This window comes from Cyclobacterium qasimii M12-11B (assembly GCF_000427295.1).
Lineage (GTDB): Bacteria > Bacteroidota > Bacteroidia > Cytophagales > Cyclobacteriaceae > Cyclobacterium > Cyclobacterium qasimii.
The window spans coordinates 57672-223842 of record NZ_ATNM01000064.1; the positions used below are offsets into that span (position 1 = coordinate 57672).

Annotated in this window: 133 protein-coding genes and 7 pseudogenes (1 of these 140 running past the window's edge); 70 read left to right on the forward strand and 70 right to left on the reverse strand. The window is 38.8% G+C overall.

All coding sequences use genetic code 11. The annotated features are described in order from the left end of the window. On the reverse strand, positions 1-730 hold the 5' portion of the coding sequence (locus tag ADICYQ_RS05625; protein ID WP_020889056.1) for a glycoside hydrolase family 43 protein. Its footprint begins 233 nt before the window's first position; 730 of the gene's 963 nt are visible here — the first part of the coding sequence; it begins with the start codon at positions 728-730; the stop codon falls past the left edge of the window. A gap of 478 nt (positions 731-1208) precedes the next feature. On the opposite strand from ADICYQ_RS05625, the pseudogene ADICYQ_RS05630 reads away from it, so the two are divergent. The 14 genes and pseudogenes from ADICYQ_RS05630 (at position 1209) to ADICYQ_RS05690 (ending at position 17766) form a co-directional block, all read left to right on the forward strand. Next, a pseudogene (locus tag ADICYQ_RS05630) lies at positions 1209-4308 on the forward strand (SusC/RagA family TonB-linked outer membrane protein). Between the two features lie 27 nt (positions 4309-4335). Next, positions 4336-5841: a RagB/SusD family nutrient uptake outer membrane protein gene (locus ADICYQ_RS05635; RefSeq protein WP_040414719.1), complete on the forward strand. Its 1506-nt coding sequence runs from the start codon at positions 4336-4338 to the stop codon at positions 5839-5841. Between the two features lie 247 nt (positions 5842-6088). Beyond that, positions 6089-7129, forward strand: coding sequence for a ThuA domain-containing protein (locus ADICYQ_RS05640; RefSeq protein WP_020889062.1), 1041 nt, complete (start codon positions 6089-6091; stop codon positions 7127-7129). A gap of 29 nt (positions 7130-7158) precedes the next feature. Then, positions 7159-8010, forward strand: coding sequence for a sugar phosphate isomerase/epimerase family protein (locus ADICYQ_RS05645; protein ID WP_020889063.1), 852 nt, complete (start codon positions 7159-7161; stop codon positions 8008-8010). Positions 8011-8070: 60 nt separating this feature from the next. Then, positions 8071-8895 carry a sugar phosphate isomerase/epimerase family protein gene (locus ADICYQ_RS05650; protein WP_040414721.1) on the forward strand — a complete coding sequence of 275 codons (825 nt, stop codon included), beginning with the start codon at positions 8071-8073 and terminating at the stop codon, positions 8893-8895. Positions 8896-8898: 3 nt separating this feature from the next. Continuing rightward, positions 8899-9702, forward strand: coding sequence for an alpha/beta fold hydrolase (locus ADICYQ_RS05655; RefSeq protein WP_020889065.1), 804 nt, complete (start codon positions 8899-8901; stop codon positions 9700-9702). Between the two features lie 141 nt (positions 9703-9843). Then, positions 9844-10536 (forward strand): DUF8692 domain-containing protein, encoded by a 693-nt coding sequence (locus ADICYQ_RS05660; RefSeq protein WP_020889066.1) that lies wholly within the window; start codon positions 9844-9846, stop codon positions 10534-10536. A gap of 123 nt (positions 10537-10659) precedes the next feature. After that, positions 10660-11790 carry an FG-GAP repeat domain-containing protein gene (locus ADICYQ_RS05665; protein WP_020889067.1) on the forward strand — a complete coding sequence of 377 codons (1131 nt, stop codon included), beginning with the start codon at positions 10660-10662 and terminating at the stop codon, positions 11788-11790. A gap of 178 nt (positions 11791-11968) precedes the next feature. Beyond that, a complete protein-coding gene (locus tag ADICYQ_RS05670; protein ID WP_020889068.1) occupies positions 11969-13546 on the forward strand; it encodes a calcineurin-like phosphoesterase C-terminal domain-containing protein in 1578 nt (525 codons plus the stop codon). Positions 13547-13820: 274 nt separating this feature from the next. Further along, positions 13821-14390: a hypothetical protein gene (locus ADICYQ_RS05675; protein ID WP_020889069.1), complete on the forward strand. Its 570-nt coding sequence runs from the start codon at positions 13821-13823 to the stop codon at positions 14388-14390. A gap of 231 nt (positions 14391-14621) precedes the next feature. Next, positions 14622-16178, forward strand: a complete 1557-nt coding sequence (locus ADICYQ_RS05680) for a sulfatase (RefSeq protein ID WP_020889070.1) — start codon at positions 14622-14624, stop codon at positions 16176-16178. 120 nt (positions 16179-16298) lie between these two features. Next, complete coding sequence (locus ADICYQ_RS05685; protein ID WP_020889071.1) at positions 16299-16826, forward strand: Ivy family c-type lysozyme inhibitor; 528 nt, start codon at positions 16299-16301, stop codon at positions 16824-16826. 365 nt (positions 16827-17191) lie between these two features. Further along, a pseudogene (locus ADICYQ_RS29570) lies at positions 17192-17242 on the forward strand (hypothetical protein); the annotation flags it as partial. Between the two features lie 50 nt (positions 17243-17292). After that, complete coding sequence (locus tag ADICYQ_RS05690; RefSeq protein WP_020889073.1) at positions 17293-17766, forward strand: DJ-1/PfpI family protein; 474 nt, start codon at positions 17293-17295, stop codon at positions 17764-17766. A gap of 174 nt (positions 17767-17940) precedes the next feature. Here ADICYQ_RS05690 and ADICYQ_RS05695 read toward each other — a convergent pair whose 3' ends face one another. Next, positions 17941-18138: a YetF domain-containing protein gene (locus tag ADICYQ_RS05695; RefSeq protein ID WP_020889074.1), complete on the reverse strand. Its 198-nt coding sequence runs from the start codon at positions 18136-18138 to the stop codon at positions 17941-17943. A 37-nt stretch (positions 18139-18175) separates the two neighbouring features. Beyond that, positions 18176-18502 (reverse strand): DUF421 domain-containing protein, encoded by a 327-nt coding sequence (locus ADICYQ_RS05700; RefSeq protein WP_020889075.1) that lies wholly within the window; start codon positions 18500-18502, stop codon positions 18176-18178. A gap of 261 nt (positions 18503-18763) precedes the next feature. Here ADICYQ_RS05700 and ku point away from each other — a divergent pair, with 261 nt between their 5' ends. The 25 genes from ku (at position 18764) to ADICYQ_RS28280 (ending at position 52844) form a co-directional block, all read left to right on the forward strand. Beyond that, positions 18764-19537 (forward strand): non-homologous end joining protein Ku, encoded by a 774-nt coding sequence (gene ku / locus ADICYQ_RS05705; RefSeq protein ID WP_020889076.1) that lies wholly within the window; start codon positions 18764-18766, stop codon positions 19535-19537. Then, the gene (ligD, locus tag ADICYQ_RS28265) at positions 19538-21076 is read left to right on the forward strand and encodes a non-homologous end-joining DNA ligase (protein WP_020889077.1); all 1539 of its coding nucleotides are present in this window, start codon (positions 19538-19540) and stop codon (positions 21074-21076) included. It abuts the gene before it with no gap. 2 nt (positions 21077-21078) lie between these two features. Further along, complete coding sequence (ligD, locus tag ADICYQ_RS28270; RefSeq protein WP_020889078.1) at positions 21079-21966, forward strand: non-homologous end-joining DNA ligase; 888 nt, start codon at positions 21079-21081, stop codon at positions 21964-21966. 164 nt (positions 21967-22130) lie between these two features. Beyond that, on the forward strand, positions 22131-23750 hold the full coding sequence (locus tag ADICYQ_RS05715; RefSeq protein ID WP_040414723.1) for a CehA/McbA family metallohydrolase: 1620 nt from the start codon (positions 22131-22133) through the stop codon (positions 23748-23750). Between the two features lie 131 nt (positions 23751-23881). After that, the gene (locus ADICYQ_RS05720; protein ID WP_081652299.1) at positions 23882-24994 is read left to right on the forward strand and encodes an amidohydrolase family protein; all 1113 of its coding nucleotides are present in this window, start codon (positions 23882-23884) and stop codon (positions 24992-24994) included. Between the two features lie 30 nt (positions 24995-25024). Then, on the forward strand, positions 25025-26290 hold the full coding sequence (locus ADICYQ_RS05725; protein ID WP_146947655.1) for a hypothetical protein: 1266 nt from the start codon (positions 25025-25027) through the stop codon (positions 26288-26290). Between the two features lie 66 nt (positions 26291-26356). Then, a complete protein-coding gene (locus ADICYQ_RS25795) occupies positions 26357-27088 on the forward strand; it encodes a carbohydrate-binding family 9-like protein (protein WP_161625579.1) in 732 nt (243 codons plus the stop codon). A 351-nt stretch (positions 27089-27439) separates the two neighbouring features. Next, positions 27440-27748 (forward strand): hypothetical protein, encoded by a 309-nt coding sequence (locus ADICYQ_RS05735; protein ID WP_020889084.1) that lies wholly within the window; start codon positions 27440-27442, stop codon positions 27746-27748. A 17-nt stretch (positions 27749-27765) separates the two neighbouring features. Next, entirely contained in the window at positions 27766-28674 is a 909-nt protein-coding gene (locus ADICYQ_RS05740) for a hypothetical protein (RefSeq protein WP_040414725.1), read from the forward strand. After that, entirely contained in the window at positions 28671-29057 is a 387-nt protein-coding gene (locus ADICYQ_RS05745; RefSeq protein WP_020889086.1) for a hypothetical protein, read from the forward strand. Before ADICYQ_RS05740 ends, ADICYQ_RS05745 begins: the two co-directional genes overlap by 4 nt. A 455-nt stretch (positions 29058-29512) precedes the next feature. Further along, positions 29513-31090 (forward strand): SGNH/GDSL hydrolase family protein, encoded by a 1578-nt coding sequence (locus tag ADICYQ_RS05750; protein ID WP_020889087.1) that lies wholly within the window; start codon positions 29513-29515, stop codon positions 31088-31090. Positions 31091-31246: 156 nt separating this feature from the next. Next, positions 31247-32734 (forward strand): pyridoxal phosphate-dependent decarboxylase family protein, encoded by a 1488-nt coding sequence (locus ADICYQ_RS05755; RefSeq protein WP_020889088.1) that lies wholly within the window; start codon positions 31247-31249, stop codon positions 32732-32734. A gap of 152 nt (positions 32735-32886) precedes the next feature. Then, a complete protein-coding gene (locus ADICYQ_RS05760; protein WP_020889089.1) occupies positions 32887-33585 on the forward strand; it encodes a response regulator transcription factor in 699 nt (232 codons plus the stop codon). A 5-nt stretch (positions 33586-33590) separates the two neighbouring features. Next, entirely contained in the window at positions 33591-34991 is a 1401-nt protein-coding gene (locus ADICYQ_RS05765) for a sensor histidine kinase (RefSeq protein ID WP_081652300.1), read from the forward strand. A gap of 132 nt (positions 34992-35123) precedes the next feature. Continuing rightward, on the forward strand, positions 35124-35345 hold the full coding sequence (locus tag ADICYQ_RS05770; RefSeq protein WP_020889091.1) for a hypothetical protein: 222 nt from the start codon (positions 35124-35126) through the stop codon (positions 35343-35345). Positions 35346-35434: 89 nt separating this feature from the next. Further along, positions 35435-36682, forward strand: a complete 1248-nt coding sequence (locus ADICYQ_RS05775; protein WP_020889092.1) for a spondin domain-containing protein — start codon at positions 35435-35437, stop codon at positions 36680-36682. A 372-nt stretch (positions 36683-37054) separates the two neighbouring features. Then, positions 37055-37312 carry a PAS domain-containing protein gene (locus ADICYQ_RS05780; RefSeq protein WP_020889093.1) on the forward strand — a complete coding sequence of 86 codons (258 nt, stop codon included), beginning with the start codon at positions 37055-37057 and terminating at the stop codon, positions 37310-37312. Between the two features lie 8 nt (positions 37313-37320). After that, positions 37321-39450 carry a PAS domain-containing sensor histidine kinase gene (locus ADICYQ_RS25800; RefSeq protein ID WP_020889094.1) on the forward strand — a complete coding sequence of 710 codons (2130 nt, stop codon included), beginning with the start codon at positions 37321-37323 and terminating at the stop codon, positions 39448-39450. After that, positions 39347-39706 (forward strand): sensor histidine kinase, encoded by a 360-nt coding sequence (locus ADICYQ_RS30135; RefSeq protein WP_081652301.1) that lies wholly within the window; start codon positions 39347-39349, stop codon positions 39704-39706. Before ADICYQ_RS25800 ends, ADICYQ_RS30135 begins: the two co-directional genes overlap by 104 nt. Positions 39707-40145: 439 nt before the next feature. Continuing rightward, a complete protein-coding gene (locus tag ADICYQ_RS25810; protein WP_020889096.1) occupies positions 40146-42797 on the forward strand; it encodes a PAS domain S-box protein in 2652 nt (883 codons plus the stop codon). Between the two features lie 334 nt (positions 42798-43131). After that, the gene (locus ADICYQ_RS05795; RefSeq protein ID WP_020889097.1) at positions 43132-45783 is read left to right on the forward strand and encodes a PAS domain-containing sensor histidine kinase; all 2652 of its coding nucleotides are present in this window, start codon (positions 43132-43134) and stop codon (positions 45781-45783) included. An 843-nt stretch (positions 45784-46626) separates the two neighbouring features. Continuing rightward, positions 46627-47541 (forward strand): FecR family protein, encoded by a 915-nt coding sequence (locus ADICYQ_RS05800; protein WP_235114411.1) that lies wholly within the window; start codon positions 46627-46629, stop codon positions 47539-47541. A gap of 176 nt (positions 47542-47717) precedes the next feature. Then, entirely contained in the window at positions 47718-51128 is a 3411-nt protein-coding gene (locus ADICYQ_RS05805; RefSeq protein WP_051160127.1) for a SusC/RagA family TonB-linked outer membrane protein, read from the forward strand. 14 nt (positions 51129-51142) lie between these two features. Further along, on the forward strand, positions 51143-51628 hold the full coding sequence (locus ADICYQ_RS28275) for a RagB/SusD family nutrient uptake outer membrane protein (RefSeq protein ID WP_262485362.1): 486 nt from the start codon (positions 51143-51145) through the stop codon (positions 51626-51628). A 34-nt stretch (positions 51629-51662) separates the two neighbouring features. Continuing rightward, complete coding sequence (locus ADICYQ_RS28280; protein WP_020889104.1) at positions 51663-52844, forward strand: RagB/SusD family nutrient uptake outer membrane protein; 1182 nt, start codon at positions 51663-51665, stop codon at positions 52842-52844. 1017 nt (positions 52845-53861) lie between these two features. On the opposite strand, the gene merA is transcribed toward ADICYQ_RS28280, so the two are convergent. From merA to ADICYQ_RS05825, 4 genes are read right to left on the reverse strand one after another with little or no spacing between them, the layout of a single operon-like run. After that, positions 53862-55253, reverse strand: a complete 1392-nt coding sequence (gene merA, locus ADICYQ_RS05815; RefSeq protein WP_316929270.1) for a mercury(II) reductase — start codon at positions 55251-55253, stop codon at positions 53862-53864. Next, complete coding sequence (locus ADICYQ_RS28285) at positions 55250-55501, reverse strand: cation transporter (protein ID WP_020889107.1); 252 nt, start codon at positions 55499-55501, stop codon at positions 55250-55252. Before ADICYQ_RS28285 ends, merA begins: the two co-directional genes overlap by 4 nt. 43 nt (positions 55502-55544) lie before the next feature. Further along, positions 55545-56171 (reverse strand): mercuric transport protein MerTP, encoded by a 627-nt coding sequence (gene merTP / locus ADICYQ_RS05820; protein WP_020889108.1) that lies wholly within the window; start codon positions 56169-56171, stop codon positions 55545-55547. Continuing rightward, complete coding sequence (locus ADICYQ_RS05825) at positions 56168-56545, reverse strand: ArsR/SmtB family transcription factor (RefSeq protein WP_020889109.1); 378 nt, start codon at positions 56543-56545, stop codon at positions 56168-56170. The genes merTP and ADICYQ_RS05825 overlap by 4 nt, the downstream gene beginning before the upstream one ends. Before the next feature lie 789 nt (positions 56546-57334). Here ADICYQ_RS05825 and ADICYQ_RS05830 point away from each other — a divergent pair. From ADICYQ_RS05830 to ADICYQ_RS05840, 3 genes are all read left to right on the forward strand, one after another. Continuing rightward, positions 57335-57670, forward strand: a complete 336-nt coding sequence (locus ADICYQ_RS05830) for an ArsR/SmtB family transcription factor (RefSeq protein ID WP_020889111.1) — start codon at positions 57335-57337, stop codon at positions 57668-57670. Positions 57671-57798: 128 nt separating this feature from the next. Beyond that, a complete protein-coding gene (locus ADICYQ_RS05835) occupies positions 57799-58569 on the forward strand; it encodes an arsenate reductase/protein-tyrosine-phosphatase family protein (RefSeq protein WP_081652302.1) in 771 nt (256 codons plus the stop codon). Between the two features lie 11 nt (positions 58570-58580). Beyond that, entirely contained in the window at positions 58581-59924 is a 1344-nt protein-coding gene (locus tag ADICYQ_RS05840; protein ID WP_020889114.1) for a cytochrome c biogenesis protein CcdA, read from the forward strand. A gap of 438 nt (positions 59925-60362) precedes the next feature. Here the strand turns inward: ADICYQ_RS05840 and ADICYQ_RS05845 are convergent, their stop codons facing one another. The 4 genes from ADICYQ_RS05845 to ADICYQ_RS05860 all read right to left on the reverse strand — a co-directional run bounded on the left by ADICYQ_RS05845 (position 60363) and on the right by ADICYQ_RS05860 (position 67465). Then, the gene (locus ADICYQ_RS05845; protein WP_020889115.1) at positions 60363-61775 is read right to left on the reverse strand and encodes a sulfatase family protein; all 1413 of its coding nucleotides are present in this window, start codon (positions 61773-61775) and stop codon (positions 60363-60365) included. A 186-nt stretch (positions 61776-61961) separates the two neighbouring features. Then, the gene (locus ADICYQ_RS05850) at positions 61962-62633 is read right to left on the reverse strand and encodes a phospholipase D-like domain-containing protein (RefSeq protein ID WP_051160128.1); all 672 of its coding nucleotides are present in this window, start codon (positions 62631-62633) and stop codon (positions 61962-61964) included. Between the two features lie 303 nt (positions 62634-62936). Next, a complete protein-coding gene (locus ADICYQ_RS05855; protein WP_020889117.1) occupies positions 62937-63647 on the reverse strand; it encodes a hypothetical protein in 711 nt (236 codons plus the stop codon). Positions 63648-63649: 2 nt separating this feature from the next. Then, complete coding sequence (locus ADICYQ_RS05860; RefSeq protein WP_020889118.1) at positions 63650-67465, reverse strand: DEAD/DEAH box helicase; 3816 nt, start codon at positions 67463-67465, stop codon at positions 63650-63652. Between the two features lie 982 nt (positions 67466-68447). On the opposite strand from ADICYQ_RS05860, the gene ADICYQ_RS05865 reads away from it, so the two are divergent. After that, positions 68448-69431 carry an NAD(P)-dependent alcohol dehydrogenase gene (locus ADICYQ_RS05865; RefSeq protein WP_020889120.1) on the forward strand — a complete coding sequence of 328 codons (984 nt, stop codon included), beginning with the start codon at positions 68448-68450 and terminating at the stop codon, positions 69429-69431. A gap of 629 nt (positions 69432-70060) precedes the next feature. Here the strand turns inward: ADICYQ_RS05865 and ADICYQ_RS05870 are convergent. After that, positions 70061-70759 (reverse strand): DUF5995 family protein, encoded by a 699-nt coding sequence (locus ADICYQ_RS05870; protein WP_020889121.1) that lies wholly within the window; start codon positions 70757-70759, stop codon positions 70061-70063. A gap of 680 nt (positions 70760-71439) precedes the next feature. Between ADICYQ_RS05870 and ADICYQ_RS05875 the strand changes: the two genes are divergently transcribed. From ADICYQ_RS05875 to ADICYQ_RS05925, 11 genes are all read left to right on the forward strand, one after another. Then, entirely contained in the window at positions 71440-71898 is a 459-nt protein-coding gene (locus ADICYQ_RS05875) for a glycine zipper family protein (protein WP_020889122.1), read from the forward strand. A 55-nt stretch (positions 71899-71953) separates the two neighbouring features. Continuing rightward, entirely contained in the window at positions 71954-73345 is a 1392-nt protein-coding gene (locus ADICYQ_RS05880; protein ID WP_020889123.1) for a NosD domain-containing protein, read from the forward strand. 539 nt (positions 73346-73884) lie between these two features. Next, positions 73885-74661 carry a DUF1919 domain-containing protein gene (locus tag ADICYQ_RS05885; protein ID WP_020889124.1) on the forward strand — a complete coding sequence of 259 codons (777 nt, stop codon included), beginning with the start codon at positions 73885-73887 and terminating at the stop codon, positions 74659-74661. Positions 74662-74732: 71 nt separating this feature from the next. Further along, positions 74733-75815, forward strand: coding sequence for an SGNH/GDSL hydrolase family protein (locus ADICYQ_RS05890; protein WP_020889125.1), 1083 nt, complete (start codon positions 74733-74735; stop codon positions 75813-75815). Positions 75816-75892: 77 nt separating this feature from the next. Further along, positions 75893-76321: a hypothetical protein gene (locus ADICYQ_RS05895; protein WP_020889126.1), complete on the forward strand. Its 429-nt coding sequence runs from the start codon at positions 75893-75895 to the stop codon at positions 76319-76321. Positions 76322-76794: 473 nt separating this feature from the next. Beyond that, the gene (locus tag ADICYQ_RS05900) at positions 76795-77367 is read left to right on the forward strand and encodes a TetR/AcrR family transcriptional regulator (RefSeq protein WP_040414732.1); all 573 of its coding nucleotides are present in this window, start codon (positions 76795-76797) and stop codon (positions 77365-77367) included. An 11-nt stretch (positions 77368-77378) separates the two neighbouring features. Then, positions 77379-78380 (forward strand): NADP-dependent oxidoreductase, encoded by a 1002-nt coding sequence (locus tag ADICYQ_RS05905; RefSeq protein WP_020889128.1) that lies wholly within the window; start codon positions 77379-77381, stop codon positions 78378-78380. A 184-nt stretch (positions 78381-78564) separates the two neighbouring features. Next, positions 78565-79242: a type 1 glutamine amidotransferase domain-containing protein gene (locus ADICYQ_RS05910; protein ID WP_020889129.1), complete on the forward strand. Its 678-nt coding sequence runs from the start codon at positions 78565-78567 to the stop codon at positions 79240-79242. A 133-nt stretch (positions 79243-79375) separates the two neighbouring features. Beyond that, positions 79376-80128 (forward strand): YoaK family protein, encoded by a 753-nt coding sequence (locus ADICYQ_RS05915; RefSeq protein ID WP_020889130.1) that lies wholly within the window; start codon positions 79376-79378, stop codon positions 80126-80128. 39 nt (positions 80129-80167) lie between these two features. Continuing rightward, complete coding sequence (locus ADICYQ_RS05920) at positions 80168-80902, forward strand: SDR family oxidoreductase (protein ID WP_020889131.1); 735 nt, start codon at positions 80168-80170, stop codon at positions 80900-80902. A gap of 23 nt (positions 80903-80925) precedes the next feature. Beyond that, entirely contained in the window at positions 80926-81732 is an 807-nt protein-coding gene (locus ADICYQ_RS05925; protein WP_020889132.1) for a DUF6503 family protein, read from the forward strand. Between the two features lie 120 nt (positions 81733-81852). Here the strand turns inward: ADICYQ_RS05925 and ADICYQ_RS05930 are convergent, their stop codons facing one another. The 30 genes and pseudogenes from ADICYQ_RS05930 to ADICYQ_RS06070 all read right to left on the reverse strand — a co-directional run bounded on the left by ADICYQ_RS05930 (position 81853) and on the right by ADICYQ_RS06070 (position 115785). Next, complete coding sequence (locus ADICYQ_RS05930) at positions 81853-85134, reverse strand: PVC-type heme-binding CxxCH protein (RefSeq protein ID WP_051160129.1); 3282 nt, start codon at positions 85132-85134, stop codon at positions 81853-81855. Positions 85135-85378: 244 nt separating this feature from the next. Continuing rightward, on the reverse strand, positions 85379-86755 hold the full coding sequence (locus ADICYQ_RS05935; RefSeq protein ID WP_051160130.1) for a sulfatase family protein: 1377 nt from the start codon (positions 86753-86755) through the stop codon (positions 85379-85381). A gap of 228 nt (positions 86756-86983) precedes the next feature. Next, entirely contained in the window at positions 86984-89293 is a 2310-nt protein-coding gene (locus ADICYQ_RS05940; protein ID WP_040414734.1) for an alpha/beta hydrolase, read from the reverse strand. Positions 89294-89330: 37 nt separating this feature from the next. Next, positions 89331-90779 (reverse strand): neutral/alkaline non-lysosomal ceramidase N-terminal domain-containing protein, encoded by a 1449-nt coding sequence (locus tag ADICYQ_RS05945; RefSeq protein WP_020889137.1) that lies wholly within the window; start codon positions 90777-90779, stop codon positions 89331-89333. A gap of 8 nt (positions 90780-90787) precedes the next feature. Next, complete coding sequence (locus tag ADICYQ_RS05950) at positions 90788-91639, reverse strand: rhamnogalacturonan acetylesterase (RefSeq protein WP_161625580.1); 852 nt, start codon at positions 91637-91639, stop codon at positions 90788-90790. A 66-nt stretch (positions 91640-91705) separates the two neighbouring features. Beyond that, a complete protein-coding gene (locus ADICYQ_RS05955; protein ID WP_051160131.1) occupies positions 91706-93418 on the reverse strand; it encodes a RagB/SusD family nutrient uptake outer membrane protein in 1713 nt (570 codons plus the stop codon). A 26-nt stretch (positions 93419-93444) separates the two neighbouring features. Beyond that, positions 93445-97011 (reverse strand): TonB-dependent receptor, encoded by a 3567-nt coding sequence (locus tag ADICYQ_RS05960; protein WP_081652303.1) that lies wholly within the window; start codon positions 97009-97011, stop codon positions 93445-93447. 220 nt (positions 97012-97231) lie between these two features. Continuing rightward, positions 97232-97957, reverse strand: a complete 726-nt coding sequence (locus ADICYQ_RS25815; protein WP_020889141.1) for a FecR family protein — start codon at positions 97955-97957, stop codon at positions 97232-97234. A 16-nt stretch (positions 97958-97973) separates the two neighbouring features. Further along, entirely contained in the window at positions 97974-98210 is a 237-nt protein-coding gene (locus tag ADICYQ_RS05970; RefSeq protein ID WP_020889142.1) for a hypothetical protein, read from the reverse strand. A gap of 106 nt (positions 98211-98316) precedes the next feature. After that, on the reverse strand, positions 98317-98922 hold the full coding sequence (locus ADICYQ_RS05975; protein ID WP_081652306.1) for an RNA polymerase sigma factor: 606 nt from the start codon (positions 98920-98922) through the stop codon (positions 98317-98319). 464 nt (positions 98923-99386) lie between these two features. Continuing rightward, positions 99387-100448 (reverse strand): prenyltransferase/squalene oxidase repeat-containing protein, encoded by a 1062-nt coding sequence (locus tag ADICYQ_RS05980; protein WP_020889144.1) that lies wholly within the window; start codon positions 100446-100448, stop codon positions 99387-99389. Between the two features lie 300 nt (positions 100449-100748). Then, complete coding sequence (locus ADICYQ_RS05985) at positions 100749-101567, reverse strand: ferritin-like domain-containing protein (RefSeq protein WP_040414738.1); 819 nt, start codon at positions 101565-101567, stop codon at positions 100749-100751. Between the two features lie 24 nt (positions 101568-101591). After that, the gene (locus ADICYQ_RS05990; RefSeq protein WP_020889146.1) at positions 101592-102293 is read right to left on the reverse strand and encodes a ferritin-like domain-containing protein; all 702 of its coding nucleotides are present in this window, start codon (positions 102291-102293) and stop codon (positions 101592-101594) included. 332 nt (positions 102294-102625) lie between these two features. Beyond that, a complete protein-coding gene (locus ADICYQ_RS05995; protein WP_040414739.1) occupies positions 102626-104191 on the reverse strand; it encodes a hypothetical protein in 1566 nt (521 codons plus the stop codon). Positions 104192-104230: 39 nt separating this feature from the next. Beyond that, positions 104231-104866 (reverse strand): GyrI-like domain-containing protein, encoded by a 636-nt coding sequence (locus ADICYQ_RS06000; RefSeq protein WP_020889148.1) that lies wholly within the window; start codon positions 104864-104866, stop codon positions 104231-104233. Positions 104867-105152: 286 nt separating this feature from the next. After that, positions 105153-105785: an NAD(P)H-dependent oxidoreductase gene (locus ADICYQ_RS06005; RefSeq protein ID WP_020889149.1), complete on the reverse strand. Its 633-nt coding sequence runs from the start codon at positions 105783-105785 to the stop codon at positions 105153-105155. Positions 105786-105795: 10 nt separating this feature from the next. After that, positions 105796-106260, reverse strand: a complete 465-nt coding sequence (locus ADICYQ_RS06010) for a MarR family winged helix-turn-helix transcriptional regulator (RefSeq protein WP_040414741.1) — start codon at positions 106258-106260, stop codon at positions 105796-105798. Next, positions 106260-106685, reverse strand: a complete 426-nt coding sequence (locus ADICYQ_RS06015; RefSeq protein WP_020889151.1) for a DoxX family protein — start codon at positions 106683-106685, stop codon at positions 106260-106262. Before ADICYQ_RS06015 ends, ADICYQ_RS06010 begins: the two co-directional genes overlap by 1 nt. Positions 106686-106797: 112 nt before the next feature. Further along, a complete protein-coding gene (locus ADICYQ_RS06020; RefSeq protein WP_040414743.1) occupies positions 106798-107466 on the reverse strand; it encodes an SCO family protein in 669 nt (222 codons plus the stop codon). Next, positions 107459-108061, reverse strand: a complete 603-nt coding sequence (locus ADICYQ_RS06025; RefSeq protein ID WP_020889153.1) for a toxin-antitoxin system YwqK family antitoxin — start codon at positions 108059-108061, stop codon at positions 107459-107461. The genes ADICYQ_RS06020 and ADICYQ_RS06025 overlap by 8 nt, the downstream gene beginning before the upstream one ends. Continuing rightward, on the reverse strand, positions 108048-108863 hold the full coding sequence (locus ADICYQ_RS06030) for a YHYH protein (protein WP_040414745.1): 816 nt from the start codon (positions 108861-108863) through the stop codon (positions 108048-108050). The genes ADICYQ_RS06025 and ADICYQ_RS06030 overlap by 14 nt, the downstream gene beginning before the upstream one ends. A 41-nt stretch (positions 108864-108904) precedes the next feature. Beyond that, positions 108905-109384, reverse strand: coding sequence for a hypothetical protein (locus tag ADICYQ_RS06035; protein WP_040414747.1), 480 nt, complete (start codon positions 109382-109384; stop codon positions 108905-108907). Positions 109385-109666: 282 nt separating this feature from the next. Further along, positions 109667-110287 carry an RNA polymerase sigma factor gene (locus tag ADICYQ_RS06040; protein WP_020889158.1) on the reverse strand — a complete coding sequence of 207 codons (621 nt, stop codon included), beginning with the start codon at positions 110285-110287 and terminating at the stop codon, positions 109667-109669. A 75-nt stretch (positions 110288-110362) separates the two neighbouring features. Continuing rightward, on the reverse strand, positions 110363-111379 hold the full coding sequence (locus ADICYQ_RS06045; RefSeq protein ID WP_020889159.1) for a 2-hydroxyacid dehydrogenase: 1017 nt from the start codon (positions 111377-111379) through the stop codon (positions 110363-110365). Positions 111380-111459: 80 nt separating this feature from the next. Next, a complete protein-coding gene (locus ADICYQ_RS06050) occupies positions 111460-111993 on the reverse strand; it encodes a dihydrofolate reductase family protein (protein ID WP_020889160.1) in 534 nt (177 codons plus the stop codon). A gap of 154 nt (positions 111994-112147) precedes the next feature. After that, the gene (locus tag ADICYQ_RS06055) at positions 112148-113041 is read right to left on the reverse strand and encodes a DUF6528 family protein (protein ID WP_040414749.1); all 894 of its coding nucleotides are present in this window, start codon (positions 113039-113041) and stop codon (positions 112148-112150) included. 80 nt (positions 113042-113121) lie between these two features. Continuing rightward, complete coding sequence (locus ADICYQ_RS28290; RefSeq protein WP_235114414.1) at positions 113122-113313, reverse strand: ZIP family metal transporter; 192 nt, start codon at positions 113311-113313, stop codon at positions 113122-113124. 23 nt (positions 113314-113336) lie between these two features. After that, the gene (locus tag ADICYQ_RS06060) at positions 113337-113828 is read right to left on the reverse strand and encodes a ZIP family metal transporter (RefSeq protein WP_020889163.1); all 492 of its coding nucleotides are present in this window, start codon (positions 113826-113828) and stop codon (positions 113337-113339) included. A gap of 100 nt (positions 113829-113928) precedes the next feature. Continuing rightward, the gene (locus tag ADICYQ_RS06065) at positions 113929-115020 is read right to left on the reverse strand and encodes an Ldh family oxidoreductase (protein WP_020889164.1); all 1092 of its coding nucleotides are present in this window, start codon (positions 115018-115020) and stop codon (positions 113929-113931) included. Positions 115021-115156: 136 nt separating this feature from the next. Beyond that, positions 115157-115785 (reverse strand): annotated as a pseudogene (locus tag ADICYQ_RS06070) (3-keto-disaccharide hydrolase). 290 nt (positions 115786-116075) lie between these two features. Between ADICYQ_RS06070 and ADICYQ_RS06075 the strand changes: the two are divergent. The 7 genes from ADICYQ_RS06075 (at position 116076) to ADICYQ_RS28305 (ending at position 119922) form a co-directional block, all read left to right on the forward strand. Further along, on the forward strand, positions 116076-116459 hold the full coding sequence (locus ADICYQ_RS06075) for a TraR/DksA family transcriptional regulator (RefSeq protein ID WP_020889167.1): 384 nt from the start codon (positions 116076-116078) through the stop codon (positions 116457-116459). A gap of 2 nt (positions 116460-116461) precedes the next feature. Further along, positions 116462-117022, forward strand: coding sequence for an SMC-Scp complex subunit ScpB (gene scpB / locus ADICYQ_RS06080; RefSeq protein ID WP_081652304.1), 561 nt, complete (start codon positions 116462-116464; stop codon positions 117020-117022). 129 nt (positions 117023-117151) lie between these two features. Continuing rightward, positions 117152-117424, forward strand: coding sequence for a hypothetical protein (locus tag ADICYQ_RS28295; protein ID WP_020889169.1), 273 nt, complete (start codon positions 117152-117154; stop codon positions 117422-117424). A 101-nt stretch (positions 117425-117525) separates the two neighbouring features. Further along, positions 117526-118191 (forward strand): pseudouridine synthase, encoded by a 666-nt coding sequence (locus ADICYQ_RS28300; protein WP_235114422.1) that lies wholly within the window; start codon positions 117526-117528, stop codon positions 118189-118191. 61 nt (positions 118192-118252) lie between these two features. Then, entirely contained in the window at positions 118253-118534 is a 282-nt protein-coding gene (locus tag ADICYQ_RS06095; RefSeq protein ID WP_020889171.1) for a DUF427 domain-containing protein, read from the forward strand. Between the two features lie 6 nt (positions 118535-118540). Then, complete coding sequence (locus ADICYQ_RS06100; RefSeq protein WP_020889172.1) at positions 118541-119683, forward strand: FAD-dependent oxidoreductase; 1143 nt, start codon at positions 118541-118543, stop codon at positions 119681-119683. After that, positions 119680-119922, forward strand: a complete 243-nt coding sequence (locus ADICYQ_RS28305) for an oxidoreductase dimerization domain-containing protein (protein ID WP_020889173.1) — start codon at positions 119680-119682, stop codon at positions 119920-119922. Before ADICYQ_RS06100 ends, ADICYQ_RS28305 begins: the two co-directional genes overlap by 4 nt. A gap of 466 nt (positions 119923-120388) precedes the next feature. On the opposite strand, the gene ADICYQ_RS06105 is transcribed toward ADICYQ_RS28305, so the two are convergent. From ADICYQ_RS06105 to ADICYQ_RS06130, 6 genes and pseudogenes are all read right to left on the reverse strand, one after another. After that, positions 120389-120793, reverse strand: coding sequence for a group III truncated hemoglobin (locus ADICYQ_RS06105; RefSeq protein ID WP_020889175.1), 405 nt, complete (start codon positions 120791-120793; stop codon positions 120389-120391). Between the two features lie 6 nt (positions 120794-120799). Beyond that, the gene (locus ADICYQ_RS06110; protein WP_020889176.1) at positions 120800-121147 is read right to left on the reverse strand and encodes a cupin domain-containing protein; all 348 of its coding nucleotides are present in this window, start codon (positions 121145-121147) and stop codon (positions 120800-120802) included. 482 nt (positions 121148-121629) lie between these two features. Beyond that, positions 121630-123095, reverse strand: a pseudogene (locus ADICYQ_RS06115) (glycine--tRNA ligase). Positions 123096-123136: 41 nt separating this feature from the next. Next, a complete protein-coding gene (locus tag ADICYQ_RS06120; protein ID WP_040414750.1) occupies positions 123137-125974 on the reverse strand; it encodes a PVC-type heme-binding CxxCH protein in 2838 nt (945 codons plus the stop codon). A 3-nt stretch (positions 125975-125977) separates the two neighbouring features. Continuing rightward, positions 125978-126832: a sugar phosphate isomerase/epimerase family protein gene (locus ADICYQ_RS06125; RefSeq protein ID WP_040414751.1), complete on the reverse strand. Its 855-nt coding sequence runs from the start codon at positions 126830-126832 to the stop codon at positions 125978-125980. Between the two features lie 7 nt (positions 126833-126839). Then, positions 126840-128552, reverse strand: coding sequence for a PQQ-dependent sugar dehydrogenase (locus ADICYQ_RS06130; protein ID WP_040414752.1), 1713 nt, complete (start codon positions 128550-128552; stop codon positions 126840-126842). Positions 128553-129130: 578 nt separating this feature from the next. Between ADICYQ_RS06130 and ADICYQ_RS06135 the strand changes: the two genes are divergently transcribed. Further along, positions 129131-131557 carry a TonB-dependent receptor gene (locus ADICYQ_RS06135; RefSeq protein ID WP_020889184.1) on the forward strand — a complete coding sequence of 809 codons (2427 nt, stop codon included), beginning with the start codon at positions 129131-129133 and terminating at the stop codon, positions 131555-131557. 106 nt (positions 131558-131663) lie between these two features. On the opposite strand, the gene ADICYQ_RS06140 is transcribed toward ADICYQ_RS06135, so the two are convergent. Both ADICYQ_RS06140 and ADICYQ_RS06145 read right to left on the reverse strand, forming a co-directional pair. Next, positions 131664-132266, reverse strand: a complete 603-nt coding sequence (locus tag ADICYQ_RS06140; RefSeq protein WP_040414753.1) for a DNA-3-methyladenine glycosylase I — start codon at positions 132264-132266, stop codon at positions 131664-131666. Positions 132267-132412: 146 nt separating this feature from the next. Then, on the reverse strand, positions 132413-133078 hold the full coding sequence (locus ADICYQ_RS06145; RefSeq protein WP_020889186.1) for a Tll0287-like domain-containing protein: 666 nt from the start codon (positions 133076-133078) through the stop codon (positions 132413-132415). Between the two features lie 479 nt (positions 133079-133557). Between ADICYQ_RS06145 and prfA the strand changes: the two are divergent. Beyond that, positions 133558-134634: pseudogene (gene prfA, locus ADICYQ_RS06150) on the forward strand (peptide chain release factor 1). A gap of 172 nt (positions 134635-134806) precedes the next feature. Here the strand turns inward: prfA and ADICYQ_RS25820 are convergent. From ADICYQ_RS25820 to mfd, 4 genes are all read right to left on the reverse strand, one after another. Next, positions 134807-136342: a PKD-like domain-containing protein gene (locus tag ADICYQ_RS25820; protein ID WP_020889190.1), complete on the reverse strand. Its 1536-nt coding sequence runs from the start codon at positions 136340-136342 to the stop codon at positions 134807-134809. A gap of 5 nt (positions 136343-136347) precedes the next feature. Next, on the reverse strand, positions 136348-137580 hold the full coding sequence (locus tag ADICYQ_RS25825; protein ID WP_020889191.1) for a WD40/YVTN/BNR-like repeat-containing protein: 1233 nt from the start codon (positions 137578-137580) through the stop codon (positions 136348-136350). Positions 137581-137806: 226 nt separating this feature from the next. Then, complete coding sequence (gene gldJ / locus ADICYQ_RS06160; protein ID WP_020889192.1) at positions 137807-139051, reverse strand: gliding motility lipoprotein GldJ; 1245 nt, start codon at positions 139049-139051, stop codon at positions 137807-137809. A 264-nt stretch (positions 139052-139315) separates the two neighbouring features. Next, positions 139316-142657: a transcription-repair coupling factor gene (gene mfd / locus ADICYQ_RS06165; protein WP_020889193.1), complete on the reverse strand. Its 3342-nt coding sequence runs from the start codon at positions 142655-142657 to the stop codon at positions 139316-139318. Between the two features lie 342 nt (positions 142658-142999). On the opposite strand from mfd, the gene ADICYQ_RS06170 reads away from it, so the two are divergent. The 4 genes from ADICYQ_RS06170 (at position 143000) to ADICYQ_RS06185 (ending at position 146272) form a co-directional block, all read left to right on the forward strand. After that, positions 143000-143623, forward strand: coding sequence for a cytochrome c oxidase subunit 3 (locus ADICYQ_RS06170; protein ID WP_040414757.1), 624 nt, complete (start codon positions 143000-143002; stop codon positions 143621-143623). A 216-nt stretch (positions 143624-143839) separates the two neighbouring features. After that, a complete protein-coding gene (gene hflK / locus ADICYQ_RS06175; RefSeq protein WP_020889197.1) occupies positions 143840-144826 on the forward strand; it encodes an FtsH protease activity modulator HflK in 987 nt (328 codons plus the stop codon). Between the two features lie 36 nt (positions 144827-144862). Continuing rightward, positions 144863-145801, forward strand: a complete 939-nt coding sequence (gene hflC, locus ADICYQ_RS06180) for a protease modulator HflC (protein WP_020889198.1) — start codon at positions 144863-144865, stop codon at positions 145799-145801. Between the two features lie 24 nt (positions 145802-145825). Next, entirely contained in the window at positions 145826-146272 is a 447-nt protein-coding gene (locus ADICYQ_RS06185; protein WP_020889199.1) for an SRPBCC family protein, read from the forward strand. Between the two features lie 34 nt (positions 146273-146306). On the opposite strand, the gene ADICYQ_RS06190 is transcribed toward ADICYQ_RS06185, so the two are convergent. Beyond that, positions 146307-146777, reverse strand: a complete 471-nt coding sequence (locus ADICYQ_RS06190; RefSeq protein ID WP_020889200.1) for a Fur family transcriptional regulator — start codon at positions 146775-146777, stop codon at positions 146307-146309. A 409-nt stretch (positions 146778-147186) separates the two neighbouring features. Here ADICYQ_RS06190 and ADICYQ_RS06195 point away from each other — a divergent pair, with 409 nt between their 5' ends. The 3 genes from ADICYQ_RS06195 (at position 147187) to ADICYQ_RS28315 (ending at position 151574) form a co-directional block, all read left to right on the forward strand. Next, the gene (locus ADICYQ_RS06195) at positions 147187-148446 is read left to right on the forward strand and encodes an aspartyl protease family protein (RefSeq protein WP_040414764.1); all 1260 of its coding nucleotides are present in this window, start codon (positions 147187-147189) and stop codon (positions 148444-148446) included. 448 nt (positions 148447-148894) lie between these two features. After that, complete coding sequence (locus ADICYQ_RS28310) at positions 148895-151123, forward strand: PAS domain-containing protein (protein WP_040414765.1); 2229 nt, start codon at positions 148895-148897, stop codon at positions 151121-151123. Between the two features lie 127 nt (positions 151124-151250). Next, a complete protein-coding gene (locus ADICYQ_RS28315) occupies positions 151251-151574 on the forward strand; it encodes a sensor histidine kinase (protein ID WP_020889204.1) in 324 nt (107 codons plus the stop codon). 27 nt (positions 151575-151601) lie between these two features. On the opposite strand, the gene ADICYQ_RS28320 is transcribed toward ADICYQ_RS28315, so the two are convergent. The 15 genes and pseudogenes from ADICYQ_RS28320 to ADICYQ_RS06280 all read right to left on the reverse strand — a co-directional run. Further along, on the reverse strand, positions 151602-151811 hold the full coding sequence (locus tag ADICYQ_RS28320; RefSeq protein ID WP_020889205.1) for a sugar phosphate isomerase family: 210 nt from the start codon (positions 151809-151811) through the stop codon (positions 151602-151604). Continuing rightward, entirely contained in the window at positions 151792-152328 is a 537-nt protein-coding gene (locus ADICYQ_RS06215; RefSeq protein ID WP_020889206.1) for a glucosamine-6-phosphate deaminase, read from the reverse strand. Before ADICYQ_RS06215 ends, ADICYQ_RS28320 begins: the two co-directional genes overlap by 20 nt. A 97-nt stretch (positions 152329-152425) precedes the next feature. Continuing rightward, positions 152426-153027: pseudogene (locus ADICYQ_RS06220) on the reverse strand (trimeric intracellular cation channel family protein). Positions 153028-153035: 8 nt separating this feature from the next. Next, complete coding sequence (locus tag ADICYQ_RS06225) at positions 153036-153665, reverse strand: class I SAM-dependent methyltransferase (RefSeq protein WP_020889209.1); 630 nt, start codon at positions 153663-153665, stop codon at positions 153036-153038. Positions 153666-153833: 168 nt separating this feature from the next. Beyond that, positions 153834-154970: a BamA/TamA family outer membrane protein gene (locus ADICYQ_RS06230; RefSeq protein ID WP_040414768.1), complete on the reverse strand. Its 1137-nt coding sequence runs from the start codon at positions 154968-154970 to the stop codon at positions 153834-153836. A gap of 97 nt (positions 154971-155067) precedes the next feature. Continuing rightward, complete coding sequence (locus tag ADICYQ_RS06235; protein WP_040414769.1) at positions 155068-157470, reverse strand: TonB-dependent receptor; 2403 nt, start codon at positions 157468-157470, stop codon at positions 155068-155070. Positions 157471-157530: 60 nt separating this feature from the next. After that, positions 157531-158239: pseudogene (locus ADICYQ_RS06240) on the reverse strand (fatty acid desaturase). Positions 158240-158273: 34 nt separating this feature from the next. Continuing rightward, positions 158274-159119, reverse strand: a complete 846-nt coding sequence (locus ADICYQ_RS06245) for a 4-hydroxy-3-methylbut-2-enyl diphosphate reductase (RefSeq protein WP_020889214.1) — start codon at positions 159117-159119, stop codon at positions 158274-158276. A gap of 136 nt (positions 159120-159255) precedes the next feature. Further along, positions 159256-160098, reverse strand: coding sequence for a phytoene/squalene synthase family protein (locus ADICYQ_RS06250; protein WP_040414826.1), 843 nt, complete (start codon positions 160096-160098; stop codon positions 159256-159258). A gap of 24 nt (positions 160099-160122) precedes the next feature. Then, positions 160123-161607 carry a bifunctional phytoene desaturase/3,4-desaturase gene (gene crtID, locus ADICYQ_RS06255; protein ID WP_020889216.1) on the reverse strand — a complete coding sequence of 495 codons (1485 nt, stop codon included), beginning with the start codon at positions 161605-161607 and terminating at the stop codon, positions 160123-160125. Positions 161608-161610: 3 nt separating this feature from the next. Continuing rightward, entirely contained in the window at positions 161611-162123 is a 513-nt protein-coding gene (locus ADICYQ_RS06260) for an RNA polymerase sigma factor (protein ID WP_040414770.1), read from the reverse strand. A gap of 226 nt (positions 162124-162349) precedes the next feature. Next, positions 162350-163420, reverse strand: a complete 1071-nt coding sequence (locus tag ADICYQ_RS06265) for a dipeptidase (RefSeq protein WP_020889218.1) — start codon at positions 163418-163420, stop codon at positions 162350-162352. 36 nt (positions 163421-163456) lie between these two features. Continuing rightward, positions 163457-164569, reverse strand: coding sequence for a D-TA family PLP-dependent enzyme (locus tag ADICYQ_RS06270; protein ID WP_020889219.1), 1113 nt, complete (start codon positions 164567-164569; stop codon positions 163457-163459). Between the two features lie 7 nt (positions 164570-164576). Next, the gene (locus tag ADICYQ_RS06275) at positions 164577-165041 is read right to left on the reverse strand and encodes a RidA family protein (RefSeq protein ID WP_020889220.1); all 465 of its coding nucleotides are present in this window, start codon (positions 165039-165041) and stop codon (positions 164577-164579) included. 22 nt (positions 165042-165063) lie between these two features. Further along, positions 165064-166171: gluconate:H+ symporter (locus ADICYQ_RS06280; protein ID WP_040414772.1), on the reverse strand; the 1108-nt coding region annotated here is incomplete at its 5' end.

The following is a 166171-nucleotide window of genomic DNA, read 5'->3' on the forward strand; positions in this document are numbered from 1 at the left end:
ATGGCCTGGCTTTACTGTAAGGACCCGTAAGCGTATTGCTTGTAGCAATACGGATATTTTTCTCAGCAGGCTCTCTGGTTTCGTTTTTCACAAAGAGGTAATACTGACCCTCGTTTTTCTGAATGGTTCCATCAATTACATTAAAGCCTGGCTCGTAGAACAGTTTCGTTTCTGAAAAGGTCTTGAAATCTTTTGTGGTCACATAATATTGGCGGTGATTGTGAGCATCGTCTAAGCTTGATTGGGTCTCGGGATAAAGCCCCTTTATTGTGGTGGACCAGTAAATAATGTACAACTCCTCATCCGTATCATAAAACACCTCAGGTGCCCAGGTGTTGCGGGCACCCGGCTCATGGGCCATTACCGGTATAAACCGCTGTTCAGACCAATTGATCAGGTCTTCTGAATAAGCATAACCTACCCCCTTCTCTTTCCAGCTAACCGTCCATACCATGTGGAACAAACCATCTCCACCTTTTATTATACATGGATCTCGCATTAATTTATCACCTCCAACTGTTGGAGCAAGCAAAGAAGCCCCCTTATTCAAAGCATTATAGGAATAGCCATCGGTAGAATAAGCCAAATGCAATCCATCTTCCCCGTTTCCTATGAAGTAAGAGAAAAGATACACTTGATCTTCATTATCCGTTTGGGCAACTGATATACCTGCGCAAAATGTAAAAAATAGCAACATCAGTAGCCATCCTGTAAGCTTTCCAAAATCCATAACTATATAATTTACCCTAAAATAACAACCGCAACCCTAGATTAAAAACAATTTCACTTGATCTAATAAACTTCATTTTTGCATTAGCCGGTAAACACCCTCCTTTTTCAAAGAAATCGCTAATGCCTACAACAGCTGGAATACAGCTCTCACTATTTGGTTCTTCAAATCACTACCTCTCAAATTTAAACCTAAAAAACTGACTACAAAACCATTACCTCTCAGAAAAAACTCATAAGTTATTAGTTTCAATAGATTTTAAAACCCAAATAGAATACTAATTAATCAATTTTTACAAAACTATATTATGAAATATATAAATAAATTATCTTTTATAACAATAATATTTTTTTACAGTAATTACATGACAGAACAGGATAGATACTATTAATTTATAGTTTATTTTTATAAATAATTACATATTTAATATAGGATTGATTTCATTTCATAATTCGTTATTAACTAAACCCAAAACACTATGAAAAGAATTTTTATTAAAACAAACAAATCCCAATTACTGGCATTTGTTTTCTCTCTTTTCTTATTAACCGGCCAAACATTGGCTCAAGAGAGCAGAATAATTAATGGTTTGATCAAAGCTCAAGAAGACCAGGAATTGATCCCGGGGGTATCTGTACTGGTCAAAGGAACAACCAGAGGTACTGTCACAGACATTGATGGTAAATTTAGTTTGGAAGTAAGCAATGGAGAAACTCTGGTCGCAAGCTTTATTGGTTACGAAAAAAAGAAGTCACCATCGAGGCAGGAATGAATGACATTGAAATACTGCTTGGCTATTCGTTTTCTGACTTGTCAGAAGTGGTAGTCGTTGGATATGGTACACAAAGAAAGTCTGACCTAACTGGCTCGGTAGGTTCGGTAAGCAGCGAGGCCCTCGAGGAAAGACCTTCAGCCTCCCTAAACCAAGCATTGTCAGGTAGAATTCAGGGTGTAAATGTATCAGTCAATTCCGGCAGACCTGGAGGACGCGCCAATATCAGGATCAGAGGAAACACCTCTGTCAGCATTGCCAATGACCCACTTTATGTCATCGATGGAGTCATTATACATGCAGCTGGTCTGGCAAATGGTAGCACGCCCATTGATTACATCAATCCCAACGATATCGCTTCCGTAGAAGTACTGAAAGATGCTTCTGCAACAGCCATATACGGTGCCAGAGGAGCAAACGGAGTCATTTTGGTAACTACCAAAAGAGGCAACAACAAAGGCGGAATGATCACTTTCGACACTGATGTAAGTGTAGGCGTTTTACCGAAGAAAATCCCTTTGTTAAACTCCGAAGAATTTCTTATGGTGGAAGATATCGCTTACCAGAATGCCCAAAAATACGACCCTACAGGCTGGGCAAACGGCATATATAGCGATCCCAAATTAAAAAGAACCAACCCCCTGTTGTTTGATGCCAACGGAAACCCACTTCATAACACAGATTGGCAGGATGAATCTTTCCGAAAAGCCGTCACTCAAAATTACCAATTAGGTCTTACAGGTGGCAATGAAAAAGACAGTTATGGTATTTACGTCAACCACAGAAATGAGGAAGGACTAATGCGTGAATCCTATCTAAAAAGATATGCTGGTAGATTTGTGTTTGACAGTCAAATAAAACCATGGCTAAAGGTAGGAGGAAGCCTCAGCTATACCGATCAGAAAGAAAGTCAGGTAGACCCACTGGGTGCCGGAGGCATTATAGCCATGAGACAAGTACTTGAAGCCCTCCCTATTATCCCCGTCCAATACAGTGATGGCAATTGGGCTGGAAATGAAGACTATCCCGGAATGGAAGGTGGCAACAACCCCTTACACGTGGCAAATGAGCGGGTATATATCGTCAATACCCAAACCATGTTGGGAAACATTTATGCCAATTTCAACCTGGCAGAAGGACTTGAGCTTCGCTCTGTTTTAGCTAGTAATATCATCAATCAAAGGGTGGACTATTATGGCGGAAGAACCCTTAACTACATAGCCAAAAACCAACGAGGTGATGCTTCCGTAATGAATGATCGCTTAAACTCCTGGCAATTTGAAAATTACCTGACGTATAACAAAGACCTTGATGAAAACCAATCTATTAATGCCCTATTGGGTATCTCATGGCAACATGTGGATCGTTTTAACAGCACTGCAAGGTCTCAGGACTTTCAGGACGATTATTTCATGTTCAACAATCTTGGTGCAGGAGCCAATGTTTTCCAAACCCTTTCAGGAACTTCAGCCTATGGCTTAAACTCCTATTTTGGCAGACTTAATTACAACCTCAAAGAAAAATACCTGGTAACCTTTACCGGTAGAATAGACGGTTCTTCAAAATTCGGAGAAGCCAATCGCTATGCTGTTTTCCCTTCGGCTGCCCTGGCTTGGAGAATCTCAGAGGAAGACTTTCTCCAAGACCATAAAACCATTTCCAACCTTAAATTAAGAGCAAGTTATGGGGTAACAGGAAACTCTGAAATACCCGCTTATCAAGCATTGGCAGGAATGGGTAATTACACCGTCATATTTAATGATTCCAGAAGTATAGGATTGGGTGTAAACCGGCTTTCCAACCCTGACCTCAGGTGGGAAAAAACCTATCAAACGGATGTGGGGTTAGAGCTAGGTCTGCTTAACAACCGAATTTCTTTCGAGTTTGACTTGTACAGAAAACTAACAGAAGACATGCTTCTAAATGCACCTGTCCCTTCCAGTAGTGGCTACAGTCTAGTCACCAGAAACATAGGAAGCATGGAAAACAAAGGGGTAGAATTTGCCCTTAATTCTGTGAACATGGTTAATAATGACTTTAAGTGGGACACCCATTTTAATATCTCAATTAACAAAAACAAAGTACTGGAACTCACAGGAGGAGCTGACATATTTTCTGGCTCTACAGTTATCCGGGAAGGTGAGCCCGTAAGCTCATTTTTTGGTTTGTACACCAGGGAACTTGGAATACAGATGAAGTTGACTTAGCTGCCCAATACCTTAAATTGCCCGGAGATATTAAATATGAAGATGTAAACGGAGATGGCGCTATCAACGACAATGACAGGGTAATTATTGGTCAGGGAATCCCCAAAGGCTTTGGCACCTTGATGAATACTTTTCAATACAAAAACCTGGAATTGATGGTGGACCTTCAATTTAACTATGGCAATAAAGTATTGTGGCGAAGCAAACACTCTGCAGAAGATCGTCAGGGAATAGCAAATAGTTTTAAAACAGTCTTAAATGCCTGGACACCCGACAATCAAAACACGAATATCGCACAGTTGAGACCATTGACAGCGGGATACAATACATTCAACGATTCAGACAGAACGCAGGACGGATCCTTTTTACGTGGCAGAAATCTACTCCTCGCCTACACTTTCGAACCCACCCTGATTGAAAAACTTAAATTAAGTAGGTTAAGGGCCTATGTTTCTGTCCAAAACTTCTTCCTAAGCACCAAGTTTCAAGGCTATGACCCCGAGGTATCTACCTCCGGATCTCCATTTGATCAAGGGGTAGATTTGTATTCCTACCCAAAACCAAGGGTATTTATGCTAGGATTAAACATTGCCCTTTAAACAGTTTCACTTGAATATTTATAGGATATGAAAAAGAATATAAAAAAAACAGGTCGTGTGATACTTATCAGTTTGCTAATGATCACAACTTGGGGATGTACAGAATTCCTCGATGAGACAGACAAATCCAATTTTACGCTAGAAAATTATTTCACCCGTCCTGAGCACGCTACCAGCGTAGTCAACTCTATCTATGAAAGCCTCAGACCGGTGATGGAATCTGGATTTGGCGGTGGCCCGTGGATGATGCTTGAATTCGCCACTGGCTTAGCCAACACAGAACTTGGGCAGGCCCAAAACAGCCTATTTGTAAGAAGTTTGATCAATAACTCAGACAATGGTTATGGCCAAACTTACTGGACAAGTTATTACAGGGGAATAGCAAATGCCAATCTTGCCATAGAAAAGATACCAGAAATAGAGATGGACAGTGAGACCCAAAACAAACTCCTTGGAGAAGCCAGGTTTTTGAGGGCTTACTATTACTATAATCTGATAAGGATTTTTGGCAATATTCCATTGATCACCACTTCTATTGATTTAACAAGTCCCGAATTGTATCCCGATCCAGCCACAACAGCCGCAGTATACGACCAGATCATAGCTGATCTTGAAGTTGCTGAAAACGCTGGATTGCCGTGGAGAGACAGTAGCGGAAGGGTTTCCCTTGGCGCAGTTAAAACCCTAATGGCCAGCGCATACCTTACCATGGCCGGCTATCCATTACAAGCAGGCGATCAATATTATCAACTGGCAGCAGAAAAAGCCAATGATGTCATTCAATCAGGCGTCTATGACTTGTTTACGGATTATGATAAACTTCATTCTGTGGAAGATAAAAATCAGGGAGAAAATATTTTCATGATACAATATGCTGCTTTTACCGTTCCTTCATCCTGGCAAGTATCCATAATCCCTTATAACCGGGGCATTTCCGCTTACAGTTCAGAGACAGGTGGTATATTTTCAAACCAAGAGTTTGTTGGTGCTTTTGAAGAGGGGGACAAAAGGACGGATGAAAAGACCTTCTTCTACACCGAATACAGCCTGGAGTCTGACAGAAGTTCCATTAAAGAATTGGGCGATTATTACATCTGGAAGCATTTTGACGAAGAAGCCCAATTAAATTCTACCAGTAGTGGATTGAATTGGCCGGTTTTCAGGTATGCGGAAGTATTGCTTATCTATGCAGAAGCGATGAATGAGGCCAATGGCCCTACCGATGCTGCTTTTGAAGCTGTCAATAAAATTCGTGAAAGAGCGGAATTACCAGCACTGGAAGGGTTAAATCAACAAGCATTCAGAGAGGCAGTTTGGCGAGAAAAATGGGTAGAATTGTGCTTCGAAAACAAAACATGGTTTGACATGGTAAGGTTACGAAAAGCCTGGAATGTGACCACTGGAGAATTTGAAGAGTATGTTGGACATCAATTTACATATGGTCCTACTATAAAGGAACGGGAATTGCTTTTCCCAATACCTACTGCGGAAATAAGAAACAATGAAAAACTAAGCCAAAATCAAGGGTACTAGTAAACCAATCAGTTTAAACTTAACCATTAAAAAGGGGTAAAAAGAGAATCAATCCTTCTTTTACCCCTTTTATCTATATTTACTCGGATCTATTTGATTAAATGAAGGAATGTTCCAAACAATTTTATTACTTTAAACCCCAAATATACAATCTCCATTCCCTTATGTAATGGAAACGATTCCTGATAAAGCTTGGGAGATTGAATTACAAAATCCAGAATAAATCTTGAAATAACACTTCCGATAAATGATTACAAAAAATCAATTCAATAGCAATGGGTTCAAAGTAGTAACCCTATTAATATTCACCCTTATTTGGTCTTCAAGTCTGGCTTTGGCCCAAGGTGACAAACTCCTACTACAATTCAAAGGTCAAAATGGCGCTGGTCAAGGGAAAAACATCGTTCTTATTAGTGGTGATGATGAATACAGGTCGGAAGAAGGACTTCCAATGATGGCAAAAATCTTATCCGAATACCATGGTTTCAACACCACTGTTCTTTTTCCTATCAATCCTGAGAACAATCAGGTAGTTCCAAATTATAAAACCAATATCCCAGGAATGGAACACCTTGAAAAAGCGGACCTGGTTATCATCCTGTTGCGCTTCCGTGAACTTCCTGATGAGCAAATGAAGTATTTTGATGCTTACCTGAAATCCGGAAAACCATTAATTGCTTTACGTACTTCCACCCATGCATTTAACTATGCAAAAGACAATAAAAGCCCTTATGCCAAATACCACTGGCAAAGCACTGTTCCTGGCTGGGAAAAAGGTTTCGGTAAAAAAATATTGGGTGAAACCTGGGTTGCCCACCACGGGCATCATGCTGTAGAAGGTACCAGGGCACTTTTAGACGGGATTCAGGTTTCTGCTAAAAACCCTTTGTTAAATGGAGTCACCGACATATGGGCAGCTTCTGATGTTTACACCATCAATTCCTTGGGAAAAGATACAGAAGTATTGATCCATGGAGCATCTACTTCAGGAATGAATGCAGAGGCTTCTATCAACTGGAAAAAATCACTGATGCCTGTAGTTTGGACTAAAAGCTACCAGATTGAAGGCGGCAAAAAAGGCAAAGTGTTAGCCAGCACCTTGGGCGCATCTGTAGACCTTTTAAGCGAAGATCTTCGTCGTTTGATCGTCAATGCAAGTTATTGGGGACTAGACATGGAAGGAGACATTCCTGAAAAAGCAAAAGTGGACATTATAGGCGATTACAAACCCTCTATGTTTGGTTTTGACAATTTTAGACTTGGTATGAAAGTCACTGATTTCGAATAATTTTTAAAGCCTAAAATAAAAAATATACAATGAACAAAATTGGATTTAACGTCCTGGCATGGTCTGCTTCGGTTTCTGATGAATTAAAACCCATTATCGAAAGACTAAAAGCCATAGGATATGATGGCGTAGAGTTTTTCGTCGGTTCACCTGACGAAAAAGCCTACAAGGAAATTGGAGAATTCACTGCAAATGCAGGACTTGAAAGCAGTACGGTATTCGTATTGGGCCCAGATGAAAACCCCATTGATCCAGATCCAAAAGTGAGAGCTAAAGCCCTGGATAAAATGAAATGGACCATCGATCGCTCCCATGACCTTGGGGCTAAAGTAATCTGTGGACCTTTTCATTCCGCATTTTCTACTTTTGCCAAAAGGTCTCCTAACGAAGACGAGTACAGTAGAAGTGCCGAAATATTGTATCAAGCGGGCGAGCATGCCAAGCAAGCGGGAATTGTTCTTACCCCAGAAGCATTGAACCGTTTTGAATGCTACCTGTGCAACACCATGGACCAATTGCTGCATTTGATCAATAAGACCAACCATCCCAATGTAAAGGCGATGTTTGATACCCACCATGCAAATATCGAAGAGAAAAACCTGGGAGATGCCATTAGAAAAATAGCACCCGTTCTTCACCATGTACACATTAGCGAAAACGACAGAGGCACACCGGGATCAGGTCATGTTCCATGGGACGACACTTTCGCTACTTTGGCTGAAATAAAATTTAAAGGCTGGCTAACAATTGAAGGCTTCACTAGAAATGATCCTGATTTCGCCAATTCAATAGGAGTTTGGAGAGAGTTTTCTCAACCTTGGGAAATGGCTGAAAACGGCTACAAATTCATTAAAATGATGGGTGAAAAACACGGGCTTTAAGGCTTGTCATCAATTTTAGAATCAATTTACAATTAACAATAACCAAAATAACCATACAAAATGTCTGAACTCCCCTTTCGCTTCGGCGCAGAAGTTTACACTTGGTTCATGAGCAACAATGGAGAAACCTACAAGGGCCAGTTGGGTCATATGATAGAAGTAATCTCCAAAGCAGGCTTCACCGGCATACAGCCTATTTTCACCTGGATGGGCCCATTGGCAGATGCTGATGCACTTGAAGAAAAGTTAAAAGAACAAAACATCTCTCTTGCAGCAGTAGCCCTGGCTTTGGACTGGAATGGGAACAAAGAAACGGATGAGGAGAAAAAAATCGCCGATGAAGCCATTAAACTGCTGTCTCGATTTCCTGGATCAGTTCTTTGCACTGTACAAATTCCTACCGGAAGACATGATCTTGATCAAAGGAGGAAAAACCTAGTGGACATCGTGAACACAGTTTCGGCCAGAGCAAAAGATCAAGGGGTAACAAGCAGCTTTCACCCTAATTCCCCACATACTTCCATTACCAGAACTGAAGAAGATTACAAGGTAATCCTTGAATCTCTTGACCCAAAAGTCACGGGCTGGTGCCCTGATGTGGGACACATTATCAATGGTGGCATGGACCCTTTGACCAAGATGAAAGAGTACAAGTCCTTGATCAATCATGTTCATTACAAGGATTGGGACGGAAAACCTGAATTCACTCTGATGGGAAATGGAAAAGTGGAGCTTACAAGCATCACTCAATGGTTAAAAGACGAGAAATTTGATGGCTGGATCATTTGTGAAGACGAAGGTCAAGAGGCGTTGAAAGACCCTGATTTTGTAACCCTCCACGATGGGAAATGGGTGCACGAATCCCTTATCCCCAAATTGAAATAGCCCATGCCTACGATTAAAACCAATGGAATCAACCTCTACTATGAGGAAAGCGGGCAAGGAGAACCACTGCTTCTGATCATGGGGATCACCGCCCCCGGGGCAGTTTGGGAAAAGCACCTGGAACATTGGCAGCAATCCTTCAGGTGTATCATTGTAGACAATAGGGGTGTTGGCCTTTCTGACAAACCAGCCGGACCTTATACTTCAGCCCAAATGGCAGATGACTGTGCTGGATTATTGGCACACCTGGGTTTGGAAAAAGTAAGAGTAGCCGGCGTATCCATGGGAAGTATCATTGCACAGGAGCTTGCCTTCCGACATCCTCATCTTGTCAAGTCTATGGTACTGATGTGTCCTTGGGCGAGATGTGACAACACCGCCAAAGATATTTTCAAACACATGGTGGACATCAAGGCCAGGTTAAGGCCTGAAGAATTTAGCAGATACATTCAACTGTTGATTTTTTCTAAGGCTTCTTTTGATGATGAGGAAACCTATAAAGGAATGCTTGAGGACCGGAAAAATGCAAAAAATGACACCAACCCACAACCCCTGATAGGGCTTGAAGGGCAGGCCGCCGCATGTATGAATCATGATCTACTTGAACATTTGCACAGAATAAAACAACCCGTGCTGGTCATCGGAGGAGAAGAAGACAAATTTACCCCTCTATGGATGACCAAAGAAGTTGCTGGTGCCATTCCCAATGCGACTTTACATACCTACCCAGGAAGCGGACATGCCTTCCACTGGGAAAACATTGAAGACTTTAACCCCAGGATAAAGCAGTGGTTTATAACCCATTAATATAAATGAACCAGGACCAATATCTTTCGATATTGGTCCTTTTTTTTACCTTATTAGATCTATTTTTTTTGATTGGTCCGTATATTTTATTATATTAACCAACACCCCTACATTACCTATAATAACCTAATATTCACCCAAATGAAATTCTTCATACCAACTAAAAAGCTTTTCAAAGCTTTTTTAGTGGCAATCTTTGTATTGCTACTTTTGAATACCCTTAGCATATTTCTAGCTATAAATCATAATGAAAATAGGGCTTTAGAAGCTTTTATTATTCGCCTTTTTGATTTTAATCAGGAAGCAAATATCCCTTCCTTCTTCACATCGATTCAATTTTTAATAGCTACTATTTTACTGTTGATCATTACTGTTTATAAAAAAATGAGTGGTAAAAAATACATGGGATGGCTTGGGATGACACTAGTATTTTCCCTTTTAATGTTGGATGAAGCTGTTTCTATTCATGAGTTTTTGATTGGTTATCTACGTGAAAAAAACAACTCTTCCGATTTTTTCTATTATGTAAGTGTAATAGTCTTTGGACTGGTGATTTTGGGAACAACCCTGATATACATTCCTTTCTTTAATCATCTCAATAGAAAATTACTCTTTTCAATGTTATTGTCTGCCGGAATATTTTTGATGGGAGCTATTGTTTTTGAGACATTAGGAGAAAACACTTTTGATGCAAATGGACAAAGCTTTGGTTACCGGCTGATTTATACGGTAGAAGAAACCCTGGAAATGCTTGGTCTTGCAGTATTTATCAACACCCTCAATTGGTACATTTCCATCAAAATGCAAAAAATATCCATTGTGCTAACGGTTTAAAATTCCCCAGACATCAAACTTCACCGGATTCATCTTATTTAATCAAACAATTAATATTTTGCCATTCACAGAAAACTGGACAGTACAGGACAGTTGTTTTGGATAAACAGCTATCTTTAATGTATGAATCTAACCCTTAATATCGCACTTCTTTTGGCAGGATTGAGTAATGATCCCAAGCCCATAACCTTTGAAAAACAATTGATAGCCATGGAGACCGCTGAATCGGCAGGTGTTTTCGATGTAGATGGTGACGGACAACTCGACATCGTATCGGGAAGCTATTGGTACAAGGGGCCTGAATTTACCAAAAGACAATTGATTGGTCAGGTAAAACGAGTTAGCGAATATTTTGATGATTTCTCGACTATCCCTATGGATGTCAATGGAGACGGTAAAATGGACTATGTCACTGGAGGCTGGTTTGGACAGACACTTTACTGGGCCGAAAACCCTGGGGGCAACAAGGAATGGGCTATTCATGAAATTACAAAACCTGGCAATGTGGAAACTACCCGTGCCTGGGATGTAGACAATGACGGACACCTGGACATTGTACCCAACACACCCAATCAACCCCTCGCCTACTACACCCTGATTCGTGATGCGGGTGGCAAAGGTACAGGCGAATTTGAAAAACACCCTGTCACACAAAAGCATGGACACGGCCTTGGATTTGGTGATATAAATGGAGACGGCAGAGGTGATTTCATCGTTCCTGAAGGCTGGCTTGAAGCACCTCAAGACCTCAAAAATGGAAAATGGAAGCTCCACGACACTTTTCAACTGGGAGGTGCAAGCGTACCCATTATTGTAACTGATGTAAACAAAGACGGTTTAAATGACCTTATCGTTGGGCAAGGCCATGACTATGGTTTGCACTGGTACGAACAGGTCAAAAGCGGAGACAAAATCTCCTTTATAAAACATGCCATTGATCCTTATCAGTCTCAATACCACACCATGGAATGGGTGGACATAGACAATGATGGAGAAATGGAACTTGTGACTGGCAAACGCTACCGAGCCCACAATGGCAATGACCCGGGAGGAAATGATTTTCTGGGAATGTATTATTTCAAATGGAACGGGGAGTCATTTACCAAAAATGTGATTAGCTATGGCCCATTTGGAGAAGGTAAGGGAGCTGGTTTGTATTTCTCAGTTGCCGATCTGAATGGCAATGGAATGAAAGATATTGTAGTGGCCGGAAAAGATGGCTTGGTGGTTTTTCACAATAAAGGAAGTCGCTAACAACAACAATAACCCAATATAACCTGACTGTTAATACCAGGTGTTTGAAAAATAACTTTTAATTAATAGGCTGCACTGATCCTTGGTTAGTGCATTCTCTATATTTGGTTTTCATTCCGGAGGGACAATAGTGCCGTTATTATTCTCCCTCCCAGGTATTTTAAACAAACAATAGCTCATGAAGAAATTAATTGCCTTTTGCTGGGCCATAAGCATCAGCTTTGGCCTATTTGCTCAAAACAATGTGGTTGGTTATGTCTATGAAGACAGCAATCAGAACGGTAAAAAAGAACGCCGCGAAAAAGGCGTAGCAGACGTCGCCGTCAGCAATGGAAAAGAAGTAGTGCTTACAGATAGCAAAGGTAAATACTCCCTACCTATTGGCTCAGACAATATAATTTTTGTTATCAAGCCGAGTGGATTTAAAGTTCCGGTAGGAGAAAATCAGTTGCCAGACTATTATTACAACCACAAACCAGACGGTTCTCCAGAACTACAATACAAAGGAACTGCTCCAACCGGAAAGCTGCCAAAATCAGTGAATTTTGCCCTTCTTAAAAATGAAGAGCCTGACAATTTCACGGCCATGATTTTTGGAGACCCGCAACCCTATAACACAACAGAATTGGATCAATTCGCGAAAGGTGTTGTAGATAAAGCAAAGCATGAAAGCAATATTAGCTTTGGTATAAGTTTGGGAGATTTGGCAGGTGATGACCTTGATTTACACCCTCCATATGTAGAGATCCTGAAAAAAACCAGTTGGCATTGGTACAATGTGATGGGCAACCATGACATGAACTATGATGCAAAAGTTGACGAGCATTCTGACGAGTCCTTTGAGCGTGTATTTGGTCCTGCAACCTATTCCTTCAACCACGCCAACGCTCACTTTATCATAATGGATGACATTCTCTATCCAGACCCAAGGGATGGCAAAGGTTATTGGGGTGGCTTTACAAAAACCCAGCTGGATTTTATTGAAAATGACCTAAAACATGTTCCAAAAGAAAAATTAATAGTTTTGTCTTTTCATATCCCCTTCCTCCATATCAATGAAAATGGCTTCAGGAACAGTGACAGACAAAAGATTTTTGATCTATTAAAGGACTACGATAATGTATTGGCGCTTTCTGCGCATACCCATTTGCAGCGTCACAATTTTTATACCCAAGAAGATGGCTGGAAAGGCAGCAATCCTTTTCATGAATACAATGCAGGAACCACCTCTGGGGATTGGTATTCGGGTAAAATAAATGATGACGGGGTACCAATTTCTACCATGCGAGATGGAACTCCTAAAGGCTATGCCTTATTACATATTGAAGGCAATCAATACAAAATCGATTATCAGGTAATCGGAGAATCAAAGGAACACCAGATTAAGATCTTTAACCCCAAAGTAGTGGCCAACAATAGAGGCACAGGTTCAGGCATCTTTGCCAACTTCTACATGGGTGACAAAAACGACCTTGTGGAATATAAAATAGACAATGGTCCATGGAAAGAAATGAGCTGGGTAGAAGCTCCAGATCCTTCTTATGCTGCCTCAGTAATGGAATGGGACTTAATGGATCAATTGGAACCAGGAAGAAGACCTTCCAACCCTGTCAATGCTACTCACCTTTGGAGAGGAGGTATAGACACCAAATTGGCGGTAGGCAAGCATATCATCACTGTCAGAGCAAAGGACATGTTTGGCCGTACCTTTACAGAAACAAGCGAATATATCGTTGCTGAACCAGTGGCTTATTAAGCTTTAAAGGACTTTTAGATGTTTCAAAATGGTGGCTTAGGTGTCAGAAGTAGTACTTCTGATATTTTTGCCACTATTTTTTTTAAGGTTTTTGGGTATTGATTTTTTCAGCGGATTGAAACGGAGAAAAAAAGATCAATTGTCTATTCTTTTATTAAGGTTAATTGATTTTTAAATCAATTAAAAATCAATTAGATTAGTAATATTATCTAGGTAGAAATATACTCATCTGTACTTTTACAACTATGTAAGGCAGTATTATCAACAATAGGCAATGAAAAAAACTGCGCTTTCCTTTCTTTTCGCATTACTAACAAGTATCAGTTACGGACAAACAATTAATACGGACAAATATTTGGTTTTTTATGAGCAAATAAATACCTCCAAATTATATCAATCGATTAACAGCACCTACTTAGACTACTATCTTGAAGGTAAAACCAAATTTGGGAAAAATGATTATTATACAAAAATCAGGGAATATTCCTGGGGCAAAACTGACACAAGCTACTATAGAGAGGACAACAAAAATTATTATCACTTCGACTCTAAAGTAAACAGTGAATCTGTAGTCTTGCCAAAGAAAATTGTAATGGGACAAGAATGGTTTGAAGCTGATGGTAGTTGGTCTTATAAAGTTATTGGAATTGACGAAAAACTTGAAACGCCCACAAGAAAATATGATAACTTAATCGTTCTAGAATGCAAACAGTTACAAGATCGAGACAAGCAAAAGAGCAAAATATATCACTTATATTATTCCAAAGGACTTGGAATGGTTGGAAGCATGAATAATATGCAATTGACCAGCTATTTATTAGAGGTGAAAAAGAAAACCAATTGAGGATTAAAATAGAGTCCTCAAAATTTACTTTTAATTGTAACCTAGAATCCCAAAGGCTTGGAAAGCCATAATCAGAAAATATTTTGCCCCAAAATATACAATAGCTCAGCTATAACCTGCTGAAACTACTTGAAGATCAGGCCATCGTTACCAGCAACGACTATGATTTTTTGTGTTTCAATATTCACCCTAAAGGATACGCTAACACCACGACAATTCAATTGCACACCTATGAAAAATTCACCTGTAAAAATCCACTATTCGCTACTTGCCTTGGCTTTGTTACTTCTCAGCAATTGCAGCCCTCCACAACAACAAATTGAGGAGAAACCAAATATCCTGTTTTTAGCCGTGGATGATATGAATGACTGGGCAGGTTTTTTGTCTGGCCATACGGGCATGAAAATTCACACCCCAAATATTGACCGACTTGCTGCTTCTTCAATGATTTTCACCAATGCCCATACTCCGGCACCGGCCTGTGCACCTACGAGAGCGGCTATCCTCAGCGGGGTACATCACGCCCGTTCTGGAGCCGAAAACGTATATTGGGGAGACGGCCCTAAGTGGCGGGAATTTGACGCACTAAAGAAGGTAACTACCCTTGAACAATTCTTCAAAAAAAACGGCTATAAAACACTAGGTGCGGGTAAGATTTACCACAGCCAGGCACCACCATGGGATGCTACGAGTCAGGTAGAACCAGCAAACTGGGATTTTTACTACCCTAGCCCTTATATTTCCCACCCTTACCAAATCCGTGCCCCTGAGGAGGTGATCTATCCTGAGGATGTAGACAATGAAAGCCGCCCTGGAGGAGGAGCAGATGGCTGGTGGACCTGGGGAGCAATTCCTATTCCAGATGAAAAAATGGCCGATTATCACGTAGCCGATTGGGCCAGGTACCAACTTGGCCAAAAACATGACAAACCCTTTTTCCTTGCCGTAGGAATGTGGAAGCCGCATGACCCTTGGGAAGTTCCGCAAAAATATTTCGACATGTATCCACTAGAAGACATCGTTTTGCCGGAACGTAAAGAGGATGACCTGGAAGATTCATTCGATCATGGACGAAGATGGATAATGAAATGGGTATTGGACAACGATCAATGGAAAAAAATAATCCAATCTTATGCAGCCTCCATCACCTTCTCTGACGCCATGGTAGGAAGGGTTTTGGATGCCTACGAAAATTCTGAACATACTGACAATACCATTGTCGTGTTATGGTCTGATCATGGCATGCATATGGGAGAGAAAGACAACATCGAAAAATTCACGCTTTGGGAAAGATCTACCAGGGTACCTTTGCTCATTTCTGCTCCAGGCATGTCTTTAGCAGGTATGGTTTGCGAACAACCGGTAAGTTTAATGGATTTGTATCCAACGCTTGTTGACCTAGCAGGATTTGAGCAACCTTCCCATTTGGATGGAAACAGTCTTTTGCCTCAACTGAAGGACCCAAACACTGAAACTTCACCTGTTATATCAAGCTATAAATTTGCCTACCAAAAAAAGGATGCGATCACAGGACATGCTGTGAGAAGCATAAGGTACCGTTATATTTATTATCCTGAAATCAACTTTGAGGAGCTTTATGATCACGAGAATGACCCAAATGAATGGGACAATATCGCCTATAAAGAGGGTAATACGCAAATCATCGAAGACCATAAAAAAGCACTTTTGGAAATGTTGCCCCAGATGGTTTGGGCAGAAGGCGAACCTATTGGTTATTCGATTGACGGTGAAGGAAATGTAAAAAAGGACAACTTTGAATCATTTTAATGGTTCAAAGTTAGACCTGGAGGATACTATTGATAAATTGAAGACCATGAATTACAGTGAAGGCATTGAAGCCCCCCGATTTTACTTCACCTGAAATAATTCAGATAGCATAAAAATTTCATGAGACAGCCTTCTTTAATAGACATAATTTCAGTAATACTAGTAACCTTTGCTATTGTATCCTGTAAGCAAGTAAGCAATTCTGAAGGGAAGGTTAAAACATTACCAGAGGTAGAACAAGCCTTCAACCAAAAAGAAGCAGTTCTTAACGGCGAAAAGCCGACGGCTAACACCCCCATTTCAAACGAACTTTCCTTTCTAAAGGCTTTCAATGAGAAGTATCCCTATGAGATAAAACTTTTGGAAGAGCCTGTAATAAAAAAACGGCTGGAAAAGATGCTGGGGCCTCAATATGCTTTTGTGAAAAGCATATGGGAAGTGGAAACGCCAATTACTATTGTTGACGGAATGTTTTATGCTTGGGGAATGCAAGCACATAGTGGTGGCGACCCGGGTGCTGTGCTAATGGCAGACCTAAATAAAAATGTTTTGTATGTAGGCATTAGAAAAAAGGAAGATGAGCAATTTTATTCCGAAGACGGAAGTCCCGTACCACAAAAACTGCAAGATTGGGCAGATGAACAATAACCTAATCGTTCCATTTTTGTTCCAAGCTCGAAGGATTGCTTTTGTTGGGTGCAGCACTTGAGTTTCATGGTAGTTATCACGCTAAGTTTAATGGATAAACAAGGCTTTAGAAATTCATTTTTGGCAGTTACAAAAAAAGGGCAGATATGGCTTTTCCCACGTTGGAACGATCATTTTTTTACCTTATATTGACCCTTCAAGACGCAAGAACCGTATACTATGTATTGTTAATTCTAGCCTAATCACGAAACTGTTATCGGATTTCATATTCGGTTTTAATTAATTAAATCAGCCACCCAAAAAACCATATAAAATAAGGTTGGCAGCAACCTTTGAAACCAATTAAAATTTTTAAATTCTAAAAAATGAAAAAGGTATTATTCTTAACCGGAGACTTTACAGAGGACTATGAAACAATGGTTCCTTTTCAGATGCTTGAAATGGTTGGTTACACCGTTCACACCGTTTGTCCCAACAAAAAAAGGGAGACATTGTTAAAACCGCTATCCATGATTTTGAAGGAGACCAGACGTATACTGAAAAACCAGGCCACAACTTTGTGTTGAATTATAGCTTTGATGATGTAAAAGTTAGCGACTATGATGGATTGGTGATTGCAGGTGGTAGAGCACCAGAATATTTGAGATTAAATGGGGAATTAATCGAAATGGTAAAACACTTTTTCGAAGCCGATAAGCCTGTAGCCGCCATCTGCCACGGTATTCAGATTTTGACTACAGCTGGCGTTGTAAAAGGGAGAAAACTAACTGCTTATCCAGCTGTTGGCCCTGAAGTAACCTTAGCAGGTGGAGAATTCCAGGACATTCCAGCAGATGCTGCATTTGTAGATGGCAACCTTGTCACCTCTCCGGCCTGGCCAGGTCACCCAAGTTTCATCCGGGAATTCCTGAAAATTATGGGAACTAAGATTGAGATATAAAAACTGCTCCTGAATAGATAAAAGGGCATTCTAACCCTTTATCTATTCAGGACATTTCTGAAGTCTAAATCACCGCCAATTCCGGAAAATACAAACTTTTTCAACAAGCGGCTATTCTCTTTACACAGACCTCCTCCGGGCCAGGAGCATATTGTTCTCCCCGAAAAATAGTAATTAAATCAAATCTCCCATGTCCTCTGGTAAGATTGAATTTTCTACTTTCTCATTTTTATATTTAAACACACTTAATTCTCCTGATTGCTCATAATAAGCATGTTCAACTTCAGCAAGATCTCTTATCCCTGATTGCCTTAAGAGCATCAATACTTCCTTTTTATCAATATCATCTACTTCAAAATTTTCTGTCAGCAACTTTCCTTTTCAACCAATTTTAAAACTTTTGGATGGGTTATTTTCTAACACGCTGATATTTAACACCTAACAAAACATATACCCTCTGAAAAACAGCAATCAAAGTAATGACAGAAATTGCCACTACCAATGGAACTGAAGGGTAAAACATGGCATCTCCAACTGCACTTCCCATTGCGACTATCAGTAAAATATCCGCACTTCCCAAAGTACCAACTGCACGCTTACCTATCCATCCTATAATGAGAATAGTATAACTCATAATTATAATCACCCTAAGCATGATTTCTAAATAAATCATAAAACTAAAATCTCCAAATAGCATTTTGAGAAAATCAAAGGTGTATTCCTCTCCGTCAATCATAACAATTATAATTTTAAATTATTAATCATTTTACAGCTAATTGTAATGCATTGAAATCTTCAAATATATTAAAGAAGGTAATTAATAAATGAATCTAATATAACATTTAGGCATGATGATAAGCTAAAAAATATTTCAAGTTTAAAGAGATAAATTCTTTAGGGTCACAAAAACTTTCTTTAGCATCCATCTAAAAACTAAAAATTCCATAATTTTTAGTTGCATAAAAGTGTTTACTAATTATCACCTTATAACAGCACTATGAAATCAATTTGGAATGGTACCCTCAGCTTTGGGCTTGTCTCAATTCCCATTAAAATGTATTCCGCTTCAGAAGGGCGCACCCTCGATTTAGACATGCTTGATAAACACGACCATGCCCGAATCAGGTACAAGCGTGTCAACGAAAATACTGGCGAGGAAGTAGCGTATAAAGACATTGTGAAAGGCTATAAAAAAGACGATGCCTATGTCATTTTAGAAAAGGAGGATTTCGAAAATGCAAATATCAAAAAAAGCAAAACCATTGACATCGAAGAATTTGTGGAAGAAACCGAGGTGGCAGATATGCTTTTTAAAAACCCATACTACCTCGAACCTCAAAAAGAAGGGGGAAAAGCGTACAATCTATTGAGGGATGCTTTAAAAAAAACAGGTAAACTAGGTGTGGCAACCTTCGTCATGCGTCAAAAAGAAAATCTCTCACTCGTTGGCGTGTATAAAAATGTCATTGTATTGCATGTTATCCGCTTTGCAGAAGAAATCCGAGACACTAAAGAAATTAAAATCCCAACCTCTAAAACCTCTAAAAAGGAAATCGCCATGGCGGAATCCCTTATTGAAAATTATACTGAAAAATTCAATTTCGAGAAATACAAGGATGTCTATAACGAACAACTTTTGAAGACGATCGAATCCAAATCCAGCGGCAAAAAAATCAAGGTTGAAAAGATGAAAAGTGAGCCTACAGCTGCCAAAGATTTAATGGCAAAACTTAAGGCTAGTCTTGAGCAACGAAAAAAGATGGCTTCCTAAATGGGACTCAAAGCGTATCGACAGAAGCGAAGTTTTAAAGACACACCTGAGCCTAAAGATGTGTTTGATAAAAGCAACCAATTCAGGTTTGTCATCCAAAGACATCGTGCCAGTCATTTGCATTACGACCTGCGTTTAGAAATGGACGGAGTACTCAAAAGCTGGGCAGTACCTAAAGGTCCTTCTATGAATCCTAAGGACAAACGTCTGGCAGTACAAACCGAGGATCATCCTGTTGCTTATTTAAACTTTGAAGGGATCATTCCAAAAGGCAACTATGGTGCAGGAAAAATGACCATTTGGGACGAGGGTCATTATGAAAACCTACACCAAGGAAACTCGCTATCTGATGACTATGATAATGGGAAGCTAAAAATCACCTTTCACGGCAGCAAACTCAAAGGGCTCTTTACCCTGGTGCGTTCAACTTCCATGAACAAAAAAGAACAATGGTTGCTTATTAAACATAATGATGAATTTGCCACAGACCTAAATTATGACGCTGAAGATTTTACGCTTAAAGCGTTTTCTATCGAGCAAATCCAAAGCCCGAAAAAATTAAATCTCAAATCGATTATCAAACCCATGCTCGCCTCTCCAGGAAAAACAATATTTAATGATAAGAACTGGATTTATGAATTAAAATATGATGGCTACCGTGCATTGGCAAACCTCAATAATGGCAATGCGGAACTCTATACACGTAATGGACTTTCTCTAAACGAAAAATTCAGCGCAATCCATAAAGATTTAACTACCATAGGTCACAACGCAATTCTGGATGGGGAAATAGTTGTATTAGATGCAGATGGACTTCCCCAATTTAATGCCTTGCAAAATTATAACGAAGAGACCACCAAAGGATTACTGGTGTATTATGTGTTTGATTTGTTGCATCTCAACGATCACGACACAATGGAACTCCCTTTAATAGACCGCAAGCAATTGCTAAAAGAATTGATTCCAGAAGCCTCCCATCTTCATTATTGCGACCATGTCGAAACCATGGGAATAACGGTCTATGAAAAAGCTTTGGAAATGGGCATGGAAGGTGTCATTGCAAAAAAAGCTCATTCTACGTATGACTTGGGGCTTCGTTCTCCTAACTGGCTAAAGTTTAAAAAGATAGAAAACACAGAAACTATCCTTTGCGGTTACACGCTTTCAGAAAAAAAATCCCGAAAGTTCGCTTCTTTAATCTTAGGGATGGTAGAAAATGGTCAACTAACCTATGTCGGAACCTGTGGTTCTGGGTTTTCAGAAGAGCAGATTAAGGAGTTGTACCACAAGTTTGAAGTACTCCAAACCGACGAGCCAGTGTTCGATATCCGCAAACAGCTTAAAGGTCGTGAAGCTATGTGGTTGATTCCCAGACTGATTTGTGAAGTGAAATTTTCAGAATGGACACCTTCAAAGGTGATGCGCCATCCTGTCTTTTTAAGGTTGCGTGAAGACAAAAATTTGGAATTTGAACAAACCCCATTTGTTTCAAAAAATATAGCCAACAAAAAAAGACTACGGACGCTGAATTTGCATTAAAAGTGGACGATGTTAACCTAAACATTACAAATCCAGATAAGCTCTATTGGCCAGAATCCGGTTACACCAAATACGATATGTTGGATTATTACATCAAAATGTCCGACATCATCTTGCCTTATTTATTGGATCGTCCGGAAAGCTTACATCGGCATCCCAATGGCATCAATGGCCAATCCTTTTATCAAAAAGACCATGAGCATTTACCTAATTGGATTGAAACCCATGCCATCCATTCAAAATCTTCCAAAAAGGAGATCAATTATTTATTATGTCAAAAAGAGGCCACTTTGCTATACCTCAATAATCTAGGGTGCATCGAACTCCATCCATGGCATTCTACCATCTTTCACTTAGATAATCCCGACTATGCCATCATCGATTTAGACCCATCTGATAATAACACATTCGAACAGGTAATTGAAACCGCATTGGCTGTGAAAGAAGTATTGCAACAAGCAGGCATCGACGGTTATTGCAAAACCTCTGGTGCATCTGGAATGCACATCTACCTTCCTATGGGAGGTAAATACACTTATGAGGAAGCACGCGATTTCACCAAATTACTCTGTTATTACACCCAAGAAAAGCTTCCAAAATTGACCACAATGGAAAGAATGTTGAAAAAGAGAGGCCCAAAAATTTATTTAGATTATTTACAAAACCGAAAAGGTCAAACCATCGTCGCACCTTACAGTTTGAGACCCCAGTTAAACGCTACAGTATCAATGCCATTGCACTGGTCTGAAGTCAAATCTGGTTTAAAAATTACTGATTACACCATTGAAACCGTCCCGAATATCATGGCTAAAAGAAAAGATCTTTTCAAAGGTGTATTAGGCCAATCGATTGATATGGGAAAAGCCATTGAACAATTGAATAATTTATAAGCCCCTTATTTTTCTCGCTTTCACATTGTCTTAGCAGTGTCTCAACAGCCGAAAACCATCTATTTAAAGAATAGTTGAGTTATTCATGGAATAAAATTCTGTTTGTAATGATTGAGATACTTCTTATCTTATAACTCAATCCTTAAAGAAAACAAAAATAAGCCATGAGAAATAGCTTAGTACTAATCCTCTCAGCACTCTATTTATTGGGATGCAATGCACCGAATGAAGGGCAGAAGATTAATATCCGAATTGTGGAGGAAGCATCTGGAGAAATTACGCCAGTAATGGCTTGCATTACCAGTGTAGACGATGGACTGGTACGCATTCCTCCAGCGGCAGCTATTGCCGACTCAGTTTCTCTTGTACAGGATTTCTATAAAGGCATCGCATTTGAAAGCGAAAAAAATTGGATAGGTCCTATTCGTAAGATGAATGGGATAGGCGACAACGATGACCGGAGTTTTGTGTATCAAAATCTCCCATCAATCCCTCACTGGGGAGAGCCTGTAGCCTATCAGGTTTCAGGTGACTTTTCCATCACTCTCCCTCCTGGCACCTGGCGGATCAGCCTGGAACATGGGAATGAATTCATCCCCATCAATGAAGAATTTACGGTTACCAGTGGCGACAAGGAAATTACAAAAACGTATACCATGAAACGCTGGATCGATCTTCCAGCACAAGGCTGGTATTCAGGCGATGTACACGTACACCACCCTACCACAAAGCAAGCCTTCAAAGATTTCCTTTGGGAGTATGCAAAAGCTGAAGATGTACACTTGGTCAACATCTTAGAAATGGGCCATCATAAAGGCACCGATTTTCATCAGGAAGGTTTTGGAGAAGAATTCAGGACTTGCAAGGACGACATCTGCCTTGTCTCAGGCCAGGAAGGGCCTCGCAGCACCTATGGGCACATCATTGGGCTTAACGTCAACGTAATGGTACGCGACACCTCCACTTACAATTATTATGACCTGGTCTTCAAAAAATTGCAATTGCAAGCTGGTGCCGTTGTTGGTTACGCCCACTTTTCTTGGAACGGCTGTGATTTACCGAGAGGCTTTCCCTGGTACATCACCACCGAACAAATAGACTTTGTGGAGCTGCTACAGTTTTCCATGATCAACACCATGGATTATTACGATTACCTTAACCTTGGCTTCCGCATTACCGCTGCTGCAGGCAGTGACATTCCTTGGGGATCTACCTTGGGTGAGGTGCGTACCTTTGTGTATACTGGAGATACCTTCTCAGCAGATGCCTGGTTCGATGGACTTAAAAAAGGACATACTTTCGTATCCAATGGGCCAGCCCTATTTCTCGAAGCAGATGAATTTCTTCCGGGCTCAGAGCTTATCCGCAGCAAGGGATCCACAACCAATTTAAGTGTAAAGGCGCTTTCTCATGATGGAATTGGCAAGATCGAACGCATAGAAATCTACAACAATGACGGCTTGTTAATGGAAAAGTTAAATCCTGAAGGGGCCGACGAGCTTGAAATCGACCTGGCCCATACTTTGAAAAAAAGCCAATGGTTATCCGCTGCAGTGTACTGTGAAAATGGAGCAGTTGCCCATACCACTCCCATCTACTTTATCGTCGATGGCCAACCTACCTGGGATCCCGAGAAGGCTCCTGGAATTATCGTGAAGCAATTGACAGCCATTCAATCCATAGAAGATGAAACCAGAGCAAAAGAAAAAGTTGATGAAGGGATTATCAGCCGCTTGGAGGATGCAAGGACTTTTTATGGGGCGATTATGAATAGTATACAGTGATAGAAATGGTTTAAGAAAGCTAAAAACCTTACAAAAAATGACTTTATTTAAGTATTAAATCTTTCTAAAAAGATCACAATGGGCCCTAACCATAAGATATTTTAATTTACTGCTTACCCACTAATCAAAACATGAAGAAAATCAAATTGTTCCTCCTTCTGCCACTTCTTATACTCAGCTTTGCCTTTATCCAAGGAAAGGTCTTTGAGAATCCAGAGAAACTGGTCAATAACCATGAGGAACATTACTACAGTATGGAAGATTTTGCTACTGTTAGAAAATTTGACATTCATATTCATCTCAATACGGAGGAGGAATTTTTCATGGAGCAGGCGCAGGAAGATAATTTTCGCTTCTTGGACATAATTGACGACCGGCCATTTGGCGTCCCCATGAAGAAACAGCAAAAAATCGCCAATGGACATTTAAAGCATTTTTCCAAAAACATGGCCTTGGCAACCACCTTTTCGGTCAAAGATTGGGGCAAGGCCAACTGGGCTAAAAACACCCTAAAAAATCTGGAAAAATCCTTATCGGAAGGTGCAGTAGCTGTCAAAATCTGGAAAAACATCGGCATGGACTTGAGGGATGAGAATGGTGATTTTGTAATGGTCGACGATGAACAACTTGATCCCATTCTAGATTACCTTATTGAAAACAACATTCCCTTATTGGGGCATAATGGTGAACCGAGAGATTGTTGGTTGCCCTTGGAGGAAATGACATTTAGTCAAGGCTACTACGGTGCGCATCCTGAATACCACATGTACTTGCATCCGGAATATCCTTCTTATCAGGATCAGATCGATGCAAGAGACAATATGCTTGAAAAGCACCCTGAGCTCACTTTTATGGGCGCCCACTTGGGCAGCTTGGAATGGAGCCTTGATGAGTTGGCAAAACGACTGGATAAATTTCCAAACATGTACGTGGATTTAACACGCCTTTCCAATTTGCAATTTCATACTTTTAATGACAGACAGAAAACCAGGGCCTTTTTTATTAAATATCAGGACAGGCTTATTTATGGGACCGACAGTCAGATCAATCCTACAAAGGATCCTGAGGCATTCAAAAAAAGCATCCATGACAGGTGGATAAGTGAATGGAAATTCTATGTGACAGATGAGGAGATCCGTTTAGCCAATTTTGGCACCTTGTCTGGATTAAAGTTACCAACTGAGGTAGTGGATAAAATCTATTCAAAAAATGCTTTGCGCCTATTGGGGCTTCAAAATTGGTAACCAGGAATAATAAAATATTCTATGCAAAATATGACACGACGTGAATTCACGAAAAAATCGGCACTACTAGGCAGCGGACTTGCCGCTTCCACTTTAGTAGCCTGTGAGGGAACGAAAACCATTCGCAATGATGAGTTGAAGGTGACCCTACCTAGACCAATTCAGATCGTAATAGATGATGTTGGCTGGTGGTCAGGGGAAGATGGCCATACACGTCAGGAACCCTACCGAACAGGTATCAACCGAAACCATGTTCCTGCCGATTATCAGGCAATAGTTGAACTTGGAGAAAAATTGGGCGTAAGACCGCAAGCTGCAACAATCCTCTGTGAATGGGACAGAGAAAACATACTTCGAAACCTCCCCACAAGCACCTGGATGCGGGAAAAATGGGACAACAGCAATTGGGTTGGTCCATGGTTGGATGAGGCTGCCGCTATAATTAGGGACAATCAAAATCATTATGAGCTAACCATGCATGGCGTGGGGCATGAATATTGGGAGGGTAAAAATGCCACCAGAGCAGAATGGGCAGACAGTTTTGGAACAATGCGTCCCCTGGATCAAGTAGAACTTCACCTGGATTACTATGAAAAATTGTTGGAGCAAAATCAATTGGGGCCGTTCCCTACTTCTTTTGTCCCTACCGCTTTTTTACATGGGTTTGGTTTGACAGGTGCACATAAAACCAGCATGGCGGCAGTTATCAAGAAACGTGGGATGAATTATATCAACACCCCTTTTTATAATATGTACAATGCCGAAGGTGCACAGTATGGATTATTCGGGATTGACGATGGTATATTGACCGTAGACCGGGGAAAAGATCTGCTTGATTGGGATGTTTTTGGTGGAAAACCAAGCGGAATACTTACTGGCTCCACTTGTGGTTTACATTGGCCCAATATGCTGCATGCAGACCCAAGTCGCAATTCAGAAATTGTCGATGGCTGGGTAAAACACCTGGCGCCATACAATGATAAACCAGAAACGTTATTGGCCAGGAACTCTTCCTCGTTTAGAAATCAGCTTGTACATCATGTGTGCACAAAAGTGGCCCTTCATGAAAATAAGATTAACATCGATTTTCTGGAAACCAATAAACTGCAGGATCAACTCAATGAAAATCCATTGACCATCAAGATCGAATCCAAAAGAAAGTTAACTTTCACTTCTGATGATGTAACGCTAACTGATTCAGAAATTCTTAAGGAAAAAGACAATTACCTGTATACTTTGGAAATCGAAAGTGTGAATGGTCTGGAGAAAGCTGTGGTAAACTTTGTAGCATCCTAAGGATTAAATTTTTAAATTCTATTCAGCTAATAAATTATGTGGAACCTAAAATCAGTCACCCATAAAATGAGACTTAAAAATTCAATGATTCTTGGCGCATTAATGTTGTTCATGCAGTGTGCTGAGAAAACAGCTACAGATTATACAATTGAAGCATCCTTCGCCTCTAAGGCTCCTGTAATTGATGGCAAAGCCGATGAGCCCATTTGGCAACAAGCAAAACCTATAGCACTAAAGGAAAATCGTTCTGGAAAGGAAGTATTAGAACCAGGACTACAAACCCATGTCAAGGCATGTTATGATGACAGCACCTTGTACTTTTTATTTGTCTGCAATGACCCAGATATTTGGGCTGCTTTTACACAACGCGATGAATATCTGTGGGAAGAAGAGGTTGTGGAAGTATTTATCGATGTAGATGATGTGCCTGAGACCTATGTAGAAATCGAAGTTTCCCCTTCCAATGTCCTTTTCGACAGTTATATTGTTGATCCTGAAAATATTGATGTTCCAGCTACAGCAAGATTTAACTTACCTCGTTTAAAAACGGGCGTAACCGTACAGGGAACACTCAATCAGCGTGAAGACCTTGATAGCAGTTGGACTGTAGAAATGGCCATACCCTTTGAAGACTTGGCCACTGCAACTACTGAGAATGTAGGCCCTGAGACTGAAATCAAGCTCAACTTTTATCGATTGGATAAAAACCAAGGAGAAGAACCGACCTCCTATGCTTGGTCACCAACAGGTAAAAGTTTCCACAAACCATCTGTTTTTGGGAAACTCGTTTTTAAATAAATTGATATTATCATTTTCAAGAAGGGAGTTTGATTCATTCATCTTATTTTAAAGTTACCCCTCCCAATATTCTCTTTTATTGACAATGGATTCGCCTAAAACAAAGAAATAAAACCAAAAGCAAGGTTGAAATCTTTAACATTGAAAATTTACGAGGATCAGAATCCCCTCCACATTCCCCTTATAATTGCTATTAAAATAACAACTAAATATTTTTGGATAATACATTAAAGTAAAGTATTTTTAGAAAGCTTCATACAAAAATCACGACAGCCCCCTATATTTCTAGTGCTTTTGTAAAGCTGATAACGAGACATTTAGCGTTTTTAAGTGTGTTTTTTTAAAAAAATTATGAAAATAAACAAGCTACTGGCTGCAGCTATTTGCTGTTTTTTTGCTACCTCCTATTGGACTTTTGGTCAGGATGTAAACCAGGATTACATCATCAATCAGGAGGATCATAAAATTTATGGTACAATCAAAAAATCATTTGATTTTAACAAAGCCAATTCTATCCCTTTCATTACGAACGAAGGAATAAAAACCAGGTACACTCCCAATGATATTAAAGGATTTGGATTGGCAAATGGAAGACAATTTAAAAGCAGACATCTACCTGAAAAGGAAGAGGAGGGGTTTGTTTTTTTCAAATTATACTAAAAGGGAATGTCAGCCTTTTGAGTTATAAAAATCGATATTTTATAGAAAATGAGGACTATTTTCTGCAGTTGGACAAAGTTGATGAAGCAAGAGATGTCGATGGGAACCTTGTAAGAGCAAGAGACAGGGAGTATATGGGCTTTTTAAGTTATATGCTTTACGGGCCATGCGGTGATGTACTACAGAAAAAGATTTCAACCACCAGCTTATCCGAACAAGAATTAATTTCAACTTTTAAGATCTATTACGAATGTGAACAAATACCCTACGAACTGAATGTGAAAAACTTACCTTTTGTGAGGGCCTCTCTGGTCGCAGGCACGGGGATTTCTTTAACCCAATCCAACCTGACAAAAGACTCCTTTGATGAAATACCCCATGTTTTTGATACCCAATACAACCCATTTATAAGCCTTGGAGTGAAGCTTGATCAATGGAGACGGTTGCCGCGTTTTTCATTTGATACAGGTATTGCTTATACAAAAAAGAACAATGTCATCAATATGGAATTGTTTAAACCAAACCAGAGGTATTCCGCTACTGAAGAATTTTCAAGGTCAAGTTTAATTGTACCCATCTTCATCAACTACCTGTTTTATCGAACGAAAAAAAATGAATTCTACCTTGGTGCAGGCACTGTAATTCGGACCAATACCTTAGAAAGCAAGTTTAGCATTATAGACTATAAAATCACTTATGAGCCAGTTACGGTAAGGCTCTCTGAAGAATCTGTTTTAACTTATTCATCGGCTAAGCTTTCGCCCGCAATAAAGTTAGGCGTCAACTTCCTCTTTAACCAAAAATACGGTATAGTATCTGAGTTTCAATTGGAGCATATCTCAAAGGAATATACAATTGATTTAAGTACTCGCCAATCTTACTACAATTCCCTTGTTGCATCTTACATGATAGGTTTTAGATTATGAAAAGACAATTTATTTTTATTGGACTGTTGTTGGTAATCTCCCTTTTAAGCGCCTGTGAACAGGAGGAATTGTCACCTAGGACGAACCCCAGATTTAGTGCGACTTCTATTCAAAGTATTGATGAAACAGGGGTAGAATTTATCTCTAAAATCTACGATTTTGGTAGCGAGGAGATTATTGAATATGGCTTCCTTTATAGCTTAAATGACTATCCTATTATAGAAAATTCCGAGGTGATTTCGAAAGTCGGAAAACCTGAAAATCAGTTTTCCATGAAAGTCGAAAATTCTTTAGCCAAAGGACAGAACTATTATGTGGTCGCCTTCATTCAAACCAGCACTGAAAGGGTATATTCAGAACCAATTGGATTTGTAAGTCCATAAGCACCATGCTTCATTTAGGAAGTACCACTGAATGATAGGGATACCTTACAGTGCTGGACAGTAAGCGAAGTAAACTCGATATACAGTACGCTTTGAAATTTAAAAAACATGATAACAGAGTTATCAGTATTGAGAAAATTCCTTCTGAAACAAAACCCTGATAAAATACTCTGAGAGCATTCGTTTTTTCCAAAGTAAGTTTGATTTTGGAATTAAACTGGAAATACTTAAAATTGGAAAATTAGCGATCCCTTACAGAAATTTCAATTAACAGAAAGAAGTGAAGTAGATGCAAAAAAGCGCCTCCTCTGAAATTAAATTAAAATCAATGGGGAAAATATTGAGTTAAAAGCTTTAAATTAAATCCTGATTACTAAAATTTCAACTCCCTCGTGAGGATTGAAAAATGATAAGGGTGAAAACCCTTCTGTGCATCTTATTAAATTAAACGCTCAATGAAATTAAGCTTTCTTACCATCCTTATCCTATTTGTTACAAACACCTTTGCTCAAAACGACCCCGCCTGGGACAATACTCAAATTGAAAACTGGCCGGAGGAATGTTCGAGAATAATGATTCCATCTACCTTAGATGGAAAAAATCAGCCCGCGATTTTTTACGCTGCAAAGCAAAAAAATCGACCTTTGATTGTAAGCTTGCACACCTGGAGTGCCAATTACGAACAGCAAGATGTATTGGTAGATGAGAGCATAAAAAAGGATTATAATTATATACACCCTGATTTTAGGGGGCCTAACAAAACCTTTGAAGCCCTTGGGAGCGAATTTGTAATTCAGGACATTGAAGATGCCATAGCCTACGCCATAGAACACGGCAATGCGGACCCCAACAATATTCACGTGGTAGGAACGAGCGGTGGTGGACATGCTACCTTACTTACCTATATGAATACCAATTATCCTGTAAAGACGTTTTCAGCATGGGTGCCTATCTCGGATATTAACAAGTGGTATTACGAGTCAGAAGGAAGAGGAAATAATTATTCCTTAAACATCGCAAGGGCAACTGTCAAAGGGGCTGACTTTAGCAATGAGGACTACTTTTTAGATGAAGAAGAGGCGATAAAACGTTCTCCAATCCACATGCCCACACCCATAGAAAAGCGTAAAAACAGCAAGCTCTATATCTACGCTGGAATCCACGATGGGTACACCGGATCAGTACCCATTACCCAATCATTAGATTTTTACAATAAGGTAGTTGCGGATTTTGACGCATTAGAGAAGAAGGCAATCATTCCTCAGGAAGATATTATTGAGATGCTCGCTTCCAGAAATTTTATAGCCACTGATAAAGACAGCATTGCTGACAGGCTAATCCACTATCAAAAAGCCTACAAGGATTTGGTTAAACTTACCATTTTTGAAGGCACACATGAGTGCCTAACGAGCGTAGCTTTAGATCAGGTAGAAGTTGACAAAGTTTTAGCCATTGGCGATTCGAATGGAGCCAAAGAACATGGCTGGGTCGACCAATTAAAAAAAGCCAATTTTGAGGATTTCATCTACAACACCAGCATTTCCGGAAACACCATAGGTTTCAATAACAATGGCCAGGAAAAGCTCAACACATTACTTAATGTGGATCGGTACATGAATGAGGCAGATCAGAATTTACATGGTTTGGACAAGGTTGTGATTATGCTTGGCACGAACGATTGTAAGGCAGTTTTTGAGCCAAGAAAAAATGAGATTCCCGACAACATGGCCAGTCTGATAAAACAGATAAAATCACATCCGGTTTACCTGAAATACCATCCGGAAATTTTTGTGATTTCACCTCCACCCTGCGGAGACGATCATATAATGAAGGAGAAATACCACGGTTCTTCCGAAAGAGTGAAAGCGTTGCTACCTAAATTCAAAAAAGTGGCAGAATCAAATGACTGTACCTACATTGATATCTTTACGACCTTGGCTCCTCAGTGGGCTTCCTTAGCCAAAGATGGCATTCATCCCGAAGAAGATGGTCAGATTATGATGTCAAAAATAATAGAGAAACAAATCAATTAAACCCTAAATAGACCATTATACTGCCTGGCGCTTGTGTCAGGAGATTGAATACAAGGAAAGTAAAGCCTTAGCCCTCTTTTACCTTATTCACTACCTCACTAACTAGTTAAACCCCGTAAATTGATAGTGTTGAAGGAATAGAAAAATAAAACCATATTGGAAAATACCAGAAAATCATCTATAGAAATCAGTAAAGAAGAATTTCGGAAAATTGGACATCAACTAATTGATGATATTTCTGATTTTATTGATTCAATCGACCAAAAACCTGTCACCCCAAATGAAAGCCCTGGCCAACTACAAAACTTATTGGGGCACTCCCAATTACCCGAAGCGGGTAAACCTGCCGCCGAGTTAATTTCCAAAGCGACTGAATTATTATTCAACCATTCTTTACTAAATGGGCACCCTAAATTTTTCGGATACATCACTTCTTCTGCTGCTCCAATTGGCGCATTGGCTGATTTACTAGCTGCCTCAGTTAATCCAAATGTTGGCGCGCATATTCTAAGCCCTATCGCTACTGAGATTGAAAAACAAACCATTGCCTGGCTGGCTGAATTTATTGGTGTTTCACCAAGCTATGGCGGCCTATTGGTCAGTGGTGGCAATATGGCGAATTTCACTGCATTCCTGGCCGCAAGAACAGCAAAAGCACCGAAGACTGTCAAAGAAGATGGGCTTGGCAACGCATCTAAAAAATTAACGGTTTACTGTTCTACCACAACACATACCTGGGTAGAAAAAGCCGCCATTTTATTTGGGCTGGGCACTAAGTCAGTAAGGTGGATCCAAACGGATGCTTCCAATAAAATGGACACTAAAGTTTTAGAAGCCACCATCGCAGCGGATTTGAAAAATGATTGTAAACCAATAATGGTAATAGGAACAGCCGGTGACGTAAGCACCGGGGTCGTGGATAATCTGGATGCTATAGCTATTATTTGCCAAAAACATGACTTGTGGTTCCATATTGACGGCGCTTATGGTGTGCCTGCCGCAGTTGTTCCAAAGTTCAACTATCTATTCGAAGGAATCAAAGAAGCAGACTCTATTGCTTTAGATCCGCACAAATGGTTGTACAGTCCTCTTGAGGCTGGATGTACATTGGTAAGGAATCCACAGCATTTAATTGACACCTTTAGTTCACATCCTGAATATTACAATTTCAGCAACGGTGGAGACGAAACAACGCAAAATTTCTATGAATACGGACTTCAAAACTCCCGTGGTTTTAGGGCGCTAAAAGTTTGGCTAGCCTTGCAACAAGTCGGTAGAAGTGGGTATGAAAAATTGATTAGTGAAGACATTGAACTCTCCCAAATGTTATTTGATCTTGCTGAAAAACATCCTGAATTGGAAGCTGTTTCGCAGAACTTAAGCATTACTACCTTTAGGTATGTCCCACTTAAAAATAGCAAAGACAACAATTATCTGAATGCCCTGAATGAAGCCCTTTTGAATGAATTACAAGCTGGAGGAGAGGTTTTTTTATCCAATGCCATTGTTAACGAAAAATATTGTTTGAGGGCATGTATTGTGAATTTTAGAACCTCCCAAAAGGACATTGAAGAAATCATTGAAATAATTATCCAATCGGGAAGAAGGGCAAATTTAAACCGATCTCAAACAGAAAAAGGTTAATAAAAGGGCACTAGAAAAACCCAAGCTAAAGTGATTTCACCAATTAGAACCTTTGGTAAAGTTATTTGAATTCACCTCCTTCAAATTCATCCTAGCACCAGATTATATTTGATTGTGAGACTTTTGTGATATATTTTTTTCAATATTGTAAAATGGGTGACAAAAAAATACTTCTAATCGAGGACGATAAAGACATTGCTGAACTGGTGGTTTTACATTTAAACAATGTGGGCTATGCCGTGGAAAGTGTCAATACCTTTGCCAAAGGAATGGATTGTGCACTTAACAATCAGTACCAGCTCATTCTTTTAGATTTAATGCTGCCAGATGGGGATGGGTTAGACATCTGTCGGAATTTAAGAATGGAGAAAATCCAAACGCCCATTGTTATGCTAACAGCCAAAACCGAAGAGATTGACAAGGTCTTAGGCTTGGAGTCTGGCGCAGATGATTATATAGGCAAACCTTTTAGTATCCGAGAATTTATCGCAAGGGTAAAAGCAATTATACGTCGTAGCGCAATATCCATCATCGAAAATGAAACCGAAGTCTTTCAATTCGATAATTTAACGATCAATATTTTTAAGCGTAAGGTTACCCTCGATGACAAAATACTTGAGCTTACAAAAAAGGAATTTGAACTTCTCTACTTCTTGGCAAAAAACAAGGGAGTAACCTATTCCAGAGAAAAGCTTCTAAACATAATTTGGGGCTATGAATACGCAGGATACGACCACACAGTAAATTCTCATATCAACCGCCTTCGCGCAAAAATTGAAGACAGCCCTAACAAACCCAAATTCATATTAACAGCTTGGGGTGTTGGCTATAAATTTAACGATGAAATATAGCGTTTATGAAAAAGATATTTAACAGTTTGTTTTGGCGCCTGTCCTTTTTTTTCCTCTTTTTCTTATTAATAATATCAGGGGTTTTTATTTATATCACACACAATTCCTCAATTATTTATTCGCAGGAAACCTCCCAAAAATTAAACCGTCCACTAGCCGAGAGAGTAGCCAAATTCACCCAACCATTCGTTAACGGCTCATTAAATGATGTCGATGTAGAAGAAATGTTCCACAATGTCATGGTACTTAACCCTTCTGTGGAAGTGTATCTATTGGACGAATCGGGGAAAATCCTCAGTTATTACGCTCCTTTTGGAGAAGTAAAACTTGAACGTTTGAATTTAGACCCCATTCATCAATTCATTGACAATAAGGAGGAATTCATAAAAGGTGAAGACCCCAGAAACCCAGGGGTTCATAAGATTTTTTCTGCGGCCAGCATCATAAACAATGACAAGAAAGTGGGCTATATTTATATAATATTGGCTAGCGAAGAATACACGAGTGTCACAGACATGTTGGCTCACAATTATCAAATCAAACTCGCTACCAAGGCGGTACTAATTACCCTTCTGGCAGCCATAATTATAGGTTTTTTTGTCATATGGTACCTCACCAAAAACGTCAATAAAATCAGTGCTGCCGTAAACCGTTTTAAACATGGTGATTTGAGCTCACGTATCCACTTGAAATCAAAGGGTGAGTTATCTGTATTGGCCAATAATATTGATTCAATGGCAGACACCATCGTAAGTAATATCAATGAAATCAGGTCTGTAGAAAAACTGAGAAAGGAATTAATTTCTAATATTTCTCATGACCTAAGGACCCCTTTGACTTCAATACAAGGCTATGCCGAAACGCTGGTTTTACTGGAAGAAAAGTTAGACAAAAAGACTAAAATCAAATATTTAGACACCATCCTTTCCAGCACCCAGCGGTTAAAGAAGATGGTGGACGATTTATTTGAGATTTCAAAATTAGAAGCAAGTCAGGTTGAAACCAAGAAAGAAAACTTCTCCATAAATGAATTGCTTTCTGATATGGTCATGAAATTCAACCTAATAGCAAAAAGCAAATCCATCGATTTTAAAATCCAAATGTTAGAAGAGAATGTCCTTGTGTTTGCAGACATTGCTTTAATGGAACGCGTTTTTCAAAACCTTCTGGACAATGCACTAAAACACACCAATGAAGGTGGGACAGTCCTTATTGTCATTAAAAATAAAACCACGGATGCTATCGAGATAATGATTAAGGACACCGGCATAGGTATTTCTTCTGAAGAATTGCCCTATATTTTTGACAGGTACAAAAAGGGAGAATCCAATAATCAAGATGGAACAGGCTTGGGTCTTGCCATAGTGAAAAAATACTGGATTTGCATAAACAAGACATCAAGGTAGAAAGCGAATTGAATGTCGGAACGTCCTTTTCTTTTAATCTACCTGTTCATTCCTAAAAGTTGACACTTTTGTGATCTTTTCGTGATACTATCTGGCTTATTTTGATAAAGTTAACCTTTAAACTTTATCAAAATGAGAAAAGCCTTTTTTTCAACAATTTCCTTAATTACTGGTACGAACCTGTTTACTCAAAACAGTAAAAAAATGGCGCTTACCCATGAGCGGAAAGTAGCTATTCTCAATTTCGAAAGAGTACCAATCCCCCAAGTAAATCCTTCCAACTTCTATAGTAAAAGAGGCACTGCACTCAATTCAGGTAAGGCTCTTTTTTATCAAAAAGATGCTAAACCTTAATTCCCTAAATAAAAACTTCATCCATAGGATCAAGAACAAACGCAATTGAACCTAAAACAACAACTATTTATAACCTTAAACCAAATATTATGAAAAGTGTAAAATTATTAAGCTTGGCGGCATTTATGGGCGCATTATTATTGCTAAATGCTTGCAATGATGAGGATATGGATATGCCTCAAAAAACGAACAGTGAATTTACAGTTACAATTGAGAATGTATTCGAAGGCAAAGATTATTTTAATACCGGCCAAACCGGATTAATAACACCTGATAATTCTGAATCTTTTAGCTTCAATGCCGGTAAAGGTCAATCGTTGAGTTTTGCTACCATGCTTGTCGAATCCAACGATTTATTCTATGCTCCTGATGAGATGGGCATAGCTTTGTATGATGACAATGGGGAACCTGTAACAGGTGATGTAAGTGCTATGGTTTCATTATGGGATGCAGGAACGGAAGTCAACGAAGAACCTGGTATGGGCACCAATCAACCTTTGCGTCAAAGTGCAGCAAATACCGGTACTGCTGAAAGCAATCCTGTAAAATTGGTGGATGATGGCTTTACCTACCCTACTACAAATGATGTCCTAATGGTGGAAATTGAGCATGATGGGGGCACCATGTTTACGGTCACCCTTAGCAACGTATCCAATAGCGCAAGCTTGACTTCGCCGCTTGCACCAGGAGTTTGGGTAATTCATTCAAGCGATCAAATGCCTATTTTCACAGATGGTATAGTAGCACAAGCAGGTTTAGAGCCCTTGGCTGAAGATGGAGACAATGCTATACTAAATACGGGACTGGTTGGTATGACAGGATTCTTCTCTCCATTTGCTCCTGGGGCTTATTCCGTAGGAAGTGAGAACATGGTTTATATGGTAGGGCAATCTGCAAGCGCTGCATTGGAGAGTTTAGCTGAAGATGGAGATGCCTCCGGTTTTGAAAATGTATTTAATACTCCCGTTGGCACTGCCGCACCAGGTCCGTTGCTTCCTGGTAACTCTTACTCATTTACCTTTACATCCGAAGAAGGTGATCAACTGTCCTTCGCTACCATGCTCGTACAATCCAACGACTGGTTTATTGGAGCAGATAATATTGACCTGTTTTCAAATGGCACTGCTTTATCAGGGGACATTACCAGCATGGTGAATTTATTGGATGCAGGAACTGAAGTTGATGAATATGCTGGTGCAGGAAACTCCCAGCCTCTTCGCCAAGCGGCTGCTAACACTGGCATTGATGAAGGTGCTGTTGTGAACATGGAAACAAATCCATCTGCCAATGTTCCTCTAATTAGCGACATGGTAAAAGTTACCATAACACCAATGTAAAATAATTCTCTTTCAGAATAGGGATGCCTGCTGGTAATAATCTTAGCGTTATTACCAGCAGGCTTTTTCAGTAGGTAGTAATTTTTTTAAATTCAATAATAGCATCAAACTATTCTATTTCTGAAATAGGCCTACTATACTTTGGAATCCGAATGCCAACAAACATTATCCATCAACTAAAAAAAGAACATTGTAACGGCACAAAGAACAACTAATTTGCTATACTATTTGAAGAATCATTATAAAAATCTAGCATTAAACTCGTATTAATATAGATTATTATAAAACATATCCATATATATTGTGTTATTTGTTATGTTAAATTATTTGAAAAAATTTAAATAGTATAATTATTTAAAAAGGAATCAAATTATGCAGGCTTCTAGTAAACACATAGGTTTTATAGCTGCGAATCATATACCCGCTTTATTGGCCTATTGGGATAAAGATGAAATATGCAGATTTGCAAATGCAGCCTATTTGGAATGGCAGGGGAAGCCTCAGGAAGAAATAATAAACAAAATTTCAAAGAAGGAACTGTTGGGGCCCGAATATGAGAAACATATCCCTCTTATAAAAGATGCTCTTAAGGGTAAAAACAAAGTTTTTACCGCGAAACCAGATCGCTAAAAAATAAATTGCTCCATTCTGAAGTAACCTATACACCCTATATTGAAAATGGTGAAGTCCTTGGATTCACAGCACATATTACGGAAAAACCAAGCCCAAAACCCATAAATGTCCCAGATTCTAAAACTGAAAAGCTATTAAAAGACTTTTTGGAATTAGCGCCTGACGCCATCGTAATAGTGGATAGTACCGGGACAATACAAATGGTTAACCAACAGGCTGAAAACATATTTGGCTACTCTAAATTAGAACTACTAGGAAAAGAAATAGCTTTTCTAATACCAGAGGGTCATCGGGCAAAGCACAAAGGCCATATCAAAGAATACTTCGATTCCTCCGCTATCAGGCCAATGGGCACAGGCATGAAGTTGTACGGTAAACGAAAAAATGGAGATATATTCCGAATCGAAGTAAGTTTAAGCTCTACGAAATCAGAAGATGGCATTCTTGTAATGGCTGCTGTCAGAGACATCACAGATCGAATTAGAATAGAGACTGAACTTGAAGAAAGCAATAAACGAAATAGTATATTTATCCAGCAGTCTCCAAATGCCATTGCCATGTTTGACAAAGAGGTGCGATATATGGCCGCATCTCAAAAATGGCTTGAAGACTATGGTTTAAAGAACCAGGAAATTATCGGTCAATCCCATTATGACATTTTCCCGGAAATTGGACAAGACTGGAAAGACAAGCATCAACAGTGTTTAAAGGGTGAAATTCATCAATGCGATGAAGAAGCTTTCAAACGTACTGATGGATCTACCCAATGGATAAAATGGGAAATTCGTCCTTGGTTTGTCTCCGAAGACAATATTGGAGGGATTCTCATGCACACCCAAGACATTACGCCCCTAAAAGAAAAAGACCGGGAAAAACGGCGAATAGAAAAAATATTAGAAAGGACCAATGCCGTTGCAAGAATTGGAACCTGGGAAGTGGACTTGGACAAGGAAGAATTTATATGGAGTAAAATAATCCAGGAAATTCATGAAGTCCCTGAAGATTTTGTGCGTGACGCAACATCCGTCATGGGTTTTTTCAAGAAAGGAAGAAGTCAGGATTTAATGTCAAAAGTAATTTCAGAATGCATTTTCAATGGTACTCCATATGACCTGGAAGTTGAATTAATTACTGCAAAAGGCAACGAAGTTTGGGTGCGCATCATAGGACAATCCGAGTTCGTCGACGGAAAATGTAGACGCATTTATGGCATCCTTCAGGACATCACTTCTATCAAAAAGACAGAAATAAAATTAAATAAGGTAAATGAAGAATTAAAAGCCATTTTAGATTCTGGGACTGTATCCATAATAGGTACTGACAAGGAAGGTACAATCACTCATTTCAATCGGGGAGCTGAGAAAATGCTACAGTATTCCGCATCGGAAGTGATTGGAAAGAAAACCCCGGAAGTTTTTCATTTAAAAGACGAAATCATAAAACATGGAGAGAAACTGTCCAATCAACTTGGGCGTCAGGTAAGCGGTTTTGAAGTTTTTGTAGAGACTTCAAATATTGGCGACCTTGGCACCAACGAATGGACCTTTATCAGAAAAGATGGACAAAAGCTTGTTGTACTTTTAACCTTAACTCCTCTAAAGAATCAACAGGGAGAGACTTTTGGTACGCTTGGAATAGCTACAGACGTAAATGAACGAGTAGAAAATCAACATAAACTAAAAGAAGCCAAGGAAAACCTGGAGGTATTGACAGAAAAACTTTCCTCTCAAAACATGCAACTGGCCAACTTTGCCCACATCACCTCTCATAACTTACGGGCCCCTGTGAGCAATTTAAATTCCCTACTTCAATTTTACCATACCAGCGAAGGGCAAGAGATAAAAGATACTGTCATTGATAATTTCGAAACCGTTTGTAAACACCTAACGAATACGCTAGATAATTTAGTAGGATTACTAAAGATTCAGGAAGAAGGTTCTAAAAAAATCGAAATCATAAACTTTGATGAAGTACTTAGCAAAACAAAAGAAATGCTCGTTGGCCATATAAGGGAATCGGGGGCGCAAATAATTGCTGATTTTACAAAAGCACCAAAAATTACCTTCAATCGTATTTTTTTTAGAAAGTATCTTTCTAAACCTCGTAGGAAATGCCATAAAATACCGTTCCCCTGACAGAACCCCAATTATTAAACTTGAAACAGACATTAGCTATAACCGAATCCTATTTACAATTACGGACAATGGCTTGGGCATCGACCTAAAGAAACACAGCGGAAGTTTATTTGGGCTGCACAAAACATTCCACGAAAATTCCGAAGCAAAAGGCATAGGGTTATTCCTGACAAAAAATCACATTGAGGCAATGGGAGGAACGATCTATGCGAGCAGTGAAGTGGGAAAAGGAACCACCTTTACTGTCAAGTTCTAGCCAGGGTCATTTCATTTCGTGCTTGAAAGGCTTCCTTTGAAAAATCCTGAAATGCTATTGTATATTTCCAGCTTACTCATTTACTATTTAGAGTTTTTCATTGTATAAGATATCAATGAAATACAAGTGGCCTTTTGTAGGATTCATGCTATTGGCATGGTATTCGATATAAAGTAAAAGTTGGGTCTCAAATTCGACTTGCTTTTATTTATTTTGGGCTTGACTAAAATTCACAAAGTAAAAGGATATAGAACAAAATACTCGCTATAAATAACTACGAATCTACTACAGCACTAGAAAACCAAATCATTGATTTTTATTCATTCGTCAAGTCGGTTTTCATATAAGTTATCCCCGAATTAATCCAGCTATATTTATTTAACAAGTTAATTTTTATATTATACTATAAATTAACTTTCCATTTAATCAGATCTTCTTTATGCATGCTTCTAGTAAACAAATAGGCTTAAAAGCTGCTAATCAAATCCCCGCATTATTAGCCTATTGGGACAAGAATGAAATTTGTCGGTTTGCCAATGCCGCTTATTTAGAATGGTATGGAAGATCCCAGGAAGAGATGGTTGACAAAATGTCCAAAGAGGAATTATTGGGACCAAAGTATAAAGAGCATATTTCTTTTATAAGAGAAGTGCTCAATGGCAATGAACAAAGATTTGATCTGGAGATAATGACACCAAATGGTGAATTGCGTCATTCTCATGCTACTTATACTCCAGATATAGAAAATGGTATAGTCCTTGGGTTTACTGCCCACATTTCAAATATAACAAGCAGAAAGCGATTAGAAGTCTCCAATGCTAAGTCTGAGAAGCTACTAAAAGACCTTCTTGAATCCGCACCTGATGCTATCATAATAGTGGACAGTTCTGGAACAATCCAAATAGTAAACCAACAGGCCAAAAAGATATTCGGCTACTCAAAATTGGAGATGGTGGGAAAAAATATTGAGTTTTTAATCCCTATGGAGCATAGAGCAAAGCACAAAGGCTATATTGAAAAATTCTTTGTTGCCGCCACTAACAGGCCATTGAGCAAAAATCTGAAATTATTCGGAAAACGAAAGAGTGGAGAAAAGTTTCGCGTAGAAATAAGCCTGAGTCCCACCCAAACAGAAGACGGTATTCTAGTAATGGCTACTGTTCGCGACATTACGAATAGGGTGAAAATGGAAACAGAATTGGCTGAAAGCAATAAGCGAAATAGCATTTTTGTTCAACAAGCCCCTAGTGCAATTGCCATGTTTGACAAAGGAATGCACTATATGGCAGCCTCTCAGAAATGGATGCAAGATTATGGAATAGAGGGAAAGGATATCATTGGAAAATCCCACTATGACATTTTTCCAGAGATTGGGGAAGAATGGAAACAGAAACATCAACGCTGCTTAAAGGGAGAAATTAACCAATGTGATGAAGCGCCTTTTGATCGTGCCGATGGCTCCCGTCAATGGATAGCATGGGACGTACGCCCCTGGTATTTGTCAGAAGGTGAAATAGGTGGTCTGCTTATGTATACCGCAGAAATCACCCCTCTAAAAGAAAAAGAACAGGAAAAACAGCGGATTGAAGAAATATTAAATAAAACCAATGTCGTAGCTCGGATTGGAACCTGGGAGGTAAATTTGAATCAGGAACGATTAATATGGAGTAGAATCACCAGGGAGATACATGAGGTAAACAATGAGTTTCAACCTAATTTACCAATTGGTATTAACTTTTATAAAGAAGGAGAAAGCCGAGATAAAATATCAAGAGCGGCTACAGAAGCAATTGACAAAGGTACTCCATTTGACTTGGAACTTGAACTGGTGACGGCAAAAGGGAATTCAGTATGGGTACGTTCAATAGGACAGGCAGAATTCGTTAATGGAAAATGCCAACGCGTCTATGGCATCTTCCAGGACATTACCAAAATCAAAAATGCAGAAATAAATTTAAACCATGTAAATGAAGAATTAAAAGCACTCCTTAATGCTGAATCAGTCTCCATCATTGGCACAGACACAGAGGGTTTGATCACGCATTTCAATCGAGGCGCAGAGAAAATGCTTCAGTATTCCGGGGCAGAAATGATTGGAAAGAAGACAGTAGAAGCTATTCACGTCGACGAAGAAATGGCAGACCTTGGAGCCGAATTGTCCGCCAACCTCGACCGAGAGGTAACTGGGTTTGAAATTTTTGCAGAATCCGGAAAAGATGAGCGTCACAATACCCATGAATGGACCTACATTAGAAAAGATGGGTCAAAACTCATCGTCCTTCTGGTGATAACCCCTCTAAAAGATTATAAAGGAGGAATATATGGTTATCTAGGAATAGCTTCAGACATAAGTGAACGTGTAGAAAATCAGCGAAAAATACAGGAGTCCAAAGAAAATTTAGAGTTAATGACAGAGAAACTTTCCTCTCAAAATACGCAACTCGCAAACTTTGCGCACATTGCCTCTCATAACTTACGCGCTCCAGTAAGTAATCTAAATGCCCTTCTTCAATTTTATCATTCAAGTGATGGACAAGAGATGAAAGAAGAAATCATCGGCAATATTGAGACGGTAAGTAAACACCTGTCTACCACACTTAATGCACTGGTAGACACACTTAAGATTCAGGATGAAGGTTCTAAAAATATGGAAATCATAAGATTTGATGAAGTTCTTGAAAGAACCAAAGAAATTTTAGTGGCCAATATAATGGAATCAAAAGTTCAAATAAATGCAGATTTCTCAAAAGCTCCCAAAATCACATACAATCGAATTTTTCTAGAAAGTATCATTTTAAACTTAGTAGGCAATGCAATAAAATACCGCTCTCCAGATAGGGTACCAATTATTAATATAGAAACTGATATTAGCTATAACCGAATCCTTTTTACAATAGCTGACAATGGCTTAGGCATAGACCTTGTGAAACACGGGAGAAATCTATTTGGCCTTCATAAAACATTTCACAAACATGCTGAGGCAAAAGGCATAGGACTCTTCCTGACAAAAAACCACATTGATGCAATGGGTGGAATAATCACTGTCAAAAGTGAAGTGGGGAAAGGAACCACTTTCACTGTTAAATTTTAACAATAGACATTTCCTTATCATGCTGGATTATTTTTTCATATAGGATCTGGAAAAGCTATTAAATTTCTCAAAACACCCCATTTAAGCACTTAAGGTATTTATAGGTATACTTCGATTATTAATAGCGCAGGTTCTAAGTAAAAAACTTTAATACTTTTCATCGTGAAGTCCAGATTCCGTTTCAAATTAAAAATGCTTTTAATCTAAAACTTTTAATCACTAAATCGGTTTTCATAAAGGTTATCATTAACTTAACCCTTCTATCTTGTATTATTTAACCTAATAATTTGTGGGTTTTACTATAAATTAAATATTTATTTAAACTGATTTTTATATGCAAGCTTCTAATGAACAATTAGGTTTAAAAGCTGCGAATGACATTCCTGCAAGATTGGCCTATTGGGACAAAAATGAGGTATGCCGATTTGCCAATGCAGCCTATTTAGAATGGTTCGGGAAAACCCAAGAGGATATAGTAAACAAGACGTCCATAAAGGAATTGCTGGGACCACTTTATGAAAAAAACCTGCCATCCATAAGAGAAGTGCTTAAAGGGAAATCACAGCATTTTGAAAGTAAAACAGTAGGAGTTAACGGTGAAGAAACTTATTCAAAAACGACCTATACGCCAGACATCCACAATGGAATCGTTAATGGATTTACCGCTCTTATAACCGACATTACAGATTACAAGCATTTAGAAATTTTACTGGGGAAATCGGAAAAACGATTTCGAGACATTCTACTGTCTGCACCAGAAGCTGGTGTAATATTTAATTCTTCAGGAAAGATTCAACTGGTAAATCAAAAGACCGAAGACATATTTGGCTTCTCAAAATCAGAGATGGTCGGAAAAGAAATAGCCTTTTTAATTCCTGATGAGGGAGGCACCGAAATCAAAATTCAAATTGATAAATATTTTGATGCTGTCGCCACTGATCCACTGGACAAAAACCTGAAATTGTATGGTAAAAGGAAAAACGGTGAAAAGTTTAGAGTAGAAGTAAGCCTAAGCCAAACCCAATCAGAGGATGGAATTCTTGTAATGGCTGCCATTAGAGACATTACCGAAAGGGTAAAGATGGAAACAGAATTGGCAGAAAGCTACAAGCGAAATAGCATATTTATTCAACAAGCGCCCAATGCCATTGCTATGTTTGATAAACAAATGCGCTATATGGCGGCATCTCAACAATGGATTGAAGATTATGGTTTACAAGGGAAAGAGATAATTGGTCAATCTCATTATGACATTTTCCCTGAAATTGGAGAGGAATGGAAACAAAAGCACCAACGCTGCTTAAAAGGCGAAATAAATAAATGCGCTGAAGCACCCTTTGATCGGGCTGATGGCTCCAGGCAATGGATAGCATGGGATGTCCGTCCATGGTATGTATCAGAAGACAACATAGGCGGTCTGCTTATGTATACCGCAGACGTTACGGCTATAAAAGAGAAGGAACAAGAGAAACAGCGGATTGAGGAAATTTTAGAGAAAACCAATACCATTGCTCGAATTGGAACCTGGGAGATGAATTTGAACCAGGGAAAAATACTATGGAGTAGAATAACCCGGGAGATCCATGAAGCAGCTGATGATTTCGAGCCTGACCTGGCAACAGGTATAAATTTTTATAAGGAAGGAAAAACCCGGGACTTAATATCAAAAGCGGTTTCAGAAGCAATAGAAAAAGGCATCCCCTTTGATTTGGAACTAGAACTGGTCACTGCAAAAGGCAATACAGTGTGGGTTCGTTCCATAGGCCAATCGGCCTTTGTCAACGGGAAATGCCAACGCGTCTATGGTATCTTTCAAGACATCAGTTCAATCAAAAACGCCGAAATAGATTTAAACCGAGCCAATGAGGAATTAAAAGTCATCCTTAATTCTGATTCAGTCTCCATCATTGGAACTGACACATCAGGCTTGATTACACATTTCAACTGTGGTGCAGAAAAAATGCTTCAATATTCTGGATCAGAAATGATAGGAAAGGAATCACCAGCAAGTATTCATGTTTCAGAAGAAGTGGCAAAGCTTGGAGAAGAATTGTCTACTCAACTGGGCCAGCAAATAACTGGATTCGATATTTTTGTAGAATGCGCCAAAAACAAGGCATTCAATACCCGTGAATGGACTTACATTAGAAAAGATGGATCAAAACTCATCGTCCTTTTGGTGATCACACCGCTAAAGAATCCTCAAGGAGAAATTTATGGTTTCTTAGGAATAGGTACAGACATAAGTGAACGCGTAGAAAGTCAACAGAAACTAAAGGAGGCCAAGGAAAGCCTGGAGGTATTGACAGAGAAACTCACCTCTCAGAATACGCAACTCGCCAACTTTGCACACATTGCCTCTCATAACTTACGGGCTCCTGTGAGCAATCTGAATGCCCTTCTTCAATTTTATACCTCAAGCGAAGATGCAGAAATGAAAAATGCAATCATGAGCAACTTCGAGAAAGTCAGTCAGCACCTGACTACCACGCTCGACACGTTGGTAGATACGCTAAAGATTCAGGATGAAGGTTCTAAAAACATGGAAATCATGCATTTTGAGGACATTCTGGATAAAACCAAGGAAATACTGGTTGCCCATATTATGGAGTCAAAAGTTAAAATAACGGCAGATTTTTCGAAAGCACCCAAAATCACATTCAATCGCGTTTTCCTAGAAAGTATCTTTCTAAACCTGGTTGGCAATGCAATAAAGTATCGCTCTCCGGAAAGACTTCCAACCATAGAAATATTAACTGAAATTAGTTTTAACCGTCTTGTACTTACCATTACTGATAATGGTTTGGGTATAGACTTAAAGAAACACAGTAAAAACCTATTTGGTCTGCACAAGACATTTCACAAGCACGCTGAAGCAAAAGGCATAGGATTATTCCTGACAAAAAATCACGTTGAAGCTATGGGAGGAGCCATCACCGTAAGAAGTGAAGTTGGAAAAGGCACCACCTTTATCGTGAAATTCTAAGACTTCGGCTCCGCTGGCTTCGACAAGCTCAGTCACCGGAAATGTGTTACCGGCAGGCTGATCTAAGTTTAGCGAAGCATAACTTGGACCTAAAATGCAGAAAGTTTCCAAATTCATTTAAAAACCCAGCATTCCATCCACATAAATTAATTAACGAAACCTATTCAATAGGAATGGGCTTCAGCCCATTTATTTAGGCAATGCTATTTCATCCGGCTTTAGCCAAAATTTGTAGAGAAAAACGAATACCTATATACCATCAACCTAGATATGGGGCTTAATTAATCTTTTTAACCTTGAAAGGTGAAGATAGGGCTAAAGCCCCAAAACATGATAATACATTCTAATCCCCCAGCTGAAGCTGGGGGCTATTGATATTTGGATATCAAACGATTGACAAATGATTTCATCATATGTATTGATGAACGAAACTCTCTCAATAGGAAAGGGCCTCAGCCCGTTTATAAAGGCAATGCCATTTTATCAGGCTTTAGCCAAAATTTAGAGAGAAAATGGGTTTTTTATAACCATACCTTTGCCTAAATATCGGGCATGGAAACCTCAGACTTCGACAGGCTCAGCCACCGGTAAGGCCATCCCTTAGCTTGAACTTCTCCAATTGCACTCTTATTACCTTATTTAATTGGCTCCCAAAACTGGGAAGTCAAAACTGTCATACCCTATGCCCTTTTCTTCTATCAGTATTTTTTTTGAGAATTAATTTGAAAAATTACAGCATTTAAACAGCTGATAATAAACCTCTTAAATTTTATTTTAAAAATTCTTCTAAATGCATTAAGTAAATCATCCTACTTATGTTTTAAATACTAAATGCTTAATAATTTGAAGAAAGAATTAGTAATAAAATTTTTGAAGGGTGAGAGTTCACCTATTGAAGAGCAACGGATATTCCAATGGCTGGAAAATCCGGATGCATGGGAACGGTTTGAAAAATTGATGGAGGAACAATTTGAAAACCCCACCAAATCTGTTGATAACGGCACTGATTACACCCGCTTGCTGGGGAAAATTCACGAGCGAGTACTCCCTGCCACATCTGGTGACAAGCGTTCCTTTCAATTGGTTAGTTTAAAAAGTTTTAAGGTAGCCGCATCTCTGATTTTGGTCCTATTGGGCGGGTATTTTTTATCACAATCTGGTTTGAAAAGAAACGAAAAGACAATACCTCCATCCAATCCAATAAAATCCATTGAACGTATCACCGGTATCGGAGAAAAGCTAACGCTGACTATGCCGGATGGGACGAGAATAATTGTTAATTCAGAATCTGCCATACAATTCAATTCAGATTATGGGCGTATAGATCGAGTCGTAGCATTGAATGGAGAAGCTTATTTTGACGTAGTTCCGGATTCCTTGAAGCCATTTAAAGTTGAGGCCAATGGGGCCACTACCCTTGCCTTGGGTACGGCATTTAATATTTCAACAAAGAACACCGGACACCAGGTTGCTTTGACTGAAGGCAGAGTGAAAGTAGAAGTAGGGAAGAATACAGTCCACCTGACTCCAGGCCAAATGGCGGTTTGGGACCCTGCCAAACAGGCCACTGAAATACAGATTCAAGATTTTAATGTAGAAAAAGTCACCGCATGGAAAGACGGTAGGCTCGCTTTTGAGAGAGAGTCCCTTGGTCGAATAATCGAAGACTTAGAAATTTGGTACGGGGTCACATTTAAAATAGACCCAAATTTGGATATAACACAGCGGATATCAGGCAGCTTTGAAAACAAAATTTAAAAACATACTCACCGGATTAAGCTTTTCCACAGCTTTTTCCTTTGAACTAAATGGAAAAAAAGTACACCTAACCAAACGCCTATGAACTAGCAAAAAAAAGGGTAATCGCTCTGTCGCCAAATGAATGCATTTACCCTGAATGATTTTAAGCATTACACCTAAAAACTACAAAAATTATGAGAACAAAATTACTTTACCTTCTAAAAATGGTATCGAAAAACGTATTGTATGGACTGATAATTCAGTTCCTTCTTATGTCTACGTTAATGGCAACTGAAATCAGTGCTCAGATTAAACCGATAGATCAAACCTTTGTCCGATTGGCAAAGACAGAAGGCCAACTTCTTGAAATTTTCAAGGATATTGAGTCCAGAACGGATTACAGATTTGTATATCCCGCGGAAATAATTGAGGATAAATCCCAAATTACCGTTAAAACGCGACGACAATCGGTTAATGATATTTTGGTGGATGTCGGAACGGCTGCCAACTTACGGTTCAAGCAAGTGGATAATGCCATATATGTCGCAAAGCTTGAAAAGGCAGTTGATGAAGGGAAAATCGAAATTTCCATTGAAATGGCAGCAATCAGTGGTAAAGTAACCGATGAGAATGGAGAACCCATTCCAGGGGCGACGATTTTGATCGAAGGCAAAAACACTGGTACCGCAACAGACATTGACGGTCGGTACCAAATCGATGTATCAGAGGGAGATGTACTTGTTTTTTCCTTCATCGGTTATAACAGCCAAAGAATAGTTGTAGGAAATCAGCAGACAATCGATATCGTGTTATTGGAAGATACTTCCTCACTGGATGAGGTAGTAGTGATAGGCTATGGAACCCAGAAAAAAGTAAATTTAACTGGAGCTGTGTCTACGATTAATGTAGGGAAAGAAGCAGAGACTCGGCCAATTACTTCCCTATCTGCGGGTCTTTCAGGTTTGGCTGCGGGCTTACATGTAAATCAAGGTAGCGGTCGTCCGGGAAATGATGGCGCTACACTTAGGATACGTGGACAAGGCACGCTTAACAATGCCAATCCATTGGTGATAATTGATGGCGCTATTGGCAATATGAATCACCTTAATCCTCAGGATGTTGAAAGCATATCCGTTTTGAAAGATGCGGCTTCTGCTGCTATTTATGGATCGAGAGCGGCAAATGGCGTTATTCTAATAACTACAAAGCAAGGATCATCTGGAGAATTCAAGGTTAATTACAATACTTTTTTCTCGTCAGCACAGCCATCCAATGTAGTAGAGACTGTTTCGAACTATGCCAATTACATGGAACTGATAAACGAAGGGTTTAGCAATTCCGACCCAAATGCAAATCCTATTTTTTCTCAGGAGAAAATAAATGAATGGCGCAATAATGAGGGTGGTGATCCATTGAAATACCCAAACACGCAATGGGTCGATGAGGTTTTTCAGAAAAACATCGTCCAGAACCACAACCTTTCATTCTCAGGAGGTAGTGAAACAATTAAGTTTTTTGGGTCTTTTGGTTATTTAGACAATCCAGGGATCATTGAGCGGTCAGGATATGAAAGATATACCGCCAGGATAAACCTGGAGGCGGAATTAAAGCCATGGTTGACTTTAGGTACGCAACTAAATGGAGTCGTAGCGAATACCGACATCGGCACGAATCAAATAAATTCCGTTTTCACTTATGCGGGAGCAAGTACTCCAGGGATGATACTTCGTTCTCCGGATGGACGTTATGGAGGGCCAAACAATCCAGAAGATGATCCTCAATCAAATAACGTTTTGCATAATCTCAACAGTCAAATGGGAGACATCAAACACAACAAGCTGAGTTCTCGATTTTACGGGAAATTACGACCTATTAAAGGCCTGAGTGTTGAAGGATCGTTTAACTATACCTTAGACGACTACATGGAGTATGCACAGCCGGTATTTAATAATAGATGGGATTTTTACACGAATACCATTTCACGAAATGCGGTAGGCAGAACCTCTGTGAGGTATGAGAACACGAAAGATTACAATTATTTTATGGATGGGCTAGTCCGATATGATGGTGAAGCAGCAGGTAAATTAACCTACAATCTGATGGCTGGGGCTAGTCAGGAATACTATAAAAACGCATGGTTTCAAGCAAGCAAATTTGATTTAATAGACCCTGCTTTGAGTGTACTGGATGCCGCTACCTTAGATGCTGCTGCCAATGGCAATGCATCTGATTGGTCGATGCGGTCCTTCTTTGGTAGAATGAACCTTGGATGGGATGATAAATATTTATTCGAAGCCAATATACGACGAGACGGAACTTCCAGGTTCGCAAAAGGCTCCAGAAGATGGGGTGTCTTCCCTTCATTTTCCGCAGGGTGGAGAATCTCTGAAGAAGATTTCTTCAATGCATCCTGGCTTCCTAATCTAAAAGTCAGGGCTTCCTATGGTTCATTGGGAAACAACGCTGTGGGTAACTACGAGTATCAAGCGGTTTATGATGCGGCAAATTATGTACTGAATAATAGCCTGTATGTAGGTTTTGCCCAGACGGCATTATCAAATGCGGCACTCACTTGGGAAAGCACCTATATATCAAACATTGGTTTAGATTTTGATTTGTTTGATTTTAAGTTTGGAGGCTCTATTGAGGCGTTCGACAAGGTCACGAAAAACATCTTAATCGATTTGCCTGCTCCTTTAGTGGTAGGAAATGCCAGTATTCCAAAACAGAATGCTGCCGAAGTCCAAAACCGAGGTATAGAACTCAATTTAAATTACCGTGACCAAGTCGGAGAATTTGAATACAGAATTGGAGGTAACTTCACATTTGTGGATAACCGCGTCACTCGCTACAAAGGCGATGAGCGTACCATCAGCGGGAGTAACCTAATTCAGGAGGGCTACGCCATCAATACCCAATACATTTTAAAAACAAATAGACTGATTCAAACGCAGGCAGACCTTGATTTGGTTTCGCAGATGATCGCAGACGCGCCAATTGATCCAAGTACTGGCAATCAAAGAAACCCATTTGCGGCATACGGAACACCCACATTAGGTGATTTCTTATATGAAGACACCAATGCTGACGGCCTGATTAATGACGAAGACCGAGTGGCCGTGGGTCATGGGACTGCCCCACGTGTTTCCTACGGCATTAACCTTGGATTTAACTGGAAGGGATTTGACTTTTCGGCCTTACTTCAGGGAACTTCAGGACTACAATCCATATGGAACGACCTTTACCATACCACAGGAGTAAGATGGGGATACCAGGTGAATCAGGAGATCGCAGAGGAAAGATGGTATGAAGGAAGAACTGATGCTACTTACCCAAGGTTATTGAACTATGTAGACACAAGAAATCTGCGTGCAAGTGATTTCTGGTTACAAAACAAAGCGTATATGCGTTTGAAGAATGTTCAGCTTGGCTATACTATTCCTAGAGAGGTAACCCAGAGGTTTAAGATTGAGACTTTCAGGGTTTACGGTAGCCTAGAAAATTACCTAACATTTACTCAATATAAAGGGTTTGATCCTGAAGTAAGTGGAACGCAGTATCCAACGCTAAAACAGGCATTGTTAGGACTTAATATATCATTTTAAAAATTCAGAAGAAGATGAAAAATATATGGATTTTACTTTCGGCAATGATCTTGGGCGGGTGTTACGAAATGGATACCCAGCCATACGATAAGGTAAGCGCAGGAAGCTTTTGGAGCACCGAAGAGCATGCCTTGCAGGGTGTATTGGGGGTTTATGCCGACATGAAGGACGCCAATCTTTTTGGATTGTACAATATGTTTGATAATGCCTCTGACATTGGAGTAGGTTATGATGGTCAAGGCCTTGGCGACATTATTAATGGCAATTTTACCGATCGGTCTGGAACAATAGTGAATAGATGGAGACGTGGGTTTGATGGAATCCAAAGGGCAAACACGGTCATTAGAAATGTTAATGAGATGGAAATCTCAGAAGAGGTCCAATCGACAGTGATTGGGGAAGCTAAATTTCTAAGGGCATATTTTTATTTCCATCTTTTAAACCTATTCGGTGGAGTACCAATTTATGATGAAAGTATCGATTTAAACCAGGGATTTTAATCAACTGGTTTCCCCCCGAAGTAGTGAAGATGAGGTGCGTGCCTTTATAATTGATGATCTCAATGATGCAATCAACCGCTTACCTGTATCTTATCCGACAGAATATTATGGTCGCGCCACAAAAGGTGCTGCTACTGCTCTTAGGGGTAAGGTGTATTTATTCAATCAAGAATGGGAAAAGGCGGTTGAAGACTTTGAGGACGTCGTATATAATACCAGAAACAACTATGCTTATTCACTACATTCAAGTTATTCTGAATTGTTTAAGCCAGAAGGCCATTCCAGTGACGAGATGATTTTTGCTATCCAAAATAAAGGAGGGGTAGGCTTTGATTACGGTATGCCTTTAGCATTTTATCTTGGTACAAGATCTACTTTTGGGTCATGCTGGAACAATGGTATGCCAAGTACAACTCTAGCGGATATGTATGAGAATCTAGATGGTTCTCCTTTTAGTTGGGAAGATCATTTCCCCGGGTTTGAATCAGACAATTCAGTTAAGGAATCTGTTTTTCTTGCTACTCATAACTCAGGAGAATTTACCTCTTTGCCTGACACGACTAAATTGGGGGAAATTTATAGAAACCGTGATCCTCGACTGATGCAGAGTTTAGTAGTACCTTATTCCTGGCAGCTTGGTTGGAATGCAAATCAACCTAGGAATATGCAACTCGTTATCGCCACTGGTGTCAATGAGAACTTTGGACAAATAAGAAACAATAGAGGATGGCAAACCTACGTCTGGCGAAAATTTGTCCCAGAAGGAAACATGAACGGTGATCTTACCAATCGTGCGCATACACCTATTAATTTTCCTATGATTAGGTTGGCAGATGTGATGCTGATGCTAGCTGAAGCATACAATGAAACCAATGCCACGGTTAAAGCAATCACTGAGATTAACAAAGTACGGGAGCGATCTGGAATGCCAGGTTTAAACTCCGGGCATCCATCTCTTGTTGTATCCAGCTCAGATGAAGTGAAAGATCGGATAATTCATGAAAGAGCCGTTGAATTGGCAGGTGAAGGGCATCGGTATTTTGACCTTAAGCGTTGGGGCTTATTGAATCAATACACTGATGGTGTTATAGAGAAGGGAATCACTGGATCCAACCTTGTTACCAGAGGATTTCAAGATCGGCATGTAATTTGGCCAATTCCAGCACAGGAAATTGAAATCAACTCAACCTTGACCCAAAATCCTGGTTGGGAATAATTAATAAATAAACATAGATTTTACACCCGGCATGCCTTAACCATAGGCAATAATGCCGGGTGTTTTTATTTTTAATCTGGTCTAAGTATAGCGAAGCGTAACTTGGACCTAGAATGCTTAAAGTTTTCAAATTCATTTAAAAACCCAGCATTCCATCCAAATAAATTGATTAACAAAACCTATTCAATAGGAATGGGCTTCAGCCCATTTATTTAGGCGATACCATTTCATCCGGCTTTAGCCGAAATTTTGACAGAAAAACGAATACCTATTTAATATACCATCAACCTAGATATAGGGCTTAATTAATCTTTTTAACCTTGAAAGGTTAAGATTGGGCTAAAGCCCCAAGACATGATAATACATTCTAATCCCCCAGCTGAAGCTGGGGGCTATTGAAATATGATTATCAAACGATTGACAAATAAATTCATCACCTGTATTGATGAACGAAACTCCCTCAATAGGAACGGGCTTCAGCCCTTTATTAAGGCCATGTTCCATTTCTTGGCTTTAGCCGAAATTTAGAAAACAAAAGGGTTTATTATCATTATTCCTTTGCCCAAATATCGGGCATGGAAACCTCAGTCTTCGACTCCGATCTGGTCTAAGTATAGCGAAGCGTAACTTGGACCTAGAATGCTGAAAGTTTTCAACTTTCGTTAAATAGCCTAGCTTTCCATCCACATAAATGGACTGATAAAACCAATTCAATAGGAATGGGCAATGCCATTTCATCCGGCTTTAGCCGAAACTCAGGGAGAAAATGGTCGTTAATAATTATGGCTTTACCTAAAAATCGGGTCTGGAAACCTAAGACTTCGGCTCCGCTCAGTCACCGGTAATGTGTTTTCGTTTTGGCTAAAGCCCCTAGAATAGACAATCCAATTCAATCAATAGATTGAAGAGCTATTGCCAATTTCGGGTTTAATAGCGTTATGCTTACTCACTGCTTCCAGCCATACTTTTAATAAGGTAATAACTAGCCAATGAAACCGAATGTCTCATTGGATTGGATTAACTGGCACAGCAACTTAATTTCGATACGTCTTTTCCAAAAGTTATCGCTGCTAATTTGATCCCTTCTCCCAAAGTCAGGTAAGGGTAAAAACTGTCCGCTAAATCTTTCACGGTAATCCCGTATTTGATGGCCATACTCAATTGTTGAATCAATTCCCCACCTTCGGGAGCGACTATCCTTGCGCCAATCAATTTATCAGTTTGGGTATTGCGAATGAGTTTGATAAACCCCTTGGTGTCATTCGCTGCTATGGCTCTTGGTACGTCTTTGAGCTCCAATTTAGAAACTTCAAATGGAATGCTGTTAGCTTTGGCCTGAGCTTCGTCCATACCCGCACCTGCCACCTGTGGATCGGTAAATACCACCCAAGGCAAGGAAGAATAATCTGCTTTATTCTCTGCTCCTGTGAAAGCGTTTTCAACGGCAATTTTTCCTTCAAAGGCCGCGGTATAGACAAATGTGGGCGTATTGGCTACGTCTCCTGCTGCATAGATGTTGGATAGATTGGTTTCCATTTTTTCATTTACTGCGATATGTCCATTTTTAGTCAGTTCCAAACCAATATTGGCTAACCCTAATTGACTTGTATGGGGGTTGGTTCCTGTTGCAATTACAACCTTTCCTTTTTCTACAATTTTAGTAAATGAACCGTCAGGACATTTGCAATGTATTGTGGTTACATTTCCTTGTTTTTCAAACTTTATCGCTCTGAAATTGGGCAACATTTCAATGCCTTCTTTTCGTATTTGGCTTTCCAATGCTTCGCTGATATCTGGAGTTTGTGTTCGCAATACTCTGTCGGTAAATTCTATAACACGAACTTTCACCCCTAATCGATTGTAAGCCATTGCAATTTCTAAACCAATATAACCTCCTCCCATGATGGTCAGACTTACTGGTTTCTCTTCCAAGTCGAAAAGGGAAACATTGGTCAAATAGTCGATTTTGTCCAATCCTTCAATATTAGGAATGTTGGTAGTAGCGCCTGTGGCAATTAAAAATTTGATTGCTTTGTACCTTTCCCCATTCACTTCAATGGTTTGGTTGTCTATGAACCTTGCCCAACCTTTTAACATGGTCAGGTTTTTAAAATCGCTCACCACATCCAAATATTTTTTCTCTTGCAGTGTAGCAACCAATTTTTTCTTGTCCTTAATGACTTGAGCAAAATCAATATCAACTCCTTTCGGCCGAATGCCTTCAAAGTTAGAATGGTTAGCGTGATAAGCCGTTTCGCCTGCACGAATTAGATTTTTGGAAGGCACACAGCCCACATTTACGCACGTACCTCCAAAGTCCAAACCATCATTTACCATTAAAGTTGAAAGTCCTAAACTTTCAGCTTTTATAGCTGCTGCAAAGGCTGCCGAACCACCACCGATAATTATGAGGTCAAATTTGGTATTTTATTTTTTCCACTTTTTACTCGATAGTTATTAGTGCTATTGACAGTAGTGATTATTTCTTGCCTACTTGTTTTTGAAGGGTCAAAGGTGCATTCACAAGTGCCATTTGGATAATTCACATTGGCTTTTTTTACACCTTCATTTGCAGTAAGTAGTTTTTCAATGCCTGTGGCACATGGGTCGCAGGTCATGCCCGTTATGTCGAGGTTTATTACTTCATTATTCATCATGTAATTATTTAATTAAATACTTAAATACAAGGCGCAAAAAAAACTATTTCTTGCCGACCACTTTATAACCTGTGCCATTGATAGCTTCTTCAATTTGGGTTAAGCTCACTTTAGATTTATCAAATTCTACTTTGGCAATGGCTTCTTCATAAACTGCATCTACGTTTAAAACACCTGGTAGCCTGTTAACATCATTTTCTACATGCGAAGCACAACCATTGCAAGTCATACCTTTTACCTCAAAAGTTACCGTTTGAATGTCTGAGGCATTGACAATTACAACTTCCTTGTTGTCATTTAAAGGATAGAAAATATGTGCATAGCTTGGAAAAGTGAGCATTAAAGCTGCAAACACAGTTACAATTCCTAAAAATATTTTGGTTTGCATAAAAGGATTTTTCTCATCTTCTTCGCCTGCGGAACAGGTAGTTTCGCAATCGCATTGAATTTCTTCGGCGGTTCGTGGTTTGAGTTTCTGATACCAAGCAAAACCCAATACCAAAACGGTAATGCCAATAAGATAAGGTCTTGCTGGTTCCATCCACGAAAATGTAGACGCTACACCTGATGCTCCTGAAATCAGAGCCAATACAGGTGTTATGCAGCAAAGTGACGCAGTTACCGCGGAAAGCACTCCAGCTCCAGCAAGGCCGTTGTCTCCTTTTTTCATATTGTTACCCTTTTTGAGTTAATGATAATGTGTTTAAAAAATGGTTGAAGTAAAGGCAGTTGCTCTTGTCTTAAAGAATAGAAAATAGTTTGTCCTTCTCTTCTTCCTTCAATTACATTTTTGTCTTTTAGTTTTCTGAGATGTTGAGAAACGGCGGGGATACTCATTCCGAGAATGTCTGAAAGGTCGCAAGGGCAAAGTTCTTTTTCTTCTTCTAAAAGAAATAAGATTTTCAACCTCACTTCGTTTCCTGCCAAGGCCAATAGCCCACTCAATTGACTGAATGCCTTGTCGTTTGTTTGAAGCATTTCCCGACAATTATCTATTTGCACCTTGTCTGCAAAAACTCTGATACACGATTGGTTGTTTTCCATAGTTTTTCTGTTTTCGGACTAATAACGCAACACAATCAAGAATAGTTTTCTTATTTAAGCAAATGCTTAAATAAGTTTTAAGTACACCTTTATTTTTTTCGACTTGGGAGATTCAGCTCATTATTTTTTTCAGCGTTGGGTCTGGAAACCTATGGCTTCGACAAGCTCAGCCACCGGACTTCGGCTCCGCTCAGTTACCGGTAATGTATTTTCGTTTGGGCTAAAGCCCCAAGACATGATAATACATTCTAATCCCCCAGCTGAAGCTGGGGGCTATTGAAATATGATTATCAAACGATTGACAAATAAATTCATCATCTGTATTGATGAACGAAACTCCCTCAATAGGAACGGGCTTCAGCCCTTTATTAAGGCCATGTTCCATTTCTTGGCTTTAGCCGAAATTTAGAAAACAAAAGGGTTTATTATCATTATTCCTTTGCCCAAATATCGGGCATGGAAACCTCAGGCTTCGACTCCGCTCAGCCACCGGTAAGGCCATCCCTCAGCTGAAGCAGGGGGTTTTTGATTCCAGAATCAATAGCTTTGATAATTGAAGGGAATAAACCTTTTGGGGATTAACTATTTTTTTGATAAACCCACCTCAATAGGAATGGGCTTCAGCCAATTTACCAAGGTAATAACCATTTCACCCGGCTTTAGCCAAAAACAAATTACCACAAAAACATACCCCAATTATTAACCCTTTGAAAACCAACTATTTTTTTGGATCAAAGTATTGCATGACTAATATTCTAATCGTAATATTGCAATGAAACATTTAATAAAATGGGCTTAACCAAATCAGATTTATTTTCTACGGAACAAAACGAGCTGGCACTAGTGGCAAAGGCATTTGCTCACCCTGCCCGAGTAGCAATCATTCATTTCTTGCTTAAAACAAACGCCTGTGTAAATGGTGACTTGGTGCAGGAACTTGGCTTGGCTCAACCTACGGTTAGTCAGCACCTCAGAGAACTGAAAGACATAGGCATCATCCAGGGAACCATTGAAGGACCAAGGGTAAGCTATTGCATTAATCCTGTGAAATGGAATGAAATCAAAGTTATGTTTAACGACATCTTTGATCAGTTTAAAGACCCATCATTAGGGAGTTGTTGCTAAAAAAATTTACCGAACACATCGTTATATTGCAATGATACAACGAACCTAGGATTAGAAAGCATAGTAAAATTTAAGGAAGTTATAAAGAATTAAAAATCAGCACCATCCAACCAAACCAATAAAACAAAATGAAAAGAAGCATCTTCTCCATTTCCATTGCAATGCTTTTGCTTGCTGGTTGCTCGCAAAACCCAAAAGAACAATCAGCAAATGAAACAAACAATGCCCCTAATGTCATAGAAGCTGAAAAGGTTAACGCATCAAAAAATGAAAATATCAAAATGTATCCAGAGCTATCAAATTACATCGAATTAGCAGTTGCTGGCATAGAGGCCATTCCCCAGGACCGCAAAAACCAATTGAAGAAAATTGCCTTGTTTGTCCAAACCAAAAAGCAATCTAATGAGGCTGCAAACCTAACTTTCATTTGCACCCACAATAGCCGAAGAAGTCATATGAGTCAAATTTGGGCCAGCACCGCCGCCAATTACTACGGCGTAGCGGATGGGGTAAATACTTTCTCTGGGGGTACTGAAGCCACAGCTTTTAACCCAAGAGCCGTTGCAGCCATGGAACGAGCGGGTTTTAAAGTAGACAATCCAGGCGGAGATAATCCTCATTATCAGGTGACATTTGCCGATAATGGTACTTCTTTGGAATGTTATTCTAAAATATACGACGATCCCTCCAATGCCAACGAGAATTTTGCAGCAGTGATGACTTGCTCAGAGGCGGATAAAAATTGTCCTTTTATTCCTGGAGCCACTTTAAGAGTTCCCATTCCTTATGAGGATCCTAAAATCGCAGATGACACCGATCAGGAAGCTTCTAAGTATGACGAAAGGTGCATGCAAATAGCAACAGAAATGTTCTACCTCATGTCTCAAGTCAAAGCTTAAGGTCAGCAACAATGAAAAAATCCCTGATCCTTTTAACACTTACTTTGACAATTACACAAGTGCAAGCCCAATCCGTCTTTGACCAATTGAATGGATGGGTTGGTTCCCAATTGGCTGAAAGCACGGGTTTCGGTGCCTATTTCTTCTTGTTCATGGGCGGTGTATTGGCCAGTCTTTTGCCTTGCGTATATCCTGTTTATCCTCTCACAGTAAGTTTCTTAAGAAATAAAAAAAGCAAGCTGGGTAAGTTTGCCCATCCCTTAACCTATTATTTTGGTCTGGCGGCAATCTATTTTATTTTCGGACTTATCGCTTCCGCTACTGGTGGCGCATTCAATGATATCTTGAGATTGCCATTGGCCAATCTATCCATTGGTTTATTATTAATAATCCTGGCATTGGCAACTGTTGATTATTTACACTTGCCTTTTTTTGGTGGGCAGTTGGACAGCAAGCAGGAAGGTCTGAGTGGAACACTTCTTATGGGTGCTGGTGCAGGCCTACTTTCTTCCGCTTGTGTAGGCCCTATAGTCGTCAGCATTTTGGTGGCAATAGCTTCCAACGTTGAGGGGGTCACTATTGGCCTGGCTGCTACAGCCGCTTTCAAGATGATGCTTTTTGGTTTTGGTGTCGGCGTTCCGGTTTTACTCTTGGGCGTATTTGGCCTGGCCCTTCCTAAAAGCGGCAAATGGATGCTTTATGTACAATGGGTTTTTGCCGTCCTGATTGGCTATTTTGCTTACGGCTACCTAATCAAAGGATTCAATGGATTGGGTTTAACAGATTCTGTAGGCACCTACATTTTCATAGGATCGGTGTTGGTGTTTTTAGCTGCCTTCAATTTGCAAAAGGCTGATAAAAGCAATCAGCTTAAGACAAAGGCAGCACTTTATACCCTCACAGGCGTGATTGGCTTTTTTATTATCGGAGCAAACACGCTTTCTTCAGGAAACATCCCTATATCGCAAAGTCAAGCAGCAGGAGTGGCAACAAGTCCAAATATTGAGCAAAAAGGAGCGCTCAGCTGGTACCTGAACAAGGAAGTTGCCTACCAAAAAGCTGCCGAAACAGGGAAACTCGTTTTTGTAGATTTCCATGGAGACTGGTGTACCAATTGCAAAGCTTTTCAAAAAAACACCCAAGAGGACAAGGCATTGAACACTTCATTGCAAAATGCCATATTGTACAAAGTATATGACACCTCCCCTGAATTTGAAAAATACCGCAACGACCCTCGCTTTCCTGAATTAAAGGTGGGTATTCCTTTTTTCATCATTACAGATGCTTCAGGTAATGTGATCTACAAAACAAACGATTATACCAAAACAGATGAAATGCAATTGTTCCTCAATTGAACCAGAAACAAGGTTAAAAGCATACCTATTTAAACCCTAAATATGCAATAAACCTTCTATTGCGAGATGGAATCTCCTCAATAGGAATGGGCTTTAGCCCATTTATAAAAGCCATACCATTTCTCCCGGCTTTAGCCGAAATCTAGAGGACAGAAGGGTTTAATAATAATAATAGCTTAACCCATGGTTTGGATCTGGAAACCTTTGGCTTCGAAAGGCTCAGCCACCGGTAGATACGCTGGTCTAAGTTTAGCGAAGCGTAACTTAGACCTAAAATGCAGAAAGTTTTCAACTTTCATTAAAAACATCACCGTTTACACCATCGTATTAATACTTCAGAAGTTCCCTTGTTTGGCATCGCTGACTTCGACAGGCTCAGCCACCGGTAACTAATACCTCCATTAAAAGCCATTCCCCCACTAGTTAATTGTTAAAGACTTAAGGTTTATCTATTTCCATTATAGGCATGGAATTGTACCAAGAAACTACTTTTTGAGCCAATTCGTTGGCGATTTCGGGGTGCACATTTACCAGATTGCGGTTCTCCTGAGGATCATTAACAATAGCATATAGTTCTTTCCTTCCTCCGTCGTAATCGCATAAAAGTTTCCATTCTCCTTCACGTACAGCCAGGTCTGGAAGGTTTTCGAATCCGTAATAATTCTTCCTATCTGGCGGCCGGCTATAGAAGATCGGAGATTTGCGGGAAGTATTGGAATCCCCAAGGATGGTTCCTATTAGGTTTTCACCATCTGACACCCCATTTCCAGAGGCTTTTGCTCCTGCAAACTCAAGCAAAGAAGGTTTTAAATCAATAGCAGAAAAAACCGATTTGCCATTTCGTTTCCCTTTTGCTTCCTCATTTATAAAAGTGGACCCCCAAACAATCAGAGAAGAACGAATTCCCCCCTCATACAAATGAGTTTTATAGCCTTTCAAATCTCCGGCACTCCCAGCGCCAAGTTCCGGACCATTGTCAGAACAAAACAAGATCAGCGTATTGTCACGCAATGCTTCATTGCTCTGAATGTAATCGAATAATTTACCAAATTGCTTGTCCATTTCCTCCAGAACAGCATGGTACAAATCCCTTTTATTGGCTTCTTTTGTAAGGCCATATTCTTTGAATGAAGGCCAAAATGGACTGTGCACATCATCTGGCCAGACATTAACATAGAATGGTTTTTCCTCCTTTTGTGCTTTATCCATAAAGCCAATTGCGGCATCTATAAATCCCGTGGTGATCTCAGACCGCTGCATCCAGGTAACAGGCTCTCCAAGAATTTCGGCCTTTTCCCAAATCTTTCCCACTTTACCCGTTTCATCCATCGTAAGGGGCAACAATTTTGCTCCCATACCTTCAAAATTCGTCAGTGATTCGTCAAATCCATATTCGGTGATTACCGGAGCCTCAGTGACATCCCTTTGTCCTCCCATGTGCCATTTTCCAAAATGACCAGTGGCATAGCCTGCCTGCTTTAGCTCTCTTGCCAGCATCGGCGCTGAGGGATCCAGCCAATTGGCAATACCCCGTTCAGCATTGACTGCTCGGTACGCAAGGTAAGAGGTAATGTTCCACCTTTGTGGGTAGGTGCCTGTAGAAATTGCTACCCGGGAGGGCGAACAAATTGGAGAATTTACGTAGAATTGATCGAAGCGAATTCCTTCCGAAGCCAGTTGATCAATATTAGGTGTTTGTGCATCCCTATTTCCAAAACTGGACAAATCCCCATAACCCATATCATCAATGAAAATTAGAATGATATTCGGTTTTTTGTCCGTTTTTGGCGTTGAGCACCCCCACAAAAAAGACAATAAAATAATGGTAAACAGATAAGGTGTTTTTTTCATCAGAGAGCTTTCAAATTGCATAGTGAAATAAATAGGGGTCCAGGTATCAGACCTATAAAAATCAATTATTCAGGCCTTCGTCAGCTATTTCCCTATGTCAAATTAAGGATTTCGGAGATGGAATCCACCTACGAACAAATCAGCACTTAATCCGCATGATTTATGCCAGATTGTTATAGGTAGTACTTATTTCAAAGCATTAAACGCTTTCATATATCTATTTTTGCCCAATACTGTACTTCTTAAAATTGCCGTGCCATCTTCATATAGTTCATTTTTTTCAATTTTAACAGTCTCCCTAACGGCGTTACAAAAGGGTGCATACTTCTTTAATGAACTCTTTGTCGTAATCCTTGAAATTTCGTTAAACAATTTACCATTTGAATAGTCAGAATACTGCTCTAAATCACCTTGAATGGAACTATTATTTTCCGATAGTTTAATCATAAGCATAACTTGCTTTATAACTTCTTCATAATTTTCCTTTTCATCCTCTCTGTTAATTTTGACTCCTATTTCAAAATTATTTATTTGAGAGTATTCATAAAAATTCATAGATGTTAATATGCAATACTTTTCATTTAGATAAACCTTTGCATGTAGATTCTGTACTTCAACTAAATGAATATTTGAAAATGATTTTAGCCATATTTCCTCATTAGTCTTCAATTCATTTTTCCTATAAACGAAATAACAGTTATCAATCTTTGGAAGATGCATTGATAACTTTGACTTAATTCTTTCAGTTATTTTCAAATATGGAGAAACAAAAATCAAGGAACGAAAGGACTCTTGTATTAGGTTCTCAATTGCGTGGGAGATCTCAATAGTCCCCATTATATTTTTCACTTTACTCACTTAATGAAGATTTTATTTAAATATTTTTATTTTTTTACGATTGTTGATTGTATTACCTACAACGGCTCGTGTATGGTGTCGTAGCGGATTACGTGAGATTTACCTTTCAAAACAGAATCGAAATACGGGCGAGTGATGAACTCTAAAATGCCCACAAAACCCGCTATGCACTTTACATATTGTTATGCCCTGTGTTTATTCTTCAATCTGTCTCACAGTGAGTTGGCAAGGCTTACTCTTTTGCAATTTTTGGTCTAAGCGTTGGCTTGTGCGAATTGCAAATGTGTATGGCTTATGCGTCGGCTATTTAAGTAAAATTCCTAAAAGTAATCCAATAGTAATGACAGCTATAATTATTTGAATTGTTTTACTTTTCTTTATTTCTTCCCTATTAGTATTTATTTCAGTTTCTGTCTTCTGATTAATTTCATTTTGCTTTGTTGCTATTATTTCTGTTTTTTCTTTAACAGCATTCTCGATATCTATTATCTTTTCATTTAAAGACTTATGATTTAACGAAATCGCATTGTTTATTCTATTTATATTCTCATTTAAGGACAATTCACGTTCATTAATTTTTTCAACTGCCGTATTCGTAAAAATTTCAATATTTTCCCTATTTACAGCATTTATGTCGGATAATTTCTCAGAATACTCTTCAATTTGTTTAATTAGTTTAGTATGTGTTTTAGAGGTTTCTTCTACGAAATTATTTGACAATCCATCAAACAATTTTAAAAACTCATCCGAATGTTTTTCGGTGTTTTTAATAATGGTTTTAATAGCTAATGAGAGGGAATCTATGACTTTATCGGCATCTTCCTTTTTATTTTCATAATCATTTTCAACACCTTGCCTAAATGAATTCACAGCTAAAATAAATGATTCTATTTCATTTATTGTTCTTTTAGCATTCTCAGCATTAGTTGAAGTAATTTGATTTATGTTTTTCAGCTTATTCAGTTCAGATACAAGCACTTCAAATTCTTTCTGTATTTCTATGGTATTTTCCATTATTATGATATTTTATCTAAAAGTTCTTTTAATTTATATGATGTCCTATTAACCATTAATTCAGAGGTTAATGTATCCATTAAGGGCTTTATTTCAGAATTAAAATCTAATACTTTTTCATTGAATAGTATTATGAGACTCTTAACGTCTTCCCAAGTATCAATCCTTAACATTCTTCTGAAGCCTGTACGGTATAGACTTATTGCCTGTTGAACAAGCGGTTTGTCGTTTGCACTTTCTATTGTGTCTTGTTCTTTTAATTCGAGAGCTAATAAACTAAACGCGGTCAATAAATCTATACTTGCATTATCAACCATATTAATGCGCAGATTATCACAAGCCCCTCTTAAATGCTTTGCATTATCTATTTGACCACCTAATCCGTCTGGTGGCTCATCAATATACTCAATGTATTTTTTTACTATTTCACAATTTTCAATTGTCCCTTTTTCCGTATCTTTAGGTAAATAATCATTTCTTGCATATTTAGATGTAAAATATCTAATCATTCGGTCTCTAAATTCTCGTTCGCCTTCAGATAAAAACACGTCACATAATTCTTTCATATAATCTATTGAGCGTTTCCTTTTGTCAGAAATCTCGCTGTCAATAAATTCTACAAGAACATAAAGAACTTTTTTTAATATTGTTTCTTCGCTGATATCTTTAATCTTATTCAGCCATTTCTTTGTAGTTTCTATTCCTAAGTATCGCCTTAAATACCCTTTGAAATTATCTTTATATTCTTTATTCGTTTTTGCTTTAAACCTAACCTCTATAAAACCTCCTACATAATCAATAACATAGTCATCAATTATACCCACTATATTCATTCTGTATATTGCTCTTTGAGTGTCAGAAGAATTTCTTATTCGTGAGTAATTATCTTTGAGAAAATTTGTTGTGTCAGAATTTGGATTAAACTCATTTGGAGCACTGCCATACTTTTGAATTTGAAATTTATAATATTGATACCTTATGTTATCAATAAAATCGTGTTCATCAGTACTGAAATTATACCCTGCTCTTATAATTCTTTCTTCAAAGTCATCATAGCCAACACCCTTAATAATTTCATTAATTTTGGAGATAATACCATTTGTAAATCCAACTTTCAAATAGTACTGTCCACTTTTTCCGCTTTCTATTAACGTTTTAATTCCGTCAGTTGATTTGGTATTAAACCATTCTAAATAATTTGCACTTGGACATTTCTGTTTTAATAACTCTCGTGAGTATTTTAAAATTATTTTTGCTTTATCTACATTAAAGTTTTGTGTCGCATTCTCATAACTTATTAGATTTCTATTTAAATCAAGAAGTCCAATTTTTATTCTTTCATCCACCTTTTGTTTCCAAGGACCATTAATATAGATATATCTTTCATTCCAAAGATTTACAGAATGTACATCAGGGAATTTATCTTGAATTTCTCTTTTTAATACATTTAGAAAAAAACCATCTTCATATTCAACTTCATCAAGTAATTCATTTATTATTTCTCTTTCTCGTGATACACCTTTAAAAGCATTTTTGTAAAAGTCATAATTAGTTTCGATATCGTTTGGATGATAGATAATTGAACAAACAGAAGGATTTCCATCCCTTCCTGCTCTACCAGCTTCTTGGTAGAAGCTTTCTACAGAATTTGGCAAAGAATAATGAATTGAATAGCGAATGTTAGGTTTATCAATACCCATTCCAAATGCCTTTGTAGCAATCATTAAATTTGATTCATTTCGTAAAAATTGTTCTTGATTTTTTACTGATAAATCTGCTTCTGTTTCAATTGTTTTGTCTTTAACTGTATCGTCATCTCCACTGCCGAAAAATGTAGTTATATTTAAAAAAGACAATTCTTTTAATCCTGTACCATCATAAAATATTGTTGGTGGCTCTGTATTGAAATCTTTTCTAATTTCTTTTCCATTCTTTAAATACAATACTCCATTTGGTAGTTTATTTGATTTAGTTGGGCAAAAAATAACTCCTGCATTATTAAATTGTCCATTTTGTGAAGAATAGAAATCATTTTTAGAATTCAGATAACCATATTTTTTTTCAAGTTGATTAATTTTTAAAGGTAGGTCTTTTAAAAAGTTTTTAATTTTAGGGTACTTCAAATTACCTAAACTATTTTCTCTATTAAAATATTTCTGCCCATCTTCAATTTCATAATCAATTGGAAGAATGCTGAAATTCAACTCCTTTCTGTCAATAGCTTCGGCAGGCAAACTAATAATCGCCTCTTCTTTAAGGTTTAATTCTCTTTGCACATCAGCCAAAACATCGAAAGAAGCCGTTGCCGTAAGTCCAAAAATTGTTAAGCTATTTTCTTTGGGCAAGCAATGCTTTCTTAAATTTTGTGCAAGATTAAGATATACGTGCCGAAAATCGTGTCCCCATTCTGAAACACAATGAGCTTCATCAATAACAGCATAACTGTAGTAAACATTTTCATTTTTGCAACTTGCTAATGCTACTCTGAATTTTTCGATTTGGAAGCGTTCGGGTGATACAAATAATATTAAGTATTGACTGTCGGTAAGGTTTTGGATGTTACTTTCTCTTTCTTCTTTTGTATTGAAAGAATTTATATATGCTGTTTTTGAAATCCCATTTTCAATCAATTTATCAAATTGGTCTTTCATTAAAGAATTAATTGGGTCAACTACAATTGTTACTCCTGGATGTAACAATGCACAAATTTGAAAAGTTAACGATTTACCACCTCCTGTTGGTAAAAGACCAATAACATCCTTTCCTACTATAGCTCTATTAATGATCGCTTCCTGCCCAGCTCTGAATTTAGTTTTTCTGAATATGTTGTTTAGGAAATAGATTAAAGCACTTTCTTGCTTTTTTGTTTTGTATTCAAATCTTTGAGATTGCCTTTTAATTCCATTTTCCTCAACTTCTTCTTCAATAACTTTTCCTATTTGTCTATAGTTAATACGTCTGTCAGTGAGAACATTGATGTTGATTGGGTTTGTTTTTTCATCAACAAAAGATTTAATACAGACACCTTCTGTACTGCTTAAATTAGCAGAAATCACTATGTTATTACTGTGATCTTCTTTGATTAGGGATATTTGAATTTCTTCTTTACTGATTAACTTGTTTAAATTTTCAAATACATCATTTAAATCCTCAATTATTAATTCTTCTTCATCTGTACATATTCCCTTAATTGTAAATGATGTTTCAACAGGATTTGACATTAACATCAAAAGAATACTTCGTTGAATTTGAGAGAATTCGATTAGTTTTTTTAGGCAATTATATACTTTATAATTATGTAACCCATATTCACTTGCTTTTTCTGGACTTAAAGACGAAAAATTCTTTATAACATCATTTAGATTGTGATAACTTGCGTTATTTGAATCACTTATTTCGGCTCTTAATACTGGTTTTGAAAAGTTAAAATTATTTACTGATTCTTGAAAACATTCTTTTAGAAGATAATTACTAATTTTAATAGATGCTCTTGTAGAATCTCCCCTTGTAATGATATTCCAAGCAACTTTTAATAGAGGACTTACTTTATCGAAATCAATAAATTTTGGCGCATTCAATAACTCAAAACAAGTGTTTTTCGAGTAGAATTCCTTTACAGTTTCTTTATCTGAATGTTGTATCAGGAACTCATTTAATTCATCTATGTAGTATCCGCCTTTTAATGTCATAATTAGTTGTTGTTTTTGTAAGCGTTGGCAAGAAATAGCTCTTTTGGTTTTTTCAGGGTTGATTTTTGTGTGATGGCAAAAACCAAATGTGCTATTTGTGCGTTGGATTCCATATCTCCTATACTCCAAATTTATTCATTACTTAGGCACTTCTTTATATTGGGCACAACATCTGTATATATACACATTTAGCATCAGAGTTGCGTATATACAGCCTATCTACATCCTCCTTTGCCTTCATTTCTTTGTCAAATTAAGGATTTCGGAGATGGAATCCACCTACGAACAAATAAAAACTTGTGGTTATTGAATCTTTCAGTGTAAAAAGAGGGAAATCAATTCTGCAGCTTATAAATAGATTTTAATTCAATGGTCAAATTTTAGACCTATGATGCCAATTAATTTCGCATTAACCTTTGGCTTGAGCTTAAAATTCATTTAATGACCTCTTCGGGTGAATTATTGGGCTAAAGCCCCAAAATATAATATAACATTCTAATCCCCCAGCTGAAGCTGGGGGCTATTGATATTCTGGAATCATTTCGATTGAAAATGCAAATACATTCTATTTTGTGAAGGATATTCCGGAATTATTTAACAGAATCTCTTCAATAGAAATGGGCTTCAGCCCATTTATAAAGGACAATGCCATTTCCCCCGGCTTTAGCCAAAATCTAGAGGACAGAAGGGTTTGTTAATAATTATAGTTTTACCTATGGTTTGGATCTGAAAACCTATGACTTCGGCTCCGCTCAGTCACCGGTAATGTGTTTTAGTTTAGGCTAAAGACTAGACGAGTCAAACTCAATTCAACCCCCAAGCTGAAGCTGGGGGCTATTGATATTCCAAAATCATTACGATTTGAAATAGGACACTTCGACACCATTGGCTTCGACAAGCGCAGTCACCGGCGCCGAATTATTTGAACTTATCGATATCAAGCTATTTCAAAAACCCTAATTATCAGACAAGCTCTCTAATCCCTATGCCAGGTCATTACCTTATAAATTTGTTCGGATTTGTAATCCCGAACAAATGAATGGAATCTGGAACGCAAAGGCCTGCTATTTGTCCCACATTTGTTTTGTAGACAATCAAAACAAATATTAAGATGAAAGCAATTATCACAACCGGTTATGGATCACCAGAGGTATTTAAACTAGACCAGGTGGCCAAACCTAGCCCAAAACAAAATGAAATTCTTGTTCGTATTCATGCATCCTCGGTAACGAAAGCAGACACGATGATGCGAACTGGAAAGCCATATATAGGTAGACTGTTTTTAGGTATCTCCAAACCAAAACACCAAATCTGGGGAACAGGCTTTGCCGGAGTTGTAGTGGCCATTGGTTCGCAGGTAAAGAAATTCAAAACAGGAGACAACGTTTTTGGGGAAAGCATCGCTTCTTTTGGTACTTACGCCCAGTTTGTGGCCATACCAGAAGATGGCATTTTGGCACATATTCCCAAATCCATCAGTTATGAGGAGGCCGCAGGAATGTGTGATGGAGGCATTACTTCCCTTAACTTCCTATGCAATATCGGCAATATTTATCCCGGACAGAAGGTATTAATCAATGGTGCTTCAGGCAGTTTGGGAGCAGCCGCAATCCAAATCGCCAAACATTATGGCGCCATTGTAACTGCTGTGTGTAGCACAGCCAATATTGCTATGGTAAATTCCCTGGGGGCTGATACCGTCATCGATTACACAAAAGCCGACTTTACCCAAAACAAGAATAGCTACGACCTGATCTATGACACTGTGGGTACCCGATCCTTTGCAGCTTGTAAAGATGCCCTGACGGAAAATGGCTGTTATGCATCCCCCGTTTTGGGTATGTCATTGTTAGGGGACATGGTCCTTACTTCTCTTTTTGGAAACAAAAAAGCCAAATTTTCGGCCACTGGATCATTGCCTAAAGAAGAGATCAAACGCTTAATGCGTGTCTTGCTTGAACTTATTGAGGCAGGGGATTTTAAACCTCCTATAGATCGCAGCTACAAATTGGAACAAGTGGTAGAAGCACATACCTATATAGACAAAGGCCATAAAAAGGGCAATGTGGTCCTAAAGCCATTTGCCCTGGTCTAATCCTTTGCTTTCAAATAAGAACCCAGCCAAAATTATAAAGAAAATAATGACATTAATTAATTTTGGCTTTGGCTATTCAAAGTAATTTAATGACCTCTTCGGGTGAATTATTGGGCTAAAGCCCCAATACAGATAAACCCTAACCATCCCATATCTGAAGCTGAGGGCTATTGAAATTCGGGAATCATTTTGATTGAAAATGCAAATACATTCTATTTTGGGAAGGATACTCCTGAATTATTTAACAGAATCTCCTCAATAGGAATGGGCTTCAGCCCATTTAAATAGCCATACCATTTCCCCCGGCTTTAGACAAAATCTAGAGGGCAGAAGCGTTTATTAAAATTAGGTCTTTACCTCTGTTTTGGGTCTGGAAACCTATGACTTCGACAGGTTCAGCCACCGGTAATGCGTGTTCGTTTGGGCTAAAGCCCCTAAACTCGATAACTCAATTCAACCCCCAAGCTGAAGTTGGGGGCTATTGAATTAGGCGAAATTTTAAAAGACCATTATTTTGGACCTAATGTTTAAACACATGGCCTTAGCTAAAATTCGGAGAACTCAAGGATAGGATTAAGGAAAACAGGACTTTAGGAGAAAAAAACTTTGAATACCAAGAGCAAAATCATTTACCTAAACCAAATTTGGGTATCCAACCAATCCGCTCTCTTTAAGACGTTCTTTTCAAGTTCAAGAAGGTACTTTGCCCTATCGGCTTCACTTTCTAAAACCAAGAGTTTTTGGCCATGGTCCCAAACCTTATCTCGCCATTCAGTGATTAACTTGAGCAACAACATTTCATCAAACCGTCCCATAAGTTTATCGACCAAATCCATTCCAGGTGAGTATTTCTCTACCACCTCATCCTGAACTTTGTCAATCGTTTCGCCAATAATCAAATTCACCAAGCAATGATCCTCATATCGCTTAACCTTCATTTCATCGGACAAACCGAGCCATTCCGGAGAAAGCATGTCGTACAAGGTAAGGACCAAATCATAGTTAATATGAGAATTTACTCCTAGCAATAAATGTTGAATCACATGAAGCTTCTTGGTTGCGGCAGCCTTATGCACTTCCTTCCATACCAGTGGGGTTTCCTCTCCACAATCATAACAGGTAAGGGCATTGAAATAATAGTCTGCAAAACGATTCAAAAGCTGGCCTATCCATTGAGAATCGTGAAATTTATTTTGCTCAATGGCAACCAGCATATTGGCTGTCATCATGCTATAACAATGAAGAAAAATGGTTCGATTGTCTTTGTTCGCTTCAAAATTTTTGACTATCGCCATCATTTTATCGACTACCCCAATGTTGACCTCCATGATCTCTGTTTTTATATTTATATGCCTTTTACACTAATTATATTGGATATCTCTGGCATTCACTCCTACCCAAAACAAAATGAAAAAAATTATTCACTGAACTTACTATAATTCAGTATTTAAACCAACTATTCCACCATGCTTTAATACCGTTCGAAAAATTAAATCACACAATAGGGGTAATTTGACAGTACATCTTTAACTGATGTTAACTTCTATAACCATAAAAAACTGTTTTAGAAAAAGGAATCTTATACTTGCAGGGAGAAAATAGTAGACAATTTAAATGGGGAATTCAATAAATAGGTAGCAGGCTTTTCATTCATTGGAACGTTCGCCCATTTCCCTTATATTTATATTCAACCAATAATCGAAGACATCGGAAAAAGTAACGTTTTAAAGCTAAATTAATTTGAGATTTTGCCAGCGTTGTTGCCAGAAATAAGCAAAAATACCGCCAAAATTACGTCGAACACATCCATCCATTCCATGGGTTAAACGCAATGCCTATTAACTGTTTCGTTGTTTCTAGAAAGAGATAAATGAGAATAAATGTTCAACTAGTACAATTTATTGGATCAGGACATTTCGGGAACCTAAATAAATAGCAAAAGAGGTAGCCCCTTTTTTAGGCTAAAAAGTGAATGGCTTTTCTCGTTTTTTACTAATTAAACAAGCTTATGAAAATCAACCCACTAAAACCAAGACCCGAAATTAGCAATAAGCCGAAATTACACAAGGTATATACGCAATTTGAAAAATTGATTGAGGAGCTAAAAGGGATAGCCTTAACAGATAAAATAATTGTCTTTATCAATGCATCCATTGATGAGTTGAATTTGATTTCAAACGAAAAATTGAGAAGTCAAACCAAAAAGAAACAGTCCAAAATCATCACGCTTGTAGAAAAAAATCTGAAAATTGTCCCCATAAACCATTACCGAAATACCTGGATGGCGATAGGAATGGCTGCTTTTGGTATTCCCCTAGGTGCTGCACTCGGCGCAAGTCTAGGAAATATGGGATTAATAGGAATAGGTTTACCCATTGGCATGGCCATTGGACTTGCGGTAGGCACTGGTATGGATAAGAAAGCACAGGAAGAAGGTAGACAACTTAACCTGGAATTGAAATTCTAAGCCCTCTTACTTGTCTGAAAAATAATAAAAGAAAAATTTAGCGAAGCAATAAAAGATGCCTTTTAACAGATTAAAAACAAGCCTATTAACCATCTTCTTCCTTTCCATTTTAAGTTGGAATGTCGATGCAAAAACGGTAGCAAAACAAAAATTATCCACCCTTGCCGTCACAAATGAAAATATTGCGACGGTTACAGCCTTGACCAACCATGGGAAGTTTACTTATCACCTTGACAATACAGGAAATCTTGAAGTTTCAGCTGCGCTACAAGCTATCTTCGATGAGCTTGGTGCTTTAAAAGACGTTTCGGCAACAATTGCTTTTTTACCCGGAGTGTATTTCCTGGATGCTCCAGTCGTTGTTAAAATGGCCAGTGTCAAACTAATTGGGCATGCCCATGGAGGAATTGACATACATGGTGCAAACATTGAAAGTGGTACCATTTTCCGACTAGGTAAAAACACTGGCCCAAACTGCATCACCTTTGACTATGCAGGACGAAGCAAAGCTTTTCCGTCAGGAGAAACCCCCTGGCCCAACAAAAACTTAAAAGTGGAATTGGAAAACCTTTCTTTTGTAGGGTTTAACAATACCGGAGTGAATACTGCCGATGGCTATAGCAGATTTAGAAATGACGAACCCAACTTTAGAGGGCTGCACTGGTATCCGGCGAAAGACAGGTATCAAGATGTAGAGGCAGAAGGACAGCGGGCAATCGTCTTGCCAAAGGCACCTAAAGGAGACGGTGTAGCAAAATGTGAGTTGCTTAGGGTAACAGGATGCTATTTCACTGAATTATACGTGGCCATTGACATTGCCGATTGCGACGTTAGTTACATCAATAAAAACTGGTTTGGGCAGCTGACCTACGGTATCCGGTTGCATGGAAATGGTCAGGGAATGATGGCCAGTGACAATTTGTTTGCGGACTTAGAGACGGCATTCAAACTTCATAAGCCGATGTTTTCAACCTTTCACAACAATACCTTCGCCTATATAAGCAAGTGCTTTGAAATTGACGACATAACAAGTTCAACCATTACTGGAAATGCGGTCTACAACTGGAAAATATCCACAGGTGCAGCAGCATATGGTTCTTTTTGCCATGTTAAAAACTCCATGAATTTAAATGTATCAGGAAACAGCATTGCCCAATACCTTGACAGTAGAAAGCGAAGCAAAACAACGGATTCAGAACCAAATGGGCAATCTTTTATTCAGTTCGACAACGCAAAACAGCTGATGTTTTCTAACAATATTGTGCATACACTTATTAGTCAGACAGTCGTGCGCCTACACAATTCAAGTAACTGTGTGATTGTGGACAATATTATCACCTTTGCAGAGGGTGGCAACGCGGTGGCTGAAACGGGAGATTCCAAGGACAACCTTTACAGGCCTATAGATCCAAAAAACACTGCTCCATTTGACAAGTTTAAATATTAATCCCTTTTCAAATGGTTAACATTTCTCCATTTCAGGAATTTTAGTATAGCCAAAAATCTATTGCTTGAAAACTGAGAAAAAGCATTTTTTATCAGGCCGGTTCCCTTCAGAGACAGGTCAGGAATTCCCGCAAGTTATACAGTCTCGACAGGTGAACTAATTGAATATTGAAAGGAAACACCGTGTTATAATCCCAACATTTTGCGCTAACGCAAAACGCCTAAAAGAGGCAGGAAGAATCACTTTAGGCTTGGATCATGGGCATTGAGTTTATGGGGGAATTATTTAAATAATGTCATAAACACCAATAGATGAGGCTATAAAAGTTCCTATACAAAAAAACTCCCATTATAGGTAGAGTCATTTTTTTAATTATATTTACAATTGAGTCATTTGTTTGCCCAAGCCAGACAATTACGAAAAACATGGATACTACACTAGGCACTTCATAAAATTTAAATACGCATTAGTGAGTCTTTTTAAAACTTTAATTGGGTTACAGAAAGGCTTAGGGTCATTTATTTTTTAACAGGAATTGGATGAATCTGTACTTTAAAAAATCCCGTGAAATTTTAAAAAATATTTTGTACGCCAGAAGGTTGTTAGCGCGGTACTATTCTTTGAAACGAATACAAAATCATGAGTTCTCTATAATCTCAGACAACTGCTGGGGACGGGAATTGTATAGATTTCTTGAATTACCATGCTGTACCCCAACTGTGGGTATGGGTATTGAAAAAGATTACTTAGATTTTATTGAGAATTTAAACAGTGAATCAGCACATGAGGTCAAGGAATTGGGCGAAAACCATTGCGAAGCGATAACCGGCACAATTTACCCGGTTGGAAGAACTCCTTATGCGAAAATTCACTTTCTACATTACAAAAAGTTCGATTTAGCCCAGCGGCTTTTCCGAATGCGCTTTAAAAAAATCAACACAAAAAACCTTTATTACAAAATTGACTTTGACTACTACAGTTGCCGAAAAAAGGAGGATATAGAACGCTGGAATAAAATGAATTTACCCAATAGCGTTGCATTTTATTCAGACGACACCTTGAAATTTTATTCCGGAAGAATCCACCATGGGGTATACATAAAAAAGAAAAACATTGCGGAGAACAACTATATTTTCGGTTACACGCAAAAGTATTTTGACTATATTACATGGCTAAATACCGGAATCCCCAATCAAACCCTCCAATATAGGGTGCTCAATTTTATTTTATTGGACGATGGTTTTAACCTTGGTTTCATTAAATTTATTAAATCGATTTTGAAACACATAACGCCTAAATCCCTCAAAGCAAATTGATTGTGAACAACTTCCCAAAACCTTAACATAAGCTATCTTGAGTAAGTACAAAATGACTAACAGATCCTAAAATGAAACCTGAATTTAAGTATAAAACCATCCAATTTTTAACATTACTAATAATAGCCGCTTCCACTTATGGCTTTATTTCAAAAGAGCCAAGGAAACATCATCCACACATCAACGCAAAAGAAGTTGAAATACATCCTCAGAAGCTAAGCAACTTCACCCTTGCTGATGGAGAAGAGTACAAATTGGTGAATTCTTCCATCAAGCAATTTTACACCATCGCTTTTAGTGGAAACATTGAAAAGTTTGACACCCTTACCATTGGTAAAGGTAGTGGCAGGTACCTTACCAGTAATCTAATCATCACCCCAGACAGTATAATCTCCAACAGAGTTACCAATGTAACCGCTAGAACAGCCACCAAGCATCAGCTAACATTAAAAAATGATATAAGCATTAAAATTGAAAGAGGTTTAAGTTCAAGTACTGTCACTATAATTAACGAAAAAGACACCTTAAGTTTTTCTTCGGATTTTATAGGAATGAACCAACCATTTATTCATTCTTCAGGTACGGAGATAAAGGTTGACACTTTTGAGTTTATTTGCGAAGATTACAATTCAGATGTATTTGTTTTTGGCGACAGTTATGTGAGTAGTGCCAGTCCATCAAGATGGCCCTATTATATAAATGAGGCAGGCTATCAATTTTTATGTGATGGTTTACCAGGCGGTAAATCGAAAGATTCCTTTGATTTTATCAATGCTGCTTTTTCTATAAACAAACCAAAATATGCGATTTGGTGTCTGGGCATGAATGATAAAAGTGATGTTGAAAGAGTGGCCAATGAGGAATGGAAAAGCTATGTGAAAAAGGTCATGGAACTCTGTGCGAAACACAATGTCACCTTAATTCTGTCAACGGTCCCTACTGTAGAAATCAGAAATAACAGAGGCAAAAATGATTTTGTAAGGGCATCCGGTTATCGATACATTGATTTTGATGAAGCAGTTTCTGATGGTGAAGGAAATTGGAAAGAAGGAATGTTAGCAAAGGATGGCGTCCATCCTGATAAAAAGGGAGCAGAAGCCATGGCAGATAAATTCTTATCAGACTTTCCAGAAATAAAGAATTACTTGAGGTAAAGGAAAATTCACAACCGCCAAAAAACATTATCAATCAGAAGTTGGCATTGTTTTGTCTACCCTTAGAATTGACTATAATGGATAAATATTTAGATGCAGATCCAGAAGCAGGAATCCGCTTTTACAAAGACTTTAATGACAAAGGCAAAGTGGTCATGATGAACCTGTTAAAGTTTAGGACGGTAGCCGATTATACCAACCTTGAATCATTGAAGTCTGCTGATCCAATTACCGGAGAACAGGCTTATGAACTTTATATGGACAATACCATGCCTGAATTGAACAAAGCTGGAAGTCGCATTTTGTTCTATGGTGAATGCAAACACTTTATTATCGGTCCAGATGCGGAAAAGTGGGACGCTGTTCTACTAGTTGAACACCAATCAGTCAACGCCTTTATTGCCTTTTCTCAGAACAAGGACTTTTTAGAAAATGCAGGGCACAGGACCGCTGCCCTGGAAGATTCGAGATTGCTGCCCATTTCCGAAAATGAAAAATACACCTAATCTATAAAGAGTTAGATGGAATAAAACACACCCAAAGGTCATCAGGATACTTTATTTACTTTATAACATTCTAAACGCTTTCTAAACTTATTTTTTAGAACGTTGATCCTCCTTAAGGGATAAAATTATTTCTTTGCGACTCTGCGTGCAGTTAACTTTAAATACTCATTGCCATAAATACCTAAACTGCGGCCGGCTGAGCGGAGTCGAAGCCTTAGGGTAACGTGTAATACCTTCTCCTTCCGCTCAGGATCCGTTTTACCGTGTTAACATCTACTTTCCACTGTAACAATCTCTAAACCAAACCTTTTAAGATTACCCTCCCTTTTCAACTCGATGCAAACTTAGCATTGATTTTGCGGGGTAAATGGTACATGGCGACTAAAGTCAATTAAATGATTTAAGAATACTTTATAAAAAAATGAACGTTCATTCATTATTATCCGTTGAGTAAGTATTCCAATAAGATAAAAATGAGCAGCATCCCAAAAAGTAGGAATAAAAGAGAGGCCCTGGTAAAGGCGACAATTCAACTTGTCAACAACAATGGGTTCCATGCAGCGCCAATGTCTAAGATTGCAAAGATGGCAGGGGTATCGCCTGGGACAATTTACCTGTACTTTGAAAACAAGCAGGATCTGGTAAATCAAGTATACATTGAAGTTAAGGCTTCCTTCACGCAGTTTGCTTTTAAAGATTATAAGGAGACCGCTTCAATAGCAATTGACTTTGAAAAAATATGGAAGAATATAGCTGCCTTCAAGTTGAATGAAATAGAAGAATCCATGTTTTTATCTCAATGTGAAAACACGCCCATGATAGATGAACCCAGCAGAAAGGAAGGCCTTAAGCACTTAAGCCCACTACTGGAGCTTTGGGAGCGTGGACAGGCAGAAGGAGTTATAAAACAAGTTTCCCCTTTCTTGCTTTACGCATTTAGCATCTATCCTATTTCCTTTCTATTACAACAGCGTGAGCGTTTTGAAATAAAGCCAGAAAACATAAATGATGCCTTTGAAATGGCTTGGAACAGTATTAAAATTTAAATAAAGAAAACATGACTAGTACAAAAACGATTAATTTAAAAAGCAGACCAAAAGGAGCACCTACCTTAACAGATTTCGACTTTACCACTTCTGAAAACCCTGAATTGCAGGATGGAGAAGTATTGTTGGCTACAAAATATGTTTCTGTGGATCCTTATTTAAGGGGAAGAATGAGTGATGCGCCATCTTATGTCCCTCCTTTCAAACTTAATGAGCCAATTTCTTCAGGGGTTATTGCTGAAGTTTTGGAGTCAAAAAGCACAAAATTCACCAAAGGTGACAAAGTGATAGGTTCCTTACAATGGAAGGAAACACAGGTAGCCAAAGAAGAAGGACTTAGAAAAGTAGACCCTGATAAGGCGCCACTTTCTGCTTACCTGGGAATCATTGGCATGACAGGCCTTACTGCATTTCTTGGATTAAGAGAGATAGGTAAACCTAAAAAGGGTGAAACCCTCCTCGTGTCTGGCGCAGCTGGAGCGGTAGGTTCTGTGGTAGGCCAAATCGGTAAAATCCTTGGACTACGTGTAGTGGGTATAGCGGGTACGGATGAAAAAGTAGATATGCTTACTTCGGAATTCGGATTTGATGAAGGCATCAATTATAACACCACCGAAAACATGGTCGAGGCAATAAAAAGTGCTTGTCCAGATGGTGTCGACATCTACTTTGACAATGTTGGCGGTGAGATATCAGATGCAGTACTTTTCAACATCAATAAATTCTCAAGAACCGTCATCTGTGGTGCTATTTCAGTTTACAATAAAACCGAAAAGCCAAAAAGTCTCAGTGTGCAAACTTTCCTTGTAAAGAAAAGTTCTTTAATGCAGGGATTCGTAGTTTCTGACTATGAAGACAAACATGCTGAAGGCATCCAACAATTGGCCGAATGGTTGCAACAAGGCAAACTGCATGCATCTGAAACCATCAAAGAAGGATTTGAGAATATACCACAGGCCTTTTTAGACCTTTTCGAAGGAAAAAACAAAGGGAAAATGGTAGTTAAAATTTAGGCTGAAAAATAGCCGCTAAAATGTATCCACTTGTCACCGAAACTTTTAAAGGACAAATAATAGTCTCTTATAAAAAGCTTCGGTGCCAGGAAAGGATCGCTAAACATACCCTTTGATCTAAGACTCAGTATTTTTCTTAAAAAGCCTGAAGAATCGTAGGGAAGAAATTAAAAGAATAAAAAAGATGAAAGTATTATTTGTATTGACCTCCCATGACAAATTGGGAGAGACTGGCGAAAAAACTGGTTTTTGGATAGAGGAATTCGCAGCACCTTATTATTTACTTAAAGACAATGGGATTTCAATAACTTTGGCCTCCCCAAAAGGTGGACAACCTCCTATTGACCCTAAAAGCACGGAACCTGACTTCCAAACAGCTTCAACAAAAAGGTTCAATGAGGACAAGGAAACACAAGAAACCCTGTCTTCCACTTTGAAATTAGAAACGGTAAATCAAGCAGATTATGATGCGGTGTTTTATCCGGGAGGTCATGGACCTTTATGGGATTTAGCAGAGGACAAAAACTCAATCGCATTGATAGAGGATTTCATAAAAAACAACAAACCTGTCGCTGCTGTTTGCCATGCTCCAGCTATTTTTAAACACACTAAAAATGCAGACGGAACACCATTGGTAAGTGGAAAAAAAGTAACTGGCTTCACCAATGGCGAGGAAGAAGGGGTTCAATTGACAGATATTGTGCCATTTTTGGTAGAAGACATGCTAAAATCTAATGGTGGCATCTATTCCAAAGGTGATGACTGGGCTTCCTATGCAGTAGAAGACGGCTTGTTAATAACTGGACAAAACCCAGCTTCTTCTGAGTTGGCCGCTGAACTTTTATTAAAAAGACTAAGTTAATATCTCTTAGGTATAGAAAGGAAGGCTTTTAGATCAATACCTATGGCCTTCCTTTTTTATAATACCCTTTCATTACCTAAAGATGACGAATATTAATAAAGTTGCCTTAATCAACCCCCTAAATATAATTTAAATGTTTAGACATCAAGGCAAAAGCAGAACTTACAAACACAACTTACAGATTGCTACTTTTTTATCTTTTGTAGCTGGGATAGTTAATGTTACTGGATTTTTATCTTTTAAACAATTGACCACAAATGTGACAGGTCACTTTGCCTTGTTTATCTATGACCTTTCCAATTTTGAATTTTGGAAGGGCACCATTTATTTCCTTTACATTTTCTCCTTTCTCTTCGGCTCTTTTTTATCAAGCTTTTTAATTGAAAATTATCGGGAGAACAAGAAATTGAATGTCTTTGTTTTACCAACAATAATCGAGGGCTTTATTTTATTATTAATTGCCATTATGAGTAATTTTGTAGAAATAACTCATCCAGATGTCATTGCATGCATGTTACTTTTTGCAATGGGAATTCAGAATTCCTTCGTTACTAAAATTTCAAACACCATAGTAAGGACTACCCATTTGACTGGGCTATTTACAGATTTAGGCATAGAATTGTCACAATTGTTATTCCCGAAATCTCACCCAAACAGAGAGAAAATTAAAGCAACCATTAAACTGCGTATTTTCATCATATTGTTCTTTTTTGCAGGGGGGCTTTTTGGTGGTTTCCTATATTCAAAAGTTGACCTTAAACTTAATACTTTGATTTTTGGAGCATTGATACTATTAATTGGTCTCTTTTACGATGATTTCAGGTACCGGGTGATTAAAACCAAAAGAAAATACGACCAAAGAAAAAAAGGAAAATCACAAAACTAGTCGCCTAAAATCTTTACGTACTACCTTCAATCTACAACCATGAAATTAGAAAATAAAGTAATTATTGTAACAGGCTCTTCCAGAGGAATAGGGAAAGAAATTGCACTGCTTTTGGCTGAAAATGGTGCGAAAGTTGTGGTAAATTCTTCCAGTAGCATGCCTGAGGCACAAAAGGTTGTTGACACAATCCTAAAAAAGGGAGGACATGCCTTGGCCGTTAAAGCAGATGTGAGTCAAAAAGAAGAGGTTACTCAGTTATTTGACGAAACCATTAAGACTTTCGGAAAAGTAGATGTGTTGGTAAACAATGCCGGTGTTATGGTTACAAAAAAACTAAAAGACTTTACACAGGAGGACTTTAGTTGGCAGTTTGATGTTAATGTTAGAGGCGTTTTCAATACCTTGCAAGAGGCAGACAGCAAACTGGCGGACAATGGAAACATTATCAATTTTTCTTCTAGCACAGTGAAAATGATGTTCCCTACCTATGCTTTGTATTCGGCCTCAAAAGCTGCCGTGGAACAGATGACTAGGGTTTTTTCGAAAGAAATAGGACGAGGAATATCCGTAAATGCCATTGCTCCGGGACCAACGGAAACAGAATTGTTTTTAAAAGGTAAAACGCCTGAATTTATAGAAAAGCTAAGTGCCATGAATGCCTTTGACAGATTGGCATCTCCAATGGACATCGCCAAAATAGTATTGTTTTTAGCAAGCGAAGATTCTAAATGGGTTTCAGGCCAGGTAATAGGCGCAAATGGCGCAATGATATAACCCTAACAATTAAAAGATATAAAATGAAACTAAGTTTAATTGCTCTGATAATTATAAATGCACTTCTCATGTCTTGCAATGGGAAAGACCAATCCACTGAAATTGAAACCACTTTTCAAAACAAGGGCCATGAGTTGGTTTATGAAATGGTGCAAAAAGTGGGCAATTATGCTACCCTTGCAAAACATAAAGATGTGGTGTATTCTTATAAATACCAGACCCCAGATGGAAAAGCGGATATATCCACAGAAAAGTATATTTTCGATGGAGAGCTCTCCTATGGGGCATATCAACCACACGAACGAACTTTAGCAAATCTTGAAGGGCCGATTGAGCAAGGGTATGATGGCAAAGAGTATTGGCTAAAGCACAAAGGAAAAGTCATAACGGACACAACCTCATTGAAAAGAGTTACTTTCAACAGGCCTACCAATTTCTATTGGTTTACCATGTTTCAGAAATTATTGGATCCAGGTCTTAATTATGAATACATCGGGGAAAAAATGATAAAAGACAATGCCTATGACATTGTAAAAATCACTTTTGAATCAGCAACAGACAAGCCCACTGATATTTATCAAGTATACATCAACAAAGACACAAAAATGGTTGACCAGTTTCTTTTTACGGTAGTAGATGCAGGAGTAATAGAAACACCAATGTTAATGGAGCTTGAATACGAGCAGATTGATAACCTACTCATACCAACTAAGCGACGTTATAAAAAATCCACTTGGGAAGCTGAGGTAACAGATGAACCCTGGATAACGGTGGACTGGTCGAATATCAAATTCAACAACGATTTAAGCCGGGAGCTTTTTAAGAAATAGTATTTAGAACCTGAATTTTAAGGGCCTATTAAGTATGACAATTACTAAATAGGCCCTTTGTTTTCAATTTGTCCATGAAAGCAGAAGGCAAGACTATTTTTAGATAGGAATGTTTCCAGATCAATTTTCCGTAACCCGCATCACTCCTTTCATCATTCTCCAATGCCCGGGAAAGGAACAAATAAATGGATAATCACCAGGTTTGTCAGGAGCCGTGAAGTCCAGTTGAAATACCTGGTTGGAGCTGACCAAAGGCGTGAAAAACAATACCTCCTTCAAATCTGGCACAAAGTTCTTTTCATACCCATCTTTCAGGCTGGCCATATTGTCTGCCGCTACACCTACTTTTTCTGAAGCTCCGGGTTCAAGGATCAACACATTATGAGGCATTTGATCTTTATTATCAAACAGGATGGAAACCGTTTTCCCTGCTGTCACTTCAAAGCTTTCCTTATCAAAAAGCATTTTACCTGGAAGTGTTCCAAGGTTAATTACATTTTCTCCTTTTTTGTTATCAGCGGTCTTTTGTAAAACCCGTGATTCTTCTCCAGGATACAACAGGTCCAAATGACTTAGTTTAAAATTCGTTACCGCTGTCACTCCTTCCAAATCTTGAAAGTCCTGCTCTGAAAGTGCGTCTACTGCATATTGTGCATACTTGGGGTCGTCCATAATAAAACCGGGCACTTGCAATTCTGCTTTAGAAGCCAGAGGTCTGAGTAGCCTTGCCGCTTTTTCAGGCTCATCTGCGAGAAAGGTTTTGTCTTTCCGGAACATCCCCATCCATATTGGTTTCAGGTGCTTAAAAGATTCCTTCAAAGCATAATCCAGGTAATCATCCGTTGGTAAAGCTGAAACCTCCAAGAGGGTATTCACCGTGGCCTCATTTTCAAAATGGCTCAAAGCTATAACGGCTTCCAAGCGAACGCGAGGGGAAGTGTCTTTGGACAGGATTTTAAGTTTTCGTTGCACATCATTAACTTCATCCTTTCGATAAAATAAGACCCTGGTTGCAGCCGCTCTTATTGGCGCTTCAGGACTATCCAATAAGGCCTCCAATAAGGAGAGGTTACGCTGGTTAAATTGCTGATAAACCCATAATGCTTCCAATTTCAAATGCTCCGAATTTGGGTCTTTTTGATCCAATTGGTCCACCCATGTTTTAAGTGCAGGAGAAACCTCCGCCCAATCATGTTCTCTCAGCTGAGTTCTGGCCCTATACCTTTCCCTGTCTTCGTACACCTTAAGCTGATCGAGTAGTCCGCTGACATCCAATTTTGTCATGTCTACTGGTTTTAGGGTTTCCTTGTCTTTGTGGGTAATTCTCCAAATTCTTCCTTTGCTTGAATCCCTTAAAGGATCACGGAAATTTTGCTCCCCGTGTTGGACAATAGCATCATACCAATCCACTACATATAAGGCACCATCTGGACCGAATTTCAAATCAACCGGACGGAAATTTGGGTCCTTGGACTGGAGAAGTGGAGTCGTTTCATCTGCTTGAAAACCACTACCTTCTTCACTAACAACATGTTGTTTTACTCCTTGAAAACCTATAAACGTGTTGAATAAAACATTGCCTTGGGCATTTTCAGGAAATGCGCTGCTGGATATGATTTCTATCCCACAGGTTTTGGGTTTTACTGGTGAATTGAGAAAGTCTTTCATCACCATGTGCTTTTTGGGATAATCAATGTCCACGGTAAGGGGCGGTGCAAAATAATTCATCCCTGTAGAAACATCTGCCACTAAATGTGTTCCATCACGCATAAATACATTGCCCCAGGGATTGGCATAAGGATAAGAGATATAAGGTTCCAACTTCAAGGTATAAGGCTCATACCTCCAGGTAGTCCCATAAGCGCCTCTTCGAGGCCCATAAGGTGTCTCAATTTGCGAATGCAAGAAAGTACCCATATGGAAATACAGTGCTCCATCCTGTCCCCAGGTAAAAGCACTTAAGCTATGGTGGGAATCTTCTGTTCCCAAACCACTAAATAAAATCTTTCTGGAATCAGCCTTACCATCACCATCCGTATCTTTCAAATGGACAAGATTTGGTGCCTGAGTGACATAGACACCCCCATCCCCTATCTCAAAGCCAAGGGGAAGGTAAAGACTGTCTGCAAAAACAGAATGCTTGTCTGCCTTCCCATCAAGATTGGTATCTTCAAGGATTATAAGTTTATCCAAAGGCATATCTCCAGGGGTATATTGCGGATAAGAAGGCATACTGGACACCCACATTCTACCTTGTGGATCAAAGGTTATCGCCACAGCATTGGCGATGGGGAAATCCAATTCAGAAGCAAACAGTTCAATTTCATAACCTTCCTGTAGCACAAACTGGGACTTGGCTTTTTCAAGTTCTTCCGGCGTAGTTGTCTGGAATTCTGGCATTTTAATTCCTTGGTTAAAGCTTATAATTTTCTTAGCTTTTTCGATGTCTGCCAGGGAATTGGCGGCACTCCCATTCCATACCACACTGTCCAGTCGCTCAATAATGGTATCAATTACCTTGTTTTCCTCCTTCAATTTTTCCCCTCCTGACCATTCCTTTCGCCGACCATAAATGTACTCTCCATTTTGGGCCTTAAAACGGTAAAAGAAATGTTGGTTTTTCTTGGCTACTGCTTCTCTAAGCAATTCAAAAGAAGGATCTTCTTCCCAAGTAGCAAATGGAAAATCCAATGCTTTAGCCATGTATTCACTTACCATCAGGTATCCTTTGTCGGTAAGGTGAATTCCATTCGATGTCAGTGGCCCTGATGAACCCATCCACTCCTGGGTAGGTTGGTACAAATCAATAAAAGGAATATTTAAACTTGCTGCCACCTTGCGCATCTCCTTCGTATACATGGACAGGTTCTGATTATTTACCGTAGGGTCTGGTAAAAAGCCTCCTTTATCTTCCTGCGCTATGGGTGAAACCAATACAATTTGAGGGCTATTTTCCCCATTGAATTGCTGTTGCTGTAAGTGAGTCAGGAAGTCCTGTAAGTCTTTGCTGAAATCTGACAGGCCTTCTTGCCCTTTGAAAGCTTCATTTAAACCAAAACAGGCAAAAATCACATCTGCTTCCTGCTGTTGTAAGTGATCATCTAATGTACCAAAGTCTAAAGGCCTGGGTCTTAGGTTTACTTCATCGGCATTCCAGGCCAGGTTCCTTACTTTAAGGTTTCTGTCAGGAAAACTTTTATACAAAAGCGTTTCAAAATAATTGTTGTTCTGAAGCCTATCAGCAAAGGTGTTTCCTATAAAAACGATATTGCTATTGTCTTTAGGATCGAAATGGTACACTACCTCTTTGCTTTCACAAGCAAATAAAATAGAAATGGCCAAAGTTGAAAAAGCCAAAATGAACCGTGATTCGAGAAATTTAATTGGGTTTACATTAATCATTAGATGTTATTTATAACCTAGCAGTATTTTAATGCATGCTGTAGATTGGGCTTTTCATCTGAATAATTTATTCAGTGAACAAAACCTAAAACCTCCAAAATTTAATGTTTTTATCCAATTAAACCACTCCGTTCATAACCTATTGCCATTTTTTTTCCATTGAGGAAGCAGGAATTGAAAATTACCCAAAACAAATTGCTCAAATCTATCAGATGCTGGATTGAACAACTAACAATCAGAACAGCTAATGATTTGCCTGTTCAATATGCGCTTCAAGTAACTTTTTAAGTTTCTCTTTTTTGTCAAAGTATGAGGGAACTTCAACGAGGTTAATCATCTCACCTGGATCCTCTCCAAGATCAATCAACATTTCATCCCCATTGTCATAGAGCGTGTATTTAAGGTTATCGCCCCTTATCATAAAACCCAATTCATTTTCCATAAACAAGTATTCCCTTGGACTGTACTTCTTTTCTTGACCATTCAATAAGGTAGCAAACGAAACACCCTGCATATTTTCAGGACTGGAAATACCCGCCAATTCACAAAGTGTAGGGAACAGGTCCAATCCATTGGAAACAATGTTTTCCGTATCCACTGAATGACCATTGGCCATGTCTTTGTACCAAACAACCAAAGGGATATTTGATGATTCTTCATAAAAGACTGTTTTGTGCTCCAACCTATGGGAAGCACTCATTTCACCATGATCTGAAGTAAAAACCACGATGGTATTGTCGGCAAAAGGTGAGGATTCCAAAGCATCCAATACCGTCCCTATCTGAACATCTACCTTTTCGGTCAACCTGTGGTAAGCATACCTGTGCATGCGCCAATCTCTTTCCGTCCAGTTCTCCCGAGCATCAATTGTAAAAGAATGCAGTTCTTTCAGATCGTAAATGGCACTTGGTTCGGGTACCGTTGGTTCAAAATTAGCAGGCAAAGGAGGAACATATTTTGCCATAAAATCATTTTCGCTAATGGAATCCGGAATAGCAATGGCTTCCAATAAAGGCACCGGAACATCCGCAGGAGGTCTGTTATTTGGAGGGAAATGCCTGATGGCTTCATAGCAGATGTCATGAGGATTAATAAAGTTCAAAGCCACCAAAAAAGGCTTATCTGAATTCCTATCCAACAATAATGCTGCACTTTCTTTCGCCAGATCGTCTCTTTCGTCCTTAGAAATAAAAGTCTCAAAGCCATAAATAGAAACATCATTTTTTGCCCCTGGCAGGTGGGATTTTCCGCCATAAAAAGTTTCATAACCAGCATTAGTAAAGGTATGGCCCATTGCATTGGGAATTATCTCCTGAAGGGTGGGAATATCTAGCTTACTCCCATTGTGCCGCATGTCAATTGCAGTCGGATATTGCCCGGTGAAAATACTAAACCTGGAAGGAGAACAAACCGGGTTGGTTACATATGCTTTTTCAAACCGCATGCCTTTCATCGCCAGTTTATCCATATTTGGCGTTTCCAACCACTCATTGCCCGCACTGCTCATCATTTTGGCATTTTGCTGATCAGTAATGATAATCAGGATATTTGGTTTTTTGCTTTGAGCCAGCAAAACAGTGTTGATCAAACACACAAGCAGCAATACAATACTTTTTTTCATATGCGATTATACTTAATAATACGCTAGACTTAGAAGAAAACAGTCCAAAAGTTGATCACTTTATCAATTTAAATCTCCCAATGTACACTATAACGATATTTCGCCTAATAATTAAGCACTTCAGAAAATTGGTGTTGGAACCCATTTGTTCCACAATTGAAAAGAAAAAGGACCGCTTTCCAAGCGGTCCTTTTCTGATTGTCATCTATATTTCTGTGCAATTTTAAACTACCTACTTCGGGTATTTTTCAAGAAAACAGGTTCTTCAGCCAAGTGTTTTCCTTTATTCCCTATCGAATCATTCAATTCAAAAGACAAATCGTAAAAGTAAGAAGGACGTCCGGTTATTCTTGCACTGTAAACACCATCTCCTTTTACGGTATCACCTCCCTGGCCATCATCCGTCAGTTCAATGGAAAATGAGGGGGGCGTATCCTCCCAATTTACATGTTTCAAGGTCGATTTTTCCACATTGGGAGACAGTGTAAGGTGAACTTCTCCAACTGAAGCGCCATCATATACACGTGCTTCTATGCGATCATCATTGAGTACCTGCACCCACTCAACCTGTGGAAGTGTTTTGTCTTCACCTTTCACTTGTACATTCACTTTACCTTTATGAATAATATGTTGTCCGCTAATAGGTCCGGGTGTCCAATACTCAAAATAGAAAGGTATTTCTTCTCCTTCAGGAATTTCCGCATCCAGAACAGGCATTGTGTATTTAACTGTTCCTCCGATGTGGTCATATTCTTGCCAAGGGTCGGCAATTCGAATACTCACATTTCCCGGATTGATGTATTTGTTGGTAGTATAGGTATGGGTCCGTATATATTTACCCTCTTCTTCAACTAAAATCACAATGGTCTCTCCAGGATTTGCGATGCCATCTCCATTTCCGGCTCCTATTACCATTGTTTCTGAATCCACAGCTTCTTTCACAATGGTGAACTCTTTACCATCCGCAATTACAAAATTGGTGATTTCCACTACCGGATCTTTAAACAAAATCTCAAACTCTTCTTGCCAGGAACCATCGCTACCATCTGTAAAATCCACTTGGAACTTTGCAATATCATAGCCTTTACGATTGTTCTTCACTTTGAAAACCCCATTTACCTTTTTTTCTTCCAAAGCCTCCAAGCCGTCAATCTGACCTTGACCAGTTATCACGTCCAATCCTTCACTTATAGCACTGACTTCAGCAGTGATTTTTCCAGATTTGCCAAACCCTTTGTTCAAGACTTCTATAGAAAATGCCACTTCCTCACCACTTTCAGCCCAGTCCATGTTTTCAATTGTCAGACCAGTCATCGAAATATTGGGAGCGTTATGCAAATTTTCTATCCCAACCTGATGAGAACTACCAGTTAACTGTAGTTTCAAACTCCCAGAAGCATCGCTATTGGCAACATATTGGCGACTTTCCATTGTTCGAATGTCGGTATCCGTAATGTTATAAGCTGTGTTTGCTTTATAAATTGGCGCTGTTATGACCTGCACTTTCACATTAGGCATCAATTCACCATCTGGTAGGAAATTACGAATAGCAAGGTTGAAACCATCCTTGTTTACATTCTCAAGGATTGTGTAACCAGAAAGGTTTCTTGTTGTTTCCACCTTGTAATCCCATACTTCAAAATAAGGATAGATGTCAATATAATCCCATTTTTTCGGCAAGGGCAATGGCGTTTCAAAGGCTTCTTTCATAAATACAAACATGTCTCCCATCCCACAGGTGATGTGGGATGCTTCATATTGTTTGAATTGATAGTGAGGAATGGCATTCATCAAATAACGGTTCATGTCTTCATGATAAAACCGCAACCGATCGCTGGTCCCATTGTGCATCCGCATACTGGTAGCTTTGAAATTATCATACATGTCAGCATGTGCATAGCGTACAGGAAAATCTAATGGTCCTGCTGAAAATTCACTCGATCCACAAAAATTACCAGCTGCACTTACCCAATCTGGTAATTTAGCAGCTAGCCAGAAAGTCATAAACCCTCCCATAGAAAGACCAGAAACGCCTCTTTGGGTTCGGTCAGGAATGGTACGATAATGATTGTCAATGTATCCCACAAACTCCTTGAAATATTCAGGAAATTGTCGGAAGGTAGAAACCAGACTAACATTGTATGGACTCAGGTTGATTGGTTCAACTTTAAATTGATTCAAACCATCTACCTTTACTACGATAACATCATTTTCTGAAACAAATTTTTCAATATTGTCTCCATCGTTGTCCGCTCCAAAATCATAATCCGAATAACCACTACCCATCGATCCAAAATACCGCTGCGCCCATCCGTGGAAGAAGTAAATCACTGGGTACCTTTTCCCTGAATCTTCCCGATAATTTGGTGGTAGAAAAATCCGGAAATTCCTGTTGTTTGAAAATACCTTACTATAATGATAATCGTCGATCATTTCCACCCCGGAGTTGAATACATCCCCATGCGTTTGTGTACAACCATTTCTTGGTTGTATCAGTAGAAATGAAATTACAATTACAGAAATCTTTAATAGATTCATAGATTGAAAGTTAAGAAGTCAAAACCAAAAACAAGGCTTATTTTAATTCTTGAAAATGCTTGATGAGTTGTTCAGTAATTTTATCTGAAGCATCTTTCTGCACCCTGTTCGTGGTCAACCATGATTCATAACCACCCAATTTATGCTGAGCGGGTGTTGGCAAATAGCCAAATGAACCATTTGCCAATTCAATGGTAAATGTATTTTTAAATGGGCTTTTTGCTTTGATGTCTAATCCAATCTGTGTAAATGCTTCAAAAGGCAAGGAAGCAATTCCTATATCATTGATTGCAAAAGATTGTAACACTATATTGACGGAATCGGGATACTCTGCTTCCATGTTAAAAACACGACGGGAATAGGTTTTTTCAAGACTGTGAAACAATGGGTCTGAACCGTCATGGTCTCGGACCATGGCAACATTTGTAAGTATTTCTGGAGTGGCTCTTCGGACAGTTAGGGTCATTTCAGAAAGTGCAGATCCTAGTTTTACCTCAGTTTCAAAATCTAGTCCCTGGTATTCTTTGTATACTTTACCGGCAATATCGTTGGCAACATAATGAATCTTCGCGTATGGAGGCAAAGCTTCTTTTGCTCTGGGTTTGGAGTAGTCGTTATTGTTCACATCACCGGAAGTTCCATTGGTCATGATACCCACAAAAGCAGGTACACTGGATCCTGTCTCCAACAATTCTCCCATGCGATTTCCGAAAGCTGCAAAGTAATCTGCTGAGACATGTCCTTTGGGAACGCCACCAACATAATGTAGTGAATAGTTAGCCAATAAACCTATAGGAGTGCCTTCTAAGGATTCTACAGCAATGAATGACACTTCAGGATCCACAGGACCAGCAGGGCGAAGCAAGGCATTGCTATGACCTGGGTTCATCTTTGCAATCTCTTTTTGTCCCAATGGACTCATTACTGAGTCTTTCATTATCCACCTTCTATTGAATAAATGCTCTGGAACATCCACACTACCAAAAGCTATTTTTGCAGGCACTTTATTTTGTAAGGCCATCTTTACGCCATCTACAATCCGTCTTACTACGAAGGTTTGGTATTCATCCAAGGCCACATCCAAGCCCAAATCTTTGCTCTTCAATCCTTGTCCTCCCAAGCTAATGCCTGAATGGGTATGGGTGGCAGCCATCATTATGTTTTTTGCTGGAATTTTCAAATCGTTGTAAACAATTTGTTTTGCAGCATCAAACACTTCATTTTTTATACTAACATTGTCTACAATGACAAAAATTAGATCTTGCTTTCCATCATCCAATACCAAGGTACGGACATTCAAAGGATCATGAATATAAGAAGCTGGAGGAGAGTTATAACCCCCTACTACAGGAGGTCCCAAAAATGGTGTGATGTCACTTATCGAAGCACCTGCTTGAAACACACTATTCTGAGCGATTATATCCTTAGAAAAAAGGACGGTGCTAATGGTCAGAATTAAGCCTATCAATCTTTGAATTCTTATCATTTTATTTATTATTTAATTATTGTATAGCATTCAGGTTTGTTCGCTAACTGGTACTTCTTCAAAGGAGAATCAGATTTTTCTATTCCTTCAATAAACATTTCAGAAACCGCACAGGCCCCTTGTTTACTCAAGTGTGTGTCGTCTTCCAATCCTTCTGGCAAATTCTCAAAAACACCCGGTTTGACGTGTAGAAACAATTTTTTAGCATCTTCTGCTCCTAGTTCACTAAGGTAATCCATTGTCATCTTATTCAAATCGATCATAGGGACTCCTGCTTCTTTAGCCGCCTCCCGGGTAGCCGTTACATAGTCACCATGGGTATCGATTGGCAGGCCTTCTTCATTAAAACTCCTTCGTGCTATCGGAGTAGCCATTATAGGAAGTGCACCAAGTGCTTCTGACTCTTTTACAAACCTGATTAAGTTCTCTTTATACTCACCAAAGGGTTCTGTAAAGCGGTTTGGATCATCCGATTTTTCATCATTATGACCAAATTGAATGATCAAAAAATCACCTTCTTTAATCTCATTTAAAACTTTATCCCAATGTCCCTGAGCAATGAAGTTTTTAGAACTCCTTCCACTTACAGCCATGTTTCTAACTTCCGCTTTATCGTTCAAGTAGGCTGAAAGAGCCATGGCCCAACCCCTCCTTGGAAAATCTGTTCCCCCATATTTTTCATCCATTTCCTCCAGATTGTACTCACTCATAGTAGAGTCACCAATACAAAAAACTTTAACCTCTTTTTGCACGCAACTGCCTAAGAAAAACAAGACCATGCAATACAATGAGATATAAAAAGGAATGGGTTTCAAACGAGTAATCCGGGCCAATAGGCCCGGATTCTCTTTATTTTTCATTTGTTTCATATGTCGATTTAACTGTATCAATACAATTGAGTTTATTTTCCCGTGAAGAGACCAATATTACCAACCTGGGTTTTGATCCAAGTTAGGATTTAATGTTAACTCTGTTTGAGGAACACTTTCAAGGTAATTTCTCCCAGGGTTGAAATTGTATCCATTTGGCAATTCAATTTGCAATGGATCAACAAGCCCATTTTCATCCAATACTGGATCTTCAGTTGGGAATTCTGCGCTATTGAAAGGATATCCTTTAGGACGCATATTTAAAAACAGCTCATGTGCTGCCCAGCGCTTCCAATCCTGCTCCCTTAAAACTTCAAATGCCAATTCAACCCTTCTTTCTCTCCTAATCTCGTAAAGGGCATCTGATATTGGATACCCATAATCCACTTTATTAGGATCGGCATCTTGAGACAAGACCTCAAATTGAGGCATGCCTACTCTTGCACGTAGTAAATTCAACTCATCATAAGCAACCGTTCCATTCAACTCTACCAAGGCCTCTGCGTAGTTTAACAATGCTTCTCCGTACCTGAAGACAATCCGGCCAGCATCATTTGCATTGGCATAACCTAACTCTTGATAAGGGTTGGTGTATTTTTTGATTTGAAATCCAGTAGGGTTATTTTCACGACTACCTGCAAACAATGGAGGGAATTCAAAAACAACATCAGAAGGATAATGTTGAACATCTCCAGGGATCCAAATGCTTTGTCTTAACCTCAAATCCACATCACTGGCCAGCATTTCAAGGAAATCATTCCCTTTTACACTTTGAGAGATGGCTATATAATCCATTGGTTTTCCGTCTTTTCCTAAATGAGAAGTTACATAAGACCAGGTTGCACCAAGTTCAGAAGGAGTAGTGGTGCCATAATAGTTTTGATTATGGCCAATAAATTCACCCACATTGTATGCACGATACAATAAAACCTCATCGATGGCTCCCATGTCTCCGGTTCCAAATAAATCATAATAGTCTTCGTCAGGGTTACCAGTAGAATAAATCCCTACACTATAATCTCCATTTATCAATTCATTTCCTGCGTCAACGGATGCCTGAAAATATTTATCTGGATCAGCTCCAGTTGTACCAAATTCATCACCGCTGTGGTACTTCTGCCAAGTCCCTTCAAACAAAGCTACTCGGGTTTTGAAAGCAAGAGCAACTTCTTTATTAATCGAATTGTTTCCCCAAGGTGCTTCGTTTTTAGCTTCAAGATTAATTACCGCCATATCTAGCAAATTCAAGATTGAATCCACTACTACTGTTCGAGAATCACGTGGTTTTATCAATTCAGCTTCATCATCAGGAGTCAAAGCATGGGTATACCATGGCACATCACCATAAGTTTGAACCAAATCAAAGTAAATCCAGGCCTTAAAAAACTGTGCTTCACCAAGGTATTGTTTCCACGAGCTATAGGCATCTTCACATTTACTGTAATTGTCTAAAAAGATATTTATACTTCTTACAGGTGCGAAACCACTCTGCCAAGTACCAGTAGACAAGGTTGTTTCTCCATTCAATATAGAATTTGCTGTTCTATAAGTTACATTATTTGCGGCATCTTCACGTCCCACAGTTGACATACTGTTTTCGTGATAAGGCAAACTCTCGTAAAACTTGGCGGTATAATTTTTAAGATCTACTGTAGATTTCCAGTATTCATCAATTCCAATTTGATCCAGAGGGGGCTTGTCTAGAAAATCTGTACAAGACCAACCTGAAAAAAATGTCAAAATAAAGATTATTTTTAATGTATTTTTCATTTTAAATAAGTTTTGTAAAGATGAGATTAAAAGGTAACGTTTAAGCCCATAGAATAAATTCTATCCGCTCTGTAGTCCTTTCCTGTACTGCTGGAATATCCTCCAGAAGGCAAGGTTGGATCCATCCCTATTGGCAAATGGCTTAACGTAATAAGATTAGACCCTGAGAGGTAAATTCTTACTTTACTCAATCCAAATCTACTGATCACAGTATCATTAATACTGTACCCTAACTGAACATCTTGCAATCTTAAATAAGCGAAATTACCTAAATAACGAGAGTTATACGTTTGGTTTTTAACGTTAGAAGCATTGTCCTCATAAGGACGAGGGTAAAATGCATCTGTATTTAAATTCGCATCACCTTCATATAAACCTACATACTTAGTACCTGGGGTGTCACGGTAGTAATCCAGGTGATCCCATTTAGGTTGAGACCAGTTGGCACGTCTAAATCCATAATAAGCATAATCATTATAATTCATGCCTTTATCACGTTTGGCAGTACCTTTCCACAACATGGAGAAGTCAAAGCCTTTGTAATTGGCACCAAAATTAACCCCAAATTGATAATGTGCGCTGGTGTTTCCTAAAAGCATTAAATCACCATGATCGTCGATCGTATTCTGACCATTGTTTATAACACCGTCACCATTGAGATCATCATATTTCACATCTCCTGGATTCCATAAGTTGTAAATAAAGGATTGGTCAGCATGGTTATCAATCTCTTGTTGAGACTGAAACAATCCATTGGAAGACCATCCCCAGATATCACCCACTTCCTGACCAACAAGCCAAGACCCTAAATAGCCAGTGGGATTGTTGTATTTCGTCACAACCGCTTTGGCATCATACAGGTTAAAGCCTACAAAATAACTCAAGTCAGAATTAACAACTTCTTTCCATTTTACAGACAATTCCCATCCTCTTGTTCTTAAGGCAGAATTGTTAGAACGTGGAACAGAAGCACCAAGAACACCTGGCAAAGTCTCTGATGGCCCAATCATATCAGTCGTATTCCTCTCAAACCAATCAAAATTAACCCCAAGTTTATTGGAAAGAAACTCCATGTCTAAACCAATATTGGTAGTGGCCGCTTTCTCCCAAGTCAATGAAGGACTTACTAATGAAGGGGTCAAAGTGTATCCAACCTGTCCAGTTTGATTGTATCCAGGAAGCCAGTTAAGTAGGTTTTTAGACAATTGAATCAATGCCAAATCCTGGTAAGCAGCAACATTTTGATTTCCTAGTTGTCCCCAAGAACCTCTAATTTTTAAAGTGTTTATAAAACCTGATGATTGCGTCCAGAAATCTTCATTACTTACAACCCAACCAGCAGAGAATGATGGGAAGAAACCCCATCTTTTACCTTCCAGGAATCGAGAAGTGCCATCGTATCTCACATTGGATTCTAAAAGGTATTTTTCCTTATAATTATACGTTAATCGTCCAAAATAACCTTCAGTAGCCCACTGACTTAATCCTTCATTGATCGATGGATCTCCTGTCGCTGTATTTAAAGAAATAATATCAGGTACAATTAAATTTCTGGCCTGACCACTCAATGATCGGTATGTCCCTGATTCATATTGCCCTCCGGCCATGACCATGAAATTATGCGCATCATTAAAACTCCACTCATAAGAAGAGTAAATATTTGAACTCCAATAATAATCACTGGAATGGTATTCATTCACTTGACTTGCTACCCATGAACTGGTTTGTTCTCCTGTCAACCAATTTTGCTCACCGAATTCTCTACCATCATGAAGACCGTAGAAATCAGTGGATTGATAAGCGAAATCAGCATTGATTTTTAATCCTTTTAAAGGCCTCAATTCCGTCCCAATGATTTGCCAGTTCTCTGTAGTCTCATCATTACTTGCTCCAGCTTCAAAAAAGCTTTTCACACCGCTCTGTCCCGAGTTCCCAAAACTGTCATATACTGATTGTTTTGGAGCTGTGTTATAAATAATGTGTAGAAGCGCATTATAGGAATCAGACGATTCAGGTCTAGCGCCAGTAGGAAAATGGCGATCGTTTTTCATCAACCTCGTTTCAAACCTCAAGTCCCACCAATCAGTCAAAGCAGTCTTAACTTTGGCTGTCAGATTATAACGCTTGTTATAATCATCAGCCCATGTAAAGGAACTCACTTGGTTTGTAAACCCTGCTGATAGATAATAGGAAGTTTTATCGGATCCGCCCTGTACTGAGAAATTATGAGATTGTCCCATGTTAGGACCAGTAGCTAAGTCCCAAAAATCATTGTTGGCATGACCATCACCATTTCCACCGGCCCATCCGCCACCAGCGGCAGGGAAAGCAGCCCAGTTGGTCACATCACCAGCAGGGAAACCATCAGGAAATTGCGAACTTATAAAATCATAGTCACCATCTTGGTAGGCAATAACCCTATCAATGGTTTCTTCGCTAAACTTCAAGGAAGAACCTTTGTTTAATGCTGCTTCATTGAGTACACGAGAATAAGTGTAAGAATCCAGGGTTCCTGGCAATTTAGCAGGGGTAACCAAACTCATGCTACCTGAATAGTTAACCCTTATTTTTGAATTTTTCTTACCAGATTTGGTTGTAATAAGCACCACACCATAGGGTGCTCTTGCACCATAAATTGCGGAAGCTGCAGCATCTTTCAATACGGATATTGATTCTATGTCTTCAGGATTAAGGGAGTTCATGTCTCCAGGAAACCCATCGATTAGGATATATGGTGCTCCTCCATTCAGAGATCCAATTCCACGAATATCTATCGAAGCTTTTGCGCCTGGCTGATATCCATTGGCATCAAAACCAAAATTCAATCCAGGTGTAGTTCCAACCAATAACTGGGAAACATTTGCAGCATGTCGGTCTTCTAGCATATCACTGGAGATTACATCCACCGATCCAGTCAAGTTAACCTTTTTCTGAGTACCATACCCAACAACCACAAATTCATCCAATGAGGACACCTCTTCACTTAAACTTACGTCAAGGACGCTTCTATCGCCAATTGCAATCTGTTGTGTTTCAAAGCCTATAAATGAAAACACCAAAGTAGCACCGTCTGGCACCAACAGTGAATATTTACCATCAATATCTGTAGCAGTCCCTATAGACGTTCCCTGCACAGAAACGGTTGCTCCCGGTATAGGCTCACCATTGGAATCTGAGACTACGCCTCGAATAGTGACCTCCACCTCGACCTTTTTTTCTTCGATGTTTCTTTTGGCCACTTTAACGCTAATCCTATTGTCCACTTGCTTAAAAGAAAGTGTGTGACTGGCAGCTAGTGACAATAACACATTTTCTAAGCTTTGGTGCTCTACCTGAAGGTTAACTGGAAGTGATCCATCTACCAACTCCTGATCATAGATAAAGAAGAACTCTGTTTCACTTTTAATCCTATTAAAGGACTCGGTCAAGGACGCATCTTTGAGATCTAAACTCAAGTACACTTCACTGATATTCAGAGAACTTTGCCCCTTCGTTGGAGATGCGTACATCAGGTTTAAACACAACAGCTGCAGAAAAAAGCCGTATAGGTAATATTTCCCCACCATACTAAGTACATGTAATGATTTTTTCATAAATTTGAAAGTTTTATTGTGATTGATGGCATTAAAACTACAGTTAGAAGGTAGCCTGAGAACTTCCCTTCTTTCTGGCACTGGCCGATGAATTACTATTCATCGGCTTTTTACTTTATTTTCATAGGCTATTCACTTGCTTTAAATTGAATTAACACTGTTTTATTTCTTATCGAGAAGTCAAAATTATAGGCATAGCCCAGACTCTCAAGAACATCCTTTAGATAGGTGTTTTTTTAAACTCACCGGAAATCTTAACACTTGAGGAAGGTGGTTTTTTGACCTGAATATCAACCGCATACCAACGTTCCAGCGATTGCACAACTTCCTCAAAAGGAACTTTTTCAAAGCCCAATACTCCTTCCTTCCAATAGAAAGCTTTATTTAGGTCAAACTTACTTTTGATCAATTGGCTATCATTTCCTATCACTACCTCTTCTCCCGGTACAAGATCCACTGCCTGGTTTTTTTCTGATATATTTGAAACCCTTACTTTACCTGTAGCCAATTGCACCTGTACCCAATTTTCCTTATAGGAATTAATGTTGAAAGAAGTGCCCAAAGCAGTGGTAATTAAATCACCACTGTGTACACGAAAGGGTAAAAGACTATCGGAAGCCACTTCAAAAAAAGCTTCCCCTGTCAAGTATATTTCTCGATGGCTCTGTCCAAATTCCCGTTTGAAACGCAACTCGCTTTCTGCGTTCAAGACTACATTGCTACCGTCTGAAAGCATTAAGGTAGACTTCTGTCCTTTAGGGTTGGTTTTAATAATCCATTCATCTGATTTAGTTTCTTGGGCAATTGGTTTATTGTAATCCACTGTCATAAAAGCATAAACCAAAACCAATGAAAATAAAGCAAGTATGGATCCTCCTAAGAATAGCCTTATCCTATTTTCAAGTCTTCCATTACCGGAGGTGTATACATAGCGATTTGAATCCAACTTTTTTCTTCCGCAGCTATAATCTTGTCTTTGATCGCCAGGAAAGTTTTTTCTTTCTACTCTCCTTCCATTTCAAAGCTGAAGCATCTAACTCAAGAAGAATGGTCTTTGCTTGTCCCAATAACTCAACCTGGGTAGGATTGGCATTTAACCAATCTTGCCAAAATATTGCTTGTTCGGCATCATTATTAAGCACCCATTGCTTAAAGGATTCATCTTCTAAAAAATCATCTATTTTTTCGTAGGACTTCATTTATCAAACATCTATAACTATAAGAGGAAGATTGTTGGTAAATCTCACCATCCAATTGATGTTTTTTTAATAAAAATTTTAAATTTTATTATTTGCAGATAAAAAATTAGGCGTCTGCACTGATAAAACCGAATAAAACTATGACTTTAGCTGTGAAATCAGATGAAGTAAGGAACTGCTTCATTGACTTAAGTCCTTTTAGAACCAAGTTGTATAGAGAAGGCACTTTTATTCCCATCAACTCTGAAATCTCATCATAGGATAGGTCTTGAATGTACTTGAGGTAAATGGCCTCTTTTTGTCTGGTAGATAAATTATCTAAAGCAGAAGAGATTTTTCTGCTTGATTCGTGCGTAATCTGGTTTTCAATCAATATCTCTTGAAAGGAATCCTGCCAGGCCATGCTTGAATGGTAATCTTCCAGCACTTCATGCTTTTGATTTACCTTAAGCCTTCTAAGCAGTTCTCTACGGAAAGATGAAAACAAATAAAACCTGATGGAAGAGTGGATATTCAAGCTGCATTTTATCTCCCAAAGGTGTACAAACACGTCCTGAATAACATCCTCAATAAGCCCACAATCTGTAGTGAATTTCTGTCCATATTTAAATATATCATCAGAATAGGACGTGAAAATATATGCGTATGCTTCTTGATCGGCGGATTGAATCAAACCCCACAATTCATAAGAACCCAGTTGTTCGTACTTCATAATAATTTGGATGTTAGGGTTTAAAACACTTAAAAATGTGGATAAAAAATTAAACTTCCAAATATCAAAATAAAATATCCCCATTTACTGGTTTTCTCAAATCCCCTCAGAAATAAAAAATAGGACATCTTTATAGGTTTTCAGAATGATTTTTCCGTTAAGAAAAGCCCATCAAACTCAGTTGTTTTAGACCTTCCAAATTCACCCCAAAAAGAGAAAAATCAATGACCTACAACAAGAGCAAAGACCAGATTTCCATCCGACAATGCAATAAGATTTACCAGTACTTCTAAAGAATATTTAACCTGAGAAAGATAGGTAGGGATAAGCTAGCTGCGTCTTAGCAGTTTCCCCTAAATAGGAGAAACCCTTTCCATTACGAGATTAAATCAAGCAAGAGAAAGGGCTTCAAAGGCCAATACAAACCCGATTGTGCCATCTGGGTTTAAGAATTCAGCTGTCAGTTATTCAATTAAACAATTGTAAGTTTTATCTGGATTCATCAAATGCCCCCATCCATAAATCTCTTCATTTTCAATTCCCTTAACCGGTTTTAAATAACCACTTTCTACAAGTGCAGCAACATGAAAATATACTGCATCAACATCAGAAGGTTCATCCCCAGGAAAATGGCTAAAACCTCCATCCTCATTTTGACACTTTAGTATCCAATTGTTCGCTTTTCGATAAGCCTGCTTTATTTCCTTTTTTCGATTCGTAATCCCACCTACTTGCTTTAGAACAAACAGGGCGTCATAGACTGCGTGAACATCCCAGTCTGGTTGATGGAGCGACCAGGAACCATCCTCTTTTTGGTCTTTTAGCACCCGACTCACCATTTCTTCAGCCAAAGGCGTTTCTTCCCCAATTAATCGATAATAATGGGCTGCGTGAAAAGTAGAAGCCACGTGATCGCCAATGTACCCGTCTGCTGTTTGGTTATCCATCAAATACCCTCTCATTTTCTCATCGATATGCGATGGCATTTTCGATTTCCATGCACTGTAAAATAGTGCAAAAAAGCTGGTGGTGTAAAGCGGCAGGTCTTGAAACCTGTTCCCTTCAAAGAAATAAGTTATTACTGGAGTTGGGTCATATTTTGGCTCAATTCCCAATATTTTTAAGGCTGCGACACTTTGTACGGTATTGTATAATTTGGCAAGGGGCAATTCCATGTCTCCTTCTCCGGTAGGAGCATAAAATGCGCCATCCTCTTTTTGACAAGAAAGGAAAAAATCTATGGTTGCTTGCTCATAGGGCAATTCCCAACCAAAGGTTTTATGAATGATCACTGCATAGGTAGGAGCTGCAATGCCAGAAAACTTTGTATCTGAATTTCCAGCGTAATCATTTGCTATTCCAGGCCTGAAAGTCCCATCCTTGTTAGCAACCTTTTGAAAAAATGAGCGAACTCCTTCAAGTACCTTTTTTTGATTGTCAATCATCAAAAAGTCAAAATCGCCCATAGCTACTCCTCCAGTTACTACAGGTAATAATTGCAATACTTTTCTTCGGCTAAAATTCATATTTTATGTTTTAAAAATTTTGACTTTGATTCATTATCAATCACGAAGGATTTATTTTTCTATCCCTTAATGGATTGAAGCCGAAATATGCAATCTTTCCCTCAAATTTGAATACTATTTCAGCATATTTTAATATAAAACAATAAAACACTTTTCTATGCCACTCCATAGCCATTCGTATTGGGATTGGCATATTTGATTTAACTCGGGTTCGAAAAATTAACATGGTAATAACAAAAAAAGATGCCATCTCCCAACAGAGATGACATCCAAACACTCAAACCCAACTAATAACCTAAACTACGCTAAGAAAAGTGATGCAATTCCCAATACCTGATCTTTGTTTAAAGGCTCATCCCAGCCTTCAGTTACAGCTGCGGAATCAATACCTGTCAATTGAGTAACATCTACACCTCCGTGCATTACATTTTCTTCACCATCATATATGGCCTGGGTAGCAGCAGGTAAAGTACCATTTGATCCTTCGGTAATCCAGCCTTTAATACTATCATGTCCTTTCTTGGTACGAAGTCTTCTCACCATAGAGGCATGTCTGGCTTCTACAGAATGTATAGAAAGTGCAGCAGTAAGAACCACATCATTTTCCATAACATTGCCAGCTTGACCTTTATAAGCCCTCACACCTGTATCCTCAAATGCTTGAGACAAGGCCAGAAAAGTAGGATAATCAGTAAATGGAGAGAAATTTCCACCTGCAGTAAAGTCAAACGCAGGTTCCATCACTGGATCTCCACCCAATACATTCCCTACTACTTCAGTCAAAAAGTTAACGTGAGCCAACTCATGGTCTCTGATTTTCTCAAAAATCGCCATGTCTGCTCCCTCGATCACACCTGCATCTAAGCCCATTTGATAGTACCTATATTCCAAGTGTTCCAAAGTCAATGCATAATTCAATACGCCAATCAGGCTTTCAGTATCTGCTTTGGCTACTTTTGGCAAGGCGGACAAAATTCCTAGTGGAACCGCAGCCATAGCCATTTTTTTGCTCATGTCACCAAATTTGTGAAAAGCCTCTCTTCTAGAAAAAAACAATTCTTTTTGATCCGAATTCTGAGTATCCGGACACATTTTATCTAATAATTTCAATAAGTTCATGTCTATTTTAGTTTAGGTTAAATATTAGCTTGGCAATTGGCTGAAGTCAATTGGAGTGGTCACATAAGTACTCGCTGCAGAAAGAACTTCTGAGAAGCTGAGTGTGCGTTCCAGACCATTGGCATCAATCAAATCGTCTCCAGCAAAATCTGTGGAACCTGGATTCAATAAATCCCTGATTGCTGCTGCATGTCTTGCTTCCACTGAAACAATTTTACCGGCAATTAATAAATAGCCTGCGTCCTGAATAAACTTTCCTGCGCCATTATAGGCAGCCACACCTAAATCTTCAAAAGTTTTAGCTGCACCCAAAACTGACATTCTGTCGTCAAAATCAATTGCGCTGAAGTCCACTTCTAAATCTGCAATTGCCGAAGCTCCTAAAGCTGCTTTAAAAAATTCTTTATGAGCTCTTTCATGTTTTTCAAGGTCTGCCATGATTTGCTTTTCTTCCGCATTCGCATTGGCGAAATATCCTCCTTGTATTACTGTTGCGTAAAAAGCTGCTTCTAATTGCTCAAGGGCATAGGCATAATTTAATATACCAATATCACCTGAACCTAACATCACACCATCTTCCATCATAGGAGGCATGTAATCCTCATCATCATTACATCCGACCATAAACAATCCAGCCGCGGCAATGGATAAAGAACCTTTTTGAAGGAACTTCCTACGATTGGCGTCTTTCACCAGTCCCTGCGGTTTAATCAAATCATTTTTCATTTTCTTAAAGTTTAGGTAAATAATTCGGTTTCGTTTTCATCATAAATTGTCAATCGAATCGATGATTGATTTGTATGACTTATTTGATAAGAGTTACGAACCAAATGATCCCTTTGGATTTAGGGGGCGGTAAAATTTTTTATAAAAAATGGCTGAGATGAAGCAATTATTAAAAAAAACCCTGCTAAATCACGTTTAACAGGGTTTTTATTAGGCATTAAAATATTTAAAATAATATATTAAAATCCACAAGTGAGGCACAAAACAGGTATTTATCACATATAGGACTCTCAATTCATACGCTTTACCTAACGGTATTTGATTATAAAGAGCTATTCATAACCATGGTAAAGGTACAATGCGCCATAAGTCCAGTTTGGACCTGCCATGCCTGGATAATTAATCCTATCCATCATCAAGGCCACATAGCGAAAAGGGTAACCTTCCGGCAATTGGACCACATTGGGCCAAACTCTTGTTCCTGAAACTTCATCCCAAGGCGGTAAGTCCATTTTCAATGTACCAACCCCTTTCAAATCAGGATAAGTATAAATGAAAATTTCTCTCTCCGAACTTCCAGAAAAACAATACAAGCGATCACCTATTTTCTGAATCGATGTTCCCGTAGAATTATGGGCAACTGGTCCGGCAATCTTTACATAACCTTTGTTCCAATGATCTGACTCCATAACAATTGCTTTGTAGCCACCTTCATTGACACAGGTCAAAATCCTCCATTTGCTTTCCTCACTGTCATAAAGAATATGTGGATCCTCCACATCTCCCACTACTCCAAAAGGAACTGCCTCCATCACCGAAAAACCAAACCTTGGATCTCTATCACTTCTTACTGCCAATAACTGCTTCTTTTCTTTTTCAATATTGGCATAGGCACTGAAACCTGTGGTGATTCCTTTCCAATCTTTATCCTTTCGGTCAAAAAAGATGTGCGAGGCAACTTCATTTCTCAAAAGTCCATCCTTGCGATCAAAAAGAATAACTCCTTCTAGTTTAATGTCGAACACAGATGGATTCATACTGAAAACACCCTGTACATGATGTGGCAACGCCCTACCTCTTATAGACATGGTGTACCACAAACGCCCCTGATCCAAAAAAGGGGAACCATCCTCATAAGTGATCGCACGAATGTCGGCCAAGCCCACTCCTGCGGTAAGTCCCATCAATACCCTATCTATTTTAATTTCCCCTGAGTCAAGTCCTACATAAAGGTGGGATTGAAAAGCATGCAAATATTCTTTTTTACGCAAATCTATTAAAGCATTGAAATCAGATTGTCCTATGACCTCAGGCAGTCCCTGATCTTTCAAATACAGGACTAACCCACTCCCAAGCATTTGCAGGTATAGCGTTCCATTTAAGGAGGTGTTTTCAGAAAGGTTAACAGCGATTGACTCTTCAGTGCTCATGCCATCCTTGTCGGTAAAGTGTAGCCTTGCATCCTCGATTTTTTGTTCATTGAACTTCACCTTAATGGTTAACTGCTCCTTGGTATTGGTTCCGGAAAATGAAAACCCAATTGCTCCTTTACCAAAACATGAGGCCAAATCAATCGAATAGGTCGCTACTGGATTGAAGCCTCCAAACCAAATGTTTGTTTCTGTTTTTGCTTGGGATTGAACGGTTAATTGATCGGACTTTATAGATACTTTTGAACTATCCGGGAAATTGTGGGTAATAGGGTGCATGACAGATAACCCAGTGATTTTTTCTGGCCAAATACCCGCGAGAGGTATGGTCTGGTCCTCATCAAAAACCAACCTTTTGGAAGCTTGCCGGGTAAATTTTATTTCATCAGGGCTGGTTTGTGCCTGGAGAGGGATTCCATAGAGACTCATCCAAAGCATAAAGAAACATACGAATTCAAACAATCTCATGGGCTATTATATAAATTGGGTTATTGTTTTTGAAACAGTTTAAGCATCACTTTTGACCTTAAATCTCAGCACCGTTTTTAACTTTTCGACTGGTACTTTCCTAAAATCGGTGAGGTATATTTCTCTATGGGTTTTTGAAAGCCTTTCCAAACCCGCTTCTTTTGCATAAGCTTCCATTGTAGCGAAGGATTCGGCCTCATTGTCATAACTTCCTACATGCAACATCTGTAAGCAAGGACCTTCCTCAATGGTTTCAAACCTGGCATTTTCTAATAAAGGCTGTGGCTTTTTCTTTTTTGTCACCGCCAACATCTCTTCATAAAAGGAATCTTCCACAAAATTAGGTTGACGAATCATAATGGTAAATACCAAATCATCTTTATTGATGGTTCCATCAAATTTGGCCTTTGCAGCGGCATTAATGTCCCAATCCCCTTCAAGTGGGTAAACGGTATAATCTTGATAACCTTTGGGTGGGTCACCGACCTTTTTGAGGGTCATTTTAATGGCATAAGACAATGAATAGAGAACCGAAATACAATCTGAGAACTCGCTGCTATTGGGATTTCCTTCTCCCGAAATGCTGATAAACTTAAATGCGGGTATACTTACCTTTTCCGGCTTGGCTTTGGGTAAATAAAGCTCTTTTTCGGATTTCCTCCATTCATATTTCATGGTGCATTTGGGTTGATGTTGGAAACAACAGTTTGATTCAGCCAGCCATTTTTGCTTGTGCCTTAATTTCGTTCAATTTACCCATTCCCCTTTAAAAAGTAAAAATATTCCTCTCCGAAAAAAGAGCTAACACAATTCTAAATTTAAATACCAACCTACCTTGGTCAAAACAAAACTATCAGAGCACTTAACAAAAAAAGGAAGCCATACAAAGCATTCTGCTTTGTATGGCTTCTTTTCAAAATAACAATTAAAATACAAACGTAGTCTTCGAGTGACTACTCCATTAATCCAATACAGTCACTAAATCCTCTTTGCTTTTTCTAACTTTTTTGAGGTTAACTAACCAATCTTTTTCACTGTCTCTGTATCCTAGCGGAAGCACAACACAACTTCTAAGTCCTTTTTCCCTCAATCCTAAAATCTTGTCAAGTGCATCCGCATCAAAACCTTCCATGGGTGTGCTGTCTACCCCTTCAAATGCGGCAGCAGTAATGGCCTGTGAAAAGGCGATATAGGCTTGCTTGGCCGCATGGTTAAAATTCTCCTCAGCCGATCTGTTTGGATAGGTAGCGAGCAGTTGTTTTCTATAGTTTTCCCAGCCTTCATTGGTAAAGCCTCTTTCCTTATTGGTAAGGTCAAACATTTTATTGATTCGCTCCTCGGTATAGGTATCCCAAGCTGCAAAAACCAACAAATGAGAACAGTCGGTAACTACTGATTGATTCCAGGCAATCGGCCTAATTTGTTCTTTAATTTCCTGATTGGTGATTACGATCACCTCAAACGGTTGCAAACCACTTGAGGTGGGTGCTAGTGAAATTGCTTCTATTATATTGTCCACCTTCTCTTGCGCTATTTTTTTACCATTCATGGCTTTAGCAGCATATCTCCAATTCAATTTGTCAATTAATTCCATTTTACTAAATCTATTTACTTTCGTTTTGATTATTATTTTTTGAAAGGATTTTCATCCAGGTATTTAACATTGACCTCAGTCCAGCGATTTCATCTATTTCTATGCCTTCAGCGGATAAATTTTCAAGCATTTTTTCAGGGATAGGCAAAGCTTGAATCTTCAATTTTGCTCCTTCCTCTGTTAAGGATACAATTACACTTCTTTCATCTGCGGTTGAACGAAGACGTTTAATTAGCCCCATTCCTTCGATCCGTTTAAGTAGTGGAGAAAGCGTATTGGTGTCCAATAACAATTTCTCTTTGATCTGATTTACACTTATTCCATCGGACTCCCACAGTACCATCAACACCAGGTATTGTGGGTAGGTCAGGTTCAACTTGCTTAAAAAAGGCTTGTAAGCCTTTGTTATTAGCCGTGAGACGGAATAGAAAGGAAAACAGATTTGATTCTTTAATTCTAGTTGTGAAGCATCCATCAATTCTTAGTTTTTTTTGAGCGATAATCTGCCCATGATCCTGCTGACCAAAGGGCCCATACAATAAGCACTGGTTGGAAGAAAAGACGGATCAAACGTGCCCTATCAGAATCCAAGGCTCCGAAAGCATCTTTACCATCCAGGTACTGCGCTATATTCCCTGGAAATACCAAAAGAAAAAAAACGGCCAATGCCCATCCAAAATTCACCCGCTGTCTTTTCCAAAATGCCAAACCAAGTCCGAGTGCAATCTCTACATAGCCTGAAAGCACTACAACCAAATCCTTGCTGAAAGGCAGCCAATCCGGAACTTGCGCTTGGAAATCAATTCTGTTGAATGTCAAGTGACTAATTCCGGCATAAACCATAAATGCTGCCAGTATAAACCTGAAAATATTTTGTATCAATGAGGTCTGATTTTTCATGTCTTTATTTTTAATCTTGCACGTTTATATCGTAAACGACATAATAACACAAAAGGTTTCCTATGTCCGGTTTATTTATGAAATTTCAATTGTTTTGGCGAAAAACTACTTCTTAACGAACAAGCAATTCAGCTTGAAGCGTTTCTACGTCAGCTATCATTTGATTGATCGCCGTTTTGTTAAGCCCATTGTAAATGCCCCTAATATGACGCTCACCATCAATTAGTAATATGTTTTCGGTATGTAAGAAATCATCTGGCCCTTTTTCTAAGCCCATATCCTCTTCAACAAAAAATTGGTTTCTCCCTAATTCATATATTACATCCCTCTCTCCCGTGATCAAATACCAGTTGTCACTCATTATGCCATTTTTTTCAGCATATTCTTTGAGTTCAGGGACACCATCCATTTCAGGGGTCACAGAATAGGACAGTAGCTGCAATTTCTCATTTTCCTTTAATTGCTCTTGGACCAGGTCCATATTGGCCATCATTTTAGGACATATGCCCGGGCAGGTAGTAAAGAAAAAATTTACTATACTGATTTTATTGTCAAATACTTCCTCGGTGAGGGAATCACCCAATTGATTGACAAGACTGAATTTTGGTATTTGATGGAAATCTTCAGGGATTTCTTCCTTAGTAGAAAACCACTGAGGAGTAAAAGTAGCCTCTTCATAATAAGGCAAGGCCTCAATAGCTACCTGCTCGCTAGTTTTATCCTTAGCAGCTTCGCAGCCTGTAACCATTAAAACGATTGATATAATTATTAATTTATTCATCCAAGACAACATTTTCTCCTACCAACTCATAACACAAACTCGCTCTTTTTAAACCATAGATACGGCCATCCTTTGCTTCATAATTTACAAATAGTTTCCCATTTTCTCTCCATGCCTGCTGCAAGCCTTCCTCCTTACCCTCAACTATATGAAGTACTTTAAAAAGCTGACCACTGCTGTACCATTGTTTTTGAACCCCATGGACCAGACCGTTTTGAAAATTAGCTTCAGATCTTAGATTTCCATTGGACCACCAGGATTTAACCATTCCATTCAATTTATTCCTTTCATAGTTGGCTTCAAAACTCAATAGACCATTTTCGAACCATCGTTGGAGCAAACCATCCCTTTTACCATTCAAATAGGTGATTTCTTCTGATACTACTCCTTTTGAATAGGATGCAATCCCTTTCCCTGTAAATGGTTTTTCCTTATAATAAACAAGCCCCTGATTGGAATTCAGTACAAGTTCTTCATCCGAAACAATTTTCTCCAAGGCAACTGGTTTTAAAGCAGCACCATCAGGTATCCCTGCCGGAGCAATAAACCCAAGAACAAGCAATGAGAACCATAATATCTGTTTAATTAATAGCATTTGGACGGCCTTGGTAATTCCCTGGAAAAAGAATGTAATATTTATTTAAATACAGTTCATTTTGGATATGATAGTGGTATTCCTCCTTCTGATTGTACTTGGTGATAGCGGTATGCCCACCTGAACCATCAAGGTCATTGGGATAAGCTCCTGTACTTGCACATTTCCTGCCATACAAAAAGAATCCATCTGAAATAATCCCGATGAGATTATCGTCATCATCAGAAAAGGCCAGTGGCTCCAGGTGATAGTGGTAACTTTGAGGGCCGGTATGGGCACCATTGTAATCCAAAGAAGGAGCTGCATCATCCAAAGGCACACTTGGTCCCTCCTCATCATTGTAAATCATGGATCCGCTAACAGCTATACCAATTGGTCCTAAACCTGTGGATGATGTAGAAGATGCTTTCTCAGGAATAGCAGGAACAATAAGTGTATAAGCCCCATTGAAATCATCAATATTTCCTGGAGCCATTTGCCCAAAACTGGTATAGGTAGGATTTACAAACAGTGGGTGATTTGCGGACGAAGCTTCTGTCACCAATAAATTCCCCCTTGGGTCTGTTGCTTCCCTTTTTGTGGTATTAGACCAATAGGGCGATGTATGATTGGGAAGTCCATTAGATTCTATAATAATCACATCCCCTTCCAACATTATAGTGGTGTTTTTTTCATCAAAAGCTGCAAAAGCAGTAGGTAATTCTGTTAATCTTTCTGAAGTAGCGCTTCCACCGTTACTACAAGAATAAAGCATAACTGCAATTAAAATGACTACAACGCTATTGATCCTAAACTTTACCATGCCTTTCCCTTTCCTTTCCTTCTACAAATATTTAGTAATGATCAATCTCTGCGAGGAGGGGGCATTTTTTTACCATCACTAAACAAAACCTGTTGAATTTCTTCAACTATATCTCCGAATTTTTTTTGTTGATCTGGATCGCCCAGGTTTTTCAATTCCTCAAAATGATTGAATGTTGTCTGAACTTTTCTGGCTTCTGTAGCCGCTATCTCATCAAGCTTGTTTTTTTTATCACCTTCATCAACGACAGGTAGCTTCAAGAAGTCAAAGTATTCCTTTACCAACCTTCTCTGCTTTTGCTCTAGCTTAGCCATTTCCATTTGATGGCTCATCGCTGAAGCATAGTACTTTTCTTTCTGAACCTCTGAAAGACCCAAATCCATACTGATTTTATCTTTCAAATCAGGATCTCCTCCCCCTTGTTGAAAAGGAAATCTTGGTCTCTGCCACAAAATAAAAGTCAAGAAGACATTAAGAATTAACAGACTTATAAATCCGATTTTATATACGTTGTTTCCCATCAGTCATAAATATTAAAGTCAGAGATCATGCCACTGTAGGGAGTAGACACTTCCTCTGTATTATCTTGATATTTGAAGTAATCACTAACCACAAAAACATTGGCGCAGAGCAGCATCACAATAACAGCAGCAACCGCCATCCATTGGCTAGGTTCCTTTGTTACACCTTTACTTTTCTGATCCTTTATTTTTCTTTAATCTTCAACAAGCCATCTTTAGGAGGCTGGACTTCCTCCATACCTTCCAGGCTATTCATTATTTTATTTTTCCAGGCTTCCATAATTACTTTGACGTGTTTTTTTGAAATTTCCCTCGTTCAGGATAAAACTTTTCTAATTTATCTCGCATTGATGCTTTTGCCCTTTGTAAAAGTGACTCAACCGATTTCCTGCTAAGTTTCATTATATCCGCCACCTCTTGCTGTGGCAATCCATCCATCTGCGTTAAAATAAAAACTGTTTTTTGATTTTCCGTAAGCTCATCCAGTACTTTGAACAAAAGCGTTGCATCTTCAGCATTCTCTAATTTCACTCCGGGATGGACAAAATCTATGGGTTCAATAACCGTTTCCCCTGTTTCCTTGCTGAAAATCGAAGAAAATATTCCCTTACGCTTTAAGCTATTTTTCTTTCGTAAGAAGTCCAGGCACTTATTTACAGCAATCCTATAAATCCAGGTACTTACCGAGGCATCGTTTTTAAATTTATCGGCCGAATCAAATAAGGTTACAAAAACGTCTTGAAGGAGCTCTTCCGCATCTTCCTCGTTTTTTGTATAACTAAGCACAGTTGAATACACCTTTGCTGCATATTTACTATAAAAATAGTCCAGTGGCTTTTCATTGCCACCTGCCATTTCCATTAGCATAAGGTTTTCATCATTCAACTGTCTTTCCTTTGTCATATCGTATTAATCCTGGCTAAAATAACGGCAAGCTATAAAAGTCTTTATCATTGGGTTAGATAAATTTAAAGATTTTCATTTTACAAATAGGGTATTGAGTGATTTTTGATGTTGCAATCTTGGGTCTTTAGATTTAATTAGAACAGGTCTTTGACCTATAATTTCTTCACATCGTTCAAGCGTTTCATTTTCCAATCTAAACATTGCTTCTTCTGTATAAAAGGTGAGATGGGGAAAAAGAATCACATTATCCATTTTATAAAGCATTTTCAGCGGATGATTTTTTTGATTTAAAGGTTCATTGCTGAAAACATCCAAACCAGCTCCAGCAATTTGCCCTTTTTCCAAGCACTCCAATAAAGCCAACTCATCGATCAACGCCCCTCTGGCTGAATTTATTAGAATTGCTGATTTTCTCAACAACTTAAGTTCCTCTTTACCAATAATATGATGTGTCTCTTTGTTCAAAACAGCATGCAAAGAAATGAAATCGCTTTGTTCTAGCAAAGTATCCAATGCATCAATTTTAACAATCCCATTATTCAATAGCACTTCCTGAGACTTATAAGGGTCGTAACCAATCACTTTGGCTCGAAAACCCATACCAGCCATTCTTGCCATACTTGTACCTATTCGGCCACAGCCAATTATGCCCAGTGTTTTCCCTGCTATATCTTGAGACATCCAATGTTGGGTAGGCCAGGCCCAAGAGGAATTTTTCATCGTGTTTTGGATAGCTGGCATTTTCTTGGCCAATGCCAGAAGCATTGCAAACGCACCTTCTGCCACCGTTTCTTCAGCATATTCCGGAATATTAACCACTACTATTCCCTTTTTGTTAGCAGCTTGTATGTCTATTGCATCTATTCCTACTCCATATTTGATTATGGCTTTAAGCTGTTTGGTGGCATTTATTACCTTGGCTCCAATTGTGGTGTAACACATCAATAAAACATCACATTTTTCAAGCGCTACGCAAAGGGTTTCTTCAGACACCGTTTCTGGAAGTAAAACCAACTCATGCCCCTGATCTCTTAACACCTGATCTACCATGGGAAGCTCTAGTTCCATGTCCGTTCTGACTATTTTCATATGTAAAGTATCTTCAGTAAAAAGAATTTACTTCTTTTAAATTGACTAAGCTAAAATCGCTAGAAATTTAAACTCTTTTATTAAATGCTTAGATCGTAAGTTAAAATTTGTAATCCTTCCTGAAAGGATTCAGTTGAAACAAGTTTTAGCTTAGCTGCCGTTTTTGATTCTCCAAAAAGTGACTTTCCCTGGCCTAGCACTATGGGATTGACTTTTAATTTGACCTGGTTTATCAAACCATTGTCTAGTAGCCAGCCTGCAAATTGACCTCCTCCGCATAAGTATACATCCGTATCTGAGTTGCTTATTACGTCTTTTACATTTTTAATTTCCACTTTTGACAGGTGAACATTTGACGCCAAGCCAGGGATTTGAAGATTATTGGAAAAGATGTAATGTTCCATATGCGGGTAAGGAGCTTGACCAGGTTTTAAGCCATACTTGTATCCAAACTCATAGGTTTTCCTGCCCATAATCACCGTGTTGAACTTCATCAAATCTTCCTGGTATTTAGTTACCCCTTCCCCCTCACTAAGAAACAGGCCAATGTCATCATTTGGGCCAGAAATGAAGCCATCTATAGAAATAGCTACATAATAGATCAGTTTTTTCATGATAAAAGATTTAAGTAAACAGATAAGCCAGCTATCGAATTTAAAGCTTAAATTGATTTAGCATAAAACCTTAAACCCGAAATATGCAATTGCCCTTTTATTACGGGATGGAATCAGAATTCATGAAGACTTTTCTTTGAAATCAATTCACCACTTATAACACTCTGACTTTATACAATTTCATGTCATTCACTTCCAAGGTATCCTTTGGATTGACAAAATAAATATGGTGTGTCCACCAACTTATTTCACCTTTAGTATACACAAGCGCTTCTGTTTCGGCATTAAAATTCACTGATTTCACATGCTCCATCCCCTCAAGAGGTGCAAATGGAGTAAAAATGGAAGTTGATATATCAAATTGCCACACACTATTGGTAGTTGTTAAAAGTAATCGTCGATCACTTGTAAGGAATAGGTCATGACCACTTTCATCAGGAATTTCCCATTCATTCACTTTCTCTAATTTGGGCTGAGCACTCTCCCAATCAGCTAGCTTGTACTCCCTTAATTGATCAAATCCGAGGGCAAACAAACTGTTCTTCTCCTCGTCCCAAACCGCACCATGCCCTGAATAGAGGCTATCCGAATAAAGTATTTCATCTGACTGGTTGACATCATAAAGTCGAATTGCATTTCCATTTTCAGCAGTGGAAAGTGCTACAACTATCCTTCCTCCCGGAAGAAAATCTGCAGAATGGGCATTGGGAACATGTGCATAAAAAACAGTTTTCTTGTCCTTACGGTTTACCAAGGCAACTCCTCCGCTGGAAGAGGTGATTAAAAATTGGTCCTCTCCAACAGGCTTACAATCATCAGTAGTATTAAAATACGCGTGGTATTCCTTGGGCAAACCCTCAGAAATAGAAGCTTTCCATTCCCACACTTTGACAAGACTATCCTTGTTGGATTTCACCTTATCGAAAACAACAACATTTTCATCCCCACAGCCGATTATCTCAAAAGTTTCTGTATTCAACACCGCCGTTTGTTTGTCAGAACAGGAATAGATACAAACAATTAAAAATAGTAAAGAAAGAAATTTCATGTTAAAATTGATTTTTAAGTTCAAGCTTAAGCTCCCCTAAAGATAATATAAAGTCGTTTAAAGGATTGATTTGGCTGCCCTTAAATTATTTTTTCACCGATGATCCCAACCAAAAACCCAAGTATGGCACCCAAAGAAGAGAGGTAATTGTTTTTCAGCTTACTTTTTGGAATAATGTCCTGAATAAGTAAATATAAAATCCCTCCACTAGCGAAAACCATTAAGTAAGCCGTTAAATCTGGATAATCACTCAAATAAAAATGACCGATCATGGCGCCTACTATGCCTGAAAAACTTAAAAAAAGAAAATAACAAGGGTTTTACGGATAGTAAAACCGCTCTGAACCAAACCCCTAAATGAATTAAACGCTTCTGGAAGATTTTGCAAACCTATAATGACAGCCAGAAGTGTTGCCATTTTCGGATTTATTGCGAAAGTGGCCCCTAAAGCAATGGATTCCGGCACAAAGTCCATCATCATCGCCAATAATGTCGCAACTTGTCCACCTTTTTTTGCTAAATACCAATCAATGAGCATAAATAAAATCGCTCCAAATAGGAAGGTACCAACCAAGGGAAACAATTCCAGTTCTTCCATTCCTTGTGGTACCAACACCAAGGCCAAGGCTGATAATATTATTCCTGCACCAAAGGACATCAGCGCATGGATAATCTCATATTTAATTGGCTTTTCTTTGATATGATGGTTAAAATAATTCGCCAATAATCCTCCAATAAATACTGTAATTCCTGAAAACCCTGAGAAGAGAATAATTTTTAGCAGCATTAAACAAAGTTAATTTATCCACTGAATTTCAATAGAATAAAATCAAAAAAAATCGAAACCAGACCAAAAAAGGACACAAAGACTGTGCGGTTATAGGTGTTTATAAAGGCAAAGGCACATTACAAGACCGCGAAATGGTTTTTAACTGGCCCATAATAATTGGATGAATAGGAATCCCTTCTTTCATTCTGATGGAATAAGCTTCTCGTTCAGGATCTCCAGGCACTAACACTTTGGCAGCCCCTTCTACAGCTTCGGCATTCCTCATTGTAACAATCCAATGGTCCATACTTTTTTTGAAGTCTGTCAAGTCCCTAAATCCTTCTATGTCCCAGGCGGTAAAAAAATGGCCAATTCCTTTCCCTACCTGTATTTCAGGCATAGAGGAGTTGATTGCAAAAGGAGTAGCAAAGGGACCCCAGTTGGCACCACTAAGGACTGCACATAAAATATCAACTGCTCCTGCCAGACAATAACCTTTGTGGCCAGAGCCTTCTTTTGTGCTCCCTAAAGGCAACAAAGCCCCATCATCGATCATTTCATCAGGACTGCTTGTAGGTCGGCCATTTTTATCAAGACACCAACCCAAAGGCACTTTTTCTCCTTCCCTTTGGGCAATCTCCACTTTTCCATAGGCCACGGTGCTACTGGCAAAATCAATGACTACTTCTGGCTCCTTAAAAGATGGAAATGCAAAGGCAACTGGATTTGTACCCAGCATTTTTTCCTTTCCATTAAATGGGGCTACTCCTTTTGTAGTATTGGTCATGGATAAGCCAATAAAATCTTCCTTCACAGCCATTAATGGATAATAACCTGCCGCTCCATAATGATTGGTGTTGCAAACAGCTATGGATCCTGACCCGTGTTGATGTGTTTTCTCTATTGCCAAATCCATGCATTTAGGCCCTACGACCAATCCCAAACCATTGTCACCATCTATTGTGGCAACAGCATGTTTTTCTCTGATTACTTTAAGCTTTGGCCTTGGATTTACCCTCCCGGCTTTAAGCAAATCGAAATACGTTTTTAGTCTGGCTACACCATGAGAATCTATACCATGTTCATCACTGTAGGCCAATACATCTGCTGCCAAAGCAGCCTCATCAACAGGAACATTAAGGGACTTAAAAACCCTTGTGATAAATTCTCTAAGGGCCAGGTGATGGATATGGATATACGTTTTGGGCATTGCTATTTGGTTAAAGATGAGCCAGATTATAACTTTAAAATGAATTCAGAATAGGACAAAACAAAAACATCCGGCTAACCTAATGGTCAGCCGGATGCTATAACTTGTATCTAAATAGGAATTGAATTATCCCCCATTAAGGCAATGGTTTAATCATGATATCTTTGTAATAAATCAAACTTTTAGGATCATGGGCTTGGAGCGCAATTGTTCCATGGCTTAGTCTTTTACCACTGTCACCAATTTCTCCTCTATCCGTTTTCTCATTGAACTCATTGACCACTTTACCGTTTATTTTAACGGTAATGTTATCCCCTTGCACAATGATGTGCTGGGTATACCATTCGTTATCTTTTACATATGTTTCTTTTACATCCTTAAAGCTATAAACACTTCCGGTTTTTCTCCAGTCACCTTGTGTTTGGTTAACCTGTATTTCATAACCTTTGCTCGGCCAATCATCTTTTTTAATTCTGTGTGAACAAAAATACCTGAATTGGCTCCGGGCATGGTTTTCACCTGCATTTTTAACTCGAAGTTCTTAAAGTCATGTTTTTTATATTTGCCAGTATAAAACATGTGAGCCCGGGGGCCTTCCACTTTCACCACACCATCTTCAATACTGAATGAATCAGGATTTTCGCTGAAAGACCAACCTTTAAAAGATTTTCCATCAAAAAGCTCCTTCCAACCTTTATCTGCCTTCTGGGCAGAAACATTTAAGGAGATAAATGCACATATAACAATTGCTATGATTCTTTTCATTAGGTATATTTTGGATTATTATTGTTTAAGCGTTCAAATTAATACTTTCTTAGGGATATTTCAAGTAGATAAAGTGAATCCCAATTCATTTTTTTTCAACTAAATTATTCCAAACAATTTGATAGCAGAATGAGAAAAAAGGAAATAAAAAAGACAATTTTCTCTCTATCATCACTTCTTTTAAAATTAAATTAACTTAGAAAGTAATTACATAACAGTATCCTAAAAAATAAAATTTTTGATTTCAGATTACTCAGAGTAATTTAGAGAAATTTTTAAAGTAATGTTTTATGAGCCAGGTAGAAAAAACCAGTTATTCCAAGGATGAGCTTTTGGAATTTGAATCGCTTATTAATGAAAAACTGACAATCGCTAAAGATGAATTATCTCAGCTAAAGCGTTCACTCAGCAAACAAAATGACGGTGGGACTGAAAACACAGCATCCACTTCAAAATTGCTGGAAGATGGGGCAGATACGTTGGAAAGAGAAAACTTGAGCCAGTTAGCTGCCAGGCAGCAGAAATTCATTATCAATCTCGAAAATGCTTTAAGGAGAATAAAAAATGGCACTTACGGCGTTTGTGTAGATACAGGTAAACTTATCAGTAAAGAGAGGTTACGAGCTGTTCCACATACAATGCACAGTATAGAAGCAAAACTAGGTAAAAAATAACAGTGGATTATTTACCCCGCCATATTGAAGCCCTGGTGTTTTGTTCTGGGGAACCTCTGGGAATACAGGAAATTCAAAAATGTCTTGCAGAAATGTTTGAGACTGAAATTCCTATGGCCCATCTTGAGGAAGCCTTAGAGGTGTTGACCCAAAAATACACCTCTGAGGATTATTCTTTCAGTTTGGAAAAAATAGCTAGGGGCTATCAATTTTTAACGAAACCAGCTTACCTGAGCAGTGTAGCAATCCTACAAAAACACCAGTCTCAAAAACGACTTTCCAATGCCCAATTGGAAACCCTGGCAATAATTGCCTACCGCCAACCGATAACAAAATCGGAAATGGAGCAAATCCGAGGAGTTAATTGTGATTATTCTGTCCAAAAACTACTCGAAAAATCCTTGGTCGCCATCAAAGGTAAATCTGAAGGACTGGGTAGACCAATAATTTATGGTACCAGTCCAAAATTCATGGAATATTTTGGCATCAACGACCTAAGTGAACTCCCACAACCTAAAGATTTTAAGGCTGAAGACAACGAAATAGGAAATCAAACCGATTGATTTTAAATTTCTATGTTATTTATCCCTTAAATAACACTAAATTTGCACCCGCTTTAAAAAAGGGCAATGCACCTAATAATTAAGCGTTTACATTAGCTTATATTAATACAGCAGAGATGCTGCAAGACTATGAAAAAATTCAATAATAAAACTGGAGATTCTTCCAAAAAATCATGGGGAGACAAAAAAGAGCCAGGAAAACGAACTTCCTATTCGAAAAAAAAGGACCCCACTGACAAAACGCCTGAAGAAAAAAGCGAATACAAAGGCAGAGGGCGTAACCAAAAACCCATTTTTGGGAAGGTTGAAGACAAGAACAGAGCGAAAAAACCTTTTAAAAACCATTTTCACCTCTTAAGGCTGGTAAAAATAAAGCAGAAGCCCAACCTGTATACAACCTAAAAACAATCCAAAAAACGTCTCAAACGGATTCGGATGAAATTAGACTTAACAAATTCATTGCCAATGCAGGCATCTGTTCCCGAAGAGATGCAGACAAACTCATTGAAAAAGGAGAGATTTCTGTTAATGGGAGTGTAGTAAAAGAAATGGGGTATAAGGTACTTCGAAAAGACAGGGTGGAATACAAAGGTAAATCCATCCGTCCCGAAAAGCCCGTTTACATATTACTTAATAAGCCAAAGGATTTTATCACTACAACTGATGATCCATTTGAGCGGAAAACGGTCATGCACTTGGTTGAAAATGCTTGTGAAGAGCGTCTTTTCCCAGTAGGAAGATTGGACAGAAACACCACAGGTCTATTGCTTTTCACTAATGATGGAGAACTTTCAGCTAAACTCACTCACCCTTCTTATGAGATCAAGAAAATCTATCAGGTAACCTTGGACAAACCCATAGGGAAAAATGATGTTGATGCTATACTGGAAGGTGTAACGCTGGAAGATGGCCTCACTGAGGTAGATGACCTTCAAGTGCTTTCCAAGGACAGGATGATTTTAGGCATTGAAATTCACTCAGGCAAAAACAGAATTGTTAGAAGAATTTTCGCTCACTTTGGATATGAGGTAAATGGACTGGACAGGGTAACCTTTGCTGGATTAAGCAAAAAAGACATCCCAAGAGGGAATTATCGGTTCTTAGATGAAAAAGAGGTAATTAATCTCAAATTTTTAAATAAAAGAAAAAGTAAAAAGCGACCTATATAGGTCGCTTTTTTTGTTTCTAGCACGGATTTGGCTATATTATTTTAAAATAAATCCTAGCAATATGAAAGCCATCTGGAAAGGAAAAATCCTCGCTGAGTCCAATGAGACTGTTTTTTTGGAAAACAATCACTATTTCCCTAATGAATCATTGAACAGGGAATTTTTCGAAATATCTCAAACCACTTCTGATTGCCCCTGGAAAGGAAGGGCAAACTATTATCACATTCGCATAGGAGAGGATACCAACCGCGATGCGGCCTGGCATTACCCCGCTCCTAAGGAAGCTGCCAAAGAAATCAAAGATTACGTAGCTTTTTGGAAAGGGATAGAGATTAAAGAATAGACGTGTATGAAGAAATACGATGCTGTCATCATTGGTGCTGGGCAATCTGGTATGCCTTTGGCAAAAAAAATTAGCGCAAAAGGGCTGAAAGTGGCTCTCATTGAAAAGAGAGTCATTGGAGGAACTTGTATCAATGATGGGTGTTCCCCCACCAAAACCATGGTGGCCTCTGCCAGGGTTGCGCATCTTGTAGGCAGAGCAGGGGATTATGGGGTAAATGTCAAGGAATTCTCGATAGATCAGAAAACCATCAAAGCCCGCAAAAACCATATTGTCAACACTTTTCGAGGCGGAGCAATCAAAGGCCTTGAAAAAGCAGAAAACATAGACATTATCCTTGGAAAAGCTACTATAAAAGGATCGAACAGTATTATCATAGTAAGAGAAGGTCAAAATGACCTTGAAATTAAAGGAGACAAAATCTTCATCAATACCGGTTCTTCCCCTTTTATCCCTGAGATTGAAGGGTTAAAAGGAACCCCTTACCTGACCAGCACCAGCATTATGGAGCTTGAGGAAACACCCAGGCATCTGATTATATTGGGTGGGGGTTATATTGGGCTGGAATTTGGTCAGATGTTTAACAGATTTGGTAGCAAGATCACCATTATTGACAAAGCTCCAAGACTGGTACCAAAAGAAGACAAGGACGTCTGTGAGGAAATTTCAAAGATTTTTGCTGAAGATGAAATTACCAGCCACTTGGATACCTCGGTTACTAAGATAAATTTCGAAAACAATCAATTTAAAGTTCACCTGGAAGGAAAATCAGGAACTAAAACTGTGGAAGGGACTCATTTATTGGTAGCTACCGGAAGGAAACCAAACAGCAATGATTTAGGTCTTGAACCACTCGGGGTTAATCTAAGCAAGAAGGGGCATATAGCAGTAAATGATATCTTTGAAACCAGTGTACCAAATATCTATGCATTGGGTGATGTTGCCGGTTCACCACCTTTCACTCATATGGCTTATAATGATGCGCACATTGCCTTTAGAAGTATCTATGAAGGGGATAAGGATATCTCATCAAAGGACAGACTGCTTCCTTACTGTGTTTTTATTGATCCTCAATTGGCAAGAATTGGAATCAATGAGCAAGAGGCTATAAAGAAAATATCCCATATAAAATTGGCAAATTTTTCATGAAGCATGCTGGCAGAGCGCTGGAAACGGATGAAACAAGTGGTTTTTTCAAAGTAATTGTGGATCCTGAAAGCAAGCAAATTCTGGGTGCTACGATTTTAAGTTTAGATGGAGGAGAGGTCATGGCGGTACTACAGATGGCCATGGTAGGTAAGGTGACCTATGATAAAATTCAAAACCTTCCCATTGCACATCCTACCCTGGCAGAAAGCCTGAATAGTCTAATGATGCAAATAAAGTAATCCTATATTTCCAACCAATTGTTTTAATGATGGTTAGTACTGCATTCCCGTAGAAATCCCCCCTTTATCCCACTTGTCAAGTGGGATTCTAGGTAAATGAAATTTTCTTGCTAAACTGCCGGCGGCTGAGCGGAGTCGAAGCCATAGGGTAACGTGATCATAATGCCTACCCCTTCGGCTCCGCTCTGGAACCGGTTATATGGCTGGCGTTATGAAAACAGGCATCCTATTGAAAAAGCACCACGTTTTCGTAATAATCCCTCCCGGCGCTGTAGTGACAGGCACTTTGCCCCTTGTCAATGTGAAGTTGCGGCAAAAGTTGTTTTAATGTTGAATTGCTAAACTGCCGGCGGCTGAGCGGAGTCGAAGCCATAGGGTAACGTGATCGTAACGCCTACCCCTTCGGCTCCGCTCAGGGTCCGGCCAATTATCCTAGGTAATGGCAGTACCATTGCAAATTCAGGGTTTAACCCTCTTTGACAGCTTCAGGCCTTTTGTTCCATATGGCCATAAACTGGAAATGGGCCATCCTTCTGGCGGACTCTTTGGCTTTATCAGCCAATTCTCCATTATACAACTCATCTATTGTTTCAAACCATAACTGCAGCCAGATTCCAAAATGCTTTTGCTCTACGGTATGATTTAAATTTTTGTCCACATTGATATGTTTGAGCGTAGGGTTTCCTTTAAATTTAGCAATGCCAAAAAGATTCGTTTCCCAGAAATCAGTTAGCTTTTCCAAGTGTTCTGGCCACCTTTCTTCCTCAATGTGGCCATTGAAAATGGGACCCAAAACTTCGTCTTTTCTGATTTTTGCATAGAATGCGTTTACCAGAACATTGATGTCTTTGCGGTTTTCAATTGGTTTCATCAGGCTTTATTTATTTGATTCCTTTACTACATTTTCTACACGTTCTACCTGATCCGATTTTGAAAGGGTCAAGCGAACCACACTGTCTTTTATGGCGGTCAGGTCATGTGGGATATTTCCTTCTAAGGCCACAATACCTCCACTTTTAAAATTGTGTACTTCTCCTTCAGCCCCAAAGTCAATCTCTCCCTCCAAGACCTGAACCACAATCGGGAAATTGGTCTTATGCTCTTTCATTACCTGGCCTTCCTTCAATAGAATGCGTATTTCTTTGGAGAACGGAGATTCCAAAATGACTTTGGTACTGATCTTATCTCCAAATTGTAAATCTTCATTAAATGATGCAACTTCCATATTATCTGTACTTTAAATTCAAACTTAACTTATTTATCAATACATTTTAAAGGTACCTAAACTCACTCGAATAATAAAGGATAAAACTATCTTTTATTATTCTATAGGTATTACAATTTCCATTTAAAATACGTTCATTTTTTAGTTATTTTTTCGCTTAAAACAGGATTTTCAGAAACTGACGTTCACCTAATAACCCCTCCCGACTCTGTCGGGACAGGCTCTACGCCCCTTTGTCAAGTGTGAGTTGCGGTAAAAGGCATTTTATTGCTGAATTGCTAAACTGCCGTTGGATGAGCAGAGTCGAAGCCTTAAGTTGACGTATCCATTATACCTACCCCTTCGGCTCCGCTCAGGGTCCGGTTTAGCAAGCTGACTCTATGAAAAGGGGTATTAAATTAATACAGGAAATCCGATTAGGAATCAACAAAAAAAGACCGGCTGTTGGGCCGGTCTTTTTTTGCTTGTGAAAAAATTGAAAATTATATTTTCTCGAATACATTTCTGAAACTACAAGCCGCAGCAAGCCTGCCTTGCAAATCAGCAATTGGCACACGCTCCTGTTCGGTGGTATCTCTGTGACGTATGGTTACCGTATCATCTTCCAATGTCTGGTGATCTACTGCAATACAAAACGGGGTTCCAATTAAATCCTGTCTTGTATAACGTTTCCCTATCGATCCAGCTTCATCATAGACAATATTGAAATCATATTTCAACTCATCAAATATTGTTTTGGCTTTATCAGGCAAGCCATCTTTCTTTGTCAATGGCAGAATTGCTGCTTTAACCGGAGCCAAGGCAGGATGTAGCGCAAGGTAAGACCTTGACTTTTCTCCAACTTCCTCAGTTTTAAGGGCATTGCAAAGGGTCATCAAAAACAATCTATCTGCTCCAATAGAAGTTTCGACTACATATGGTATGTAATTCTGATTGATCTCTGGATCAAAGTACTGTTGTTTCTTTTTGCTGAACTCCTGATGCGCTTTCAGGTCAAAGTCTGTTCTGGAGTGAATCCCTTCCACTTCCTTGAAACCAAAAGGAAACTGGTATTCTATATCCAAAGCAGCATTGGCATAATGTGCCAGCTTCTCATGGTCATGTCTTCTTAGTTTTCTTCAGGAATCCCCAAAGCCTTGTGCCAGCTCATACGCGTATCAGCCCAGTGCTTGTACCATTCCAATTCAGTACCAGGCCTAACAAAGAATTGCATCTCCATTTGCTCAAATTCCCTCATTCTGAAAATAAATTGTCTGGCAACAATTTCATTTCTAAAGGCCTTGCCTATCTGTGCAATACCAAAAGGAACTTTCATTCTGGCCGTCTTCTGCACATTCAAAAAGTTCACAAATATACCTTGAGCCGTTTCTGGTCTAAGGTAAATGGTGCTTGAATCTTCTGATACGGAACCCACTTGGGTTGAAAACATAAGGTTGAATTGCCTTATTTCTGTCCAGTTGGTGGTTCCACTTACAGGGCAGGTAATGTTTTCTTCAATTAAAAATTCGCGAAGTGCTGTAAAATCTTCTTTCTCCAACAAACTTCCCATGGTAGCCAAAAGACTATTGGCTTTCTCCTGGTTGCCTTCGTTTTCATATCCAGCAGCCTTTTCTTCTATCAGTACATCTGCCCGATAGCGCTTTTTACTGTCTTTATTGTCCACCATCGGATCATTGAAACTATCCACGTGGCCGGAAGCTTTCCAGGTAGTAGGATGCATAAATATTGCCGCATCTAATCCAACGATATTGCCGTTTAGACGGGTCATGGATTCCCACCATAACCTTTTAAGGTTGTTCTTTAACTCTACCCCATAAGGCCCGTAATCATACACGGCCTGAAGCCCATCATAAATTTCAGATGAAGGGTAAACAAACCCATACTCTTTGGCATGGGCAATGATATCTTTTAGCAAGCCGCTTTCCTGCTTTTGTCCTGATTTTGCCATAGGCGCAAAATTAAGCAAAAACCTATACTCTACAAGGTTTTTCAGTTACTGGTATTGTTTTGCATCAGGAAAGCTGCAATATCTGCGATATCTTGTGCCTTAAGTTGCATTTCAGAAGGGCCCGGCATCAGACTAATGGGAAGTTGTTTTCTGGTAAGCACCAGTTCTGCTGGCAAAACATGTCTTTGCCCTTGAAAATCCAGAACCGTGACCACTGGCCCTGATGATTGTAGCAAACCTAAAAGTACAGCTCCATTCTTTAGTGCAATTAAATAAGCTTCCGAACCAAAGCCTATGGCAGCATCAGGTTGCGCAATGGCATTGACCAATGTTGGGTAATCCATTTTTTGTCCGATTTGACTCAGGTCTGGACCAATTTCATTGCCTGAGGAAGCAATTCTGTGGCAGGCAGCACAATTCTGAATGGCTTTTACCTTCCCTGCTACAGGGTCTTTGCCAAGGGATAAAATTTCTTCTTCAACAATTGCTGCATCCTCTCCAAAATAATGCCTCAATAACTTAAGCACCGAGGGCCTTTTTTCATCCTTATTAACAGCTGAAAAATCTAAATTATAATTTTTAAATACACCTTCTGCCCCCATTAAAGCCAAATGAAGTCTACCCGAAGGATTTTCCGCCAATTGAGTTAATGCAAGTTGCTTTTGTTCCTGATTGGTCAAACTATCTTTCAGTTGCCCTTTTAATGCCAATAAGTTGGGCTGAGCATCAGGTAAAACAATTGGAGCCTCCCAATCTTGCAGAAAAGCGCTCCACTCATTGTATTTTCTGAATTGAAGCCACCATTGGGCTTTTTCTCCAAGTACCCCTTCCATATCAGCTGCTGTTTTTACAGCCTCCACTGCTTCTTTTTCGAAAATAAAAGCCAGTGTTTCCAAAGCCAGGTCTCGTTCTTCAATTTCTAAGTTCTCATTCTCCAATCTGGCCTTCAAGGCAGGGATTGCAGCTTTGGGATGCCACTCCCATACCAAAGAGGCAATTTGAGGAGACCATTTTGCCGGATCCATTGTAGCCACATTGGCCAAGTAATAGGTTTCAGCATTGTCCCTCATTCCTATTCCCAATGCATTTCTGTACCAAGGATCCGTCCCATCGTATGCTTTGATTAACTCTTTATAGATTTCAGAAGATTTACCCCAGTCTTCCTCTCTGAGTAATAAGGCCAGTTCTCTTTTAATCAATGGAGAACCTTCCTTTGCAATCCTCAACGCTTCGTCGAGCAAGCGCTCTGGAGCATTGGCTGACAAGGCTCTAAGCGTGGTCAATACTATTTCCTGATTGGGGTCTTTTAGCAAAGGCAAATTTGAATTGATCCCTTCTGCTCCCATGCCTGCCAGCGTCCAGATCGCTCTGGCCCTGAAAAAGGGATTACTATCATTTTGAATGATGTTTACAAGCTGAGGAAAAACAGCGGCACCTTGTTCTTTTAACTTCTGCATGGCAAAAGCACGCACATGAACCGCTGGATTTTTTAGCGCAGCCAACTGACCTTCTGTAGTCGTAAAATCTATTTTTGGAAGTGTTAACTTTTTATCCTTTGGTACAATGCGGTAAATTTTCCCTTCACCCACTGTGTCTCTCATTTGATGGCCTCCCACGATAGGGTCATACCAATCTGCGATGAACAATGAACCGTCAGTGCCTACTGTAGCATCGCTTGGCCTGAACCATTTTCGGGTATCTTCCTCCACCTGGTGCCAAATATAACTAGTATTGTCCTTGTCAACTGAGGAAACAAAGGCTTGTCTATCTTGAAGGGGATAACCGGAGCCTATTACTTCAGGATTATAGCCAAACACAATATTTCTCCCTGCATCAGCACTTAATAATAGCCCTCTATATTGCTCTCCTAGTTCATCACCTTCAATCCTCACCATCCCAGTAGGTGAACCTGCCCCATACACATCGCCTACAGGCAAAATCCCTGGATCATGTTGGTGCCAATGTGCCTCAGCTATTGTTTGACCTGGTCTTCTATCAGCTTGCCATGTTCTATTACCTTTCTCACTGAAATATCCTGCGTTGCTTCCCTCCATCAACCAGGTAGTTCTACAGGAAGCTGTCTGGTCATCGTTGTCACTTTGCCACATATTGCCATAAGAATCCACCGCAACTTCAAATGCATTTCTGAAATTATGCGACACTACCTCCATACCAGTACCATCGGGATTGATTCTTATCACCAAGCCACCATTGTAAATTTCTCCATCATCACTGATTTGTGAAGGAACATTCTCTGTGCTGTAAGGGGTAAATTCATTGTATACGCTACCTGAGCGAAGGGTCCAGCCATCTTTTCCTTCCACTTTATGTGGCCCTGCATTTCCGGTAATAAAATACCACTTTCCATCTGGCCCAAGCTGTCCTGCATGTAGGCCATGGTCATGGTCTTTTCCTCCAAATCCTGTTAAAAAAATCTCTTTGCTATCTGGAATATCATCTCCATCTTCGTCAGTATAGATGATAACATTTGGAGAGCAGGACACCACTACTTGGTTGCCAAGCACAGCAATACCCAAAGGGCTTCTCAGCAAGGTGTCTTGAACAAAAACCTTTGAAGCATCTGCTTTGCCATCTCCATTGGTATCCTCAAGGATCATTACGCGGTCGCCTTTGTCCTGCACCTTGTGGCCATCAGCATTCCGGAAATCTCTGTAGTTAACTCCTTCAGTGATCCATACTCTTCCTTTGGCATCCACATCCATGTTGGTAGGATTAAAGAATAGGGGACTTTCGGCCCATACACTTACCTCCAATCCTTCAGGAACAAATAAAAGAGGTGGTTCTTCCTGTTGGTTGCGGGTATTGCAGGAAAACAATCCCACGAATAAAATACTGCAACAGACCAACCACTTTACCATTTTTTAGGATTTCATAAGTTGTGAAACAAAATTCAGATTTTTTCTATAAGCTGGGAGTACCTCCATCCCCTTAGGAATGGCGCCCTCCATTATGCACCAACCTTTATAACCAATTTTATCCAGTCTCACTTTTACTTTTTCAAAATCCACCTTTCCCTGGCCAAGCAGCTGCCCATTTTCTTTAAAGTGAATTTCACAGATATTTTCAGTTCCTAAGAGGGCTATTTCTTTAAAAATATCATAACCCATTTCTGTAGCATTGGCCAGGTCATAATAGACCTTTACGTGGGTAGAACCTACTGCTGCTAAAATCTCAAGATGTTCTTCCGCAGAAAGCCAGGATTCAATTCCTAAAACCACATTGGCCTTTTCTGCCTTGGGAGCTACTTTCTTTAATCTACGAATCACTTCAGCTTTACCGGCAGGATCATTTCTCAGGTCTCCGGCTGAGAAAAATGCCAACAAGACATTTTTACAACCCAAAGCCTTGGCTACATCAATGCTGTCTGAAACCCAAACCTCGGTTTCAGGAGCAGATTTATAAGGTACCCGGTTGAGCTCCCCTATTGCCAATCCGGCAATTTTTACTTTGGCTTCCTTTGCTGCCTTCAGGTAAATTTGCTGCATCTCTTTTTGCCTGAGGTGCATGTCATTGGCAACATTCCCTAAGCTCACCTGAACACCATCAAGGCCAATTTCTTTGGCCAATTTAAAGGCATCAGGATCTGAGGCTTTACCAATAGACCAGTCGCAGGCACCAATCCTAAACTCCTGTTTAATGCGAAAATCAATCCCCATGAATGGGGCAAAGACGAACACAGTACCAAGTGTTAGGATGGTTTCCCTTCTGCTGATCATAGTCACTCTATTTTTTTACACTTGCCATTTTATAAACTTTCCCATCTGCTTTGGTAAAAAGATACATTTCTCCACTGGCATCTTTGCCAAATCGGAGGTCTACCCTTCTACTTCCAGCCAATTTTTCAAGGGGAATAGATACTCCTTTATATTCAATTGTCCATTCATAAATAGGCGCCTGTTTGCCGACTTCAAGATCAGCTATATTTACATAAAATAGTCTCCCTCTGGTTATGTCTCCAAAAAGATATTTTCCATTCAAGCCAGGTACTTCTGTTCCAGTATATTCGAAACCACCTGAAATTGCATTCCCTTCATCGTGGTCATACATGGCTACGGGATAAGAAAACCCAAAGGAATTCTCATTTTCAGGCAAGGGAAAAACCATGTTAGAATCGTCTTCTGGTTTTAACCTAAAAGTACCCTCTCTTACAGGCCAACCATAATCATCTCCAGGTCGAAGCATGTAAAGGGATTCAATTTGTCCCTGACCTATATTGGAAACAAGAATTTCCCCCGTTTTAGTCCAGGTAATTCTATGTGGATTTCTAAAGCCATGGGCGTAGATCTCTGGCATCCAGCCTTTGTCATTACCTACGAAGGGATTGTCTTCAGGGATTCCGTATTTACCATTGCTACTGTTATTTCCTAGTGGATCGATCCGGTAAACGGCCCCCCAAGGTTGGGTAGGCCCATGGGAAATCCATGCATGTCCCCTTCCCTCAGAACCACCATCACCTATACCTATAAAAAGCAAGCCGAAATCCTTGTCTCCTTTTTTGGCATATGGGTTGAAAGCAATCTCTTGCATTCCGTGAATAGCAGAAGCCATATCTATCCTGAAAAGCTCTCTGTGTTCAGTAGTATTGAGAGGAACTTCTAGTGGATCATTTGTTTTCCATTCAGTCACTACCCACTGCATATCGCTTTTGATGCTATCCCCAAATGCAAAATCAGCTGGAATTGTATGTGGTTTTTCTGTGTGATTGGTATAAAACAATCCGTTTTCTTCAAAATCAGGATGAAAGGCAAAACTTCCAAAGCCTGTGGCCAGACCAGGTTGATTTATAAAGTCAGGCATTTCTTGCTCCATATCCAGGTACAATTTGGTTTCCCCTCCTTCCATCAGGTACATCTTTCCCCGTAAATCCAGCATGTACATGTCCTTGGTTATCGGGTGATAATCCATTTTGGCAATTCTAGTCAAAGGCTTTTTATCTGCGGAAGCAGGAATGGTGCTGATCAATTCCAGGTTGACAACCAGGTCAGACATGGGTATTTTTTCTGGAATTGGGTTTCCTATAGAATCCAATACCGCTTCTAAATTCTCCGCCGGTGCTTCATGCTGGTGCATATAGGCAATGATATTGTCTATATCATCTTCTTCTAAATGGCTAAAGGAAGGCATATAGGTTTTGTATCTTTCAAAAGCTAAACGTGCCCTTTCATCCCCATTGTCAATCATTTCGGCAGGATTTTCAATAAAAGAGCGCATCCAATCAAGTGGCTGTTCCTTTGTAATACCGCCTAGATGTGGTCCGATACCGTTTTTCTTAAAGGAGTGGCAACTGCTACAATTTGCCTGGAATAAATTTTCTCCGGCCTCAAGGCTGGTTTGATCCATGGGAATCAATTCTTCCAAAGGCTTGTCCTTAGAACTACATGACCAACAAAAAGCTGTAATAAACAGGAGAAACAAGAGGTTATTAAATGGGTTCATAGATTAATGGTACTGTCAAAATGCGATTTAATCAATTAAAATACGGAGCCAATCTACTTTATTATCGTTATATAAAAAAAATCTTATTTATCAATGGCTGAAATAAATCCTTTTTCAGCCTATTATTTGTTCATTTTTCACAAGAGGAGCTTACCACACGGGTTGGAATAGGCCAAACCCCAATGGTTCTTGCATCAAAACTCCTACCTGGCCAGATTTCACCAATAGTATAGGAGGAGTTTGGATTTGCTCAATCCGAGTAAAGGTGACCATGATGCGGCTTGTTTTAAGCATCCTATCCATCACACCAAATCAAAGTAAGGAGACAATGCTATAATCATACTATTTAGGTGATACTCCATGAGTTATTGGTGAAAAAATTATTTTAAGCCATGGTGAAAAATTGTTTTCAATTACTTGCCTATTATTTTTCCAGGTCTGAGAATCGAGGGGTAATCACAATTTTTAGTAACTAAAGCTTATCCCTATCAATTAGTTAGAACATTCATGTAAAAAAGCCGACTTCCTTCAAGGTGATTTTTTATATTTGCCTCTATTTAATATACCAAAATATCCTCATGAAGAATATCAACCTTTTATTCCTATTTCTAATCTTTTTGGTTTCCCAACCAACTTTCTCACAATCGGACAACTTTGGTGAAATTCAAGGAAAAGTGATAGACGGGGACGGAGGGGCCCCTTTAGGCTTTGCCACTATAAGTGTTTTTTCTCTAGAATCAGAAAGCAGAAAACTCATCAATGGCGGTATCACTTCAGAGGATGGTAGTTTTAACATATCTCTTCCTCAAGGCACATTCGATGTTTTAGTAGAATTTATGGGCTATAAGGCTTCAGAATTAAATGAAATAACCATCAATCGGGAAAACCGAAAACGAATTCTTGGGGAAATTAGCCTATCAGCAGACGCAGAGAATTTAGATGAAGTCGTTGTGCAGGGTGAAAAAACATTAATGGAATTATCGCTAGACAAACGAATTTTCAATGTTGGTAAAGACCTGTCTAATGCCGGAAGAACTGCTAATGATGTTTTAATGAATTTACCTTCAATTTCAGTAGACCCTGAAGGAGGGGTTAGCTTAAGAGGTTCAAGCAATGTGCGGATCCTTGTGGATGGAAAGCCTTCTGGTCTGGTTAGTTTCAAAGGCAGTAGTGGGCTTCAGCAATTACCAGCAAGTATGATTGAGACGGTAGAGGTAATCACCAACCCTTCTGCTCGCTATGAAGCCGAAGGAATGGCAGGAGTAATCAATATCATATTGAAAAAAGAAAACACCCAAGGTTTTAATGCCTCTTTTGAAGGTACCGTCGGAAATCCTGACAACTTCGGCCTGGCAGCAAACCTTAATTACCGACACAAAAAGATCAACTGGTTTGTCAATTACGGTGTAGCTTATAAAAAGACCCCAAGGGAAGGCACTATCATGCAAGAAGTTAGCAATGAGGACACCACTTTTTATTCGCATCAATCTACCACTGGAACAGTAAGTGGAATCAATAACAACATCCGTGCTGGCTTAGATTACTACTTTAATGAAAATAGTATACTGACAGGATCCTACCTTTGGAGACGCAGTGATTCAAGAAGACTGACCGACATTAGATACAATGACTATGAAGTTGAAGGGGGGGCTTTACAAAGCTACACCCTCCGCACGCAAGATGAAGATGAAAAAGAACCCAATTCAGAATTTAACCTGGCGTACAAGCGAAGTTTTGAGCAAAGCGGTCATGTTTTAACTGGTACCATTACTTATCTTGACTATTGGGAAAATTCTGATCAGGTCTACACACAAAATGGGTATTCCCCAGAAGGAACGGCCCTTCCGGAGACCTCTTTTTATCAAACAGCGATAAACGACGAATTTGACAGGCAATGGCTATTCCAGTTGGATTACACAAAACCAATTGGCAAGGAAGGTAATTTTGAAACTGGATTTAGAAGTAGCTTTAGAAATATGAAAAATGATTTCATCGTGAGCCAAAGGTTAGAGTCAGGTGGTTTTGAAGCCCTACCAGGATTAGATGACATTTTCCTATACGATGAAAACATTCAAGCAGCTTATGCTATTTTGGGTAACAAACATGATAAATTCTCTTATCAAGGAGGGGTGCGGGCTGAATACACAGATGTGACCACTACCTTAATTACTTCAAATGAGATTAACCCTCGAGATTACGCCAATCTCTTTCCTTCCGCACACCTAACCTATAACCTAAGCCAAGATGATGCTTTCCAAGTGAGTTACAGCAGAAGGATTAGAAGGCCGGTTTACAACGACCTAAGTCCTTTTATGACCCTTTCTGATGCTCGTAATTTTTTCAGTGGAAACCCTGACCTTAATCCTGAATATACAGATGCCTTTGAATTAGGGCATATTAAATACATGGACAAGGGGTCCATATTTTCAACTGTTTACTACAGGGATACAAAAGATAAAATCGAAAGGATAAGAAGTGTAGATGCAGAAGGAAACTCAACAACCCTTCCTGAAAACCTCATTGGCGAGAAATCCATGGGCTTTGAATTCACTACTGATTATATCCCCGTAGAGTGGTGGAAATTAGATGCCAACTTTAATTTATTCTATGCCAAAATTGACGGAAGTAATGTTCTAGACACCTATACTGCAGACACCTATTCCTGGTTCACCAGGCTTACCTCCAGATTTACTTTTGCCAATGGCTTGGACCTTCAAGTTCGAGGAAATTATGAAGGAAGAAGAAAAGTAGCCCAAGGAGTACAAAAAGCCACAGCCTTTATGGACCTGTCAGCAAGTAAAGATATAATGAAGGGAAGGGGCACATTGATTTTTAATGTTTTGGACGTGTTTAATTCCAGAAGAAACCGTTACATATTCGAAGGACCAGGATTTACGACTGTTGGCGATGTATTTCCAAGAAAAAGGCAAATCAACCTTACCTTAAATTATAGAATCAAACAATCAAAAGCCCAGACAAAATCTGACTTAATGGGCGGAGAATAATAACTTTCTACCTCAGGTCTTGCGGAAAGCATGACCTGAGGTAGAAAATAAAAAGCAGCCCGGTGGCTAAAGCCGATGTGATTCTGCCATTTATTTACCCAGTGATTTATTTGGCCATTCGTTTCACCTCCTGATGGCGAAAACAATGGACCAAGTGATCATTGACTATTCCCGTGGCTTGTAAATGTGCATAAACAGTAGTACTTCCTAAAAATTTGAATCCATACCTTTTCAGTTCTTTGGCGACTGTATTGGACAGGTCCGTTGTTGCCGGAACTTCCCCCATACTATTCCATGCATTTTGTACCGGTTTTCCATCGACAAAATCCAGCATAAAACCTGTAAAGGTTCCGTATTTCTCCTGAACCTCCATAAATCTTCTGGCATTGTTGACCGCAGCTTCAATTTTTAATCGGTTACGGACAATGTTTGGATCGGTAATAAGGTTGGCTATTTCCTCTTCAGAAAAATCAGCCACTTTCCGGTAATCAAAATCCTTGAAGGCCTTTGCATACCCATGCCTTTTCTTAAGAATAGTCGACCAACTTAGGCCTGCCTGGGCACTTTCCAATACCAAAAACTCAAAGTGCGTCCTGTCACTATATACAGGGACTCCCCATTCTTCGTCGTGGTATCTGATATAATCCTCAAACCCTAGACACCATGGACAACGAAATTTTTGCGTTTGATCATGCTTATAATCGCTCATGTTATTCCAGAATTTATGGTAAACTAAAATACAATACTACCTTAAGTTTCACGATTATTTGATTGATAAAAGTAACCCTTTATCAACCAATCTTGCAATCTACATTGTCTTCAATTATAACGTAGATTATTTATCCGGCCATACTTCTAAATATCTTTTATTACTTCCTTTTTAGGCAACGCTATACTCCACATGCCTCTTAAATCTCCTACTTTATAATTAATGGCTTTGTCTTCCGGGTACAAACTTTGAATTTTTTCTAAAGTTGACTCTTTTATATCCGTTCCTGGTGCCCCGTGGCAATTAAGGCAAAGGCCGTTCGGAATTGTAATCGCTTTAGTATACAATAAGACCTGTCCATCTTCTAATTTCTGAATATTAGGGGGATTCTCCAGGCCATTGTCTTGATTATAGGCATAAGCACCTAATAATTCCTTTTCTTTTTCATTGGGACTGTTTTTTGAATTTCGGTTTTTGACAGACACCCTTCTGATATTGACATTGTATTTGTCTGCGACTTTTTTGGTAATCTCTAAGGCCTCTATATTACAAAAACCCACAGCGTTTTCAGGTCCATTTTCTTGAATGGCTTTTTGCAAAACTCCCATAAGTGCTTTTTGGGCTTCCATGCTAATTTCATTCCCCCACTCCATTGCGTGTTCTGTAATTTCCGCTTCCCCCAATTTTTTTACTTCATTGGATTTATTCACTTGATCTACGAGATCACGGTTGATTTTTTTACCGTCATTACAACTCCCTACTCCTAGAGCCAAGAGTAGCCCAAATGAAAACAATAAATATTTCATCTTCATAATCAAATCAATTTAGTTTTACTATTAAATATAAGGACTATTCGGTTAAAAAGATTCATAAAACATAAAAACACAGAGCCGCTGTGACTATTTGTTTTAAAAAGCGCACAGGATGATCAATAGGGCAGCTTTGGTGATTTCAAAGGGAAATCCTCTTGATTCCATAGCCATGCTTAAACCGAGACCTGTAAAAAAAATCCTTCTTCATTAAGAAAGAAATTGCTAATAAACAAGACGAAGTTATAATATCAATTTCATTCACAATGTGTGATTAGTCGATTGATAATTAATCAAGTAACCTATGGGGCCAAAATAACCTTTATGAAGACTTATGACTAAGACAAAAGTTATACAAGTTTATCGTTTTTAGATTTTAGCTAATTCTAAAGGCCTTTTTTGGATGACTTCAGTATAAAAAATTTCTGTGTCGGGTATTCATCAACAATAATGCTTAATTTTGCCCTCCAAATACAAGAACCATGCTGGACAAACTGGAAGCAATAAAAGATAGATTTGAGGAGGTTGCACAACTTATCATTCAACCGGATGTTATGAGTGACATGGGTAACTACACCAAACTGTCTAAAGAATATAAGGACCTGGAGAAAGTAGTTACGGCCTACGACAGCTATCGCTTGACGCTCGATAATATTAATAGCACCAAGGCAATACTGGAAAAAAGAGAAAGATCCGGAATTCCGGGAGATGGCTAAGATGGAATGGGAGGAATTGAAAAATAAAAAGATGAGATGGAGGAAGATCTCCGCAAAATGCTTATCCCAAAAGATCCCAATGACTCCAAAGATTGTATTCTTGAAATTAGAAGTGGAACAGGTGGAGATGAAGCAGCCATTTTTGCTGGAGACCTTTTCAGGATGTACCAAAGGTTTTGTGAAAAACAAAACTGGAACCTTACAGTACTTGATTTGACTTTTGGTACCTCTGGTGGCTACAAGGAAATTATCAGCTCTGTATCTGGAGCAGATGTATATGGCATGCTCAAATATGAATCAGGTGTACATCGTGTCCAGCGAGTTCCAGCTACTGAGACCCAAGGGAGAGTGCATACCTCTGCCGCAACTGTTGCCGTTTTGCCAGAAATGGAAGATGTAGATGTGGAGATAGACATGAATGAAGTAAGAAAAGACACTTACTGTTCCTCTGGGCCTGGTGGTCAATCAGTAAACACGACCTATTCGGCTGTAAGGTTAACCCATGAACCCTCAGGAATAGTAGTTACTTGCCAAGATCAGAAGTCACAAATCAAGAACTTTGAAAAAGCACTCAAAGTATTAAGATCAAGGATATATGAGATTGAATTGGCCAAACACAATGAGGCCGTAGGGGCTCAAAGAAAATCCATGATTGGGAGTGGGGACAGATCAGATAAAATCCGCACCTATAATTACCCACAAAGCAGGGTCACAGATCATAGAATAAATAAAACTGTCTATAACCTTCCAGAAGTAATGGAAGGCAGTATTGAAGACTTTATTGGTGCCCTTCGTTTTGCGGAAAATGCAGAAAAAATGAAAGGTGGGGGAATGGAAGATTAAAAAATCCACGATTTTTAAATCTCTATGCTTACACTTCCCTAATCAAATTAGGCATCGTTTTTCAATATTAACTTTGCCCAACATCAATATTATCCAAGCCTTATTTTTCAAAAAAGCTATATGCTGGTATTAATTCTAACTATGAAATAGCCTGTCTATTCCATAGTTAGAATTAAAGCACTAATATTTTTCTTTTGTATTCTTTCGTTCTACTCCTAAGAACAAGCACATGCAACCCTTTTGGTAGGCCATTGATAAAATAAACGAATTGCCCCACTTTGGTTGGCACTTCTTTTATTTTTAGCCCCATAGCGTTGTAGACTCCGATATATTCCAATCCTGCTATTCCTTCCACGGACACGTGAACATCTCCATCGAATGAAGGGCTAGGGAAGACCTCAATATTTGCATCAGCTACTTCTTCCTCTATTGAGGTAATCAGATTAACATTTACCGAAAGCATGCGGCTGGAGCCTTGATTACACGCATTTACAGGTGTCACTTCTACCACATGATCCCCTGGAGTCGTCCAGTTAACCCGTACAGTAGAAGAACCTTGTCCACTGATGATTTCACCACCTCCTGTAATAGACCATTGATAATTGATATCCTGTACACCGGTAATTGCATAATCAGTTTCTTGAAAACCAACCTTTACTGACCCTTGTATGGCTGAAGGCTGATCAGGAATAGTAATGACACGAATAGCCTTCTCTGAAGTAGGCCCTTGACCACATGGGTTTCTGGTTGACACCGAGATACTTTGTTCAGCTAAATTGGTCCATTCGAGTGTTATTATTGAAGTACCTTGCCCTTCTCTGACTACACCACCAGTGGCCTCCCAAAAATATTCTGTCCCTGGAATCGAGTCCACACTATATTCTTCAAGTGTATTCACACAAACTACTCCTTCACCCTGAATAGTAGTGGTTTCTTTTGGTTCTTCTGATACCACGACTTCCAATGCTGTAGTTTCACCGTTCCCGCAATTATTTGTTCCACGTACCAATACCGCATTCCTTCCAGGGGTATCCCATCTTATCACTACTCTAGCGGTTCCCTGGCCTTGAATAACACTTCCACCATCTACTCGCCACTCATAGTTTTCATCCTCTATGCCCAAGTCCTGAATGGAATAAATCTGCTGACTTATACAAATATTATCTTCCCCAAAAATGGTTGGAATCTCAGCAGGTACCTGGCAGGTATATTGATAAAAAATACCATTTTCACCAACAGCATATCCTACATTCAAGTCACCAAAGCTTATGCCTGTAAAGTTTTGATAGGTCGCTGTTTCCAACTTTTCCCAATTTTCTCCTGCATCAAACGTCCGAATAATTAATCCGTTTTCTCCCGTAATAAACCCTACTGACTCATCGAGAAATGCAATATCTGATAAGGGTATATTGAAACCAGTTGTCAAAGGCTCCCAATTGACTCCTTTGTCCGAAGTTTTAAATACAGCGCTTGAAGTACTAACTGCAATTGCGGTTACCTCATCCAATATGGAAATGGCTTTTAAATCAACGGTGCTACCAATACTAACCTTTTTCCAATCTAACCCTCCGGTGGAGGTGATTAAAACCAGTCCTCTTTCACCTACTATTACTCCGTCATTTTCGTTAAAGAATAATACATCCTTTAGATTGTAATTAGCAACACCCGAGGTCACTGTCAACCAATTTATCCCTTGGTTTTCAGTCATTGTAATTAACCCTTGATCCCCAACAGCAATCCCCTTATTGAAATCAAAAAGTAAAGCCCATTTACATTTTTATTCGTACCTGGATTTAAGGTTGTCCAGTTAGCTCCCGAATTTCTAGTTGAAATTATATTCCCGTTATCCCCTGAGATATACCCCGCATTTCCAGAAACAAAAAAAGCAGAATTGAAGGGCAAAGAAATAGGCCTGGAACTATCAGTTAGCCGAGTACCGCCATTAGTAGTAGTTAATATAAGACCATTATCACCAGCGATATAGCCCTTTTGATCTGTTACAAATGCTGCTGCATTAAAATCGCTTGCTTTTCCAGCCAACCTCAAAGTCCAACTTAAGCCTGTATTGTTTGAAGAAATCAAAACTCCACTTGATGCCAATGCTAAAATATTATTAGTCTCATTCCTTATAGACAATCTCTCTATATTTTCTATTGTTCTTGATGTAGCACCAATAAATGTAAGTCCACCATTATCTGTACGCAGAATGGTCCCACCGTCACCACTAATCACCCCAACCAAGGGGTATAGTGGATTAAAAATGACGTCAGTTAGGTCGGTATCAATACCACTGTTTATAAACTCCCAATTCAAGGCGCCATCTTCTGTTTTTATAATTGCTCCTTGATCCCCTACAGCGTAACCAGTAGTGTCATTTGTGAAATATATCGCATTCAATGCAACATCAAATCCCGAATCATGCAATTCCCAGGATTCTCCTGCATTGAAAGTTTTTAGTATTTCGGAGTCTGAGCTTACGGCGTAACCAAGGTCTTGATCTACAAAAAACACTTTCCTGATGGAGGCATCAGTTGGCACATCAATAATACTCCAAGATGCCCCCCCATTTACGGATCTTAAGATAAGGCCATCATCACCACTAATAATCAAGCGATTTTCGTCAATATGAATAACTCTATTTAGGGTTAAATTCTCTGGATAGCTAGGACTAGACCAACTTCCTCCACCATTGGTAGATTTGAAAATCTGTCCCTCTTCGTTAATTAACACGCCGTTTTGATCATCAAAAAAGGAAAGATCCAGCACATCCATTCGCATTGGAAGTCCCATTTCTACCCAGCTAAGCCCTCCGTCTATGGACTTTAGCAAGATGTTTTCCCCGCCTATAAAGCCAACATTGGTATTAACCCATTTTATTGATTTATAATCATTTCCCCAATCTCCAACTCTTCTCCAACTTTGTCCAAAACCAATCTGGAAAAGCAATAAGCCAAAAAACTTAAAAGTAAACCCCGCTTCATATAAATGCCTAAGTTTAAATAAATTATGCTTACAAAAATAATATATAATTCAGGATTTAACAGAAAAAAGAAATATAATACTCTTCTACCATCTGAAAGGCTTTTTTCGTACTACCAAATCGATAAAACAGGACATAAAAAAAAGGGTGAAACCACCCTTTTCCCTAAATCTATAATTTATAATTTGATTCTTACCTGTCTTTGCCTCCTACAGCTATCATGGCACATCTGAAACCTATGTGATTCGAAGCTGAATCCTGGTGCATAAATCTCCTGGTGCCTGGTGCTAACCAATAAGCTACATCTCTCCAAGATCCACCTTTATAAACCCTATAATTATCATCAATTAAAGTTGTTTTATAAGTATCCTCTTCGTCATTTGTACCATCTTTTCTGATTGGATTAAGGTCATCAAAATCCTGAAAGGAAAGTGGTCGATAAACATCCTGAACCCACTCATTCATGTTACCAGCCATATTATAAAGGCCAAAGTCATTTGGAGGGAAATCATAAACATTCGTAGGAATAATTTCTCCATCATTAGACACACTACCTGATAATCCAGCATAATCACCACGACCTCTTTTAAAGTTGGCCAGAAAATCTCCTTGACGGGACTTTCTTTTGATGTTATAAGGGTTACGTGGGCCTCTTCCGTCCCAAGGATAGATCCTGCCATTTTCCTGATTTTCATCCATGTACTGGGTTCCAATCATTCCCTTTGCAGCAAATTCCCATTCAGCCTCATTAGGAAGCCTATAATTTGGAAAAACAACTCCTCGCTCTATAAGCTGATCTAATGTAAGTGGATCGGCCTGTTCTTCCTCATCGTTTTTCTTCTTACCTCCAAAGTTTTTTTCTCTCGCTAACTCGTTCACGTATAAGGTTCTCCAATGGCTATAGGCATTGGCCTGGGTCCAACTAACTCCTGCCACTGGGTAGAAATTAAACCCTGGGTACCTGAAGTAATACGTGGAATAAACATCGTTATAAGACATTGCATTGGCCCAAACCTTTTCGTTAGGCTCAAGTTTCTGCAGAGAGTCAGCACTTACGCTATCAGCGATGTTAAAAAGAAACTCTTTGTAATCTACATTGGTAACCTCAGTTTCATCCATGTAGAATGAGGCGATCGTAACCGTTCGCTCCACATTGTCACGGAAACCCATGACATCTTGTTCCTGTGAACCCAATACTGCTCTACCCCCTTGGATAAAAACAAGCCTCGGACCGATCACTTCACTAGGTAGTCTAAAGACCTGAAAAGCTGAATCCTCCTCATCGAAACTATATTTTGCTCCGGTTGATGCACTTACACCTCCAGGATTACTGGCAGTTCTTCTTGAAGTTTGATTCCCACAAGAAGACACCAGTAGCCCAAGCAATGCTACTGCAACAAAAAAACTAAATTGAAAATTTTTATTCTCAAATTTCATGCGACAAGTTTTATGTTTTGTCTTAATAAAACGCTAATATATGACCAATAATATATTATACCAATAATCTTTCACCTCCAAAACGTAAGACAAAAATCATTTTTATCTAAATCTTGTGAAATACTACAAAAAAAATTGTACCACCTATATTATTGACCACACGAAAATATATCTCATTTATTAAAAAAAACCTTAAACAACTACAAATTTCATGGCCTAAAGTCCTCTTTATTAAATAAATCCCGTATTTAAATGGGCCCCTACTTATTTTATCATCATATCAGAAAGCCAATTTCTGGCTTTCTCAATCGTATCAACTCCTTTGACTATGAGAATTAAACGACCTTTGGTTTCTTTTATTTTACAAAGCCTGTTCTTAGATTGAATAAACTTGATAATGTTCATAAAAACCGGAGAAGTGAAATAGGCCTCTTTTTCAGAACTAACGAAATAACACTTCATTTGTTCATTTTTCAAAGCAAGTTTTTCAAAACCAAGCTTCTCAGCCATCCACCTAAGTTCTACCATTTCAAATAAGGACTGAACCCTTTCCGGAATGGTACCGAACCTATCCCTGATCTCCACTCTAAAGTCTTCAAGTGCCTTTTCTTCCTTAATATCATCCAATTTGGAATACAGACTTAACCTTTCGGAAATATTACTTACATAACTCTCCGGAATCAATAACTCCATGTCCGTTTCAATTACGCAATCCTGAACCAATGGAGCTACTATTTCTTTAAGATCACTTTCAAAAAGGGCAGCAAACTCTGTTTGTTTAAGCTCTTGAACTGCATCGTCAAGTATTTTATGATACATTTCAAAACCCAAATCAGAGATGAATCCACTTTGTTCGGCACCTAATAAATTCCCTGCTCCACGAATGTCCAAATCCCTCATTGCAACCTTAAAACCATCTCCCAGGTCTGAAAATTCTTCCATCGCCTGAAGTCTTTTTCTGGTTTCTACGGTTAGTGTAGAGGTTGGTGGTGTAAGTAAATAACAATAGGCCTTTTTATTGCTTCTTCCTACCCTACCTCTCATTTGATGGAGGTCACTCATCCCAAACATATGAGCTCTATTAATAATGATTGTGTTGGCATTTGGAATATCCAATCCTGATTCGATAATATTGGTTGAAACCAAAACATCATAAGCTCCTTCAATGAAGTCCACCATGATTTTTTCCAGCTTTTTCCCATCCATTTGCCCATGGGCTCCCATCACCCTGGCATCTGGCACCAATCTCAATATTAAATTGGCAATTGAATCAATTTCTGCCACACGATTATGTACAAAAAACACCTGTCCGCCACGCTGAATTTCATTGGCTATAGCATCTCTTATAATCTCTTCTCTAAAAGTATAAATTTCTGTAGTTACTGGCTGCCGGTTTGGTGGAGGAGTAGCAATTACTGAAAGATCTCTTGCCCCCATCAAGGAGAAATGAAGTGTTCGAGGTATGGGAGTAGCGGTAAGCGTAAGCACATCCACGTCCACCCTAAGTTCCTTCAACTGCTCTTTGACCTTGACACCAAACTTTTGCTCTTCATCGATCACCAAAAGCCCAAGATCTTTAAATCTCATTGCTTTATTTACAATTTTATGGGTACCGATTAAGATGTCTATTTCTCCGTTACCAACCTTTGCTATTATTTCCTTTACATCCTTTGCTGTTCTAAATCTGTTAATATAATCTATTGAAACAGGGAAATTCTCCAACCTCTCTTTAAAGGTATGGTAATGTTGCATTGCTAAGATTGTGGTTGGCACCAATACCGCAACTTGTTTCCTGTCATTTACCGCCTTAAATACCGCTCTAACAGCAACTTCCGTCTTACCAAAGCCAACATCTCCACATACCAACCTATCCATTGGGTAAGGCTTTTCCATATCATCCTTAACGTCTGAAGTAGCAGAGGCCTGATCGGGCGTATCTTCATAGATAAAGGAACTTTCCAACTCAACCTGCAACACACTATCAGTTGAAAATTGATGACCGGAAGCAGCTTTTCTTTTTGAATATAATTTGATTAAATCCTTCGCTATATCTTTAACCTTATTCTTAACCCGATTCTTTTTATTTTCCCACTCTGGCGTACCTAGCTTAGACATTGTCGGCATAGCGCCTTCCTGGCTACTATACTTTGAAATTTTGTGCAGAGAATGGATGTTTACATAAAGTAAATCATCATCTCTGAACACCAATCGAATCGCTTCCTGTCGTTTTCCGGAAACTTCCACCTTTTCCAATCCTGCAAACCGACCTATACCATAGTCTACGTGTACAATATAATCTCCAGGATGAAGGCTTTTTATCTCTTTTAAAGTTAGTGCTTTAGACTTTGAAGTGGTTTTGTTCGTCTTGTACCTGTAGAACCTTTCAAAAATTTGGTGATCCGTATAGCAAGCTAGCTTTAGGGAGTTGTCCACAAAGCCTTCTTTAAGGTTGACGGGCAACGTTTGAACCTTAAGGGTGGGATCTAACTCATGAAAAATATTAATCAGACGGCCAGTTTGTTTCTCACTTTCCGAACAAATAATATTGGTTATACCTTTGGTACTGTTTTCATTAAGGTTTTGCACCAACAAGTCAAACTGCTTGTTAAAGGAAGGTTGGGGTTGCCCTTGAAATTGGAATTCTGGCACACCTGTCCAATCAAATACATGACCAAAGGCCAGCAATGTGAATGATGAAAGCTGTTCTTCAAAAGATTTGGCATCCAAAAACAGCTTCTCAGGAGACATAAGAAGTGAACTACTTTCTCCTATACCATCAAAATGCTGACTGGCTTTATCATACAGTCCCTGAATTACGTTTGTGGCATTTTTATAATCCTTAATCCAAAAGCATGTTCCTTCTGGGAAAAAGTCCATGATGGGCTGTCGACTTTCCAATTCCATCTTGGTTTGAATATTCGGCAGAATACTAATCTGCTTAACCTTCCCGGTGGACAACTGCGTTTCTGGATCAAAAGTCCTTATACTGTCCACTTCCTTTCCGAAGAGCTCCAGACGAAAAGGCATATCATTTGCATAGGAATAGATGTCGATTATTCCACCTCTGACAGCAAATTGGCCTGCTTCATAAACGAAATCAGATTTCTCAAAACCATAGGTGCTTAATAGTTCTTCTATAAAGGACAAATCAACTTTTTCACCTACTTTAACTGCAAAAGTATTTTCTTTGAGGCTCTTTTTATTAATTACCTTTTCATAAATGGCTTCTGGAGAGGTTATAAAAACCTGTCCTTCTGACATTGTGCCTGTCAACTTATTTAGAATTTCTGCACGCATCAGTACATTGGCATTTTCCACCTCATCGGAATGATACGGCCTTTTATAACTTGCAGGAAAATGATAAGCAGCTTCTCCTGAAAAAGTTTGCCAGTCACTTGCAAGGTAGGCTGCTTCTTCGCGGTCATTTGCTAAAACAACATGAAAAGAGCCTGTTATTTTAGATATAGCATGTACGACCAACATATCCATACTCCCTGAAAGTCCCTTGACATTCATTTTTGCATGGGCAGCAGAACTAATGCTTAATCCAAGATTTTTTACAAATGGATCATCTATATAAAGTGATAAAAACGACTGCTTGTCCAACTAATATTCTTTTAATGTAGCACCTTAAATAGGCAAAGGCCATTTTACTACGTGATTAAGACGATTAATAATAGGTCACTTAATTTCTACTCCTGAATCCAACTAATAGGCTCTCTTTCAAAGTTTCAGAATACCCCTCCATTTTTCGCAACGCTATTACTTACCAGGATTCCTAAAACAAAATCCGCATTCAAAATAAGCGAGTGCAATTTATCAAATAACATTGAAATCCCCTCGGTAGAATAAGGATATCTAGCACAACATAATCCCATTATTCGTAAAAATATTTGACTTTTTTTCACCAAAAACAACAATATTCTCTTTTCAATTGTTAATCATAAGATGAACTTACGAAAAGAGACAAAAAAAATTCATTGGTTTAAAAGAATTGAACAAATGCATCCCTACCAGACGCTAATTTATTTGGCCATGTTTAGTAGTGGATTAATCTTTCTTTTCTTAACCCTATCATTTATTTTTTCACAATCAGAAAGCAGTTCTTTTGCGCAATACAAAATACCTAAATCATTTATCATAAGTAGTTTGATATTATTTGGTAGCGCCTTTATTTCAGAGAGAATTCTACCCGCTTTTTTATCACATAATCTGAAGAAAACTAAGATTAATCTTGCCTATACGCTGTTTTTAGGATTGTCTTTTACTGCATTTCAATTTAAAGGATGGCAAGAACTATCCAATTCAGGAGTTGATTTTACGGGATTACCTGCCGGAAGCTTTTTGTATTTACTCAGTGGCATACACCTTGTGCACCTCGCCGGAGCCATGGTCTATGCCTTGGTTTTATTAGTGCTAATTTACAATAGTGAAAAAGACGAGGTAAAAACTTTGGTTTTATTAACGAATCCCTATGAAAAAATGAAGCTTGAGTTATTCATCATTTACTGGAAATTCATGGATATCGTCTGGTTGATTTTGTTTGGACTCTTCCTTTGGGTATTGCAATAAGAATTATAGCCTACTTCTACTATTTGGCATTTAAACTCACCACAAGATTGACAATTGAAGACAAATAAAGCCAAAAAACAGCATTGATTCAAAGGCTTGAAGCAAGATTACCAACCCATCAGCATATTCTACGTTAGCTAATTCAATTGGGGAAATGAAAAATATTACCGAAGGTATTTCTGTCAATTAATCGTAAATTGCAAAAAAAGTAAACTTATGTCAGAAAAACAATTTGAAATCAATATCGATCCGGACTGGATAAAAAAATACCTGTCCAAAATAATTCTCGGATTGGTAGTAATTATCATGGTGTTTTCAGCTATTAAAACAGTAGGCCCAGAGGAAGAAGGTGTAGTTATTCAACTTGGCGAATACAATCGCACGGTTTCGCCAGGCTTAAGTTTCATCATTCCCTTTGTGGAAACCATGTATAAAATACCAGTCCAAAGACAATTAAAGCAGGAATTTGGCTTTCGTTCTACTTCCACATCCTCTAACGGTCAATCAACATATGCAAAGTCTGGCTATATAGACGAGAGTATGATGCTGACCGGTGACCTGAATTTAACAGATGTGGAATGGGTAATACAATATAGAATTGTAGATTCCTACAAATACCTATTCAAGGTAAGAAATGCTGAAAAAACGTTAAATGATATGTCAGAGTCTGCAATGAGAAAAATTGTGGGAGACAGGACCGTCAACGAAGTATTGACTGTAGGAAGACAGGAAATAGCTACCAGTGTAGAAGTATTGTTACAGGAAATGTGCGATGAATATGAAAATGGCATCCGGGTAGACCAAGTAGTTTTACAGGATGTAAATCCGCCTGAACCGGTAAAACCAAGTTTCAATGCAGTGAATGAAGCCCAACAAGAAAGAGAGACCTTAATCAATCAGGCAGAAGCCGATTATAACCGAATCATCCCAAGAGCAAGAGGTGAAGCAGAAGAAACCATCCAATTGGCAGAAGCATATGCCTTGACAAGGGTAAATGGTGCAAGAGGAGAAGCGGAAAGGTTTAATTCCATTTTTGAGGCCTACATCAAATCACCAGAAGTAACCAAACAAAGGATTTATTTGGAAACCCTAGAGAAAGTTCTACCAAAAATCGGTAATAAAATCATCACTGATGAACGGGGAAGCAACGTACTACCATTGCTAAACATCAATAAAGCTAGTGGATCTACTCCTGCCCCTTAAGTAAAGTACGAACTTCAAAATTAACCTCATCAAAGCATGAAAAAAAGCAATATATTTTATATAATACTGGGAGTAATAGCCTTAATGCTTACCGCTCAAAGTATTTTCATACTCGACGAAACCCAGCAAGCAATTGTCACTCAATTTGGTAAGCCTGTTGGAGAACCAAGGACTAGCCCAGGAGTTAATTTCGTAATGCCATTTATTCAAAAAGTACAGTTTTTTGATAAACGTTACCTTGAATGGGATGGTGATAAAAATCAGGTTCCAACAAAAGATAAAAAGTATATTTTCGTAGACACCTATGCCCGATGGGAGATTACCAATCCGCTTCAGTTTTTCATTCGACTAAGAGACGAGAGATCTGCTCAGTCACGGCTTGATGACATCCTTGATGGAGAAACCAGGAATGCGATTGCAAACCATAACCTTCTAGACATTGTCCGTTCAACGAATAGAGAGCCTGAAATAACTGAGCAGTTCATGCAAGAACTCGAAGTACTTGAAGAAATCGAAGTGGGAAGAGATGAAATCGAAGATATCATTTTACAGAAAGCCAATGAAAGAACTTCTGATCTTGGAGTAAGAATATTGGATTTCCGTTTTAAAAGAATGAACTACGTAGATGAAGTCAGGGACAGGGTTTACGACAGGATGATAAGTGAGAGAAATAGAATAGCTGACCAGTTCAGATCTGAAGGACAGGGTGGAGCTAGAAAAATCCTTGGTGACAAGGAACGTGACTTGGCGCAAATACAATCTGAGGCCATAAGACAAGGTGAAGAAATCCGTGGTAGGGCAGATGCTGAAGCCACAGAAATTTATGCCGCTGCCTATAATCGAAACAGACAATCAATCGATTTATATAAATTTCTTCGTTCAATGGAAGCTCTCGAGAATTCTATGGACAAAGAGACTAGCCTGGTAATATCCTCAGACAGTGACCTTTTCAAATACTTGAAAAAAATGCAATAAGCCAATTGCAAATCAGGAGACTTTATGAATATTAGTCTAACGACCAAAGTAAATCAAAATTATTTAAAAGTTAAAGAGGGGTTTAATGCCGATTTATTCAAGGCATTAAACCCGCCTTTTCCACCTGTTAAATTGCTGAGATTCGATGGGTCAGCAAAAGGCGATCTCGTAAGTTTGGAACTTAATTTTATATTTTTTAAGCAGGTCTGGACAAGTGAAATCACGGCTGATCATTTGGATGATGCGGAATATTACTTCATCGATGAAGGCATAAAACTTCCTTTTTTCCTTAAAAAATGGCGCCACAAGCACCGCATCCTATTGGATGGGAATGACAAGGCTAAAATAATAGATGAGATCAGTTTTTCCAGTCCAAATCTACTGCTGGATTATCTACTGTACCCCTTTCTCTATGTTCAGTTTTCAATGAGAAAACCTGTTTATCAAAAGGTTTTTTCAGATAAAAACTAACACAACCCCATGTAAAATTGCATTTAAGGAGAAGTTAATGCATTGGAAGGTTTTTACAATCTCGGATTTGACAATCCCCATATAGCACAAGTGAGTGACTGGTAATATTAGCGGAAAAGGTATTCCCCATTTCTTCCTTGATCAAATTAATTCTTTGATCGGAAAATTCTAGAATTTTTCTGCATTGATTGCAGACGTAATGGTCATGGTGCTTATAGGTCAATGCTTGTTCATACAAGGCCACCTTGTCCTTAAACTGGTGCTTAACAGCCAATCCACACTCTACTAACAGATCAAGGGTATTGTATATAGTGGCACGGCTAATAGAATAGCCATTGTTCCGCATCCTCAAAAATAACCCTTCGACATCTATATGCTCATCTTGCGGCAAAGCATATAATTCATCTATTACAGAAAACCTTTCAGGTGTTTTACGACTACCTTGCCGTACAAGGTAGTTTTCAAATATTTTTTTTGCTTTCTCAATTATCGACTTATCGGCCATGGTTTATTATTATAAAGAATAAAGATGAGCTATTTTTTAGATTTTTCAAACCATAAAACTTTTCAATCGGTGATTGAGTGGCTATTTTCAATAGTTCTAAATAGGACATCCAGCTAGTAACAAACAATGGTCGACCTACATAATCTCCAAAAGCCTATCTATCAGCCTGCTTTTGAGCTATTACCTAGTCCTCAACTTAGAATATCAAACAATCAGACTTGTTCAAAGTTATCCCATCAATAAAGTGTGGATCTGAAATTGGCTTCACTATTGCAAAGCAACGAACAGCAATTATTAAGGTACATCCCCTACAATTATAAAACTATTACCTAGTTCAGACTTAACTAAGAACTTAAATATTTCTTACTACTGAAATTAATTTTCTATATTAAAGGAACAATTAAGAATCATGTATCATAAGACAAAGTGGTTATTTTATCTTTTGGTTTCGATTTTACTGGCTTGTCCTGTAAAGGCTCAAGTGCCTGGTTTTTATATGAAAAGAGACCAAAAGAAAATTGTTCTACCTTTTATTGATTCAAATAGCCTTATCATTCTACCCGTATCTATTAATGGGGGCCCCGCCGTAAATTTCCTCTTTGACACCGGGGTGAAATCAAATATTTTTTTCAGTAAATCAATAGCAGATGAGTTGGAAATGGTTTACACCCGAAAACTCAATTTGGTGGGTGCTGATGGGAAAACGGTTTTAAGTGCTTCTGTATCCCCTAACAACCACTTTGACATTGGTCCAATAGAAGGAATATTTCAAGCCATCCTTGTTTTAGATGATGATTTCTTGGAACTAGAAAAGGTTTTGGGAGTACCCATATTCGGCGTAATCGGACATGAATTTTTCAAAAACAATCCGATTAAAGTCGACTATGACAATGGCCTTATTACATTTTACAATCGCGAAACATTCAAATGGAAACCCTTTTGGTTTAGAGAGATTCCTATTGAACTATTGGGTAATAAACCCTACATTCTCACTACCATAAATCAAATCGATGGTCCTGACCTTGAAGCAAAATTACTCATTGACACAGGTGCCAACCACGGATTATTGCTCAATCAAGAAACAGATGATGACATAATACTACCGGAGATAAATATCAAGAGCAGCTTAGGCAGGTCTTTGGGAGGAGATCTGGAGGGACATGTGGCAAGGGTGAAAAAACTAACCATATCTGGCTTGAATTTCAGAAATGTAATCACTTCCTACCCTGAAAAGAATGCGTATTCTGAAGTGCTGATAAAGACTGGTAGAATGGGCAGCTTAGGTTCCGAATTATTAAACCATATGAAGATCATCATAGATTACCCTCGAGAAAGAATATTATATAAAAAAGGAGCAAAATACAAGACCCCTTTCAAGTATGACATGAGTGGATTGACTGTTAGGGTAATTTCTCTGGAAGAAAAAAGATACTATATTCACAATGTAAAGGAGGGTTCTCCTGCTCAAATTCATGGAGCAAGGCAGATGGATGAAATCCTAACAATAAATAAGATTCCAACAATGTTTTGGGAGCTATCTGAAATCACCGAATTACTCAGATCTAAAGAGGGTAAAGTCATTTCATTAGAGCTGCTTCGAATAGATCCTGAAGACAAAACTAAAACAAATATCCACAAGGTTACATTTTTATTGGAGAAGCAATTGTAGAGAATCTCATTATGTAAGTAAAATAATGAATTTAATATAGGAAATAGTGAACTTTATACATTTTTTGCATTAAGACCGGAAATTTTTATAAATTTATTAAAACTTTTAAGAAGATTTTAATCTTTCACCTCACCCACCTGATGGTTAAAAATATTTTTAAAACCCTTTTATTAACTTTAAAAAGGTCAAACAATGGAGTCTTTGAGATCCTCTACCAATCCTGTAGTTTTAATTCATGGAAGAAAAAAGACGACGACAAATTAAATATTGATGAAATAAATGCCTTATTCCCAACGCTTCAAAACTCACTTTTTGATTTAATATTTGAAAGTTTAGAAAAAACAAAACGCTTGAAATCCCCCTCATTGTAGACTCCCAATCTTTCCTCTTTTTAAAATTTGAAGGGTGCATTCTTGCGCATGAAGATAATAGCCACCTTATCAATACGATGATCAGTCAAGACATGACTGGTTCATGCCCCTCCTGGATCATAAATTTCAAAGACCAATCTATCCTCACTGCGGTGAGTAAAACAGAGGATTATTTTCCTTCAAATCTTAATGATTTTCGTGGGTATTTGAAGATTAGGTTTCCATTTTTGACGGAAGGTACGCTTGACAATTTATTGAATCAAGAAACGGACAATGCCGAATTCTCATTCATAAATTTAAGGTTCAAATCCAAGAACATTTCAGCTGATTACAGATCTCTCCAACTCGAGGAATATCAAGACAATCGAGTCCCTCAATCTAAACGCCAAAATAGTGTTGCTATAAACGGTAACGAAAACCATGAAATAATTTATTTCAAGTATTTAAAAAAGAGTAGGGAAATCTTATGGTCTGGCCCATTGTGCAACCTTTTGGGTTATGAGGACGGTAATTTAAGAAGTTTTATTTTATGGGATTGGCTCAAAATAATACATCCTGAAGATCGAAAACTTGTAGAGGATTTTGTTTCCCGTGAGCATTATGAAAAAGACAATTATTCTTTTACTTACAGAGTAAGAAATAAAAAGGATACTTTTCAATACTTAACAAATAATATACGGGTTTTTAAAAGTGCCATTACACAGGAAGAAGGTCTTACAGGAACATTAATAAATGCTTTACAGCATAAAAAGAAAATAAAAACATTAGAAGACAAGAAGGATGTATTACAAAATCTGACAGAGAAGAATTTTATTCAAAACATGATGACCGAGGTTTCTGCAATCTCCACATTGTTTAAGGGGCAAAACCTTTTCGAGGAAATCAACCATCTGATTTACAAAAAATTAGGAATAAGGTTTTGTATTATTGGCAATTTGGAATCGGGCACTAATAAAATGGAAATATTATCCATCTGTGAATCGGGAAAAAACATTAATGACAGTGATAAATGGTGGGAAAATTTGTTGAATGAAGAGCTTCTGCCAATAGATCCTGCCAATAATTTCTTGATGATCAGTTCTGAAAAGGACCACGTATTAAGCCATATTTCATTTTTTATCGAACATAAAATCACTTCGCTTTTAAGGCTGTCTTTATTCGACACCGAAATGAATAAGATTGGCACTTTGTGTTTACTCCATGATCAGCCTTTCAACAATAAAGCCTATTATGGGGAATTATTTAGCATTTTAAGAGATTGGATTAGCAAGGAGTTGAACAGGTGTCGGTTTGAGAATGTACTTCAGGAAACCAATTTCATGCATGATGCCATTCTAAATGGTACTGCCTATGCCATATTCGCTGTAAATCATCAGTTTGAGCTTATTTTAATTAATAACAAAACCCTTCCTGTGTTCAACCTTAATAATAAGGATGAACTGATGAAGACTAAATTGCTTAAAAACGATACCAATACGACCTTACTAGAGGTTATTTCAGACTTTCTGAAGTCTAGCCTCAAAACTGATTATTTCCATTTACCCATTGGGGAGGATGATTATAAAGAATTGAAAATATCATTCACCAAAATCCAATATGGAAATGAAAACAAAGAATCCTATGTGATATTTGTTGATGACATCACCGATAGAACCCTTTCTGAGAAAAAATTAATTGCTTCAGAGCAGTTGTTTAGAAGTATTGCAGAAAATTTCCCCCGTGGTTCTGTAGATGTTTTAGACAAATCGTTTAATTATCTATTTACAGATGGGGAAGAATATCAGTTGTCAGGCACAGACCCCAAATCCTTAATTGGCACCAATCTATTAAAACAGTTTTCAGGGGATAATTTAAAGATCACTAAGAGCAGCCTCAATAAAGTATTAAGAGGCCAAAGGGTAAGTTATGAAACAGAGGCGCGCCACATGAAATTCCTTCAAAGTGGTGTTCCCCTTATGAACAATGCTAAGGAAGTAGACCGTATTCTACTGGTGACCCAAAACATAACCGAAGCTAAAAGGCTAGAATCAGATAAAGAAAAACTAATAAAGGACCTTAAATCCCACAATGAAGAGCTTTTAAGGTTTGCCTATATTGTCTCCCATAACTTAAGAGCCCCAATAGTTAATATTTCATTGCTCCTGGACTTATACAACGATGAAAACCCTGCAGACCCAGGCAATAGAGAGATCTGGGAGAATCTTAAGATCTCCACCAATTTGCTTGACACTACCCTACAGGACCTTATAGAGGTAGTTTCCATAAAAAAGCAAAAAATACCTAAAGTGGAGCAAAATCGACTTTAAACTCTTACTTAATAATATAGAAAAAAGCCTATTCAATCAGCTTAAGGAGTCCGGAATAAAGATCGAAAAAGATTTCTCAGGTCTAAATGACATAAATTATGTCTACGCTCATTTAGAAAATTTCTTTATGAACTTCATGACCAATTCAGTGAAATACAAACACCCGGAAAGAAGCCCTATCGTTAAAATAAGCACCTATAAAGAAAATGAGTATTGTGTGATTAGGTTTGAAGACAATGGTATTGGACTGGATCTCACAAGGTATGGCGATCGGATTTTTGGCCTTTACCAAAGGTTTCACAACCATGTTGAAGGAAAGGGGCTTGGTTTGTATCTAATTAGAGAACAAATAAGAGCCCATGATGGTAAAATAGAAATTGAGAGTGAAGTAGGAAAAGGAACCGTATTTAAAGTTTACTTAAGAAACTTAATTATGAATCACTCTTGGTAAAGAACTACGGTTCCAATTCCTTTGGATTTATTTTTTAAGCAAAGAAGCGGCTTCTTCATCTAGAAATAAGGTGACATCTTGATGTTTTTGAAGAATAGAGGCAGGCATTGAATCTGTGACAGGCCCATTAACCATTTCTCTAATGGCAGCTGCTTTTTTACTCCCATAGGCAATCAGAATAATTTTTTTACGTCCATGATAGTATCTATACCCATAGTTACAGCCTCTTTGGCACATCTGCTGCACTATCGAAAAAACGAGCGTTTCCATCTATGGTCTCCTGAAGCAATTGGGTAACATGTGTTCTTGTATCGAATGCTGTTCCTGGTTCATTAAACCCAATATGTCCATTGGTTCCGATGCCCAACAACTGTAAATCAATCCCTCCAGCACTAACTATTTTAGCCTCATAACTTTCGCAAGCCTCCTTAAGATCTCCAGTGCCATTAGGAACATTGGTTTGATTCAAAGGGATATTGAGGTGATTCAATAGTGATGTATTCATAAAATACCTATAGCTCTGGGAGTGTGTTCCATCTAGCCCTACATATTCATCCAGATTAAATGTCACTACATCAGAATAGTCTGTACCACTCACTTGGTGGTCTTTTATCATATTGGCATACGTTCCCAGAGGAGAGCTTCCAGTAGACAATCCTAACACAGTGTTTGGTTTGGTTTTCACAGCTTCAATCAGCTCCTTAGCGACGGCACGGTGTAAACTTTCCTCGTCTTGAAAAATCTGTATTTGCATAATTCAATAATAATTAAATATAAATGGTTAATGAGATACTCAAATTATGGATAAATGACCATTGAGTAAATTGGAAAACGAAAGCGCAAATTAATCATTATTTGAGAATAGGTAAGTTGAGTTTGAATTTTACAGCAACTAATCGAATGATTATGATCAAGGCAATAGATCCCAAAAGATTTGTATCTCTATCAAGGCCAAAATAATCCAAGGTAAGATACACAACAGCACCTGCAAGGCAGGCTGATGCATACACTTCTTTCCTGAAAAGTATGGGGATCTCATTGGTCAGTGTATCTCTAATCACTCCTCCCATCACGGCACTGAACATCCCCATTATTGCTGCTACCTCAGGTCTAAATCCCAGGTTTAGACATTTCTCTACTCCTAGAATTGTAAAAAAAGCAATTCCCAAAGTGTCAAATAAAACAAGGTCTTCCTGAGCTTGGCCATGTGAGAGAAGAATAGAAATGTAGTAATCAAACCAGCAAAAATCGCATATAGAAAGTTGACATTTTCTATCCAAACCAATGGATAAGCTCCGATCAAAATATCCCTCAAACTTCCTCCACCAATGGCAGTAATAAAACCCATAAAGCCAACTCCAAATAAATCCTGGTCCTTATTCTGAATGGCTAAGGCTCCGGAAATAGCAAAAAAGTAGGTACCTACCAACTCTAATGCATATTGCATGTTTATTGTTTCAATCACTTTGTTCTACCTTCTTTCTGAAAAACAAACACCCCCATAGCTCTTTTATTATGAACCACAACAGACTTGGCTGGTTCCAGGAGGCTTAACTGGTATTCTATCATTATCTCCTTAATTAAGGACTCTGTCAAAATGAACCTTTCGGTTCCATCAGGAAGCTTTTGCATTAAAAGTGACGACTGATCCAACAATTCAAAAGCTCCTCCAGCATCCGTACACATTCGTAGCCAGAAAATCCCCCCCTGCTTTAAAACCCGCATATGCTCTTTCAATAGGGCAAGAAAATGGTCTTTGCTTTTGGCAAAATGCAAAACTGCACTACTTAAAACCACATCAAATGCGGCTGTATGAAATGGAATATCCTCTAAATTTGCCACTTGAAAACGCTGAGGGTCAAAATTCGTATCCAATGTCCTCCCAGAAATCCTTGCCATGCTGATTGCTGAAGGATTAGCATCTACCCCAACAACCCGATATCCTTTTTGAATAAAATAATGCGTATTTCTACCCTCACCACAACCCGCATCTAGCATCATCATTTCTTTAGTAAACCTGTTTTTCAATATTTGATCCAGCAGGTAAAGATCTATGTTTCCAAGCAATTTATTTAACGCATTAATCTCCATATTTTAATAAATTTATTCTGGAAGTTTTAAGAAGAATTCGGGAAATATAAATCTTCATTTTCAAAGTAATATTTTAACCTGAAATATACAATCTCCCTCTTTACTCGTCACAGCTTTAACTGAGAAGAACAAGTATACATTATGGCCAGGATTATAAGAACGCATCGATTAAATCACTTCATTTAAGCCAAAATAGAAAGCTGATTGATCTCCAAAAGCCAAGTCTATCCTGAGGTTTAACCCTTCAGAGTTTAATTTATACCTAAACCCAAAGCCAGCCGCCCATCGCAATTGTCTAAAGTTAAACCCAGACAATTGATTCGCCACCTGACCACCACTGCCAAACAACACCATATTTAATTTTCGATAAAGAGGTGTCCTCCATTCCGCCTGGTAAACCATCGCATGCTTGTCTCTGTACCTGCCCTCAAAATACCCACGCATAAGATCACTTCCCCCAATCAAAGAAAGGTGTTGAAAAGGTGCCGTACCTTTTGTAAAACTAAACCAGGCTTGCCCCGCGATCACCTGTTTTTCGTTAATTGCATGGTACTTTCGCAGATCAAACACCCATTGGGTAAAATTAAAATCACTCCCAAAGACAGAATGAAATTCCATCCAAGACAGTTGGTGGTACATCCCCTTTCTTGGTTGAAAAATATTATCTCTGGTATCAATATTCATTGAAATACCCAATCCAGATAAATGCTGCCCATTGCTTCCAGGTATATCTCCGGATTCAAGTAATCCATTCTCGGCTTTTTGGTAAATATTGTCGCCTCTGAATTCATACCTGGGACCAAGGAAGATCCCTCGGGCTATTTTTTTATGGTACAAAAGGTGATAATATAAATATCGAGTAGCATACTTTTCCTCTTCAATAATTTCATTCCCCAAACCTGAAAACACAAATGGATAATCAGACAGGACTACTCTTGAATTTAAAAAGGAATTATTCTGGTCCATCCACAGGTCAACTTCACCTGAAACAATTACCTGATTTTTCAGGGTATAAAGAAGCGTGAGAGGAAGGGAAGATGGTCGGGTTTTGGTTTTAGACGCTAAATCCCCCAGATTAAAAACTTTCATGGCACGTCCTCCAATCCCCAAGCTGGTTTCCGGCGCATAAGTAATTGCAGGAATGAACGTCCATGTATCTGTACTTACTTTGTCAACCAAATCATCTGCAAAGCCAAACAGCTTATCAATAATCGCTATATCTGTTGAAAGAGTATCTGCTTCCTGAGCAAATGCCAGGTTGCTATGTAGCATTAGTAGCAGAAAAAAAGCGTTGATTCTCCCCATTTGGCCACGAAGTTACCATTAATATGCCTCATAGCCGAAATTTGTCTGAAGGGATTTTAGACTCCCTTCAGACAAATATTATACCATCGGATAAAAATCAAAATTCCACAATTACTCCAACTGTAGGGAGCACTGTACCTGCGGGATTGGCAACTTCTCTTATTAAATAGCGACTCGGATCATCGGGATTTACTACAAATCCATCCTGATCATTTCGTTGAGGGATTAAATTGGCCTGCTGTTCGGCCTGAAAATTATAGGCGTTTTGTATGTCAAAATACAAATTGAGATTCCATTTATTGTAAAAATATTTCTTATCTACCCTTAAATCCAACTGGTGAAAGCTTTTAAGGCGTTCCCCATTGATCCTTGTATAGTCAAGTTGCCCTCTGCTGAAAAGGTCCCAATTGGCACGCAAAGAGGAAGATTCCAGGTCATAAGGGGTATAAGGAGTTCCTCCCAAAAACCTCCACCTGGCACCAATTTCCCAATCTCTTTTGAATCGCTTACCTGCCGTTAGACTTACAATAAATCGATTGTCCCATGACGAAGGAAGGTATCCTGTCGATGGATTGGTGAATTCACTTCTTACAAGTGTAAGTGCTGCTATTCCATAAAACCCTTTAAATAGTCGTTGTTGGGCAAGTAATTCCAATCCATAGGCCCTTCCCTTTGCATCAGAAGTTACAGGTTCATTGCCTATCACTCCAAAATCAGCTCCGAGATTTGCCAAGGCAATTCCGTTCCTAATAGAACTAGGGTAATTTGCGTAACTTTTATAAAAAACCTCAGCGGAAAATTTTCGGTTTTTCGCTGGATACTGCCATTCAAACCCTGTGATATAATGGGTGCTCCTCATAAACTTAACATCATTGTCTTGATTGACATAAGCCCCTTCATTGTTCTGGTACCCCAATACTGTATAAGGAGGTTTCTGGTAATAAATGCCTGCATTTGCATTCCAAAACAAATTGTCTTTCAGTTGGTAACTGGTAGAAAATCTGGGACTAAGTTGATTCAATGGATTCTTGGCAGTCTTTCCAAAATCACTCCCATCCATTCTCACACCCAAATTGACAACAAGACGATCATCTAAATACTTCTTACTCCCCATCAAAAACCCACCGTAACTATTAAAAAGGGAGATGGTAGTGACATCACGAGGCATTCCATCTTCATCAGGAAATTGAGTATCGTAATTTTCTATCAAGTAGCGACTGAATTCATAATTCACGCCATATTGAAGGGTGTAACCATCTGAAAAAATACTATTCTCTGCCCTAAACTTGTTTTCACTCTCTTGGGACAGATAATTATATTGCAAGTTGTCTTCACTAGATTCATCGTTCCCTGCATATTTGTAGGATTGGTTATTGAGCATGTTTCTGCTCAAAATGAAAGTCCAGAATCCATTGTCTCTAAAACGTTTTAATTTTGCTCCCGTCGCATAATTCCACTGAGTTGAGATGGGCAGGTTATCTAGTAAATACAATCTGTCTTCTTTATCCTCTTTGGTTTCATCATCTGGAACATCAAAATTGAGCGCGAATTGGTCAATGGCTCCCACTCCTAAAACCGTCAATTCTGTTTTAGCATTGATTTTCGTTTTGGTCTTAAAGGTGAAATCATTAAATGTGGGTAAAAAAGGCAATCCGATCAACCTGAACAGCGCCTGGAGATAAGACCTCCTTGCTGAAAAGATATAAGTTGTTTTTTCACCTATAGGCCCTTCGTTGGATAGCGTGATTTCACTCGCTCCCAATGTAACCTGGGTAAGCATCTTGTCGCGCCGACCATCTTTTAATTGAAACTCGAAAAAGGAACTCAGCGCATTCATCCTATTGGCGGGAAAACCTCCACTCAATACTTCTACATTCTTTATCAGGTTTACGTTTAAAATCCCCACAGGCCCCCCTGATGAACCTTGGGTAGCAAAATGGTTTATTACAGGCACTTCTATTTCATCAATGAAGAATTTATTTTCATTGGGGGCACCTCCACGAATAATAATATCATTTCTGAAACTTGCAGAACTTGCTACTCCTGGCAGGGACTGTATCACCCTACTAATGTCTCTATTTCCACCTGGGTACCTTTCTATTTCATTGGCGTTAAGCTGTCTAACAGAAATAGGCTTTTCTTCCGTTCTGCTAAATGTAGCATCCACAATTACTTCTTGAAGGTTGGACGCATCCTCTTCCAACTCAAAGTCCAATTGAACCGCACTGGCTTTAGTTACCTGAACCTCAAATACGGTTTTTGCCTTAAAGCCAACAAACGAAGCCTTCAGATTATACAACCCAGGCTCTAATCCATTGATTACATAATTTCCGTCTAGATCAGATACCGCTCCGATTTCTAATCCCTGGACAATAATGTTTGCAAAAGGAATAGGGTCGTTGTTGATTGGGTTAATTATTTTCCCTTGTATGGTCCCCTCTTGTGCGTGTAAAGTGAGGAAAGATAAAAACAATAGGGTTAATAGTAAAAGCTTCTTCATAGCAATGGGTTGAGACACAATTCGTAATGGGTTTTGACAATCAGGCAGATTACCTGATTGTTAGTTAGAAAGATTTTTGGTTTTCCACAGCCTCCACCACGGTGCATATGGAAATTCATGATGTTCAAAGTGATAACCAAAAAATAACAAGAAAGGAATGCCCATAAATGGTTTTTCTTTAAAGTGCCTGAATGGTGTTTGTTGCTGTGCATTCCCTTATGCGGCAAATACGTGCCAAAATAAAACAATTGAAGGGTAGACAATATCGCAGGCAACATCCAAAACAGCACTAAATTAGGTACTGGAAAAACAAGTTTCAGCAAATTGAAGGTAACTGCCATTAAAAGGAATTGCCATATATTTAAATAATTCAGAATGAAACTCAGGTACCAGGGGAGAAATTTCCCCGATGAATGGAAGTCTGGGTCACCATCTGTTGCCACGTGATTGTGGTGTTTATGATGGTTGGGAAATAACTTCCAATAGAAATTGAAAGAAAACAACATGGCTGAAAACCATCCAATAAAATAATTTAATTTTTATTCCCTGATACTACGCCATGCATGGCATCATGGGCTGTAATAAAAAGCCCTGTATAGAGATGCATCTGCACCAAAATACCAAGGTAAAGGAACGGGTTTGAATAATCTACTTGAAGGTGAAGTAATAACAGCAATGAAGTTGTCCACAGGGCAATAATAGAAAAAGCGATAATAACACCTTTAGGATCAACCGATGAAGACAACTGCCGTTTTAACGTAATATTCATGGACACAATTAAAAATTAAAAGATCAAAAAACTATTAAAAGGTTTTAATCGTTTCCTCAACTTTCTGCATTAACCACATTGGTGTCGAGGTGGCGCCACAAATCCCAACACTTTCCCCGGCTTTAAACCATTTGGCATCTACCTCTTCAGGGCAAGATACAAAATAGGTTTGTGGGTTCTTTTCTTTGCAGACATTGAACAATACTTTTCCATTGGAAGATTTAGTGCCACTTACAAAGACAATATGGTCAAACTTGGCCGCAAATCCTCTAAGCTCTTTGTCACGATTAGACACCTGTCTGCAAATCGTATCATTGGTATTAATGGTGATACCGTTGTCCGTTAACACCTTATTTATTTCATAAAACTTGTCTGTGCTCTTAGTGGTCTGACTGTACAGTGTGATGTTTTTTGGCAGGTTGGGAAGATCAAGTTCCTCGATATCTTGAAAAACAACTGCTTTATTTCTTGTTTGACCAAGAAGTCCTATAACCTCAGCATGCCCATGCTTCCCGTAGATGTAGATGTTTTCATCTTTATCAAAGGAGTTTTTGATCCTGTTTTGAAGCTTCAATACCACAGGACAGCTGGCATCTACCAAGGTAAGGTTATTATTAATGGCCAATTCATAAGTAGCCGGTGGCTCACCATGTGCCCTAATCAAAACCTTTTTATTTGTTAATTTCTGGAGCTCCTCATGATTGATTATAATCAGACCTTTCTTGGTCAACCTTTTGACCTCCTCATCATTATGGACTATATCTCCCAAGCAATAAAGGAGGCCTTCATCGTCTAAAATTTCTTCAGCCATTTCAATGGCATAAACTACACCAAAGCAAAAGCCTGAATACTGATCAATATGTACATCCAATTTCAACATATCTATTAAACCAACTTTGTAATCAAATGTTTTTTTAATGCTCCTCTTTTTCAGATTAAGATACATGGTAGAAGTATCTTAATAAACAAACGTTATCAACTATCCAAACAGTTCCGGACGAAAAGGTCTAATTTCATCAATTCCATCCAACTTTATAGCCAAAATAGGTACTGACTAAAAGGGCAAATTTTCTTGCATTCGGTATTCTAATACGTTTTTTCGTAATTATCTCTGGAGATAAAGACTTGATTTTATAAAACAGTTTCAGGTAATACAGATAGGCAATTTTAACACCAAGCATGGCCCCTTTTGGCAATTGGTTTATGCCTATAAGCGCTTCGTCAAAGTCTTGCTTGATATCCGCTTCTATTTCTGCTTTTACATGGCTATCAAAGCTATTAAAATCCACTCCCGGAAAATATACTCTCCCTCGGTCCTCGTAATCGCTTTTTAAATCTCGCAAGAAATTAACTTTCTGAAAGGCCGAACCCAGTTTACAGGCAGCATGCTTTAAGTGTTCATAATTTCCCTGATCTCCTTCACAAAACACCCTTAAACACATCAATCCAACAACTTCAGCAGAACCATAAATGTATTCTTTGTATTTTGAATCGTTATAAGTGGCAAAATCAAGGTCCATTGCCATGCTGTTCAGAAAAGCATCGATTAAGTCCCTCTCTATATGGTATTTGTTTACAATTAATTGAAAAGCATGCAGGACTGGGTTCATGCTTATCTCCTCATCAATGGCCTTATAAGTGTCTTGCCTAAAATTCTCCAACAAACTCGCTTTATCTTTATCATGAAAGGTATCAACGATTTCATCTGCATACCGCACATAACCATAAATTCCATAAATTGGCATGTGTAGCTTTTTGCAAAGCGTTTTAATACCTAAAGTAAATGAAGTGCTGTAGCGTTGTGTGATTAATTTACTACACTCCAGGGCGGTGTCATCAAAGAGTTGCTTTGGATCCATCATATCATTTTCAATGGTTGAAAATTATTTATTTATGGTGTTCTTTATAATTTCTTTCGCTACTACCTCCCCAGAAATTAAAGAGGGAGGAACTCCAGGCCCTGGTACAGTCAACTGTCCTGAATAATATAGGTTAGTTAATTTCTTATTCCTAAGAGATGGCTTTAAAATTGCCGTTTGCCTCAAAGTATTTGCCAAACCATATGCATTTCCTTTAAAAGCATGGTAATCTTTCTTGAAGTCACTGTGTGCATAGGAACGGTTGTAAACAATATGAGACCTAATGTCCTGACCTGTATGCTTCTCAAGTCTACTCATAATTATGTTAAAATATTTATTTCTGGTAGCTTCGCTGTCTTCAAGGTCTGGGGCCAGCGGTATCAATAAGAATAAATTTTCCATTCCTTCTGGAGCCACAGTGGCATCAGTAATAGAAGGCACCGAGGCATAAAACAGCGGTTTCTCAGGCCACCTTGGATTGGTATAAATGGCATCTGCGTGAGGTTCGAGAGGTTCGTCGAAAAACAAATTATGGTGAAGAAGGTTTTTTAATCGTTTATTAACTCCCAGGTAGAACAATAGTGATGAAGGTGCCAAGACCCTACTGTCCCAGTATTTATCACTATAGTTACTGTATTTAGGTTCAAGCAAGTGTTTGTCTACATGGTGATAATCAGCACTCGCTACTAAAATATCAAATGCTATTTCTTCTCCTGAGAGTAGTTGGACGGATTTGGCTTTGCCATCATCAGCCATAATTTTTACTACTTCCGCATTGTTTCTAAAAACAACCCCATTGTCTTTCGCTAAAGTCACCATTCCTTCAATGATTTTATGCATACCACCCTTTGGATACCAGGTTCCCAAGGCTATGTCTGCATAGTTCATTAAACTGTACAATGCTGGAATATTTTGTGCTGTTTCTCCAAGGAACAAAACAGGAAACTCCATCAAACGAATAATCTTTTCGTTCTTAAAGTACTTCCGAATGTGCTTGGACATGGATTGGAAAATATCCATTTTCAAAACATCCCTGAATAGTTTAAGGTCTAGAAATTCGGTTAAAGAAACACTTGGCCTATGTACCAGGTCATTGATCCCTCTTTGGTATTTGAAAGCTGCCTGTTCCAGAAAATCATCCAACTTTTCACTTACCCCTGGCTCCAGTTTTTCCAAGGCCAATTTAAATTGATCCAGATTTGCCGGGATTTCCATGACATCCTCTTGCCCAAAAATCACTGAATAAGAGGGGTCTAAACGAATTAAATCATAATAATCAGACGTTTTTTTTCCAAAATTACTGAAGTACCTGTCAAAAACATCCGGCATCCAGTACCAGCTTGGTCCCATATCAAATGTAAAACCGGCTGAATTAAATTTCCTTGCCCTTCCTCCAAGGACCTCGTTTTTTTCTAAAACAGTCACTTTATATCCCGCAGCTGCGAGATGTGTGGCAGTGGAAAGCCCTGAAAAACCCGAACCTATTACAACAACTTCTTTTGGCTTCATTGATTAATTGATGGTGGTATAAACCTTAAGATCGTCTTTTAAAATCTTCCTTGCAATATGTATTCTGTTTTTTACCGTTCCAATGGGTATATTTAGTTGTATTGCTATTTCATGGTATTTAAAACCTTTGTAATGCATCAAGAAGGGAGACTTGTAAACCTCATCCAATTTATCGATGGCTTTGGTAATGTCCTTCATCGTAAAATCTCCAAAGACGCCATTTTCTATCACTGCCGCTCCTGAATTGATAAAGTGTAAGTTTTCAGTCGTATCAACAAATGTCCCTCTCCTTACCATTCGTTGGTAATTGGTAATGAAGGTGTTTTTCATAATGGTATACAACCAAGCTTTCAAATTTGTACCGTCGGCAAACTTATCCTTGTTGGTAAAGGCCTTCACCATGGTATCCTGTAATAGATCATTGGCATCATCCATATCCCTTGTCAATTTTAAAGCAAACGGCTTTAAGGACGTGCTGAGCTTCGTAAGTGAATAACTAAATTCTAAAGTTGTCATAGACCCTGTGTTTTTGTTTAATCAAACATAGGTATTGTTAAACAGTATAGCAAATATTTTGTGTAGTATTTTTCACACAAGGTTAAACAAATTACAACTGAAAATAAAAATGAGAATAAAAAAATCCCCCTATAGACACCTAAAGGGGGATTTCAACTACAATTTTAACAATTATAGGTTTATAAATTTTTGTTTAATATTAAATTATTTTATTAAACAAAACAGATTAAGACCAAGCTTCATTCAAAAATCTTAACCAATTTTTATGCATGACCTTCTCAATATCGGCTTCGGTATAACCTCTTTTTTGCAACATTCCAGGAATTCTTCTTAAATCTGCAATTGTTTCAAGGTCATAAGGACTTTGTTCTCTTCCATACGCCCCGTCCAAGTCAGTACCTATACCTATATGATTGGCATTCCCTGCGATTTGGCAAATATGATCCATATGATCTATGATTTTCTCCAGATCACAGTCCATTTCTTTTGGCAAGGAAGTTCCTCTTATCCAATTAGGCACCATCATCCAGGCATCTAAAGCACCTCCTATTACAGCACCTCTATCAACAAGTGCCTTGATCATTTCGTCGCTAAACTGCCTATTGTGATCCACCAATGACCTGCAATTGTTATGGCTAGCCCATACAGATCCATTAAAATGATCCAAGGCCTCCCAAAAACAAACATCACACAAATGGGTAGCATCTAAAATAATATTCAGCCTTTCCATCTCTTTAAGCAAGGCCCGGCCATTTTCCCCCAAAGGCCCGGAAGCATCTGTACCTTGGGCATATCTTCCCGGACCATAATGTGCAGGCCCTAAAGCCCTCAATCCTTTTTCATAGGATTTTTCAAGATAGCTCAGGTTCACTATTGAATCAGCACCTTCTAAAGAAAGAATATAGCCTACAGGTTTCTTATCATTAGGCTCTCCATTCATCCAAAGGGCTACATGTTCATTTAAAGACTTTTTATCTCGAATTTGAACCATTTCTCCTTTGGCTTCCATGGCCTCATACCATGCCAACTGGCCTTGGGTTTGAGCCCAGGCTTGTTCCGGGCTGTTCCAGCCTGGAAGTGGGTTATCCGGCGCCACATAACGTGCAATCTGAGTAGCTACTACCAATCCAATCTCTCCCTTTCTTAAAGTAGGTAGAGAAACAGTGGCATTTCCCCGATCTGTTTTATCCGTCATCCCTTTTTCCCTGGCATTTAACGCTTCTACAGGTTGGGTAAGGTCCCTGTTCCATTCAAGCGCATTCATACTTAAATCTAAATGGGCATCTATTGTAAACATCTTTCTGGTTGATTTAAATGAGTTAAATTATTGTCCTCAAAAAGTAATTCTCCTGTCTCTGGCTACGGTTTTCCAAGTAGCAACCTGCTCTCCATTTTGAATAACCAAGGCCTCCTGATAGGAAGCAACTGTTGGACAAATATGAATTGGAACACCAAATAGAACATCCCCGATTTTATAGGAATGGCCTTCTTTTGCATCCAAAACCAAGTGCTCCTCACTGTGGCCTACAGGCACTAGTTCTGGTGCATTTAGAAATTTTACACGCTCTGCCAATGGGTTTTCAGAGGCAATAGCTTTATACCCAAGGTCCACGCAAATATAGTTTGAGGTTGGCAAAGAAATCACCCTACACAATACCAATGCAGCATATAAGAAAGACTGCTCTGGAAGACCACTCGCATATCCTTCATCCCAGTAAATAAATGTTCCAGGAGCACATGTTATACGCGCCCTTTTAGAATGAAAAGGAAAAGTGGTTGTTCCTCCAGCGATGACATCAAGTGTCAGGTTGTATTTGTTTTCTAGCTTTTCCCTCATTTGAGAAATTGGCGCAAAGCCTTCGTCACAAGCTATTTCTCTAAGCTTGATATCGGGATCTCTCAAGTGACCATCATAAAGGTGAAAGCCTATATTTTGCAAGCCTTTCAATTGTAAGATTTGTTCAAATAAATCTTCTGCCTGCTTGCCGGGTACTACCCCTGTCCTATTTGTTCCAGCGTTTAAATCTATATAGATGCCAATTTTTTGATTGCTTGCCAATGCTTTTTCATTCAAAGCCTTGGCCGCATCAATATGGTCTATCAGACAGTGGAACTTAACATCTGGATAATGCGCAATTAAAGCCAAAAAGCGATCCACTTTAGGCCCTACAGGCTGGTAAGCTAGCATAATGTCTTTCGCTCCAATACTTGCAAGCAATTCAATTTCAGCAATCGTTGCTCCTTTGAATGCCTTGATTCCGGCATCCATCATTAGTTGACAGGCCTCTGCAGATTTATTGGTCTTTATGTGTGGCCTCAACCGGTCAGCTGTGCCTACCTCTTTAATGACTTTTTGAATGTTTTCTTTTGCCCTGTCCAAATACACCAACAATGCTGGACTATCTATTTTTTCAGGATGGTTTAATTTGTACCAATCGTCATTCATATAATTACTATTGATGGATTTCAAATGTAGCTTCTATTTCAACCGAAATATTGCCCGGCAAAGAACCAAAGCCAATGGCACTTCTTGAGCCAAGACCATTTTCTTCTCCCCAGACTTCAGCAAATAGTTCGCTACAACCATTGATAACAAAAGGATGTTCTTCAAAGTCCAAAGAACAGTTCACCATTCCCAAGACTTTAACAACTCTTTTGATCTTGTTTAAACTTCCCAACTCAGTTTGAAGGGTAGAAAGCATCGTTAACCCTACTTGCCTGGCGGCAGCTTTACCTTCCACTTTATCCAAGTCAATGCCTATTTTCCCTCTGATCATGTCTCCATTTTCCAAAACCGGACCATGTCCCGAAAGAAACAATAGATTTCCAGTGATTATAAGCGGACGGTAAACACCTCCTGGAGGTGGCGCTGGAGGCAATACTAAACCCAATTCTTTAATTTTTGCTTCTGCTGACATGTCTCTATTTTTTAAGTTTATGTTATATAAATAAATCCAAAATTAAAACCCCTATTAATCCCAACACTGACAATACTGTTTCCAGTAAGGTCCATGAGAGAAAGGTTTGCTTTATACTTAAGTTAAAATATTCTTTTACCAGCCAAAACCCTCCATCATTTACATGAGAAAAGATCAGACTACCACTGCCTATAGCCAAGACCATCAAGTTTGGATCTCCTACTCCGGAAGCAACTAAAGGAGCGATTATTCCAGCAGCAGTAAGTGCCGCCACCGTGGCCGAACCGACAGATACCCGAATCACTGCTGCAATTAACCAGCCCAAAAGCAATGGATTAATTGACAATTGCTGAAGAGATTCGCCAATCTCTCCACTTACACCACTGTCTACCAATACCTCTTTGTATGCACCCGCTCCAGCAATAATTAATAAGATCAGCGCTATTTCCTTTACTGCCGAGGCATACCTATTCATAATGTCGGCAATCTGTATGCCCTTCAATATTCCCAGGCTAAAGGTCGCCCAAATAAGAGAGATCAACATCACAATATTGGGGTCACCAAAAAACATTATTAAGCCATAGCCTGGGCTTTCTTCATTCATCCCCATGCCTATTAAGGACAGCGCAATCAATAGGAATACGGGAAGTAAGGCAGTAAAAAGACTGTTTACAAGTCCAGGAAGTTCACTTTCTTCTTTTGGCTTCACGCTAAACACTTCCAAGGGAGTGATTTTCATTTGGCGCAGGTAGGGTAATTTCCCCAATAAAGGCCCACCTATAACAATTACTGGAATCCCAATTATAAAACCATAAATAAGCGTAGTCCCTATATTGGCACCAAACTGTGCGACTAACGCTACCGGAGCCGGATGTGGCGGAAGTAACCCATGTGTAATTGACAAAGCGGCAAGCATGGGTATCCCCAAAATCATTACAGGGATTTTATATTGATAAGCTACCGCAAACACCAATGGCACTAGCAGTACAAATCCTACATTGAAAAACAAAGGAATGCCTACGATAAAAGCCGTAAGTGCAATTGCCCAATTGACGCGTTCTTTACCAAAACCATTCATCAGAAATTGGGCGATGCGTTGGGCAGCTCCACTATCTGCAACAATTTTCCCT

Bases quoted from the DNA above. Each gene is read 5' to 3' on its own strand.
- ADICYQ_RS05635 (WP_040414719.1), top strand. From the start codon at position 4,336: ATGAAAAAGAATATAAAAAAAACAGGTCGTGTGATACTTATCAGTTTG.
- ADICYQ_RS05640 (WP_020889062.1), top strand. From the start codon at position 6,089: ATGATTACAAAAAATCAATTCAATAGCAATGGGTTCAAAGTAGTAACC.
- ADICYQ_RS05645 (WP_020889063.1), top strand. From the start codon at position 7,159: ATGAACAAAATTGGATTTAACGTCCTGGCATGGTCTGCTTCGGTTTCT.
- ADICYQ_RS05650 (WP_040414721.1), top strand. From the start codon at position 8,071: ATGTCTGAACTCCCCTTTCGCTTCGGCGCAGAAGTTTACACTTGGTTC.
- ADICYQ_RS05655 (WP_020889065.1), top strand. From the start codon at position 8,899: ATGCCTACGATTAAAACCAATGGAATCAACCTCTACTATGAGGAAAGC.
- ADICYQ_RS05660 (WP_020889066.1), top strand. From the start codon at position 9,844: ATGAAATTCTTCATACCAACTAAAAAGCTTTTCAAAGCTTTTTTAGTG.
- ADICYQ_RS05665 (WP_020889067.1), top strand. From the start codon at position 10,660: ATGAATCTAACCCTTAATATCGCACTTCTTTTGGCAGGATTGAGTAAT.
- ADICYQ_RS05670 (WP_020889068.1), top strand. From the start codon at position 11,969: ATGAAGAAATTAATTGCCTTTTGCTGGGCCATAAGCATCAGCTTTGGC.
- ADICYQ_RS05675 (WP_020889069.1), top strand. From the start codon at position 13,821: ATGAAAAAAACTGCGCTTTCCTTTCTTTTCGCATTACTAACAAGTATC.
- ADICYQ_RS05680 (WP_020889070.1), top strand. From the start codon at position 14,622: ATGAAAAATTCACCTGTAAAAATCCACTATTCGCTACTTGCCTTGGCT.
- ADICYQ_RS05685 (WP_020889071.1), top strand. From the start codon at position 16,299: ATGAGACAGCCTTCTTTAATAGACATAATTTCAGTAATACTAGTAACC.
- ADICYQ_RS05700 (WP_020889075.1), bottom strand. From the start codon at position 18,502: ATGATTGACGGAGAGGAATACACCTTTGATTTTCTCAAAATGCTATTT.
- ku (WP_020889076.1), top strand. From the start codon at position 18,764: ATGAAATCAATTTGGAATGGTACCCTCAGCTTTGGGCTTGTCTCAATT.
- ligD (WP_020889077.1), top strand. From the start codon at position 19,538: ATGGGACTCAAAGCGTATCGACAGAAGCGAAGTTTTAAAGACACACCT.
- ADICYQ_RS05715 (WP_040414723.1), top strand. From the start codon at position 22,131: ATGAGAAATAGCTTAGTACTAATCCTCTCAGCACTCTATTTATTGGGA.
- ADICYQ_RS05720 (WP_081652299.1), top strand. From the start codon at position 23,882: ATGAAGAAAATCAAATTGTTCCTCCTTCTGCCACTTCTTATACTCAGC.
- ADICYQ_RS05725 (WP_146947655.1), top strand. From the start codon at position 25,025: ATGACACGACGTGAATTCACGAAAAAATCGGCACTACTAGGCAGCGGA.
- ADICYQ_RS25795 (WP_161625579.1), top strand. From the start codon at position 26,357: ATGAGACTTAAAAATTCAATGATTCTTGGCGCATTAATGTTGTTCATG.
- ADICYQ_RS05735 (WP_020889084.1), top strand. From the start codon at position 27,440: ATGAAAATAAACAAGCTACTGGCTGCAGCTATTTGCTGTTTTTTTGCT.
- ADICYQ_RS05745 (WP_020889086.1), top strand. From the start codon at position 28,671: ATGAAAAGACAATTTATTTTTATTGGACTGTTGTTGGTAATCTCCCTT.
- ADICYQ_RS05750 (WP_020889087.1), top strand. From the start codon at position 29,513: ATGAAATTAAGCTTTCTTACCATCCTTATCCTATTTGTTACAAACACC.
- ADICYQ_RS05760 (WP_020889089.1), top strand. From the start codon at position 32,887: ATGGGTGACAAAAAAATACTTCTAATCGAGGACGATAAAGACATTGCT.
- ADICYQ_RS05765 (WP_081652300.1), top strand. From the start codon at position 33,591: ATGAAAAAGATATTTAACAGTTTGTTTTGGCGCCTGTCCTTTTTTTTC.
- ADICYQ_RS05770 (WP_020889091.1), top strand. From the start codon at position 35,124: ATGAGAAAAGCCTTTTTTTCAACAATTTCCTTAATTACTGGTACGAAC.
- ADICYQ_RS05775 (WP_020889092.1), top strand. From the start codon at position 35,435: ATGAAAAGTGTAAAATTATTAAGCTTGGCGGCATTTATGGGCGCATTA.
- ADICYQ_RS05780 (WP_020889093.1), top strand. From the start codon at position 37,055: ATGCAGGCTTCTAGTAAACACATAGGTTTTATAGCTGCGAATCATATA.
- ADICYQ_RS25810 (WP_020889096.1), top strand. From the start codon at position 40,146: ATGCATGCTTCTAGTAAACAAATAGGCTTAAAAGCTGCTAATCAAATC.
- ADICYQ_RS05795 (WP_020889097.1), top strand. From the start codon at position 43,132: ATGCAAGCTTCTAATGAACAATTAGGTTTAAAAGCTGCGAATGACATT.
- ADICYQ_RS05805 (WP_051160127.1), top strand. From the start codon at position 47,718: ATGAGAACAAAATTACTTTACCTTCTAAAAATGGTATCGAAAAACGTA.
- ADICYQ_RS28275 (WP_262485362.1), top strand. From the start codon at position 51,143: ATGAAAAATATATGGATTTTACTTTCGGCAATGATCTTGGGCGGGTGT.
- ADICYQ_RS28285 (WP_020889107.1), bottom strand. From the start codon at position 55,501: ATGATGAATAATGAAGTAATAAACCTCGACATAACGGGCATGACCTGC.
- merTP (WP_020889108.1), bottom strand. From the start codon at position 56,171: ATGAAAAAAGGAGACAACGGCCTTGCTGGAGCTGGAGTGCTTTCCGCG.
- ADICYQ_RS05825 (WP_020889109.1), bottom strand. From the start codon at position 56,545: ATGGAAAACAACCAATCGTGTATCAGAGTTTTTGCAGACAAGGTGCAA.
- ADICYQ_RS05830 (WP_020889111.1), top strand. From the start codon at position 57,335: ATGGGCTTAACCAAATCAGATTTATTTTCTACGGAACAAAACGAGCTG.
- ADICYQ_RS05835 (WP_081652302.1), top strand. From the start codon at position 57,799: ATGAAAAGAAGCATCTTCTCCATTTCCATTGCAATGCTTTTGCTTGCT.
- ADICYQ_RS05840 (WP_020889114.1), top strand. From the start codon at position 58,581: ATGAAAAAATCCCTGATCCTTTTAACACTTACTTTGACAATTACACAA.
- ADICYQ_RS05845 (WP_020889115.1), bottom strand. From the start codon at position 61,775: ATGAAAAAAACACCTTATCTGTTTACCATTATTTTATTGTCTTTTTTG.
- ADICYQ_RS05855 (WP_020889117.1), bottom strand. From the start codon at position 63,647: ATGGAAAATACCATAGAAATACAGAAAGAATTTGAAGTGCTTGTATCT.
- ADICYQ_RS05865 (WP_020889120.1), top strand. From the start codon at position 68,448: ATGAAAGCAATTATCACAACCGGTTATGGATCACCAGAGGTATTTAAA.
- ADICYQ_RS05870 (WP_020889121.1), bottom strand. From the start codon at position 70,759: ATGGAGGTCAACATTGGGGTAGTCGATAAAATGATGGCGATAGTCAAA.
- ADICYQ_RS05875 (WP_020889122.1), top strand. From the start codon at position 71,440: ATGAAAATCAACCCACTAAAACCAAGACCCGAAATTAGCAATAAGCCG.
- ADICYQ_RS05880 (WP_020889123.1), top strand. From the start codon at position 71,954: ATGCCTTTTAACAGATTAAAAACAAGCCTATTAACCATCTTCTTCCTT.
- ADICYQ_RS05885 (WP_020889124.1), top strand. From the start codon at position 73,885: ATGAATCTGTACTTTAAAAAATCCCGTGAAATTTTAAAAAATATTTTG.
- ADICYQ_RS05890 (WP_020889125.1), top strand. From the start codon at position 74,733: ATGAAACCTGAATTTAAGTATAAAACCATCCAATTTTTAACATTACTA.
- ADICYQ_RS05895 (WP_020889126.1), top strand. From the start codon at position 75,893: ATGGATAAATATTTAGATGCAGATCCAGAAGCAGGAATCCGCTTTTAC.
- ADICYQ_RS05900 (WP_040414732.1), top strand. From the start codon at position 76,795: ATGAGCAGCATCCCAAAAAGTAGGAATAAAAGAGAGGCCCTGGTAAAG.
- ADICYQ_RS05905 (WP_020889128.1), top strand. From the start codon at position 77,379: ATGACTAGTACAAAAACGATTAATTTAAAAAGCAGACCAAAAGGAGCA.
- ADICYQ_RS05910 (WP_020889129.1), top strand. From the start codon at position 78,565: ATGAAAGTATTATTTGTATTGACCTCCCATGACAAATTGGGAGAGACT.
- ADICYQ_RS05915 (WP_020889130.1), top strand. From the start codon at position 79,376: ATGTTTAGACATCAAGGCAAAAGCAGAACTTACAAACACAACTTACAG.
- ADICYQ_RS05920 (WP_020889131.1), top strand. From the start codon at position 80,168: ATGAAATTAGAAAATAAAGTAATTATTGTAACAGGCTCTTCCAGAGGA.
- ADICYQ_RS05925 (WP_020889132.1), top strand. From the start codon at position 80,926: ATGAAACTAAGTTTAATTGCTCTGATAATTATAAATGCACTTCTCATG.
- ADICYQ_RS05930 (WP_051160129.1), bottom strand. From the start codon at position 85,134: ATGATTAATGTAAACCCAATTAAATTTCTCGAATCACGGTTCATTTTG.
- ADICYQ_RS05935 (WP_051160130.1), bottom strand. From the start codon at position 86,755: ATGAAAAAAAGTATTGTATTGCTGCTTGTGTGTTTGATCAACACTGTT.
- ADICYQ_RS05940 (WP_040414734.1), bottom strand. From the start codon at position 89,293: ATGAATCTATTAAAGATTTCTGTAATTGTAATTTCATTTCTACTGATA.
- ADICYQ_RS05945 (WP_020889137.1), bottom strand. From the start codon at position 90,779: ATGATAAGAATTCAAAGATTGATAGGCTTAATTCTGACCATTAGCACC.
- ADICYQ_RS05950 (WP_161625580.1), bottom strand. From the start codon at position 91,639: ATGAAAAATAAAGAGAATCCGGGCCTATTGGCCCGGATTACTCGTTTG.
- ADICYQ_RS05955 (WP_051160131.1), bottom strand. From the start codon at position 93,418: ATGAAAAATACATTAAAAATAATCTTTATTTTGACATTTTTTTCAGGT.
- ADICYQ_RS05960 (WP_081652303.1), bottom strand. From the start codon at position 97,011: ATGAAAAAATCATTACATGTACTTAGTATGGTGGGGAAATATTACCTA.
- ADICYQ_RS05970 (WP_020889142.1), bottom strand. From the start codon at position 98,210: ATGAAGTCCTACGAAAAAATAGATGATTTTTTAGAAGATGAATCCTTT.
- ADICYQ_RS05975 (WP_081652306.1), bottom strand. From the start codon at position 98,922: ATGAAGTACGAACAACTGGGTTCTTATGAATTGTGGGGTTTGATTCAA.
- ADICYQ_RS05980 (WP_020889144.1), bottom strand. From the start codon at position 100,448: ATGAATTTTAGCCGAAGAAAAGTATTGCAATTATTACCTGTAGTAACT.
- ADICYQ_RS05985 (WP_040414738.1), bottom strand. From the start codon at position 101,567: ATGAACTTATTGAAATTATTAGATAAAATGTGTCCGGATACTCAGAAT.
- ADICYQ_RS05990 (WP_020889146.1), bottom strand. From the start codon at position 102,293: ATGAAAAATGATTTGATTAAACCGCAGGGACTGGTGAAAGACGCCAAT.
- ADICYQ_RS05995 (WP_040414739.1), bottom strand. From the start codon at position 104,191: ATGAGATTGTTTGAATTCGTATGTTTCTTTATGCTTTGGATGAGTCTC.
- ADICYQ_RS06000 (WP_020889148.1), bottom strand. From the start codon at position 104,866: ATGAAATATGAATGGAGGAAATCCGAAAAAGAGCTTTATTTACCCAAA.
- ADICYQ_RS06005 (WP_020889149.1), bottom strand. From the start codon at position 105,785: ATGGAATTAATTGACAAATTGAATTGGAGATATGCTGCTAAAGCCATG.
- ADICYQ_RS06010 (WP_040414741.1), bottom strand. From the start codon at position 106,260: ATGGATGCTTCACAACTAGAATTAAAGAATCAAATCTGTTTTCCTTTC.
- ADICYQ_RS06015 (WP_020889151.1), bottom strand. From the start codon at position 106,685: ATGAAAAATCAGACCTCATTGATACAAAATATTTTCAGGTTTATACTG.
- ADICYQ_RS06020 (WP_040414743.1), bottom strand. From the start codon at position 107,466: ATGAATAAATTAATAATTATATCAATCGTTTTAATGGTTACAGGCTGC.
- ADICYQ_RS06025 (WP_020889153.1), bottom strand. From the start codon at position 108,061: ATGCTATTAATTAAACAGATATTATGGTTCTCATTGCTTGTTCTTGGG.
- ADICYQ_RS06030 (WP_040414745.1), bottom strand. From the start codon at position 108,863: ATGGTAAAGTTTAGGATCAATAGCGTTGTAGTCATTTTAATTGCAGTT.
- ADICYQ_RS06035 (WP_040414747.1), bottom strand. From the start codon at position 109,384: ATGGGAAACAACGTATATAAAATCGGATTTATAAGTCTGTTAATTCTT.
- ADICYQ_RS06040 (WP_020889158.1), bottom strand. From the start codon at position 110,287: ATGACAAAGGAAAGACAGTTGAATGATGAAAACCTTATGCTAATGGAA.
- ADICYQ_RS06045 (WP_020889159.1), bottom strand. From the start codon at position 111,379: ATGAAAATAGTCAGAACGGACATGGAACTAGAGCTTCCCATGGTAGAT.
- ADICYQ_RS06050 (WP_020889160.1), bottom strand. From the start codon at position 111,993: ATGAAAAAACTGATCTATTATGTAGCTATTTCTATAGATGGCTTCATT.
- ADICYQ_RS06055 (WP_040414749.1), bottom strand. From the start codon at position 113,041: ATGAAATTTCTTTCTTTACTATTTTTAATTGTTTGTATCTATTCCTGT.
- ADICYQ_RS28290 (WP_235114414.1), bottom strand. From the start codon at position 113,313: ATGATCGGTCATTTTTATTTGAGTGATTATCCAGATTTAACGGCTTAC.
- ADICYQ_RS06060 (WP_020889163.1), bottom strand. From the start codon at position 113,828: ATGCTGCTAAAAATTATTCTCTTCTCAGGGTTTTCAGGAATTACAGTA.
- ADICYQ_RS06065 (WP_020889164.1), bottom strand. From the start codon at position 115,020: ATGCCCAAAACGTATATCCATATCCATCACCTGGCCCTTAGAGAATTT.
- ADICYQ_RS06075 (WP_020889167.1), top strand. From the start codon at position 116,076: ATGAGCCAGGTAGAAAAAACCAGTTATTCCAAGGATGAGCTTTTGGAA.
- ADICYQ_RS28295 (WP_020889169.1), top strand. From the start codon at position 117,152: ATGAAAAAATTCAATAATAAAACTGGAGATTCTTCCAAAAAATCATGG.
- ADICYQ_RS06095 (WP_020889171.1), top strand. From the start codon at position 118,253: ATGAAAGCCATCTGGAAAGGAAAAATCCTCGCTGAGTCCAATGAGACT.
- ADICYQ_RS06100 (WP_020889172.1), top strand. From the start codon at position 118,541: ATGAAGAAATACGATGCTGTCATCATTGGTGCTGGGCAATCTGGTATG.
- ADICYQ_RS28305 (WP_020889173.1), top strand. From the start codon at position 119,680: ATGAAGCATGCTGGCAGAGCGCTGGAAACGGATGAAACAAGTGGTTTT.
- ADICYQ_RS06105 (WP_020889175.1), bottom strand. From the start codon at position 120,793: ATGAAACCAATTGAAAACCGCAAAGACATCAATGTTCTGGTAAACGCA.
- ADICYQ_RS06110 (WP_020889176.1), bottom strand. From the start codon at position 121,147: ATGGAAGTTGCATCATTTAATGAAGATTTACAATTTGGAGATAAGATC.
- ADICYQ_RS06120 (WP_040414750.1), bottom strand. From the start codon at position 125,974: ATGGTAAAGTGGTTGGTCTGTTGCAGTATTTTATTCGTGGGATTGTTT.
- ADICYQ_RS06125 (WP_040414751.1), bottom strand. From the start codon at position 126,832: ATGATCAGCAGAAGGGAAACCATCCTAACACTTGGTACTGTGTTCGTC.
- ADICYQ_RS06130 (WP_040414752.1), bottom strand. From the start codon at position 128,552: ATGAACCCATTTAATAACCTCTTGTTTCTCCTGTTTATTACAGCTTTT.
- ADICYQ_RS06135 (WP_020889184.1), top strand. From the start codon at position 129,131: ATGAAGAATATCAACCTTTTATTCCTATTTCTAATCTTTTTGGTTTCC.
- ADICYQ_RS06140 (WP_040414753.1), bottom strand. From the start codon at position 132,266: ATGAGCGATTATAAGCATGATCAAACGCAAAAATTTCGTTGTCCATGG.
- ADICYQ_RS06145 (WP_020889186.1), bottom strand. From the start codon at position 133,078: ATGAAGATGAAATATTTATTGTTTTCATTTGGGCTACTCTTGGCTCTA.
- ADICYQ_RS25820 (WP_020889190.1), bottom strand. From the start codon at position 136,342: ATGACTGAAAACCAAGGGATAAATTGGTTGACAGTGACCTCGGGTGTT.
- gldJ (WP_020889192.1), bottom strand. From the start codon at position 139,051: ATGAAATTTGAGAATAAAAATTTTCAATTTAGTTTTTTTGTTGCAGTA.
- ADICYQ_RS06170 (WP_040414757.1), top strand. From the start codon at position 143,000: ATGAACTTACGAAAAGAGACAAAAAAAATTCATTGGTTTAAAAGAATT.
- hflK (WP_020889197.1), top strand. From the start codon at position 143,840: ATGTCAGAAAAACAATTTGAAATCAATATCGATCCGGACTGGATAAAA.
- hflC (WP_020889198.1), top strand. From the start codon at position 144,863: ATGAAAAAAAGCAATATATTTTATATAATACTGGGAGTAATAGCCTTA.
- ADICYQ_RS06185 (WP_020889199.1), top strand. From the start codon at position 145,826: ATGAATATTAGTCTAACGACCAAAGTAAATCAAAATTATTTAAAAGTT.
- ADICYQ_RS06190 (WP_020889200.1), bottom strand. From the start codon at position 146,777: ATGGCCGATAAGTCGATAATTGAGAAAGCAAAAAAAATATTTGAAAAC.
- ADICYQ_RS06195 (WP_040414764.1), top strand. From the start codon at position 147,187: ATGTATCATAAGACAAAGTGGTTATTTTATCTTTTGGTTTCGATTTTA.
- ADICYQ_RS28310 (WP_040414765.1), top strand. From the start codon at position 148,895: ATGATCAGTCAAGACATGACTGGTTCATGCCCCTCCTGGATCATAAAT.
- ADICYQ_RS28315 (WP_020889204.1), top strand. From the start codon at position 151,251: ATGAACTTCATGACCAATTCAGTGAAATACAAACACCCGGAAAGAAGC.
- ADICYQ_RS28320 (WP_020889205.1), bottom strand. From the start codon at position 151,811: ATGTGCCAAAGAGGCTGTAACTATGGGTATAGATACTATCATGGACGT.
- ADICYQ_RS06215 (WP_020889206.1), bottom strand. From the start codon at position 152,328: ATGCAAATACAGATTTTTCAAGACGAGGAAAGTTTACACCGTGCCGTC.
- ADICYQ_RS06225 (WP_020889209.1), bottom strand. From the start codon at position 153,665: ATGGAGATTAATGCGTTAAATAAATTGCTTGGAAACATAGATCTTTAC.
- ADICYQ_RS06230 (WP_040414768.1), bottom strand. From the start codon at position 154,970: ATGGGGAGAATCAACGCTTTTTTTCTGCTACTAATGCTACATAGCAAC.
- ADICYQ_RS06235 (WP_040414769.1), bottom strand. From the start codon at position 157,470: ATGAAGAAGCTTTTACTATTAACCCTATTGTTTTTATCTTTCCTCACT.
- ADICYQ_RS06245 (WP_020889214.1), bottom strand. From the start codon at position 159,119: ATGTTGAAATTGGATGTACATATTGATCAGTATTCAGGCTTTTGCTTT.
- ADICYQ_RS06250 (WP_040414826.1), bottom strand. From the start codon at position 160,098: ATGGATCCAAAGCAACTCTTTGATGACACCGCCCTGGAGTGTAGTAAA.
- crtID (WP_020889216.1), bottom strand. From the start codon at position 161,607: ATGAAGCCAAAAGAAGTTGTTGTAATAGGTTCGGGTTTTTCAGGGCTT.
- ADICYQ_RS06260 (WP_040414770.1), bottom strand. From the start codon at position 162,123: ATGACAACTTTAGAATTTAGTTATTCACTTACGAAGCTCAGCACGTCC.
- ADICYQ_RS06265 (WP_020889218.1), bottom strand. From the start codon at position 163,420: ATGTTTACAATAGATGCCCATTTAGATTTAAGTATGAATGCGCTTGAA.
- ADICYQ_RS06270 (WP_020889219.1), bottom strand. From the start codon at position 164,569: ATGAATGACGATTGGTACAAATTAAACCATCCTGAAAAAATAGATAGT.
- ADICYQ_RS06275 (WP_020889220.1), bottom strand. From the start codon at position 165,041: ATGTCAGCAGAAGCAAAAATTAAAGAATTGGGTTTAGTATTGCCTCCA.